This is a genomic window from Corynebacterium lizhenjunii (assembly GCF_011038655.2).
GTDB classification, from domain to species: Bacteria; Actinomycetota; Actinomycetes; order Mycobacteriales; family Mycobacteriaceae; genus Corynebacterium; species Corynebacterium lizhenjunii.
This window is the reverse complement of record NZ_CP064954.1, coordinates 1,149,063-1,379,748: the sequence shown is the minus strand read 5'-3', so window position 1 is coordinate 1,379,748 and position 230,686 is coordinate 1,149,063. Positions and strand designations below refer to the sequence as shown.

At 61.1% G+C, this 230,686-nt stretch carries 202 protein-coding genes, 2 tRNA genes, 3 rRNA genes and 3 pseudogenes (2 of these 210 only partly in view); 116 read left to right on the top strand and 94 right to left on the bottom strand.

The genetic code is table 11. The annotated features are described in order from the left end of the window. Positions 1-464: the 5' portion of a KPN_02809 family neutral zinc metallopeptidase gene (ypfJ, locus tag G7Y31_RS06385; protein WP_165008257.1), read on the bottom strand. Its footprint begins 445 nt before the window's first position; the window shows 464 of its 909 coding nt (coding positions 1-464); it begins with the start codon at positions 462-464; its stop codon lies beyond the left edge, outside the window. Positions 465-751: 287 nt separating this feature from the next. On the opposite strand from ypfJ, the gene aspS reads away from it, so the two are divergent. The 7 genes from aspS (at position 752) to G7Y31_RS06350 (ending at position 10,837) form a co-directional block, all read left to right on the top strand. After that, positions 752-2,542, top strand: a complete 1,791-nt coding sequence (aspS, locus tag G7Y31_RS06380) for an aspartate--tRNA ligase (RefSeq protein WP_165008255.1) — start codon at positions 752-754, stop codon at positions 2,540-2,542. Positions 2,543-2,636: 94 nt separating this feature from the next. Continuing rightward, on the top strand, positions 2,637-3,872 hold the full coding sequence (locus G7Y31_RS06375) for a phosphotransferase family protein (protein ID WP_244977353.1): 1,236 nt from the start codon (positions 2,637-2,639) through the stop codon (positions 3,870-3,872). 39 nt (positions 3,873-3,911) lie between these two features. Continuing rightward, positions 3,912-5,288, top strand: a complete 1,377-nt coding sequence (locus G7Y31_RS06370; RefSeq protein ID WP_165008251.1) for a replication-associated recombination protein A — start codon at positions 3,912-3,914, stop codon at positions 5,286-5,288. A 127-nt stretch (positions 5,289-5,415) separates the two neighbouring features. After that, positions 5,416-8,100: an alanine--tRNA ligase gene (gene alaS, locus G7Y31_RS06365; RefSeq protein WP_165008249.1), complete on the top strand. Its 2,685-nt coding sequence runs from the start codon at positions 5,416-5,418 to the stop codon at positions 8,098-8,100. Between the two features lie 5 nt (positions 8,101-8,105). Continuing rightward, entirely contained in the window at positions 8,106-8,666 is a 561-nt protein-coding gene (ruvX, locus tag G7Y31_RS06360) for a Holliday junction resolvase RuvX (RefSeq protein WP_165008247.1), read from the top strand. 41 nt (positions 8,667-8,707) lie between these two features. Beyond that, complete coding sequence (locus tag G7Y31_RS06355; RefSeq protein WP_196823646.1) at positions 8,708-9,853, top strand: endolytic transglycosylase MltG; 1,146 nt, start codon at positions 8,708-8,710, stop codon at positions 9,851-9,853. Positions 9,854-9,967: 114 nt separating this feature from the next. Beyond that, on the top strand, positions 9,968-10,837 hold the full coding sequence (locus tag G7Y31_RS06350) for a shikimate dehydrogenase (RefSeq protein ID WP_165008243.1): 870 nt from the start codon (positions 9,968-9,970) through the stop codon (positions 10,835-10,837). On the opposite strand, the gene arsB is transcribed toward G7Y31_RS06350, so the two are convergent. Next, positions 10,834-11,928, bottom strand: coding sequence for an ACR3 family arsenite efflux transporter (arsB, locus tag G7Y31_RS06345; protein WP_165008312.1), 1,095 nt, complete (start codon positions 11,926-11,928; stop codon positions 10,834-10,836). The two genes, G7Y31_RS06350 and arsB, sit on opposite strands and share 4 nt — an antisense overlap. 47 nt (positions 11,929-11,975) lie before the next feature. On the opposite strand from arsB, the gene G7Y31_RS06340 reads away from it, so the two are divergent. From G7Y31_RS06340 to nusB, 8 genes and pseudogenes are all read left to right on the top strand, one after another. Beyond that, complete coding sequence (locus G7Y31_RS06340) at positions 11,976-12,383, top strand: prepilin peptidase (RefSeq protein ID WP_165008241.1); 408 nt, start codon at positions 11,976-11,978, stop codon at positions 12,381-12,383. Positions 12,384-12,422: 39 nt separating this feature from the next. Beyond that, positions 12,423-13,637 (top strand): chorismate synthase, encoded by a 1,215-nt coding sequence (gene aroC, locus G7Y31_RS06335; RefSeq protein WP_165008239.1) that lies wholly within the window; start codon positions 12,423-12,425, stop codon positions 13,635-13,637. A 69-nt stretch (positions 13,638-13,706) separates the two neighbouring features. Further along, on the top strand, positions 13,707-14,246 hold the full coding sequence (locus tag G7Y31_RS06330; protein WP_165008237.1) for a shikimate kinase: 540 nt from the start codon (positions 13,707-13,709) through the stop codon (positions 14,244-14,246). Between the two features lie 55 nt (positions 14,247-14,301). Beyond that, positions 14,302-15,387, top strand: a complete 1,086-nt coding sequence (gene aroB / locus G7Y31_RS06325) for a 3-dehydroquinate synthase (protein WP_165008235.1) — start codon at positions 14,302-14,304, stop codon at positions 15,385-15,387. 31 nt (positions 15,388-15,418) lie between these two features. Then, positions 15,419-15,850: a type II 3-dehydroquinate dehydratase gene (aroQ, locus tag G7Y31_RS06320; RefSeq protein ID WP_165008233.1), complete on the top strand. Its 432-nt coding sequence runs from the start codon at positions 15,419-15,421 to the stop codon at positions 15,848-15,850. A 49-nt stretch (positions 15,851-15,899) separates the two neighbouring features. Then, positions 15,900-17,012 carry an aminopeptidase P family protein gene (locus tag G7Y31_RS06315; RefSeq protein ID WP_165008231.1) on the top strand — a complete coding sequence of 371 codons (1,113 nt, stop codon included), beginning with the start codon at positions 15,900-15,902 and terminating at the stop codon, positions 17,010-17,012. 157 nt (positions 17,013-17,169) lie between these two features. Then, complete coding sequence (gene efp / locus G7Y31_RS06310) at positions 17,170-17,733, top strand: elongation factor P (RefSeq protein WP_165008229.1); 564 nt, start codon at positions 17,170-17,172, stop codon at positions 17,731-17,733. A 208-nt stretch (positions 17,734-17,941) separates the two neighbouring features. After that, positions 17,942-18,538: pseudogene (gene nusB / locus G7Y31_RS06305) on the top strand (transcription antitermination factor NusB); the annotation flags it as partial. On the opposite strand, the gene G7Y31_RS06300 reads toward nusB, so the two are convergent. The 5 genes from G7Y31_RS06300 to G7Y31_RS06280 all read right to left on the bottom strand — a co-directional run bounded on the left by G7Y31_RS06300 (position 18,535) and on the right by G7Y31_RS06280 (position 22,271). Further along, positions 18,535-19,083 (bottom strand): hypothetical protein, encoded by a 549-nt coding sequence (locus tag G7Y31_RS06300; RefSeq protein ID WP_165008225.1) that lies wholly within the window; start codon positions 19,081-19,083, stop codon positions 18,535-18,537. The pseudogene nusB and the gene G7Y31_RS06300 sit on opposite strands and share 4 nt — an antisense overlap. Before the next feature lie 21 nt (positions 19,084-19,104). Next, complete coding sequence (locus G7Y31_RS06295) at positions 19,105-19,644, bottom strand: hypothetical protein (protein ID WP_165008223.1); 540 nt, start codon at positions 19,642-19,644, stop codon at positions 19,105-19,107. Positions 19,645-19,647: 3 nt separating this feature from the next. Next, positions 19,648-20,136 (bottom strand): YbjN domain-containing protein, encoded by a 489-nt coding sequence (locus G7Y31_RS06290; protein ID WP_165008221.1) that lies wholly within the window; start codon positions 20,134-20,136, stop codon positions 19,648-19,650. Next, positions 20,129-20,740 (bottom strand): type III secretion system chaperone family protein, encoded by a 612-nt coding sequence (locus G7Y31_RS06285; protein WP_165008310.1) that lies wholly within the window; start codon positions 20,738-20,740, stop codon positions 20,129-20,131. Before G7Y31_RS06285 ends, G7Y31_RS06290 begins: the two co-directional genes overlap by 8 nt. Positions 20,741-20,891: 151 nt before the next feature. Then, positions 20,892-22,271, bottom strand: coding sequence for a TIGR01777 family oxidoreductase (locus G7Y31_RS06280; RefSeq protein ID WP_165008219.1), 1,380 nt, complete (start codon positions 22,269-22,271; stop codon positions 20,892-20,894). A gap of 271 nt (positions 22,272-22,542) precedes the next feature. On the opposite strand from G7Y31_RS06280, the gene pyrR reads away from it, so the two are divergent. The 29 genes from pyrR to secG all read left to right on the top strand — a co-directional run bounded on the left by pyrR (position 22,543) and on the right by secG (position 54,488). After that, positions 22,543-23,157 carry a bifunctional pyr operon transcriptional regulator/uracil phosphoribosyltransferase PyrR gene (gene pyrR / locus G7Y31_RS06275; protein ID WP_165008217.1) on the top strand — a complete coding sequence of 205 codons (615 nt, stop codon included), beginning with the start codon at positions 22,543-22,545 and terminating at the stop codon, positions 23,155-23,157. A 12-nt stretch (positions 23,158-23,169) separates the two neighbouring features. Further along, complete coding sequence (locus G7Y31_RS06270) at positions 23,170-24,123, top strand: aspartate carbamoyltransferase catalytic subunit (RefSeq protein WP_165008215.1); 954 nt, start codon at positions 23,170-23,172, stop codon at positions 24,121-24,123. Positions 24,124-24,188: 65 nt separating this feature from the next. Beyond that, positions 24,189-25,553, top strand: coding sequence for a dihydroorotase (locus G7Y31_RS06265; protein ID WP_165008213.1), 1,365 nt, complete (start codon positions 24,189-24,191; stop codon positions 25,551-25,553). Between the two features lie 28 nt (positions 25,554-25,581). Next, a complete protein-coding gene (gene carA / locus G7Y31_RS06260) occupies positions 25,582-26,763 on the top strand; it encodes a glutamine-hydrolyzing carbamoyl-phosphate synthase small subunit (protein ID WP_165008211.1) in 1,182 nt (393 codons plus the stop codon). Between the two features lie 82 nt (positions 26,764-26,845). Further along, positions 26,846-30,181 carry a carbamoyl-phosphate synthase large subunit gene (gene carB, locus G7Y31_RS06255; RefSeq protein ID WP_165008209.1) on the top strand — a complete coding sequence of 1,112 codons (3,336 nt, stop codon included), beginning with the start codon at positions 26,846-26,848 and terminating at the stop codon, positions 30,179-30,181. Then, positions 30,165-31,013 carry an orotidine-5'-phosphate decarboxylase gene (gene pyrF, locus G7Y31_RS06250; protein ID WP_165008207.1) on the top strand — a complete coding sequence of 283 codons (849 nt, stop codon included), beginning with the start codon at positions 30,165-30,167 and terminating at the stop codon, positions 31,011-31,013. The genes carB and pyrF overlap by 17 nt, the downstream gene beginning before the upstream one ends. 254 nt (positions 31,014-31,267) lie before the next feature. Further along, positions 31,268-31,588 carry an integration host factor, actinobacterial type gene (mihF, locus tag G7Y31_RS06245; RefSeq protein WP_165008205.1) on the top strand — a complete coding sequence of 107 codons (321 nt, stop codon included), beginning with the start codon at positions 31,268-31,270 and terminating at the stop codon, positions 31,586-31,588. A gap of 10 nt (positions 31,589-31,598) precedes the next feature. Next, a complete protein-coding gene (gene gmk / locus G7Y31_RS06240) occupies positions 31,599-32,168 on the top strand; it encodes a guanylate kinase (RefSeq protein ID WP_165008203.1) in 570 nt (189 codons plus the stop codon). Positions 32,169-32,247: 79 nt separating this feature from the next. Next, positions 32,248-32,541, top strand: a complete 294-nt coding sequence (rpoZ, locus tag G7Y31_RS06235) for a DNA-directed RNA polymerase subunit omega (protein ID WP_165008201.1) — start codon at positions 32,248-32,250, stop codon at positions 32,539-32,541. 218 nt (positions 32,542-32,759) lie between these two features. Beyond that, entirely contained in the window at positions 32,760-33,998 is a 1,239-nt protein-coding gene (coaBC, locus tag G7Y31_RS06230) for a bifunctional phosphopantothenoylcysteine decarboxylase/phosphopantothenate--cysteine ligase CoaBC (RefSeq protein ID WP_165008308.1), read from the top strand. A 94-nt stretch (positions 33,999-34,092) separates the two neighbouring features. After that, on the top strand, positions 34,093-35,322 hold the full coding sequence (metK, locus tag G7Y31_RS06225; RefSeq protein ID WP_235923038.1) for a methionine adenosyltransferase: 1,230 nt from the start codon (positions 34,093-34,095) through the stop codon (positions 35,320-35,322). Between the two features lie 37 nt (positions 35,323-35,359). After that, a complete protein-coding gene (locus G7Y31_RS06220) occupies positions 35,360-37,423 on the top strand; it encodes a primosomal protein N' (RefSeq protein WP_165008198.1) in 2,064 nt (687 codons plus the stop codon). Positions 37,424-37,509: 86 nt separating this feature from the next. Continuing rightward, positions 37,510-38,028, top strand: coding sequence for a peptide deformylase (gene def, locus G7Y31_RS06215; RefSeq protein ID WP_206215015.1), 519 nt, complete (start codon positions 37,510-37,512; stop codon positions 38,026-38,028). Positions 38,029-38,112: 84 nt separating this feature from the next. After that, a complete protein-coding gene (gene fmt, locus G7Y31_RS06210) occupies positions 38,113-39,084 on the top strand; it encodes a methionyl-tRNA formyltransferase (RefSeq protein ID WP_165008194.1) in 972 nt (323 codons plus the stop codon). Continuing rightward, positions 39,081-40,658: an RsmB/NOP family class I SAM-dependent RNA methyltransferase gene (locus G7Y31_RS06205; RefSeq protein WP_165008192.1), complete on the top strand. Its 1,578-nt coding sequence runs from the start codon at positions 39,081-39,083 to the stop codon at positions 40,656-40,658. The genes fmt and G7Y31_RS06205 overlap by 4 nt, the downstream gene beginning before the upstream one ends. 10 nt (positions 40,659-40,668) lie before the next feature. Next, positions 40,669-41,343, top strand: a complete 675-nt coding sequence (gene rpe / locus G7Y31_RS06200; RefSeq protein WP_165008190.1) for a ribulose-phosphate 3-epimerase — start codon at positions 40,669-40,671, stop codon at positions 41,341-41,343. Positions 41,344-41,357: 14 nt separating this feature from the next. Then, the gene (ribD, locus tag G7Y31_RS06195; RefSeq protein WP_165008188.1) at positions 41,358-42,377 is read left to right on the top strand and encodes a bifunctional diaminohydroxyphosphoribosylaminopyrimidine deaminase/5-amino-6-(5-phosphoribosylamino)uracil reductase RibD; all 1,020 of its coding nucleotides are present in this window, start codon (positions 41,358-41,360) and stop codon (positions 42,375-42,377) included. Between the two features lie 72 nt (positions 42,378-42,449). Next, the gene (locus tag G7Y31_RS06190; RefSeq protein WP_165008186.1) at positions 42,450-43,070 is read left to right on the top strand and encodes a riboflavin synthase; all 621 of its coding nucleotides are present in this window, start codon (positions 42,450-42,452) and stop codon (positions 43,068-43,070) included. Positions 43,071-43,081: 11 nt separating this feature from the next. Further along, a complete protein-coding gene (locus tag G7Y31_RS06185) occupies positions 43,082-44,371 on the top strand; it encodes a bifunctional 3,4-dihydroxy-2-butanone-4-phosphate synthase/GTP cyclohydrolase II (RefSeq protein WP_165008185.1) in 1,290 nt (429 codons plus the stop codon). Between the two features lie 27 nt (positions 44,372-44,398). Further along, entirely contained in the window at positions 44,399-44,872 is a 474-nt protein-coding gene (gene ribH / locus G7Y31_RS06180) for a 6,7-dimethyl-8-ribityllumazine synthase (protein ID WP_165008183.1), read from the top strand. Positions 44,873-44,907: 35 nt separating this feature from the next. After that, a complete protein-coding gene (locus G7Y31_RS06175; protein ID WP_165008181.1) occupies positions 44,908-45,441 on the top strand; it encodes a PH domain-containing protein in 534 nt (177 codons plus the stop codon). Between the two features lie 9 nt (positions 45,442-45,450). Further along, on the top strand, positions 45,451-47,514 hold the full coding sequence (gene uvrC, locus G7Y31_RS06170; RefSeq protein WP_165008179.1) for an excinuclease ABC subunit UvrC: 2,064 nt from the start codon (positions 45,451-45,453) through the stop codon (positions 47,512-47,514). A 63-nt stretch (positions 47,515-47,577) separates the two neighbouring features. Further along, the gene (rapZ, locus tag G7Y31_RS06165; RefSeq protein ID WP_165008177.1) at positions 47,578-48,450 is read left to right on the top strand and encodes an RNase adapter RapZ; all 873 of its coding nucleotides are present in this window, start codon (positions 47,578-47,580) and stop codon (positions 48,448-48,450) included. A 39-nt stretch (positions 48,451-48,489) separates the two neighbouring features. Continuing rightward, positions 48,490-49,539 (top strand): gluconeogenesis factor YvcK family protein, encoded by a 1,050-nt coding sequence (locus G7Y31_RS06160; protein WP_425321636.1) that lies wholly within the window; start codon positions 48,490-48,492, stop codon positions 49,537-49,539. 97 nt (positions 49,540-49,636) lie between these two features. Next, positions 49,637-50,626 (top strand): DNA-binding protein WhiA, encoded by a 990-nt coding sequence (gene whiA, locus G7Y31_RS06155; RefSeq protein WP_244977351.1) that lies wholly within the window; start codon positions 49,637-49,639, stop codon positions 50,624-50,626. Between the two features lie 346 nt (positions 50,627-50,972). Then, positions 50,973-51,980: a type I glyceraldehyde-3-phosphate dehydrogenase gene (gap, locus tag G7Y31_RS06150; protein WP_165008168.1), complete on the top strand. Its 1,008-nt coding sequence runs from the start codon at positions 50,973-50,975 to the stop codon at positions 51,978-51,980. Positions 51,981-52,120: 140 nt separating this feature from the next. Next, a complete protein-coding gene (locus G7Y31_RS06145; protein WP_165008166.1) occupies positions 52,121-53,338 on the top strand; it encodes a phosphoglycerate kinase in 1,218 nt (405 codons plus the stop codon). Between the two features lie 53 nt (positions 53,339-53,391). Next, complete coding sequence (gene tpiA, locus G7Y31_RS06140) at positions 53,392-54,165, top strand: triose-phosphate isomerase (RefSeq protein ID WP_165008164.1); 774 nt, start codon at positions 53,392-53,394, stop codon at positions 54,163-54,165. A gap of 86 nt (positions 54,166-54,251) precedes the next feature. After that, positions 54,252-54,488 carry a preprotein translocase subunit SecG gene (secG, locus tag G7Y31_RS06135; RefSeq protein WP_165008162.1) on the top strand — a complete coding sequence of 79 codons (237 nt, stop codon included), beginning with the start codon at positions 54,252-54,254 and terminating at the stop codon, positions 54,486-54,488. Between the two features lie 98 nt (positions 54,489-54,586). On the opposite strand, the gene pgl is transcribed toward secG, so the two are convergent. From pgl to tkt, 5 genes are all read right to left on the bottom strand, one after another. Then, positions 54,587-55,348, bottom strand: coding sequence for a 6-phosphogluconolactonase (pgl, locus tag G7Y31_RS06130; protein ID WP_165008160.1), 762 nt, complete (start codon positions 55,346-55,348; stop codon positions 54,587-54,589). A 16-nt stretch (positions 55,349-55,364) separates the two neighbouring features. Further along, positions 55,365-56,321 (bottom strand): glucose-6-phosphate dehydrogenase assembly protein OpcA, encoded by a 957-nt coding sequence (locus tag G7Y31_RS06125; RefSeq protein WP_165008158.1) that lies wholly within the window; start codon positions 56,319-56,321, stop codon positions 55,365-55,367. Positions 56,322-56,351: 30 nt separating this feature from the next. Beyond that, the gene (gene zwf / locus G7Y31_RS06120) at positions 56,352-57,803 is read right to left on the bottom strand and encodes a glucose-6-phosphate dehydrogenase (protein WP_413227974.1); all 1,452 of its coding nucleotides are present in this window, start codon (positions 57,801-57,803) and stop codon (positions 56,352-56,354) included. Positions 57,804-57,965: 162 nt separating this feature from the next. Continuing rightward, complete coding sequence (tal, locus tag G7Y31_RS06115) at positions 57,966-59,051, bottom strand: transaldolase (protein WP_165008154.1); 1,086 nt, start codon at positions 59,049-59,051, stop codon at positions 57,966-57,968. A 12-nt stretch (positions 59,052-59,063) separates the two neighbouring features. Beyond that, entirely contained in the window at positions 59,064-61,151 is a 2,088-nt protein-coding gene (gene tkt, locus G7Y31_RS06110) for a transketolase (protein WP_196823536.1), read from the bottom strand. Between the two features lie 259 nt (positions 61,152-61,410). Between tkt and G7Y31_RS06105 the strand changes: the two genes are divergently transcribed. Then, positions 61,411-62,355, top strand: a complete 945-nt coding sequence (locus G7Y31_RS06105) for a heme o synthase (protein WP_165008150.1) — start codon at positions 61,411-61,413, stop codon at positions 62,353-62,355. A gap of 124 nt (positions 62,356-62,479) precedes the next feature. Here G7Y31_RS06105 and G7Y31_RS06100 read toward each other — a convergent pair whose 3' ends face one another. From G7Y31_RS06100 to mptB, 5 genes are read right to left on the bottom strand one after another with little or no spacing between them, the layout of a single operon-like run. Further along, positions 62,480-63,442, bottom strand: coding sequence for a quinone oxidoreductase family protein (locus tag G7Y31_RS06100; protein ID WP_165008148.1), 963 nt, complete (start codon positions 63,440-63,442; stop codon positions 62,480-62,482). 11 nt (positions 63,443-63,453) lie between these two features. Further along, positions 63,454-64,473 carry a COX15/CtaA family protein gene (locus G7Y31_RS06095; protein ID WP_165008146.1) on the bottom strand — a complete coding sequence of 340 codons (1,020 nt, stop codon included), beginning with the start codon at positions 64,471-64,473 and terminating at the stop codon, positions 63,454-63,456. A gap of 19 nt (positions 64,474-64,492) precedes the next feature. Then, the gene (locus G7Y31_RS06090; protein ID WP_165008144.1) at positions 64,493-65,269 is read right to left on the bottom strand and encodes an ABC transporter permease; all 777 of its coding nucleotides are present in this window, start codon (positions 65,267-65,269) and stop codon (positions 64,493-64,495) included. A gap of 39 nt (positions 65,270-65,308) precedes the next feature. Beyond that, positions 65,309-66,238 (bottom strand): ABC transporter ATP-binding protein, encoded by a 930-nt coding sequence (locus G7Y31_RS06085; protein ID WP_165008142.1) that lies wholly within the window; start codon positions 66,236-66,238, stop codon positions 65,309-65,311. A gap of 6 nt (positions 66,239-66,244) precedes the next feature. Then, a complete protein-coding gene (gene mptB, locus G7Y31_RS06080) occupies positions 66,245-67,933 on the bottom strand; it encodes a polyprenol phosphomannose-dependent alpha 1,6 mannosyltransferase MptB (RefSeq protein WP_196823645.1) in 1,689 nt (562 codons plus the stop codon). 250 nt (positions 67,934-68,183) lie between these two features. Between mptB and G7Y31_RS06075 the strand changes: the two genes are divergently transcribed. The 13 genes from G7Y31_RS06075 to G7Y31_RS06015 all read left to right on the top strand — a co-directional run bounded on the left by G7Y31_RS06075 (position 68,184) and on the right by G7Y31_RS06015 (position 81,479). Beyond that, on the top strand, positions 68,184-68,939 hold the full coding sequence (locus G7Y31_RS06075) for a helix-turn-helix transcriptional regulator (RefSeq protein ID WP_165008140.1): 756 nt from the start codon (positions 68,184-68,186) through the stop codon (positions 68,937-68,939). Between the two features lie 56 nt (positions 68,940-68,995). Next, positions 68,996-70,375: a Fe-S cluster assembly protein SufB gene (sufB, locus tag G7Y31_RS06070; protein WP_235923074.1), complete on the top strand. Its 1,380-nt coding sequence runs from the start codon at positions 68,996-68,998 to the stop codon at positions 70,373-70,375. Beyond that, positions 70,376-71,599: a Fe-S cluster assembly protein SufD gene (sufD, locus tag G7Y31_RS06065; protein ID WP_165008136.1), complete on the top strand. Its 1,224-nt coding sequence runs from the start codon at positions 70,376-70,378 to the stop codon at positions 71,597-71,599. 33 nt (positions 71,600-71,632) lie between these two features. After that, positions 71,633-72,391, top strand: coding sequence for a Fe-S cluster assembly ATPase SufC (sufC, locus tag G7Y31_RS06060; RefSeq protein WP_165008134.1), 759 nt, complete (start codon positions 71,633-71,635; stop codon positions 72,389-72,391). Positions 72,392-72,413: 22 nt separating this feature from the next. Then, the gene (locus tag G7Y31_RS06055; protein ID WP_165008132.1) at positions 72,414-73,661 is read left to right on the top strand and encodes a SufS family cysteine desulfurase; all 1,248 of its coding nucleotides are present in this window, start codon (positions 72,414-72,416) and stop codon (positions 73,659-73,661) included. After that, complete coding sequence (sufU, locus tag G7Y31_RS06050) at positions 73,661-74,113, top strand: Fe-S cluster assembly sulfur transfer protein SufU (protein WP_165008130.1); 453 nt, start codon at positions 73,661-73,663, stop codon at positions 74,111-74,113. The genes G7Y31_RS06055 and sufU overlap by 1 nt, the downstream gene beginning before the upstream one ends. After that, positions 74,113-74,535, top strand: coding sequence for a metal-sulfur cluster assembly factor (locus G7Y31_RS06045; RefSeq protein ID WP_165008128.1), 423 nt, complete (start codon positions 74,113-74,115; stop codon positions 74,533-74,535). Before sufU ends, G7Y31_RS06045 begins: the two co-directional genes overlap by 1 nt. Positions 74,536-74,589: 54 nt before the next feature. Beyond that, complete coding sequence (locus G7Y31_RS06040) at positions 74,590-76,221, top strand: ABC-F family ATP-binding cassette domain-containing protein (protein WP_165008126.1); 1,632 nt, start codon at positions 74,590-74,592, stop codon at positions 76,219-76,221. Next, entirely contained in the window at positions 76,222-77,268 is a 1,047-nt protein-coding gene (locus G7Y31_RS06035) for a nucleoside hydrolase (RefSeq protein ID WP_165008124.1), read from the top strand. Between the two features lie 156 nt (positions 77,269-77,424). Continuing rightward, positions 77,425-78,189, top strand: a complete 765-nt coding sequence (locus G7Y31_RS06030) for an ECF transporter S component (RefSeq protein WP_165008122.1) — start codon at positions 77,425-77,427, stop codon at positions 78,187-78,189. A 58-nt stretch (positions 78,190-78,247) separates the two neighbouring features. Further along, on the top strand, positions 78,248-78,934 hold the full coding sequence (locus G7Y31_RS06025) for a CbiQ family ECF transporter T component (RefSeq protein WP_165008120.1): 687 nt from the start codon (positions 78,248-78,250) through the stop codon (positions 78,932-78,934). After that, positions 78,925-80,040 carry a P-loop NTPase family protein gene (locus G7Y31_RS06020; protein WP_165008118.1) on the top strand — a complete coding sequence of 372 codons (1,116 nt, stop codon included), beginning with the start codon at positions 78,925-78,927 and terminating at the stop codon, positions 80,038-80,040. The genes G7Y31_RS06025 and G7Y31_RS06020 overlap by 10 nt, the downstream gene beginning before the upstream one ends. A gap of 257 nt (positions 80,041-80,297) precedes the next feature. After that, positions 80,298-81,479: an HNH endonuclease signature motif containing protein gene (locus G7Y31_RS06015; protein WP_165008116.1), complete on the top strand. Its 1,182-nt coding sequence runs from the start codon at positions 80,298-80,300 to the stop codon at positions 81,477-81,479. A 156-nt stretch (positions 81,480-81,635) separates the two neighbouring features. Here the strand turns inward: G7Y31_RS06015 and G7Y31_RS06010 are convergent, their stop codons facing one another. Genes G7Y31_RS06010 through G7Y31_RS06000 form a run of 3 tightly spaced genes read right to left on the bottom strand, consistent with a single transcriptional unit; the run spans position 81,636 to position 83,883 of the window. Beyond that, the gene (locus G7Y31_RS06010) at positions 81,636-82,244 is read right to left on the bottom strand and encodes a P-loop NTPase family protein (protein ID WP_196823632.1); all 609 of its coding nucleotides are present in this window, start codon (positions 82,242-82,244) and stop codon (positions 81,636-81,638) included. Next, positions 82,244-83,608, bottom strand: coding sequence for a PFL family protein (locus tag G7Y31_RS06005; RefSeq protein WP_165008112.1), 1,365 nt, complete (start codon positions 83,606-83,608; stop codon positions 82,244-82,246). Before G7Y31_RS06005 ends, G7Y31_RS06010 begins: the two co-directional genes overlap by 1 nt. A gap of 5 nt (positions 83,609-83,613) precedes the next feature. Next, positions 83,614-83,883: an ACT domain-containing protein gene (locus G7Y31_RS06000; protein ID WP_165008110.1), complete on the bottom strand. Its 270-nt coding sequence runs from the start codon at positions 83,881-83,883 to the stop codon at positions 83,614-83,616. Between the two features lie 84 nt (positions 83,884-83,967). Between G7Y31_RS06000 and G7Y31_RS05995 the strand changes: the two genes are divergently transcribed. Beyond that, positions 83,968-84,636 carry an SDR family oxidoreductase gene (locus tag G7Y31_RS05995; RefSeq protein ID WP_165008108.1) on the top strand — a complete coding sequence of 223 codons (669 nt, stop codon included), beginning with the start codon at positions 83,968-83,970 and terminating at the stop codon, positions 84,634-84,636. A gap of 128 nt (positions 84,637-84,764) precedes the next feature. On the opposite strand, the gene G7Y31_RS05990 is transcribed toward G7Y31_RS05995, so the two are convergent. Next, positions 84,765-85,331 (bottom strand): TetR/AcrR family transcriptional regulator, encoded by a 567-nt coding sequence (locus G7Y31_RS05990; protein ID WP_165008106.1) that lies wholly within the window; start codon positions 85,329-85,331, stop codon positions 84,765-84,767. Between the two features lie 129 nt (positions 85,332-85,460). Then, on the bottom strand, positions 85,461-88,274 hold the full coding sequence (gene acnA / locus G7Y31_RS05985; RefSeq protein ID WP_206215017.1) for an aconitate hydratase AcnA: 2,814 nt from the start codon (positions 88,272-88,274) through the stop codon (positions 85,461-85,463). A gap of 284 nt (positions 88,275-88,558) precedes the next feature. Here acnA and G7Y31_RS05980 point away from each other — a divergent pair, with 284 nt between their 5' ends. From G7Y31_RS05980 to G7Y31_RS05970, 3 genes are all read left to right on the top strand, one after another. Continuing rightward, entirely contained in the window at positions 88,559-89,014 is a 456-nt protein-coding gene (locus tag G7Y31_RS05980) for an Rv1476 family membrane protein (protein WP_165008103.1), read from the top strand. Positions 89,015-89,868: 854 nt separating this feature from the next. Then, positions 89,869-91,692 (top strand): DIP1281 family NlpC/P60 protein, encoded by a 1,824-nt coding sequence (locus tag G7Y31_RS05975; RefSeq protein ID WP_165008101.1) that lies wholly within the window; start codon positions 89,869-89,871, stop codon positions 91,690-91,692. A 59-nt stretch (positions 91,693-91,751) separates the two neighbouring features. After that, positions 91,752-92,843: a ferrochelatase gene (locus tag G7Y31_RS05970; protein WP_165008099.1), complete on the top strand. Its 1,092-nt coding sequence runs from the start codon at positions 91,752-91,754 to the stop codon at positions 92,841-92,843. A 24-nt stretch (positions 92,844-92,867) separates the two neighbouring features. Here the strand turns inward: G7Y31_RS05970 and G7Y31_RS05965 are convergent, their stop codons facing one another. Further along, positions 92,868-93,677 (bottom strand): hypothetical protein, encoded by an 810-nt coding sequence (locus G7Y31_RS05965; protein ID WP_165008096.1) that lies wholly within the window; start codon positions 93,675-93,677, stop codon positions 92,868-92,870. 34 nt (positions 93,678-93,711) lie between these two features. Here G7Y31_RS05965 and G7Y31_RS05960 point away from each other — a divergent pair, with 34 nt between their 5' ends. After that, positions 93,712-94,554: a DUF3097 domain-containing protein gene (locus G7Y31_RS05960; protein ID WP_165008095.1), complete on the top strand. Its 843-nt coding sequence runs from the start codon at positions 93,712-93,714 to the stop codon at positions 94,552-94,554. On the opposite strand, the gene G7Y31_RS05955 is transcribed toward G7Y31_RS05960, so the two are convergent. The 3 genes from G7Y31_RS05955 to G7Y31_RS05945 all read right to left on the bottom strand — a co-directional run bounded on the left by G7Y31_RS05955 (position 94,551) and on the right by G7Y31_RS05945 (position 96,183). Beyond that, positions 94,551-95,147 carry a MarR family transcriptional regulator gene (locus tag G7Y31_RS05955; protein WP_165008093.1) on the bottom strand — a complete coding sequence of 199 codons (597 nt, stop codon included), beginning with the start codon at positions 95,145-95,147 and terminating at the stop codon, positions 94,551-94,553. The genes G7Y31_RS05960 and G7Y31_RS05955 overlap by 4 nt on opposite strands. Positions 95,148-95,234: 87 nt before the next feature. Further along, positions 95,235-95,999, bottom strand: a complete 765-nt coding sequence (locus tag G7Y31_RS05950; RefSeq protein WP_244977453.1) for a TVP38/TMEM64 family protein — start codon at positions 95,997-95,999, stop codon at positions 95,235-95,237. A 98-nt stretch (positions 96,000-96,097) separates the two neighbouring features. Further along, positions 96,098-96,183, bottom strand: a tRNA-Leu gene (locus G7Y31_RS05945). A gap of 193 nt (positions 96,184-96,376) precedes the next feature. Between G7Y31_RS05945 and G7Y31_RS05940 the strand changes: the two genes are divergently transcribed. Continuing rightward, positions 96,377-96,916 carry a YbhB/YbcL family Raf kinase inhibitor-like protein gene (locus G7Y31_RS05940; protein WP_165008091.1) on the top strand — a complete coding sequence of 180 codons (540 nt, stop codon included), beginning with the start codon at positions 96,377-96,379 and terminating at the stop codon, positions 96,914-96,916. 6 nt (positions 96,917-96,922) lie between these two features. After that, positions 96,923-97,309, top strand: coding sequence for a hypothetical protein (locus G7Y31_RS05935; protein ID WP_165008089.1), 387 nt, complete (start codon positions 96,923-96,925; stop codon positions 97,307-97,309). A gap of 58 nt (positions 97,310-97,367) precedes the next feature. On the opposite strand, the gene G7Y31_RS05930 is transcribed toward G7Y31_RS05935, so the two are convergent. After that, positions 97,368-98,471 (bottom strand): quinone-dependent dihydroorotate dehydrogenase, encoded by a 1,104-nt coding sequence (locus G7Y31_RS05930; protein ID WP_280527301.1) that lies wholly within the window; start codon positions 98,469-98,471, stop codon positions 97,368-97,370. A 21-nt stretch (positions 98,472-98,492) separates the two neighbouring features. Next, entirely contained in the window at positions 98,493-99,638 is a 1,146-nt protein-coding gene (locus tag G7Y31_RS05925) for a YncE family protein (RefSeq protein ID WP_244977469.1), read from the bottom strand. Between the two features lie 133 nt (positions 99,639-99,771). Here G7Y31_RS05925 and G7Y31_RS05920 point away from each other — a divergent pair, with 133 nt between their 5' ends. The 9 genes from G7Y31_RS05920 to G7Y31_RS05880 all read left to right on the top strand — a co-directional run bounded on the left by G7Y31_RS05920 (position 99,772) and on the right by G7Y31_RS05880 (position 109,384). Beyond that, on the top strand, positions 99,772-100,599 hold the full coding sequence (locus G7Y31_RS05920) for an undecaprenyl-diphosphate phosphatase (protein ID WP_165008297.1): 828 nt from the start codon (positions 99,772-99,774) through the stop codon (positions 100,597-100,599). 37 nt (positions 100,600-100,636) lie between these two features. Beyond that, on the top strand, positions 100,637-101,875 hold the full coding sequence (mshC, locus tag G7Y31_RS05915; RefSeq protein ID WP_165008087.1) for a cysteine--1-D-myo-inosityl 2-amino-2-deoxy-alpha-D-glucopyranoside ligase: 1,239 nt from the start codon (positions 100,637-100,639) through the stop codon (positions 101,873-101,875). Positions 101,876-101,929: 54 nt separating this feature from the next. Then, positions 101,930-102,328 (top strand): hypothetical protein, encoded by a 399-nt coding sequence (locus G7Y31_RS05910; protein ID WP_165008085.1) that lies wholly within the window; start codon positions 101,930-101,932, stop codon positions 102,326-102,328. Between the two features lies 1 nt (position 102,329). Further along, positions 102,330-103,079: an HAD family hydrolase gene (locus G7Y31_RS05905; protein ID WP_165008083.1), complete on the top strand. Its 750-nt coding sequence runs from the start codon at positions 102,330-102,332 to the stop codon at positions 103,077-103,079. 146 nt (positions 103,080-103,225) lie between these two features. Continuing rightward, on the top strand, positions 103,226-103,489 hold the full coding sequence (locus G7Y31_RS05900; RefSeq protein ID WP_165008080.1) for a phosphoribosyl-ATP diphosphatase: 264 nt from the start codon (positions 103,226-103,228) through the stop codon (positions 103,487-103,489). A gap of 74 nt (positions 103,490-103,563) precedes the next feature. Next, entirely contained in the window at positions 103,564-104,409 is an 846-nt protein-coding gene (hisG, locus tag G7Y31_RS05895) for an ATP phosphoribosyltransferase (protein WP_165008078.1), read from the top strand. 153 nt (positions 104,410-104,562) lie between these two features. Beyond that, a complete protein-coding gene (gene aspA, locus G7Y31_RS05890) occupies positions 104,563-106,119 on the top strand; it encodes an aspartate ammonia-lyase (RefSeq protein ID WP_165008076.1) in 1,557 nt (518 codons plus the stop codon). Between the two features lie 184 nt (positions 106,120-106,303). After that, positions 106,304-107,620: an anaerobic C4-dicarboxylate transporter gene (locus G7Y31_RS05885; protein WP_165008074.1), complete on the top strand. Its 1,317-nt coding sequence runs from the start codon at positions 106,304-106,306 to the stop codon at positions 107,618-107,620. Between the two features lie 96 nt (positions 107,621-107,716). Continuing rightward, positions 107,717-109,384 (top strand): formate--tetrahydrofolate ligase, encoded by a 1,668-nt coding sequence (locus G7Y31_RS05880; RefSeq protein WP_165008072.1) that lies wholly within the window; start codon positions 107,717-107,719, stop codon positions 109,382-109,384. A gap of 40 nt (positions 109,385-109,424) precedes the next feature. Here G7Y31_RS05880 and G7Y31_RS05875 read toward each other — a convergent pair whose 3' ends face one another. Next, complete coding sequence (locus G7Y31_RS05875; RefSeq protein ID WP_165008070.1) at positions 109,425-110,273, bottom strand: RecB family exonuclease; 849 nt, start codon at positions 110,271-110,273, stop codon at positions 109,425-109,427. Between the two features lie 87 nt (positions 110,274-110,360). On the opposite strand from G7Y31_RS05875, the gene G7Y31_RS05870 reads away from it, so the two are divergent. From G7Y31_RS05870 to G7Y31_RS05815, 12 genes are all read left to right on the top strand, one after another. Continuing rightward, complete coding sequence (locus G7Y31_RS05870) at positions 110,361-111,626, top strand: M18 family aminopeptidase (RefSeq protein ID WP_165008068.1); 1,266 nt, start codon at positions 110,361-110,363, stop codon at positions 111,624-111,626. Between the two features lie 35 nt (positions 111,627-111,661). After that, positions 111,662-112,498, top strand: a complete 837-nt coding sequence (locus G7Y31_RS05865; RefSeq protein WP_165008066.1) for a tRNA (adenine-N1)-methyltransferase — start codon at positions 111,662-111,664, stop codon at positions 112,496-112,498. A 61-nt stretch (positions 112,499-112,559) separates the two neighbouring features. Beyond that, the gene (arc, locus tag G7Y31_RS05860) at positions 112,560-114,122 is read left to right on the top strand and encodes a proteasome ATPase (protein WP_165008064.1); all 1,563 of its coding nucleotides are present in this window, start codon (positions 112,560-112,562) and stop codon (positions 114,120-114,122) included. Beyond that, positions 114,107-115,639 (top strand): depupylase/deamidase Dop, encoded by a 1,533-nt coding sequence (dop, locus tag G7Y31_RS05855; protein WP_165008062.1) that lies wholly within the window; start codon positions 114,107-114,109, stop codon positions 115,637-115,639. The genes arc and dop overlap by 16 nt, the downstream gene beginning before the upstream one ends. Positions 115,640-115,733: 94 nt before the next feature. Beyond that, positions 115,734-115,925 (top strand): ubiquitin-like protein Pup, encoded by a 192-nt coding sequence (locus G7Y31_RS05850; protein ID WP_165008060.1) that lies wholly within the window; start codon positions 115,734-115,736, stop codon positions 115,923-115,925. A gap of 6 nt (positions 115,926-115,931) precedes the next feature. Further along, entirely contained in the window at positions 115,932-117,332 is a 1,401-nt protein-coding gene (gene pafA / locus G7Y31_RS05845) for a Pup--protein ligase (RefSeq protein WP_244977452.1), read from the top strand. 70 nt (positions 117,333-117,402) lie between these two features. After that, complete coding sequence (locus G7Y31_RS05840) at positions 117,403-118,320, top strand: helix-turn-helix transcriptional regulator (RefSeq protein WP_196823630.1); 918 nt, start codon at positions 117,403-117,405, stop codon at positions 118,318-118,320. Beyond that, positions 118,317-119,279: a helix-turn-helix transcriptional regulator gene (locus G7Y31_RS05835; protein ID WP_165008055.1), complete on the top strand. Its 963-nt coding sequence runs from the start codon at positions 118,317-118,319 to the stop codon at positions 119,277-119,279. The genes G7Y31_RS05840 and G7Y31_RS05835 overlap by 4 nt, the downstream gene beginning before the upstream one ends. A gap of 26 nt (positions 119,280-119,305) precedes the next feature. Continuing rightward, the gene (gene tatA / locus G7Y31_RS05830) at positions 119,306-119,680 is read left to right on the top strand and encodes a Sec-independent protein translocase subunit TatA (protein ID WP_165008052.1); all 375 of its coding nucleotides are present in this window, start codon (positions 119,306-119,308) and stop codon (positions 119,678-119,680) included. Then, positions 119,681-120,781, top strand: a complete 1,101-nt coding sequence (gene tatC / locus G7Y31_RS05825) for a twin-arginine translocase subunit TatC (RefSeq protein WP_165008050.1) — start codon at positions 119,681-119,683, stop codon at positions 120,779-120,781. It begins immediately after the preceding gene. Between the two features lie 30 nt (positions 120,782-120,811). After that, positions 120,812-123,637: a DEAD/DEAH box helicase gene (locus G7Y31_RS05820; RefSeq protein WP_165008048.1), complete on the top strand. Its 2,826-nt coding sequence runs from the start codon at positions 120,812-120,814 to the stop codon at positions 123,635-123,637. Positions 123,638-123,872: 235 nt separating this feature from the next. Next, positions 123,873-124,490 carry a DUF3558 domain-containing protein gene (locus G7Y31_RS05815; RefSeq protein ID WP_165008046.1) on the top strand — a complete coding sequence of 206 codons (618 nt, stop codon included), beginning with the start codon at positions 123,873-123,875 and terminating at the stop codon, positions 124,488-124,490. A 392-nt stretch (positions 124,491-124,882) separates the two neighbouring features. On the opposite strand, the gene G7Y31_RS05810 is transcribed toward G7Y31_RS05815, so the two are convergent. Continuing rightward, a complete protein-coding gene (locus G7Y31_RS05810; protein ID WP_165008044.1) occupies positions 124,883-125,506 on the bottom strand; it encodes a S1 family peptidase in 624 nt (207 codons plus the stop codon). 88 nt (positions 125,507-125,594) lie between these two features. Here G7Y31_RS05810 and G7Y31_RS05805 point away from each other — a divergent pair, with 88 nt between their 5' ends. Together G7Y31_RS05805 and G7Y31_RS05800 are read left to right on the top strand one after the other, a co-directional pair. Further along, entirely contained in the window at positions 125,595-126,728 is a 1,134-nt protein-coding gene (locus G7Y31_RS05805; RefSeq protein ID WP_165008042.1) for a M24 family metallopeptidase, read from the top strand. Beyond that, positions 126,729-127,457, top strand: a complete 729-nt coding sequence (locus tag G7Y31_RS05800; RefSeq protein ID WP_165008040.1) for an SDR family NAD(P)-dependent oxidoreductase — start codon at positions 126,729-126,731, stop codon at positions 127,455-127,457. Here the strand turns inward: G7Y31_RS05800 and G7Y31_RS05795 are convergent. Beyond that, positions 127,454-128,203 (bottom strand): hypothetical protein, encoded by a 750-nt coding sequence (locus G7Y31_RS05795; protein WP_165008038.1) that lies wholly within the window; start codon positions 128,201-128,203, stop codon positions 127,454-127,456. The genes G7Y31_RS05800 and G7Y31_RS05795 overlap by 4 nt on opposite strands. 96 nt (positions 128,204-128,299) lie before the next feature. Between G7Y31_RS05795 and G7Y31_RS05790 the strand changes: the two genes are divergently transcribed. The 4 genes from G7Y31_RS05790 (at position 128,300) to G7Y31_RS05775 (ending at position 132,602) form a co-directional block, all read left to right on the top strand. Further along, on the top strand, positions 128,300-128,857 hold the full coding sequence (locus tag G7Y31_RS05790; RefSeq protein ID WP_165008036.1) for an FxsA family protein: 558 nt from the start codon (positions 128,300-128,302) through the stop codon (positions 128,855-128,857). Between the two features lie 28 nt (positions 128,858-128,885). After that, complete coding sequence (lnt, locus tag G7Y31_RS05785) at positions 128,886-130,352, top strand: apolipoprotein N-acyltransferase (RefSeq protein ID WP_165008293.1); 1,467 nt, start codon at positions 128,886-128,888, stop codon at positions 130,350-130,352. Positions 130,353-130,469: 117 nt separating this feature from the next. Next, complete coding sequence (locus tag G7Y31_RS05780) at positions 130,470-131,348, top strand: polyprenol monophosphomannose synthase (RefSeq protein WP_165008034.1); 879 nt, start codon at positions 130,470-130,472, stop codon at positions 131,346-131,348. 42 nt (positions 131,349-131,390) lie between these two features. Further along, positions 131,391-132,602 carry an ABC transporter ATP-binding protein gene (locus G7Y31_RS05775; RefSeq protein ID WP_165008032.1) on the top strand — a complete coding sequence of 404 codons (1,212 nt, stop codon included), beginning with the start codon at positions 131,391-131,393 and terminating at the stop codon, positions 132,600-132,602. Between the two features lie 193 nt (positions 132,603-132,795). On the opposite strand, the gene G7Y31_RS05770 is transcribed toward G7Y31_RS05775, so the two are convergent. Beyond that, positions 132,796-133,170: an RNA polymerase-binding protein RbpA gene (locus G7Y31_RS05770; protein ID WP_165008030.1), complete on the bottom strand. Its 375-nt coding sequence runs from the start codon at positions 133,168-133,170 to the stop codon at positions 132,796-132,798. A gap of 160 nt (positions 133,171-133,330) precedes the next feature. Here G7Y31_RS05770 and G7Y31_RS05765 point away from each other — a divergent pair, with 160 nt between their 5' ends. Genes G7Y31_RS05765 through G7Y31_RS05755 form a run of 3 tightly spaced genes read left to right on the top strand, consistent with a single transcriptional unit; the run spans position 133,331 to position 134,626 of the window. Further along, entirely contained in the window at positions 133,331-133,750 is a 420-nt protein-coding gene (locus tag G7Y31_RS05765) for a hypothetical protein (RefSeq protein WP_235923053.1), read from the top strand. Beyond that, the gene (locus G7Y31_RS05760) at positions 133,750-134,451 is read left to right on the top strand and encodes a YceI family protein (RefSeq protein WP_165008028.1); all 702 of its coding nucleotides are present in this window, start codon (positions 133,750-133,752) and stop codon (positions 134,449-134,451) included. Before G7Y31_RS05765 ends, G7Y31_RS05760 begins: the two co-directional genes overlap by 1 nt. A 10-nt stretch (positions 134,452-134,461) precedes the next feature. Then, entirely contained in the window at positions 134,462-134,626 is a 165-nt protein-coding gene (locus G7Y31_RS05755) for a hypothetical protein (protein ID WP_165007973.1), read from the top strand. 396 nt (positions 134,627-135,022) lie between these two features. On the opposite strand, the gene G7Y31_RS05750 is transcribed toward G7Y31_RS05755, so the two are convergent. After that, on the bottom strand, positions 135,023-136,009 hold the full coding sequence (locus G7Y31_RS05750) for a bile acid:sodium symporter family protein (protein ID WP_244977450.1): 987 nt from the start codon (positions 136,007-136,009) through the stop codon (positions 135,023-135,025). Positions 136,010-136,162: 153 nt separating this feature from the next. Between G7Y31_RS05750 and G7Y31_RS05745 the strand changes: the two genes are divergently transcribed. Further along, positions 136,163-139,084, top strand: coding sequence for an FAD-binding and (Fe-S)-binding domain-containing protein (locus G7Y31_RS05745; protein ID WP_165008024.1), 2,922 nt, complete (start codon positions 136,163-136,165; stop codon positions 139,082-139,084). A gap of 104 nt (positions 139,085-139,188) precedes the next feature. On the opposite strand, the gene G7Y31_RS05740 is transcribed toward G7Y31_RS05745, so the two are convergent. Then, entirely contained in the window at positions 139,189-140,466 is a 1,278-nt protein-coding gene (locus G7Y31_RS05740; RefSeq protein ID WP_235923056.1) for a cyclopropane-fatty-acyl-phospholipid synthase family protein, read from the bottom strand. A gap of 208 nt (positions 140,467-140,674) precedes the next feature. On the opposite strand from G7Y31_RS05740, the gene G7Y31_RS05735 reads away from it, so the two are divergent. The 3 genes and pseudogenes from G7Y31_RS05735 (at position 140,675) to G7Y31_RS05725 (ending at position 145,375) form a co-directional block, all read left to right on the top strand. Continuing rightward, positions 140,675-142,054, top strand: coding sequence for an NAD(P)/FAD-dependent oxidoreductase (locus tag G7Y31_RS05735; RefSeq protein WP_165008020.1), 1,380 nt, complete (start codon positions 140,675-140,677; stop codon positions 142,052-142,054). 331 nt (positions 142,055-142,385) lie between these two features. Beyond that, a complete protein-coding gene (gene thiM / locus G7Y31_RS05730) occupies positions 142,386-143,177 on the top strand; it encodes a hydroxyethylthiazole kinase (protein WP_280527304.1) in 792 nt (263 codons plus the stop codon). Next, positions 143,167-145,375, top strand: a pseudogene (locus tag G7Y31_RS05725) (bifunctional hydroxymethylpyrimidine kinase/phosphomethylpyrimidine kinase). The gene thiM and the pseudogene G7Y31_RS05725 overlap by 11 nt, the downstream one beginning before the upstream one ends. Positions 145,376-145,394: 19 nt before the next feature. On the opposite strand, the gene G7Y31_RS05720 reads toward G7Y31_RS05725, so the two are convergent. Next, positions 145,395-145,997 (bottom strand): class I SAM-dependent methyltransferase, encoded by a 603-nt coding sequence (locus G7Y31_RS05720; protein WP_165008015.1) that lies wholly within the window; start codon positions 145,995-145,997, stop codon positions 145,395-145,397. Between the two features lie 161 nt (positions 145,998-146,158). Here G7Y31_RS05720 and corA point away from each other — a divergent pair, with 161 nt between their 5' ends. Continuing rightward, complete coding sequence (gene corA / locus G7Y31_RS05715; RefSeq protein ID WP_165008013.1) at positions 146,159-147,232, top strand: magnesium/cobalt transporter CorA; 1,074 nt, start codon at positions 146,159-146,161, stop codon at positions 147,230-147,232. A 67-nt stretch (positions 147,233-147,299) separates the two neighbouring features. Here the strand turns inward: corA and G7Y31_RS05710 are convergent, their stop codons facing one another. Further along, entirely contained in the window at positions 147,300-147,758 is a 459-nt protein-coding gene (locus G7Y31_RS05710; RefSeq protein ID WP_196823629.1) for a PaaI family thioesterase, read from the bottom strand. 470 nt (positions 147,759-148,228) lie between these two features. Beyond that, positions 148,229-149,680 carry an HNH endonuclease signature motif containing protein gene (locus tag G7Y31_RS05705; protein WP_244977449.1) on the bottom strand — a complete coding sequence of 484 codons (1,452 nt, stop codon included), beginning with the start codon at positions 149,678-149,680 and terminating at the stop codon, positions 148,229-148,231. 123 nt (positions 149,681-149,803) lie between these two features. Between G7Y31_RS05705 and gndA the strand changes: the two genes are divergently transcribed. The 4 genes from gndA (at position 149,804) to G7Y31_RS05685 (ending at position 153,371) form a co-directional block, all read left to right on the top strand. Then, positions 149,804-151,270: an NADP-dependent phosphogluconate dehydrogenase gene (gene gndA, locus G7Y31_RS05700; protein ID WP_165008012.1), complete on the top strand. Its 1,467-nt coding sequence runs from the start codon at positions 149,804-149,806 to the stop codon at positions 151,268-151,270. Between the two features lie 8 nt (positions 151,271-151,278). Next, entirely contained in the window at positions 151,279-152,409 is a 1,131-nt protein-coding gene (locus tag G7Y31_RS05695; RefSeq protein ID WP_165008010.1) for a sensor histidine kinase, read from the top strand. Positions 152,410-152,504: 95 nt separating this feature from the next. Beyond that, on the top strand, positions 152,505-152,696 hold the full coding sequence (locus G7Y31_RS05690) for a hypothetical protein (protein ID WP_165008008.1): 192 nt from the start codon (positions 152,505-152,507) through the stop codon (positions 152,694-152,696). A gap of 24 nt (positions 152,697-152,720) precedes the next feature. Continuing rightward, positions 152,721-153,371: a response regulator gene (locus tag G7Y31_RS05685; protein WP_165008006.1), complete on the top strand. Its 651-nt coding sequence runs from the start codon at positions 152,721-152,723 to the stop codon at positions 153,369-153,371. A 139-nt stretch (positions 153,372-153,510) separates the two neighbouring features. Here the strand turns inward: G7Y31_RS05685 and G7Y31_RS05680 are convergent, their stop codons facing one another. Genes G7Y31_RS05680 through G7Y31_RS05670 form a run of 3 tightly spaced genes read right to left on the bottom strand, consistent with a single transcriptional unit; the run spans position 153,511 to position 156,107 of the window. Then, a complete protein-coding gene (locus G7Y31_RS05680; RefSeq protein WP_425321657.1) occupies positions 153,511-154,110 on the bottom strand; it encodes a hypothetical protein in 600 nt (199 codons plus the stop codon). 49 nt (positions 154,111-154,159) lie between these two features. Then, a complete protein-coding gene (locus tag G7Y31_RS05675) occupies positions 154,160-154,741 on the bottom strand; it encodes a hypothetical protein (RefSeq protein ID WP_235923066.1) in 582 nt (193 codons plus the stop codon). Between the two features lie 52 nt (positions 154,742-154,793). Then, a complete protein-coding gene (locus tag G7Y31_RS05670) occupies positions 154,794-156,107 on the bottom strand; it encodes a hypothetical protein (protein ID WP_165008004.1) in 1,314 nt (437 codons plus the stop codon). Positions 156,108-156,361: 254 nt separating this feature from the next. Between G7Y31_RS05670 and G7Y31_RS05665 the strand changes: the two genes are divergently transcribed. From G7Y31_RS05665 to G7Y31_RS05655, 3 genes are all read left to right on the top strand, one after another. Beyond that, complete coding sequence (locus tag G7Y31_RS05665; protein WP_165008002.1) at positions 156,362-157,801, top strand: DEAD/DEAH box helicase; 1,440 nt, start codon at positions 156,362-156,364, stop codon at positions 157,799-157,801. A gap of 20 nt (positions 157,802-157,821) precedes the next feature. Continuing rightward, on the top strand, positions 157,822-158,691 hold the full coding sequence (locus G7Y31_RS05660; protein ID WP_165008000.1) for a 3-methyladenine DNA glycosylase: 870 nt from the start codon (positions 157,822-157,824) through the stop codon (positions 158,689-158,691). Positions 158,692-158,988: 297 nt separating this feature from the next. Further along, positions 158,989-159,795, top strand: a complete 807-nt coding sequence (locus G7Y31_RS05655; RefSeq protein WP_165007998.1) for a vWA domain-containing protein — start codon at positions 158,989-158,991, stop codon at positions 159,793-159,795. A gap of 124 nt (positions 159,796-159,919) precedes the next feature. Here the strand turns inward: G7Y31_RS05655 and G7Y31_RS05650 are convergent, their stop codons facing one another. The 5 genes from G7Y31_RS05650 to secA2 all read right to left on the bottom strand — a co-directional run bounded on the left by G7Y31_RS05650 (position 159,920) and on the right by secA2 (position 165,078). Further along, positions 159,920-160,462 carry a MerR family transcriptional regulator gene (locus G7Y31_RS05650; RefSeq protein WP_413227972.1) on the bottom strand — a complete coding sequence of 181 codons (543 nt, stop codon included), beginning with the start codon at positions 160,460-160,462 and terminating at the stop codon, positions 159,920-159,922. Between the two features lie 199 nt (positions 160,463-160,661). After that, on the bottom strand, positions 160,662-161,240 hold the full coding sequence (locus G7Y31_RS05645) for a DUF151 domain-containing protein (protein WP_165007994.1): 579 nt from the start codon (positions 161,238-161,240) through the stop codon (positions 160,662-160,664). 171 nt (positions 161,241-161,411) lie between these two features. Next, positions 161,412-162,161, bottom strand: a complete 750-nt coding sequence (ftsR, locus tag G7Y31_RS05640) for a transcriptional regulator FtsR (RefSeq protein WP_235923067.1) — start codon at positions 162,159-162,161, stop codon at positions 161,412-161,414. A 54-nt stretch (positions 162,162-162,215) separates the two neighbouring features. Beyond that, entirely contained in the window at positions 162,216-162,647 is a 432-nt protein-coding gene (gene odhI, locus G7Y31_RS05635) for an oxoglutarate dehydrogenase inhibitor Odhl (RefSeq protein ID WP_165007992.1), read from the bottom strand. A 133-nt stretch (positions 162,648-162,780) separates the two neighbouring features. Continuing rightward, positions 162,781-165,078, bottom strand: a complete 2,298-nt coding sequence (secA2, locus tag G7Y31_RS05630; protein WP_165007990.1) for an accessory Sec system translocase SecA2 — start codon at positions 165,076-165,078, stop codon at positions 162,781-162,783. 98 nt (positions 165,079-165,176) lie between these two features. Here secA2 and G7Y31_RS05625 point away from each other — a divergent pair, with 98 nt between their 5' ends. The 4 genes from G7Y31_RS05625 (at position 165,177) to G7Y31_RS05610 (ending at position 168,265) form a co-directional block, all read left to right on the top strand. Beyond that, on the top strand, positions 165,177-166,337 hold the full coding sequence (locus G7Y31_RS05625) for a bifunctional alpha/beta hydrolase/OsmC family protein (RefSeq protein WP_165007988.1): 1,161 nt from the start codon (positions 165,177-165,179) through the stop codon (positions 166,335-166,337). Next, the gene (locus tag G7Y31_RS05620) at positions 166,327-166,731 is read left to right on the top strand and encodes a YchJ family protein (protein WP_165007986.1); all 405 of its coding nucleotides are present in this window, start codon (positions 166,327-166,329) and stop codon (positions 166,729-166,731) included. Before G7Y31_RS05625 ends, G7Y31_RS05620 begins: the two co-directional genes overlap by 11 nt. Positions 166,732-166,825: 94 nt before the next feature. Next, positions 166,826-166,899, top strand: a tRNA-Pro gene (locus G7Y31_RS05615). A gap of 94 nt (positions 166,900-166,993) precedes the next feature. After that, on the top strand, positions 166,994-168,265 hold the full coding sequence (locus G7Y31_RS05610; protein ID WP_165007984.1) for a site-specific DNA-methyltransferase: 1,272 nt from the start codon (positions 166,994-166,996) through the stop codon (positions 168,263-168,265). Here the strand turns inward: G7Y31_RS05610 and G7Y31_RS05605 are convergent. After that, positions 168,262-169,254: a CE1 family esterase gene (locus G7Y31_RS05605; protein ID WP_244977448.1), complete on the bottom strand. Its 993-nt coding sequence runs from the start codon at positions 169,252-169,254 to the stop codon at positions 168,262-168,264. The genes G7Y31_RS05610 and G7Y31_RS05605 overlap by 4 nt on opposite strands. 109 nt (positions 169,255-169,363) lie before the next feature. On the opposite strand from G7Y31_RS05605, the gene G7Y31_RS05600 reads away from it, so the two are divergent. Then, positions 169,364-170,152 carry a class I SAM-dependent methyltransferase gene (locus G7Y31_RS05600; protein WP_165007982.1) on the top strand — a complete coding sequence of 263 codons (789 nt, stop codon included), beginning with the start codon at positions 169,364-169,366 and terminating at the stop codon, positions 170,150-170,152. Between the two features lie 12 nt (positions 170,153-170,164). On the opposite strand, the pseudogene G7Y31_RS05595 reads toward G7Y31_RS05600, so the two are convergent. The 5 genes and pseudogenes from G7Y31_RS05595 to scpB all read right to left on the bottom strand — a co-directional run. Further along, positions 170,165-171,030: pseudogene (locus G7Y31_RS05595) on the bottom strand (anaerobic C4-dicarboxylate transporter family protein); the annotation flags it as partial. 167 nt (positions 171,031-171,197) lie between these two features. After that, the gene (der, locus tag G7Y31_RS05590) at positions 171,198-172,844 is read right to left on the bottom strand and encodes a ribosome biogenesis GTPase Der (protein ID WP_165007980.1); all 1,647 of its coding nucleotides are present in this window, start codon (positions 172,842-172,844) and stop codon (positions 171,198-171,200) included. Beyond that, a complete protein-coding gene (cmk, locus tag G7Y31_RS05585) occupies positions 172,837-173,532 on the bottom strand; it encodes a (d)CMP kinase (RefSeq protein WP_165007978.1) in 696 nt (231 codons plus the stop codon). Before cmk ends, der begins: the two co-directional genes overlap by 8 nt. Beyond that, on the bottom strand, positions 173,532-174,518 hold the full coding sequence (locus tag G7Y31_RS05580) for a pseudouridine synthase (protein ID WP_165007976.1): 987 nt from the start codon (positions 174,516-174,518) through the stop codon (positions 173,532-173,534). The genes cmk and G7Y31_RS05580 overlap by 1 nt, the downstream gene beginning before the upstream one ends. A 112-nt stretch (positions 174,519-174,630) precedes the next feature. After that, positions 174,631-175,176, bottom strand: a complete 546-nt coding sequence (gene scpB, locus G7Y31_RS05575) for an SMC-Scp complex subunit ScpB (protein ID WP_165007974.1) — start codon at positions 175,174-175,176, stop codon at positions 174,631-174,633. Between the two features lie 313 nt (positions 175,177-175,489). On the opposite strand from scpB, the gene G7Y31_RS05570 reads away from it, so the two are divergent. Continuing rightward, the gene (locus G7Y31_RS05570) at positions 175,490-176,686 is read left to right on the top strand and encodes an HNH endonuclease signature motif containing protein (RefSeq protein ID WP_196823627.1); all 1,197 of its coding nucleotides are present in this window, start codon (positions 175,490-175,492) and stop codon (positions 176,684-176,686) included. Between the two features lie 262 nt (positions 176,687-176,948). On the opposite strand, the gene G7Y31_RS05565 is transcribed toward G7Y31_RS05570, so the two are convergent. The 38 genes from G7Y31_RS05565 to uvrA form a co-directional block, all read right to left on the bottom strand. After that, complete coding sequence (locus G7Y31_RS05565; RefSeq protein ID WP_196823644.1) at positions 176,949-177,758, bottom strand: segregation and condensation protein A; 810 nt, start codon at positions 177,756-177,758, stop codon at positions 176,949-176,951. Positions 177,759-177,814: 56 nt separating this feature from the next. After that, entirely contained in the window at positions 177,815-178,681 is an 867-nt protein-coding gene (locus tag G7Y31_RS05560; RefSeq protein ID WP_165007043.1) for a ParA family protein, read from the bottom strand. Positions 178,682-178,757: 76 nt separating this feature from the next. Further along, positions 178,758-179,780 (bottom strand): hypothetical protein, encoded by a 1,023-nt coding sequence (locus G7Y31_RS05555; RefSeq protein WP_165006920.1) that lies wholly within the window; start codon positions 179,778-179,780, stop codon positions 178,758-178,760. A gap of 32 nt (positions 179,781-179,812) precedes the next feature. Then, positions 179,813-180,703, bottom strand: coding sequence for a site-specific tyrosine recombinase XerD (xerD, locus tag G7Y31_RS05550; RefSeq protein WP_165006923.1), 891 nt, complete (start codon positions 180,701-180,703; stop codon positions 179,813-179,815). A 4-nt stretch (positions 180,704-180,707) separates the two neighbouring features. Continuing rightward, on the bottom strand, positions 180,708-181,334 hold the full coding sequence (locus G7Y31_RS05545; protein WP_280527300.1) for an NUDIX domain-containing protein: 627 nt from the start codon (positions 181,332-181,334) through the stop codon (positions 180,708-180,710). An 18-nt stretch (positions 181,335-181,352) separates the two neighbouring features. After that, complete coding sequence (locus G7Y31_RS05540; RefSeq protein WP_165006926.1) at positions 181,353-182,339, bottom strand: copper transporter; 987 nt, start codon at positions 182,337-182,339, stop codon at positions 181,353-181,355. Further along, the gene (gene steA / locus G7Y31_RS05535) at positions 182,339-183,523 is read right to left on the bottom strand and encodes a putative cytokinetic ring protein SteA (RefSeq protein WP_165006929.1); all 1,185 of its coding nucleotides are present in this window, start codon (positions 183,521-183,523) and stop codon (positions 182,339-182,341) included. The genes G7Y31_RS05540 and steA overlap by 1 nt, the downstream gene beginning before the upstream one ends. A gap of 35 nt (positions 183,524-183,558) precedes the next feature. Then, on the bottom strand, positions 183,559-185,226 hold the full coding sequence (recN, locus tag G7Y31_RS05530; RefSeq protein ID WP_165006932.1) for a DNA repair protein RecN: 1,668 nt from the start codon (positions 185,224-185,226) through the stop codon (positions 183,559-183,561). Positions 185,227-185,255: 29 nt separating this feature from the next. Beyond that, positions 185,256-186,158, bottom strand: coding sequence for an NAD kinase (locus tag G7Y31_RS05525; RefSeq protein ID WP_165006935.1), 903 nt, complete (start codon positions 186,156-186,158; stop codon positions 185,256-185,258). Then, positions 186,155-186,970 carry a TlyA family RNA methyltransferase gene (locus G7Y31_RS05520; protein ID WP_165006938.1) on the bottom strand — a complete coding sequence of 272 codons (816 nt, stop codon included), beginning with the start codon at positions 186,968-186,970 and terminating at the stop codon, positions 186,155-186,157. The genes G7Y31_RS05525 and G7Y31_RS05520 overlap by 4 nt, the downstream gene beginning before the upstream one ends. Continuing rightward, on the bottom strand, positions 186,970-187,134 hold the full coding sequence (locus G7Y31_RS05515; protein ID WP_165006941.1) for a hypothetical protein: 165 nt from the start codon (positions 187,132-187,134) through the stop codon (positions 186,970-186,972). Before G7Y31_RS05515 ends, G7Y31_RS05520 begins: the two co-directional genes overlap by 1 nt. After that, positions 187,135-188,118 carry an HAD-IIA family hydrolase gene (locus G7Y31_RS05510; RefSeq protein ID WP_165006944.1) on the bottom strand — a complete coding sequence of 328 codons (984 nt, stop codon included), beginning with the start codon at positions 188,116-188,118 and terminating at the stop codon, positions 187,135-187,137. Beyond that, the gene (locus G7Y31_RS05505; protein WP_235923069.1) at positions 188,115-189,215 is read right to left on the bottom strand and encodes a tetratricopeptide repeat protein; all 1,101 of its coding nucleotides are present in this window, start codon (positions 189,213-189,215) and stop codon (positions 188,115-188,117) included. The genes G7Y31_RS05510 and G7Y31_RS05505 overlap by 4 nt, the downstream gene beginning before the upstream one ends. Positions 189,216-189,632: 417 nt before the next feature. After that, positions 189,633-191,273, bottom strand: a complete 1,641-nt coding sequence (locus G7Y31_RS05500; protein WP_165006948.1) for a hypothetical protein — start codon at positions 191,271-191,273, stop codon at positions 189,633-189,635. A 103-nt stretch (positions 191,274-191,376) separates the two neighbouring features. Beyond that, positions 191,377-191,961 carry a DUF3558 family protein gene (locus G7Y31_RS12085; RefSeq protein ID WP_165006951.1) on the bottom strand — a complete coding sequence of 195 codons (585 nt, stop codon included), beginning with the start codon at positions 191,959-191,961 and terminating at the stop codon, positions 191,377-191,379. A gap of 433 nt (positions 191,962-192,394) precedes the next feature. Further along, positions 192,395-192,512, bottom strand: a 5S ribosomal RNA gene (gene rrf / locus G7Y31_RS05490). A gap of 134 nt (positions 192,513-192,646) precedes the next feature. Then, positions 192,647-195,734 (bottom strand): 23S ribosomal RNA (locus G7Y31_RS05485). Positions 195,735-196,187: 453 nt separating this feature from the next. After that, positions 196,188-197,707: ribosomal RNA gene (locus G7Y31_RS05480) — 16S ribosomal RNA — on the bottom strand. The 16S, 23S and 5S rRNA genes sit together here, the layout of an rRNA operon. Before the next feature lie 234 nt (positions 197,708-197,941). Beyond that, a complete protein-coding gene (locus G7Y31_RS05475) occupies positions 197,942-198,118 on the bottom strand; it encodes a hypothetical protein (RefSeq protein ID WP_165007053.1) in 177 nt (58 codons plus the stop codon). A 395-nt stretch (positions 198,119-198,513) separates the two neighbouring features. Then, on the bottom strand, positions 198,514-199,785 hold the full coding sequence (gene tyrS / locus G7Y31_RS05470; protein ID WP_165010938.1) for a tyrosine--tRNA ligase: 1,272 nt from the start codon (positions 199,783-199,785) through the stop codon (positions 198,514-198,516). Between the two features lie 98 nt (positions 199,786-199,883). Beyond that, positions 199,884-200,069, bottom strand: a complete 186-nt coding sequence (locus G7Y31_RS05465) for a Trm112 family protein (RefSeq protein ID WP_165010936.1) — start codon at positions 200,067-200,069, stop codon at positions 199,884-199,886. 186 nt (positions 200,070-200,255) lie between these two features. Further along, entirely contained in the window at positions 200,256-201,287 is a 1,032-nt protein-coding gene (locus G7Y31_RS05460; protein WP_165010934.1) for an ornithine cyclodeaminase, read from the bottom strand. A gap of 170 nt (positions 201,288-201,457) precedes the next feature. Further along, on the bottom strand, positions 201,458-202,966 hold the full coding sequence (locus tag G7Y31_RS05455; protein ID WP_165010932.1) for an amino acid permease: 1,509 nt from the start codon (positions 202,964-202,966) through the stop codon (positions 201,458-201,460). A 273-nt stretch (positions 202,967-203,239) separates the two neighbouring features. Then, positions 203,240-204,676 (bottom strand): argininosuccinate lyase, encoded by a 1,437-nt coding sequence (gene argH / locus G7Y31_RS05450; protein ID WP_165010930.1) that lies wholly within the window; start codon positions 204,674-204,676, stop codon positions 203,240-203,242. A 3-nt stretch (positions 204,677-204,679) separates the two neighbouring features. Next, positions 204,680-205,900, bottom strand: a complete 1,221-nt coding sequence (locus tag G7Y31_RS05445) for an argininosuccinate synthase (RefSeq protein ID WP_165010928.1) — start codon at positions 205,898-205,900, stop codon at positions 204,680-204,682. A 70-nt stretch (positions 205,901-205,970) separates the two neighbouring features. Next, on the bottom strand, positions 205,971-206,453 hold the full coding sequence (locus G7Y31_RS05440; RefSeq protein ID WP_165010925.1) for an arginine repressor: 483 nt from the start codon (positions 206,451-206,453) through the stop codon (positions 205,971-205,973). Between the two features lie 18 nt (positions 206,454-206,471). Then, positions 206,472-207,398, bottom strand: a complete 927-nt coding sequence (gene argF, locus G7Y31_RS05435) for an ornithine carbamoyltransferase (protein WP_165010923.1) — start codon at positions 207,396-207,398, stop codon at positions 206,472-206,474. Then, the gene (locus G7Y31_RS05430) at positions 207,398-208,579 is read right to left on the bottom strand and encodes an acetylornithine transaminase (RefSeq protein ID WP_165010921.1); all 1,182 of its coding nucleotides are present in this window, start codon (positions 208,577-208,579) and stop codon (positions 207,398-207,400) included. The genes argF and G7Y31_RS05430 overlap by 1 nt, the downstream gene beginning before the upstream one ends. Further along, complete coding sequence (argB, locus tag G7Y31_RS05425) at positions 208,576-209,511, bottom strand: acetylglutamate kinase (RefSeq protein ID WP_165010919.1); 936 nt, start codon at positions 209,509-209,511, stop codon at positions 208,576-208,578. The genes G7Y31_RS05430 and argB overlap by 4 nt, the downstream gene beginning before the upstream one ends. A gap of 110 nt (positions 209,512-209,621) precedes the next feature. Continuing rightward, on the bottom strand, positions 209,622-210,800 hold the full coding sequence (gene argJ, locus G7Y31_RS05420) for a bifunctional glutamate N-acetyltransferase/amino-acid acetyltransferase ArgJ (RefSeq protein WP_165010917.1): 1,179 nt from the start codon (positions 210,798-210,800) through the stop codon (positions 209,622-209,624). A gap of 34 nt (positions 210,801-210,834) precedes the next feature. After that, the gene (gene argC / locus G7Y31_RS05415; protein WP_165010915.1) at positions 210,835-211,884 is read right to left on the bottom strand and encodes an N-acetyl-gamma-glutamyl-phosphate reductase; all 1,050 of its coding nucleotides are present in this window, start codon (positions 211,882-211,884) and stop codon (positions 210,835-210,837) included. Between the two features lie 70 nt (positions 211,885-211,954). Beyond that, a complete protein-coding gene (gene pheT, locus G7Y31_RS05410; protein ID WP_165010913.1) occupies positions 211,955-214,480 on the bottom strand; it encodes a phenylalanine--tRNA ligase subunit beta in 2,526 nt (841 codons plus the stop codon). Between the two features lie 29 nt (positions 214,481-214,509). Beyond that, a complete protein-coding gene (gene pheS / locus G7Y31_RS05405) occupies positions 214,510-215,556 on the bottom strand; it encodes a phenylalanine--tRNA ligase subunit alpha (RefSeq protein ID WP_165010911.1) in 1,047 nt (348 codons plus the stop codon). A 109-nt stretch (positions 215,557-215,665) separates the two neighbouring features. Continuing rightward, complete coding sequence (locus G7Y31_RS05400; protein WP_165010909.1) at positions 215,666-216,475, bottom strand: TrmH family RNA methyltransferase; 810 nt, start codon at positions 216,473-216,475, stop codon at positions 215,666-215,668. Between the two features lie 110 nt (positions 216,476-216,585). After that, on the bottom strand, positions 216,586-216,969 hold the full coding sequence (gene rplT / locus G7Y31_RS05395) for a 50S ribosomal protein L20 (RefSeq protein ID WP_165010907.1): 384 nt from the start codon (positions 216,967-216,969) through the stop codon (positions 216,586-216,588). Between the two features lie 55 nt (positions 216,970-217,024). Next, complete coding sequence (gene rpmI, locus G7Y31_RS05390; protein WP_165010905.1) at positions 217,025-217,219, bottom strand: 50S ribosomal protein L35; 195 nt, start codon at positions 217,217-217,219, stop codon at positions 217,025-217,027. Between the two features lie 37 nt (positions 217,220-217,256). Further along, entirely contained in the window at positions 217,257-217,778 is a 522-nt protein-coding gene (infC, locus tag G7Y31_RS05385; protein WP_165010940.1) for a translation initiation factor IF-3, read from the bottom strand. 309 nt (positions 217,779-218,087) lie between these two features. Beyond that, positions 218,088-220,934: an excinuclease ABC subunit UvrA gene (uvrA, locus tag G7Y31_RS05380; protein WP_165010903.1), complete on the bottom strand. Its 2,847-nt coding sequence runs from the start codon at positions 220,932-220,934 to the stop codon at positions 218,088-218,090. A 75-nt stretch (positions 220,935-221,009) separates the two neighbouring features. Here uvrA and G7Y31_RS05375 point away from each other — a divergent pair, with 75 nt between their 5' ends. The 3 genes from G7Y31_RS05375 to G7Y31_RS05365 all read left to right on the top strand — a co-directional run bounded on the left by G7Y31_RS05375 (position 221,010) and on the right by G7Y31_RS05365 (position 225,159). Further along, on the top strand, positions 221,010-221,612 hold the full coding sequence (locus G7Y31_RS05375) for an MBL fold metallo-hydrolase (protein ID WP_165010901.1): 603 nt from the start codon (positions 221,010-221,012) through the stop codon (positions 221,610-221,612). Between the two features lie 132 nt (positions 221,613-221,744). Continuing rightward, positions 221,745-222,683 carry a DoxX family protein gene (locus G7Y31_RS05370; protein WP_165010899.1) on the top strand — a complete coding sequence of 313 codons (939 nt, stop codon included), beginning with the start codon at positions 221,745-221,747 and terminating at the stop codon, positions 222,681-222,683. A 187-nt stretch (positions 222,684-222,870) separates the two neighbouring features. Then, on the top strand, positions 222,871-225,159 hold the full coding sequence (locus G7Y31_RS05365) for a HelD family protein (protein WP_165010897.1): 2,289 nt from the start codon (positions 222,871-222,873) through the stop codon (positions 225,157-225,159). A 32-nt stretch (positions 225,160-225,191) separates the two neighbouring features. Here G7Y31_RS05365 and G7Y31_RS05360 read toward each other — a convergent pair whose 3' ends face one another. The 5 genes from G7Y31_RS05360 to G7Y31_RS05340 all read right to left on the bottom strand — a co-directional run. Continuing rightward, positions 225,192-225,632 carry a universal stress protein gene (locus tag G7Y31_RS05360; RefSeq protein ID WP_165010895.1) on the bottom strand — a complete coding sequence of 147 codons (441 nt, stop codon included), beginning with the start codon at positions 225,630-225,632 and terminating at the stop codon, positions 225,192-225,194. 60 nt (positions 225,633-225,692) lie between these two features. Continuing rightward, on the bottom strand, positions 225,693-226,136 hold the full coding sequence (locus tag G7Y31_RS05355; protein ID WP_165010893.1) for a universal stress protein: 444 nt from the start codon (positions 226,134-226,136) through the stop codon (positions 225,693-225,695). 64 nt (positions 226,137-226,200) lie between these two features. Beyond that, positions 226,201-228,321, bottom strand: coding sequence for an excinuclease ABC subunit UvrB (gene uvrB / locus G7Y31_RS05350; protein ID WP_165010890.1), 2,121 nt, complete (start codon positions 228,319-228,321; stop codon positions 226,201-226,203). 28 nt (positions 228,322-228,349) lie between these two features. Further along, positions 228,350-228,952, bottom strand: coding sequence for a dephospho-CoA kinase (gene coaE / locus G7Y31_RS05345; RefSeq protein WP_165010888.1), 603 nt, complete (start codon positions 228,950-228,952; stop codon positions 228,350-228,352). Between the two features lie 22 nt (positions 228,953-228,974). Further along, positions 228,975-230,686 carry the 3' portion of a glucose PTS transporter subunit IIA gene (locus tag G7Y31_RS05340; protein WP_165010886.1) on the bottom strand. It continues 358 nt past the right edge of the window, so the window shows 1,712 of its 2,070 coding nt (coding positions 359-2,070); its start codon lies beyond the right edge, outside the window — the gene reads right to left on this strand; it ends in the stop codon at positions 228,975-228,977.

Below are 230,686 nucleotides of genomic sequence, written 5' to 3'. Positions count from 1 at the left end.
ACATCAAAATAAGCGGATTGGTCACCGGGGCAGTAAAACGGTCCGGTGGCGGCAGAGGCCACGCCGCAGCCTGATTGAGCGCTTCCTTCAAAAATCACCACGCCTGGCTGGGTGTAGTCAATACCCGCTTGCTGTGGCAGCTGCTCGGTCCACACGCGATCTACCGAGGATGCGGTGTACATCACGCGGCAGTCGTCATACTTGTTGCCGTCCTCAGCGGTTTGGCAGTGCTCAAAGCCTTCCTCGGTCTGTGCACCGGGGTCGGCAGGCCCTACCTGGTTACCTTGGTCCGAGCCAAGGATTTGGTCCAAGTCCGCAGGGTTGCCACCCAGCAGCAGGAAGAGACCCACGATGACTAGCGTGCCGATGCCCCCTCCTGCCGCAATGGGCACACCGCGGCCCCGTCCGCCCCCGCCGCGGGTGGCGCGGGTGTTGTCAAATTCTGCGTCCGCACGAAAAGTCATGCTGATCATCATTCCACATGTGGAGGTTCGTCACATGTGAAGGTTTGCTGCAAGCGGCATGGGGCGTCATTCCACATGTGTGGACCATTGTGCGGGGGCTGGGCGGCGTTGAGCGGAGTCGATGGCCGCCCCAAAGGGTTGGTGTCCACGGCACCGGGTATGCTTGGGGCCGCACTGAAGCACTTTCAAGCTCAAGGCTCAAGCACAAGGCTTAACGCACCTGGCATCCGCGCGCGCTGTCTACGCGTGGCGGGGCCGGATGCGACACATGGAAAGGAAAAACGCGAATGCTGCGTACCCATTTGGCTGGCAACCTGCGCAAGGATTTGGTGGGGAAGTCCGTCACCCTCACCGGGTGGGTGTCCCGCCGCCGTGACCACGGGGGTGTGATCTTTATCGATCTGCGTGATCGTTCCGGCATTGCCCAGGCGGTCTTCCGCGAATCTGCAGTGGCAGAAGCTGCCCACGATCTGCGCTCGGAGTACTGCGTCCGGGTAACTGGCATAGTGGAGGCCCGTCCGGAGGGGTCGGAGAACCCCAACCTGGCCTCTGGTGAGATCGAGGTCAATGTCACTGAACTGGAAGTCCTTAACCAGTCGGCAGCGCTGCCTTTCCAGATTGATGATCCCGCAACTTCTGGCGAGGTAGGCGAGGAAGCTCGTCTGCGCTACCGCTACCTGGATCTGCGTCGCAAGACCCAGGGGGATGCCCTGCGTCTGCGCTCGGCTGCCAACCGTGCCGCCCGACAGGTGTTGGACAAGCACGAGTTCACGGAGATTGAGACGCCGACGCTGACTCGTTCCACCCCGGAGGGTGCACGTGACTTCTTGGTGCCGGCGCGCCTGAAGCCGGGTTCCTGGTACGCATTGCCGCAGTCCCCGCAGCTGTTTAAGCAGCTGCTGATGGTCGCCGGTATGGAGCGCTACTACCAGATTGCCCGCTGTTACCGCGATGAGGACTTCCGTGCCGACCGTCAGCCGGAGTTTACCCAGCTGGATGTGGAGATGTCCTTTGTAGACCAGGATGATGTCATCGCTTTGGCAGAGGAAATTTTGGTGGAGCTGTGGAAGCTCATCGGCTATGAGATTTCTACGCCGATTCCGCGGATGACTTATGCCGATGCCATGAAGTACTACGGATCGGATAAGCCAGACCTGCGTTTTGACATCAAGCTGGTGGAATGCACGGAGTTCTTCCGCAACACCACCTTCCGGGTTTTCCAGAATGACTACGTCGGTGCTGTGGTGATGGACGGTGGTGCCTCGCAGCCGCGCCGCCAGTTCGATGCCTGGCAGGAATGGGCCAAGCAGCGCGGCGCTAAGGGTCTGGCCTATATTACTATCGCTGAGGATGGCACCCTGGGCGGGCCGGTGGCTAAGAACATTACGGAAGAAGAACGCGCCGGAATTGCCGCCCATGTGGGAGCGAAGCCGGGGGATGCTATCTTCTTCGCGGCCGGCGACGTGAAGTCTTCCCGGGCCTTGTTGGGCGCCGCCCGCGGCGAGATTGCCCGCAAGCTTGGCTTGATTAAGGACGGCGACTGGGCCTTTACGTGGGTGGTCGATGCCCCCCTGTTTGAGCCTGCGGCGGATGCCACCGCATCGGGTGACGTTGCCTTGGGCAACTCCAAGTGGACCGCGGTCCACCACGCGTTTACCTCCCCAAAGCCGGAGTGGATCGATAGTTTTGATCAGAACCCGGGTGAGGCGACTGCTTATGCCTATGACATCGTCTGCAATGGCAATGAGATCGGTGGCGGCTCGATCCGTATTCACCGTCAAGACGTGCAAAAGCGTGTGTTTGACGTGATGGGTATCGGGGAGGAAGAAGCCCAGGAGAAGTTCGGCTTTCTGCTGGACGCCTTCAGCTACGGCGCCCCGCCGCACGGCGGTATCGCCTTCGGCTGGGACCGCATTGTCTCCCTGCTGGGCGGCTTTGACTCCATTCGCGATGTCATTGCCTTCCCCAAGTCCGGCGGCGGAGTGGATCCGCTTACCGACGCCCCGGCCCCGATCCCGGCGGCCCAGCGCAAAGAAACTGGCGTGGACTTCAAGCCCGCGGCGGAGAAAAGCCAGTAGAGCTGAGTACGGCACTAAAGCCAGTTGTGCCGGCCAGTTGAGCCGGCCGGTCGATCCCACAGCGGCACCAAGTTGAGCGATGAAGGAGGGCAGCGTGTCTAACCCGGAGTCACATCCACTTTCCCCAGCAGATGCGGACAGCGTGGTCGCAGTAGCCCATAAACTGTTAACCAGGCGTTTCGGCGGTTCCCCGGAGCTGACGGAAGTAGAAGTTCTCAGCGGTTCGGGCACTGCGGTGGTGGTACGTGCGCGGCTAGCGCCGTCCGCATTCCTCCCGCACCGCTCCGTGGTGGTCAAGCATATGCCGGTTACCGGTTCGCCGATTGATGATGCCGCCTTTTTGCGCGAGGTGGTGGCCTACCAGTTCACCACCTCCTTGCCACAGGAGGTGCGCCCCGGTCCAGTGTTGCTGGCCTACGATATGGACTCGCGCATTGTGGTGCTCACTGATATTGGGGAGGCAGAGACTCTCATTGCCGCCTTGAACCAGGCCAGCGAAAGCAAGCGGGTTCACCTGCTGCGCCTGCTGGGCGAGCAGTTGGGACGCATGCATGCCGGAACGGCTACCCGGGAGCAGGATTATGAGCACCTCTTAAACCGCATGCTTACCAGGTATCCGGAGTACGCCACCACGCACGCTATCCGCGACCGGGCGCTGCGGCGCTCTATCGAGGTCGGCGCGCAGATCTTAGCTGCTGAAGGCTTGGAACCGCCGAAGGAGTTTGACGGCCTGATGCGCCACGCCACCCGCTTTCAGCAATCGGGGCGCTCCCGGGCCTTTACCCCCTTCGATTTGTCCCCGGACAACATTGTGGTGGGCAAGGAGATGTACTTCCTGGATTACGAGTGGGCCGGATTTCGCAATGTCGGCTTTGACGTTGCTTGCGTCATCGCCGGATTTCCCCAGTTCGTTTTTGCCCGCCCAATCAATGATGAAGAAGCAGATGTGTTCATCACCGCCTGGGTGCGGGAAATCACCACTGCTTGGCCCCGCTATGGGGACCAAGCCAAGCTGGAAAAGCTGCTGGTCGCTTCCTTGGTGGGGTGGGCGCTGTCAAGTCTGAGCACCATGTATGCCGATGGCATTGAGGGCATCATCGCACTGGCCGAACAGGACCAACCGCTGGCTAGCGGCCCGGCCCGGGAGTCTTTCCTCCGTCAAGCAGACAGCACCACCTTTAGCGAGGCCGAGCTGCTTATTCGCCGAGATTTATATGAGACCTTCGAGGCTTTGTCGCGCTTTGCGGCGCGGTGTAGCGGGCAGGACTACGCGGTGATTGCGGCATATGCCAACCAAGTGGCGCAGCGCCTCGCGGTGCGCCAGCCTTAGCGGCTGGGTCCCTGCGCCTGGAACTGTACAGGAGGAGATATGGACCAGGAATCACTATTTGGTCAGCCGAGTGGGGGGTTTGCCCAGTCTGCCGATACCGCCGTCGGTGCCAGCCTTCCCGGTCAGAATCTGTTCCATACGCATGCGGGTAGCCCCCTGGCCGCCCGCATGCGTCCGCGCAGCCTGGAAGAAGTTTTGGGCCAAGAACACCTGCTGGGACCGGGCAAGCCCCTGCGCCGATTGGTGGAGGGCTCCGGGGAGGCCTCGGTCATTTTGTACGGGCCACCGGGTACGGGCAAAACCACCATCGCTTCCTTGATTGCTGCATCAATGGGGCAGCAGTTTGTGGGGTTGTCCGCCCTGGACTCTGGGGTAAAACAGGTTCGCGAGGTCATCGAGCATGCGCGTAAGGCGTTGATTGCTGGGCAGCGCACCGTGCTTTTTATTGACGAGGTGCACCGGTTTTCTAAGACGCAACAAGACGCGTTGTTGGCTGCGGTGGAAAACCGCACCGTGCTGCTAGTGGCGGCGACGACTGAAAACCCGTCTTTTTCCGTTGTGGCCCCGCTGCTATCGCGTTCCTTGTTGCTGCAATTGCAGCCCTTGGAGGATGCCGACTTGTGGCGGCTGGTTGCCCGCGCAGTGGAAGACGAACGCGGTTTGGCGGGGCGGATCAGCATTGACGAAGCCGCCGTGGAGACCCTGGTCCAACTTGCTGGCGGGGATGCCCGCCGTACGCTGACTTACTTGGAGGCAGCGGCAGAGGCTGTGGCCGACGGACAGAGGCTGACAGTCGATACTGTACGTGACAACGTCAATCGCGCTGTGGTGCGCTATGACCGTGATGGTGACCAGCACTATGACGTGGTGAGTGCCTTTATTAAGTCCATCCGCGGCTCTGACGTGGATGCTGCGCTGCATTACCTGGCCCGGATGGTAGAGGCGGGCGAAGATCCGCGGTTTATTGCCCGCAGGCTCATAGTGCACGCCTCAGAGGATATTGGCATGGCGGACCCCACGGCGCTGACGACTGCGGTGGCTGCCGCGCAGGCTGCCCAGCTCATTGGTATGCCCGAGGCGCGAATTCCTTTGGCGCAGGCCACCATTCACTTGGCCACAGCTCCGAAGTCCAATTCGGTTATCGAGGCCATCTCTGCCGCGCAGTCTGATGTCGCCCAGGGAAAGATTGGCCACGTTCCGCCGCACTTACGCGATGGCCACTATTCCGGTGCTAAGCAGCTAGGTAATGCGGTGGGTTACCGCTACCCACATGATGACCCCCGTGGGGTGGTGGCACAGCAATACCTGCCGGACCAATTGCAGGGTGTGGAATACTACAAACCCACCGGGCACGGCGCAGAAAAGCGGGTGGCAGACTACCTAGGCAGGCTGCGCGCGCTCATCCGTGGGCGCTAAGCCTGGGGACGGCGCCCCGGTGTGCGGAAAGGGGGCATCGGCAGGGTAGAGTGGTGCGGGTTAGCGGTAGCCTCCGGTGAGGGGAGCTGCCAGGATAGTTCATTGTCACGCAAAGGATGTTCTTTCTGTGAAGACCCATGAGATTCGGGAGCGCTTTACCCAGCACTTTGTGAGCCGCGGCCATGAGGCCGTGCCCAGCGCGTCACTGATTCTGGATGACCCGAACCTGCTCTTCGTCAACGCCGGCATGGTTCCCTTCAAGCCCTACTTCCTGGGACAGCAGAATCCACCTTTCCCCAATGGGACCGCCACGTCCATCCAGAAGTGCGTGCGCACCCTGGATATTGAAGAGGTGGGCATTACCACGCGCCACAACACCTTCTTCCAGATGGCCGGTAATTTCTCTTTTGGCCAATACTTCAAAGAAGGCGCTATCACCCACGCATGGGAGTTGCTGACTAATTCCGTTGCAGACGGCGGGCTAGGCTTGGACCCGCAGCGCCTGTGGGTGACGGTTTACCTGGATGACGATGAGGCTGCCGATATTTGGCACGAAAAAATCGGGGTGCCGCGCGAGCGAATCCAGCGCCTGGGCATGGAGGATAACTACTGGTCCATGGGTGTACCAGGACCTTGTGGTCCGTGCTCTGAGATTTATTACGACCGCGGGCCGGAATACGGTGCTGACGGTGGCCCCATTGCGGACGATAACCGCTACATGGAGATTTGGAACCTGGTGTTCATGCAGAATGAGCGCGGCGAAGGCACCGGCAAGGGCAACTTTGAGATTTTGGGCCCGCTGCCCAAGAAGAATATCGACACCGGCATGGGTGTCGAGCGCGTGGCCTGCCTGCTCCAGGGCGTGGATAACGTCTATGAGACTGACTTGCTGCGGCCGGTGATCGATACCGCGCAGGAACTCACGGGTGCTCGCTATGGTGAGGGGGCACCGGATGAGGACAACATTCGCTTCCGTGTGATTGCGGACCACTCGCGCACCGGCATGATGTTGATCCTCGATGGAGTGACCCCGTCCAATGAGGGGCGCGGCTATATCCTGCGCCGTCTGCTGCGCCGCATTATCCGTTCCGCCAAATTGTTGGGCGCAACCGGAGCCACCATGGAGCGCTTCATGAACACCATCATGGACACCATGACGCCGTCCTATCCGGAGATTGCGCAAAACCGCGAGCGCATTTTGCGCGTGGCCCTCAATGAGGAAAAGGCTTTCCTCAAGACCTTGGAATCCGGGACCCGCCTGTTTGATGAGGCCGTAGAGGAGATTAAGGCGCATTCCCGCGCCAAGACCGCTAAGGTTCTTTCGGGGGAGAAAGCCTTCGAGCTGCATGATACCTATGGGTTCCCAATTGACCTGACCCTCGAAATGGCCAGCGAGGCCGGCCTGGAAGTAGACATGGAGGGCTTTGATGCCGCCATGGGCGAGCAGCGCCGCCGCGCCAAGGCAGATAACCAGGCCAAGAAGCACGGACATGCTGATTTGTCGCTCTACCGGGAATGGGTAGACGAGCACCCAACCGTCTTTACTGGTTATGAGGAGTTGCGCTCCGATGCCCGAGTGATCGGCCTGGTGCGCGATGGCCAAAAGGTTTCTGAGGTCGCAGAGGGCGAGGAAGTCGAAGTCATCCTGGACCAGTCCCCGCTCTACGCTGAATCCGGTGGTCAGGTCGCAGATCGCGGCCGTTTGGTTGCCGGGGAGACGCTGCTGGAGGTCAACGACGTCCAAAAGATTGGCAAGAAGCTGTGGGTGCATAAGGCTACGGTTACCGCGGGTGGTGTGGACTTAGGCCACACCGTTAGCGCCGAAGTAGACCAGCAGTGGCGCCATGGTGCAGTACAGGCGCACTCTGCTACCCACCTCATCCACGCAGCCCTGCGGCAGGTGCTCGGCCCCACTGCTGTCCAGGCTGGTTCCTTGAACCGGCCAGGATATTTGCGCTTTGACTTCAACTACACCGAACAGCTGACCCCACAGCAGCTGCAGGAAATTGCAGCGATTACTAACCAGGCAGTAGACGCCAACTTTGCGGTCAACACCATTGAGACCTCCCTGGATGAGGCCAAGGCGATGGGCGCAATGGCGCTGTTTGGAGAAAACTACGGCAGCCAGGTGCGCGTGGTGGAGATGGGTGGCCCCTTCTCCATCGAGCTGTGTGGCGGTACCCACGTGGGGTCTACCGCCCAAATCGGCCCGGTCTCGGTTTTGGGTGAGTCCTCGGTGGGCTCAGGCGCCCGCCGTATTGAGGCTTACTCTGGCCTGGAGGCGTTCCGCTACTTCTCCAAGGAGACCGCACTCATCGAGGGTGTCTCCCGCGAGCTTAAAGTCCAGACTGAGGACTTGCCTGGACGCATTGCGGCGATGGCTGAAAAGCTGCGTGCGGCGGAGAAAGAAATCGAGACTCTGCGCAAGGCACAGCTGATGGCTAAGTCCGCTGAGTTCCTCGGCGGTGCTACGCAGGTGAACGGCTTCCGTGTGCTCACGGTGCGTCTGCCCAAGGGAACTTCGGGTGGAGACCTGCGCACCCTGGCGACCGATTTGCGCAACCGCGCCAAGGATGAGGCGACCGTGATTATCCTGGCAGCGCAAGCTGGGGATAAGCTGCCCTTCATCGTGGCAGCCACGGACCTGGCGATTGCCCGCGGCGTTAAGTCCGGGGACATCGTCAAGCGCTACGGTGAGGTTGTCGACGGCAAAGGCGGCGGCAAGCCGGATATGGCTCAGGGCTCCGGCTCGCGCCCGGAGGCTGCGGAGCAAGGCTTCGAAGCACTCAAGACCTACCTGGAGACTCTGTAGTAGCCATGGCAGCAGTGCACCCGGACACCCCAGGCGCCCAGGACCCCGGCCCCGGGCGGCGCCTGGGCTTGGACGTGGGAACCGTGCGCATAGGGGCGGCGATTTCTGACCGCGACGCCCGGCTGGCAACCGCGTTGGAAACCATACCGCGCAAGACCGGGTTTAAGGACCGCGACCAAGAAGACATCGACCGCATCCTGGAGATCATTGAGGAGTACGCGGTGGTGGAAGTAGTCGTGGGCCTTCCCCGTGATTTGCAGGGAAATGGATCAAAAAGTGTCAAGCATGCCAAAGAAATTGCGTTTCGGATCCGTCGGCGCGTGACTCAGGGTGGAAGTATTAAAGACCAACTACCCGTAGTCCGCTTGGGCGATGAACGCCTAACCACAGTGGTGGCTACCACCGCGTTGGCTGTCGCTGGGGTTAGCTCCCGCAAAGGCCGTGCCGTTGTGGACCAAGCTGCCGCGGTGGAGATTTTGCAGTCCTGGTTGGATGGGCGAAACCACGCCCTGCAGGCCGGTGGTGGCCTGGGACCGGAACCCGAACCGGAAAATCAAGGAAGTTGAGGAACTAGATGAGCCGAAACGATGAGCGTCTTGGCAAGAGCATGGAACCCCGGCACGTGAAGCGCAGGCAAAATGGCCTGGCGGTCCTGGTGGCCTCTATCGTGTTGATCGTAGGCGTCATTGGCTACATTGCCGTGCACAACCTGCGCGCATACGGCGTCCCGGACGACTATGAGGGAGAAGGCAACGGCACTATGGCGCTCATCGAGGTCCCAGAGGGCTCCTCTATGTCCCTGCTGGGCGGACAGCTGGTGGAAAAGAACGTTGTGGCTTCTGATAGCGCGTTCCAAACGGCAGCGGCCAATAATCCACATGCTTCCCGCATCCAGCCCGGGTTCTTCCGTCTGCAGGAAGAGATGAGTGCCAAGGCTGCCGTGGAAGCATTGCTCAACCCTGATAACAAGGTCGATCTGCTTGAGGTTCAGGGCGGATCTACCCTGGCCGATGTGGTGGTAGTGGGCGGCGACGTACGTTATGGCATTTATTCCATGATCTCGCGGGTGACCTGTGCGGAGGACGATTGCGTGAGCAAGGAAGACCTCGAGCGGGTCGCGGCTACGGTAGACCCGGCTGAGCTGGGGGCACCTGAGTGGGCCCTGGATGCTGTGCGCTCCCGCGGTGAGGACCCTAAGCGCCTGGAGGGGTTGATTGCTCCTGGCCAATACGTCCTCAACCCGCAGTGGGATGCCCAGCAGATCCTCACTGACCTGATCACCCGCTCGACGAAGCGCTACAACGAGACCAACATTGTCGAACGCGCTGGGGTAATTGGCCTGAGCCCCTATGAGTTGCTTACCGCTGCCTCTCTGGTGGAGCGCGAGGCCCCGGCCGGGGAGTTCGACAAGGTAGCCCGCGTGATCCTCAACCGCCTTGCAGAGCCCATGCGTTTGGAGTTTGACTCCACGGTTAATTACTCCCTGGAAGACGTCGAACTAGCTACTACCGATGAGGCCCGCGCCCAGCGCACCCCGTGGAATACCTACGCCAAGGACGGCCTGCCGGAGACCCCGATTGCCTCGCCTTCGGAGGAAGCCATCCAGGCAATGGAGAACCCGGCTGAAGGCCAGTGGAAGTTCTTCGTCACCATTGACAAGCAAGGCACTACTGTCTTTACGGACACCTATGAGCAGCACCTTGAGCAGGTGGACGTGGCGCTCAACTCCGGTATCCTCAACTCTCAGCGTTAGTTGTCTACAGCTGGCGTCTACAGTTCTAGATTCGATGTCGGCCCCTGCACCCGCTAGTCGCTAGTCCGCAGATGGAACAGCGGGCTCGTGGGTGCGAAAACCGTGGAGGTGACCATGCCAAAGGCTGCAGTGCTTGGCAAACCCATTAGCCATTCTTTATCCCCGATCTTGCATAATGCCGGCTATGCCGCATTGGGCTTGCAGGACTTCGTTTATGAGCGCTTCGAAGTAGACGCCCAGCAACTGCCCAAGTTCGTGGCCAGCGCTTCCGAGGACTACCGGGGCTTTTCGGTGACCATGCCGGGAAAATTTGCCGCGCTAGAATTTGCTGATGAGGTCACCGACCGTGCTCGGTTGATTGGCTCAGCTAACACGCTGGTGCGTACCGATGCCGGCTGGCGTGCGGATAATACCGACACCGAAGGTGTGCTGGGGGCACTGGGGGAGTTGCTGGGTCACAGCTCCGGCACCCTTAGCCGTGCGATGGTCATTGGCTCCGGGGGAACCGCCCGCCCGGCGCTGTGGGCGCTGGCCCAACGAGGGGTGGGAGATATTTATGTGCTCAACCGCAGTGACCGCCTGCACGAACTTGCCCCGCTGGCACAAACCCTGGGCGTCGAACTGCACCGCGTGAGTTTTGACGATGATCTCCTGGTGCTTAACCGATCCATGGACGTGGTGGTCTCCACCGTGCCTAGCGCTGCGGTGAGCAATCACCTCGATGTGCTGTGCCACGCGCCGTTGCTCGATGTTATTTACGAACCGCTGCCCACCGAGTTGATGATCCATGCCGCAGCCGACGGTTATCCCACCGTTGGTGGCAACATCATGCTGGCTTACCAGTCCTTTAGCCAATTCGAGCAATTTACCGGCCAGCCCGCCCCGCGCCAGCACATGCTTGATGCCCTATGCGAGGTCCTGGAACGCAAACGCAAAGAAGCCGGCTGGGAACCCGGCGGGCAGCCTGAAGCCGACGCCGACTAGCCTCGCTGTGCTGCACGCCCGCTAGCCGGCACCTTGTCACCCGGCACGCTATCACCCGGAACACCGTCAACCGGCAGGCTGGGATCTCCAGGGAAGAGCCGCGGGCCGAGGGCGCGCAGCACATAGACCAAGGCTACTAGCACCGGAACCTCAATGAGTGGGCCTACCGTTCCAGCCAGCGCCTGGCCGGAGGCCGCACCAAAGGTGCCAATAGCCACTGCGATGGCTAGCTCAAAGTTATTGCCGGCCGCGGTAAAGGCCAGGGAGGTACTGCGCGAGTAATTGAGCCGCGCCGCCCGCGCCGCGCCGAGACCAATGGCAAACATGATGATGAAGTAGCACAGCAGCGGAATGGCCACCCGCGCCACCGTGCCGGGCTGGCTCAGTACGTACTGACCCTGCAAACAAAAAAGCGCCGCAATGGTATAGAGCAACCCAATGAGTGCTAGGGGAGACACCGCGGGAAGAAACTTATCTTCATACCACGCCCGCCCGCGAGCGGCCTCTCCAAGCAAACGAGAAGCAATGCCCGCGGCCAGGGGAATACCCAAGAAGATCAGGACAGAGACCACAATGGAGCGGAAAGAGAAGGCGGCATCGGCAGACTCTAGCCCCAACCAGCCGGGCAGAACCTGCAGGTAGAACCAACCCAAAACTGCAAACATGGCCACCTGGAATACAGAATTAATCGCCACCAGCACAGCAGTGAGCTCCCGGTCACCGCAGGCAAGGTCCGACCAAATCAGCACCATGGCAATACACCGGGCCAGGCCCACAATGATGACCCCGGTGCGCAGCTGCGGGGCATCGGCAAGAAAAGCCCAGGCCAGCGCGAACATTAGCGCAGGGCCGAGCACCCAATTAAGCAACACACTGAGCACCAAGACTTTGAACTCACCGGCAACGCGCACGGCCTTGTCATAGCGCACCTTGGCCAGCGGTGGATACATCATCACCAGCAGCCCAGCCGCAATGGGCACAGAGATCCCGCCGACCTCCGCCGCGTGCAACCAACCCGGCAAAGGGGTGGTGCTGGCCGCTAGGCCTGCGGCCATCGCGGCAATGATCCACACCGGGAGCAGGCGGTCCATAGCTGAAAGCTGCACGCAAATCCCTTTCGTCGACTATGCTGACAGGCATGCGGGGGGACATTCTAGCAGTCGTGATAGCAGCCGCCGTCGGCGCATGGGCGCTGACCTTGGCACTAATTGACGTGCGCTGGCGCCGTTTGCCGGACGTGCTTACGCTGCCGGCAACGGTGCTGAGCCTGGTGCTCTGCTGGCACCCGGCCGGCCTGCTGTGGCCGGGCCTGTACCTAATGCTGGCGGTGCGAGGCGGGGGCATCGGCGGGGGAGACATCAAGTTGGCCATCTCCTTGGGCATGCTGGCAGCTGCGGCGGGAGGATGGGTGGGGGTAGCGTGCGCCATTGTGGCAGCAAACCTGCTGAGTCTGCTGGTCATGGCGGTGGCGCAGCGTGCCGATGCCCCGCATGGTCCGGCCATGCTGGTCGCAGCGTTGGGAGTGTGGCTGCTTTGCGGTACCTAGTGCGCGACAGGTGCAGCTATGCGTGCCATAATTGGCGGCATGCTTCGTTGGACTACTGCCGGGGAATCGCACGGCCAGGCGCTCATCGCAACTGTTGAGCACCTGCCCGCTGGGGTTCCGCTAACTCAAGAGGATGTGTCTTACCACTTAGCCCGCCGCCGCCTGGGATATGGCCGCGGCGCGCGCATGAAGTTTGAGCAGGACGAAGTCACCCTGCTTAGCGGCGTGGTCCATGGCAAGACCTTGGGTTCTCCGGTGACCATCATGGTGGGAAATACTGAATGGCCCAAGTGGACCACAATCATGTCGCCAGCCCCTGTGGACCTGGAGGACCCGGAGGTGGCCAAGGCGATGTCTTCGGGGCGCGGTGCCAAACTAACCCGCCCCCGTCCGGGCCACGCAGACTTCGCCGGGATGATCAAGTATGACAAGGATGACGCCCGGGCGATTTTGGAGCGCTCCTCTGCCCGCGAGACCGCCGCGCGTGTCGCAGCGGCTACCGCTGCCCGGAATTTTCTGCGCGAGACCCTCGGGGTAGAGGTTTTCTCTCATGTCATCAGCATTGGGGACAGTGAGGTTTCTGCAGGCCCTGCGCCCACTTTTGCGGACTTGGAGCGTATTGACGCCTCCCCGGTGCGTGCCGCCCACCTGGATGCCGAAGAGTCGATGATTGCCCAGATTGAGGCTGCGAAGAAAGCCGGGGACACCTTGGGCGGTGTTGTCGAAGTTATTGTCACCGGACTGCCCATCGGTTTGGGCTCCCACGTGTCAGGGGAGGACCGTCTGGATGCACAGCTGGCAGCCGCGCTGATGGGTATTCAATCCGTCAAGGGCGTGGAAGTTGGTGACGGCTTTGCAGAGGCCCGCCGCCGGGGTTCTGCGGCGCATGATGAGATGGTGCGCACCGCAGACGGGGTAGATAGGCTGAGCAACCGCGCCGGTGGGTTGGAAGGTGGAATGACCAATGGTCAACCTCTGCGCGTGCGCGCTGCAATGAAGCCGATTTCCACAGTGCCGCGCGCACTACAGACAGTGGATATGTCTACCGGCGCCGCAGCTAGTGCTATCCATCAGCGCTCCGATGTCTGCGCTGTGCCTGCCGGAGGCGTAGTGGCAGAGGCCATGGTGGCGCTGGTGTTGGCCCGCGCGGTGCTGGAGAAGTTTGGCGGCGACAGCGTGGCGGAGACGCGCCGCAATATCGAGTCCTACCTGGACTACGTGGCCCGGCGTCTGCAATTCGACTCCGACGAATAACACTGGGCGAATAAGACGCGGTGAATAAAGCAGAGCGTATGAGGCAGCGGAAGAAGTTGGAGTGTAGAGGTGACTAAGCAAGAGCTAGACGTCCATTTTGGGCCCGCCCCACGCGTGGTGTTGGTGGGGCCGCCGGGCGCTGGTAAATCCACAATTGGGCGCCGCTTGTCCCGGGCGCTTAACTGTGAACTGGTGGACTCAGACGATCTTATTGAGGGCGGCGAAGGGCGCACATGCGGAGAAATCTTCGCCGAAGAGGGTGAGCCCGCGTTTCGAGAGATTGAGGAACGCTATGTCGCCCGCGCGCTGGAGTCCAACGGCGTGGTCAGCCTGGGAGGTGGCGCGGTGCTCTCGCAGGCTACGCGCGACCTGCTAGAGGCGATGACGGTGGTGCTCATTGATGTCTCTGCAGAAGAAGGCACCCGTCGGACCCAAAGGTCTACTACCCGGCCGGTGCTCTATGCCGAGGATCCCCTGGCACACTACCGGAACCTGTTGGAACAGCGCCGGGTGTACTACCAGGAGGTCGCGGACTACCGTGCGCGCACAGATGGGCGCACACCCCAGCAGGTTGTCGGGGACATCCTGAGCTTCTTGGAAAGTTTATAACTCTGGAACTTTTGCCCCGCCGGTTGCGGCGGGCGCAGTCTGTGGAGGGAAAAATATGACCACGCACACTATCGAAGTTAGCGGTCCAGCTGGCTATGAGGTCACCATTGGAAGTGACCTCCGGGGCGCCATCATCGCTCGGGTGCAAGCTAGTGGTGCCCGCAAGGTGGGAATTATCCATCAGCCAAGCGTGCAGGGGTTTGCGCAGGCCCTTAGCCAAGAGCTTCGCGCCGGTGGACTCGCTGTGGTGGAGCTGCCGGTTCCCGATGCCGAGGCCGCGAAGACCTTGCAGGTGGCAGGGCAGCTTTGGGACCATCTGGGAAGGCACAATTTCTCCCGCGCGGATCTCCTAATTGGAGTTGGCGGCGGTGCGGCCACGGACTTGGCCGGCTTCGTGGCGTCTGGGTGGATGCGCGGCATCAAAGTCATTCACGTGCCCACGACGCTGCTGGCTATGGTCGATGCCGCAGTGGGCGGTAAGACCGGAATCAATACCGCCGCAGGCAAAAACCTGGTGGGCGCGTTCTATGAGCCGGATGCTGTCTTCGTAGACATCGAATTGCTGCGCTCCTTACCGCAGGCAGAAATCATCGCTGGCTCGGCGGAGATTATTAAGACCGGCTTTATCCATGACCCAGTGATTATTGAGCGCTATCTGGATAACCCGGCAGCGTGCCTGGACGTGGATGGTTACCTGCCGGAGTTGGTACGCCGCTCTGTTGTTGTCAAGGCCGCTGTGGTTAGCGAAGACTTGAAGGAATCCGGGCTGCGCGAGACCCTCAACTACGGCCATACCTTTGGCCACGCGGTGGAGCTGCGGGAGGACTACACCTGGCGCCACGGCCACGCGGTGGCAGTGGGCATGATGTTTATTGCCCACCTGGCCCACAACCGGGGCTTGATTGGCCAGGACCTTGTGGAGGTGCACCGGGAGATTATCGGTGGCATCGGCCTGCCCACGTCCTACCCGGGTGGGCACTTTGAGCAGCTCTACGCGGCCATGGGGCGTGATAAGAAGAACCGTGGTGCGGGGGTGCGCTTTGTGGCCTTGACCGGTATTGGTGCGACCACCCGCATTGGCGATGCCTCGGTGGAGGACCTCAAAGCGGCTTATGCCGCGATAAGCAGCGGCGCGCACTAACGGCGTGCCTGAAAGTCAGAAAGGTAATCCTGTGAAGCTTGTGGTTATTAACGGGCCAAATTTGAACCGGCTGGGCAAGCGGCAGCCGGAGATCTACGGGCATACAACCTTGGCCGATATTGAATCTGCACTTGCGCAGCTGGCAAGCAGCCACGGAGTCGACTGTGAGTTCTTCCAGTCCAACCATGAAGGCGAGCTGATCGATTGCGTACACCGCGCTGCGGATCAGGGAGCAGCCGTGATCATTAACCCCGGTGGATACACCCATACGTCAGTGGCACTGCGCGATGCCCTGGCTGAGTTGGAACAGGGCTTTGTGGAGGTGCATATCTCTAATGTCCATGCTCGGGAGCCTTTTCGGGCACACTCCTATCTTTCCCCGATTGCCCGTGGTGTCATCGCCGGCCTGGGAACCTATGGCTACACGGCGGCAATGAATTTCTTCCTAGCCCAGCAGGGCTAAGCTACATTCCAGTACCTACCCGCCCACTTTTGTGTTGAGGAGTTGTCTCATGTCTCTCGCAGATACTCGTTACAGTACCCGCCGCCGCAAGCTCGCCGCCGAGCTGGCCTCGCAGCGCATCGATGCCGTGCTGATCACCCACTTGACCCACATGCGCTACTTGACGGGGTTCTCCGGTTCCAATGGTGCGCTGTTGTTGCGCAAAGATCTCTCGGCACTGGTGGCTACCGATGGGCGCTACACCACCCAGATTTCTGAGGAGGTGCCGGATCTAGAAGCATTGATCGTGCGTGCTGTGGGCACGGGCCTGCTGGAGACGCTGGCCGAAGCCGCGCAGCAGGGGCCACTGCGCGTGGGTTTTGAAGCCGAGTACCTGTCTGTTTCTGAGCTTAAGGCTCTGGAAGCCGCAGCTCCTGAGGATGTGACGTTGGTCCCGGTTAGCGGGGTCATCGAGGACATTCGCCTGACCAAGGACTCGCAGGAGCTGACCAAGCTGACCGAAATTGCTGCGCTGGCCAACCAGGCCTTGGAGGAGCTTTTGGCTGCCGAGGAGCTGCGCGTGGGCCGTACGGAGCGCCAGGTCGCGGCCGACTTGGAGTACCGCATGCGCCTGCTCGGGTCTGAGCGAGTTTCTTTTGACACCATCGTGGCGTCCGGTCCGAACTCCGCGAAGCCGCACCACGGTGCCGATGATCGCGTGATCGAGCGCGGTGACCTGGTCACCATTGATTTCGGTGCCCACCTGCGCGGATTTAACTCGGACTGCACCCGCACGTTTGTGATGGGAGAGGTCTCCGACTTCGCGCGCGAAATCTATGAGACCGTGCTAGAAGCCCAGCTGGCTGGCGTGGCGGCGTCCACCCCGGGCACGGCACTTAAGGATGTTGATGCGGCGTGCCGCGACGTCATTGAAAAGGCCGGTTACGGTGAGTACTTTGTTCACTCGACCGGCCATGGTGTTGGCTTGGATGTTCATGAAGGCCCCTGGGCGGCTACCACCGGCAAGGGTGAGCTTGCCGAAGGCATGACGCTGACCATTGAGCCGGGCATTTACGTGCCGGGCCGTGGGGGAGTGCGCATTGAAGACACCCTGATCATCACCGCAGGGGCTCCGAAGATCATCACCCCCATCAGCAAGGAACTGACCATTATCGGTTCCTAAGACCGTTTAGGGCCCTGGGGCTCTGAGCGCACTCAAGGGCCCGTGCTCGGGGCACGGGCCTAACAGGGGTGCCGCCGTGCATGAACTTTATGGCGGGCGTGATATGCTTAAGCACTGTTTTACATGCCCACCTCAATACTTTTGGGAGTTCAAATCCATGGCGGATACCACTGACTTTAAGAACGGCCTTGTGCTCAAGATTGACAACAAGCTGCAGCAAATCATTGAATTCCAGCACGTGAAGCCGGGCAAGGGCCCCGCATTCGTGCGCACCAAGCTCAAGGATGTTGTATCTGGCAAGGTTACGGATAAGACCTTCAACGCAGGCGTGAAGGTGGAGACCGCTACCGTGGACCGCCGCGACATGACTTACCTCTACGACGATGGCTCCAACTACGTGGTCATGGATGATAAGACCTACGAGCAGTTCGAGCTTCCTTATGACAAGTTCGGCACGGCCGGCAAGTTCCTGCTGGAGAACATGCGCGTACAGGTTTCCTTCCACGAGGGCGAGGCATTGTTTGGTGAGCTGCCGATTTCCGTGGACCTGAAGGTGGAGCACACTGAGCCAGGTCTGCAGGGCGACCGTTCTTCCGGTGGTACCAAGCCTGCCACCCTGGAGACCGGCGCGGAGATTCAGGTACCGCTGTTCATCGAGATTGGCAATGTGCTGAAGATCGATACTCGCACCGGCGAGTACCTTTCTCGTGTGAACAACTAAGTTTCGTTAGTAGCAATTCGAGGAGAAAGCTGGCCCAGCGAACATCGTGAGCGATAACAACAGCCCTAGCACCGGTGGCCCCGGCGCAGGTAGCCCCAGCGCCGGTCTACCCAGCAACGGTAGCTCTAGCACCCATGCACCTGCGGAGCAGCCGCAGGTTGACTCCGAGCGCCAAGCTAAAGAGTCTTCGGCGAAGAAGAACCCCCACAAGCGCCACACTGCCCGGTACCGGGCTCGCAGGCGTGCTGCGGATATTCTCTACGAGGCGGAAAGCCGGGATATTGATCCGGTAGCCATCGTTGAAGATCGCATGGCTTTGTCCCGCGATGAGTCGAATGGGGTGGCGCCAATTGCGCAATACACCCAGGATATCGTCCGCGGTGCGGCGGAGGAGCTCGATCTGATTGATGAGACCATCGCGCGCTATCTCTCAGATGATTGGGAATTCCACCGCCTGCCGGCTGTAGACCGGGCGATCTTGCGCGTCGGCGCGTGGGAGCTGTTGTTTAACCCAGAAATTCCTAAGGCCACGGCGGTTGTGGAGGGCGTGGAGCTGGCTAGTCAGTACTCCACGGATAAAGCCGCGCCGTATATCCACGCGGTACTCGACGACATTGCCCAAGCCAACTCCGAGGACAACCCCATGGTCCAGAACTTCCTGGACCCCTACGCGGATGAGATCGACCCGGACGCAGATGGGGCCGATTCCGACGCTGTAGACGCGCCTGATGCCGAGGAGCTTAGCTCTTTCGACCTTGATGCCGAAGCGCCCGAGGCCAACTCGCTAGCACCTGAGGGGAACTAGCCCTGCTCCGTTGTGAGTTGCTGGGCCAGATTGTTGAAGGTGTCCAGGGTTTGCAGTAGCAGCTCCTGGGCAGCGACGACGGCGAAGTTCAGCGCGTGGAAGAGTTGAGCATCGGTCATGCCGGGGCTGGCAACAAAGACGGCATCTCCGCGTAGTTCTGCCTGGCCATCTACGTCTCCAACGCTTACCCGCCCATCGAAGGCTGCGGCGTTGTGTTCATTAGCAATCTGGCGCAAGAACGCGGCACTATCTGCAAAGGATAGGGTGGTGGGGAGAATGCACTCTACTTTGACCAACTCATCAAAAATGCTAAAGGCCCAGTCAAGTTGATTGAAGGTGGCCACGGCAACCGTGTCGGCTTCGGGGTGTTCCACCGCAGTGATGTCATCCTGTGCAAGCAATGCGACGACCCGCTCACGGGTGACTGGCTGGATGCCTTGCTGTGCTGGGCCGTTGCGTGCAGGTCCGTTTTGTGCAGGGGTGTCCGGGGCGGTAGCAAGTTGTTTCGAGGTGGTGGGCTGCTCCGGGGCAGTGCGTGCGTCCATAAATGTGTGTCCTTAAACTCTTTAGGCGTTGTTGTTTTCCCACGTCACTGCAGCGGGCAAGGCCTGAGCAATGTACTCAAAGACCTGCGTAAAACTGTCAAAGGCGCTGTCTAAAAAGCCGCGGAGCTGCTGCATACTCAGCCCCTCTGCAACGCCCATTGCCCGGTTGGCGCTGATGACGATCTCCTCTTGGGCCCGTGGCCCAGGTGCTTCTTGCAGGCTATAGGACAGGGTGGGGGCAATAAAATCCCAGTTAAGGTCACCCAGAAGCGCGGCGACCTCATCCTCAGCGGTAGCGGGAAGACGGCCCTCCCACGTGGCGAAGGCGGACAGGGTGCCTTCCTGTAGGTCGCAGTAGATGCTCAGGTGCGGAAGGCCGGTTTGCAAGACGGTGCGGGCGGTATCGGCAGGCTCGGCCTGACACGAGTCTTCCGGTACCGCTGGGGTTTCAGCGCCAGGTCCGTCCTCATCGGTGATTGCGGCGATGAGCGCGTAGTCCATGCCCAGCTCATCGCAGGCCTGCGCAAGGCGGGGGATTGTGACCTCCTGGATTTTTGCCACTGGCTAGTTACCCTCCGTTGCTTCGGCGGCGGCTGCGGAGCCCAGCTTGGCCATCTCCTCAGCGGCGGCGACCATGGCGTTCTGGGCCCCAAGGACGCCATCGACGGCGGCCTGCAGTGCGGCTTGCAGCTGCTGGTCAGTCATTCCAGCGGCAATGGAAATATCGCGCTCGGTACGCACCACCAGTTGGTCATCGAAGTCGGTGATGACGGCGCGGGCGCCCAGCGCTACGGAGTTGATTTGATTCGCGGCCAGGAATAATCCGGCATCGGCCTGCGAGTACGCGGCGTCGGTCTGCACGTCCGCACGCACAATGACCACGGAGTCCAGCACCGCGAACAAGCAGGGAAGGCCGTTGAGGTTGGCCGTAGCGGAGTCATCACGGCCCTCAATCTTGTCCAGCGTGACGTCAAAGGTCGCCATGGCGTCTACCACCCGGTCGATGGTCACGACCTCTAGCGAGTGAGGGTCCTGTGGGTTGAGCTTAGTCATGGTGGGGGTCCTCCCAGGTCACGAGTTGTGGGTAGTGCTGTTCAATCCAGGCGAAAGCCTCCAGGACTGAGTTGAGGGTGGACATCACAAACGCCCCTAATTGGTTACGGGACACCCCAGGGGTGATATGTAGTTCACGCACTGCTGAGACCACCAAGGACTGGTTGTGGTCTTGGCCTTCATAAAAACGCAGGGTGGGAGCAAAATGCTCGGCATTCCACTGATTATTGATCATCAGTAGGTGCGGGCCCTCAGACACGGGCACCTGGCCGCGCCACACGGAGTCGACCACCAGGGTGTTGTTGCGGATCTGCATGGCGATGGCCGCGTTGCTAAACCCGGTACGCAGCACGCGCAGGGTCGCTGGCGCCTGGGACTCCTCGGCCGGGGCTTCGGACTCCGAGTCATGGGGCGCCGGGGCGTCGGGGGCATCGGCAGATTCCGGCGCTTCGGGGGCAGGGTGTTCCTCAATGCGGTACTGCAGGCCCTGTTGAGTGAAAATCTCCCCGATGCGCTCCAAGGTGGGCGCGGTAATGGGGGTATCGGGCAAAATGTCTGGGTCAGCAGCAGACTGTGCGGCGCTGCCGGAGGTGTCTTCTGTCATATTGTGCGACACAGGGTCCTTACTCTTCTCGTCGTTGGCGTGGGGACTTCCCCAACGGGGGAGGTCAAACACTAGCCCTCTAAGCTTAACGGAGATGCCTCCCGCAGCTAACCAGGGCCTAACCCGCAGCTAATACGCGCCTAGTCTGGGTTTAATCCGGGAGCTGCTCAACCAGTGCCTCACCGCCCAGCTCGTGGGCCAGAGCGGCATCAATGGTGGGGTAGCGGAAGGTGTGGTCACCCAGGAGTGTGCTGGTTACTCGCTGGTCTGCCAGCGCCAATTCGCTGGCACCTTCTTTGCCTAGCAAGAGCGCGGGGCCTAAGGTCGGGATAGGCAGCAGCGCGGGGCGGTTGAGCTCGCGGGCCAGGGCGTGCGCCATGTTGCGGTTGAGCACAGGCTCTGGCGCCACGGCGTTGAGCGGCCCGGACAGGCTGGAGTCAAAAAGCGCCCGCATGTATATGTCAGTGAGATCGTCTTGCGCAATCCAGCTGAACCAAAACTCTCCGCTACCAAAAGTCCCACCCAGGCCGGTCTGGAATAACGTGCGCACTATAGGCAGTAGTCCGGCGTTTCCCGCCAGCGCCACCCCGGTGCGAATGGTGGCCACGCGCAGCCCCGCGTCCCGGGCGGCAGTGGTGGCGGCCTCCCAATCCGTGACGAGTTCCGCCAGGAAGCCCTCACCGGGCTCTGAGGTCTCAGTCAGGACCTCACTGCCGCGGTTGGGCCCGTAATAGCCAATGGCCGAGGCACTCACAAATGTTTCCACCCCCGGGGTGCGCGCCGCCAGCTCTGCAAGCGCCCGGGTGGGTCCAATGCGCGAGGAGCGCAGGGCTTGCTTGTGGGCCTCGTTAAACCTGCCAAAGATGGGCTCGCCCGCCAGGTGTACTACCTTGCCGATGCCCTCTAAAAGGTCAGGTGCCGGGTGCAAGGGGTTCCAGTGGCGCTGACCTGGTTTGGGTTGGTTGCGCACCAATTGGACCACCTTGACCCCGGCGGTGGTAAGTTGCGCGCACAGCGCGCGGCCTACGGCGCCCCGGGAGCCGGTGACGGCGACGGTGGTGGGGGTATCGGCAAGCACGGGTTCCACCAGGGGCTGGAGACGGTGCAGGAACGCAAGGTCATTGATCAGCTGGTGCTGGCGGTAGGCAAAAATACTGCGCAGCGCGGCACGCGGCAGGCGGGTGGTGACGGTATCGGTAATGCTGGTGGCCTGCTGCCCGGGGGAGCCCGAGGGGGCATCGGCAAAAGTACGTGTGTGGCGCCAAGTGGCCAGAGTGCGTAGAGGTGCGTTGATGCAAACGTCGCTGAAGCTATAGCCGCGGCGATAGCGGGAAAGATCGTGGCGGGCGACCCACCGCAGGCCGGCGGGCAGTCCCAGGATGTTGGTGCCGTCGGCGAGGTTGCTGGCTTGTTGCAGGGGGGACATCGGCAGGAAAGGAGGTGTCAGCCGCGCCAAAGCGCCGGGGCGGGTATGCCAATCCCAGACCTCTTCGCGGGGGGCGGGAACTACGTGTTGCGTGCGAAAATTCATGTCAGCCTCCGGGGGCGGTGTCGCGGGCGACCTGCGGGATTTTGGTATTCAACCCAAAGCACCCACGTGAGTTTAGCGCACGCCGCCGATTCTTAGGGGTACTTCGTCGGGCGTGTGGCCCTATGGGGGAGAGCGGGCGGTTCAGCCCCCCAGGTGGGGGCGAACGGGGTTGTGGGGTGGGCTGCGAGGTCGGCTGCGAGGTGCTAGGATAAGCGCAACTTCTGTTGGCATCCTTTAAAAGCCGCACTGTGAGGCGGGGAAGGAGGTCTCGATGAGTGTAGACAACGCGTCCGCGGGCTTCTCAGAGCTATTGAGCTCTGCTGATGTCGCGCGCACCGTGGCACGCATCGCGCACCAGGTAATTGAAAAGACGGCGTTGGACGGCGCGGATAGTATGGATGACTCTGCGGCGCCGCGCGTGGTGTTGTTGGGCATTCCTTCGGGGGGAGTGCCCTTGGCGCAACGTTTGGCCGCAAAGATTGAGGAGTTTTCGGGGGTAAGTGTTGCGCACGGTTCGCTGGACATCACCCTCTACCGTGATGATCTGCGCTCCCGGCCACACCGGGCGCTAGCGCCCACGCAAATCCCCGCCGGCGGCATTGACGGCGCCATCGTCATTTTGGTCGATGATGTGCTGTATTCCGGGCGCACTATTCGCGCTGCGCTGGATGCTTTGCGGGACATCGGCAGGCCTGCTGCCATTCAGCTGGCCTGCCTGGTGGACCGTGGCCACCGCGAGGTGCCCATTCGGGCCGACTACGTGGGCAAGAACCTGCCTACCGCCCGTGATGAGGACGTCCAGGTGCTGGTGGCCGACATTGATGGTCGCGACGCAGTGGTGCTGTCTAGGCCCAGCGCGCCCCAATCAGAGTCTGTGGAAGGTTAAGTGGTTAACACCATGAAGCATTTGATTGATATTGCAGATTTGTCCCCGGCGGAGATTGTGGGCCTGCTGGATGAGGCCGACCGTTTCCGCGAGGCCTTAAGCGGCCGGGATTCCAAGAAGCTGCCTACCCTGCGCGGTCGGACGATTTATACCCTGTTCTATGAGAACTCCACCCGCACGCGGTCTTCTTTTGAGACGGCCGGTAAGTGGATGTCCGCGGATGTAATCAACATCTCTGCGTCGTCCTCTTCGGTGAAGAAGGGCGAGTCGCTCAAGGACACCGGCTTGACGCTGAAGGCTATCGGTACTGATGCGATCATTATTCGCCACCCATCTTCGGGCGCCGCGAAGCAGCTGGCGCAGTGGGTGGCCCCGGACGGGCAGGGCCCGAGCGTGATCAATGCCGGGGACGGCTCCCACCAGCACCCCACCCAGGCACTGCTGGACGCGACCACCATGCGCATGCGCTTGGGGATTAGTGGCGGAAACTTTGCGGGCCTGAAGGTCAAGATTGTGGGAGATTGCCTGCATTCGCGTGTGGTGCGTTCCAATGTGGACCTGCTGCATGCTCTGGGCGCGGAGGTAACTTTGGTGGCACCGCCAACCTTGCTGCCAGTCGGGGTGGAGCAGTGGCCGGTCAAGGTTTCCTATGACTTTGATGCAGAGCTTGCCGATGCCTCCGTGGTGATGATGCTGCGCGTGCAACAGGAGCGCATGAACGGCGGGTTCTTCCCCTCGCACCGGGAATACGCCGCCTTGTACGGCTTGTCCAAGGAGCGCGCTGCCCGCTTGCCTAAAGATGCCATCATCATGCACCCGGGGCCCATGCTGCGCGGCATGGAGATCAACTACGCAGTGGCTGACTATGACAATGCTGTGGTGCTGGACCAGGTTAATAACGGCGTGCACTTGCGAATGGCCGTGCTCTTTAGCCTGTTGGCGCACGGAGAAGGCGCTGGTATCTAGCCACATGGAGGCTAGCTGCATGTCGCACCCTGAGAGATACTTTCGGATTGAGGAAAGGCACCTACATGACTAACTACCCCGCCACCGGCGCCCAGGCTCCCGCCGCTGCAGGCACCATTGTGCTGCACAACGTTCGCCCTTATGGGGAGGGCGAGGACACTAGCGTCACCATTACTGATGGGGTGATTACCCACATTGGTCCCGTCCCGGAGGACGTTGATCCTACGGCCACGGTGATTGAGGGCCACTCGCGGGTGCTGCTGCCGGGCCTGGTGGACATGCACGTCCACTTGCGTGAGCCGGGCCGAGAGGACACGGAGACCATTGAGACTGGATCGCAGGCCGCCGCCAAGGGCGGGTTTACCGCGGTGTTTACCATGGCCAATACCGCGCCGGTACTGGACCAGCCCATCATCGCAGAATCTGTGTGGGCTAAGGGCCAGAAGGTGGGCCTGTGCGATGTGCACCCGGTGGGCTCGATTACTAAGGGCCTGGAGGGCAAGACCCTGACGGAATTTGGCATGCTGCGCAATAGTGATGCCAAGGTGCGCATGTTTTCTGATGACGGAAAGTGCGTCACTGACCCGCAGCTGATGCGTCGCGCCTTGGAGTACGCCAAGGGCTTGGATGTCTTGCTGGCACAGCACGCTGAGGACCACCGTATGACTGAGGGCGCGAGTGCCCATGAGGGCCAAACCGCCGCCCGGTTGGGCCTGCGGGGTTGGCCGCGCGTGGCGGAAGAGTCCATTGTGGCCCGTGATGCCCTCTTGGCGCGTGATTATGGCAACCGCGTGCACATCTGTCACGCTTCCACCACGGGAACGGTCGAGCTGCTCAAGTGGGCTAAGACCCAGGGGATTCCGCTGACCGCCGAGGTCACCCCGCATCACCTGTTGCTGACTGATAGCAAGCTGGAAACTTATGACGGCTTGTATCGTGTGAATCCACCGCTGAGGGAGAGCCACGACGTTGCTGCACTGCGTGAGGCCCTGCTTGATGGCACCATCGACTGCGTGGCCACCGACCACGCCCCGCATGGCAGTGAAGACAAGTGCGTGGAATTTGAACACGCGAAGCCGGGAATGCTGGGCCTGGAGTCTTCCCTGGCGATTGTGGCCCGCATCTTTGTGGAGTCCGGCCTGGCGGACTGGCGTTTTGTGGCCCGAGTGATGAGTGAAAAGCCCGCAGAAATCACCCGCCTGCCAGACCATGGCCGCCCGATTGCGGTGGGCGAGCCCGCCAACCTCACCATCGTGGACCCCCAAAGCTCCTGGACGTCCGATAACGCCCAGTTGGCATCCAAGTCGGAGAATAACCCCTATGCCGGTGAGGAGTTCCACACGCAGGTCGCCCTGACCGTGCTGCGTGGGCACGTGACCTATGACCGCGACGCTGCCGGTGGCCGCGTGCCCGCAGCTGCTGCGCACTAAGAACCGAGAATCCAAAAATAAGGAATCAATGATGACTTTCGAAAACACCGCGCCCACCCCTGCCGTGTTGGTGCTTGCCGATGGCCGCACCTTCCGCGGCTTTGGCTTCGGCGCCACCGGGGTCAGCCTCGGCGAAGCCGTATTCAGCACCGGTATGACGGGCTATCAGGAGACCATGACGGATCCTTCCTACCACCGCCAGATTGTGGTAGCGGCCGCCCCACACGTGGGTAACACCGGCTGGAATGATGAGGACAATGAGTCCCGTGGCGACCGCATCTGGGTAGCCGGCCTGGTTATCCGCGACCTGAGCCATCGGGTGTCTAATTGGCGCGCGGCCCGCAGCTTGCCTGCAGAGATGGAGAAACAGGGCATCGTCGGCATCCGCGGGATCGACACCCGTTCCCTGGTGCGTCACCTGCGCAACTACGGCTCCATAGCGGCTGGCATTTTCTCCGGGCCGGAGGCTTCGCGTCCGGTAGAGGAACTCCTTGAACAGGTCAAGGGCCAAGATGCCATGGCGGGCGCAGATCTGGCCAGCCAGGTCTCTACCGGTGAGGTCTACACCGTGCCTGCGCAGGGGGAGAAGAAGTACACGGTGGTCGCCTACGACATGGGGGTCAAGACCGCAACCCCCGGCAACTTTGCCGCCCGCGGGATTGAGACCATTGTGGTCCCGGCCAATACTCCTTTTGCTCAGATTGCCCAGTACAACCCGGACGGTGTGTTCATCTCCAACGGCCCCGGGGACCCGGCTACGGCAGACGCCATGGTGGAGGTCACCCGTGAAGTCCTGGCGGCCAAGATTCCCTTCTTCGGGATCTGCTTTGGCAACCAGATCCTCGGCCGCGCACTAGGTCTGGGGACCTATAAGTTGAAGTTCGGCCACCGCGGCATCAATGTTCCGGTAAAGAACCACCTGACCGGCAAGATTGATATCACCGCCCAAAATCACGGCTTCGCGCTGGAAAACCCGGCAGGCGACGGCCCGGCTGGCGGTGCGGAATTTGCCACGGACTTCGGCCCGGCAGTAGTCACCCACACTTGTCTCAACGATGATGTGGTAGAGGGCGTTGCCCTTCGCAACGGCCTGGCCTACTCCGTGCAGTACCACCCGGAATCTGCCGCTGGACCTCATGACGCCAACCCGCTCTTCGACCAGTTTGTGGAACTGATGGAGTCTCATTCCCCGCAGCGCGCCGGTGCTTAGGCGGCATCGGTGCCTGAGGCACCGATGGTTAAACGCAGCGAGCTAAAGAGACTTCACTGAAACACCAAAGGAAATAAGGACAATGCCAAAGCGCAACGACATAAATCACGTACTGGTTATCGGTTCCGGACCCATTGTTATCGGCCAGGCCTGCGAGTTTGATTACTCCGGAACCCAGGCTTGCCGCGTGCTCAAGGCGGAGGGTCTGCGGGTGACGTTGGTGAACTCCAACCCGGCAACCATCATGACGGACCCCGAATTCGCAGACCACACCTATGTGGAGCCCATCGAGCCAGAGTTCATTGAAAAGATCTTCCAGAAGGAGATTGCAGAAGGCCACCCCATCGACGCAGTGCTGGCCACCCTGGGCGGCCAAACGGCGCTTAACGCTGCCATCGCCTTGGACCGGGCGGGCATTTTGGATAAGTACAACATCGAGCTCATCGGTGCTGATATTGACGCTATCGAGCGCGGTGAGGACCGCCAGAAGTTCAAGGACATTGTAGAGAAGGTGGGCGGCGAGTCTGCCCGCTCCGCGGTGTGCTACAGCATGGAGGAAGTCCGCGAAACGGTAGCCGAGCTTGGGCTGCCGGTAGTGGTACGGCCTTCCTTCACCATGGGCGGCTTGGGCTCGGGTCTGGCCTTTAATGAAGAGGACCTGGAGCGCATCGCCGGCGGCGGTTTGGCAGCGAGCCCGGAGGCCAATGTGCTCATCGAGGAATCCATCCTGGGGTGGAAGGAATTCGAACTCGAGCTCATGCGCGACGGTGATGACAATGTGGTGGTCATTGCCTCCATTGAAAACGTCGACGCCTTGGGCGTGCACACGGGCGACTCCGTGACGGTGGCACCGGCTTTGACCTTAACGGACCGGGAGTTCCAGCGTCTGCGGGACCTGGGTATTGCGATTATCCGCGAGGTCGGCGTGGACACCGGCGGCTGCAATATCCAGTTCGCTGTGAATCCGGATGATGGCCGAATTATCGTCATTGAGATGAACCCGCGTGTTTCGCGTTCTTCTGCACTGGCCTCCAAGGCCACCGGTTTCCCCATTGCTAAGCTGGCTGCCAAGCTGGCCATTGGCTACACCTTGGATGAGGTCCGCAACGATATCACCGGGGTGACCCCGGCCGCGTTTGAGCCGACTCTGGACTACGTCATTGTTAAGGCGCCGCGCTTTGCGTTTGAGAAGTTTCCGGGTTCGGATGACACGCTGACCACCACCATGAAGTCCGTGGGCGAGGCCATGGGTATTGGGCGCAATTACATTGCAGGCCTGAACAAGGTCATGCGGTCTTTGGAGACCAAGCAGACTGGGTTCTGGACGCGCCCGGACGACTACTTCGCTGGAGAGCGCGCCGGTGACGTGGCTGCGGTGCTGGCGGACCTGGAGCGCCCCACCGAAGGCCGCATGTATGACGTTGAGTTAGCTTTGCGTCTGGGTGCGAGCGTGGAGGAGGTCTACGAGCACTCCAAGATTGACCCCTGGTTCTTGGCCGAGGTCGAGGCCTTGGTTGCTTTCCGTGAGCGTTTGGTTGCCGCCCCAGTCCTTGATGAGGCCCTCCTGCGCGAGGCAAAGTACCTGGGGCTTTCCGATGCCCAGATTGCCGCCCTGCGTCCTGAGCTTGCGGGGGAGGACGGGGTACGCCGCCTGCGTTGGTCCCTGGGAATCCGCCCGGTATTTAAAACGGTGGATACCTGTGCTGGCGAGTTCGAGGCCCAGACCCCGTACCACTATTCGGCTTATGAGCTGGATCCGGATGCGGAGTCTGAGGTTGCCCCGCAACGGGAGAGGGACAAAGTCATTATCTTGGGCTCTGGCCCCAACCGCATTGGCCAGGGCATTGAGTTTGATTACTCCTGTGTACACGCTGCGCTGGAGCTTTCCCGGGTGGGATATGAAACCGTCATGGTCAACTGCAACCCGGAGACGGTCTCTACGGACTATGACACCGCTGATCGCCTCTACTTTGAGCCGCTGACTTTTGAAGACGTCATGGAGGTCTACCACGCGGAATCCCAATCCGGCACGGTGGCTGGAGTTGTGGTCCAGTTGGGTGGCCAAACGCCGCTGGGATTGGCAGAAAAGCTCACGGAGGCCGGAGTTCCGGTGGTGGGTACTACCGCAGATGCCATTAACTTGGCAGAAGACCGCGGCGAGTTTGGCAAGGTCCTGGGCTCCGCCCAACTTCCGGCTCCCGCATTTGGTACGGCCACCAGCTTTGCAGAGGCCCGCGAGGTCGCCCAGTCTATCGGCTACCCGGTGTTGGTGCGTCCTTCGTATGTGTTGGGTGGGCGTGGCATGGAGATCGTCTACGATGAGCCCGCACTCGAGGACTACATCGAGCGCGCCACTGAGCTGTCTCCAGACCATCCGGTGTTGGTGGACCGCTTCTTGGACTCGGCCATCGAAATTGACGTGGATGCACTGTGCGATGGGGAGGACGTCTACCTGGCTGGCGTGATGGAGCACATCGAGGAGGCCGGTATCCACTCCGGTGACTCGGCGTGCGCCCTGCCGCCGATGACGCTGGGTCCGCAAGACATTGAGAAAGTCCGGGAGTCTACCCGCAAGCTGGCAGAGGGCATCGGCGTGCGCGGCTTGATGAACGTGCAGTATGCGCTGAAGGATGACACGCTCTACGTCATCGAGGCCAACCCGCGCGCCTCTCGCACCGTGCCCTTTGTCTCCAAGGCCACTGGGGTGCCGTTGGCGAAGGCGGCAGCTCGCGTGATGCTAGGTGCATCTATCAAGGAGCTGGTTGCGGAGGGTATGCTGCCGGATGACTATGACGGTGGCTCCCTGCCGCTGGAGCACCCCATTGCGGTCAAGGAGGCCGTGCTGCCGTTTAACCGCTTCCGGCGCCCCGATGGTTCGCTGCTAGATACGCTACTCTCTCCGGAGATGAAGTCCACTGGTGAAGTCATGGGGCTGGCCAGCAACTTTGGTGCGGCCTACTCGAAGGCAGAGGCCGCCGCCTTTGGCGCCTTCCCCACGGAAGGCACCGTGTTTGTCTCCGTAGCCAACCATGATAAACGAGCGCTGATTCTTCCCATCCAGCGTTTGGCCACCATGGGCTTCAAGATTGTGGCCACCGCTGGCACCGCGCAGATGCTGCGCCGCAATGGCGTGGACTGCGAGGTGGCCCTCAAGGTGTCTGAGGCCAAAGAGGGCCAGGAGTCGATTGTGGATCAAATCCTCGGCGGCAAGATTGACATCATTCTTAACACCCCGGCTGGGTCTTCAGGTTCTCGCAGCGATGGTTATGACATCCGCGCGGCAGCCGTGACGGCGGAGATCCCTGCGGTGACCACCGTGCAGGGTGTTACCGCGGCGGTCCAGGGCATTGAGGCACAGATTGCCGGTGAGCTGAGCGTGCGCGCACTTCAGGAGCTGGAACATGGCCCCCAAAAGTAGTGCAGTTGGCCTGCCCACCTTTGGGCAGCGCTTGGCGAACGCCGGGCGGCAGCGCGGTCGGCTGTGCGTGGGCATCGACCCGCATGCCCACCTACTCAAGGCCTGGGGCTTGGGCGACGATGTTACCGGCCTAGAGCGCTTCACGGCGATCTGCGTGGAGGCTTTCGCGCAGGACGCAGCGCTGGTTAAGCCCCAGGTGGCATTCTTTGAACGCTTTGGTTCCCGCGGTTTTGCGGTGTTGGAGCGGGCTTTAGCAGACTTGCGGGACGCTGGGTGTTTGACGCTGGCGGATGCCAAGCGTGGGGACATTGGCTCCACCATGGCCGGTTATGCCACTGCGTGGCTAGATCCCGCGTCTACGCTATGTGCGGACGCTGTCACCGTCTCCCCATACCTCGGGGTTGGTGCCTTGGATGCTGTCTTTGCGCAGGCGCAAGCCCACCAGGCCGGCGTGTTTGTGCTGGCGGCAACCTCAAATCCCGAGGCCCGCGAGGTGCAGTTCAGCCGTGGAGCAGATGGCCGCTTAGTATGCCAGGCGGTGGTCGACGAGTGTGCGCAGCGCAATGCCGTCCACGCGCCCCAGCCTGGCAACGTGGGCGTGGTGGTTGGCGCTACGGTGGCGGAGCCGCCGCAGCTAGAGCAGCTGAACGGTCCGGTGTTACTGCCTGGTGTGGGCGCCCAAGGTGCGAGCGCGGCCGATGTGAAAAGAATTACGGCACATGCCCCCGAGCTGGGCTTTGCCAACGTCTCGCGCTCCATTCTTTCGCAGGGCCCTGACGTGCAGGCTTTGCGGGATGCAGTCCGTGCGCAAGCGGAGGAATTTGGCAGCTAGGCGCTGGTTTTAACCGGCTGAGGGGTGGTGATTTAGGATTGTCCTTCTCAGCTGGTATTTTATGAACTGCAACGCGATGACGTGCTGAAATAAACAATTATTTCGGCGTGGACTTCGGCGTCATTATTCTACGAGTGCTAGGATTGCCAGCAGTCTGCCAAGCGACAGGGGTGTAATTACCCCTGGGCTTGGAGAATGGCGCGTAAACCGTGCACTTTAACCACAAACTACTAACTATTTCGGAGGAAACCGACGTGGCACTTCCCAAGTTGACCGACGAGCAGCGCAAGGAAGCCCTGGCAAAGGCTGCTGAGGCTCGCAAGGCACGTGCAGAGCTCAAGGCCGCGCTGAAGCGCGGCGAGACCGACCTCAAGGAAGTTCTGGCTAAGGCTGAGACCGATGAGATCATCGGCAAGACCAAGGTCTCTGCACTTCTGGAGGCTCTGCCGAAGGTGGGCAAGGTCAAGGCTAAGGAGATTATGGACGATCTGGACATTGCCTCCACCCGCCGCCTGCGTGGCCTGGGTGACCGCCAGCGTCGCGCTCTGCTGGAGCGCTTCGGCTTCGACGCCTAAAGCGCGCGGCATGTCAGGCGCCATCACTCCCGGTCAGCTTGTTGTTTTGGCAGGCCCTGCCGGTGTAGGAAAGTCCTCTGTAGTCTCCCGCTTGCGTGAGGATGTAGACCAGCTGTACTTCAGTGTTTCCATGACCACGCGGGCTCCGCGTCCGGGTGAAAAAGACGGCGTGGATTACTTCTTCGTTTCTCCGGAGGAGTTCCAGGCCAGCATTGATGGTGGCCGAATGCTGGAATGGGCAGATATTCACGGCGGCTTGCAGCGCTCCGGTACTCCGGCCCAGCCGGTGGCGGATGCTGCGGCTGCGGGTCGTCCGGTCCTTATCGAGGTGGACTTGGTGGGCGCCCGCAACGTTAAGCAAGCCTTGCCGGAAGCGCACACGGTTTTCCTGGCTCCGCCGTCATGGGAGGTGCTCGTGGAGCGCCTGACGGGACGCGGGACGGAAAGCCCGGAGGTCATTGAGCGTCGGCTAGAGACTGCCCGTCACGAGCTCGCGTCGCAAGATGAGTTTGACACCGTGGTGGTCAACGAGGACCTAGACGCCGCCGTGGCCGCCATCAGCGCCATCCTCCGGGGCTAACGCTCCGGCAGGGCTAATGGCCTTGTAGGGCTGTGGCGTCCTTGAGAAGAATCTATTCAACATCAACGAAAAGGTGCATGTGACTAACGTGACCGCAAATCCAGAGCTGAAGGTGGAACCGGTTTTTGATCCGCCGGTAGGCATTACCGCTCCGCCCATCGATGAGCTGCTTGAGAAGGTCTCTTCTAAGTACGCCCTGGTGATCTTTGCCGCCAAGCGCGCACGCCAGATCAACAGCTACTACCAGGAGCAGGACGAGGGCGTCTTCGAGTTCGTTGGCCCGCTGGTGACTCCAGAGGCCGGGGAGAAGCCGCTGTCTATCGCCCTGCGCGAAATCCAGGCTGGTCTGCTTGACCACGAGGAAGGCAAGTAGACCCCCGCATTCACACAACCCCGCATCCGTTTTGGGTGCGGGGTTGTCTCGTATTGTCGGTCCGGCGTTTGCTGTCCCGTATTATCGAGGGCGTGACTTCTGCTGATTCCTCTTCAAGCACCCAGCTTTCCAACTCCCAGCCTTCAAAGCCCCAAAGTTCAAAGCCTCAGCCTTCAACGCCCCAACCTTCAAAGCCCCAGCCGCAGCCGAGCAACATCGTGGTCGGTGTTGGCGGGGGCATCGCTGCATACAAGGCCTGTCACTTGGTGCGCAATTTCACCGAGCATGGTGATAACGTCCGCGTAGTTCCCACGGAGTCTGCACTGCGCTTTGTTGGCGCAGCTACCTTCGAGGCCTTGTCGGGAAACCCCGTGTCCACCACAGTCTTTGATGCGGTTGATGAGGTGCGGCATGTGCAGGTGGGCCAGCAGGCTGATGCCGTGGTGATTGCCCCCGCCACCGCGGACCTGATTGCGCGTTTGGCAGCAGGCCGTGCAGACGATTTGCTGACGGCCACCGTTTTGGTAGCCACCTGTCCCGTGATTGTGGCCCCGGCCATGCATACCGAAATGTGGCTCAACCCAGCCACCCAGGCCAATGTGGCTACGCTGCGCAGCCGCGGCATTGTGGTGCTAGAGCCCGCGCATGGTCGCCTGACCGGTAAGGATACCGGCCCAGGCCGGCTATTGGAGCCGGAACAGATTGCGCAGTTTGCCCGCGCGGCGATGGCCGGGGCGAATTTTACTCACGACTGGCAGGGCCGGAAGGTGGTTGTCTCCGCCGGGGGCACGCAAGAGGCTATTGACCCGGTGCGCTTCATTGGCAATCGTTCTTCGGGCCGACAGGGCTTCGCGCTGGCAGAAATGGCCGCCCAGCGCGGTGCTCAGGTCACTGTGGTAGCTGGTGCCGTGGACGCCTTGCCCACCCCGGCGGGGGCGCAGATTGTGCGGGTGTCTTCCACGCGGGAGTTGCAGGAGGCAATGGAGGCAGAGGCTGGCGATGCCGACGTCATCATCATGGCCGCCGCCGTGGCAGACTACCGGCCAGCCAACGTGGCGCAATCCAAACTGAAGAAAGGCGCAGCGGACACGGATCTCTCGGTGCTCCACCTGGTGGAGAATCCGGATATTCTGCGGGGCCTGACCCAACGCCGCGCGGAGGGCGCGCTTGCAGCCGCTACCGTTATCGTAGGCTTTGCTGCTGAGACCGGGGATGAGTCCCACAGCGCCCTGGCACACGCCCAGGTTAAGTTTGCCCGTAAGGGTGTGGACTTGCTCATGGCCAATGACGTCAGTGGGGGCCAAGTCTTTGGCAAGGAAGACAACGCAGGCTGGATTCTCAGTGCTCACGGCACGCCGCAAGAGGTTCCTTCTGGCTCGAAGCTGCTGGTGGCGGCGCACATTCTCAGCGCTATTGACCGGGAGATAGCCCAGCGGCGTGCAGACAAGACAGACTAGTTATTGCCTAACTAGACCGCTTGGTCTAATATGGGTGCGTACTTACACCGTGCCTAGTGGGGCCCAGTTCTCGTTAATGAAGGAAGTTATATCCGTGCCGGACAACGCGCAGCTCGCTACTCGTTTGTTTACTTCTGAGTCGGTCACCGAAGGCCACCCAGATAAGATATGCGACGCAATCTCAGACACCATCCTGGATGCGCTCTTAGAGGTAGACCCGGGTGCCCGCGTGGCGGTGGAGACTCTGGTTACCACCGGCCAGGTCCACGTGGTGGGGGAGGTGCGCACCAGTGGCTATGTTGAGATCCCGCAGCTGGTCCGTAAGACCCTGGTGGACATCGGCTTCCGTAGCTCCGATGTGGGCTTTGACGGCACTACCTGCGGGGTTAATGTCGCTATTGGGGAGCAATCGCCAGAAATCGGCGCTGGTGTGGACGCCTCCACGGAGGCCCGCTCCGGCCAGGTCGACGCTGAGGATCAAAACGGCGCTGGGGATCAAGGCCTGATGTTTGGTTATGCCACGGATGAAACCCCGGAGTTTATGCCGTTGCCTATTTCTACCGCGCACCGGCTGGCGCGCCGCTTAACGCAGGTGCGCAAGGACGGCATTGTGCCCGCGTTGCGCCCGGACGGCAAGACCCAGGTCACTTTCGCTTATGACGATGATGATAACCCGGTGCGTATCGATACCATCGTGATTTCTACGCAGCATGATCCGGACGTTACCCAAGAATGGCTGGGCCAACAGCTGCGCCAGCATGTGGTGGAGTGGGTGATTGCCGATGCCGGGCTGGAGCGTTTCTACGACCAGGACACCGCGCTGCTGGTTAACCCTTCCGGTTCCTTTATCCTGGGTGGTCCCATGGGAGATGCCGGCTTGACGGGCCGCAAGATCATCGTGGACACCTATGGCGGTATGGCCCGCCATGGTGGTGGTGCGTTTTCTGGCAAGGATCCGAGCAAGGTGGACCGTTCTGCGGCTTATGCTATGCGCTGGGTGGCGAAGAACATTGTGGCAGCAGGCTTGGCGCACCGCGCTGAGGTGCAGGTTGCCTACGCTATTGGGCGCGCAAAGCCGGTGGGCTTGTACGTGGAGACCTTCGGTACGGCTCGTGAGGGCTTAAGTGACCGCCAGATTCAGGCCGCAGTCGAGGAGGTGTTTGACCTGCGCCCAGCAGCTATTATCCGGGAGCTGGATTTGCTGCGTCCTATCTACCGGGCAACCGCCGCCTATGGCCACTTTGGCCGCACGGACGTAGATCTGCCGTGGGAGTCCACCGCACGGGCGGAAGCTCTGCGCTCCGCTGCTGGTCTTGATGCATAGATTCCCCTCTCCGTCCCGCCCGCTACAATAGGGCGCTATGCCACCACGAACACCCGCCGCCACCACCCCGGTCGCGCGGGTGTTGCCTTTGTTGCGCATTGCACACCTGGACAGGGGCTTTGACTACCTGGTTTCCCAGGAGGACAGCGAAGCGGCGGTGCCTGGGGTGCGGGTGCGCATTCGTTTTAACGGTCAGCTGCAGGACGCCATCGTGCTCCAGCGCCTTGACCGTTCCGACTTTTCTGGCGATCTGCGCTTTATTGAGCGCGTGGTTTCACCTTTTGTTGTCTACCCGCCGGCACTCTCGCAGCTAGTGGAGTCGCTTTCAGCTCGCTATGCCGGTACCCGCGCGGACATCATCCGTGCGGCCATCCCGCCGCGTCACGCCAAGGCGGAGGAAGCTGACTTTGGTACTGCCTGGGAAGACTTGGGAACTGCTACCGAGCCAGACTTGAGTGGGTGGCAGGACTACCAGCATGGCGCCTCCTTTGTCGATGCCGTCTTATCCGGCACCGTTGCTCGCGCCGCCTGGCAGGTGGCTGCGGGCAAGCAGTGGATGGAAGCGTTGGCCGCGCTCGCGGCCAAGGTGGCCATTGACGGCGGTGGGGTGGTTATCGTGGTGCCTGATCAGCGCGATGTGGACCGCCTTGAGGCCCAACTGCGCACCGTGGTGGGCGCCAAGCAGATTACGACTTTGACCAATTCGCTGGGCCCACAAGCACGCTATCGCCGTTACTTGATGGCGCTGCAGGGCCAGGCGCGCATAGTCATTGGCACCCGCTCCGCGGCCTATGCGCCGGTACAAAACCTGCGCCTGGTGGCCATCTATGATGATGGCGATTCTTCCCTGGTGGATAACACCAAGCCCTACGTGCACGCGCGGGAGGTCTTGACCACCCGCGCGGCGCAGGAGGGGGCATCCGTGCTTATTGTGGGCCATTCCCGCACCGCAGAGACTCAGCTGCTGGTGGAGTCCGGTTGGGCGCATAACCTGCTGCCTACGGTGGAGACATTGCAGCGTACCTGCCCGGGTATCACGGCGGTGGGGGAGTATGGGGTGTCTGTGGCGCGTGAGCGCGGCGGCACCACCAGTCTGCAGGGCCCGGCCTATCATGCGCTCAGCGCTGCGTTAGGCCGCGGGGAACCAGTGCTGGTTTCGGTCCCACGTGCGGGGTATATGCCCCTGTTGGCGTGTGGGAAGTGCCGTACGCCTGCGCGTTGCCGGGCCTGCAATGGGCCTTTGGGCCTGCCTGTGGAAGCCCCGGACGATGCCCCTGTGACGGCACGGGCGGCATCGGCGGCTTCGGCGGCTTCCGCACAGGTCCCCGCGTGTCGCTGGTGTGGACAGCTGGCACCCGCCCACCGCTGTAGCGCGTGTGGCTCGCCGCGGATTCGCGCGCTGGTGCTGGGTGTCCAAGCCACAGCGGAGGAATTGGGGCGCGCGTTTGCGCGTACCGCGGTGGTTGTCTCCGGGGGCAATCGGGTGGTAGACACGGTGGCCGCTGAGCCGGCGCTGGTCATTGCGACACCAGGTGCGGAGCCGCAGGTATCCGCAGGGTTGTACGGCGCTGCGTTGATTATGGATACCGGTGCGGTGTTGGGCCGGCAAGATTTGCGGGCCACAGAAGAAGCCCTGGCGAGTTGGGCGCGGGTGGCCACCCTGGTTGCCCCGCGCTCCGAGGGTGGGGAGGTGATTATTGCCGCGGAGCCGGGACTGCCGGTGGTCCAAGAGCTGTGCAATTGGAACTTCGCAGGGGCGGCCGCCCGGGAGCTGGCCTCGCGACGGGAGCTGCGCTTCCCTCCGGCTGTGCCGGTGGCAGCCATCGATGGGGCAGCGGCTGCGGTGGATTCCTTCCTCTCCCGTTTCGAGCTTGCCGATTCCGCCGAGGTCCTCGGTCCCGTTCCCCTTCCGCCGGGCAATCCCCTGCCGGGCGATTATGATGTGCAGCAATTTGGGCCACCCCAGCGCGTTATTGTGCGCACCCCTCCAGGGCCACGGGCAGCGTTGGGGCTGGCATTGCGTACCGCCCAGGCCCAGCGCAGCATCAACAAGGAAGATCTGCCGCTGCGGATCCAGGTGGATCCGCTGCACTTCGGTTAGAGCCGCAGACGGTGATGTCCAGGCCATGGTTTAGAGTGGACTACTGCATACACTGCTGCACGCTGGTGAAAAAGGAGAACTACGGCATGACTATTCGCGACATCCGCCTCTTTGGGGATCCCATCCTGAGCACTACGGCGCAAGCCATCACCGTGTTCGACTCCTCCCTTCAGTTGCTGGCGCGCGACATGCTCGAAACCATGGAGCACGCCGGCGGCGTGGGCCTGGCCGCAAATCAGATCGGGATAGCCAAGCGAATTTTTGTCTATGACTGCTCCCACGTCAATCCTGGAATGCGCGGGGTTTTAGTCAACCCCGTCTGGAAACCCGTGGGTGAACAGATTGTGCAAGGCACGGAGGGCTGCCTATCCATTCCGGGCATTTCCGCGTCCACCCCGCGCTTCCACCAGGTTAGTGTGCGGGGCCAGGACGAGTGTGGCCGTCCGGTGGGGCTGGTGGTCTCTGGTCTGATGGCGCGCTGTGTCCAGCATGAGACCGATCATCTCGATGGCGTGCTCTTCCTACAGCGTCTTGCTGCCCCAGAGCGCAAGCTAGCCATGGCTAAGGTGCACCAAGCGCCGTGGTTTAGCGTTGCAGATGCCTAGACTGTATTCGCTATAAGCTCCTGGGCCTGCCCACGGTGAGCCTGCAGAATATCAGCCTGAACACATAAAGACGGAGAGGATAACGTGCGCATAGTATTTGCCGGAACCCCCGAGCCAGCCGTTCCAGCCTTGGAGGCGTTGATTGCTTCTGAGCATGAGGTCGTTGCGGTCATTACCCGCCCGGATGCCCGCCGGGGTCGGGGCAGAAGCCTGCACCCCAGCCCGGTCAAGGAGGTCGCGCTCAAACAGGGGATTGAGGTGCTGACTCCGAGCACCTTGGGTACCGATACCCCTGACGGCCAGTCCCTGCGCACCCGCCTGGCCGAGCTTGCTCCCGAGGCCATTCCAGTGGTGGCCTATGGCAATTTAATTAGTGCGGATCTGCTCGCGGTACCTACCCACGGCTGGGTGAATCTGCACTTTTCTCTGCTTCCGCGCTGGAGGGGGGCCGCGCCGGTCCAGGCCGCGATTGCGGCGGGAGATGAATACACCGGGGCCACGACCTTCCGGATCGATAAGGGCCTGGATACCGGTGAGGTGCTGCGGAGCCTGCGCATGGACATCGGCAAGCAGGATACTGCTGATGCCCTCTTAGAACGCCTAGCGTATGCCGGGGCTAACCTGCTGGTAGAGACCATGGATGCTTTGGGGGCGGGCACGGCTAACCCGGTTCCCCAAGAAGGCGAGGCCACCTATGCGCCGAAGATTCTCCCGGAGGATGCGCGCATTGACTGGACCCAGAAAGCTGGGGACATTGACCGCCATATCCGGGCACACACCCCGGCCCCCGGGGCGTGGACTACGTGGGATAATAACCGGGTGAAGGTGGGGCCGGTGCAGCCTCTTAGCGCCGCGACTCTTAGCGCCCACCCGCAGGCGGCAGCCCTACACGCTTTGCAGCCGGGGCAGCTGTTGACTACCAAACAGGCAGTGTTTCTAGGTACCGGCGATCTGCCCGTAGAGTTAGGACAGATTCAGCCCCCTGGAAAGAAGATGATGCTGGCCGCGGATTGGGCGCGCGGTGCAGTACAAGATGATGAGGTGACGTTCGCATGACCGGTGGTTTTCGTTCCCGTTCCCGTGGGGCGCAGCAAGCAGGAGCACAGTCTCAGCAGCAGGTGCAGCGCCAACCCCAGCAGCGGGGCCCACAGCAAGGCGCCAAGCGCGGTGGCGGTAGGCAGGGCATCGGCAAGCAAGGCAACAAGCAGGGGGGTAACAAGCAGGGTAGCAACAAGCATGGCGCAGGGAAACAGGGCTCAGGAAAGCACTCCCTGGTGCAGGCGGCCCGCAACGCTGGCGTGGACGCCCCGCGCGCAGTGGCTTTTTCGACCTTGCTGCGGGTCGAAGAAGACGGTGCATACGCCAACCTGGTGCTGCCCAAGGCTTTGAAGGCTGCGGGATTGGACGGGCGGGATGCCGCTTTTGCTACGGAAGTCACCTACGGGACGTTGCGCACGCAGGGAGTGCTGGATGCCGCCATTGAGCGGTGTTCCTCGCGGCCACTGGGGCAGCTCACGGTGGAGGTCCTGGCCGCGTTGCGACTGGGGGCGTATCAGGTGCTCTATACCCGGGTGGAGCCGCACGCTGCGGTAGATACCACGGTGCGTTTGGTAGAGGCTGCTGGGCAAGAGCGGGCTAAGGGTTTTGCCAATGCCGTCATGCGTTCCCTGACCCGCACACCGGCTAAGCGGTGGCTAGAGATCCTGGCGCCGCAAGGGGAGATTCCGGCGCTGGCCTTCCAGCATGCGCATCCGGCGTGGATTGCGCAATCCTTTGCGCGCGTGCTGGGGTTGGCAGAGCTGCCGGAAGCCCTGGCTGCCGACTCGGAGCGGCCCTTGGTGCACCTGGTGGCTAGGCCGGGGGAGATTTCGGCAGAAGAATTGGCGCTGATCACCGGTAATGAGGTAGGCCGTTATTCGCCATATGCGGTCTACATGGAGCACGGGGACCCCGGCAAGCTGGAGCCCGTGCAAGAGAAGCTGGCCGGGGTGCAAGATGAGGGATCGCAGCTTATCGCGCGAGCGGTTGCTGAGGCCGCAGTCGAGGGTGAGGACTCAGGCCGGTGGCTCGACCTGTGTGCCGGGCCCGGCGGTAAAGCGGCGCTGCTCGGTGCCTTGGCGCGCATTGAAGGTGCGCAGGTGGATGCTGTGGAGGTATCGCCCCACCGAGCCAAGCTGGTGCGCGATGTGACCGATTCTTTGCCGGTAACGGTGCACGTTGCCGATGGCCGTGCGCCCGGCTTGGAAGCAGGATATGACCGCATTCTGGTCGATGCCCCGTGTTCAGGCCTGGGTGCCTTGCGGCGCCGCCCGGAGGCTCGCTGGCGCAAAAGTGAGGCAGATATTGCCCCCTTGGCACAGCTGCAGCGTGAATTATTAGCCAGTGCCTGGGAGTTGGTGCGCCCCGGCGGGGTCATTGTGTACTCCACGTGTTCCCCCGATGAGCGTGAGACCCGCCAAGTGGTGGATTGGGCAACCCGGGAGCTAGGCGCCGTCGAGGCCGATGCCCGCGGTCTTATCCCCGATATGGGTGATGTGGGCAACCATCCCTCGGTGCAGATGTGGCCGCACCGCCACGGCACGGACGCGATGTTTTTTGCACTGCTGCGCAAGCCGGTAGCCGCCGCGTAGAGTAGTGGCCATGGCTAATCCGATTATTGCTCCCTCCATTCTGGCCGCAGAATTCACCCGCCTGGGAGAAGAGGTCAAAGCAGTGGCTAATGCGGACTGGATCCACGTAGACATCATGGACGGTCACTTCGTCCCCAACCTGTCCTTTGGCCCGGACATAACTCGCGCCGTCGATGAGGTGACTGACCAGGTGTTGGATGTGCATTTGATGATAGAGAACCCGGGGCGTTGGATTGAGGCCTATGCCAAGGCGGGCGCGGATTGCATTATCTTCCATGTGGAGGCAGTGGACTCGGTAGCTGGCGCGATCCAACTGGCCCGCGACATTCGGGCATTGGGAGTGCGTGCAGGTTTTTCTATCAAGCCGGCTACCCCGGTGGAGCAGTGGCTTGACCTGCTAGAGGAATGTGACCTTGCGTTGGTGATGAGCGTGGAGCCGGGGTTTGGCGGGCAGAAGTTCATGCCGGAGATGGTGGAGAAGGTCCGGACCCTGCGCGCGGAGATCGACCGGCGAGGATTGCACACCGTTATTGAAATTGATGGCGGGATTTCTGCGGAAACCATTCGGGTAGCCGCTGAGGCCGGCTGCGATGCCTTTGTGGCGGGCTCTGCGGTGTTTAAGCACTCAGAACCTGCCGCGAAGGCGGCTGCGGTGGAGGAACTGCGCCGCTTGGCTACCGTCTAAGCAGTCAGCTTTTTATGGCAGTTAGTGTAGAACAGGCCCGGGACTTGGCTATGGCCGCCGGGCTGGCAGTCAAGGGAAGCACCAGCCCTAACCCGCCGGTGGGTGCGGTGATTTTGGACCGCGCAGATAGGCTGGTTGGCCGCGGGGCCACCCAGCCGGTAGGCGGGGCCCATGCCGAAGTAATGGCGTTGCAGGAGGCCGGGGCGGCAGCCCGCGGCGGTACTGCAGTGGTGACGTTGGAGCCGTGCGCCCACGTGGGCCGGACCGGGGCCTGCACGCTGGCTTTACTGCGCGCGGGAATTGCGCGGGTACTCTATGTGCATGCGGACCCCAATCCGGTGGCGGCAGGCGGTGCACGGATCCTGGCCCAAGCAGGTGTGGAGGTGCGCCAGATTCCTGCGGGTACCGGCAAAGACGCCTTGGATCCTTGGCTGCGGGCCACGAAGCTGCAGCGGCCCTGTGTCACTCTCAAGGTGGCGCAGACCCTGGATGGATTTAGTGCCGCGCTCGACGGAACCAGCCAGTGGATCACCAGCCCACAGTCGCGTGAGCACGCCCACCTGGACAGGCAGGGCCGTGATGCCTTGATGGTGGGCACCGGCACCGTGCTGGCTGATAATCCCCGTCTGAGTGCGCGCCGGCCCGATGGCTCCTTGTTGCCGCAGCAGCCGCGCCGCGTGGTGGTGGGCTCGCGTCCGGTGGAACAGATGGGTGCTGCCGCTGCACATTTGCAACAGGCGGGCTTTGAGCAATACGCCACCCCGCAGCAGGCCCTGGTCCAGCTGTGGGAAAGCGGGGCGCGTGATGTCCTGGTCGAAGGTGGGCCGGGCCTGGCTGGCTCGCTATTGCAGGCTGGTTTGGTGGACTACCTGCACGTCTACATTGCCCCGCTGGTGTTGGGGCAAGGACGTTCCGTGAGTGCCACAGCGGTAGGGCCCAGTCTTGCCGATGCCGCCCGGTTCCAGCGCCGTGCCCTGCGCGAGCTGGGCCCCGACATCATGGTGGAATTGAGTGCGCTTGCGCCGGAGGGTTAGGAGTCTTTCGGGTTTGTACGGAAGCCGAACAGGGGTTGAGAAGTTGAAGGTAGAGAAAGAAGGGTTGAGTTAGTGTTTACCGGACTAGTAGAAGAAGTGGGCCAGGTGGTAGACCTTGAGCCCCAGGGTGATGCCGTGCGCCTGTCCATTCGCGGACCGAAGGTGGTGCAGGATGCTGCACTGGGAGATTCCATCGCTGTGGATGGTGTTTGCCTGACTGTGGCAAGCCGGGAGGGGGATGTCTTTGTCGCCGACGTGATGCAAGAGTCCCTGCGCCGCTCAGCGCTGGGTGGACTCCAGGCGGGAGACCCGGTGAACCTGGAGCGCGCGCTGCTGCCCACCACGCGGCTGGGGGGACACATGGTGCAAGGCCATGTGGATGCCACGGCTGCATTACTGTCGCGTACCCCGTCGCAACACTGGGACGTGTTGCGCTTTGAGCTGCCGCGGCAGTTGCACCGCTATGTGGTGGAGAAAGGATCCATCGCGGTATCCGGGACTTCGCTCACGGTATCCGGTTTGGGAGAGGACTGGTTTGAGGTCTCGCTCATCCCGTCTACGCTGGCGGCAACCACCTTGGGGCAGCTGGCTGTGGGGGCCACAGTCAACCTGGAGGTAGACGTACTTGCAAAGTATGTGGAGAAGATGCTTGGCGGTGACCCTGACGGCATCAGGCAGCACCTTGGCGGCTAAGGTAGTTCTTTATGAGTGAACAGACCGTGCAGCTCGACTCCGTAGAGCAAGCCATTGCTGATATTGCTGCAGGTAAGGCCATAGTGGTAGTTGATAATGAGGACCGGGAGAATGAAGGCGATCTGATTTTTGCCGCCGAATTGGCCACCCCGGAACTGGTGGCTTTCATGGTTCGATATTCCTCTGGCTATATTTGTGCACCTTTGCTTCCACAGGATTGTGATCGCCTGGCGTTGCCGCCCATGACGGCGAATAACCAAGACGTTCGCGGCACCGCCTATGCGGTGACGGTGGATTTGGCCAATGGAACCACGGGTATTTCTGCTACCTCGCGGAGCCAGACCATTCGGCGATTGGCGCACCCGGAGGCTACTCCGGGGGACTTTACTCGACCCGGTCACGTGGTACCCCTGGCGGCACGCCCGGGTGGGGTGCTGGAGCGCGATGGGCACACGGAGGCATCGGTAGACTTGGCCCGCTTGGCAGGTCTGCGACCGGCAGGGGTGCTGTGTGAAATTGTCAGCGAGGAGGACCCCACGGACATGGCACGGGGGCCAGAACTGCGGCGCTTTGCAGACGCCCACGGGTTGACCATGATCTCCATCGAGCAACTCATAGAGTGGCGCCGCACCCATGAGGCCCCGGTGGAGCGTGCTGTAGCTGCGCGCTTGCCCACCCGCTTCGGTGACTTTAGCGCAGTCGGCTACCGCGATGGGGCGGCAGGAGTAGAGCACATCGCCATCGTGGCCGGTGACCTGGACGCCCTGCGGGGAGCTAGCGAGGTTCCGGTGCGGGTGCACTCTGAGTGCTTGACGGGAGACGTTCTTGGCTCGCGGCGCTGCGACTGCGGCGACCAGCTTGACTCCGCGCTAGAGCATATCGCGAATCACGGCCAGGGTGTGGTGGTATACCTGCGCGGACAGGAGGGCCGCGGCATTGGGTTGCTGAATAAACTGCACGCCTACAACCTGCAGGACCAGGGCCGCGATACAGTCGATGCCAACATTGAGCAGGGCCTGCCGCAAGATGCCCGCAGCTATTATGCGGCGGCGGCCATCTTGCGCGACTTGGGCGTGCAGTCGGTGCAGTTGCTGAGCAATAACCCTGCCAAGGTGGCGCAACTAGAAAACTATGGGATATCCGTGTCGGGCCGGGTGCCGTTGGCGGTGGAGGCACACGCAGAAAACATTGCGTACCTGCGTACCAAGCGCGATCGCATGGGCCATGACCTGCCGCAGGTTGCGCAGTGGGATGCCCGTAACGCAGCACGGGGCCAGGCCGGCCCGGTTCCTGGCCAGTGAGCAATTCCAACGAAGGAGCACACAGTAATGAGTAAAGAAGGCTTGCCCCAGATTGCGCAGGTAGCGGGCGCAGAGGGCCTGCGGGTGGCCGTGGTTACCGCCACCTGGAATGCGGAGATCTGTGATCAACTCCATGCCCGCGCGGTGGCTACGGCCCGGGCCCACGGGGTAGCGGTGGAGGAGTTCCGCGTGGTCGGTGCCCTTGAGCTTCCCGTGGTGGTTCAGGCGGCTGCGCGGACGCATGATGCCGTCGTGGCCCTGGGCTGTGTCATCCGCGGCGGGACTCCACACTTTGAGTACGTGTGTGACTCTGTGACCCAGGGGCTTGGCCGTGTTGCGCTGGATGAGTCCACTCCGGTGGCTAATGGGGTTCTCACGGTCAACGAGGAGCAGCAGGCCCGGGAACGTGCGGGGTTTGCGGACTCCGTAGAAGACAAGGGCGCAGAGGCGATGATTGCGGCTTTGGACACCGCAGTGACGCTGCGTAGACTGTCTGCGTAAAAGAGGCTAAATAGAGGCTAGAGGAAAGTTAGCGCATGTCTGAGAAAAGCCCAGTAGGCCGCCAATTAAGTGATGCCGAGGTGCTGGCTTACACCAGTGCAGACCCCTTCGCAATGACGTCCACGCTTCCCTGGGAGCTGGAGGTGACGTCGAAGTACCTGCGCAAGGTCGCGTTGGTGTGCGTGGCCATTGTTATGCCCATCCACATCTTTATGGGTGTCACGCTTGACATTGAGTTTACGGGGGCGACGGTTACCGCGATTGATAAGTGGGCCTTCCCCGGCGTGGGGGTGCTGATTTCCATTTTGGCGTGGATTGCGTTTAATCGCCCGCGCTTGCGGGCTAATGCCGACGGCGTGGAGGTGCGCAATATCATTGGCACCCGCTTCTACCCGTGGACTGTGATTTACGGCTTGTCCTTCCCGGAGGGCTCCCGCATGGCGCGCATTGAGCTACCAGATTTTGAATATGTGCCGGTGTGGGCACTGCAGGCAGGGGATAAGGCTACGGTTATTGAGGATGTGCGAGCTTTCCGCGCGCTAGAGGCGCGGTATATGCCGCAGGATTAACACGCGTTTATGGCTGATCCATCGACATATCGCCCGGCACCCGGCACCATTCCTACTGACCCGGGTGTGTATAAGTTCCGGGATGACAGTGGCCGGGTTATTTATGTGGGTAAGGCCAAGAACTTGCGCGCCCGGCTGTCCAATTATTTCCAGGATGTCTCCCAATTGCACCCGCGCACCCGGCGCATGGTCTTTACCGCAGCCAGCGTGGAGTGGACCGTGGTGGCTAGCGAGGTGGAGGCCCTGCAGCTGGAATACACGTGGATTAAGCGCTTTGATCCGCGTTTCAACGTCATGTACCGGGATGATAAGACCTATCCCATGCTGGCGGTTTCGGTGGGCGAGCAGGTGCCGCGGGCGTTCTTCTACCGGGGCCCGCGCCGTAAGGGTGTGCGCTATTTTGGCCCCTTCGCGCATGCGTGGGCAGTGCGGGAGACTCTTGACTTGTTGACCAGGGTCTTTCCCATGCGCACCTGTGCAAAGGGGGTCTATAACCGGCACCAGACGCTAGGCAGACCGTGCCTGTTGGGCTACATAGGCAAGTGTGATGCGCCCTGCGTTGGCCGGGTGAGTCCGCAGCAGCACCGCGAGACTGTGGACAGTCTGGTTTCCTTCATGAACGGAAACACTGCGCCGGTTGTCTCGCAGCTTAAAGCCCAGATGGCCCAGGCAGCAGAGAATTTGGAGTTTGAGCGCGCTGCCCGCCTGCGCGATGACTTGGGTGCGATTGACAAAATTATGGAGCAGCAGTCAGTGGTGCTGCCAGCGGGTACTGATGCCGACTTGATTGCCGTCGCGGCCGATGAGTTGGAGGCTGCGGTGCAGGTCTTCCATGTTCGCGACGGCCGCATTCGGGGCCAGCGTGGCTGGGTGGTGGAGCGTGTGGGCGAGTTTGCTGATGCCCCCTCTACCGAACCCTCCCCGGATGACCCGGCCTTGGCAGGACTGCTGGAGAATTTCCTGGTGCAGTTCTATGCGGATGCGGCCCAGCGCCAGAGCCAGGAAGATGCGGAGGATGTTTCCCTGGCCCAGCGCCGTGGGGTGGACCAGGAGTCCTTCGCCCCGGCACGCCAGGAGCGGGTGATCCCGCGGGAGATTTTGGTGCCGGTGCTGCCCACGGAGTCTGCAGTGGTGGCGGAACTTCTGGGCTCTTTGCGGGGCAGCCAGGTGGAGCTGCGGGTGCCGCAGCGCGGCGATAAGCGGGCGTTGATGGATACGGTGTACCGCAACGCTAAGGACCAGTTGCGTCAACACAAGCTCAAGAGAGTAGGGGACCTGACTGCGCGTTCGGCGGCTTTGCAGGATATTCAGGACGCACTCGGCATGGAAACCGCTCCGTTGCGCATTGAGTGTACGGACATCTCCCACATCCAGGGCACGGACGTGGTGGCCTCCTTGGTGGTCTTTGAAGACGGTCTGCCGCGTAAGGCAGATTACCGGCGTTATCGGATCAAGGAAGCTGCGGGCGATGGGCACTCGGATGACGTGGGCTCGATTGCAGAGGTCACGCGGCGGCGCTTCAAGCGGCATGTGGAGGACAAGCTCGCGAATCCTGATGAGTCGGTAGAGGAAGCCTCTTTCGTAGAGGAGCGGGTGGTGGAAGAGTCTGCGCAGGCCGCCCGGCGCTTTGCCTACCCGCCGCAGCTGTTCATTGTGGATGGCGGTGCCCCACAGGTGGCGGCGGCGCAGGCGGTCTTTGATGAGTTAGGAATTGTGGATGTCACGCTCGTAGGTTTGGCCAAGCGCTTGGAAGAAATTTGGGTCCCGGGCGATGATGAGCCGGTGATTTTGCCGCGTAATTCTCAGGCGCTGTTCTTGTTGCAGCAGATCCGTGATGAGGCCCACCGCTTTGCTATTAGTTATCACCGTTCGCAGCGGTCTAAGCGCATGCGGGCTTCGGCTTTGGACGCTGTCCCGGGCTTGGGGGACAAGCGCCGCACGGAGTTGGTGAAGCATTTTGGCTCCTTGAAAAAGCTCAAGCAGGCCACGGTGGAAGATATCGCGCAGGTGGATGGCTTTGGCCCCAAGCTGGCCCAGGCAGTGGTGGACCACCTGCAGAAATCTGGCAGCTAGGGGCGTTGAGGCGTGTGTGACATCTAGGGGCTTTGGGTAGCTTCTCCGGTATCATGGAAGCCTATGACGCAGTTTGATACCCCGCCGGTGTTGATCACTGGCATGTCTGGCAGTGGTCTGAGCACCGCGGCGAAGATTTTAGAGGATAAAGGCTATTATGTGGCCCACAACATTCCCTCGGTCTTGGTGCTAGAACTGTTGGAGCTGTGCGCGAGGGAGGACTCCCCGGTGACCAAGGTAGCGGTGGTGGTGGACGTGCGCAGCCGCGTTTTTCCGGGTTCGCTACGCGAGACCGTGGCCGCCCTTGATGAGAGGGACATGCGCCCCACGGTGCTGTTCATGGATGCCAGGGATGAAGTCCTTATTCGCCGCTTCGACTCTGTGCGCCGCACCCATCCGCTGCAAGAGGCCGATAGCCTCAAGCATGGTATTGGCCGGGAGCGCGAGACCTTAGCGGCTATGCGCTCTCGCGCGGACATCATCATTGACACCACTAATTTGTCTGTGCATGATCTGCGACGCGCGGTGGAGGCTGCGTTCGGGCATATGGGTTCTGAGCGCCAGCACGTGACGCTGGAGTCGTTCGGTTTTAAGCATGGTTCGCCGCGGGATGCTGACTTGGTTATGGATGTGCGCTTTTTGCCTAATCCCTATTGGGAGCCGGAACTTAGTGGCTTGCGAGGTACAGATGAGCCTGTGAGTGACTTTGTGCTGCGCCAACCTGCCGCCCAGCAGTTTGTCTCTCGCTTCGAGGGCTTGTTGGATTCCATGTTGGACGGCTACCGGCATGAGGGCAAGAACTTCATCACCATTGCTATTGGCTGCACGGGCGGGCACCACCGTTCGGTGGCAATTACGGAGGAGATTGCGCGCCGGTTGCGGGAGCGCAATAGGGTCGACGTCAATGTTCTTCACCGCGATATCGAGCGTGGCTAGCTCCCCGCTAAGTGCCTAGCCTAAGGAGTGTGTGACACCGTGACTGACTTTTTTCCGCAGCTTGCCGATACCCCCGCCACCTCACCCTCGCCTGGCGGTGGCGCGGCCCGTGTGGGTCGCATGGCCTGCTTGGGCGGTGGGCATGGACTGTACCAGACTCTTTTGGCTGCCCGGGAGCTCGAAGTGGAGGACATCTGTGCCATTGTGACCGTGGCTGATGATGGCGGATCTTCAGGCCGGCTACGCAAAGAACTCGACATCATTCCTCCGGGGGATTTACGGATGGCACTGGCAGCTTTGGCGGGGCGTGACGGTGAGTGCGCCCAGTGGGCCCATACGCTGCAGCATCGCTTCGGGGGAAGTGGCGCCTTGGCCGGGCATGCGGTAGGAAATCTACTGATTGCGGGGCTGACAGAAGTACTGGGCGATATGCAGTCTGCACTGGATGCGGTGGCACGCTTGACTTCGTCTGCTGGCCGGGTGGTTCCGGTGGTTAATCAGCCTTTGGACATTGAGGCCCAGGTGCGTGGCCTGGATGAGGATCCGGCGGCACTGCGGTCGGTGCGGGGGCAGGTCGCAGTGGCTACGACGCCGGGCCAGGTGGAAAGCGTGCGGATCTTCACCGGTAATACTGCAGAGCCTGAACCACCGGCCCACCGTGCTGCGGTAGAGGCGCTACTGGGGGCTGAGCTGATTACGCTTGGCCCAGGTTCCTGGTTTACTTCGGTAATTCCGCACGTGCTGGTACCGGATATTGTGCAGGCTATTAATGCCTCGCAGGCACTGCGCGTGGTGGTTCTCAACCTGACGCCAGAGTTGGGGGAGACCCGGGGGTTTTCCGCGGAGCGGCACATTCAGGTGCTAGTCCAGCACGCCCCGCAGCTGCGTGTGGACTACATTGTTGTCGATACTGGCTCTAATTTTTCTCCCCGCGAGCGCGAGGTTATTCAGCGTGCTTCCAGCAGTCTAGGTGCTCAGGCCGTCTTTATGGATGTCGCTGAAAGCAGCTCTGGACAGCTGGGGGCCAGCGTGCATGATCCGCATAAGCTGGCCGCAGCGTTTGCGCAGCTCTATGCGGGCCCGGCGTAGTCCTGGAAGCAAAGTTGTCGGAGTCCTGGCTCCGGCACGCTAGACTAGGCGAACGTACTTTATTCTTGAGCGTCCCCGAAGAGAAAGGTCCCAGTCAGTGACAGTATCCCTGACCGATAAAGTCAAACAAGAGCTGACTGCGGTGACCGTGACGCGCCAAAGTGCCCGCGCGGCTGAGGCCGCAGCCATTTTGCGCTTTGCAGGGGAGCTGCGCCTTGATGGCGAAGAACCAGCTTTGGAGGCGGAGGTGGACACCCCGGCGGTGGCTAAGCGTCTGTCAGATCACCTTGATGAACTCTATGGGGTACGTATTAATGGCCACGTTGCGGGCCCGGGTTCGGCGGCGAAAAAGCCGCGGGTTCTCTTGCAGGTGCCGCAGGCGCGCGATGTGGCGCGGCGGCTGGGGCTTATTACCCGCTCGGGGCACGCGGTTATCGGGCTGCCCCCACAGGTGGTTTCTGGTTCGGTTGCTGACGCCGAAGCCGCGTGGCGAGGAGCTTTTCTGGCCCAAGGCATCCTGACGGAGCCGGGACGCTCTTCTTCTCTGGAAATCCTGTGCCCGTGCCAGGAGGCTGCTTTAGCTTTGGTGGGCTGCGCGCGGCGCCTTGGCGTGGTGGCTAAGACCAAAGAGACTCGCGGTGCTGACCGGGTGGTTATTCGCGATGGGGACGCCATCGGCGCGCTGCTGACCCGCATGGGCGCGCACCGGACCCGGCTGGAGTGGGAGAAGAAGCGTTTGCGTAGTGAGGCGCATGATTCCTCCCAGTCGCGGCTGGAGAATTTTGATGATGCCAACCAGCGGCGCTCTGCACGGGCAGCAGAGCAAGCCGCTAACCGCGTTGCGCGGGCCATGGAGATTTTGGGTGACGACGTCCCAGAACACTTGGCAGACGCTGGCTTTTTGCGGGTGAAGTACCGGGAGGCTTCGCTAGAGGAGTTGGGCCGTCACGCGGATCCGCCCATGACTAAGGATGCGGTGGCAGGCCGTATCCGCCGTCTTTTGTCCATGGCGGATAAGCGGGCAGAAGAGCTCAAGATTCCTAATACCTTGGAATACGCTACGACCAACCCGGAGGATGCGCAGTAACATTCGCCGGTGTTCTCATCGGTGACCACCGGTTCGCATCGCCGTGCAGTTATACTCCCTGATACCCCGTGTGGGGCATGACGGGGCAGTGATAATTGTCGCATCGCATCCGGGCATAATCGGGCATATCCGGCTAAAGGGCTGTGGCCTGCAGATATTGCAGGTTTTACGGCAAGTTCTGTGGTGAATTGCATAGGAAATTCCCGACTCTTACCGGATTAAGGTTGGGAACGGGCATTTTTCCCTGCGAGGGTTCCGATCGGGCGGTAGAATCAAGGATGTTGAGACGTCAAACCAGACATCTTCCGTCTAACAACGTTCGTCTACATTGTGAGGAGACATTTCAGTGACTATCCGCGTAGGTATCAACGGCTTCGGCCGTATCGGCCGCAACTTCTTCCGCGCAGTTCTGCAGGATGGCAAGAACATTGAGGTCGTGGCCATCAACGACCTCACCGATAACGCAACCCTGGCCAACCTGCTTAAGTACGACTCCGTGCTGGGCAAGCTGGGCGAGGAGGTCAGCTACGATGATGAGTCCATCACGGTAGGCGGCAAGAAGATCCTGGCTTCCGCAGAGCGCGAACCCGCCAACCTGGATTGGGCTGGCAAGAATGTGGACATCGTTATCGAGTCCACCGGCTTCTTTACTGATGGCGAAGCCGCTAAGGCCCACATCGAGGCCGGCGCTAAGAAGGTCATCATCTCTGCACCGGGCAAGAATGTTGATGCGACCTTTGTCTACGGCGTCAACTCCGATACTTATGACGCCGCAGCGCACAACGTGATCTCCGCCGCTTCCTGCACCACCAATTGCCTGGCTCCGATGGCCAAGGTGCTTAATGAGAAGTTCGGCATTGAGAAGGGCTTGATGACTACCATCCACGCCTACACCGGTGACCAGCGCCTGCAGGACGCCCCGCACCGGGATCCGCGCCGCGCCCGCGCCGCCGCAGTGAACATGGTTCCCACCTCTACCGGTGCTGCTAAGGCCGTGTCTTTGGTCCTTCCGGAGCTGGAAGGCAAGCTCGACGGCTACGCTATGCGTGTTCCCACCATCACCGGCTCCGCCACGGACTTGACCTTTGAGGCTTCCCGTGAAGTCACGGTGGAAGAAATCAACGCTGCCATCAAGGAAGCTGCCACCGGCGAGTTCGGCGAGACCCTGGCCTACACCGAGGATCCGATTGTCTCCACCGACATCATCACGGACTCCCACGGCTGCATCTTCGATGCTGGAATGACCAAGGTCTCCAACGGCAATCTGGTCAAGGTTTTGGGCTGGTACGACAACGAATGGGGCTACACCTGCCAGTTGCTGCGCACCACTGAGCTGGTTGCCTCCAAGCTCTAAGCGCCCTGCGTGATGAACACCTACCGGCCTCTCGCCTCTTAAGCCCACCCCGGGCTGGCGTGGGCCGGTATTCTTATAGGGGTTGTATGTTAGCTCGCGTTCACAACAACACTCGCCACTACCCAAAGGAGAACTTCCACATGTCCTTTAAGACTCTTGATGATTTGCTCGCGCAGGGCGTAGAGTCCCGCCACATTCTGGTGCGCTCGGATTTCAACGTTCCGCTAGATGATGAGGGTAATATCACTGACCCCGGCCGCATTACGGCGTCCTTGCCTACCATTCGGGCTTTGGTCGATGGTGGAGCCAAGGTGATCCTGGCGGCCCACCTGGGACGCCCAAAGGGCGAGGTGAATCCGAAGTACTCCTTGGCGCCGGTGGCGGAGGCTCTATCGGAGGCGCTGGGACAATATGTTGCCTTGGCTGGTGATGTTAGCGGGGAGGACGCTCATGAGCGCGCCAATGGCCTCAACGACGGCGATGTGCTCCTGTTGGAAAACGTCCGTTTCGATGCCCGTGAGACCTCCAAGGACGAGGCCGAGCGGGGAGCTTTTGCCGATGAACTGGCAGCGCTGGCAGCCGATGATGGCGCCTTCGTCTCCGATGGCTTCGGCGTGGTCCACCGCGCGCAAGCCAGCGTCTACGATGTGGCTAAGCGCTTGCCCGCCTACGCAGGCACCCTGGTCCAAAAGGAAGTAGAAACCCTCGCCACGGTCGCGCAGGAGCCGCAGCACCCCTACGTGGTGGTCCTCGGCGGCGCTAAGGTCTCCGACAAGCTCGGCGTGATCGAGGCCCTGGCGCAGAAGGCTGACAAAGTCATCATCGGCGGCGGCATGTGCTACACGCTGCTGGCAGCCCAGGGCTACAATGTGCAGAACTCCCTGCTACAAGAAGACCAGATTGAGGCCTGTAAGGGCCTGCTGGAGCGCTTCGGCGACAAGCTCGAGCTGCCCGTGGACTTGGTGGCTGCTACGGAGTTTGCCGCAGACGCAGAGCACAAAGTAGTTGCCCTCGACGGCATTCCGGAGGGTTGGATGTCTCTCGACATCGGACCGGAGTCCGTTAAGCGCTTTGCTGAGGTAATCGCGCAGTCGAAGACCGTGTTCTGGAACGGTCCCATGGGTGTGTTTGAGATGGAGGCCTTCGCCCAGGGTACTGCTGGCGTTGCCCAGGCGATCATCGACGCCACGGCGCACAACGGCTCCTTTACCGTGGTCGGCGGCGGAGATTCCGCAGCATCCGTGCGCGTGTTGGGCTTGGATGAGGATGGCTTTAGCCACATCTCCACCGGCGGCGGCGCCTCCCTGGAGTACCTGGAAGGCAAGACCTTGCCGGGCGTAGAGGTACTGCAGGCCTAGGTCGGTATCGTTTGCCATCACCCCACCCGTAACACAGACGAGAGGAAATTTTCATGTCGCGTACCCCGCTCATTGCCGGGAACTGGAAGATGAACTTGGACCATCTGCAGGCGATTTCCCAGGTGCAGAAGTTCACCTTCGCCTTACCCAAGGATTATTACGAGAAGGTTGATGTGGCCTTCATGGTGCCCTTTACAGATCTGCGTTCCGTGCAGACGCTGGTAGACGGTGACAAGCTCCAGGTCACCTATGGCTCCCAGGACATATCCCAGTATGAGTCCGGAGCCTACACCGGGGAGATTTCTGGCCCCATGCTGGCCAAACTTGGGGTCAGCTGGGCTGTGGTGGGCCATTCTGAGCGCCGCCAGTATCACGGGGAGACTGACGAGCTGGTGGCCCGCAAGGCCGCGGCAGCCCTCAAGAATGACATCACCCCGATTGTGTGTGTGGGCGAGCCCCTGGATGTTCGCGAGGCCGGGACTCACGTCGACTATGTGCTCAATCAAACCCGCAATTCCTTGGCTGGGCTTAGTGCGGCTGATCTGGCGCGTACCGTTATTGCCTATGAGCCGGTGTGGGCCATTGGCACCGGCAAGGTAGCTTCAGCTGATGATGCCCAGGAAGTCTGCGCCGCAGTGCGGGAGTTGGTGGCACAGCTTGCCGATGCTGCCGTAGCTGACAGCATCCGCATCCTCTACGGGGGTTCCGTGAAGACGGATTCTGTCGCTGAGCTGCTGGAAAAGCCTGACGTGGACGGCGGACTGGTGGGCGGAGCTTCGCTCAATGGTGAAGAGTTTGCCAAGCTGGTGGCCGCAGCTGCTCAATAACTGCGCTGCCTTCATGCCGGGAAACCCGGCATGCTGTAGTGTAGGAAGCTGGCTTAGATAAACCTCGTTCCTTTAAGGATTAATTTATGACTCTGGCACTGCAGATTATTTTGGTGCTTTCCGCGGTTTTGATGACCGTGTTCATTCTGCTGCACAAGGGCAAGGGCGGTGGCCTGTCTAGCTTGTTCGGTGGCGGCGTGCAGTCTAACCTGTCGGGTTCTACCGTCGTGGAAAAGAACCTGGACCGCGTGACCATCGTGATGGTTATTGTGTGGTTGGGCTGCATCGTTGGCCTCAACCTCATCCAGGCCTTCAGCGCTTAACTCGCCCGGCCGCGCACTTGCCCCGGAGCCTATCCTCCGGGGCTTTGCTCTGTGCACTTTTGCGCGGAAACTGGCACCAGGGGTGCGGGGTGGGGGTGCTAGAGTTCCGCGGCGGCATCGTCGGCAAGGAAGAGCACGGTGCCCACGGTGCCTTGGACGCCAGCGGCAGGCCAGAACTCGGGATCGGCTCCGGCGACAACCTGGGCGGCTGCGGCAGCTTTTTCTGCACCCGCGACCAGAAGCCAGACCTGGGCTGCCGAATTTACTGCCGGTAGGGTGAGCGTGACGCGCTCAGCGGGAGGCTTGGGGGAGTCATGGACGGGGACCACCAGGCGGGTGGTCTCGCGAACGGCATCGGTATGCGGGAAGAGCGAGTTAATGTGACCTTCACCGCCCATGCCCAGCAAGTGCAAGTCGAAGCCTTGGGGCGCGAACTCCTCCAGCTCGCCGGCGTAGGCATCGGCTGCCGCGTCCATGGCGATAGCACCCAGATCAAAGCCGTGGATGTGCTGTTCCGGAATGTCGACGTGGTCTAGCAGCGCGGCGCGGGCTTGGCCCTCATTGGAGTCCGGATCAGTGGTGGGGACATTGCGCTCGTCGCCGAAGAAGACGTGAACGCGGGACCAGTCCACCGCCAGCACGGGATAATCCTCGCTGTGCGCGCGAGCTGCGGCATCGAACTGCGCCAACTGGCGCAACAGGCCTATTCCTGCACCGCCACCCGTTAGGACCACTCGGGCTACGCCGTCGCCGTGAACGCCGCCGCCAGGGGCTTGGGCAGCCGCTACGGTATCAATGAACTTCAGGGCCGCCTGAGTGACGAGCTCTGCCATATCGCTAACGCGCTGAACCTGTACCATGATTGCCTATTATGCCTTAAGCGTAGGAGACCCTGTTAAGGGCACGGAGGGCCTGTGCGTAGGTCTTGTCTGCGTGCAGATAGCGCAGTTCCTCAGACAGGACCTCGGCCGTGGGCCGAATGTTGAGAGCCACTAGCGAATCCGGGGTCCCGGGAACGCTAATGCGCACTGCGTGCTCTTCCGTGACCTCCACTGTGATGTTGGACGTAGCTCGGAAGAAGGTGAGCTTGTGGATGGGGAAGGTCCCCTCCTGGGTAGCGGAGGGGCAGCGGCGCACCGATACTGCGAGCCTGTCAGTGAGCCACGCTGCTGCCATTTCCACTGCCGGGTGCCCAGCTGGTCCGGTAATTTCTACTGCCTCCACTGGCTCATAGGGTGCGCGGTCTAGCGCTGAGGCCACGATGCCGCGCCACAAGGTCAGCGACGCCCAGGTCATGTCACTGTCACCGGGGGCATAGCCGCGGGAGAGTTGCTGCAGGCGCATGTAGGACGTCTCTGCAGACGCATCGAGGGCGCTGATGTTGGTAATTCTCCGCTGCGCCAAAGCGCCCACCGGGTGACGGGATGGCGCCTCCGGGAAGTGGGTGGGCCACCACGCGACAATTGGGGTATCGGGAAGCAGTAGCGGAGTAACTACCGCCTTGGCTTGGTCCGCCAGTGCACCATGGAGGTGCATGATCACAATCTCAGAGGCGCCGGCTTCTCCGCCCACGCGCAGCTCAGCATCCAGGGCAGTCGGGGCGGTGCGGTCCCCGGAGACCACCACCAATACGCGGGAGGGGTGCTCATGGGAGGCGTCGCGCACGGCATCGACAATCGGATCAATGGTGCCCGCAGCAGCGGAGTCCTGGTGTCCTTCCACGACGACAATGAGCGTGAGCACCCGGCCCGTGGTCAGCGTGTAGTGCTCCTGGGCCTCAACCAGCTTCTTGGCTATAGTGCCCGTGCTCGTGGCAGGCAAAGGGATAATCATGACAGCGTGAGTCCTTGCAAACGTAGGTATTTAGGGGCGGCGCCACGAATGGCCACGGCGGCGCAGCATCTTATCCGCGCTCGTTGGGCCCCAGGTGCCGGCCGGATATTCTTCCGGCTGTCCAGCCCCGGCCCAGTATTCGATGATGGGATCCAAGATGGCCCAGGATAATTCCACCTCCGCGTTGGTGGGAAACAGGGAGGACTCGTCCAATAAGGCATCGAGGATCAGCCGCTCGTAGGCCTCCGGGGATTCTTCCGTGAAGGCCTCCGCGTAGGCGAAGTCCATGTTGACATCGCGGACCTCCATGGTGGAGCCGGGCACTTTGGAGCCAAAGCGCATGGTGACTCCCTCGTCCGGCTGAACGCGAATGACCACCGCATTCTGACCCAGGGATTCCAATTGGCCGTCATCAAAAGGCTGATACGGGGCGTGCTTGAACACCAGTGCAATCTCGGTAACCCGCCGGCCCAGGCGCTTGCCGGTGCGTAGATAAAACGGCACGCCGGCCCAGCGACGGGAGTTGACCAGCAGAGTACATGCCGCGTAGGTCTCCGTGGTGGATTCCGGGTCAAAGCCATCTTCTTCCCGTAAGCCCTTGACGTATTCGCTGCCTTGCCAGCCTGCCGAATACTGCCCGCGGGCCGTGGACTTGTTGAGCGGATAGGCCGGCTTGGTGGACTGGAGCACCTTAATCTTTTCTGCCTGCAGTGCTGCCGGGTCGAAGGAAGAAGGCTCCTCCATAGCCACCAGGGCCAGGAGCTGGAGCAAGTGGTTTTGGATCACGTCCCGGGCGGCGCCTATGCCGTCGTAGTAGCCCGCGCGCCCACCAAGGCCAATGTCTTCAGCCATGGTGATCTGTACGTGGTCGATGTAGTTGGCGTTCCACATCGGCTCGAAGATCTGGTTGGCAAAGCGCAGCGCCAAAATGTTTTGGACGGTTTCCTTGCCCAGGTAGTGGTCAATGCGAAAGACCGCAGACTCTGGGAATACGGCATTGACTATCTCATTGAGCTCACGCGCAGACTCCTGGTCGTGCCCAAAGGGCTTTTCAATGATCACCCGGCGCCAGGAATTCTCTGCGCTATGAGACATACCTACTCGCTGCATCTGGTGGCAGATGGTGGCGAAGTAGTCCGGTGGTACAGACAGGTAGTACGCCCAGTTGCTGCCGGTGCCGCGAGCTGCGTCTAGCTCAGCCAGACGCGCAGCCAGGGTGTCAAAGCCAGAGTCGTCAAAGTTGCCGGTGACAAACTCGATGCCTTCCGCCAGGTGCGTCCACACGTTGTGATCGAACTTGGTGCGGGCGCCGTCGCGCACAGCCTGCTTGACGTAGTCCCCGAACTGTTGCTTGTCCCACTCGCGCCGACCAAAGCCCACCAGGGTAAACCCGGCCGGGAGGAGGCCGCGGTTGGCCAGATCATAAATGGCGGGCAGCAGTTTTTTGTAGGCCAAGTCGCCCGTCACGCCGAAGATAACCATGCCCGAGGGACCGGCAATCCGCGGGAGTCGAATATCAGTGGCATCCCGCAGGGGATTGACCCACGTGTGGGCAGAATTCACGGGCAAGGAAGTCCTTTCTCACGAGCTAGAAAAGATAACACCGCCAGTGTAGTGCCTGACGGTGTAGGGGGCGGAACTTGCCTAAGCTAGGCGGGCTGACATGGACTCCAACAGTTCATTCCATGCGTCGACGAACTTCTCCACGCCCTCGCGCTCCAGCACGGCAAAAACATCAGCAGAATCAATGCCTACTGCTTCCAGGCGCTGCCAGGTATCGCGGGCGGAGTCCGCAGAGCCACTGAGGGTATCGCCGTGGAGATTGCCCTGGGAGAGCACCGCGTCGATGGTTGCCTCTGGCATAGTATTGACGGTGCGTGGGCCGGCCAGCTCGGAGACATACAGGGTGTCCGGGTAGTCCGGGTTCTTTACACCGGTGGAGGCCCACAGGGGGCGCTGGATATTCGCTCCCTCCGGCAATTCCACGGCCAGCAGCTCCTCCTGGAAAGCAGCGTAGGCCAATTGTGCATTGGTCACGCCAGCGTAGCCGCGCAGCTCCAGGGCCTCCGGCGTGCCGATGGCCTCGAGCCGCTTATCTACCTCAGTGTCCACGCGGGAGACGAAGAAGGACGCCACCGAATGAATGGTGCTCACGTCCACCCCAGCGGCTGCGGCGCGCCTGATGCCCTCGATGAAGGCTTCGATGACCTGGCGGTAGCGCTCCACAGAGAAAATCAGGGTGACATTGACGCTGATGCCTTCGGCCAGCGCGTCCACGATGGCAGGCAGGGAGCCTGCCGTGGCGGGGATCTTGATCATTGCATTGGGGCGATCAACGGCTGCCCACAGCTGGCGGGCCTGGGCGATGGTGGCGGCGGCATCGTCAGAAATGCGGGGGTCAACCTCGATGGACACCCGGCCGTCGGCACCGCCGGAGCGCTCAAAGATGGGCAAGAAAAGATCGCAGGCTGACTGTACATCGGCAATGGCCAGGGCATACACGGCCTCGTCCGCAGCGGTTCCTTGCGCCTTGAGCTTGGCGATGTCCGCGTCATAGGCCGTGCCCTGCGACATCGCCGCGGCAAAGATGGCGGGATTGGTGGTCACGCCCACGATGGACTTGCGCTCAATGACGTGGGCCAAGTTGCCAGAATCGAGGCGATCCCGGGAGAGATCATCCAACCACGTGGAGGTGCCCAGCGTGGCCAGGGTATCAATGTAATTGCTCATTGCTCTGCCTTTCTAGCGCGCACCGAAGGCGGCTTCGACGTCAGCGAGGGACTCGCGTGCGGCTTCGACCACGGCGGAGACGGTGAAGCCGAACTTTTCAAAAAGCTCCTCCGCCGGAGCCGAGGCACCGAAGTGCTCCAAGGAGACGTTGCGGCCAAAGCTGCCCGTGTACTTGTGCCACGGCATAGCCAGCGCGGCTTCCACAGACACGCGAGCACGTACCTCCGATGGCAGCACTGACTCGCGGTAGACGGCATCTTGCTTCTCGAACCATTCCAAGCACGGGGCGGAGACCACGCGGGTGGAAACCCCTGCGGCCTCCAACTCCTTGGCGGCACCCACCGCCAACTGCACCTCAGAACCGGTGGCCAGCAGGATGACCTCGGGGGTATCGCCAGACTCCTGTACCAGCACGTAGGCACCCCGGCGCACACCCTCGGCGGCCTTGCTTTCGGTGCCCTCCAACACGGGCAGATTCTGCCGGGTCAGCGCCAGACCCTTCGGGGCGGCCTTATACTCCAAAACGGCGGCCCAAGCCTGCGCGGTCTCATTAGCATCCGCCGGGCGCACCACGGAGAGGTTGGGGATCGCGCGCAGAGCAGCCAACGTCTCTACTGGCTGGTGGGTAGGGCCATCCTCGCCCAGACCAATGGAGTCGTGGGTCCACACATAGTAGGTATCCGTGGACATCAACGCGCCCAAACGCACAGCTGGGTACTGGTACTCGGAGAAGATGAGGAACGTACCGCCGTAGACGCGGGTATTGCCGTGCAGGGCGATGCCATTCATGATGGCAGACATCGCATGCTCCCGGATACCGAAGTGCAGGTTGCGGCCATAGGGGGTGGCCGTCCAGGTATCCGTGGTAATTTCTTCCGGGCCGAAGGACTGCGCGCCCTTGATAACTGTGTTATTAGAGCCAGCCAGATCCGCCGATCCACCCCACAGCTCCGGCACGGTGGCGGCCAGGGCCTGAATGGCGGCCTCAGAAGCCTTGCGGGTGGCCACCGACTCGCCAGCCTCCCAGGACGGCAACTCAGCGGCAAATCCTTCCGGCAACTGGCGGGCGGCGATCCGGTCGAAGAGTTCCTTCGCCTCGGGATTGGCTTGCGCCCACTCATCGAACTGCTCTTGCCAATGGGCATGGGCCTGGGCGCCGCGCTCGCGAAGGCGGCGGGTGTGCTCCAAGACCTCCTCGCTGATGTAGAAGGACTGCTGTGGGTCAAAGCCCAGAACCTCCTTGGTTGCGGCCACCTCGTCCTCACCCAGCGCAGCGCCGTGGACGCCACCGGTATTCATCTTGTTCGGCGCCGGGTAGCCGATAACAGTTTGGACGCGGATGAAGGAGGGGCGCTCGGTTTCAGCTTGTGCCGCGGCCACGGCGGCCTCGATGGCGGCGACGTCCTCGCCGGAGTCCACCGTCTGCACGTGCCAACCATAAGCCTCATAGCGCGCCACCACGTCCTCGTTGAAGGCAATGTTGGTGTCGTCCTCGATGGAGATGCGGTTATCGTCCCAGAACACAATCAGGTTGCCCAGCTTCTGGGTACCGGCCAGCGAGCTAGCTTCTGCGGTTACGCCCTCTTGCAGATCACCATCGGAGGCAATGACGTAGATGAAGTGATCGAAGGGAGACTGTCCGGCCGGTGCCTGCGGGTCGAACAAGCCGCGCTCCTTGCGCGCAGCCATAGCCATGCCCACCGAAGAAGCCAAACCCTGGCCCAAAGGACCGGTGGTTATCTCTACTCCCTTGGTGTGGTTAACCTCAGGATGGCCGGGGGTCAGAGAACCCCACGTGCGCAACGCCTTGAGGTCTTCCATCTCCAGGCCAAACCCGCCCAGGAAGAGCTGGATGTACTGAGTCAAAGAAGAATGCCCCACGGACAATACGAAGCGATCGCGCCCAGCCCAGGTGACATCGTGCGGATCGTGGCGCAGCACGCGCTGGTAGAGGGTATAAGCCAGGGGGGCAAGCGACATTGCGGTGCCGGGGTGGCCGGACCCGCAATTCTGAACGGCATCGGCAGCCAGGATGCGAACCGTGTCCACGGCCTGCGTATCCAGATCGGTCCAGTCGGAGGGATAGCGAGGAGTAGTCATCGCTTGAAGGTGTGCGGGCAACGTGGAATTCGACATATGCGTCTTAAGCCTCACTCTGCATCTAGGTTGGTCGGTACAACTGACCCCTACAGTCTAGACGCTTGCCGGTGGGCAATTGGGGATAGCCAAGGCCTAGCCGGTAGTCTAAGGGGCGACCACTGCCGTGTGCGAGCACTAGGGCGCGGTCGCGGGCGCGTGGCAGATGGCTGCGTGCTGGCGAAAGAAGAAACAGCAATGTGGGAAGCTGGAGGGCATTTCCTTGGAGACAATCAAGGCCTATTTTGCGCTGACGAAACCGAGGATCATCGAACTCCTACTCGTGGCCGCAATCCCCGCCATGCTGCAAGCACAGCGCGGTGTGGAGGCAGTGACGGATAACCTGTGGCTGATTATTTCCACCATCTTCGGCGGTTGGATGGGCGCGGCAGCAGCCCACACCTTCAATAACGTCATCGAATTCGAGCTTGATAAGAAGATGCAGCGCACCCGCGCCCGGCCCCTGGTGCGAGATACCATTTCCCGGCGCAATGCTGCGATTTTCGCCTGGATCATGCTTGCCCTTTCCGTGTTCTGGCTGGGCGTTCTGGCCAATTCCTGGCTGGCAGCATTCTTTGTGTTGCTGACTAACTTCTTCTACGCCATTGTCTACACCAAATTTCTCAAGATGCGCAATTCCCAGAACATCGTCTGGGGCGGCCTGGCTGGCTGTATGCCTGCCATGGTGGGCTGGGCGGTCATCCGCGATAATGCACCGGCTGGGGAACCGGACCGGTGGTGGCAAGCCGTGGTGCTGTTTTTGATCATTTTCTTCTGGACCCCGCCGCACACCTGGGCCCTGGCCATGAAGTACCGCGAGGACTACAAGGCTGCCGGGGTGCCCATGCTGCCCGTTGTCGCCCCGGAAGCGGAGGTGACCCGACAGATTATCTGGTACACAATCGGCACGGTGCTAGTGTCCTTCCTGATTATCCCGGCGGCTAGCTGGATTTATTTGGTCGCCGCTGTGGCATCAGGCGCAGTGTTTTTGGGCATGGCCATCAAACTGCACCAAGGCGTGCGCGCGGGCGCCAAAGTCAAGCCCATGCGCTTGTTTATTTACTCCAACAACTACCTATCGGTGCTGTTTATTGCCTTGTCTCTCGATGCCGTGCTGGGCTGGGAGCCGCTGGGCCGCATGCTCGGCTGGTCCGCCACGCTTTTCTAACACTTCTGGTGCTAAAACCCTCCGGTGCTTAAACACTGGGAACACCGGGCCCGGCGGTTAGCGTTGCCGCACTCTCCGGAAGGAGGGAGCCCCCACACCCGCCAGAAGGTAGTGGCGCCGTGGCTTATTGCACTCGCAGGACGATGGACCCCGTGGTCGCCCGCGCCTGCAGGTCACGGTGCGCCTGGGCGGCATCGGCCAACTGGTAGTGCTTACCTATCCGCAGTCGCAGCTTGCCCTCAGCAACGGCCTGCACCACCGCCTGGGCACGCATCTCAAATTCTCCCTCCTGGGAAGTCCACGCACCGATAGACGGGCGAGTCAAAAACAGCGAACCGTGCTGATTGAGCAGCTGCGGATCCACCGGAGCCACCGGACCAGAGGCCGCCCCAAACAAGCAGACCGTACCGCGAGAACGCACCACCTGTAACGACTGGGTGAAAGTATCCTTCCCCACGCCGTCATAGACCACGTCCACGCCGCGTCCCTGATTGTGACTGCGCACGCGCTGGGCCAGGTCATCGCCATAGCGGAAGACGTGATCCGCGCCGGCCTCGTAGGACAAGGCCTCCTTCTCCTCACTAGAGACCACCGTGTAGACCGTGGCGCCTAAGTTCTTGGCCATCTGTGTGGCCACAAGACCCACGCCTCCGGCACCGGCGGTGATCAGGCAACTTGCGCCCTCACCCAACTGATACACCCCATGAGTGAGGTAGTGGGCGGTTATTCCCTGGAGCAACATGCTAGCGGCGACGTCACTGTCAATCTCGTCCGGTACTGCCACCAGGCGGTCGCGGGCCACGCACACCTGCTGGGCATAGGAGCCCATGGCGCTATCCCACGCTACCTTGGTGCCGGGAGCAATCTTTCCCTGGGGGTCATGGGCCACCCGGCCGGTGCCCTCCTGGCCCAAGATGAAAGGGGTTGCGGCGGGATAGGCGCCCTCGCGGTAATAGGTGTCAATATAGTTAACGCCCGCCACCTCAACATCAACCAGAACCTGATCCGGCGTGGGGGTGGGGGCGTGTGTCTCTACATACTCGAGAACCTCAGGGCCGCCGTGCTGTGTTACTTGAATGGCAAACATGCCACCCAAGCCTAGCCGGTCACCTTCTTACGTGCAGAGTTTTCTAGGTAGGCGGCGCGCTTGGCGTCGCCAGCAGGCGAGCCCGTGGCTGAGGCTGGTTCACCGCCGGTGCGGATGATGCCGCGGGCCCACAAGATGGCCGTACAGGCGGTGACGATAGAAGAAAACGCCACATGGATGGGAACCGTCCAGCGGGGGATGTGCATGTAGTACTGGAATACGCCGATTCCCCACTGCATGAGGATCACCGCCAGGAGTACCAGGCCCGCAGTCTTGATCTTCGGATCCAGGCGGTGACGGAAGATCAAGATCACAGTGACCACCGTGAAGAAGAGGTAGACGTACATGCAGATCGCGTGGGTAATTGCCATGGCCTGCGGGTCGACGTTCAGGCGGCCTTCCATGCCCACGCCGGCATCACCAGAGTGGACACCGGAACCAGTAACCATGGTGCCGGTGGCTAGAACTACCGCCAAGGCAGCGGCCGCAATTGCCCCCAGGGTAGAGATGGCTTGGGGGAATACTCGCTGCGGCGTGCCATCATCTGGTTCATTAATGCGGATGTAGAGCATGGCGGCCAGCCACACCAGCAGCATCGACGGCAGGAAGTGCAACGCCACCGCCCACCATTGCAGTTCGAGTATGACTGACAGCGCGCCGATGAGCGCCTGGAGGACCACCCCGGCGACGTTGAGCCAAGCGTAGACCTTGAGCTCGCGGCGTCGGCAAGCCATATGCATAGCCACCACAGCGGCAATGGCGGCAGCAGCAATAACGAAGGTGAGCAAGCGGTTACCGAACTCGATGGCCTGGTGAACCAGGGGAGCAGCACCCTTCAGCGGCACCAGCGAGCCCGGGTGGCAGTTGGGCCAGGTCACACAACCTAGTCCGGAGCCGGTGACTCGGACGATTGCGCCAGAGACTGTGATGCCGCCCTGGCAGATAAGCAGGATGAGGGCCACTCGGCGTTGAGCGCGTAGAGAAGGTGCGGCCTCACGGAAGAAGAAGCGGAGGCGGTCAAAGAAGTTCACGTAATCTCAATCTACTCGGTTAGCCCTCAAAGCGGAACCAACGGGCCGCAGCCCAGCCGGCTGCCAGCGCCCAGACGGCCAGCGCAGCCAATTGGATACCGGGGAAGGAACCGGCAAAGGCCACCTTCAACCCGCCCGCTAAGGCCACCGTGGGCACTACATTAAGCCAGCCATTATCGCCCAGGCCCTGCGAATAAAGCGCCCAACCTACCACGGCCAGGAGCAAGAACCAGATCAGGTTGGACAGCGCCAGCACTACCTCAGAACTAAGCCTGCCGCCCAAAGCTAAACCCAACGCGGTAAACGCGCAGACCCCCACCATCAAGGTTAGCCCGGCCAGCAGCACCCCCCAGGCGGTGGTGCGGAACCCCACCAGATAGCCCACCGTTCCTAACACCAGCAGCTGCAAGGCCACCATAGACAGCACCGCGATGACTTTGCCAGCGATGATCGCCCACGCCGGCACGCCGGATGCCCCGGTGCGCTTGAGCGCCCCATAACGGCGGTCAAAGGCCAAGGAAATGGCCTGGCCGGTAAACCCCGCCGAAGTCGCAGCAATAGCGAGCACCATGGGGAAAAGTTCCTGGGGGTCGCCGATCAGGTTGGGGGCAACACGGGTGCCGCCCAGTAAAATCATCACCGGGATAATGATGCTCAGCAGTTGCTGCTCGCCGTGGCGCAACATGAGTTTTGACTCGATGCTGCCCTGGGCAGCAACAATGGAGACGACGCTGGCCCGGCGGGCATCGGGAGTAAAAGTCCCTGGGGCGAAGGTCCCGGGTGCATATCCAGACATGGGGCTACTTTCTGTAGTGGGCATGGTGGGAAAGGTTGTTTAGGAGCGCAACTGCCGGCCGGTCAGTTCTAAAAAGACGTCTTCCAACGTGGGCGTGGCGGACTCGATACGCACTGCCAGCACACCTTGGCGGTCCAGCTCTTGAGCCACCGCAGCAATCCCCGCAGTGGTGGCCTGGCCCGGCACCAGGTAATGCAGTGGGCGCTGCGCCTGGGCGGTGATGCCAGCTGCGGCAAAACCTGCCAGATCAACCTCGGCAGTGGTATGGATACTGATTGCCTCCGGGCCGTGCGCGCGCGCCAGCTCTACCGGGCTACCCGTGGCCACCACGCGGCCGTGGTCCACAATGACCACGTCATCGGCTAAAGCCTCTGCTTCGTCCATAAGGTGGGTGGTTAGCACTATGCTGACGCCATCGGCACGCAAGGCGCGGATGAGTTCCCAGACCGCCAGGCGGGATTGCGCATCCATGCCTGCGGTGGGCTCGTCCAAAAACACCAGCTCTGGGCGCCCGATAATGGCCAGGGCCAGTGATAGCCGCTGTTGTTGGCCCCCTGATAACCGCCGGTAGGTATTGCGAGCCACCCCTTGAAGGCCCAAAATTTCGAGCAACCACTCTGGATCCAGCGGATTGCGACTGTACCGGGCACTGAGCTCTAGCATCTCCTGCACCCGAATGCCGGAATACGAACCCCCGCCCTGGAGCATGATGCCGATCTTTTCGCGCACCGCGTGCGGCTGGCGCGCGGGGTCCATCCCCAAAACGTCGATCCGCCCCGCAGTCGGGGTAATGAACCCTTCGCACATCTCGATGGTGGTGGTCTTGCCCGCGCCATTAGGCCCCAGCAAGCACAGCAGTCTGCCGCGTTCCAGGGCGAAGCTCAGGCCGTCGACCACGTTGGTAGTCCCGTACGTTTTCACTACGGACTCTACGCGCAGCGCGTGGCTTCCATCGAAAGGTGTATTCACGTCTGTTTAGTGTAGGACACGCACCCCGGCGCGGCGCAACAGCACCAGCCACGTACCAGCCACCAAAATGAACCCAGCTAGGGCTAAACCATAGATGGCCGCCACCGTGCTCGGCGGCAGGCCCATGCCCCGCGGTAGGACGCTAAAGCTCATAAAAGCGGAATATCCCACCACCACGCTGCGGAAGAAGTGCCGGTTTGCCCATGGGGCCAGGGGAAAGACCGCCCACAGCATGTACCAGGGATGAATAACGGGGAAAAGTAGCACCAGCACCAGGGTTGAGACGCCCAGCCCGCCAATAGGGTGTATAGCTCCGCGATAGGTTGCCAGCAGCATACGTAGCATAAACAGCCCGGCAATGCTCACACACACGTAGCGGGTGAGTACCAGCATGGCATCGGTATGGTCTCCCAGACCCAGCACCATACCCAGGTAGCCCGCTCCCACGCCGATGTTATTGGAAATGGACATCCAGGAACGGATGGTAGCGGCTCCGCCTTGGTTGGTGATCCACCCCAGCCCAATTCCGGTCACCACCGTGACTATCCCGATGCTCAGCGCCAGCGCCAGCACCTGGAACACGCCAACTGCCAGCACTGCCCGCCAGCTGCGCCAGCCACGGCGTAGGTAGAGCGCGCGGGCCAGGGCCATGCCGGTAAAGCCCAGGCCAATAAAGCCGGTAACCTTGACCATCCCCGCGCAGCTAATCAGCACCGCAGAACCAGCGCACCAGGGCAGGACCTCGCGCATCAGTGTTCCCCAACTTTGGGCTCCTAGCTTGTCGATGCCCCGCAAAGCCCACTCCATGCCCATCAGCACCATACCCAGCATGAGCGCCTCATTGTGGATGCCGCCGACTAGGTGCAGCAGGGCCAGGGGATTGAGGATACCGAGCCAGAGGGCAGTGGCGGGGGCGACGCGGCATCGGCAAGCTAAGCGCCCAATGCCCCAGCCAGCAGCAATGATTCCCGCCACGGAGAGCACACGGTGCGCCAGGACACCCCAAAATGTGGAGTCTTGGGTGACCCAGCTGATAAGCGCTGCCCAGCCGAGGGACACGGGGCCATAGGGAGAGGGGGAGTTGGCCCAGATGAAGGGCACGGAACGCGCCAGAGGGTGCTCGGCCCCCAGCATCTCCACGGGACCACCGGCATAGGGGTCGCCGCCGCCCACAATCAGCGACCCATTAGCCAAGTAGGAGTAAATGTCCTGGGTAAATAGCGGAGCGGTAAACAGCAGGGGCAGGACCCAGCCAGCCCAGGTGCGCCACATCAGACCAGCGGTGACCAAGCGTTGCCGCGGGGCGGGGTGGGCGGAGCTGGTTTTGGCGCGAAAGGGGAGCCGATGCCCGAGGAAAGGAGCCATACCTACCCAAGCCAGGACTAACAGGCCGATGCCGATAAAGACCAGCGCGGAGGAAGCCTGCAGCATCCGGCCCAGCACCGATCCCACGAGGGTGCGGTCATAGGGGTTATCCACCACGGGGAGGGCCCCGGCACCCCAGCCACCGCACGCAATAAACAACGCGCCAGCCGTGCCCATCCAGCGCAGGGCAAAGAAGTGGCGCAGCTGGGCGATGGTGGAATGATCCGCAGCCGGGCCCAGGCCCGTGCCCGTGGTGAGCAAATCGAAGCGCTCCGGGTCCCCGCCGACGGGACCGTGCAGTTCGGAGGAACGCGAGCCGGGCGCGCCCATGCGCGGCAATTGGGCGCGCACGTCTTCCCACTGGCCGCGCCAGCGGCGCTTGCGTGGCGCCCGATTGTCCGGTGGTCCTGCTTTCCTCACGAGTGGAGATCTTAGAGCATGCAGGCAGCCGACACGCGCCTAACCTGCGTAGGTGGCAATTGGGAATGAATTAGGGAACACTAGTGTTGTCTAAACAGTCGCAGTTCTTCACCACTGGTTCATCACTGGCATGCAGGAAACGTAAGGAGGTATGCCGCCAATGTCACCCGCACACTCCGGAGGATCTTCGCGCCACGCTGCATCTGCGTTAGCAGCTTCCGCGAAAGAGACTCGCTCCACGGAGGGGGACACGCGCAGGCATATCATGCTGCTGATGCTCAAGGACGGTCCAGTCACGGCGTCCTACCTGGGAAAGAAGCTGGGGCTTTCTGCCGCCGGCGTGCGGCGACACCTAGACATTTTGTTGGAAGAAGGCTTAAGCGAAGTCGTCACCCGGCGTCCGGCAGCAGCTGCCGGGACAGGCCGTGGGCGTCCCGCTAAGCACTTCCGCCTCACTGATTCCGGCCGCGCCCACTTTGGCCATTCTTATGATGCCCTGGCTGCTGATGCCCTGCAGGCGCTGCGCGCCGTGGGAGGCCCCCAGGCTGTCAAGGCTTTTGCCAAGGCGCGTTTTGAAAAGATGATCGCGGACGTGACTCCGCTGGTAGAAAACCCGGACAACCCCGAGGAGATTGCCGCGACGGCACGGCAATTGGCCGCCGTCTTGGACGGCCATGGATACGCCGCCACGGTTACCACCGCGGGCAATGGGGTGCAGATTTGCCAGCACCACTGTCCGATCGCGCACGTTGCCGCCCAGCACCCGGAATTATGCGAAGCGGAGGCAGAGGTCTTCTCCGCCCTCTTAGGCACACACGTGCAACCGCTGGCCTCCATCGCTGATGGCCACGGAATCTGCACCACAAACATCCCCTTAACCCCAGTTACACACACCAATGAAAGGAGCGCTTCGTGACACAGGTCCAACCCCAGCAGTCAGAAAAGCTGACTGATGATCAGATCATTGAGTCCATGGGTGCGTATGAGTACGGCTGGCACGACTCGGACGAGGCAGGCCAGGCCGCCCACCGCGGCCTTAGCGAGGACGTTGTCCGCGACATTTCCGCCAAGAAGAATGAACCGGAATGGATGCTGGAATCCCGCTTGAAGGCGCTGCGGATCTTCAATAAGAAACCTGTGCCCACGTGGGGTCCGGATCTCTCCGCCATCGATTTCGATAACATTAAGTACTTCGTGCGCTCCACGGAAAAGCAGGCCCAAACCTGGGATGATCTGCCGGCGGATATTAAGGAAACCTATGACAAGCTGGGTATTCCGGATGCCGAAAAGAAGCGCCTAGTCTCTGGTGTGGCCGCCCAGTACGAGTCTGAGGTGGTCTACCACAAGATTCGCGAAGACCTGGAAGCCCAGGGTGTTATCTTCGTGGACACCGATACTGCGGTGCGCGAGTACCCGGAGATCCTCCAAGAGTACTTCGGTACCGTGATCCCGGCCGGCGACAACAAGTTCTCCGCGCTGAACAACGCGTGCTGGTCCGGTGGTTCCTTTGTCTACGTGCCCAAGGGCGTGCACGTGGATATTCCGCTGCAGGCCTACTTCCGCATCAACACCGAAAACATGGGCCAGTTCGAGCGCACGCTGATCATCGTCGAGGAAGACGCCTACGTGCACTACATCGAGGGGTGCACTGCGCCGATCTATAACTCTGACTCCCTGCACACCGGTGTGATTGAGATTGTGGTGAAGAAGGGTGGCCGCTGCCGCTACACCACCATCCAAAACTGGTCCACCAACGTCTACAACTTGGTGACCCAGCGTGCCAAGGTCGAAGAGGGTGGCACCATGGAGTGGGTCGATGGCAACATTGGCTCCAAGGTCACCATGAAGTACCCTTCCTGCTGGCTTACCGGCGAGCACGCCAAGGGCGAGGTCCTTTCCCTGGCATTCGCCGGGGAGGGACAGGTTCAAGACACTGGGTCCAAGATGGTGCATATGGCCCCGCGGACCTCCTCCAACATTGTCTCTAAGTCCGTGGCTCGCAATGGGGGCCGCGCCGCCTACCGTGGTTTGGTGCAGGTCAATACCAATGCTGCGCATTCGACGGCGAACGTGGAGTGCGACGCGCTGCTGGTGGATAACGACTCGCGTTCGGATACTTATCCGTATAACGACATTCGCAATGAGTACGTCACCTTGGGCCATGAGGCCACGGTTTCCCAGGTCTCTGAAGAGCAGTTGTTCTACCTGATGTCGCGTGGCATTAGCGAGGAGGAGGCCATGGCCATGATCGTGCGCGGCTTTGTGGAGCCGATTGCCAAGGAGCTGCCCATGGAGTACGCCTTGGAACTCAACCGCCTTATTGAACTGCAGATGGAAGGATCGGTGGGCTAAGTGGTAGCGTCCAACGAATTTAACCCGGCTGATGTGACCAAGGGTGATCAGTTCACCTCCTTTAATGTGGAGGACTTTCCGGTCCCGCACGGTCGCGATGAGGTGTGGCGCTTTGTCGCCCTGCGCAATCTGCGCGGCCTGCACAACGGTGAGTTCGCCCCAGTTGCCGCCCAGCGCATTACTGTTAGCGCCCCGCAGCATGTGAGCTCTGAGACCGTGGAGCCGGGCGATGAGCGCCTCGGCGTTGCGGGTGCTCCGGCTGATCGCGTGGCTGCCCAGGCCTGGAGCTCCATGCCGCAGGCACAGGTGGTGACCATCCCTGCCGATGCCGCATTGACTGAGCCCGTGCAGGTCACCATCACCGGTGCTGGCGAGGGCGTGACCACTTTCGGGGCGACCTCCATTCACGTGGGCCACCACGCCCAGGCCACCGTCGTGCTGAAGTATGAGGGCAGCGGCACTCACGCCGATAACATTGAGTTCGTTATCGGCGACGGCGCCCAGGTCACCGTAGTGGTTGACGCAGATTGGGACAATGACGCCGTGCACTTGTCCCACCAGGTGATCAAGCTGGGGCGCGACGCTGTGTTGCGCCACAACACAGCTATTTTCGGCGGAGAGATTGTGCGCATTGTGCCACGCGTGGAGTTCACCGCTCCCGGCGGCGATGCCGAGCTACTTGGCGTCTACTTTGCCGATGCCGGCCAGTACTTTGAAAACCGCCTGCTGGTGGACCACTCGGTGCCCAATTGCCGCTCCCGGGTCTTCTACAAGGGCGCCCTGCAGGGCCCCGCAGCTGGGTCTGCTGCCCAGTCTGCCGGGTCTGCCGATGCCCCCGCCACGTCCGGGTCCGCTTCCGGCCGCGCCCCCGAGGCGCGCACCTGCTGGGTGGGCGACGTGCTCATCCGCAAGGATGCCACCAATACGGATACCTATGAGACCAGCAACAACTTGATTCTCTCCGATGGGGCCCGCGCGGACGCGGTGCCCAACCTGGAGATCCAAACCGGCGACATTGCTGGTGCGGGCCACGCTGCGACGGTGGGCCGCTTCGATGACTTGGAAGTCTTCTACCTGCAGTCCCGCGGTATTCCGGCTGATGAGGCCCGCCGCCTGATCATCCGCGGCTTCTTCTCCGAGGTCATCAGCCGCATCCCAGTGGAGTCGCTGCGCGAAGACCTGGAGTCTCGCGTGGTCGATGAGCTCACCAAGGTCACCATCTAGTCCCCGCCATCACGTCAAGAAAGAAATCCCCATATGTCTACTCTGGAAATCAAGAACCTGCACGCCCAGGTTCTCCCTTCTGATGAAAATGCCGAGCCGAAGGAAATCCTCAAAGGCGTCAACCTCACCATCAACTCCGGTGAGATTCACGCCATCATGGGCCCCAACGGCTCTGGCAAGTCCACCTTGTCCTACACCATTGCCGGCCACCCCAAGTATGAGGTCACCGCTGGTGAAGTCCTGCTGGACGGGGAGAACCTGTTGGAGATGGAAGTCGATGAGCGCGCCCGCGCCGGCCTGTTTTTGGCCATGCAGTACCCCACGGAAATCCCGGGTGTGAAGGTGTCCCAGTTTATGCGTTCTGCGGTTACGGCCGTGCGCGGTGAGGCCCCGAAGCTGCGCGAATGGAACCAGGAGCTCAATGCAGCCCGCGAGGCGCTGTCGATCGACAAGTCCTTCATCTCCCGCAACGTCAACGAGGGCTTTTCCGGTGGTGAGAAGAAGCGCCATGAAGTCATGCAGCTCGACATCTTGAAGCCCAAGTTTGCGGTGATGGATGAGACTGACTCTGGTCTAGACGTGGACGCCTTGCGCATTGTCTCCGAGGGGATCAACCGCTACCAGGAGCAAACCGATGGCGGCATCTTGATGATCACCCACTACAAGCGCATCCTCAACTATGTTAAGCCCGACTTCGTGCATGTTTTCGCCGATGGCAAGATTGTCACCACCGGCGGCGCTGAGCTGGCAGACCAGCTTGAGGCTGAGGGCTACGACCAGTTCATCAAGTAAACCCGCGAGAGAAAGAAGATTCATGTCGATTGTTGACGTGAACGCTATCCGCAGCCAATTCCCCATCCTGCAACGCAAGGTGCGGGGGGATAGGCCGCTGGTGTACCTGGATTCGGGTGCCACCTCACAGCGCCCCCTGCCCGTGTGGAAGGCGGAGGAGGACTTTGTCCTGGGCACCAATGCACCGGTGCACCGCGGGGCATATCAACTCGCCGAAGAGGCTACCGACGCCTATGAGGAAGCGCGTGCGGCCATCGCTGCCTTCGTGGGGGCCGCCGAGACCGAGATCGCGTTTACTAAAAACGCCACCGAGGCCCTCAACGAGGTTGCCTACGTCTTGGGTGATGACCGGGCTGGTGACCTGCAAGTCACTGCATCAGACACCATCGTGGTCACCGAGCTGGAGCACCACGCCAATCTGGTGCCCTGGCAGGAGCTGGCTCGGCGTACTGGCGCAACGCTGAAGTGGTACGGCACCACTGCCGATGGCCGGATCGACATGGACTCCTTAGAGTTGGATCCATCCGTCAAGGTGGTAGCTTTTACCCACCAGTCCAATGTGACCGGGGCGGTAGCGGATGTCGAGGAGCTGGTGCGGCGAGCCCGCGCGGTAAACGCGCTGGTGGTGCTGGATGCCTGCCAGTCCGTCCCGCATATGCCGGTGGATTTTCACGCCCTCGATGTCGACTTTGCGGCCTTTTCCGGGCACAAAATGTGTGGACCTACGGGTGTGGGCGTGCTCTACGGGAAGGCTGAGCACCTAGCGCAGCTGCCGCCATTCCTCACCGGTGGGTCCATGATTGAGGTCGTGAAGATGGACGGCACCACTTTTGCCGCACCGCCGCAGCGCTTTGAAGCCGGCACACAGATGACCTCCCAGGTGGTCGGTCTTGGTGCTGCCGTGAAGTTCCTTTCGGATATCGGCATGGAGGCGATTGCCGCCCACGAACACGAGCTGGTTACCTATGCTTTGGAGCTACTCCAAGACATTCCGGGCGTGCACATTTACGGACCGAAGGACGCCACCCAGCGCGGCGGCGCCATTTCCTTTGCCGTCGAGGGCATCCACCCGCACGATCTGGGCCAGGTGCTCGATAGCCGCGGAGTGTGCATCCGTGTGGGCCACCACTGCGCGTGGCCAATCCACCGGGCACTCAGCGCGCAATCGACGGCGCGGGCTAGTTTCTATCTGTACAACACTCGCGAGGAAGTCGAGGCGCTGGCGGAGGCTATCCGGTACGCTCGCGAGTTCTTTAAGGTAGGGCAGTAATGAACCTTGACGCGATGTACCAGGACGTCATCCTGGACCACTACAAGCACCCGCACCACGCTGGGCTGCGAGACCCCTTCATGGCAGAGGTCCACCACGTCAATCCTTCCTGCGGGGACGAGCTTACGCTGCGCGTCCAGCTCTCTGCCGATGGCCGAGTGGTAGAAGACGTGTCCTACCACGCCGAGGGCTGCTCTATCTCCCAAGCCTCCACGTCCGTGATGGCAGAAGAAATCGTGGGGCAGCCAGTGGAGCTGGCCATGGAGAAGCTGGGTGACTTTGAACAGATGGTCACCTCCCGCGGCACGCAGGAAGGCGATGAGGAACTCATCGGTGACGGCATCGCCTTTTCTGGTGTCGCCCGCTACCCGGCGCGCGTGAAGTGCGCACTGCTGGGGTGGAAGGCCTTCCAAGCCGCTACTGCGGAAGCACTCAACGAATTGGAGAAGTAATGAGTGAAGAATTAATCGAGCCGTACCAAAACGACAACGCCAACTTTGATGGGGCCGGAGAAATCCCGCCGCAAAGTGAACAACAGCAGGCGAAGGCCTATGACATCGCCGAGTACCTACGCGATGTGATCGACCCGGAGCTAGGCATCAACATCGTCGACCTGGGCCTGGTCTATGACATCTGGCTGACTACGGAGGGCGAAGGCGAGGACGCCAAGGAGATTGTTCATATCAACATGACCTTGACCTCGCCTGCTTGCCCGCTCACAGACGTCATCGGCGAGCAAGTTGATGACGCTGTGGTGGGCAATAAGCTTGCCGATGAAGTCCGCCTGAACTGGGTCTGGATGCCGCCATGGGGTCCGAACATGATTACCGAAGAGGGGCGCGAAATGCTCCAGGCATTGGGCTTCGCCGTCTAGCTACCGGCGGTACAACGCTGCCACACCTGGAGCCGGTTGATAGACTGGCCCCTTGTGATTGTGACCAATGATTTCGAAGTGCGCGTTGGCGCGCGTACCTTGCTGGACGCCCCCGGACAGCACCTACGGGTGCAACCGGGGGATCGCATTGGCCTGGTGGGGCGCAATGGCGCAGGCAAGACAACGACCATGCGCATCCTGGCGGGGGAGACCCAGCCTTACGGCGGGACGGTCACGCGATCCGGGCCCATTGGCTACCTTCCACAGGATTCCCGGGAAGGCAACATTGAACAGACAGCCCGCGAGCGCGTCCTATCCGCCCGGGGCCTAGACCAACTCAAGCGCTCCATGCTCAAACAGCAGCAGCTGATGGAAGAGGCCGCCACGGATCGGATCCGCGATAAGGCCATCCAGAAGTTCTCCCGCCTAGAGGAGCAGTTTCAGTCCCTGGGCGGCTACGAGGCTGATGCCGACTGCGCCCAGATTTGTGACAACCTCGGCCTTCCACAGCGCATTTTGGACCAGCAGCTCAAGACCCTTTCCGGTGGCCAGCGACGCCGGGTGGAGCTAGCGCAGATCCTTTTCGCGGCATCGGCAGGCTCTGGAAAGTCCCAAACCACCCTGCTGCTAGACGAGCCCACCAACCACCTGGACGCGGACTCCATCACCTGGCTGCGCGGGTTTTTGTCCAAGCACGAGGGCGGCCTGGTGATGATTTCCCACGATGTGGACCTGCTAGAGGCCGTGTGCAATAAAGTCTGGTTCCTGGACGCGGTCCGCGCGGAGGCAGACATCTACAACATGGGCTTTAAAAAGTACCTGGATGCCCGCGCCACGGATGAGGCGCGGCGCAGGCGGGAACGCGCCAACGCGGAGAAGAAGGCCTCCGCACTGCAAAAGCAGGCCGCAAAGCTGGGGGCCAAAGCCACCAAAGCTGCTGCGGCCAAGCAAATGCTGGCCCGGGCGGACCGGATGATGAACCAGCTGGACGAGGTCCGTGTGGCCGATAAAGTGGCCTCCATCAAGTTCCCGGAGCCAGCTCCGTGTGGCAAGACGCCTCTCAATGCCAAGGGGCTGACCAAGATGTATGGCTCGCTGGAAGTCTTCGCCGGGGTAGACCTGGCTATTGATAGGGGCTCGCGCGTAGTGGTCCTGGGCTACAACGGTGCGGGAAAGACAACTTTGCTCAAACTCCTCGCTGGGGTGGAGCGTACCGATGGGGAAGGCGGCATTGTTACCGGGCATGGCCTGCGCATAGGCTACTTCGCGCAGGAGCACGACAATATCGACCCGGACAAGACAGTCTGGGAAAACACCATTGAAGCCTGCCCAGATGCCGGCCAGCAAGACCTGCGCGGCCTGCTAGGTGCATTCATGTTTTCCGGTGAGAAGCTAGAGCAGCCCGCCGGCACCCTATCTGGTGGTGAGAAGACGCGCTTGTCTCTGGCAACTTTGGTCTCCTCCCGGGCGAATGTCTTGCTCTTGGACGAGCCCACCAATAACCTGGACCCCCAATCACGCGAGCAGGTTCTCGACGCCCTGGCCACCTACACCGGCGCAGTGGTGCTGGTGACCCACGACCCGGGCGCGGTCAAAGCCCTGGAGCCGGAACGCGTAATCATCATGCCGGATGGGGACGAGGACCTGTGGTCTGATTCCTACCTGGAGATTGTGGAGCTGGCGTAGATGGGCAACTCGCACGCTTCCGGCACGCCCACTTCCAGCCAGCACCGCGAACCCCGGTTGGTGCATCTGGACTGTGACCCGGGGATTGATGATGCCCTCGCAATCTTCTACCTGGCCGCTTTGCACCATGCCGGGGAAATCGAACTAGTGGGGCTGACCACCACCGCGGGCAACGTGGACGTAGACACCACTGCCCGGAATGCGGCCTACCTTTTAGCGCTGTGCGGTTTGCCAGAGATTCCCGTAGCGGCAGGCGCCCCTGGGCCGGTGGCCGTAGATCTGGTCACCACCCCGGAGACGCACGGCCAGTGGGGGCTGGGCTACCACCGGGCACCCGACACGCCCGGTTCCGGGCTCGGTTCCCCGCTCGGTACCGGCTCTGAGACCGGGCCTGCTCACCGCGGCGCGCAGGACGCACAGGAATTGCTGGCGGCAGCCGCAGCGCGCGACGCTCACCTCATTGTCACCGGCCCCCTGACCAACCTAGCGGACGCTACGGCTTCCTTTGCCAGCCGGACGGTGATGGGCGGGGCCATAAACTACCGGGGCAACACCACGCCCACCGCCGAGTGGAACTTCTGGGTGGACCCCCACGCGGCAGCACACTATTTTGCGGCTGCCACCCCTCCCGGCCAGCCCACCACCCTGTGTTCGCTGGAGGTCACGGAGCAATTCCTCATTGATCCCCCGCGTTTAAACCGGCTGGTGGACAGCCTGGGGCGCCACCCCGCGGCGGGCATTCTTCCGGAGGTTCTGCGCTTCTATTTCGAGTTCCATCAGCAACAGGGCGAGGGATACCAGGCGCAGATCCATGACCTGCTTACCTGCATGGTGGCCCTCGACACCGTCGCCTACGAGTACGTGGATACCACGGTTGCCGTGGAGGCGGATTCCCCGCTGCTGCGCGGGACCTCGGTGGCGGACTTGCGCGGCCACTGGGACCGAGCACCAAACACCCGCCTGGTAACCGCCGTGGACATCCCAGCCGCCCACGCGGAGTTGACCCGCGCCGCGGAGATTTTGGCAGATTCTGCGGCAGGCCACTAACATACTTGCTGCGTTTCTCATACGCTACAGCGGTGCTACCGAGGTGACATAGGTAGTCCCGCCCGTGCATCCCGCGCTTTTTAAGCACAGGATCCACAGCATTGGTCGTTTCCCAAGGACGACTCCCAACAACCATTCATAACAACGAGTATTTTTATGTCACAGATTTCTCTTTCACCCGCGCGCAAAGCCATCGTGGCTGGGGGCACATTGCTGGTGCTGGCCACCTGGCTGTACTTGGTGCTGCTGCGTCCCACCAACTGGGAATCTGTTGCCGGATCCACAGAGGCCCTCATCACCCTGGTTGGTTATCTCTCCGGCGCAGCCCTTCTGCTTGCGGGCACTGTGCCGGCGCTGCCTGCACGCACCATCGCACTCATCCCCGTCGCGCTGGTACTCAACATCGTGGTCGGGGAGATCATCGGCTCCATCGGTATTCCGCTCTACCTGGACTCGGTGGGAACCGTCTTGGTAGCCGCCCTGGCAGGCCCCATCGCAGGCCTGGCCACCGGCACGCTGTCGTCTGTGGTGTGGGGACTAATCAACCCCGCCGCCTTGCCCTTCGCGGCCGTGTCCGCTGCCACCGGTTTTCTGGCCGGATGGGCCATTAACCGCGGCGCCTTCACCGCCTGGTGGAAGGTGGTGCTCTCCGGCGCGATCCTAGGCCTCATCAGCGGCATGTTGGCCGCTCCTGTGGCCGCATTCGTCTACGGCGGTACCGCCGGGTTGGGCACGGGCGCGCTGGTGTCCTTCTTCCGCGAGGCCGGGCACTCGCTCATCGCCTCGGTCACGCTGCAGTCCTTTGCCTCAGATCCATTAGACAAGGCCATCGTATTCCTTATCGTGTGGGCTGCCATCAAGGCCTTGCCGCAGCGCACCCTGGCCTCCCTGCGCCCCCAGTCACTCCCGCTAGCCCGCTAGTTCGCCCTATCATTCACCTCCTCATCCGCCCCGTCCCCGCAGAAAGGCCGCGACTCCTGTGCATCCAGCCACCGTGCTCACTGCCGCCGCATGCGCTTGGCTGGCGGTTATAGCGGCTAATCAGCCGTGGGTCTCGGCCGGCGTCCTCCTGGCTGCACTCCTGGCAGGGACCATAGCCGCCGGCTCACTGTCCGTTGTTGCTACCACGGCCGCGCTGTCTGTGCCCACGGCATTATCCATGGTGCTCATCCACGCCCCATACGGCCACCACCGCATTGCCCCTTTGCTTACCAGCGATGGTCTGATACTCGCTGCCGTATTGGCCCTGCGTTTTAGCGCCCTCATGGCCTGCATGCTGGCCGCTGCCGCGGCGCTAAAGGTAGCCGACGTCGCCAAATGGCTGCAAGCATCCCGCCTGGGGCATAAGGCCGCCTACGTGGTGGGGGCCTCCCTACAGTCCCTACCGCAGGGCGCTCATGCCGTGCGCGCGGTCCGCGACGCCAACCGGCTGCGCGGCGTGCGCACGCGCTGGAATACGGTGGTGCCGCAGGTAATTGTCCCCGTCATCGCGCGACTTCTCACCCAAGGCACCCAGCGCGGCGAGGCCCTCGCAGCCATCGGCTTCGACCGCCCTGGCCCGCGCACTGTCCTTGAACCGGTGGCGGATACCCGCCGGGGCGGCTGGCTGCGCTGGGCCTTGTTACTCGCCACCCTCAGCGCCATCGGGGCGGTGCTATGGACCTAAACATTACCCCCATCCCGGGCCAGATTACCGAGGTCACGGTGAGTTTTAAGCACAACAGTGACCAGGAGGCGCATCGGCTAGCTCAGCATCTGGGCGTGGAGGCGATAGTGGGCGCAGACGCCGCAGCGCACATTAGCCTCTTGCGCGATACTGTGCGGGAGGAGCTGGCGCTGGCCTTGGAGCATCGCGGTATGCCGCGTGCGGATATGGCCCCGCGCGTGGAGCAGATGCTTGACGCGATGGGTTTGCAGGCTCTGGCCCAGCGCCATCCCGCGCGCTTGTCCGGCGGGCAGACACGTCGCCTGGCCATCGGGGCGGTGGCCATTGCTCAGCCGCCGCAGCTCATCGTGGTCGAACCCTATGCCGGGCTCGATCCCCAGTCACGCCAGCAGGTGCAGGCGGTGCTGGAGTCACTGCCGCAAACCGCCGTCATTGTGGTCCAAGGTGAGCATGAGCTTGCCGATGCCCCCGTCGCTCACCCCGTGCCGCCCACCCCGGGCGCCGAGTTTGCCTATGGCCCGCTGCTAGGTCGGCGCCAAGCGGGACGACGCCGGTGGTGGCACCTTCACGCCCCGCAAGGCGCGGACTTTAGCGTGGGGCCCGTGACGCTGCCGCTGGCACCAGGAGCGGTGACGTGGCTGCGTGGGGCCAACGGTTCGGGCAAGACCACCTTGCTACGGGCAGCGGCCGGGCTCGATGGCGCCAAGGCTGCACTGGATCCCAGTGGGCAGCCGCCGGCTTTAGCGCTGCAATCGCCCATGGATCAGGCGATAGTGCCCACGATCAGCTCTTTAGTGGGCGATGCGGAGTTGGTCGAAGCACTCGGACTGCCCGGTGGGGACCACCCGCTAGATGTCAGCACCGCACAATTGCGCGTGGCCCAGGTGGCCCACGCGGTGGTAACCGCGCGCAGGCAGGGCAGGGAAGTAGTGCTCCTCGATGAGCCCGACACGCTTGCCGATGCCCAAGGCCAACGCCATATCCACCAGCTCATATCCCTTGCCATACGCGAGGGGCGATCCGTGGTGCTCACTACCCACGACCCGGGCTTTGCCCAGCGGGTGAGCCACTACGCGCCCGTGCGGGAGTTTACGCTGGAACCATAAGTGCGCCCCGCGCCGCCCGACGCCTACTCCTGACCCGTTTCCACGACGCGGCGCCGACATCCTGGTTGCCATCCCGTTCGCCTGGCGCCGACCTCGACCACAATCCTGCTTGCGCGCCGCAAGTGCGCTACCCCCGTGTGGGTGCCCCCATTACCATCGGTAAATCGTCCCAAAGTTTACCCTCATTGCACACTCCATTAGACAATGTGAAAATTGACCCTTGCGCAGGCAATACCGGCCGGTTTAGTGTCGATGCCATGAACCTCGAGACGACGCTAATAGGACCAGGGCCCACAGCGCCTGGCGCCTTTATTGACGGTCTCGCCGAGCTAGCCGGTGAGACCGTAGAAAGCCTCGTCGCCCAAGGCTGGTGCCCACTAGCAGCAGCCAAAACCATCACCCTCCACACCACCTACTACGGGGATACCACCTACACCGGCCTGCAATACAAAGCCCTAACCGCCGCCCGCACCCAAGGACACAGCATCTTCGCCCTCGACCTCATCGAGACCAAAACCAAGCGAGTTAGTGACAAACTCGCCAAATGGAAACTACGCGCCAAACTGTGCAAAACGCCTGCCGCTGAGATTGAAGCAGTCGCGCGTGAGCAGCTAAAGAAACTAGCCAAGCCACGTGAAGTTAAAGAAGGCGTAAAACTTACCCACCACGTTAATGGTCTGGCCACGCTAAGAGCCACAGGCAAGTCTGTCGACATCATGGACGTCCACGCCGTAGTTGACCCTCAAGACCAAGTAGAAAGCTTCCTTGCAGCCTTCAGGGGCACAGGGGCTGGCAAACAACGCTACATCCCAATCATCCCCATCTACCTGGATCAGATCTGTGAGTTCGTCGACCGGATGCACAACCCCGGCCGGTATCCCACCGATGCCGATATCCGCGTCCGCGCCTCCAACGGCGCCATCCTCACCGGCAAAGACCTGCTGGAACGGTTGTGCCTGGACTACGGGTTTATCGCAGCGCTATCGCGCGAGCATGGTCCGTTGGACTTATACCGCTACTCGCGTACCGCTAACTCTAAGCAACGCTTATTGCTACTTGCCGAGGGTGCGGAATGCTCCTGGATAGGCTGTCACTTGCCGTTTGATAAGTGCCAGATTCACCACATCCAGCCCTGGAACCAGGGTGGCCAGACCAACATGTCGAATCTGACCCCATTGTGTCCGCACCATAACGGTGCTAATGAGGACCACCCACCAGATGGCATCCCGATAACCCGGGGCCGGATGGTGCGCATGGGTACCGGGGTTGGGTGGCAAGCACCCGGTGGCGCCCCACCAATACAAACCCGGCCCGCGCCCACACCGCCATCAGCCACACCCACCACCTTCCCACCCACCGACACCCCACCGCCCGCCCACCACCAAGCAACACCACCACCGGAAGCCCACCACCAGGCAACACCGCCACCGGAAGCCTAGCCGCCAGCAGACCAGCTAACGGCCTCACGGCCAGCCGGCCGGAAGGTATACGGCCTCTTGCCAGACAGTAGGAATGCTGAAGGTGGGAAGCTGGCGGCATCGGAAAGCACACAGCTCCAACCGCGCGACCCCAACAAAGAAGGCGCGCGGAAGGGGCTAAAGGTGCGTGCCAGACTGAGCCGCACGAATGTGTTTTAGCAGGTGGTTCAGCTCCCGGGGGTGGCGCAGGCGCAGTGTGGGTGGTCCAGTGCAAGACTGCTCACGCTCAAGGGCGCTGCGGTGACGGCTACGGAAAGTTCTGCACCACCACACCAGGATGGACTCGGTCGAAAGGAAAGACTTCCGGATGGTTTCACGGTTGCCGTTACAACACGTGGCGCCGGTTAAGGCGCGCGCAATGGTACGGCGCAACAAGCGCGTGAGAGTAATGTGCGCTGGATAGTCCAGATAGATCAGGACGTCAAGTTGTGGCTCGATGAGGTCGCGAGTAGCGGAGCCCATCGAGGCCATCACCCAGTGCGGCGCCGCAATCAATTCACTGGCACGGGCCCGCTGTTGCTCCTTGGTACGCAGTGTCCACGGGGCACGGGCGGCTGGCTCCCACAAGATGTCCTCATCGTAGTCAATGATCCGCGGCGGTGGGCAAGCCGCAGTGCCCATAGCCGCAGCAAGGCTACGGGCGGCGGTGGTCTTGCCCGCCCCCGTTACGCCTGCGATAGCTATGTGTTTCGCTCTGCTGACATCTGCGAAGCTCGCCTGTGCCATTAGTTTCGCAGTCCGTGGACTGGGGCGGGGATAAAACCGCCGCGGGCGATAAAGGAATCATTGCCCACCGTATTAACCGGGATGACCGGGGCGTAGCCCAAAAGGCCACCAAAGTTGACCTCATCGCCAATAGTCGCACCGGGGACCGGGATCACGCGCACAGCAGTGGTCTTATGGTTCATCACACCAATGGCCGCTTCATCTGCGATCATGCCGGCGATGGTGGATGCAGAGGTCTCACCAGGCAGGGCAATCATGTCAAAGCCCACCGAACAAATGGAGGTCATGGCCTCGAGCTTGTCCATGGAAATAGCCCCGGAGCGTACCGCGTCAATCATGCCCTTGTCCTCAGACACAGGGATAAAGGAACCCGAAAGGCCACCAACCCGGGAGCACGCCATCATGCCGCCCTTCTTGACGGCATCGTTAAGCAAAGCCAAGGCAGCAGTCGTGCCATGGGTACCCACCTGGTCCAAGCCCATATGTTCCAGGATGTGGGCCACGGAATCGCCCAACTCAGCGGTCGGCGCCAGGGACAAGTCGATAATCCCAAAGGGCACACCCAGGCGCTGCGCGGCTAAATTGCCCACCAATTGGCCAGCGCGGGTGATTTTAAACGCGGCCTTCTTGATTTCCTCCGCAACCTGGTCCAGGCTAGCGCCCTCAAGCGAGCCCAAGGCACGGTCCACCACACCAGGGCCAGACACACCAACGCTAACCACGCAATCGGGCTCCTCAATTCCGTGGAAAGCCCCCGCCATGAACGGATTATCGCCCACCGAGTTAGCAAAAACCACCAGCTTGGCGCAAGCAATGGCGCTACGGTCTGCGGTGAGCTCCGCCGCGTCCTTGATTACCTGGCCCATAGTGCGGGCTGCATCCATGTTGATGCCCGCCCGGGACGTCGCAATGTTAACGGAAGAGCACACAACGTCAGTGGTGGCCAGCGCCTCTGGAATGGATGCAATGAGCTTAGTATCAGCGGTAGTAGCGCCTTTTTCCACCAGCGCGGAATAACCACCTACAAAATTAACGCCCACCTCTTTGGCGGCGCGGTCGAGTGCCTTGGCGGCATCGACCGGATTACCCTCGACCCCAGCGACCACCAGCGCGATGGGAGTCACGGAAATGCGCTTATTCACGATGGGAATGCCGAGCTCAGCCTCAATACCTTCACAAACCTCCACCAAGCGGGCAGCCTGGGTGGAGACCCTGTCATAAATTGCCTGGCAGGTCTGCTCCATGGTGGTGCGCGTGCAGCCGAGCAAAGAAATGCCCATGGTCACGGTGCGAATGTCCAGCCGGTAGTTTTCAATCATCTCGATGGTATCGAGGACACCGGCAGTGTTAAAACGTGAAACCATAGGGCTTATACCTCGTGCATGGCCGTGAAGAGGGACTCAGACTGCAGACGAATGTTTTGCCCCGTGCGCTGTGCGACCGGGGCCATGTGCTCCTGCAATTGGGTAAGTGTGGTGGCATTTTCGTCGAATGACACCCGCAAGATCATGGTGAAATAGCCTGACATCAGGGTCTGGGAGACATCTTCGATGTTGACGTTTTTCTCCGCCAACGCGGTGGCGACGGCAGCGATAATTCCGGTGGAATCTGCACCGGTGACAGTCATGATGGCATACATGGGTGCGATTCTATATGCTGGCGTTTTTCCCGCAAGCGCTGGGTCCGCTGCGAGTGGCGGCAAGAATTGCTACGGTGGGGTGGCATGACGCTTTCGCAGAAGATTCTTTACATTGGGGGACACGGCAAGATCGCGCTGCTGGCTATCCCCAAGCTGGTATCCGCAGGCCACACCGTGACCGCGCTGGTACGCAACCCTGAGTACAAGGCGGAACTGACCCAGCTGGGAGCCACCCCATTGGTTGCGGACATTACGGAACAATCAGTGGACGACTGGGCGAACATCTTCCGTGAGTTCGATACCGTGGTCTGGGGCGCAGGTAATGGCGGGCGCGGCGGCAAGGAATTGACCTTCGCAGTGGACCGCGATGGGGCATTGGCCACTGTCGATGCCGCTGAACAGCTCCTGCAGGATGGTGCCGCCCCACGCTATGTGATGATCTCCTACCTGGGTTCTACTCATAATGAGCCCAGCGGGGAAGGCAACTCGTGGGATGCCTATGTGGAGGCCAAGAAAACGGTCGACGAGCGTATATACGCCTCTGGCTTGGATTACTTGGTGCTTGCACCCTCGCTGTTAACCGACGAACCCGCAGGCGGGGTAGATGCCATCGCAGATACCCACAGCCCGGAAGGCACTTCCACCTCCCGCGAGTTGGTTGCCGAGGTACTTACCGAGCTGGTGGGCCGCGAGTCGTTTCCGCAGTCGCCAGTGGCCTTCATCGACGGCACCGGCAGCCCCGCGGATCTTTAGTCCCCGGGCACGGGGCGCCCGCTGCCGGCTAACGCGAGCGCTTTGGGGGCCACCCGCTGCCGACTAACGCGCGCGTTTTTTGGGCCACCCGCTGCTGGCTAGCAGCAGCACTGCGTGGTGCGGAGCGCCTAGACCTCGCACCCGCGAATGGAATGCTCCACCACATCCAACACCCGGTCAAGGCCTTCTTCATTGCCGTGCGCTAGCCGCGCGATGAAGCCGTCCATGAAGGTCTGCAGATACGTGACCAGGGTATCAATGTCGACGTCATCGCGTAGCCGACCGGACTCCGCGTTGGATTCCAAGCGGGCGCGTACGGCGGCATCGAGAATAGACTGTTCATCGATCCATCGGGCACGGAAAGAGGGGTCCGTGCGTAGCATTGAGGTGATTTCTAGGCGCGTGGCCAGCCAGTCGTGACGCTCGGGGTGGGCGAGCATGTCCCGCATAACTTCTACCAGGCCATTGTTGGCCACGGTTTCGGCTTGACGGGCAGCGTCTTCCCGGGCAAGGGCCAAGAAGAGGGATTCTTTATCACCGAAGTGATGGAAGATGGCGCCGCGGGATTTTCCGGTGGCTTCTTCTAGGAGGCGTACGGTGGCGCCTTCGTAGCCGTGTTGGGCAAAACACCGCCTCGCACCGACCAGGATTTCTTGACGGCGGCGGTTGAGTTCATCGTCGCTGACGATTGGCATGGTGCTAGTTTACTCTCACTGACCGGGCTGGAACATGGGAAAGGCAGGAGCCGCGACCGGCGTTGGTCGCGGCCCCTGCCATGGTTAGCGGAGGCGGGGCCTACGCTAGGAGTGGTGATGGCTTATCCTTTAGGACTTCACCATTTGGCGCAGCACGTACTGCAGAATGCCGCCGTGACGGTAGTAGTCGGCCTCACCAGGGGTGTCGATGCGGACGGTAGCGTCGAACTCTACCTTCTCACCGGACTCCTTGGTGGCGGTGACGTGGACGGTCTTCGGGGTGGTGCCGTTGTTGAGTTCGGCGATGCCCTCAATGTCGAAGGTCTCGGTGCCGTCCAGGCCCAGGGACTCGTGGGACTCACCAGCCGGGAACTGCAGCGGGATAACGCCCATGCCGATCAGGTTGGAGCGGTGAATGCGCTCGAAGGACTCGGTGATAACCGCCTTCACGCCCAGCAGGTTGGTGCCCTTTGCAGCCCAGTCGCGGGAGGAACCGGTGCCGTATTCCTTACCAGCGATGACTACCAGGGGAATGCCGGCTGCCTTGTAGTTCTGGCAGGCATCGAAGATGAAGGCCTGCGGGCCGCCTTCCTGGGTGAAGTCGCGGGTGTAGCCACCGGTGACGTCCACCAGCTGGTTAGCCAGGCGGATGTTGGCGAAGGTGCCACGCATCATCACCTCGTGGTTACCACGGCGTGAACCCAGGGAGTTGTAGTCCTGGCGCTCCACACCATGCTCATCCAGGTACTGGGCAGCAGGGGTGCCCGGCTTGATGGAGGAGGCGGGGGAGATGTGGTCGGTGGTCACGGAGTCGCCCAGCTTGGCCAGGACGCGAGCGCCCTTGATGTCCTCAACCGGTGCCGGCTCGGTGGGCATGCCCTCGAAGTACGGAGCCTTGCGGATGTAGGTGGATTCCTCGTTCCACTCGAAGGTCTGTCCCTCCGGCACATCCAGCGAGCGCCATGCCTCGTCACCCTTGTAGACGTCGGCGTAGTCAGCCTCGTACAGCTCGCGGGTGATCGCCTGGGCGATGGTGTCTTCGATTTCCTGGGAGGAAGGCCAGATGTCCTTCAGGAAGACGTCGTTGCCGTCTTGGTCCTGACCCAGAGCCTGGGTCTCGAAGTCGAAGTCCATGGTGCCGGCGATGGCGTAGGCGATGACCATAATCGGGGATGCCAGGTAGTTCATCTTGACATCCGGGGAGATGCGGCCTTCGAAGTTACGGTTACCGGACAGCACTGCGGTGGCAGCCAGGTCGTGCTCGTTGATAGCTGCAGAGACTTCCTCCGGCAGCGGACCAGAGTTGCCAATGCAGGAGGTGCAGCCGAAGCCGGACAGGTAGAAGCCCAGGGCCTCCAGGTCCTTCCACAGGTCTGCGCGCTGGAAGTAGCCGTCCACAACCTGGGAGCCCGGGGCGCAGATGGTCTTGACCCACGGCTTGGAGGTCAGGCCCTTTTCGGCGGCCTTGCGGGCAATCAGGCCAGCGCCAACCATGACGGACGGGTTGGAGGTGTTGGTGCAGGAGGTGATGGAGGCGATAGCCACCATGCCGTGGTCCAGGGTGTACTCGCCACCGTTGGGGGAGGTCACGGTCACCGGGTTGGACTGGCGGCCAGCGGCACCCTTGGCAGCAGACTCGCCCTCACCGGCGCGGGACTTGTTCAGACCGCCGGTGACGTCTTCAAGGTTGTTCTCGCCGCCTTCGTTGGTCATGCGCTTTGCGGCAACAGAGGACTCATCGACCACAACGTCGCCAGAGGCGTAGGTGGGCAGGTCCTTGCGGAACTGCTCCTTGGCTTCGGAGAGCAGGATGCGGTCTTGCGGGCGCTTGGGGCCTGCGATGGAGGGAACCACGGTGGACAGGTCTAGCTCCAGGTACTCGGAGTAGACGGCCTCCGGGGCGTCTTGCTCCAGCCACATGCCCTGAGCCTTGGCGTAGGCCTCCACGCGGTCGATCTGCTCCTGCGGGCGCCCGGTGAGCTCGAGGTACTTGATAGTCTCTTCGTCGATCGGGAAGATCGCAGCGGTGGAGCCGAACTCCGGGGACATGTTGCCGATCGTGGCGCGGTTTGCCAGCGGCACGGACTTCACGCCGTTGCCGTAGAACTCGACAAACTTCTGCACCACGCCGTGCTGGCGCAGCATTTCGGTGATGGTCAGCACCACGTCGGTTGCGGTCACACCCACCGGGATTTCCCCGGTGAGCTTGAAGCCGACAACCTTGGGGATCAGCATGGAGACCGGCTGGCCCAGCATGGCAGCCTCAGCCTCAATGCCGCCCACGCCCCAGCCCAGGATGCCCAGGCCGTTTTCCATGGTGGTGTGGGAGTCGGTACCAATACAGGTGTCAGGGTAGGCAACGCCGTCATTGTCAAAGACTACGCGAGAGAGGTACTCAATGTTGACCTGGTGGACAATGCCGGTTCCCGGAGGAACAACCTTGAAGTTGGAGAAGTTCTCCGAGCCCCAGCGCAGGAACTGGTAGCGCTCCTCGTTGCGCTGGTATTCAATCTCAACGTTCTTCTCCAGGGCTTCGGAGGAGCCGAAGGCCTCGACGATGACGGAGTGGTCAATAACCATCTCGGCCGGGTTCAGCGGGTTAACCTGCTCCGGCTTGCCGCCTAGTGCGGAAACGGCCTCACGCATGGTGGCCAGGTCAACAACACAGGGAACGCCGGTGAAGTCCTGCATGAGGACGCGGGCCGGGGTGAACTGGATTTCGGTGTCCGGCTCAGCGGTGGGGTCCCAGTTGGCCAGGGCGTTGATGTGATCGGTGGTTACGTTCTTGCCATCCTCGTAGCGCAGCTGGTTCTCAGCTAGAACCTTGAGGGAGTAGGGCAGCTTCTCCAGGCCTTCAACCGCGTTGATGTCGAAGTACTCGTAGGTCTTACCGTTGACATCAAGGGTCTTCTTGGCGCCGAAGGAGTTCAAGCTTTCAGTCACAGGGAGCTCCATTCCTTGTTAACGACTGTCTTTTGACTGTCTATTGACTATCGTGAGGTACCGCAGGCGGGGCCCGGGTGCCGTAAAGAAGAACGTGAACGTTCACCGCCTATCGTAGCCCGATGAACTTTCTTCCGCTGCGAGTATAACAGTACGTCCGTTCTGTTTCATGTTTTACCTGGTTCGGCGCGGCGTTACTGCGCAAATGGGGGTAGTCCGCCTACGCTTTAGGGCATATTTGCGCGCGGTAGTTGCGCGTGGTGGTTGCATGGAAAGGTGGCTCCGTGATTCCAGCTGAAGTCAACATTGAGGACTTGGCTGCGCAGCTATCAGAGGATGGCGTTGCGTACTCCGCGCCCGAGTTGGCCCGTGACGCCCAGCTCAATGCGGCGGTCGCCGAAGCGCTGCGTCCCGGCGAGGGCATTGCGGTGGTCGACGTAGTTCCCGGCAAGGCTGCAGACATGCGCGATGTGGCGCAAGAGCTTGCCGATACCGCAGACCTCAATACCGTCATAGTCCAGTGGCCTGGGCAGGTCTCGGCCGTCAGTCAGTCCCATTCCCGCGGCGCACTAGAGGCCGCCCAGGGCGAGGTTCCCGCCGGGGTGGATCAGGTCACTACTCTTGAGTATTTCCACGCCGGACTGAGCTCGGACGTCTTTCCTTGGGCCCCTGTGCTGACGGGGGTCCTGTTGGTAGCGGTTGTGGCCGCTGTTTCTGCCTACGTTCGAGCTGTGCGCTAGCCGAATTTCAGCACCTTTAGGTGGCGCCACTCGGCACCGTTACAGCAATGTGTCGAGTTTCACATAACTTTTTGGTCTCGGGAATGTCGCAGGTCGGTGATGCAAGAAAGTCATGTTGCTCCGCTTGACTGCTGTGGTTTGTGGTAAACGGGCTATCCTTTGCGGCTGTCGTGTCCTACGATTTGGGAGTCAACACGTGAGTCGATAGATGTAACAGTCGCAGACTTGAGCCTTGACAGTCACGCAGACGCTGAATCGGAATTGCACGGGCATGTGGGGAAGCACGCCAAGCGCACCCGGTACCACTCGGTACAGCAGCGAATGGATGGCCGTCGGGGAACATGGTTCTGGCGAGTTGCGACATTTAGAGGCCTTGCGTGGGGATGTCCTTTATCCGTTAATGAACAAACGTGCAGCCATGTGCTGTGACTCTTTACTTGCCGTACGCCAATGGTGCGGCAAGGTGGGAGCCGCACCATTTGCGTGTACGAGATTGTGAGGGCCGCTGGAAGGTTTGTCGCCTACCTAACACACTTATGCGCCGCAGCGAAGTCTGCTTAGCGATGTCTGCTCAACGTTGTCGGCTAAGTCGCCGGACGCTGACCGTCTGGGCCTAGCACGTGAAGAATGGGGAAGATTTTTCACACGCGGTGGCCTGATGGCTGTACTGGCGTATGCATTGTGTGTATGGGACGCATTTTCCAGGGCATTCCAGCCCTGCCTACCCTTTGTGTGCAAAGTGGGGTGGGTGGTGGCTGGCAATCTCGGCATACGTGGACTCGGCATGCTTCGGACTACCCGGCCGGGTAGTCAAGGCTGTCGTGTTGATTTGGCTGCACGCGAGGAGAATACTCGTGGCCACCACCCATACGCCGCGCCGGCGTTTCCGCCTGCGCTCCTACATGGCAGCCGTTGCCTGCACTGCTAGCTTGAGCACCGTTGCTACTTTGACCCCGCCTGCCGCCCACGCTGAGGAACAGGGCTCCACGCTGGAGCAACTGACCCGCGCCTTTTCCAGTGGGCATGGTTCTTGGGCGCAGCTAGCCGGAGCGCTAGCGACTGTGGAAAGTCAAGTCGCTCAACTTGAAAATCAGATGGGCGCCTACCGTGAGGCTGTCAACCGTGCGCTGGTGGATTTGCAGGACGCCCGCACCCAGTACAAGCAGGCCCAGCAGGGCGCTGCTACAGCCCAGGCAGAAGTCGAGGCGGCCGAACGCGCCATCGCCGCTGTACAGGAGAAGCTGGCGGAGCTCGCGGGAACGCAGTTCCGTGGGGCCGAGCGCAGCGACGTCCTGACCGCAGCCGCCGGCTCGCGCTCTCGTGGCGATGCCGCCGAGCGCGCCGCGTTGCTCGAATCCCAAACCGTCTCCCAGCAGCAGTTGCTCGAAGAACTGGAGGCAAAGCGGGCGGAGAAGGCCGCAAAGGAAAAGCAGTTGCGACAGGTCGAGGGCCTGGCCAAGGATCGCGCCGAGTCGGCAGAACAGGCGCAGGCGGACGCGCAGGCTGCTTTGGCAGACAGTCAGGAGGCTGTGCGCGCTGCAACTGAGCGCCACGAGGATCTGGTTGCGCAGCGTGATGCTGCTCGCGCAGCGTTGTCTTCCGCCCCGGCGCCTGCGGCCTACGCAGCGCGCGCTAAGGCTGCTGAGTCTGCCGATGCCCCCTCCGTCCCCACCAGTGCCCCTTCCGCAGGAACCCCGCAGCCTGCTCAGGTCGCGACGGCCGCTCCGTCGGCCGTCGAGGCTGACGCGGCTGTGCCGTCGGCTCCTGCAGGGGCCGCGCCGTCGGCCGTCGAGGCTGACACGGCTGTGCCGTCGGCTCCTGCAGGGGCCGCACCGTTGGCTACTGAAGGGGCCGCGCCGTCGGTGCTAGTGGAACCGGAAGCTAGGGAAGACGCTGCGCGGGAGCAGGATGTGGACCAGGGGGCATCGGCAAGCACGGGTGCGGGAGCGGAACCGGCAGCTGCGGCACCGGAGGCGGGATCCTCTGTGGACCCGCAGGTCTTTGCGCAGGCAGCCGGCCTGATTGCAGCTAGCCAGCCTGTGCACACCGCTTTGGTGGCAGGCAGCTCCGCGGACGAAGGACACCTGGCTGCGCTGCAGAACGCGCTCACCGTGGCTGCCGACGTCTTGGGCGCAGGCGCCGAAGAAGCGGCGGCGGCAGGTGCGGATACCACTGGGCTCGAAGGCATCCTTACGCCTCTAGAATCCAGCGAGACCGTGACCGAGCAGGCCATGGAGTTGGTGGAATCTGCGGGCACTGATGCGCGCATAGAGGCCGTGATCGCGCGGGCCCAGTCCCAGATTGGCACCCCCTATGCTTGGGGTGGCGGCGACGCTAATGGTCCCACCCGCGGCATCCGCGATGGTGGAGTGGCGGATAGCTTCGGCGACTTCAACAAGACCGGCTTCGATTGCTCTGGCCTGATACTCTACGCTTTCGCGGCCGCGGGTATCTCGCTGCCGCACAACTCCGGCTACCAATACAACCACGGAACCAAGGTGCCGGTAAGTCAAATGCAGCGCGGTGACCTAATTTTCTATGGCCCTGGCGGTGGCAACCATGTGGCCCTCTACCTGGGCGATGGAATGATGATCGAGGCTCCGCAGTCCGGCGGAACCGTGCAGACCACCCCGGTGCGTACTGGTGGCATGGCGCCTTATGCAGTACGTCTCATCTAATCAGCCCGTGTGCGTATAGATATCTAGACTCCAACCTTTGGTTGGTAGAGTCATCGATTATGACGAACGCACACACGCATGCCGGTGACTTTGACGCCCTCCTCGTTCTTTCTTTCGGTGGCCCGGAAGGAAACGAGGAGGTCGTTCCATTTCTTGAAAACGTCACCCGCGGACGCGGCATCCCCCGGGAGCGGCTCAAGGTGGTGGGCGAGCATTACTTCCACTTCGACGGGGTGAGCCCCCTTAACCGACTCAACCGCGAAATAATTGCCAATGTGGAGCAAGAACTAGCAGCCCGGGGGATAGATCTGCCGGTCTACTTCGGTAACCGCAACTGGCACCCCTTCGGTACCGAAGCTGTGGACCAGCTAGCTGCCGATGGCAAACGCCATGTGCTTGTGTTTGCTACCTCTGCGTGGGGAGGCTACTCCGCGTGCCGCCAGTACAACGAGGACATCGCGGGCCTGCGTGACTACGCCGCCGAACAAGGCTACGAGGAGATCACCTTTACCAAACTGCGCCAATTCTTCGACCACCCGAAATTTATCGCGGAGGTGGCAGCCGGGCTACGCGAGTCTCTCAGCGCCGTCCCGCAGCAGCTGCGTGCGCACACTCGGGTGGTCTTTACCGCCCACTCGATCCCCACCGCCCACGATGGCGTTGGCGGCGCCGAGGGCGACAAGCACCTGTATTCCCGCCAGATTGCTGAGGCCGCCCGCCTGGTGGCATCCGCTGCGGGGGTTTTGGAATACGACGTAGTGTGGAACTCCCGCTCGGGAAGCCCCCACACCCCCTGGCTAGAACCCGATGTGGTGGACCACGCCAAGGCTCTCCATGAGCAAGGGCAGACCCAAGCTTTGGTGGTGTGCCCCCTGGGATTTATCTCTGATCACATGGAAGTCATCTGGGACCTGGATGTAGAACTCAAGCGCGCGGTGGAGCAGATGGGAATGCACTTTGAGCGCTCGCGCACCGCGGGGCCTTCGACGGCGTTTAGCTCCATGCTGGTAGACCTCATCCAGGAACTGCGCGCGGGGCAAGAGCCCGCAGGTTTGGGTGAGGTTACGGTTTCCGGCTGCACCGTCAACGGCCAGCCGTGTGCTGAAGGCTGCTGCGATATTTGGAGCCTGCGCAAAGCGCAAGGTGCTTAAAACTACGCGGCTTAGTACTGCGGCTTAATTCCTCCCGCGGGCGAATTCAGATAGCGCATGCGCTACACCAGCCATGCGGGTCTGGCGCAACGGCCGCCACAGCGCCAGCAACTGCGGGTCCAGGCTGTGATCGCCTAGCCGGTCGGTGACCGTCTCAATGATCGCGGCCACCCTGTCGGCCCGGGCAAAGAGTTTGGCCGCGCGCGGTGAGGTCGCAGGCGGCAAACCAGGGGCATCGTAGAAGTCGCTGAGGGTTCCAATAGTCAGCCGCGGATTGGGCAGGCGCGTCCCGTGCATTCCCAGGGCACGGGTGGCGGAGTCTACCTGGCCTACCTGGGACTCAATTAACGCTGCGGCCTGGTTGGTGGCCTGGACTAGGGCGGCATCGGCATCGCCGGGGCTAAGCCACGCAGGTGCAGGCAGCGGCTGAGTTTCCTCGATGACCTGCCAGACCTGCCCGGAGTCTGTGGCCTGGGGGATGAGCACAACATTGCGATCTGGCTGGGACGTGCGCACGATGAGGGCGCCTGCGGGGTTGACTGCGGCGGCATCGGCAGACACAGAGCCAGCCGGCAGCACCGGCGGCTCACCCGGGCCAGAAAGAACCAAACGCAACACTGGCTCCGGCGAGGTCGCCACCAGCACGTCAGCGGTAACCTGACGAAGGCGCGCCAGCACGGTGCTAAAAGACTCGCCGTCGGTGCCCTGCGGACGCCCACCCAGTTCTGTGAGGGCATCAAGCAAATCATCGGTGGAAACGTACCCATACAACCAAGCCCCCAGCCACACGGCGGTGTTTTGCAGTGGAGAATAGACCTCGGCGCGCATATCCATAACCTAGGCAGTGTAGTAGATAGACTTGCTGGCTATGAGTTTCGATGATCCCTATTCTGGCGATATCCTGGGCGGACACCGCCGCAAGCAGCCGCGTACGTACCCGGAGGTCCCTGCCGAGCCCGGCATGGTGGTTGAAGTGGTTGGCGACGACTTTGTGGGCGCCGTGATGGGGATTGATAAGACCGTCTTTGGACCCGTTGTGCGCCTGGAGGACCGCCATGGCACCGAGCGGGTGTTTAACCTGATCCCCGGCGGATTTCTTCTCGAAGGCCAACCCGTTACACTCACGCGCTATGTTGCCGTCCAGGCACCGGCAAAATCTAATTCTGGGTCCCGACGCGTGGACAATGTGCAGGCGAAGGTCATCGCGCCGTCGCGGATTTGGGTCGAAGGTGTCCACGACGCCGCCATTGTAGAAAAGGTATGGGGCCATGATCTGCGAGTTGAAGGCGTGGCGGTGGAGTACCTGGAGGGCCTGGACAATCTGGAGGATAAGCTGCGGGAGTTTCAACCCGGGCCCGGCAGGCGTGTAGGCGTACTGGCGGACCATTTGGTGGAAGGATCCAAGGAATCGCGGCTGACCCAGTCCGTGGGCCCGCATGTGCTAGTCACCGGGCATCCCTTCGTTGACATTTGGGCAGCGGTGAAGCCAGAGCGCCTGGGGTTGCGTGCCTGGCCAGACGTGCCCTATGGGGAGGACTGGAAGCACGGTATTTGCCGGCGGGTTGGCTGGCCGGATCCCCAGGAAGGGTGGCGCCGCGTCTACGGGGCAGTAAACACGTTCCGCGATCTGGACTCCACGCTGATTGGTGCGGTGGAACGGCTGGTGGATTTCGTGACCACCCCAGAGCTGAGTAAGGAGGACCTACTCTAAGCGGGCGCGTTGGCGGCGCGCTCGAGCAGGCTAATGGCCAGGCGCCAACCAGCCATCTCCGCGTTCCACCCTGCGGCTTGCAGCCGCTGGGACATGGCCTGCTTGGAAATTCCGAGCTCGGCGGCAGCTTCGTTTTGGTTCAGCCCGGAGCGCACCAGGGCAGTAGCCTCCCGGCCTTCCGGCGTGCGCTTGTGCAGCACGAAGCCTAGCAGGGCGAAAGCTGCAGCGATGTCTGCGGCGTCGTTCCTACGCTCTGGGGAGGCAACTTTGGCATAGACCTGCGCCGGGCGGGCACTGGCGCGCAAAGCTGCCGTGGCACAGTCGCGCACACGGGCTAGGTCGGCCTCGCTGGCGGCATCGGCAGAAGATGGGGGACACACGCCAATGCCGATGGCCCAGTCGCCATCGGCAAGCAAGGCCATTACCACATCGCACAGCTCAGTGGCGCCATCAACGATGGAACGAATGTCCTCGACACCCACGGACTCAAAGCCCGCAACCCCGGGCAACTGATTGAGCGCCTGCGCGGACTGCGTGACCAGCTGGGCACGTTGAGTAGACCGGCCCCGGTAGCGGGCGTGGACGGCGAGCATAATGCGGACCCCTTTCGCGGGAGGCGGATTAAACTCGCCTTAGTCTAGGCCATTGGCTTGATAAGCCCCAGTAGGCGCGGGCTCGTGTCAGCGGGCGTCGCGGGCGGTACGGGCAGTGCGGGCATCCAGCACCAACGTTGCCACCCCAACGGCCGCAAGGAGCACCATCGCTACTAACAGCCCCGGGGAGCTGCCTTGGATCAGGGCATCACCGAAGACCACCCCAATTACTGTGGTGGGAATGGAGCCCACCGCCGTGCCCAGCAGGAAATGGCTGAAGGAAACCGGACTCAACGCAGCAGCATAATTGAGCAGCGGAAAAGGCACTCCGGCAACCATTCGCAACCCGCCAATACTGAGCCATCCCCGGCGTTCGAGCCGCAGATTTAGCCGGGCTACGGCCGGGTGGCGCAGGTGCGGGCGCATCCACTCTCCCAACATGCGGCGCACCCCGGCAAAGGCTAGCGCCGCAGAGGCCGTCAGCGCGCTCAGGGACAGCAAGATTCCGGCAGTGGGGCCGAAGAAGAGCCCCGCAGCCACCGTCCATAGCGTGCGCGGCAGCGGAAAGAGCGTAAAGAACACGTAGGAAAGCCAGAAGACCACCGGGAACCACGCGCCGGTGTGGCCAGCCCAAGCGCGCAGGCGCGCAACATCTGGAAGCCCCACCAGCCACAGATATGTTCCCGCCGCCAGCGCTGTCACTGCCAGCAGTGCCCAGCGGCGGCGCGGCCACGTGCGTAGGGTGGCCAGCGTGTGCTTGCCGAGACCCCCGGCAAAGTCCAGCATCTGCCGTACCCGGGCGCCGGTTCGGGCTGGAGTCCGGGAGCGCGAGATGGTGGGGGAATGTTTCACGGGGAGCAATTCTACTTAATCCCAATGTGCGGCCCCCAATGTGCGGCCGCAGCCCCAGGATGCAGAAAAGGCAACCTTGGTCGGGTTGCCTTAGTCTGTGCCCGGAGGGGGACTTGAACCCCCACGTCCGTTAATAGGACACTAGCACCTCAAGCTAGCGCGTCTGCCATTCCGCCACCCGGGCTGGGGTGTTTCAACCTGGTGCATGGCACCGTCCGGTTGGGCACTCGAATACTGTAGCCCGGCGCGTGTCATTTTCCAAATTCCCATGTCGCCGTCGGATGTGGGTGGCGCGAGTGGAGGGTAATGGATGCTTCGGGACCTGGTGCGGGTGTATCTGTCGCATCACCACCGGCCAATAAGGTAAGAATGGTTACATGACTTTTTACGCTGATGACTCCCGCTTCCCGGGCCCAGACCCTTATGCACCCCTGCGAGAACTGCCATCCTTTACCTTGTCGTCCACGGATTTGCTTGATGGAGATGAGATCGCACCGAAGTTCCGCGCCCCCAGCAATGTCTCCCCGCACTTGGCGTGGGGCAATCTGCCGGAGGGGACTAAATCCCTGGCGGTGACCTGCTTGGACCCAGATGCCCCCACGGGTGCAGGATACTGGCACTGGGCGGCCTTTAACATTCCAGCTTCGGTGCTGGAGCTGCCCACAGGTGCAGGTACCGCAGAGGACCTGGGCATCGAAGGTGTGGTGAGCCTGCGCAATGACTCTGGTGCTCGTACCTACTACGGCCCGCAGCCACCGGCTGGCCACGCGCCGCACCGCTACCTCTATACAGTCCATGCGGTAGATGTGGAGCGGCTGGATATTGACCCGGATGCCACCCCGACCGTGCTGGGCTTCAACCTGCACTTCCACGCCCTTGGCCGCGCGGTCCTGTGGGGCTGGTACGAGGAGAAATAGAAACGCATGGATTCTTCTTCGCAGGCTCCACTCACCGGGGTGCCGGTGGCCTTGCGGGTGGGCGGGGCGTTTATTGCCCTCGCGCTCATCTTTGTGCTCTTCGGGCTAATGTCCATCCTGAGCGAAGGGTGGATGGGACTGTTTCCCGTAACCTGGCGCTTTATCCTGATTGTGATTGCCGCAGCGCTAGTGGGGGCTTTTGTTACCACCAACACCGCCCAGAAGGGCTCGCCAGCCCAGGTGGTTGGGCTGGCTGTGGCAGTGGCACTCATTATCGCCAGCCGCTTTGTGTCCCTAGAGCCGCTGAGTTACATGGCCCAGTACTGGCTCTTCCTCTACGCCGGTGGCGCGTTGTTGTGCGCGCTGCTTATCCGGCGCTCGCTCATGCGCTAGAGGCTTAAACCACAGGTCTGTTTTGGCTAGGTGCCTAGTGGCCTAGCTCGCTAGGCACCTAGTCTTTCCACTCCAGCCCAGAGCCCACGGCTTGGGAAATGTTCTTCAGGCCGTGGGCGCGGACTTGCTGGGCCAGGCCCAGGTGGATGTCGCGAATCCATTCCGGCCCACCATAAATCAGCGCAGTGTAACCCTGCAGCAAGGTCGCGCCCGCGGTAATGCGCTCCCAGGCTTGCTGTGGCGTGCCGATGCCCCCTACTGCCACCAGCACCAGTTGGTCGCCCACCCGGGCATAGAGGCGCCGCAGAACCTCAAGGGAACGCTGCGCTACCGGGGCGCCGGAAATACCGCCTGCACCCAGGGCCTCGACCTCGGCAGCCGGGGTGTTCAGGCCCTCACGAGAGATAGTGGTGTTCGTCGCCACGATTCCCGCCAGGCCAAGCTCGAGGGCAAGGTCTGCGACGGCGTCGACATCGGCATCGGAAAGATCGGGGGCAATCTTGACCAGGACCGGGACTTGGGCGGCTTCTTGCACCGCAGCCAGGATGGGGCGCAAGGACTCCACGGCTTGAAGGTCGCGCAGACCGGGAGTATTAGGGGAGGAGACGTTGACCACCAGGTAGTCAGCCAGGTGCCCTAGTTGGGTGGCGGACTCACGGTAGTTGTCCACTGCCTCCTCGGCAGGGACGGTCTTGTTTTTACCAATGTTGATGCCTATGACATCGCGGTGCCGGCGTGCCCGTAAGTTGTTAGCCACCTCGGCTGCACCGGCGTTGTTAAAGCCCATGCGGTTTAAAATGGCCTTGTCTGCGGGCAGGCGGAACAAGCGCGGTTGGGGGTTTCCCGGTTGTGGTTGGGCGGTGACCGTGCCTAGTTCCGCAAAGCCGAAGCCGACCGCGGCCCAGGCGTCGGCGGCGGTGCCGTTTTTGTCAAAGCCAGCAGCCAGTCCCAGCGGCCGCGGGAAGTTTACGCCAAAGACCTCTTGTTCCAAGACCGGATCATGGACTACGAGGTAGCGCTCCAGGCCGCGATTGATCGGGCTGGCAGCGTGGAGGGCCTTCAAACCGCCAGATATCAGGGTATGGATGCGTTCGGGGTCCAGCCGGAACATCGCGCGCAGCGCTAATTGATAAGCCTGAGTGCGCAGATCATGACAATTCACAGTTAGGGTTCCTCGGTTTCTTTAGTTCTTCGGGGCCGCAGCAGACTCGCTAGCGGCGGAGTCTTGCGTTGCTGAATTTTTAGCAGCAGATTCTTTAGCGTCAAAGGGCAGCGAGTCCAGCAGCTGCAAGCCGCCACCGGAGGCGGAGCCCAGGAGCACGGTGCCATCGTCGGCCACGGCGATGTGGTGGGCATCGGCAAGCGTGGCAAAGCTGCCCTGCGGCTCCGGCACCCCGGTAGCGATCCGGAAGGCCTGGGCCTGATTGTTATCGGTAGTAGTTACCCACGCCAACTGGCGGTGCTCATCCCAAGCGGTGGCCCACGGGGTGCCATCGGTGTTGCCAAATTGGTGCAAGCGCACCACGTCTTCGGCGGTGTAGATTGCCACGCGCTTGCCATTGGTATCCGCGGCGACCACCACGCCGTGCAGTCCATCAGAAATCTGGCCCACACCCGCGCCCACGCGCAAACGGCCACCCTCACGGGAATTCTCCCAGTCCAAGTTCTGAATGGTGGTGTCTTCGCGCCAGATGCGCACCACATTGTCCTGGCCATCCTGGTTGCGCACGCTGACCAATTGGTCCGTGGGCGCGGCCACGGAAAAGTCATCCACGCGCTCGCCGTCGCGGTAGACGGCGACCTTAGCGGCGGAATCGGAAGCAACAAAAAGCTCCCCGCTGCTGGTGCGGGTAGCAGCAGTGACCGGGAAGTCTTCCGCCACGGCAACGGTGGTGGTCTGGCCGGGATTATCCGTGGGCATCACCAGCACATTATCGCCACAGGCCAGAATGAATGCGCCCTCGGCGGGGGTCAGATCCCCACAGGCAGCGTCGACCGCGACCTTGACGGGTCCCGCAGTCCCGGAACCGGACCGGGTACCCGCGGCGGCGAAGGAGGAGGCGGAGCCGATAAAGACGGCATCGGCAGTGCGGACAGCAAACTGTGAGCCGCTGGCCTCAATGTCTTGCACGGCGGGGAAATCAATCACAGACCCTGGCAGCTTGTCCTGCGACGCGGTAGACGGAGACGGTGCCGGGGAAGCGTGCCCCACTGCTGCCTGCTCCTCAGGGGAGGGAACATTAGGCACCGAGGAGCACGCCCCCAGCGCTACGGCGGCCCCTATAGTCAAGACGGCACACGTGGCGCGAACGGGGAAATGGCAGGTCATGGAAATCACGGGTTATTAGTCTAGCAGTGCTGCGCGGCAATCCCCTGTGGTCTTTGATGCGCGGGTAGGGTGTCTCTGCGTGAATGACGCCGTGAATCTAGCCATCAACTCCGCTGCAGATACTGCCAGCGATATGTCGTGGGCACAGGTCATTGTGCTGTCCGTGGTGCAAGGCTTGACCGAGTTCTTGCCCGTGAGTTCCTCCGGGCACCTGCGAATAGTCTCAGAACTGTTCTGGGGTGCCGATGCCGGGGCGTCTTTTACTGCGGTTATCCAACTGGGCACGGAGGCCGCCGTCTTGGTCTATTTTGCCGGCATGATCTGGCAGATTCTGCGGGGTTGGTGCGCGGGGCTGCTAAACAAGCAGGCGCGCGGGCAGGACTGGAAGATGGGCTGGATGGTTATTGTGGGTTCTATTCCCATTGGCATCTTAGGGTTTGTGGGCAAGGATTTGATCCGCGATAACCTGCGCAATTTGTGGATTACCGCGGCGATGTTGATTCTGTTTTCCTTCGTGTTTATTGTCGCAGAGCGCACCTCGAGCAAGAGTCGCGGCTTTGAGGAGCTGAACATGAAGGACGCCGTGGTGATGGGCCTGTGCCAGTGTTTGGCGCTGATTCCGGGAGTGTCGCGCTCCGGTGGCACCATTTCCGGCGGCCTGTTTTTGGGCCTGGACCGCGAGGTGGCCACGCGCTTTTCCTTCCTGTTGGCTATCCCGGCAGTGTTGGCTTCAGGGTTGTTCTCTCTTCCCGATGCCTTCGCTCCCGCCACCGGGCAGTCCGCCACCGGTGCGCAGCTGCTGGTGGGTACCGGCATTGCGTTTGTGATTGGTTATGCCTCCATCGCGTGGTTGCTGAAGTTCGTGGCGCACCATTCCTTTGAATGGTTTGCTGCGTATCGCATCCCGGTAGGCATCATTGTGATGGTGCTATTGGCCCTGGGAGTGCTGCAGCCATACTAATGGTTGTCTTCACGCTTTAAGCGTTAGAATGGTGGCCATGCATTCTTGGCCACAGCCTTCTTTCCAGTCCGCTCCAGGTACTGCGCGGCCTTTGCGTCTCTATGACACTGCGCGTGATGGCGTGTTTCCACTTGAGGTGACCGATAACCAGGCACGAATGTATGTGTGTGGGATTACCCCTTATGACTCCACGCACCTGGGGCATGCAGCGACCTATCTGACGTTTGATCTCATCTATCGCGTGTTGTTGGACAATGGACATGAGGTCTCTTATGTGCAAAACATTACAGATGTCGATGATCCGCTTTTTGAGCGCGCGCAGCGCGACGGCGTGGACTGGAGGGAACTAGGCAGCAGCCAAATTGACCTCTTCCGCAGTGATATGGAGGTCCTTTCTGTCTTTCCTCCGCAGCACTATATAGGCGCTATGGAGTCCATTGATGAGGTCATTGAGATGGTCACCACCCTGCTAGACAAGGGCGCAGCCTATGTGGTGGAGGATGCCGAGTTCCCGGATGTCTACGCCTCCATCGCGGCGACGGACAACTTTGGCTATGAGTCGCGGTATTCGCGGGCGGAGATGTTGGAGTTCTTCCGGGAGCGCGGCGGGGATCCGGACCGGGCTGGCAAGCGGGATCCTCTCGATGCCCTCTTGTGGCGCGCCCACCGCCCCGGCGAGCCCGCCTGGGATTCCCCCATGGGCCCGGGCCGCCCAGGCTGGCATGTGGAGTGCTCCGCAATCGCTACCCGCCGCCTGGGCCCAACCTTCGATATTCAAGGCGGGGGCAGTGATCTGCGCTTCCCGCACCACGAGTTTTCTGCCGCCCACGCGGAGGCTGCTTTTGGCCAGGGGCCCATGGCGCAGTTCTACGTGCACACGGGCATGATTGGACTCGATGGGGTAAAGATGTCGAAATCCTTGGGCAACCTGGTCTTTGTGCACAAGCTCACGGAGCAAGGAGTGGAACCGGGTGCCATTCGGCTGGGCGTTTATGCCAGCCATTATCGCGGGGATAGGGACTGGTCTGCTGCCGTGGTGGAACGCGCACAGCAGCGTCTGGAATTGTGGCGCAGGGCGCTGGCGCAGCCAGGTAGTTTGCACCAGGCGCAGGCCGTGGTGGCTGCGGTGCGCGAGCACCTGGCCAATGACCTCGATACCCCGGCCGCGTTGGCCGCCCTGGATGAGTGGGCCCAAGCTGAACGGGGCAGCACCGAAGAGCACGCGGGGGCCCTCGTGGCCCAAGCGGTAGACTCCCTGTTGGGCGTGAAGCTTTAGGCGCAAACGTCCGGCTAGACCAACCCGCACGAGCACCCAAGGGGTCCACCACCAATGAGCATTCGCACTACTTTCCAGCCCAACGTGGATGAGTTCATCACAGACTTGACCTCCTTTGCTACCGGCAGCTACTTGCGCCCGGAAGAAAAGGAGTGGTGGGACCAGCCTTTTGACCCAAAGGTGTTGCCGCAGTTGCGTGCGATCCTCGAGGGCTTCTTAGACCAGCTGGACGGGATTGCCGCAGGCAACTCTGACGCACAAGAGCTTGACGCTGCGGCAGCTGTGCAGCTGTTTACTAAGTTCACCGCCGATGTTGAGGCGTTTAACGCCCGGCACGCTTACGCCGTGGTGGAGCCAGAAGAAAAGGCAGAGTTGGAGTCTTTGGTGCACTCTGCCTTGCGCACTGCTGGTGCAACAGAGGAGACCCTGGCGAGCCTGCCGGAGTTCGAATAGCATGCAGGCCACCACACCTGAGGCAGACCTGGCGGGTCTTCCCGCTGCGGTCTTTTGGGACATGGATGGCACGCTGACGGACTCTGAACCCCTGTGGGAGAAAGCGACCTACCGTCTGTCCCGGCAGTTGGGTAAGGAACTGGTCCCTGAGGTGCGTGAGCTCACCGTCGGCGGCACTTTTGCCGGTACGTTTGCGATTATTGCGGACTACGCCGGGTATAACCCCCAACCAGGTGATGAGCAGCGCTTTGAGGCCGACATGCAAGACTACGTTGCTGGCTTATACGACCAGGAACTAGTGATCTTTCCCGGTGTGCGTGAGCTCTTAGAGCAACTGCATGCCGCGGGCGTGCCCATGATGGTCACCACCAACACTCAGCGGGCAGTGGCGGATCCCGTTATTTCCGCCATCGGTAGCCAGTATTTTGTGGGCTCTGTGTGCGGTGATGAAGTCCCTGCGGGCAAACCTGCCCCGGATATGTACCTCGAAGCCGCTCACCGAGTGGGTGCGGATCCTGCCTCCTGCCTGGTCTTTGAAGACTCCCAGGCAGGAATGAGCGCCGCCGTGGCAGCCGGGTGCCGAGTCATCGGCTTGCCCGCCGAATCCAACGCCGACCTGCCCACTGGAGCCGTACCGGTCTGCAGCTTGCACACCGCATCCCACCTTGCCGGGGCCAGCATTGCTGATGTCCGCCGGTGGTGGGCTGTCCTTACCCTGAACCCGCAGCATGCTCCAGGAGCGCAAGACTGAACCCCGCAAGCCACCTATTCCGCGGGCTCCAAGCGAGTTTTCCGCACTCAGGGAGTAGGGGGAGGCGGAGGGGCATCGGCAAGCTCAGGCAGGACGGTACCCCTGCAATGCTGCAAAATATGCAGGCAGGTGTAAAATTTGAGGGCATGAAGAATTTTGATGAACTGTATGCCGAGTTGCACCGCAAGAGCCAGGAGCGTCCCGCCGGATCTGGCACGGTAGAGGCCCTGGATAAGGGAGTTCATCATCTAGGCAAGAAGATCATCGAAGAAGCAGGTGAGGTCTGGATTGCCGCGGAGTATCAGTCAGATGCAGAGCTGGCAGAAGAGATTTCGCAGCTGCTGTACTGGACCCAGACCATGATGATTAAGCGCGGGCTGGGACCAGCGGACATCTACAAGTACCTCTAACCCAAAGCTCTGCAGCCATGCCGCGGGCGCAGATGGCGCGTGGCGGGGTTGCGCACACGAAGGGAATGACTTCCATGATCAAAATTGCTGTGCCCAACAAGGGATCCCTGTCAGAGGCCGCGCTGTCCATTCTGGCGGAAGCCGGTTACAAGGGCCGTGGGACGACCAAGACTCTCAACATCATTGATGCTGCTAATGGGGTAGAGTTTTTCTTCCTGCGGCCCAAAGACATTGCCATCTATGTCGCCTCCGGGGTCCTTGACCTGGGCATTACTGGGCGTGATTTGGCGGCCGACTCCCGGGCGAAAGTCGATGAGGTACTGGACTTAGGGTTCGGGACCTCCACGTTCCGCTACGCCACCACTGCGGGGGCGGGGTGGACGGAAGAGGACCTCGCGGGCAAGCGCATTGCGACCTCGTACCCAAACCTGGTGCGCGATGACTTGGCTGCCCGCGGCATTAAGGCGGAGGTCATTCGCCTGGACGGAGCGGTAGAGATTTCCATTCGGCTGGGTGTGGCTGATGCGATTGCGGATGTGGTTTCTACCGGCACCACCTTGCGCCAACAGGGTTTGGAGCCTTTTGGGGAGACCATTGTGTCCTCAGCGGCTGTAGTGGTCAAGCGTGCTGGGGTGGCCGTGAGCCCGGAGGAAGAAGTGGTCCTGCGGCGCATCCAGGGAATTTTGCACGCGCGGAATTATCTGATGATTGATTACAACATCGCCAAGGCCAATCTCCCAGCCGCACAGGCGATTACCCCAGGTCTGACTGGGCCCACGGTCTCTCCGCTGGCGCGGGAGGATTGGGTGGCGGTGCGGGCTATGGTCCCGGTAAAGCAGGCCAATCAACTCATGGATCAGTTGTCCAGTATTGGCGCGGAGGCTATCTTGGCTTCACAGCTGCGGATTGCCCGAATTTAGGGGTAAAAATGGCGCTGGCGGCAACTTAGGTGGGCCTTTGGTTGGAAGGTAGCTACCATAGGGGAGAGGGTTATTTGCTCGGAACCTAAAAAGGGTTAAACGGGCAGGTCAATCGCGTCTTAATCAACCACTACCAGAGGAGTTGCCGTTCTGATGACCAAGGCATCCAACAAGGCTCAGGATCCGGCCAAGGAGCAAGTCGCCGCCACGTCCTCCGCCCATGAGGAAGGGAAGAAGGCAGAGGCAGCCACCACGGCCGCTAAGGTCGCAGAGGCGAAGGCCAAGTCTGCGACGCGCACCGAGCATGACTTGCTTGGCGCACTGGAGGTCCCGGCAGATGCTTACTATGGCGTGCACACCCTGCGCGCCATGGAGAACTTCCAGATCTCCTACGTCACCATCAACACCATTCCGGACTTCATTCGCGGCATGGTGCAGGTAAAGAAGGCCACTGCTATGGCTAATCGCCGCTTGCATGTGCTGCCGCGTAAGAAGGCCGAGGCCATCATTTGGGCGTGCGACCAGATCCTCGAAGAGGGTCGGTGCATGGACCAGTTCCCGCTGGATGTTTTCCAGGGCGGCGCTGGCACCTCGCTGAACATGAACACCAATGAGGTGGTGGCCAATCTGGCCCTAGAGTACCTGGGCAAGCCGAAGGGTTCCTACGACATCATTAATCCCAATGATGATGTGAACATGTCCCAGTCCACCAATGACGCGTACCCCACCGGCTTCCGTTTGGGCCTGTACTCCTCCCTGGACCGGCTGATCGAGCGCATGGACGCACTGCAGCAGGCATTCCACGCCAAGGGCAACGAGTTCCAGGACATCTTGAAGATGGGCCGCACCCAGCTGCAGGACGCGGTGCCGATGACTCTGGGGGACGAGTTCAAGGCATTCGCCCACAACTTGGCTGAAGAGCAGGCAGTGCTGCGCGACGCCCAGACCCGCCTGCTGGAGATCAACCTGGGCGCTACCGCGATTGGCACCGGGGTCAACACCCCAGCTGGTTACCGCCACCAGGTCACTGCGGCGCTGTCTGAAGTGACCGGTCTGGAGATGAAGACTGCCCGCGATCTGATTGAGGCCACCTCTGACTGCGGTGCCTACGTGTTGCTGCACGCCACCATTAAACGCGCAGCGATGAAGCTGTCGAAGATCTGTAATGACTTGCGCCTTCTGGCTTCTGGCCCACGCGCTGGTTTGGGGGAGATCAACCTGCCACCGCGCCAGGCTGGCTCCTCCATCATGCCGGGTAAGGTCAATCCGGTTATCCCAGAGGTAGTTAACCAGGTCTGCTTCAAGGTCTTTGGTAATGATCATGTGGTCACCATGGCGGCTGAGGCCGGCCAGCTGCAGCTCAACGTGATGGAGCCCGTGATTGGGGAGGCCCTGTTCCAGTCCATCCGCATTATGGGCAATGCAGTGGATACGCTGCGGGAGAAGTGCGTGGAGGGTATCACGGCTAATGCCGATGTGTGCCGTGCCTACGTGGAGAACTCCATCGGCATCGTGACCTACCTCAACCCTTACATTGGCCACCACAATGGCGACATGATTGCCAAGGAGTCCCTGGAGACCGGTAAGGGCGTGCGTGAGCTGGTGGTGGAAAAGGGTCTGCTGGATGAGGCTACCTTGGATAAGGTCTTCTCCGTGGAAAACCTGATGCACCCTGAGTTTCGTGGGCAGCTCTTCGTGGATGAGGACTAGACCTTAAGCTTGGGCTGATCCTCCCTCCTTGGCGTCCCTGCGCTGGATGCCAAGGAGGGATTTTCCGATCAGGCACATATCACATATGGGATACCACACAAACGGGCATATTGTCTTCCGATACCACTCCTGCAGTGGGACAATAGAAGTCACAGTTCCTCGTCATGTCTAGGGAAGGCCCGCCGTGGTTATAGTCCATATAGCAATAGTCCTCGCCGCCATCTTCTTGGGTGCACGCCTAGGTTCCATCGGCATTGGTATGGCCGGTGGCCTAGGCGTGTTGCTCTTGGGGGCCACCGGCGTTCCGATCACCCGGGAAGACATCCCCTTCGACGTCATCGGCATCATCATGACCGTCATTGCGGCCATTGCCGCGATGCAGCGCGCCGGCGGCATGGACTACCTGGTGGCGGTGGCGGAGCGCTTCTTGCGTAAGAACCCGCGCCGGATCACCTTCTACGCGCCGGTAGTCACGTGGCTAATGACGGTCCTGGCCGGTACCGGGCACACCGCGTTTTCCACCCTGCCCGTCATCGTAGAGGTGGCCAAGGAGGGAGGCGTTAGGCCCTCGCGCCCGCTGTCTATCGCGGTGGTCGCGTCGCAGATGGCCATTGTAGCCTCCCCAATTTCAGCCGCCGTGGTCTTTATGGCCTCCATCCTGGAGCCGATGGGGGTGGGCTACCTCCAGCTGCTGGCGGTGGTGATTCCCGCGACGTTCCTGTCCATTTTCCCTGCAGCTTGGCTGGCTAACCGTTTGGGCCCAGAGCTTGCCGATGACCCCGTCTACCAGCAGCGTTTGGCCCAGGGCCTGGTCAAGGTTCCTTCCCAGGGGGCTAGCAGCGCACAACGTGAGGTCCCTACTGGGGCGAAGGCCTCTGTGGGCGTCTTCTTGGCGGCCATCGTGCTGGTAATGCTGTGGGCCACGGTGACGTCTGAACAGGTGGCCTGGATTGCAGAGCCCACCGTGCCGCGCAACGAGGCGATTATGACGATCATGCTCACCGCCGCCACGGTGATTGTGATGGTGAGCAAGATTCCGGCTGCAGATGTGGTCAACACTTCCGTGTTCAAGTCCGGTATGTCCGCGTCTATGTGCGTGCTGGGCGTTGCTTGGTTGGGTACGTCTCTGATCAATCACTACATCGAGGAGATCAATGTCCTGGCCGGTGACATTCTGGGTGCGCAGCCGTGGCTGCTGGCCGTGGTGCTCTTCTTTGCCGCAGCGCTGTTGTACTCACAGGCCGCGACGGCTAAGGCGTTGATGCCTGCTGCATTGGCACTGGGAGTTTCACCCCTGACTGCGGTGGCTGCCTTCCCGGCAGTCTCTGCGCTGTTCGTCTTGCCCACGTATCCCACCTTGCTGGCTGCGGTGGAAATGGATGACACTGGCTCGACGCGCATTGGCAAGGCCGTGTTCAACCATCCCTTCTTGGTTCCGGGCGTGGTCTCGATTGCGCTGTCGGTAATGCTGGGTTATGGCCTGGGCGCGGTGATCCTCTAGGCCCTCGCCGCGAGCCGCTACGGATAGCCCTAAACGGGGGTTGAAGAGGACCTCGCGGCGGGCTCTCGGAGGTGCGGCATGCGTAGGATGGTGGGCATGACCAAACAACTCTCAGACGTTGAAATTGCCCAAGCACACCAGCTGCAACCCATCACTGATATTGCCCGCTCAGCGGGCATTCCAGACGAAGCCCTCATCGCCTATGGCACCACCAAAGCCAAGGTAGACATCACCGCAATCGCAGACCGCCCCCACACCGGTAAGGTCGTCTTGGTCACCGGGGTTTCGCCCACCCCTGCAGGTGAAGGCAAATCCACTGTGCTCATTGGGCTTACCGATGCCCTGGCGGCCGCAGGCCACAAAGCCATCGTCGCCCTGCGCGAGCCCTCCCAGGGTCCCGTCATGGGCATTAAGGGAGGCGCCGCCGGCGGAGGCTACTCCCAAATTGTGCCCATGGAAGACATCAACCTGCACTTTACGGGTGACTTCCATGCCATTGCTGCGGCTACCAATACGCTGGCCGCACTCATCGACAACCACATCCACCAGGGCAATGCCTTGAATATCGATCCCCGCCGGGTCACCTGGCAGCGTTGCGTAGACGTCAATGACCGCGCCCTGCGCCACGTGGTCACCGGCCTGGGAGGACCTACTGCTGGCGTGCCTGCAGAGACAGGATTTACCATCACGGCGGCATCGGAAATCATGGCAATCTTGGGCCTGGCCACCTCGCTGAAGGACCTGAAGGAACGCCTGGGTAACATCACCATCGGCTACACCTATGATTCCCAGCCGGTCACGGCCCGCCAGCTGGAAGCAGAAGGAGCACTCACGGCACTAATGCGTGACGCCCTCAACCCCAACCTGGTGCAAACGCTGGGAGGAACTCCGGCGTTTGTCCACGGTGGGCCGTTTGCCAACATTGCCCATGGCTGTAATACCTTGTTGGCTACCCAAACCGCCCAGCAATTCGGAGACATCGTGCTCACGGAGGCCGGCTTTGGCGCGGACTTGGGCGGGGAGAAGTTCCTCGACATCAAGGCTCGCTTTGGAGGCATTGATGTCGCTGGCGCCGTGGTGGTAGTGACCATTCGCTCCCAGAAGTACAACGGTGGCCAGGCTCGGGAGGAGTTGAGCACGGAGAACCTCGACGCGCTGTCTGCGGGCATAGTCAACGTCGAGCGCCACGTAGAAAACCTGCGCAAGTTCGGGGTTGAGCCGGTGGTCGCCCTCAATCTTTTCTGGTCGGACACCGACGCAGAGCGCGAGTTCATGCGCACCTGGGCAAAGGACTTCGGCGTCACGCTTGCAGAGGCCGATGTGTGGAGTAAGGGCGGGGCAGGCGCCACCGAGCTGGCACATGCTCTGGTGGAGAACTTGCAGGAGGGCGCCTCCCACCCGCTCTATGACCCGGAGAAGGGCGTTGAGGCCTCCATTGAGACGATCGCCCGGGAAATCTATCGCGCAGAGCGCGTGGAGTACGGCCCACAGGCGCGCAAGGACCTGGCCTATATCAAGGCCAACGGTTGGGAGAATTTCCCGGTGGTCATCTCTAAGACGCAGTACTCCTTTAGCGACGACCCCACGGCCTTGGGCGCCCCCAGCGGCCACACCCTGCATGTGCGAGAGCTACTGCCACGCACCGGCGCGGGCTTTATTGTGGTGCTCACCGGTGATGTGATGACCATGCCGGGCCTACCCAAGGAGCCGGCCGCCAATCGCATTAATGTTGCCGCAGACGGCACCATCTCCGGCTTGTTCTAGAGCTGATCTCAAGCTATCCTAGGGCTGCTCTAGTGCTGCCCTAGGACTGTTCGCTCTCCGACTGATCGGCAACACTGCCGGGCCAGCCGGGGTATGCCGGGGGAGTACCGCCAAACTCTGGGCACAGCGACTGGAAAGAACACCAATCGCACAGCTTGGAGGTGCGCGGCCGGAACGTTCCAGCTTTGCCGTCGCCCTCAATCTTGGCCCATAGCTGGCCTAATTCGCGCTCGAAGTATTCCAACTCCTCGCGGGTGGGGCTTAAAAACATGGAGTCCAGCACCTTCAAATACATCAGCCGCAGCTGGGTAGGGATAGTGCCAAAAAGCCGCCAATATACCAGGGCGTAAAAGCGCATCTGGAATTGTGCCGACTGCGAATAGCGCGGCAGTGGCTTTTTGCCAGTCTTATAGTCAACCACCCGAACTTGACCGGTGGGGGCGACATCCACGCGGTCGATAAACCCACGCACCGGTACGCCATTGTCTAGCACGGTATTGACGTACATCTCACATTCGTGAGCATCAAAGCCCTGCGGGTTTTCCATCTCAAAATATCCGCGCACCAGCTGCCAGGCCTCGTTGAGGAATGCTGAGGTCTGCTCTGCAGGCACCAACTCATCTAATTCTGGGTCTGCGGCGCGCAGCTTGTCCCATTCGGGGCGAATCATTTCCACCGCGGTAGAAAACTCCCGCTCCTGCCGGGGTAAATTGTGCATGTTTTCCAGGACCGCATGCACCAAGGTTCCCTTGACTTGGGCCACGGTCTTAGGCTCTGGCAGGCGGTCGATGGCGCGGAAGCGATAGAGCAGCGGGCATTGCTGGTAGTCGCTTGCCCGCGACGGCGAGAGCGCTAGCGGACGTGGGGTACAAGGGGAGGAATCAGCCATAGTCTCCCCAGGGTAACCGGAGGCACACCCGGGTACAAACGCCTACCCTGGCCCCGTGTGCCCGGCAAACATGGCACAGTGGTAGGTATGTCTGAACTTTCCACCTATTCGCAGAGCTTTATAGACTTTATTGCTGCTTCCCCTTCCAGCTATCACGCAGCGGCTGAGGCTGCCCGGCAATTGGAACTGGCCGGCTTCACACGCCAACATGAAGCCGAGCCCTGGCAGGCGACGCCCGGCGGGCATGTGCTGGTGCGCGGCGGTGCGGTGATGGCCTGGTACGTGCCGGAGGGGGCGGGCCCACACAGCGGTTTTAAGGTGGTGGGCTCCCATACGGACTCCCCGGGGCTGGCGCTAAAACCCCAGCCGGATTTCCAGTCCGCGGGATGGCAGCAGGTTGCCGTGGAGGTCTACGGTGGCGCGCTGCTACACACCTGGTTTGACCGCGAACTCACCGTCGCCGGCCAGCTGGTTACCCGCGCCGGCCAGCAGCTGTTGGTCAATACCGGCCCGCTCCTGCGCTTGCCCTCCCTGGCTATCCACCTCTACCGCTCGGATGAGTTCAAGCCGGAGCGCCAGGCCCACATGCAGCCGGTGCTCACCGTGGGCCAGCCCGGCGCGAGTGTGTTATCGGTGGTCGCGGAGCACGCCGGGGTGCGTGCGGAAGACATTGCGGCTTTCAACTTGATTACTGCCGATGCCGCCCGGGGCAAGGTCTTTGGCGCCGGTGAAGAGTTCATTGCCGCCGGTCGGATGGACAACCTGTCCTCCGTTTTTGCTTCCCTGCAGGCCTTGCTGCGCGTGGCGCAGGATTATGACGGGGAAGATGTGCTGGTCATGGCAGCGTTTGACCATGAAGAGGTGGGGTCTGGCTCGCGCTATGGCGCGGCCGGGCCCATTCTTGCGGACGTCTTAGGGCGCACGGCTGGGGCCCTGGGGGCATCGGCAGACCAGGTGCACCAAATGTATGCCCGGTCTTCTTGCGTGTCTGCCGATGCCGCCCACAGCGTCCACCCCAACTATGCCGGCAAGCATGACCCCACCCACCAACCCATCATCGGCGCAGGTCCGGTGACCAAGATCAATGGCAACCAGCGTTATGCTTCCGATGCCTCCACGGTGGCCCTGTGGGAGGCTGCCTGTGCGCGCGCTGGGGTACCCGCGCAGCGCTTTGTGGGCAACAATGGCGTGCCTTGTGGCTCCACCATCGGCCCGATTACGGCCACGCGGCTAGGCATTGACACCGTTGATGTGGGCGTGCCCATGCTGTCTATGCACTCGGCACGCGAGATGGTGGGGGCTCGGGATCAACTATGGTTAGCCCAAGGCCTTGAGGCATACTTGAAGGGCTAAATTCATCTGACCCCACCCTGCGAGGAGAAACCCACATGGCGTATTCCGGCCCTTTCCATTTCGGTGATCGTGTCCAGCTAACGGACGCCAAGCGCAGGCACTACACCCTGATTCTGGAAGAGGGCGGGGAATTCCACTCCCACCGGGGGTTGATCAAGCACGAGGACATCGTGGGGATGGATGAGGGCTCGGTGGTGCGCTCCACGCTGGGATCGGATTTCCTGGTTTTTAGGCACCTGATGGTGGACCATGTGCTGTCCATGCCGCGCGGGGCGGCCGTGATCTACCCCAAGGACGCCGCCCAAATTTTGGTAGAAGGCGATATTTTTATGGGCGCGCGCGTCTTTGAGGCCGGGGCTGGCTCTGGCGCGTTGTCGATGAACCTACTGCGTGCGGTGGGCCCGGAAGGGCATGTGTACTCCTATGAGATCCGCGAGGACCACCTGGAGTACGCAGTGGCTAACGTCACGGAGTACTTCGGGCAGCAGCCGCAGTGGTGGAGCCCGCGCCTAGGGGATTTGGGAGAGGTCACCGCTGCGGACTTGGGTGGGCCGGTAGACCGGGTGATCCTGGACATGCTGGAGCCCTGGGAGTACCTAGAGACGGTGCGCGATATTCTTATCCCCGGTGGGGTGTTTATGACGTATGTGGCCACCGTGCCCCAGCTGATGAAGGTCATGGAGGGCATCCGCGAGCTCAAGTGCTTCACGGAGCCCAAGGCCTGGGAGTCCCTGGTACGCGAGTGGAAGGTGGAGGGCTTGGCCACCCGCCCGGAGCATCGAATGAATGCTCACACGGCCTTTTTGGTGTGGACTCGGCGCTTGGCCGATGGCGTTACCCCGCCGCGCCCGCAACGCCGGGCCCGCCGCTAGGTTGGGGTGACCTAACCCCGGTCTAGGGATAGGTACCGTCGGCGCGATAGGCTAGGAGACTATGAATGAGGCCACAGAACTAAAGCGCCAGATTGAGCAGTTGTCTACGCGCAATACGCGCCTAGCGGAGTTGCTCCAAGAGTCGCGTACCACGCTGTCGCGCTTGACGGCTGATCTCAACGCATTAGCCGAACCCGCATCCACCTATGCGGTCTTTTTGGGCTACGCTCAGCCCGCCGGTGGCCGCGTGGACGCAGAAGTCTATACCAATGGCCGAAACATGCGGGTGAAGATCTCCCCGCATGTAGAGCCCGGCTCTTTGCAGGTGGGCCAAACGGTGCGCTTGGGGGATGGCTTCATTGTGGTTGAGGGCTGCGGCGTCGAATCTACCGGCGCGGTAGCCACCGTCCAGGAGCGCCTGGGAGAGGATCGCGCAGTAGTTGCCGGGCCTAGCGGGGAAGAACACGTGGTGCGCCTAGCAGCCGCGGCGCGGGAGCGAGTGCGCGCGGGCGATAGCATGGTGGTCGACACCAAGGCCGCAATGGCCTACGCCATCGTGCCCAAAACGGACGTGGCACAGCTGAGCCTGGAGGAGGTGCCAGATGTCAGCTTTGAGGACATCGGCGGGCTAGATGCCCAAATCTCTCAGATCCGCGACGCCGTGGAGCTGCCGTTTATGCACCCGGAGCTCTACCGCTCCTTTGACCTCCAACCTCCGAAAGGTGTGTTGCTCTACGGCCCGCCGGGCTGCGGAAAAACGCTGATTGCTAAGGCAGTGGCGCACTCGCTTTCAGCCTCCCTGGGCACCGGCGCGCCCAGCTACTTCATCAACGTCAAAGGCCCGGAGCTGCTGAACAAATACGTCGGTGAGACCGAGCGGCGCATCCGTCTGATCTTTGAGCGCGCTCGCGAGCTTGCTGCCAGCGGGGAGCGCCCCGTCATCATCTTCTTCGATGAGATGGAGTCAATCTTCCGCACCCGCGGTTCTGGGGTGTCTTCCGATATGGAAACCACCGTGGTGCCGCAGCTGCTGACCGAGCTCGACGGCGTAGAGGACCTGCGCAACGTGATCATCATCGGTGCTACCAATCGCGAGGAACTCATAGACCCAGCCATCATGCGTCCCGGCCGTCTGGATATGAAGATCCGGGTTAACCGCCCCACGCGCGCCGGGGCGCGGGATATTTTTGCTAGGCATTTCCCGGAGGGCATCCCGCACGAGGGTTCGCGCGAAGAGCTTATTGATGCCGCCGTGGCAGAACTGTACTCCCCGCGCCCGTTTGTGCAGCTACATTACGCTGACGGTACTGAGCACCTGCTGCACTACCGGGACTTTGTCAGCGGAGCAATGATTGCCAATATCATTGCCCGGGCCAAAAAGCTGGCCATCAAGGAGGCCCTATCCACGCACGGGGAGGATCTCCGCCCGGCCCAGGAGCGCGCCCGTCTGACTGCGGCGCACCTGAATCTGGCCATCGCAGCGGAGCAGGCAGAAAGTGAACATGTGCCTAGTTCTACCAACCCGGAGGATTGGGCCAAGATTGTCGGTGGCGCGCATGCAGGTTGCCCTGTAGAGCGTGTGGAATTGGTTGGATTTAGGAGCAGCACGTGGCACACCCCGTAGCGCGATTCCTCGGTACGGAAACCGAGTACGGCATCACTTGTCCGCACAACCCAGCACTGTCCCCAATAGTGACCTCCACGCACGCGGTGGTGGCTTATGCGGCGCTGCACACCACGGCCCGCTCCCGGTGGGATTTTAGTGAGGAACACCCACTTCGCGACCAGCGCGGCTTTGACTTAAAGCGCTATCAGACTGTCCCGGTGGTAGATCCCAACGCCATTGGCGTGGCCAATGTAGTCACTGCGAATGGGGCGCGCTGGTATGTAGACCACGCCCACCCGGAGTATTCATCCCCGGAGTGCACCGACGCCTGGGAGGCCATGGTCTATGATGCGGCGGGCGATCGTATTGCGCTGCAGGCCATCGCGGAGGTAGAGGCGCTCTATGCTCAAGATACTTCCGTGTTGGCTGGTCATGACCCGTGCCCGCCGCTGCGTTTGTACAAAAACAACGTCGATGGCAAGGGTGCGTCTTATGGGGCGCATGAGAATTATCTGTACTCACGTGAATTGGACTTTGATGTCCTGGCGCAGGCGTTGATCCCGTTCTTTGTTGCCCGCCAGGTGCTAACGGGGGCCGGCCGGGTCGGCCTGGAGGCTGATGGCTCCGGGCACGGCTTCCAGATTTCCCAGCGCGCAGATTACATTGAGCAGGAGATTTCCCTGGAGACCACGCTCAACCGGGGCATAATCAATACTCGGGATGAGCCTCACGCCCGCGACTTTGGCCGCCTGCACGTCATCATTGGTGACGCCACCATGGCGCACACCTCTACGCTGCTAAAACTCGGCCTGACCAGTCTGGTTATCGATGCCGTCACAGCCGGGGTGGACTTTAGCGACCTGCGCTTGGCCAATGCCGTGGCGGAGGTCCGCGCCGTCAGCCGCGACGTGAACCTCACCCATACCGTTGAGCTTGCCGATTCCCGCCGCCTCACCGCCCTAGAATTGCTAGGCGAATACCGCCGCCGCCTGCAGCCGCGCACGGACGCTGATGCGTCCGTGTTGGAAGCCTGCGATGAGGCGCTCGCTGCCTTGGCGCAGTCCCCACTCCACGCCGCCCATTTGTTGGACTGGTGCGCCAAGTACCGCCTCTACAAGGCCTACCTGGACCGGGGGCTAAGCCCTGAGGATCCGCGCCTGGCAGCGCTGGATATTCAATATGCAGACATTGATCCGCAGCGTTCGCTCTATCACGCACTGGTGCGCAAAGGGCAGTTGCGGACTTTGGCTACTGAGGAAGAGATTGCTTACGCAGCAGTGCACCCGCCGCGGGGCTCGCGGGCATATTTCCGGGGCCGGGTGACGGAGAAATTTGGCACAGACGTGGTGGCCGCGAGCTGGCAAAGTGTCACGCTGCGCTGCGGTGAGCGCTTTGCCATCTATTATCTCGATCACCTGGATTCTGCCACGGACCCGGCAGTACATGCGGCAATTGAGCAGGCAGAAACTACAACCGAGCTAGTAAGCCTGTTGGACAAGGCCGGGCTGGCTGCGGAATTGCGCGTGCATGCCTAGTTGACCTAGTAAAGCCTAGTAGAACTAGTAAAGTCTGCTAGGCGTATGAAAATCGAAGTTCACCTTATTTCCCGATGAGTTAGGAGAAGCCATCATGGCTCAAGACAACGTATTCCTCCATGGTCCCGGTTCAGGGGAGTCAGAAGGCCCCGAGGGTGGCCAGGCCGCCGGACAGGTGCAGTTTTCCACTGCGGGCACCGAAGACCTCCTGGATGAGATTGATGGGCTACTGGAGGCCAACGCTGAAGAATTCGTGCGCGCTTATGTCCAAAAGGGTGGACAGTAGGGCGCCATGGTTGTCTTTCACCGCCGGATCATGGGCATAGAGACCGAGTACGGCATTACCGCTACCGTGGACCCGCAGCGACGCCAACTTGGCCCGGATGAGGTAGCGCGAGAGCTTTTCAAGCCCGTGGTGGCCGAGTACTCTTCTTCCAACATCTTCTTGCCCAACGCCTCGCGCCTGTACCTCGATGTCGGTTCGCACCCGGAGGTTGCCACCGGCGAGTGCGATAGCTTAAGCCAGCTTTTGGCTTATGAGCGGGCAGGCGATGCCATTGTGGATGACCTAGCCCGCCAGGCCGAGCGCTCCCTTGATGCAACGGTCTACCTGTTTAAAAACAACGTTGATTCCGCTGGTAATTCCTATGGCTGCCACGAAAACTACCTGATCAGTAGGGAAGTGGTGCTCAAGGATCTTTCGCGTTCGCTGCTGCCCTTCCTGATTACCCGTCAGCTCATCTGCGGGGCGGGCATGGTGGCCCCAGCCACCGCCACGCGCCCGGCCCAGTTTGTGCTCTCCCAGCGTGCAGACCAGGTGTGGGAGGGTGTTTCTTCGGCTACCACGCGTTCCCGGCCCATTATCAATACCCGCGATGAGCCCCACGGGGATTCCAAGCGCTTCCGGCGCATGCACGTTATTGTGGGCGACTCCAACATGGCGGAACCCAGCTTTGCGCTGAAGGTGGGCAGTATGTTGTTGATGTTGGAGATGCTCGAAGCCGGTTTTGAGCTGCCCAACCTCGAAGTCGCGGACCCCATCGTGCGTATCCGCGACATTGCCCGCGACATCGACGGCAGTACCGAGTTGGAGCTGGTTGCTGGCGGCACGCTCAGCGCGCTAGAAGTCCAACGCCAATTTCACGCCGCTGCCGCCCGCTGGCTAGAGCACCGCCCTGATGGAGATCCCTCCCAGGAAGATCTGGCGCGCGTGGTGGCGCTGTGGGGCCGCGTCCTCGATGCCATCGGCTCCGGGAATTATGCGTCCATTGCCGCTGATGTGGACTGGGCGGCCAAGCTGGCCCTGCTGGAGCGCTACCGGGAGCGCCTAGGCGGGGACTGGGCACACCCCAAGCTAGCCCAGGTTGACCTGGCCTATCACGATATTCGACCCGGGCGGGGACTAGCAGACGTGCTGGTGCGTCGGGGTATGCTCAACCGCTGGATTGGCGATGCCGCCATCACCCGCGCCCGCGACAGCGCACCGCCTACCACCCGCGCCTGGATGCGGGGCCAGTTCTTAGAGCATGCCCGCGCCGCACAGGCCCATGTGACAGTGGACTGGACGCGCATGAAGATCCACCGGCCCGAGGTGCGGGTAGAGGAATTCTTGGACCCCTTTGATGCTGCCTCACCCCGCCTGGATGCCTTGCTAAACTATATCGACGAACACGCCGCCAACGTGCCGGAGTAGCACAGGTAAAACAGCGCTAGAAAGGGCTTGTATACGCATGTCGCCGTCACAATCATCTGCCGTGGAGCGGATGACACGCCTGACTTTTGCGCTCCTGGGTGCCTCCCAGCGTGGACGCAACCCCCAACGCAGCGCGGAGTGGATTCGCGACAACGTTGAAGGCTACGGCACTAGCAGCGAGTCCGCCTTCAAAAAGAAGCTGCGACGGGATGTGCGTGAATTGCGCTTGGCCGGAGTGCCCATTTCGCAGGTAGAGGGAGCAGGCGGTACCTACTATCACATTGATGAGGACTCCTATCGGCTCCCCGAAGTAAGCTTCACCCCGGAAGAAGCCCTAGTCTTGGGCCTTGCCGGTGGCGTGGGCCAGCATGGCGGACTATCCGCGTTTTCCCAGACTGGGTGGACCAAACTGGCTGCCACTGGTGCCACGCGGGGGCAGCAGCGTGTGCTGGCTAGTAATGACTTGACATCCATGGACGCTGCTTCCTCCCGCACACTGATCACGGCGATTACCAAAAAGCTGCGGGTAACTTTTCTCTACCACCCGCGTCCCGGGGCGGCTGCTGAAAAGCGCGTGCTCGATCCTTGGGCCCTGGTCACCGCGCGAGGGCGTATCTATGTGGTGGGGCACGACGTCCACCGGGGTCAACCTCGCTGTTTCCGCGTGACCAAGCTCAGCGATGCGCGGCTGTCTAAGAATAAGCCAGAGTTTATTACCCCGAGTCAGGATCCACAGCAGGTGGTTCGCGAGTTCTTAAGCCCGCGCGATCTTATCGATGCCACCGTGCGCATACCTCCCGCCACCGCACCGGAGCTAGAAAGTGTGGGGGACCGCGATGCCGCAGAGCCCACCCTGGTGCACTTTCACCAGGTCTCCCAAGATTGGCTGGTGCGTAGCGCTATAGGGTATGCCCCAGAGGTAGAGGTATTGTCCCCGCCTAGCGCCCGGGACGCACTGGCAGCGTTGAGCAAAGGAGTAGCCCCGTGATTCCGAAGAATCAGCAATTAGTGCAGTGGCTGAATCTGGTGCCCTACTTCCGCAACCACCCCAATTCCTCCATTTTTGAAGCCGCCGCCGATTTGGGCATTACTCACCAGGAAGTCAAGCAGGCGTTGGATGCCTTGATGTGCACGGGTGTGGGCAACTATACCGAGGACCTCATCGACTTAGTGGTCAAGCCCCAAGGCGTGGCCATTCTTGATGATCAAGGGCTAGACAAGCCTCTGCGCCTGACCCCCACGGAGGCTGGTGCATTGCTTTTGACGTTGGAGACGCTAGAACAGGTTCCTGGTTTGGTGGATCCCACTGCCGTGCGTTCAGCGGCAGCCAAGCTGCGCGGAATCATGGACCCCAAGGCGACAGCTATCGTGGACTCGCTGAGCGAGTCAGAGTCTGCGCTATCGCAGATGCACGCCCAGCTGGACCAGGCAGTGCAGGACTCCCACCAGGTGCGCTTCGACTATCGGTCTGCCGCTACCGGCACAGCGTCTGCCCGCCAGGTCCACCCCGCGCGGCTGTTTTTGAGGGATGGGGACACCTACCTTATTGCGTGGAGCGATGAGCACGGGGAGCATCGGACGTATCGCATCGACCGCATGTCCAACCTGGAGGTCCTCGACGCCGCAGCCAACCCACACCTGCACGCACTGGACTTTGACCCGGATAATCCCTTCGGCTACTCCCAGCTGGACGCCGCAGAGGTAGAAATACACCCGGAGTACACCTGGTTGGCTCCCGAGTATGGGATAACCCTGGCCGCAGCCGCCGGACCCGACACCGGTACCACAGGGCAAGCGTGGGTGCGTGGGACCCTGCCCATTGCTACAGAGCAATGGCTAGTTCGTTTCGCACTGTCGCATGCTGATAGATTGCGAATAGTAGGGCCAGAAAATTTGGTCAACGCGGTGGCGGCTGCTCAGGCAGCTGCCCAAGAACTCTATACTTAAGGGAAAATCGTAAAGGAAGTGCCACCATGGGTAATTTGGGCCCACTTGAGATTGTCATCATCCTCCTGGTCATCGTGCTGCTCTTTGGCGCAAAGCGCCTTCCGGACTTGGCTCGCTCCGTTGGCCGCTCCATGCGGATCTTCAAGTCTGAAGTTCAAGAGATGAACCGTGACGATGAGCAGCCAGCACCCGCGCAGCAACAGCAGCTGCCGCCTGCTCAGCCGCAGCAAATCTATCCCCAGCAAACCTATCCGCAGCAGAGCTACCCGCAACAGGGTTACCCACAGCCGAATTACGCCCAGCCTCAGGTTCAGCCTCAGGCACAGGTGCAGCCGCAGCAGCCAAATTACCCGCAACAGGGCTACCTGCAGCAGCCGGGCCAAGGCCAACAGCAGCAGTAAATGGTGGGCTCCCGGCTGCAATCGCCCCAGCCTGCAGGAAAACGCGTGAAGGTTAAACGCCAGCGCAAGCCGAAGAATCCCACGGGGGAAATGACCCTGGTGGAGCACTTGCAGGAGCTGCGGCGCCGCCTTATTTTGGCCGTGGCCTTTATGGCTGCAGGAACTGTGGTGGGCTTCATTTGGTACGGTACCGCGCCTTTCGGTCTGCCGCCCCTGGGTGAACTTCTGCGCGGCCCGTATTGTTCGCTGCCAGAGCATCTGCGTGTAACCGCCAGCCCCGACGGCGAATGCCGCCTGCTGGCTACCCGCGCAATGGAAATGTTCATGCTGCGCTTAAAGGTGGGTGCGCTGGCCGGCATGGTGCTGTCCTCGCCCTTCTGGCTCTACCAAATCTGGGCCTTCATCGTGCCTGGCCTAGAGAAGCGGGAACGCCGCTGGACCTATATCTTTGTCTCCATCGCCGCCTTGCTTTTTGTAGCCGGCGCCGTGATGTCCTACTTCTTTATGAGCTTCGGCTTGGAGTTTCTGCTCTCTGTTGGTGAGGAATACCAGCAGACGTGGCTAACGGGTGGTGACTACTACAACTACTTCATCGCGCTGATTATCGTCTTCGGCGTGAGCTTTGAAGTCCCCCTTATCATCGTCATGCTCAACCTGATGGGCATTTTGCGCTATGAGGCGATCAAGGGCAAGCGCTCTATTATCGCTATTGCGTTAATGATCCTGGCAGCCATCGCCACTCCCGCGGACCCTTATTCCATGATGGCGATGTCACTGTGCTTGTGGCTGCTGGTGGAGCTTGCCTATCAATTCTGCCGCCTCAATGACCGACGCCGGGACAAAAGGCGTCCGGAGTGGATGGACTTTGATGATGAGCAAGGTTCCGGCCCAGTTCACGCCTCTGGTCCCATCGGCGCTTCCGACCCAGTAGTGGCTTCCGGACCAGTGGGGGCCTCGGGGCCGGTGGCACCTTCGGCGGCCGCGGGGGCATCGGCAAGCTCAAGGCCCACACCGCAACCGGGACTGGCAGCACAGCCAAGCCCACCGCCAGCAACCCCTGGCCCGGGCACGCCCGGCGGAGCCTTCGACGACGTCCTCTAGGCTGCAGCACACCGGGTAGTCTAGGAGGCTATGGATGTAGTTGAAGCCTTCGCTGCCCGCCTGTCGCACCCCTTGGACCCATTCCAGCGTGAGGGGTGCGAAGCCATTGCCGCAGACCGGGGGGTGTTGGTGTGCGCCCCCACTGGCGCCGGCAAGACCATTGTGGGCGAATTTGCGGTCTACCTGGCCCTATCCCGGGGAACCAAGTGCTTCTACACCACGCCCATCAAGGCCTTGAGCAACCAAAAGTACCATGACTTGGTGGCCCAACACGGCGAGGAAACCATTGGCCTACTCACGGGGGATGTCTCCATTAATGCCGACGCGGACATTGTGGTGATGACCACCGAGGTCCTGCGCAACATGATCTATGCGGAGTCCCCCGCGCTAGAGCGCCTGACCCACGTGGTGATGGACGAGGTGCACTTCCTGGCAGATACCTCCCGCGGCGTGGTCTGGGAAGAAGTCATTCTAAGCCTGCATGAGTCGGTACGCATTATTGGCCTGTCCGCGACGGTGTCGAACTCAGAGGAGTTTGGCCGCTGGCTCAACACGGTGCGGGGGGATACCCATGTGGTGGTCTCTGAACACAGACCGGTTCCGCTGGATCAATGGATGATGGTGGGGCGGAAGATCTTCCCGCTGTTTGAGCCGGGCTCGCCCGGCACGGTTAATGAGGGGCTGTTTCGCACTATCGACCGGCTAGAACAGGGTAGTGACAGCGGCTTTCGCTCCCGCAGTACCACCGGCGGGGGTAAGGATGCCCGCTCTGGTGCCCCGCGCAGCCAAGACCGCTACCGGCCACAGGGGCGCCCGGAGGTGCTAGAGATCCTGCGCAGCCGCAATATGCTGCCAGCAATTACTTTTATTTTTTCCCGAGCTGGCTGTGATGCCGCCTTGTACCAATGCTTGCGCTCCAAAATGGTGCTAACTGAGCCACAGGAGGCCGAGGAGATCAAGGCGCTGGTGGATGCCGGGGTGGAGGGTATCCCGGAAGAAGACCTCCAGGTTCTAGACTTTCGCCGCTGGCGCGAGGCGTTGGCAAGGGGGTTTGCCGCCCACCATGCAGGCATGCTGCCGGCATTTCGCCACATCGTCGAAGAGCTCTTTGTTCGGGGCCTCGTGCGTGCGGTCTTTGCCACAGAAACGCTTGCGCTGGGCATCAACATGCCTGCGCGAACCGTGGTGTTAGAAAAGCTGGTCAAATTTAACGGAGAGGCCCACGTGGATCTGACCGCCGGGCAGTACACGCAGCTTACTGGGCGTGCGGGGCGGCGCGGTATAGATACCATGGGCAACGCGGTGGTGCAGTGGGCGCCGGCGTTGGACCCGCGCACGGTGGCGGGGCTGGCCTCCACGCGCACGTATCCCCTGGATTCTACCTTCCGCCCGGGCTATAACATGGCAATCAACCTGTTGGGGCTGCGTGGGTTTGATGGCTCGCTGCGGCTGCTGGAGCGTTCTTTCGCGCAATTCCAGGCCAATAGTTCCGTGGTGGAAGACTCCCGGGCCGCAGCGCGCCTGGAGGAGGAGCTGTTGGGGGCGCAGCAGCACCTGCGCGCGGAACTCGAGCGCGTCCTGCCTCTGTTGCCACAGGCCGTTTCTACAGCAGCCACCGCACCGGGCGCCCCCGACGGCCCAGGCGATGAACCACTCAGCGCTGCCACCGCAGAAGCCTTGGCCCTGCTGGAGGACTACATCCAGCTGCGCCTTAAGCTCACTGCGGCAGAACGCGAGGCTAAGCAAGATAAGGCCCGCGGCCACCGCCAGGAAGTAGTCAAGGTCTTAAACCGTCTGCACGTAGGTGATGTCATTGCTATTGCGACGGGCAGCCGCCCCTTGCTGGCGGTAGTCAATGCCCCTGCCAAGCATCACGATGACCCCCGCCCGTGGGTGACCACGGAGAAGGGCTGGTCCGGGCGTATTGACGCCTCTGGCATTGCTAATCCCCCCGTGGTGGTGGGCCACATGGGGCTGCCTAGCTTTGCAGCCAAGAATCCCCGCCGCGCAGTCAAGTACATTAAGGAGTCTTTCCGCACCACTCAGTTCACGCGTCCGAAAAAGATGCGCCTGGTACCACGCGATCGTGGCAATAAGGAGGTCACGGCGCTGCGCCAGGCATTGCGGGACCACCCGGCGCACGCATGGCCAGCAGCCCAGCGGGAGAACCTAGCGCGTCTGGCCCACACTGTGGCTCGCAAGGACTCCGAGCTCGCCCGTGCCCGCGAGGTGGTAGCGACAGCCAAGCATTCCCTGGGTACCACCTTCACGCGCATTATCGACTTGCTGGAGGAAATGGACTACGTGGAGTTCGATGGACACAGTGGTTCCCGCGTCCCACGCGTCACCCCGGAGGGCGTGCGTCTGGCGCATATCCACTCTGAGGCAGATCTGCTTATTGCTCAGTGCCTCAAGCGCGGGGTGTGGAATGAGCTGGACCCGGCTGAGCTGGCGGCAATTGCGGCAATGTGCATCTTCGAAAACCGCAAGTCTTTGTCTGGCCAGGTGCAAGCGCCCACGGAGCCTTTGGAGCAGGCAATGGCGGCCACGCTGCGCATTTACAATGAGTTGGTCGCGGACGAACAGCGCCACCAGTTGCCTATAACTCGCTTGCCCGATGCCGGTTTCTCCCTGGCCATCCACCAGTGGACCGCCGGTGCCCCCTTGGGGTATTGCTTGGCCGCGGCCAATGAGTCCGGTGCGGAGCTTACCCCCGGTGACTTTGTCCGCTGGTGCCGCCAAGTGGTGGATTTGCTACAGCAGATTAATAAGACCGGTTTTGATAATGAAGTCCGGGCCAACGCCCGCCGCGCCATTGATGCCATCCAGCGCGGGGTGGTGGCCATCGGCGCCTAAACCCCTCCTGGCATGATTTCTTCCTGCAGCGCCAAAGTCCCCCGGCGGCACCTTTGAGGAAGAATTTTCTGCCATTATCCTGCGGCTTTAGAAAAGTTTTCCCAAAAGGGGTGACAAACAGGCAGTCGTGCGGCATGCTATTTGACTTAAAGGGGGAATTTACGCCCGCGTCTACCCGCGGCAGTGCGTTGTCTCTTTACTTTCCCTATCCCGCCGTAGCGCTGAAGGACACACTATGCACAGTCACCCATACCCCGGCCTGGCCATCATCGCCGCCTGCCTGGTCACGCTCACTGCTTGCCGCCCAGTTCCCGATACCACCCCAGACCCCGCGCGATCCAGCACTCTTGCTGCAGAGTCTGTGCACACCGAGCTTGCCGATGCCCCTCCGCCCAGCTTCCGCATGCCCCCACCGGGTCCCTTTGACCCGAATGCACCGGGGTTCGAGCCTTTCAAGCCGTGCGAGGACATTCCGGACGAGTTTCTGGCGGGACTGGGGATAACCAAGGATCCTAAGGGGCCGGACAGCTATGAGCCGTATGCGTGCTCAATCCACATTGACGCCGTGGAGGGGCCAGGACTATTTGCCCTGATTGCATACCCCTTAAGTCTTCAGCAGCTTACTGCAAATGGCCCGCTTCGGGTTTCTACTGAGCAAGCGGCCAGGCTAAACGGCAGCGCCGTGCTTGGTTCTCCCGAATTCTTCACAGACTACTATTGCCTCTCCGGGGTAGAGACCCCGGCAGGGTTCATAGCGGTCGACTATTCAGGTTGGCCGAATACACCAAGTGGTAGCACCTTATGCGAGGTGCCAACCAAAATCATCGAACAACTCTACGGGGTGGAAAAATGATCTACATCGATCTCAACTCATATTCACAGGTAACCAAGTCCGTTCTGGACATCGTGCGCCGTATTGCCCGCGCTTCTGCCAACACGTCTGGAGCCATGTCCTCTGCGCTGTCATCGATTGCTGGTGTCAGTGAGGCTGGCGGGATTCATGGTCGGTTTTTGCAGGGGGATCCGGCGTCTGCGCAGAGCTACAAGGTGACGCGTTTTCTCCGCGAACACGACATTGTGTTATGGGCGGGGAGAGCCCCGCGCGCAGAAAATGCGTCACGTTCGTCGACAGCCGGGGCCGTTCATCGTCCCAACCGAAAACCGATTCCAAACTGCGGTAGGCCGCAAAGTCTGCCGAAAGGGAATAGCGCAACTCCTGCCCGAGTGCTCCCTGTAAAGTCATCCTCACAACGCCCCCAGGGCGCTTAGAATTGCCCGCCGGTGGGGCTGGACTGCGGCGGCGGTGGCAAGGCCAAGGTTGTGGCCGAAGGGATCCAGGATGAGGGACTGAATACCGACCACGGCACCAGTGGCGGCACACACGGGCCCGCCACTGTCGCCTTTGATGGCGCAGCTGCGCAAGACTAGCGCGTGGCGCACCCGGGTGGTGCTGGTGCGGGACCAGGCTAGCGGCAGTTGTAGCCAGAGTCGGCCGGGGCGGGTAGCAGGCCCGTGGTGGCTAGTGGCCAGGCCACCGAAACCACAGGTCTCTAGCCGCTGGCCCCACGTGGGGGCGGCAAAAGCCGCCAGGCTTACCGGCGGTGTGGGCCGTTGGAGGCGAACCACGGCCAGGTCGGTGCCGTCGATGGTGCGCACGGCAGCGACTGGGATGCGCAGCAGCGGCCGGCCGGGCAGAGGGACCTCCACGAGGTAGGTCCCCGGTGGGGTGGTGGAGCTGGTGCTTGTAGCAAAGAAATGCGCACACGTCAGCACGAAGTGCGTGGCGGCCACTCCAGGGCGAAGGGTGGGAGAAACCAAGACGCCAGAACACGTGGAACCGCGGTGGCGAATGCGTACTGCATGGACCATGAGTCTCCTTGAATCCAGTGGGTTGGCGGTTGGGGCACGGCGGCAGGTGTTGTACCAATTAGGGCAGGTCAGCAACTACACTACGGGCATGACGTTACTCGAGTCGAAGTTTCCTGCAGAAGTCTATGCCCAGCGTTTGGCCCAGGCCAAGGGCCTGGCAGCCGATTCCGCCCTGGATGCCGTCGTGGTGGGTACCGGTGCGGAGTTTGCATACCTGACCGGTTCCTGGGTTTCTTCCCATGAGCGCTTGACCGCGTTGGTAATCCCAGCCGATGGGGATCCGTTTATCGTGGCGCCACAAACCGATGTCGCTGATCTTGCCGATGCCCCCGTGGCTGAGCTCGAGCTAGCCATCGTAGCGTGGCGCGACGGCCAGGACCCTTATGCGACGGTCGCAGAGGGCATCGGCGAGGGCAGTGGCGGGGCAGCTGTGTGGGCGGTCACCGGGGAACTCCGCGCGGACCATCTGCTGCGGCTGCAGGAGCACACTAGCGCCCGCTTCGTGCTGGCCAACACGGTGCTGGCAGCCTTGTTTAGCGTAAAAGATCCGGAAGAGATCGCGCAGCTGGAAGCAGCCGCGCGGGCCATTGATCGGGTCCATGCCGGGGTGCCGGAATTGCTGGTACCGGGGGCCACGGAAGCCCAGGTGGCAGAGGTTTTGCACCAGCGGATTTTGGAAGAACACGACTCGGTGGACTTTGTCATCGTCGGTTCTGGGCCCAACGGGGCCAACCCGCACCACAGTTTTAGCGGCCGCGCGCTGGAGCTAGGGGATCCGGTGGTGGTGGACTTGGGTGGGACCCTGGGCGCGGGGTATCACTCGGATTGCACCCGCACCTACGTGGTGGGCGGGCCAGAGGCTGCGAGCGAAGAGTTTGTGCAGGCCTACGAGGTCTTGGAACGTGCCCAAAAGGCCGCACGTGAACTAGCCGGCCCGGGCAGAAGTGCGGGTACGGTTGATGAGGCCGCCCGTGAGGTGTTGCGGGAAGCCGGCTACGGGGAGGAGTTCTTCCACCGCACAGGCCATGGGATTGGCCTGTCGGTGCATGAAGAGCCCTTTATCGTCGGCGGCAACCAGCTGCAGCTGCTGGAGAATATGGCATTTTCCATCGAGCCAGGCATCTACCGAGCCGGCCACTGGGGCATGCGCTTAGAAGACATTGTGGTCACCACCCCGGAGGGGATTCGTAGCCTCAACCAGGTGGAGCGGGGTCTGCGCTAAATGAGTGGCTTGGTCATCTTTGGCGGGCGAAGTGAAATTGGTACGGAGCTGGGTACCTTGCTGTGTGCGGGGCGGCCGGTAGTACTCGCCGTTCGCCCCGGCACCACGCCAGACGTCGCCCGCTTTGAACGCGCTGGGGCCAGTGCCGTCCACGTCATCGACTTCGACGCGCTAGAGTCCCAAACTCATGCCGCGGCGGTGGCACAAGCCCAAGAGTTAGCCGGGCCGCTGCACACCGCCATCGTTGCCTTCGGCATTTTGGGGGACCAGGAACGCGCGCAGACGAATCCGGAACACGCGCGTGAGATTGCCACGGTAGATTACACCGCGCAGGTCTCTGTGCTCACGCTGCTCACAAACACGATGGACCGCGGGCACATCGTGGCTTTTTCTTCCATCGCGGGCTGGCGTGCTCGGCGCGCGAATTATGTGTACGGTTCCACCAAAGCTGGCTTGGATGCCTTCTGCCAGGGCTTGGCGGATCGCCTGCACGGCGGGCCTTTGGCGCTGATTACGGCCCGGCCGGGGTTTGTTATTGGGTCGATGACTGCGGGGATGTCCCCAGCACCCTTGTCTGTCGATGCCCCCACCGTCGCCGCCGCCGTCGCCCGCGAGATTCGTTCGGGCTCCGGTCGCAGCACCACCTTGTGGATCCCGGGAAGGCTGCGGTTGTTGGCGTGGGTCATGCGCTGTGTGCCCCGCCCACTGTGGCGGCGCATGCCCCGCTAGAGCAGGAAGGGCGAATCCGCGTCGAAGATAAACCCGCGCGGGGCCAAAAAGCGCGCGATCACCTCGGCTTCGCCCGGGCTTAAGTCCGGGAAACACACCCCGCCCCAGGGGGTAATCCAGGACTCGACGTCCATGTGCGCCAGCAGGTCGGCCACATCAGCGCCCAAGGTGGGGCTAGCAAATCCCGCACCAAGTGCCACACGTTCTTTGCCCAGTTCTATCCAGCCGATGGGTCGGTGGTCAGTCGCCGGAGTCTCCCTCCTTCCAACACCACGGGTCTGCGCGGCCCCCAGGAGCTCACTTGCGACGTCGTGGACACGTGCGCTCACCGCCTCCAACCCCACCCGCACAGCCGGGCTTTCCAGGTGCGGGCTATCAATCTCCGCGTCAGCATCGTGCAACGCAATCGTGATGTCTGCAGCCACGCCGGGCAGATCGAGGGAGATGTGCAGGGGGGTAGCGGGGGCATCGGCAAGCTGGGGGCGCAACGCGGTAGCAAGGGACGGTGCCAGGCGACGGGCCGGGGCAGAAAGGGGAGCGACCAGGACGGGCACGGTGCTCAGCGGCAAGCAAGACTGCGCCACCGCCGCCTGAGCTTGCGCATGGTCTCCGGGATTGACGTCCAACTGCAACGTCGCGTGCGGTCCCACCCCAATGGCCCCGGCGCCGAAACTGCGAGCCAGGTGGGCGATCTCCGTCCATTCGGCGTGGGCTAAGGGGCCAGCAAGGTAAAACTCAAGGCTCATGGTTGCCTAGTCTAAACCTCCACGTCTCTACCTGGGCGGGTAACCATGCGGGATGCCAGGTTAGCCCCTACGGTTTCGGCTACACTTGGGGCCACTATGCCGTTACTGTATTTCTTCTTCTACTTTGTGGTCGAAACCGTGGCGTTTTGGGCGATGGTCAAGGCCATTGGCCTGGGCTGGACCCTGGTAGCGCTTTTTGCGACCATGATTTTCGGGATGTCGGTGGCAATGTGGGAGGTCCGGCGGTTATTGGCCCAGCAAGCCAGCGCGCGCACGCGGGGCAGCACCGGCGCACTCGCGGGCAATGTGGGCCTGACCATCATGGGCGGGCTGCTGCTGACTGTGCCAGGATTTGTCTCCTCCGCCTTTGGTCTGCTGCTCATGTTCCCGCCCACCCGGGCGTTGATGCGCCGGGCGCTAGGCGTGCGCCTGGTGCGCGGTCTAGAAGACGCCGGGGTGCGTTTCTACCAGGCCTCACCCATGGCCGATGCCGCCCGTGCGACCTCCTATGGTTCCTTCAGGGCCGCTGGTGGGCCGGAGGTCATCGACGCTGAGGACATCCCGGCAGACGCTGCAGAGGACATTGATGAAGAGGAAATCACCCGTTGGAGCCAGAACGTTGACCCAGACGACTTCGGCCGCCCCGAGCGCTAAACCGCGCAAGCGCCTGGACCGGGCTTCTATGGGATGGGTGGTGCTGCGCGCGCTGCTCGCCGTCATGTCCGGCGGTTTGGTCTACCTGTCTTATGAACCGCACGGGCTGTGGTGGGCGGGTATCGGGGGCATCGGCATGCTCTGGCTGGCACTGAGCTGGCCGCAGGGCCGGGCCCCTGGGGTCGGTGGGGGCGCCGGCATTGCGGTACTGCACAGCCTGGCGCTGTACATCCTGTTGCTGCCGTGGATTGGGGAGCTGGTGGGCACACTGCCCTATGTGGCGCTTGCCGTGTGGCTGAGCCTATATGCCGTGGTGCTGGGCTGGGGCGCAACCTGGCTCGCGGGCGTGCGCTGGGGCTGGGCAGGCTTTGGGCTGCTGTACCTCGCGGTAGAGCTGCTGCGTTCCTCGGTGCCCTTTGGCGGGTTTAGCTGGGTGCGCCTGGCTTGGGGGCAGATTAATGGGCCGCTGGCGGGTCTGGCTGCCTGGGGCGGTCCTGCCCTGGTCACGGCGGCCGCAGCCCTGGTGGGCACCGGGTTGGTCGCGTTGTTGGTACAGCGCTGCCCCGCCGCACTCCTGGCGGTGTGCGTGCCCCTGGCTGCAGGGGCGGTGGCAGGTGGCATGCCTAAGCCTGCCGATGCCGCCTCAATTCGCGTTGCCGCCATCCAGGGCAACGTCCCCCGGCTGGGCCTGGACTTTAATGCCCAGCGCCGAGCCGTGCTGGCCAACCACGTGGATGTGACCAAGCAGGCCGCCGCTGCGAAGCCGGAGCTGGTGATCTGGCCAGAGAACTCCTCGGACGTCAACCCCTTCCGGGATGGCGAAGCCATGGCGCTAATTTCTAGTGCTGTGCAGGCGGTGCAGGTTCCGGTGCTGGTGGGCACGCTGACGGTAGACGAGGTAGGCGAGCGCAACACCATGCAAGTGTTCAACCCCGGAGCTAGGCGTGCCAGCGCCGGGGAGTTTCACCATAAGAAATACCTCCAGCCCTTTGGGGAGACCATGCCGATGCGGGAGTTTTTCCGGAAGTTTTCAGACATGGTGGACCTGGCTGGGGACTTCAAGCCTGGCAATGGCCCAGGTGTGGTCACCATGGCCGGCCATAAGGTAGGCGTGGCCACGTGCTATGAGGTTGCCTTTGATGGTGCTTTCCGGTCATCAATTCGCTCCGGTGCGCAGATAATGACCACGCCCACCAACAACGCCACCTTTGGTTTTTCTGATCAGACCTACCAGCAGCTGGCCATGAGTCGGCTGCGGGCGATAGAAACTGATCGCGCCGTGGTGGTCGCGGCGACGTCCGGGGTCTCTGCTTTGGTCCACCCGGATGGCAGTGTGTCGCAATCAACCGGGATCTTCGAGCCTGGATATTTGGTAGAGGAGTTGCCGTTGCGCCAGTCCGTGACCCCTGCGGTGAAGTTCGGGGCGTGGATCCAGGGGCTCTTGGTGGCCCTGGGCATTGTTTTGACTCTTGCGGCCGGGCAGGCGCGGCGTTAAATGCTGGCGTTGTGCCCCTCCCGGGGCGGGGCTCGGTTAAGATAGGGAGCGCACGCAACTGGTGCTTGAGATAGCCATTCAACTCAACTTTTAGTGCGAAAAGAGAGAACTATACCCATGACTTCTACTGCCGCGTCCACACTGGTCATCATCCCTACCTACAATGAGATTGAGAATCTGCCCCTAATCACCGGCCGGGTGCGTAAAGCCAATCCAGAGGTCCATATTCTGATTGTGGATGATAACTCGCCGGACGGTACGGGCCAGAAGGCCGATGAGCTCGCAGCTAAAGATGAGGCCTTCCACGTGCTCCACCGCGAAGGCAAAGGTGGGCTGCTGGGAGCCTACATTGCAGGCTTTGAATGGGGCTTGGAACGTGACTACGCCGTGTTATGTGAGATGGATGCCGATGGCTCGCACGCCCCGGAACAGCTGCCGAAGCTGTTGGCAGAGATTGACCGCGGCGCGGATTTGGTTATTGGTTCGCGCTATATTCCAGGCGGGGAGACCGTCAACTGGCCGGCTAGCCGCGAATACCTCTCGCGTCTGGGCAACCTCTACATTTCCGCAGCCTTGGGGGCCGGGCTTGCGGATATGACCGCAGGATACCGCGCTTTCCGCCGGGAGCTGCTGGAGCACTTGGACTTTGAAGATCTCTCGCGTGCCGGTTACATCTTCCAAGTAGACGTCGCATTCCGCGCAGTTAAGGATGGCTTCGACGTCCGCGAGGTGCCCATCACTTTCACCGAGCGCGAGCTAGGGGAGTCCAAGCTAGACGGCTCTTTTGTTAAAGACTCCTTGCTGGAGGTGACCAAGTGGGGAGTGGCGCACCGCAGCGAACAGGCGCAGGAGCTCTACAAGGAAGTCTCTGGCCTGGTGCGGCGCACAGTCAAGGATCTGGACGTGGAGGAGCGCGCAGAGACGGCTATCAATGGCGCCAAAGATTTTGGCGCTGAGTTGAGCAAGTTGGTCAAGCGCCAGCTGAAGCAGCGCTAATTTTACCGCGTTTGACCTTTTATTGTCGCTATAGGAGGGCCCATGGCATCAGTATCCTTTCGCTCCGTATCCCTGACGTACCCCGGGGCGGCCGCGCCTACCGTCGAGGACTTCAACCTGGAGATCGCAGACGGCGAGTTCTTGGTTCTGGTGGGCCCTTCGGGCTGCGGTAAGTCCACCACGCTACGCATGCTAGCTGGGCTGGAGGAGGTCTCGGCCGGTAGCATCCACATCGGCGACAAGGACGTTACCCACCTGCAACCCCGCGAGCGCGACATTGCCATGGTGTTCCAGAACTACGCGCTGTACCCGCACATGAGCGTGCGGGATAACATGGGCTTTGCGCTCAAGTTGGCAGGCATGTCGAAAGAAGAGATTAACCAACGGGTGGAAGAGGCTGCGCAGACCCTGGGGCTTAGGGAGTTTTTAGACCGCAAGCCCAAGGCTCTTTCGGGTGGGCAGCGCCAGCGCGTGGCCATGGGCCGCGCTATAGTGCGCAACCCGCAGGTGTTCCTGATGGACGAGCCACTGTCAAACTTGGACGCCAAACTGCGCGTGCAAACACGCACCCAAATTGCCGCCTTGCAGCGCAAGCTGGGGGTGACCACTGTGTATGTGACTCACGATCAGACAGAGGCGCTGACCATGGGGGACCGCATCGCGGTGTTAAAGGACGGTTACCTGCAACAAGTGGGTACCCCGCGCGAACTCTATGATCGCCCGAATAACGTCTTCGTGGCTGGCTTTATTGGCTCCCCAGCCATGAATCTGGGCACCTTTAGCGTAGACGAACAAGGAGTGGCGCATAACGGTCAGGCGCGAGTGCGGCTAAGCCAGGAAACCTTGGATGCCCTGGTAGTGGAGGATCGCGCCCAAGTGGTTCTTGGTGTGCGTCCTGAGGCGCTAGAAATCGTTCCAGAAGGCGCGCCAACCGAGTGGGCCATTCCGCTTCACCTGGACTTTGTTGAGGAACTGGGATCTGATTCTTACCTGTATGGCCGCGTAGAAGGCGGGAGCATGGGGGTCGCCGGGGATAACCGCGCCGAAGGTGGGGGAGAGGCGACCAGTGGGACGGAGCCGACTGCTGGGGCCAGCGGGGGCATCGGTAGCATAGGCGGCGTGAGTGACACGCCGATGGTGGTGCGGGCCCAACCGCATGCCGTCACGCAGACGGGCAGTGTTATCCGCGTGGCCATTAGCCCTGGTGGCTTGCACGTCTTTTCGGCGAGCACTGGCAAACGCCTGCCGTCTTAGACGCATCACGTCCGCATTAAGTCCGCGGGGCCGGCCGTATACACGTCCGCATTAAGTCCGCGGGGCCGGTCGAGTAGGTGTGCAGGCCCTGCAGATCCGCGCCAGCGCCGACCTGTTCGCCGATCACTGCGAAGTGCGCGAACACCAATCGCCGGGAGCAGCGAGGTTGCTGGTCCCGGCGAGACTGAGGCGACTATTTCTTTTGGTCTTCTTGTTCCTTGAGCAACGCAGCGGCAGTGCGGCGGCGCGAACGCAGGTTCTCAATGCGCTGAGCCAGAAGCTCCTCCAACTCATCAATAGAGCGGCGCTCCAGGAGCATGTCCCAGTGGGTGCGTGGGGGCTTAGCGGGCTTGGCCTCTACGCCTTCGCCTTCCATGAGGGTGCCCCACTTGCCGTTCTTGCACAGCCAATCCTCGGGGATTTCGGCGTCATCAGCAAAGGGGACCTCGAAGATATCGCCGTCCTCGGTGCGGTATTTCACCATCTGACGCGGCGCAAGATCGTGGTCGCGGTCGGTTTCGTAGCTTACGGCGCCCATGCGGCTGCCGCGCAGTACGCGATCTGCCATATCTTCTTCATCCTTAATCTAATGTAGAACGTGAATTGAGCGCTGTCGCAGCGGTGCGAAATCACGGTTATGCAAACAACGGCGCTCAGAAGCACTCAGTATAACGGACCAGGGCGGGTAGATGTTCCCAAAGCCCTGAGTTTGGGCTAAGGTTGGTCCAGTGAAGCGTTCACACGAGGACTCCGCTGCCGTTACCCGTTACGGCACCCGCTCCGGCACCGACAACCGCGCCAATCATTTTGACGTCGTTCACGGGCGGAGGCGCAAGCCCGCAACCTGCCAGTGGTGTGGCAAGGAGCTTCCCGCACCTGGGCGGGGTAGGCCACGCAAGTTTTGCAGTGCCTCGTGCAAGCAGCGGGCTTATGAGCAGCGCAACAACGTGCAGGGAACCCCGATCCCTGCCGATGCCGTAATTATGACCCGGGCCCGAGCGAATGGCCTGCGCGATGGCCTGTTTGAACTGCGGTGCAGCGCGGAAGACATTGCCACCGCAGTACGCGAGGGCGCGGGAAATGAAGAAGTAGTAGACCTTTGTGAAGAACTCGTAGCACTGGCGCGCCGACTGGAGGAATTAAAGTAATGCAAAAGCTGTTGGACAACCGCAAATTGGTGGTCACGGTGCTGGTCGTAGGCATAATCCTGGCCACCGCAATGGCGTTGGGTCCGCTAATTTACTCGCTCATGGTTGGCGGGGGTGTCAAGACCGAAGGAGTGGATGCTTCCCGCACCAAGGCCGCCAGCGTAGAGCTGGACGGACAGTGGAAAGTTATCCAGGGCAGCGCCCAAAATTATAGCTCTGTGGGCTTTACCTTTGATGAGGTCCTGCCTGGCGAGCGCACCACCACGTCAGGTTCGACCACAAATGTCACCGGCCAGGCCACCATTGCAGGCGAGGTCCTGGAACAGGCCTCTGTGGAAGTGGATATGACTCAGCTGACCACGGACAAAGTGGTCCGGGATCGCAACATGAAGTCTAAGCTATTCCATACCGAACAATATCCAACGGCGACTTTCTCCTTGACGCAGCCCACCAATCTGTCCCAAGTGCCCGATGATGGCACTGCGGGCACTGTGCCCATCAAGGGCGAGCTGACAATCAAGGGTCAGACTCAGCCGGTGGAGGCTGACTTCCAGGTTATCCGGGATGGCAAGCACATTGTGATTAGCTCTGACATAGCCATTAATCGCTTGGACTTTGGGGTGGAGACCCCGGAGATGATTGCGGCGACAATCGCCGAGGAAGGCCAAGTAAACGTCCGGCTGACCTTCGCGCAGGATTAAAGGAACGCCCATGACTCCACAACGGATGATTCCGTTCCTGTGGGCGCGCCTGGTGGCGCTGCTGGTTTTCGTCATTGTCGTTGGTTGGAATGCCGTGTGGTGGGCGCTGGCTATTGGCGTGGTGTTGCTGCTCATGACCGGCTATCAGCTCTACATGGCGTACCAAAGCCGCTGAGCCGCCTAAGCGACACGCAAAGACCGGCTGGGCGCCTAATTGACGTGCGAAGACTCGCTAGGCGCCTAATTGTCGCACTAAGACCGGCTAGGCGGTTTAACGTCACGCTTACGCAATGGCGAGCCAGGGTTTTGCATGCACGCATCAGGAACACACGTCAATAACCATCCACGCCAATAATTGTCCGATAATGTACATTATGTCATTTTAGAGATAGGGTGCGCCGCCCCATCGGCCGTTCCCAGCCACCTCACCAAACCCACCGGTCGTGGATCGGCCGCATCGCCGTGTCCGCCAGCCATCATCACCGTGTCCGCCAGGCATCATCACCGTGCCCACCGGCCATCAGCGCACGCGCCCACCGCGGTGCGAGGCACAGCGAGCGCGTGCGGCCGTTTAGGCGGTCGCTTCTTCTGGCAACGGGCGCTTGCGCATCCAAGCGGCAAACATCGCGCCGGTCAGGTTGCACCACGCGGCGGCTAGCACGCCCGGGATGGCTGCCTCGGGGCTAAAGAACTCTAGCGCCAGCGATGACGCCAAGGCAGAGTTCTGCGTGGCCACCTCGATAGCCGTAGTTCGCGCATGGCGCTCGGAATGGCCAGTGACTTTCGCGGCGAAGAAGCCGCCAGCGAAGCCCAGGAAGTTTTGTATCGTCACCCCTACAAAGACCACCAGACCAACAGCTAATAGCTTATCGGCAGACTTTCCTACCACACCCAAAACAATGGAACCGATAACAAAAATAGCTATCCACGGCAACACCGGCAAGACCTTATCCACCAGCTTGCCAGCTACCAGACGCACGCCTAGGCCCAGCAGCACGGGGATCAGCACGGTCTTAGCCAGCGACAGCGTCATGCCCGCGCCATCGATCTCGGTGGTCTCCCCTGCCAGCCACAACATGAGCAAGGGCGTCATAATCGGTGAAACCAGCGTGGATACCGAAGTCATGGCCACCGATAGCGCCACGTCCCCCTTTGCCAGGTAGGCCATCACATTAGAAGCGGTACCACCTGGGACAGAACCCAAGAGGATGAGCCCGATAGTCAGGGCATCGTTAAGCCCCAGCGCCTTGGCCAGAAAGTATGCCGAAACTGGCATGACCACAAACTGCGCCACCACTCCAATAAAAATCGGGATCGGTCGGCGCACCACCTGCGCTAAGTCCGGCAAGGTCAGCGTCAGCCCCATGGAGAACATCACCAGCATCAGCAACTCGGGCACAATCGAGGTAATAGGGGCAACCGTATCGGGAATAATCAGAGCCACGATGGCGCAGGCCAACACCACGATGGGAAAGCCGCTTACAGATAGCCTTTCTAGGCGGCTTATCCCCTCTTGTGCTGCGGGTCTTGCGCCGGCTGCGCCGGTATTTTTCGCCACGGTATCAACTCCTTTGCATATCAGGCGGGCTTTTATAGTGCACGTAGCGTACCACACCACGGAACGCCACATTCCACCCGACGGGATACACGTGGATGGACTTAGGGCGTACTTATGATCACGCCCCGAAAATAGCGGACTACGTTCGAATACATGAAAAAGCTCCTCACCCCCAACCCCGCCCACATTGGCCGGCCCGCTGGCGCAACTGCGCAGCCAGACGCGGTGCCGGCCTCTTTTGCATCCGGTTCCCCGCAAGGCCTCATTGCGGATATGGAGGCCATTGTTGGTGTCGATAACGTCCACGGCCGCGTCTCAGACTTGATTCGCTTTTCTGCCGATGCCGGCCCCTACCGCACCATTCCCCAAATTGTGGTCTCCCCGCGCAATGCCGCCGATGTTGCAGCGCTCATGCGCTACTGCGCCAACCACGACCGGCACATGACGTTTCGCTCCGCGGGCACCTCGCTCAACGGCCAAGCCATGAGCGACGACATCCTGGTGGACATGAAGACCAATTTCACCGGCATGGAGGTTCGCGACGGCGGTGCTGCCTTGTGGTCGCGCCCCGGCGTGGTGCTTGGTGATGCCCAAGCGGTGCTCGGCCGCCACGGCTTCATGCTGGGCCCGGATCCGGGGTCGACGTCGGTATGCACCATCGGTGGTGTGCTTGCGGATAACGCTGGGGGCATGCGTTGCTCCCTGGAGCGCGATAGCTATCACTGCATAGAGGACATGATCTTCGTGCTGCCTTCGGGCACCGTGGTCAATACCGAAAGTGGCGATGCCGCCTTCGCCGCCCAGGAGCCCCAACTCCACGCGGATCTGCTCGCTTTCCGGGACAAGCTGCGGGCAAACACCGAGCTTGTGGAGTTTTTACGCAAGAAGTTCTCCATCCGCAACACCAATGGTCTGCGCCTGGATGCCTTCCTGGATGAGGACGAGCCGGTCCACATCCTCAAGCGTTTGCTCATTGGCTCGGAGGGCATCTTCGGCGCCATTATTGAAGCCACCATGCGCACCGTTGCACTGCCTAAGGTCAAGGCCACGGTCTGGGTGGAGTTGCCCAACCTGCGCGATGCCGCCAGTTACGTCCACCCCATCATGGAAACCGGCGCGTTGGCCTGTGAGTTGCTGGTGGCCGACGTCATGCGCCGCAGTGCCCAGCACTACGACCACGCACCGGAGACCTGGCGCGAGATTGACGATGCCGCCGCTGCCCTCCTGGTGGAAGTCGGTGCCGCAGACGAAGCAAGGCTCCAGGAGGCCATGGATAGCCTGCAGGCTGTGCTTGCCGATGCCCCCTTACTGCGGCCTCTCCAGTTTGAAACCAGCGAGGAGGGCATGCGGGGTGCCTGGCTGCTGCGCAATGGACTCTACGGGCTTTTGGGTTCCGCGCGTCCGCAGGGAACGGCTTATATTACTGAAGACGTGTGCTTCCCGCCTGATCAGATTGGTCAGGCTGCAGCTGATCTTTTGGAGTTGCAGGCCAAGTACAACTACCCAGAGGCCGTCATGGGGCACGCTGCCTTTGGTAATCTGCATTTCTTCATGAATCCGCGCTTCGACGTGCCGGAAGAACGGCAAGCATACGCGGAGTTCTTGGATGAGTTGGCAGAGCTGGTCATCGACAAGTACCAGGGCTCGATGAAGGCTGAGCATGGCACCGGTGTGAATATGGCCCCCTACCTCAAGCACGAGTGGGGCGAGGAAGCCTGGGAGCTCATGTGGGAGCTCAAGGGCCTGATTGATCCGCACGCGGTGCTAGCACCGAATGTTAAGCTCAGCCGGGATCCGGAGATCCACCTGAAGGGTTTCAAGTCCTTCCCCAAGATTGAGGCGGAAATCAACCCCTGTATTGAGTGTGGCTTCTGCGAGCCCGTGTGCCCCTCGCGTCACGCTACTGTTACCCCACGCCAGCGTATTGTGCTGCGCCGGGAGATGGCGCGCCAGCCGGAAGGCTCTGCGGTGCTAGAGCAGTTGCACAAGGAGTATCAGTATGACGCGGTGGATATGTGCGCAGCGGATGGTACCTGCTCTATCCCCTGCCCGATCAGCATTGATACCGGTGCGGTGATGAAGCAGCTGCGTGCACGCGCCGTCTCCCCCGCCGCTGACAAGGTGGCCCTGAGCACTGCCCAGCGTTGGGATCTGGTAGAAAAGCTGGCCCGCGCTGGCATCATTTCTGCAAATAAGGTGGGCACGAAGCCGGTGCGTTTGGGCGCCGATGCCGCCCGGGGCATCGTCAGTCCTGATCTGGTGCCTACAGTGCCCGGGCCACTGCCGCAGGCGGCCTCTCGCCTGCCGCGCACCGAACGTGCCGGTGCTGGTGCGGTGTACTTCCCAGCCTGCATCAACCGAATTTTCGGCCGCCCGGCTGGCACTGCTCCGGATTCCGTCGACCTACCGCGCGCCATTGTGGAACTGGGCAGGCGCAGCGGCCAACCCGTATGGATCCCGGACGATGTAGCCGGGGATTGCTGCGGCACCCCGTGGTCTTCTAAAGGCTACCAAGACGGCTTCGAGTACCAGGCCCGCAAGATTGTCCGCGACCTCTACCAATGGTCTGAAGGCGGGGCGTTGCCCATCATTGTCGATGCCGCCAGCTGCACCCATGGCTTGCTCGACAATGTGCCGCAGGTCCTCGACGGTTCCGATAAGGACAAGTGGGAACAGCTGCGCATCCTCGATGTGGTGGAGTGGTTGCGCGATGAGGTCATCGACTACCTGCCGATTGTGCAGGATCTGGGCAGCATCGCCGTGCACCCCACGTGTTCGACCCAGCACTTGGGAATCTCTGAGGCCCTGGTAGCCCTGGCCAACGCTTGCGGTAACGCCATAGTGCCCGAGGGTGCTCACTGCTGTGGTACCGCAGGCGATCGCGGCCTGCTGCACCCGGAGCTGGTGGAGTCCGCCACCCGGGAAGAGCGCGCAGGGTTGAGTGCGCAGCATTTCGACTACTACGTCTCCGATAATCGCACCTGTGAGATGGGCTTGGAGATGACCGCCGGCCACGCCTATGAATCCATCGCGGTCCTGCTCGAGCGCGCCTCCCGCCCGCTAGTTACTCCCTAGGGTTGCGCTCGCCACCGGGGGCGCGAGCACCATGTACCGGTCACGCTCGCCCCCGGCGGACCAATACCGTTGACCGGGGTAGTTCTCGCCTAGGCCGGAGGCAGCTAGCGGCGCCCGCGGCGGTGACGGTGGACGACGCTAAAGGCCACGGAGTCCAGCATGTTTGAGGCGAAGAGCGCCTCGCGCAACGCGAATTGGTACATCCACAGCCGCCGGTAAACCGGGTCATACCCAGCTGCGGCAGCCTCGCGCAGGTGGCCAGCGAAAAAGGAACGCTGTTGTGCCAGGGACTCGCGATAATGGCTGCCCGTATGCGTCTGGGCTACCGCGCGCAACCCAGTGTGCTTGTCCAGTAACTTGTGTACGTCCTGCGTGCTGGGATAGTCCAGTCCTGGCCAAATAAACGCCTGCAGCCCCCGCACCGCCCCGCGGGCGGCAGGCGACATGGACTCCGTCGCCACCGTGGTTTGGATGACTGCGGTGCCATCGCCGTCTAGTAGACGCTCAATCATCCGCGCGTAGCGCACTCGGTCCGCCTGCGGGAAGGACTCCAGGGCTTCCACACTGATAATGGCGTCATAGTGCCCGCGCCAATGCTTCGGGCCAGGCAGGGGCTGCGGCACAATGTGGCAGGCCACGGCATCGGTAGCTCCGGCAAAAACCAAGTACTCGGCCACATCACGCAAAGCCTCGGCATCGGCGCTAAGCAAGTCCACCACCCCCCGCCTGCCCGCAGACACCACGGCAGCCTGGACGCCGGATGCAGGATAAACCAGCACGTGGGTGCCGGGGCCGACCTGGGCGGCATCGGCAAGCCATTGCGCGGCACGGACCTGGGCATCAGCCAAATCCTCCCGATCCACGGCAGTAGGTTCGCTCAGCGTCGTGATGTCCACAAAATGAGTCTTCCCACGCTTTTCATGAGCCTCAATCGCATGACGCACTGTAGTGGGCACCCCCGTGGAATACACCCCGCCTTGGTGGCTGACGCGGTCGCCGGCATAAAGGCGCACCAAATCAGGGGGCAACTCGCCGCCCGCAACGTCCTGGCGCGGCACATCCGGAGTGTTCGGTGCATAGCCTGTTGCAATCAGCGCGCTTAGTACCTTTACCAAGTGCGCAGAATCCGGCGTGGTCCACTCCCCGGCCAGATAAGACTCAGCAAAACCAATCCAGCCGTGGGCAGCCAGCCGGTGAAACAACGCGTCATGCGCAACTGTCAGATCAGCGTCCGCACCTTCAAGCACCAACTCCGCGGCTGCACAGGCCTTAGCAAAGGCGGCCTCCGCCCGCTGCGCGCGCCAAGAGGCAAATCGCGGCTGCGGTACCGTGGCCACGCTGGGCCACGCCTCGGCGTCAATGGCGCGCAAGTGGTCTTCCACGTACAACCTCTCCCCTGGGTAGACAGCCGGCGGTCTCACCTCCGCGGCGCAGGCAGCTAACGTGACCATCGTAGTGCACGCAGTGCGCCCCTGCGGTGTGGCCCCGCAGTGTGCCCCTGCGGTGTGGCCCCGCGGTGTGACGTAGGCCCCCGGACCGTCTAGACTTATGTGCGTACTTAAACAACTTTTGAGAGGTTACGCTGAACTTATGGCTGAAAACGCTTTCCGCCCCAATGGTTCCCGCCACCACGTCGTCGTCATTGGCGCCGGATTTGGCGGGCTCAATGCCGTCAAGGCCCTGAAGAACGCTGACGTCGATATCACTGTCATCGACAAAAAGAACCACCACCTATTCCAGCCCATGCTCTACCAGGTAGCCACCGGCCTGGTTTCGGCTGGCGAAATCGCCCCGTCCACCCGCCAGATTCTGCGCGGCCAGGACAACGCCAACTTTGTCAACGGCGAAGTCACCGACATCCAGCTAGAAGAGCAGACTGTCACCGTCGAACTCGATGGCGCTACCCGCACCTATGGCTTCGACTCCCTGATCGTGGCCGCTGGTGCTGGCCAGTCCTACTTCGGTAACGACCACTTTGCTGAGTTCGCGCCGGGCATGAAGACTCTGGATGACGCCCTGGAGCTGCGCTCCTCCATCGTTACCGCCTTTGAAAAGGCTGAGCTGTGCGATGACCCGGCAGAGCGCGAGCGCCTACTGACCTTCGTCATCGTGGGTGCCGGGCCTACCGGTGTGGAACTGACCGGCCAGATTGCAGAACTGGCTAACCGTTCCTTTGAAGGCGCCTACTCCACCTTTGCCCCGGGCTCGGCAAAGATCTACCTGCTAGATGGTGCCCCGCAGGTGCTGCCACCCTTTGGCAAGCGCCTAGGCCGCAAAGCACAACGCACCCTGGAGAAGCTGGGCGTAGACGTGCGCCTCAACGCCATGGTGACCAACGTGGACGCAGACTCCGTGACCTACAAGGACATGAAGTCTGAGCAGGAAACCACCATCGAGGCTGGTGTGAAGATCTGGTCCGCTGGTGTGGCTGCCTCCCCGCTGGGCAAGCTGATTGCGGAGCAGGCTGGCGTCGAGGCCGACCGCGCTGGCCGCGTTCCGGTCAACGCCGATCTGACCGTGGGCGAGTACTCCAACGTCTACGTCGTGGGCGACATGATGAGCCTGGACCGTCTCCCGGGTGTGGCCCAGGTGGCTATGCAGGGTGGCGCCCATGCCGCCAAGCTCATTGCCGCCAAGGTGGACGAGGAGTCTACTGCTGATAAGGCAGAGGCCTTTGACTACTTTGACAAGGGATCCATGGCCATCATCTCCCGCTTCAACGCGGTGGTAAAGATGGGCAAGTCCGAGTTCGCTGGCTTCCCAGCGTGGTTGGCCTGGCTGGGCCTGCACATTGTCTACCTGGTGGGCTTCCGCAACCGCGCATTGGTGGCCATCAACTGGATTGGCAACCTGATTTCGCGCGACCGCGGCAACCTGGAGATCACCCAGCAGCAGCGCGTGGCCCGCAACGTCCTAGACGCTCAGGACAGCAAGAAGGACAACGAGAAAGGCAAGGCGAAGGACAAGTAGTCCCCCCGCTACCTAGAAGCATTCCCCGCTAGCAGCACACCGCACACCTTTGCCGGTGGCACGCATAAGCCGCTATCCCCGCACCTTCGTGGGGGTGGCGGTGCTTCACGTTTTGGCCCCCTGCCCCCGGGGAGCTGTTAGACTGACTCACGCAACTTGGGGTGCTCGCGACTTCCCGTCGCGGGCTGAGATGACACCCATGGAACCTGCACTCAGTTAACACTAGCGAAGGGAAACAGTTGTGGATACTTCGGCGATCCCACCCAATGGGCACCGCGGCTCTAGCGCGGCACCACAATCACACGCCTCCGAATTCAACCGCGAGGCCCTCATCAACGCCATTGACACCATGCGCGCCCACAGACCCCTGGTCCAATGCCTGACCAACAATGTGGTCAGCAACTTCAGCGCCAATTTTTTGCTGGCAGCAGGGGCAACTCCAACCATGTGCGATACCCCGCAAGAATCCCGTGCACAGGCCCAGAGCGCTTCCGGCGTGCTGATCAACCTGGGCACTCCGACTCAAGAGCGCTACGAAGGCATGCGGGAAGCCATTGCAGGCGCCAACCAGGCAGGCACCCCGTGGGTGCTTGACCCTGTGGCGGCCGGTGTCCTCGAGCACCGCACCAGCTTCATGCGGGAAGTCCTCCCTCACCGTCCGGCTGCCATCCGTGGCAATGCCTCGGAGATCCTTGCCTTGGCAGGCACCGGCAGTGGTGGGCGCGGCGTAGATGCTACCGATGCCGTCGATACCGCCTTGGCAGCCGCCGTGCAACTCAGCAGCACCTATGGCTCCGTGGTGGCCATCTCCGGCCCGGAGGATGTGATCGTATCCGGCAACACCACCATTCGGCTGTGCTGTGGGCACCCCCTGCTACCGCTGGTAGTGGGCACTGGTTGCGCCTTGGGCGCGCTGACCGCTGCTTACTTGGGGGCCGTGAAGGACCCCCTGGTGGCAGTGACCGCGGCACACGCCCACCAGGGCGCGGCAGGGCAGGCAGCCGCCCGCACCGCCAGCGCACCCGGCAGCTTTGCTGTGGCTTTGATCGACGCACTCTATGACTTGAGCGCCGCAGAGATCGCTGACCTAGTCTCTTGGGAGGTCTCCACCCATGCACACTAATGCGAATGACATCGACTGGTCCCTCTACCTGGTCACCGACCCGTGCGCGGGCGCTGACCTGGTAGACATCGTCCTGGCCGCGGTCTCAGGCGGGGTTAGCGTGGTACAGCTGCGCGACAAGTATGCCAGCGACGCGGAAGTCTTAGCCCAAGGCCGCGACCTGTTGGCCGCCCTGCCGCCTCACGTGCCGTTGTTCATTGATGATCGCGTCGCCGTAGCCGCCGAGCTGGGCTGCCACGTCCACGTCGGCCCCACCGATACCCCGGTGGCCCAGGCCCGCGCACTCCTGGCGCCGGGCAGCATGGTGGGGCTTTCTGTCAAGAACCGCACGCAGCTCGACGCCGTGGCACAACTGCCAGTGGACTCGCCCGCCCGCCCGGACGTCATTGGTATTGGCCCGGTGTATGACACCACCACGAAGGTCGAATCCCCACCGGGCATGGGTGTTGACGCTGCCGCAGCATTAGGCGCGGCCGCGGCCGCTGCTGGTCTGCCCGCCGTGGCTATCGGCGGCATTAAGCCTGACAACGCCGCCCCGCTGGCCAGCACCCACTTCCGGGGCATCTGCACGGTCAGCGCAATTATGCAGTCCCCTGATCCCGCCGCCACCGCACGCCACTTCCTGAAGGTCCTCCACCATGACGTATAACATTCCCCGTATCTTGACCATCGCCGGTTCGGATTGCTCCGGCGGCGCCGGCATCCAGGCCGACCTCAAATCCATCCTCGCCGCCGGCGGCTATGGCATGAGTGCACTCACTGCACTGACGGCCCAAAACACCACCGGCGTGCAGTCCGTGCACGTGCCGCCGCAGGAGTTCCTGCGCGCCCAGCTGGAATCGATTGCCAGCGATGTATCCATCGACGCCGTCAAAATTGGCATGCTGGCCAACGCGGAGATCTGCGCCGTGGTTGCAGATTTCCTGGCCCACCTACCCACCCACACCCCGGTGGTCCTAGACCCCGTCATGGTGGCTACCAGCGGGGATGAGCTGCTAGACGCCTCTGCCCAAGACGCCCTGCGCAGCTTGTGCCCGCGGGCCACCGTCATTACCCCTAACCTCAAGGAGTTGGCGGTGCTCACCGGCCAGCCAGAACCCGGCGACTTCGACACCGCCGTCACGCTGGCCACAAAGTGGGCCCAATCCACCAACGTCGCCGTCGTGGTCAAGGGCGGCCACTTAACCGGCCCGCAAGCAGACAACGCCTGGGTGAGCCCCACCGGCGAGGTCCACCGCGTCGCCTCCCCGCGCGTAGACACCCCGCACACCCACGGCACCGGCTGTTCCCTCTCTGCTGCCCTGGCCACCCGTCTGGCCCACGGCGAGGCCGGCCCCCAAGCCCTGCACTGGGCCACCCGCTGGCTCAACGAGGCCATCGCCCATGCCGCCGAACTCCACGTGGGCAACTCCCCACAATCGCACGGCCCGGTCAACCACAACTACCGCCTGGCTCACCAGGCTGCATTGTGCGACAGCACCTATGACCCCGCCGCACCCGCCCCAGCTACCCCCACCCCAGATCCCGTGGTCTCCGCCGCTGGTCCGCACACCCAAGCCTTGTGGGAGGCAGCCGCCCAGCACTGGCTAGACATCTGCGGGCTGGACTTCATCCGCGGGCTTGCAGCGGGAACTGTGCCCAAGGAAGACTTTGACTTCTATTTAGCCCAGGACGCGCTCTACCTCAACTCCTACGCCGTGGCCCTATCCGGGGTGGCCCAGCGCGACGGGGTTGCAGCACATGAGGCGGCGTTTTGGCAGGCCTCTTCCGTGGAATGCGTCGAGGAGGAGGCCTCCCTACACCGCAATTGGTTAGGCAGCCGCCCTACCCTTGCACCCTCCCGCGTGACCAGGGCCTACACGGATTTCCTGGTGGCCACCACGCACACGGACACCTATGCGGTTGCCGCCGCCGCAGTGCTGCCCTGCTTCTGGCTCTACGCTGCGGTGGGCAAGTTGCTTGCCGATGCCAACCACCCCAACCACCCCTACACCGCCTGGCTTTCTGTCTACGGCGGCGAGGACTTCCTAGACAGCACCCGCCAAGCCATCGAACTGGTGGAACATGCCCTCGAGTCTGCCGATACCCCCACCAGGCGCCGTGCCCAGGATGCCTTCTGCTTGGCCTCGCGCCATGAGGTGGACTTTTTCGACCAGGCCAGCCGCAGGTACGGTACGGGTGGCGCGGAGGTGCGGTAGAGGGGGGCATCGGCAAGCACTAGCCCAGCAGGTCGGCGCCAGGCCTGCTGAGGACTACCACCAAGAAGGTAGAGTTGGGCCCAAAGGGACGCAAGTCCCAGGAGGAAAACTGGGCATCCACCCGGAAGCCTTCCTCCTGGGCTAACTGAAGCAAATCTGCAAACTCCCATCCCCGGCCAGCCCCCAGCCCGACTACAAAACGCCCGCCCGGGGCCAAGGCGTTAAACACATTGCGAAACGCCGCGCCCCGGCCCTGCGGATCCAAAAAGCCCACCACATTCCCGGCAGCCACCGCAAGATCAAATGCGCGTTCCTCGATGGCATCGGTGCTCAAGTCCCCCACAATCCACGTCGCCTCCGGGTGATCGTGGCGAGCATGCTCAATCAAAATCGGATCGACGTCAATACCAATGACAGTATGGCCCAGCTGGTGCAAACGCCCACCCAGACGTCCCGAACCGCACCCAGCGTCCAAGATTTTAGAGCCGCGCTCTGCCATGGCGTCTATCAGCCGGGACTCGCCGTGGATGTCTTGGCCTTGGGCCTCTAACATCTTCCATTTACGCGCGAAGTTGTGCGAGTGCGCGGGGTTAGCGGCGGTGACTTCTTTCCAGGTAGGCATGCGTCATAGTATAGGCGGGGCGTGGGCCTAGCGCTGGAATTACTATGCTCCGGACCTTTTGGGTCTACTATTAACCCGGTTCGGCACAACGCCGGATGCTGATGCCGGTTTTCTTGCCGACCATGACTGTCGATTATTACTGCGCCCCAGGGAGGTCCATGATGGCGGGAGTACCATCTCCGTTCAAGTCGCGTAAGCCGAAGGCGCCCTCCCCGCTGCCGTCACGGGTGCGGGTGCCAGTAGAGCGCGCCATTGAACACTGCCGCGTCTTTGTCGACGGCGTGGCGTTGCCCGGTGAGTACACCCCAGCCGCCGCCCAGCAGGCGCTGCGCGAATACGGGCGCGGGTTTGTGTGGGTCGGTCTGCATGAGCCAGACGAGCACCAGATGACCACGGTGGCGGAGGAGTTTCGTATCCACGAGCTGATTGTGGAAGATGCCGTCCAGGCACATCAACGGCCCAAGCTAGAACGCTATGATGACCAACTTTTTGTTGTGGCTCGTTCTGTCAACTATCGCGACCATGATGAAGTCGATGACAAACGCCAAATCATCTCCACCGGTGAAGTGCAGATGATCGTGGGCGGGGACTTCCTCATTACCGTGCGCCACCGGGCCAAGCTACCCAACCTGGCATATACCATTGGCGAGGACCAAGAACTAGTGGAGCTAGGTCCTGTGGCCATGGCCTGGAAGGTGCTGGACATGCTGGTGGACCGTTACGGGGAAATTGCGAAGCTCCTGGCCATTGAGGTCGATGATCTGGAGGAAATGATTTTTACCCCAGACTCGCAGTTCGATATCGACCGTATCTACATGTTCAAGCGCGAAGTGCTAGAGATGAAGCATGCTATTGCCCCGCTCTCAGATGCACTATCGGCGATGATTAACAACCACAAGGACTTGATTTCGAAGCAGATCCGCTCCTACTTGCGTGACGTCAATGACCATGAGCTGGTGGTCAAGGACCAAGTCAAGCACTTCGATGAGCGTTTAACCTCGCTTATTGATGCCTCCGTGGCCAAGGTTTCCCTGCAGCAAAACAAGGACATGCGCACCATCTCCGCTGTCGTGGGCATGTGGGCAGCCCCGACCCTGGTGGCGGGCATTTATGGCATGAACTTCGACATCATGCCGGAGCTGCATTGGGCGTTTGGCTATCCCTTCGCCATCCTAATTATGGTGGCCGTGGTGGGCGGGCTGTGGCTGTGGTTCCGAAAGAACCATTGGCTCTAGCGTGACTACCCACTGAACCCCCGGGACGTCGGGCACTTCGGGGGTCCGGGGTAAACACCTGCGTTGCCTAGGACTCTGGCGCTGCCACGATGGTACGCAGCACCGACGTGGCCACTAGCGTTTCCTCCTGGAACATGTCCACCACCCACAGCTGTGTGCGCCGACCCACCTGCGTGGGACGTGCCACGCCCTTGATCGTCCCGGAGCGTACCGGTTTGATGAAGTTGGTGTTGTTATTGACGCCCATCACCGCACCGCCAGCGGCTACTATCCCAGCGATGGATCCCAGAGACTCCGCTATCGAAGCATAAACCCCGCCGTTAGCTATGCCCCACGGTTGGTGATGCCCCGGTCCCACCTCAAGTTCCCCGCGTACTTCTCCATTGCTGATGTGGGTATAGCGCAGCCCCAAGGTGGCATCGAAGCCTCGGTTCGCCTGGTTGAGTATTTCCAATTCTTCCGGGGTCAGGGCCCTTTCCCGAGCAGTGGCCATGATCGTCTGCAAGTTCTGAAAATCCTGGTTCATGCGATTAGAGTGTAGCGGCTTTCTCTGCCGCATGGCCCGAGTCACACCAGAACTCCACGTACCTCACGATGCCGCAGTGCGCAAGCCGGATTTCCTCGAAGCTCCGTTTTGTGCGCGGAGTACTTTCCGCCAATGGCGATGCCGTCACCGCGCCAACCGCCTCCCCACCACCGCTGAGCTTTTTGCACCGGCAGTCATGCTTCACCGCGCCACTGGCCACACGCTTCGCTTCCGTTCGCCGCCACCAACCAACCCAAAAAGTAGTCCATTCCCGACAACCGTAGCCAAAATCTCCATGGCGGGTGAGCGCTTCTTTGGCAGTAACAAGTCACATCAGTTCCCGCAGCCGCGCCCCACCTCCGGTGCGAACTTGGCGAACCCCGCGCGCGCCGAAGTCCCGCCCACGCAAGTGCGTTTTAGCGGTGCTTTGGGTGATCCTGGCGTGCCGGATTTGCCGACTGGGGGTCGGTCTATTCCCGCTGTGGTGGGCTTGGTGGTGGTGGGTCGGGGTGTGCGGGGCTGGGGATATACCACGGTGGCCCGCCCCAGGGTGGGAACCAGACAATACGTCCGTTGAGACGCTCGATGATGCCTCTGCCTGTGGGTTTGGTGGGGTCATCGTCGTTGGTGCCGTTGTGGTACTTGCACAGTGGCACTAAATTAGACGGTTCTGTTTGTCCGTTGTCTTTGTGGCGGCGGATGTGGTGGATCTGGGATTCTTCGGCAGGTTTGTTACATCCGGGCCAGGCGCAGGTGGGGTGTTCTGCCCATGCCATAAGGCGTTGCTTGTAAGAAGCAGAGCGAGCCGTGTAGAGATTGACCGGGCCAGCAAAGGGGTGGACGAGGGTGATAAGCCCAATATCAGCTAGTTTGCGGGCTACGAGTTGGGCACCAGTCATGCGTGCGCCGTTGGTGAGCTCTACGGTGATTTCTTCGCCGTCGCCGTGGATGATTTTGTCGAGGTCTTCAAGGCGGATGATGACGTTAGTGCGTACCTGGGGCCTTGCGGCATGCGGGACGGATTCGTCGTTGTCGTCTGCGCCGAAGAAGATGGTGTGGGCAGCATCAACCAACTCCACCGGACTCGGCCGATAAGGCCTGCCCGCAACCCGACCACTGTCGCCATCGTTGCCACCGTCATGGTGGTCAGCGTGAAGGTGGTCCGTGGTGTTGCTGCCGTCGTTCTGATCGGCGGTGTTGCTGCTGCTAAGGTCAGCGTTGGTCTGGCTGCCCGTGGTGTCGGGTTCTGCGCCATTGTGGCCGGGGTCGGCGTTGTTGTCCAGGCCGGGGAGGGACTCTTCCGCTGCGGCTTGGGCCTCTGCTGCTGCTTGGGCTTGGGCGGTGAGGACTCCGTACATGTCGGCTACAGCTTGTGGGGTGTCTGTAATGGACATGGTGTGGTTGCCGTTGGCCCGGCGTGTCATGCGCACGCCGCGCTCGGGGTTGGATTGTTTGGAAGGCCCGCGGAAGTCTGCGGCGGCGGTGTCGTGTTCTTGCCAGGGCAGTGAGCACAGTAGGAGGCGTAGTTCCCAGCGGCGGTCTTTGCTTACGCGGCTGACGTGTTCTTCGATGCGGGTGAGGGTGCGTAGGCTGTGGCCTTGGGTGGTGGCAAAGTCACGGGCAGCGGCTTGGGCGGTAGCAAGGCTTTTGGCCTGGGCTTGGGCTGTGGCCTGGGCTTTGGCCGCGGCACGGTCACGGGCTTCGGACTGGGCAGAACGGTTGCGGGCCTGGGCTTTGGAGGAACGGTTGCGGGAGGAGGGGGCATCAGCAGGCTCGAAGTAGACCTGGACCAAGTGGGCAAACTCTGCGGCAGTAGTACCGTCAGCACCCATGGCCAGGAAGTCCTCGGCGCTCATGCCAGCGCACTCGGCGACTAAGTGGATGCCCCGAGACTGGATAGTAAAGAAATCCCCCGCGTACATGGTGCAGAGTGTACTACCCCGCCAACCACCTGTAAAGTGATTCGCGACACTTCCTGGGGGTGGCTGGCGGACGGGTTTGAGCTGACTAAGTGGACGTTGGCGGCACACAGTAGGATAGGCCGCATGACTCAACCACACGCTACCGCCTCAATTGGTGTTGTCGGCCTTGCTGTTATGGGCTCCAACCTGGCCCGCAATTTCGCCCGCAACGGCAACACCGTCGCAGTGTACAACCGCAGCCCGGAAAAGACTCGCGCACTCGTCGCTGAGCATGGCAACGAGGGAGATTTTGTCCCGGCAGAGAGCATCGAGGATTTCGTGGCCTCCCTGGAGCGCCCGCGCAAGGCAATCATCATGGTGCAGGCAGGTGCTGCGACGGATGCTGTTATAGAGCAGCTATGTGAAGCCATGGATGAAGGTGACATCATTATTGACGGCGGCAACGCGCTCTACACCGACACTATCCGTCGCGAGAAGGAAGTCGCTGCCCGCGGCCGCCACTTCGTAGGCGCTGGGATCTCCGGTGGCGAGGAGGGTGCGCTCAATGGCCCGTCTATCATGCCCGGCGGCCCGGTGGAATCTTGGGAGACCCTCGGCCCTATCTTGGAGTCGATTGCCGCAGTGGTGGACGGAACTCCGTGCGTGACGCACATTGGTCCCGATGGTGCCGGCCACTTTGTCAAGATGGTCCACAACGGCATTGAATACGCAGACATGCAGGTCATCGGCGAGGCTTACCAGCTGCTGCGTTACGGCGCGGGCATGGAGCCGGCGGAAATCGCTGAAGTCTTCCGCGAGTGGAACAGCGGGGACCTGGACTCCTACCTCATTGAGATCACCGCAGAGGTCCTGGCGCAGGTCGATCCGGCGACGGGAAGCCCGCTGGTTGATGTGATTGTCGACGCTGCCGGGCAAAAGGGCACCGGCCGCTGGACTGCCATCAACGGCCTCGAGCTCGGTGTGCCCGTTACCGGTATTGCAGAGTCCGTTTTCGCCCGTGCGCTTTCTTCCGCCACGCAGCAGCGCGCCGCCGCCCGCGAGGGCAACCTGCCGGCCGGAACCCTTGCGGCCGATATTGCTGCACTGGGTATCGACCGGGCGGTCTTCATTGAGGATGTTCGCCGCGCCCTCTACGCCGCCAAGCTCATCGCCTACTCCCAAGGCTTCGATGAGATCAAGGCTGGCTCCGAGGAACACAACTGGAACGTGGATCCACGCGATTTGGCCACCATTTGGCGCGGCGGCTGTATCATCCGCGCGAAGTTCCTCGACCGCATCCGTGAGGCCTACGACACCAACCCAGAGCTGCCCGCGCTGATCCTGGATCCTTACTTCAAGTCAGAGCTGTCCCAGCTCATTGATCCGTGGCGGCGGGTTATTGTCGCAGCCACCCAGTTGGGTCTGCCAGTTCCGGTGTTTGCGTCTTCACTGTCTTACTACGACTCGTTGCGCGCTGAGCGCCTGCCCGCAGCGCTCGTGCAGGGCCAACGCGATTTCTTCGGCGCCCACACGTTCAAGCGCACCGACCGCCCCGGAACCTTCCATATCGAGTGGTCCACCGACCGCTCGCTGACCCAAACGGACGCCTAGCCTCCACCATGCCCACCGCCACCGCCTCCAAGAGCTCGTTTACCTGGTTAGCCGTCACTGGCGTTGTCAGCCTAGCTATTTTGTCGCTGATTGCAGAAAGCAGCGCGCTCACCTTTGGCGGTGCGGTCTTGGCCCTAGTGGGCATCATGCTCACTCCGCTAGTTGCTTTCTACCCGGTGTGGGGAGCCACCGCTTACGTGGGCCTGCTGGGCCTGGGCTGCTGGCACACAGAATGGCGCTCACTGCTGCTATTGGTGTGGTCTTTTATGGTCGTAGGCATTTTGTCCTACCGGCGCGGCTGGGTCTGGGCCACTATTTACGGTGTGGTCATGATGGTGCTGTCCATGCTTGATCCGCATCGCAACGGTGAAGCCACGTTCGCCCCACTTCCAGCGCTGTTCCTAGGCAGTCTCTATGTGGTATCGACAATTGTGGGGATGTCCGTGCGGCGTTCAGCGGCAGAAAAGCGGGCTCTCAAGGCCCAGGCGCAACGCCAACGCCAGGCCCTGGCTACCGCCTTGCATGACTCGGTAGCGGCGACGCTGACTTCCGTGGTCATGCGCTCGGAGGCCCTGGCATTACGCTCCGGTGGTGAAGGCTCCGTGGCAGACAACGCCACCGCGATTGCAGAAGACGCCCGCCAAGCCATGGGCGAAGTCCGCGAGTTGTTGCGAGTGATGAAGGACGAAAACCATCAGCTCCGGCCATCCGGAGAGTTCTACCTACCCCAGGAAATCTACGCAGTCGGGACTGGATTAGAGGAGCTGGGCGCCTACTTGCGCAGCCACGGCTTTGTGTGTACTCCCCGGCTTTCTTTGTCCCCGAAGCTCGCTGCCCGGGCGGTGCCTACAGACATTGGACAGATCTTTACCGAACTCGCAGCTAACCTGATCAAATACGCGCAGCCGCACAGCACCATTGGGCTGATGGCGATTGAGCGCGAAGACACGATCCACATTGAGTTGCGCTCAACCACCGCCTCCGCCCAGCCCCCGCGCTACCTCAGCACAGAAATTGGCTTGGAGGACATAGCCAAGCGCATTGCACACGTGGGTGGAAGCTACCAGGGTGGACCCCAGGGCAAGATGTGGGTGACTCGCATCCAGCTTCCCCACTCTGCGCTGCGCCGGGGCCGTTAAGCCGCAGGAATTACGCCGCAGGCATTCAGCCACAAGCACCCAACATAGTAGGATATAACCCACACAGTAATTCGCCCACATAGGAAGGTTCCCACATGCGTTCTGTTCGCGCTTTGGCATCCGTGGCCCTGGCTTCTGCTGCCTTGGTCATTGCGTCCCCGGCAGCTGTAGCTTCTGCCACCCCCGCGCACTCTAGCGTTGGGTTCGTTCCCTACAAGTCCTACATTGAGCAGTACACGGATCTGGTTCGCTGCGATCTCTACCCCACCCGCTGGTGGTGCCACTAGAGTCTCGCCAGGCATGCCGCGCCCATGAGCATTAACGTTTTCATCGTTGACGATGACCCCCTGGTTCGTTCCTCTTTGCGCCTCTATTTTGAGACCACCGAGGACATCCGGGTCGTCGCCGAGGCCAGTAATGGCACCGAGTGCCTGCGTATGCTCGATTCGGTGCCTGCGGATCTCATCCTCGCTGATATCCACATGCCGGGCATGGACGGCATAACCTTGCTGCAGAACCTCAAGACTCTGCAGCACCCTCCCGTGTTTTTGGCTGTGACGTCCTTTGATTCAGATGACACGATGGTCAAGATTCTCAAGGAGGGCGGAGCTGGCTATATTTTGAAGAATCAGCGCCCGCAGTCCATTATTGACGCGGTGCGCGAAGCCGTTCACGGCGGCACCGTGGTGGCTCCGATGGCGATGAATCGCCTGGTAGATTACATTGGCAATCAGCCCCAGCGTGACCCGGTGGCCGCGGCGATTGCCTCCCACGATCTCAGCGAGGGCGAGATCAACGTCTTGCGTCTGCTGGCCCAGGGCAATTCTAATTCCGACATCGCGCAGGCTTTAGGCTACGCGGAGTCAACGGTCAAGAAATACGTCTCCCAGCTCATCGTGACGTTCGGCGCCAGCTCCCGGCTTAACTTGGTGGCCAAAATCCTTGGCGGTGCTGGCTCTTAGCTTGCCGATGCCCCCTTTCCTCCCCGTCCCTGCCTACCGCAGCAGCAAAGCCCCGGAAAGCGTCGAGCTTCCGGGGCTTTGGCACGCCGCATGTTGGGCTGAGCCGCGCGGGGCTGGCAGAACTCTGAGTTAGGGGCAGCTAGCCGAAGACGGGGGCATCGGCAAGCTGAAGTTCAGAGTAGCGGGACTGGGGCGCGCTGATGGAATAGGGCCTGCCGGTGCGGACCCATTCCTGGTCGGTGCTGCAGGTGACGTCTTGACCGGAGGCATCCAACATCATAAAACCCCACACCAGCTTGCCTTGCTCACCAGATTCGAGTGTGTAAGGACCCACGGTCTGGCCAATGGACCAATGCACCTGGTGGACATAGTGGAAGCCATAGGTGCTGCTGAGGTACTTTTCCACCTCCCCCTTCGGGGTGGCCTTGCCCCAAACCTGTGTGGTCTGGGTGCGGGTGTCTTTGACGGTGTGCTTGACCGGAACGGCGTGGTCATTGCGGTTGGCCACGCTGGTGGCATCGGTCTGCTTGAACCACAGCCGTTGTGCCTCCACGTACATGCCCCGCGCCCCTGGCGTGGAGCAATAGGTGCCGGGCTGGTAGTCGTCATTCCAGCGTTGCGGCAGGCGGTAGGCGGCGGCGCTGTCAACGGCGGTGGCTGCACCGCTTCCGCCCACGAGGGCGGCAGTAGCGGTGATGGCGATGGCGGCGGCGCGCACCATGGGCTTGACACGCATCATCTTGTGCTCCTTTGCTCCTGGCCGAGGCCGGTTTTGCCTGTAAGTGGGATTAGTTGAACTGAATGTTGTCGCGGGCAGAGACCTCCACGTGGCGTTCTGCCGGCAAGGTGGCGGTAAACGTCTGGCCAGTGCCCTGCCAGGTGCCGTCTTGGCCGCAGACGGTCTTTTCGCCGCGGAAGTCAGAGACCACCCAGCCCGCGCGCATCACAGCGGTTTTGCCTGGGGCCAGCGGGTATGGGCCCACGGTGTCGCCCACCTGGTAGGACTGGGTGTCGGTGTAGCTGGCGCCGAAGCTGACGTTGACCAGCTTGACTATGTCGAAGTTAATGCTGGCGGAAATGTTCCACGTCTTGGTCTTGGTCTCTGTGATGGTGCGGGTAATGGGCAGTGGCTCACTGTTGTAGTTGGCGATGGTCCACGCGCCGGCAGAGCCGTCGAAGTAGGTGCGCACGCGCTCGACGGTCTGGCCGGTATCGCCTGGATTAGCGCAGGCCGCGCCAATGGTGGTGGGGTTGGCCGGGCCGAAATTGCGGGTGGGCAACGCGGTGGCCGGTGCGGCCACCAACGCGCTCATGGCGGCACAAGCAACCACGGAAGCCGAAACCCGGCGGGACATGCGACGAATGGACATGGGAGTTCTCCTTCGAGGATCAAACTAGATGAATTGGGGGCAAGCGGTTGGTCTAGTACCGCGCCTGGGTGGGAACGGGCAGCTCACGCCAATCCGGTGGGGTCACGTCCACCACGCGTTTGGTGCCGTCTGGGGCAGTGATGGTTGCCTCCGCCCAAAATCCCGTGGGTGCCGATGCCTGCGGCAAGCGGTGAATCATGCTGTAGGTACCGTCGCGCCCGCAACGTAGCTCGCTATAGTTCACCCGCAACATGGTGGTGCCATACTCGACGCGCACCCGCTCCCCTGGCTTGAGCGCAATGGGCTCCAGCGGGGTGCCCACGGGCATGTAGGCGCGGTGGACGGCATCGATAGACTCCAGCCACCCCTGTGGCAGGCGGCCGAAGTTGCCCATCCACGTCATATTGCCGTTGAACTTGGCGCCCACAACATGGTCGGTAACACCCCGGTAGGTGTAGTCAGCGTCCGTCCAGTTGAGGAAATCTTGCGAGTAGCCGGGCTTGCGGAAGGTCGGCGCCACGCCCTCAATGCTGTGTGGGTGCCACTGCCTATCCTGCGGGCGACAAGCCTGGCCCTGCTCCGGCCACTGCTGGCGATCAAGCTCCACGCGCGGCGCTATGGAGTAATCGACCTTCTCATCTGCAATCTTTTCCAAGCTGGGGCCGGACATGGTGGTATAACCGCCATCGAGCACCCGGCTGTTGGCCCCCGGTGCACGCGCCGGGATCTCCAAGGCCTGGTCATCTACTGATCCATCCGCCCGGATGATGTACGCCCACGCATAACGCTCCGCAGGACCTGTACCCCGGATCACGTCCGCGCCGGCGTTATTGCCAAAGAACCCATCGCGACACTCCACCATCATGGAGACAAAGTCTTTTTCCACCGTGCCGTACTCCACACGGAAAGACTCGCCCGGGCCCAGCTCAATCGGGCCAATGGTTTCGCCTTCAATCCAGCCGTTAGACAATGTCAGCCCAATGTCAGACTTCGCGGTGGTGTTCCAATTCGACGGCAGCTTCGCAGCCGAATTGGCCTCAATCTTGTGGTTCGTCCCCGACTCGATGGTGGCGCTATAGTTCACCTTCTGCTGGGTGGTATTAGTAAATTGCACCGTGCCATCAGACAGGTAGCGACGGGCGGTCTCCCCGTAGCGCCAATCCGGGTAGCCCTCCGCGTGGGCCTGCGCGGGATCGCACTCCTGGTACATCCTGTCAATGGGAAAACCCTGCGGGATTCCTGGAATCGCCGCCCGTGCCGGGATCGGGGCTAGCCCCACGCCGGCGACCGGAACGGCCAGCAATGCTGCGGCCACTGTGGCAACAACACGCCGGGCGCCGCCGGTGTTCGTGCGAAACATACGCATATTGTCCTTATCCCTTTAACTCTTATTCATTTGCCTCACACCTGCACCGTGTGAGCGTGTGCACATCACACGCTAGGCCGCTACACAGGCAACAGCAAGCTTGCCGCGCCTAGAGGATACTTTGGTGGATCGGAGGGCTAACCTGGGCCTTTAGGGGGCATCGGCAGCGTAGGTGGCACTTTCTCCGTTCCCGACGGCGCGCAGGAGGCTACTTTCGTACACACCCGCGCCCCCACCCGCTAGGATTGGAGCCAATGACTACATTTTCTTCCCTGGGACTTCCCCGGGACATCGTGCAGGTTCTTGCGCGCCAAGGCATAACCACCCCTTTCCCCATCCAGCAAGCCGCCATTCCAGACGCGCTGGCAGGCAAAGATATTTTGGGCCGCGGCCCCACCGGCTCCGGCAAGACCTTTACCTTTGGCCTGCCCACCCTGGCGCGCCTGGCAGGAACCGGGGCATCCCGGCCGGGCCATCCCCGCGCACTCATCCTGGCGCCCACCCGTGAACTTGCCGCCCAAATCCAGCAGCGCCTGGACGAGCCCGCAGCCGCGCTGGGACTGCGCGTGTTGGCCGTGGTAGGCGGTGTGAACATCAAGCAGCACATTCGCCAGCTAGCCCGCCCCGTTGACCTGCTTGTGGCCACCCCTGGACGCGCTCAAGACCTGATCGACCAGGGCTACCTAAAGCTTTCCGATGTCCGCATAACCACCCTCGACGAAGCCGACCAGATGGCAGACATGGGCTTTCTGCCACAGGTGCGCAAGCTGCTGCGCCTGACCCCCGCCGATGGCCAGCGCATGTTGTTTTCTGCCACCCTAGACGGGGACGTAAACAAGCTGGTTAAAGAGTTTTTGCACCAGCCCGCCACCCATTCCACCGCCCCCGTGGAGGCCGCAGTAGACACCATGGAGCACTTCGTGGCCTACGTAGGTAACCGCGATGACCGCAATGAGGTAGTGCTGCGTTTGGGCGCCCGCCCTGGCAAAACCATTATGTTCATGCGCACCAAACACGGCGTGGACCGGCAGGCGAAGAAGCTACGCCGCGCCGGGATCAACGCCTACCCGCTGCATGGCGATAAGGGCCAGGGTGCGCGTACTCGCGCCATCGAGGGCTTCGCCTCTGGCGAGGTCCCCGTTTTGGTGGCCACCGATATAGCCGCCCGTGGCATAGACATCCAGGATGTATCTTTGGTGGTTCACGTCGATCCCCCTGCAGAGCACAAGGCTTACCTGCACCGGGCTGGGCGCACGGCGCGTGGCGGGGCATCGGGCCGCGTGCTCACCCTGGTCATGGATGAGCAGCAAACGGAAGTGGCAACGCTCATCCGCAAAGCCGGGGTCACCGCCGCCACCGTTGATCTCACGGACGTCGACTCCCCTGCCAGCGCCCCCGCCCTCACCAGCCTCTTCGGCGCCGCCCAGCCCTCTGGTGTCCCACTGCCGCCGCCTGGTCAGCCTGATGACCCCGCGTCTGCCAGTTCTGCCCGTTCTACCCGCGCTGCGCGCTCGACGCACTCGACGCGCCGCCGTCCGACAAGCAAGGCAGGAAGGTCCGCCCAAGGTCGAGGCACCGGCAAAGGCGCCAGCAAGGGTGGCGGCTCCAGCCGCGGTGGCAACGCCAGCAAGGGCGGCCAAGCTAACCCGCCACGCGGACAACGTGCCAACCAGCCCCGCAAGCGTTCCCGCTAGCCACACTCCAAGGAGTATTGATGGACTACCTGCGCCCCAGCCACTGGCGCGAGCGCCAAGAAGCCCATGAGGCCGCCGCGGATGATCGTTTGTCCCGCTTCCGTCACCCGGGGTCCTATCACCCGGTCTATGACTTCCTCTTTGAGTATTATCCAGTTCGCCCCAGCCACCTGCGCCGCTGGCACCCGGGCTTCGGGGTGGCCGTGTCTGGCGATGCCCCTCATGCCACCTACCGCGACTACCGCACCGTCCCCGGCCCCGATGGTCCCGCCCACACGGTTGACCTCAAGGCTTTGTGGGCGCGGCGTGGGGAGTCTTTTATCTTCATGCGTGATCTCATGGCGCGCACTATTGATAACCCGGCCACCTTCGACTGCTTTGGCCTGCATGAGTGGGCCATGGTCTACCGCACGGATACCCCGCGCCACGACCTCCCGCTGCGGCTGGGTGCTGAAGGCACCAATGCGGTGGTGGAATCCCACAGGCTCAAGTGCACGCACTATGACGCCTATCGTTTCTTTACTCCCCCGGCTCGCCCGCTGAACTTGACTGTCCTTGAGCGCGCCACCCAGCCCGAGTGCGACCAGTCAGGCTGTGTGCATGCTTCCATGGACGTCTACAAGTGGGCGTGGAAGCTAGGCCCGTTGGTGCCTGGTGAGTTGTTTTTGCAGGCCTTTGATGTGGCCGTGGCCGCGCGCACCTTGGACATGGAGGCCTCCCCCTATGACTGCCGCGACTGGGGTTTTGGAGTGGTGCCCATTGAGACGCCGGAGGGCAAGGCTGAGTACGTGCGCCGCCAGCGCGAGCTTGCCCGCCGCGCCACTTCCTTGCGCCGGGAGCTCATTGCGCTTGTCGATGCCGCCCACACCGCCGCCACTGCCTCCCCCTAGGCGGTTCCGGTTAGGGCTTGGTAGCTTTTGAATAGTAGCTACGGGTGCAGCTCTCGCGTCTCCGTCTCCTCCCTCAGGCTTGCCCGTAATTCCCCGGCTATGAGGAATTCCCCGACTATGAGGCACCGGTTCCAGGGAACGCGGCTTGTCGCGCGGTCCAATACTGTGGTGGCGGCTAGACTTGCTGCAACGATTTGTTCAGTTTTGGTTGGCTTGCGGGTATATTTCCGCGCGCCGGCGGGAAGGACTTCAGGGCTGACTATGGGACGCCACGCTAACGGGAAGAATACGTTTGCCATGGCTTGGTGGGTGGTGGCACTGCTCATCGCCGTGAGTGCGGCGCTGGTTTTCGGCGCCGTGTGGATTGTGGCCAACCAGAATGATTCGAAAGCAGACGCTACCGCGCAGCCCGCCGCCCCCAGCCGTGTGGAGTCCACGGTGGCATCCACCACGCAATCGTCGGCGCCTTCGTCTAGCAGCGTCCCGGAGGCAACTTCGTCAGAAATGACCACTTCCGAGGCCCCGAGCTCCGCGCCCGCACCTGCACCTGCACAGGCGCAACTCAGCGATACCCTCTTCCTACTCGACACTTCCGCCGCCATGGCCCAGGCCTACCCTGCGGTAGCTCCCGTTCTTGCCGATGCCGCCCGCCAAACCAGCGCCGCAGGCCACGCCGTAGCCCTGTGGAACTACTCCAGTCCCCTGTCAGCTACGGCGCGCGTGGGCTACCGAAATAACGTGGGCTTCGGTCCGGGCGAGCCCGTGGCCCAGGCCGTAACCATGTTTGGCACTGGCGGCTATACGCACACACGCTCTGCGGTGGTCGCCGCACTGGCTCACGCCAACGAGCACGCCAAGGCCGCCGATACCCCCACCCGCGTTCTCCTTATAACCTCCGGCACCGAGCCGGATATGGACGACGCAGAGTTCCGTTCGGCGGTGAGCAACGCCACCGGTGGCTCCGTTCAGCTCGCCGTCATCCACGTCGGCGACACTCCAGACGAAGTCCTCAAGGACACCGCGGGCCAATTCGCGGAGGCCAACGCCGCCGATTCTAATTCGATGCGCCAAGCCCTAACAACCGTTGCCGGAATCATGGATTAGTACTGCGCGATACATCCAAGACGAAGAAGGCCTCCAGCGAAAACCCGGAAAACTAATACAAAGCCCCGGCCGTTCTTTAGTGGCGATTCACTGAAAGACGGCCGGGGCTTGTGCGTTTGGTGGTTTAAGAAGTGCGGCGCTCGCGACGGGCAGCTAGTTCGTCGAGGCCCACGACGTTGTCGGTGAACATCTCATCCACGCGCTCGGAGGGGAAGTCCGCAATGGTCCCGGTAAGCTCCTTCACAATGCCTGGAACAGCGATGCCGAATACGCCCTGGCCGCCTGCCAGGAGGTCAATAACTTCCTCGTTGGAGCGGCACTCGTAAACGGTAGTGCCATCAGAGACAAGGGTTAGCTCGGCCAGATCATTGACACCACGATCGCGCAGGCCATCTACAGCGAGGCGAATGTTTTGCAGTGAAATACCGGTGTCCAGCAGGCGCTTGACAATCTTGAGCACGAGGACGTCTTTGAAGGAGTAGAGACGTTGGGAGCCGGAGCCGCGAGCGGTGCGGATAGAGGGGCTAACCAAGTTTGTGCGGGCCCAGTAGTCCAGCTGACGGTAGGTAATCCCGGCAACCTGGCAAGCAATCGGCACGCGGTAGCCCACTTCCTCATCAGGGCCGAGGTCAAACAAGGACTCCTGGACGTAGTTGTTATTGCTCACGGTGTTCTCCATTGGTCTTGGGAGACTAAGACGTCTCTAAAGCTTCATTAAATGCGATGTCGGCCGTGCAGTCAATCATCCTTAAGATGCAGTAGATGCCGCGGACCGTGCAAACTCTTAAGTAGAACTTTAGACCCTTTGCAGCCCATTTGCACCATTAGTCACAGGCGTGTCATTACATCACTGGAATTTACCCCCGCTACTCCCCCACGTCGAAATCGTCTTCCTCGACTCCCAGGGAGCGCATTAAATCCGCGAAGTCCCTATCTGCTTGGAAGTCATTAGGCTTCGCAGCACCGGCAGAGTCCTTGCTCTTGCGGTTGCGCTTATTCTTCTTGGCCACCTTGGGCATGGTGGTATCCAGGTACTCCTCCAATTCTTCTGGCGTGGTGTAGACGCCAATTCGCTTGAGCAGGGTCTCCTCAATTGTGAACTGCGCCCCAAAGTGGTCAGCCATGATCACGGCCTCCGACACAGCCATATCTCCCATCAGGCCATCACTATTGCGCACCGTGAAGAAGAAACGACCGCGCTCGTAGATGGACATATTCACACTTTCCACCCCACCCATCGCTTCTGCCGAGCGAAGCAGCGCGTCGATGGCGCGGTAGCGGTTGTCTTGCTCCCCCTTGAGGTAGACTTCCGCCAAGTAGGGCTCATAGCCAGAAGCCCACACCGGGATAACCAGCTGTTCCTCGGGTTCCACAAAAACGAAGCAGTGTACGGTTTCCATCTCGTCTTCTTTGACTCCGACCAATTCCAGCTTGCGCAGCGTCATAACGGCATCCTTTCAGTCACGGCAATGTGGGGCCAAGTGTTGTCCTGTATTGTGCGTTGCCGATAGTCTACCCCGCCCCGCGGACACAAAACCCCGCTGTGCACCTGCGCTTGCCTCCTGAAGAGGCCTGGCGGTGCACGGCGGGGTCTCGGCACTGTCAAAGCTGCGAGGTTAGGGCTGGTACTCGCTGCGCAAGTCGGTCTTGAGCAAGGTACCGTGCAGGGAGACCACCAGGGCGGCCATCTGCTGGGATAGCTCTTCGGCTTGCTGGCGAGCGGTGTCTGACTTGGTAGTGGCCACTGGGTTAGCCACCTGGGCAATAAGATCGGCGTGACGGCGAGCGTTATTGCGCAAAGTCTTAATCTGGCGCGAATCGAAACCAAAGGCCTTCAGTGCCAGGGCGGTGGAAATCACCGCCACATCATCAGCAGTAAAGAACCCAGAGACATCCGGGGTGACCAACCCCAGCTTGACCAGGTTGGCAACCTCTTCCTCCGTGGTGTTTGCCTGTGCGGCAACGTCGGCATCGGTAAGCCTAGTGACAGCCGGAGCGCGGAACTGTTCCGGAGACACCAGGGTCTCAGCCTGGCCTGCCCCCACAATAGCGGTGACCTGACCGGAGTCCATGGCATCAAGCTGTTCCTTGATCACCTTCAACGGAGTGTAGTTGTCCCGCTGAGTGGTCAAGATGAAGCGCAGCCGATCAATGTCGGCCTCCGTAAAACGGCGGTACCCAGAGGCAGTACGCTGCGGGGTAATCAGCCCCTCGGACTCCAAGAAGCGAATCTTGGATACGGTCACATCCGGAAACTGCGTATTCAGGGTATTAAGAACCACGCCAATGGACATGGTCTTAGCTTTCTTGGCGCCCGCCTGCCCTTGCGGGCGCACGGCTGCCGAGCTGTGTCGTGCTGCGTTCACTAAACTACGCTCACCTAAAGATCGAAACGGACGGGGTAACAGACGTGGCGCGAACTAAGCCTGACCAGCGATAAAGACCAAGCGGAACTTGCCAATCTGAATCTCATCGCCCACGGCCAGCTCCTGAGAGTTGCGCGGCTCCCGGTTGACATAGGTGCCGTTGAGAGATCCCACATCGACAACCTCAAACTTGCCGTCATTGATGCGAAACTCTGCGTGGCGACGCGACACCGTGACGTCGTCCAGGAAGATGTCGGACTCCGGGTGGCGGCCCGCGGTGGTGGTCTCGCGGTCCAACAAGAAGCGGGCCCCAGCGTTGGGACCACGCTTGACTACCAAGAGGCCCTGGCCAGCGGGTAGGTTATCTACGCTAAGCGCGGCATTATCGGAAGTAGCAGCGCCGGACTCCATCTCCTTCAACAGGTCTGAACGGAAGACGGAGGTGGTCTCTACCTGCGGCTCCGGGGTTCCAGTATTTTCGCTCATCATTTCCTCCGATGGGTCGGACCTACACAATTACTGCCTACCAATCATAGCCATGTATCCGCCACAGCGGTTAAGTCGGCCTAAAACTGGCTGAGTTTGACTCCTAAAACTGGCTGAATCTGACTGAATCTGGCTAACGGAAAATGTTGCCAATACCCCGCAGTACGGAGTTGCCGCTTCCCGCCAGGGGGTTATCAGAGACCATGTATGTCCACGTCGCGCTTGGTCGCGACAGCCCGGCGTCCTCCAGATGGGCGCCTTCTGCATCAATGCGCACTGTGTTAAAAGTCTCAACGGCCTTATCCACCGCATCTTGAGCCAGATGCTTGAACTCGCGCACAGCAATGCGGTGATACTCCGCAATCGGGGTCTCCCGGGCAATCGCACGCAGGTGAATGGACTCACGCACGTCGTCCATCACCTCCAAATGATCTGCCCATGCCAGGTCCAGGTGATACAGCATGATGGTGCGCGCCGCCCGCTCTAGCACCTCTTCGTCCAGGCCGGCATCGCGCAACTCGGCGGCGCGCGCCGGCGCGCGTTGGGAAAGCTCCTGCCAGGCTTGATCACTGTCCAAGAGGTTGGCGCGACGCTCGTCGATGATAATGCGCTGATCTGCCAACAATTGGTTGTACTTCCACGTCTGGGAGTGGATCTCTAGCAACTGGCCTTCGGTGACGCGTTGGCAATGGGCGATGAAGTCGCGTACCCGCTTAGAATCCACCCGGCCGGAGGCATCCGGTCGCGCAGATAGAGACTCGTCTTCGCCACCTTGGCGCACAACGTCGTCTTCCAGAGAGATGAAAAACACGCTAGTCCCCGGATCGCCTTGGCGCCCTGCCCGTCCACGCAGCTGATTATCCAGCCGGGACGTGCGATATCGCGAGGTCCCGATTACAGCCAAGCCGCCCAATGCAATGACCTCAGCGTGGTCGGCGCCGTCAGCCCCGCCGAGCTTGATGTCGGTGCCGCGTCCAGCCATCTGGGTAGAAACCGTTACCCGGCCCAGATCGCCGGCCTGGGCAATAATGCCGGCCTCCTCCGCGTCATTTTTAGCGTTGAGCACATTGACCGCAATCTCGCGCTCATGCAAAGCTGCGGCTAGCTCCTCAGACTCCGCCACATCGTGGGTGCCTACCAAGACGGGCTGCCCAGTGGCGTGAATCCGTTCAATCTCTTCAACGATGGCCCGGTTCTTCTCCGCGATGGTGGCATAGACCCTATCGGCCTCATCTACACGCTGCAGTGGATTATTGCGCTCAATGACAGACACCCGCAGCCCATAAAACTCGCGGAGCTGATCAGTCGCCTCTACCGCAGTACCAGTCATCCCGCACACCAACGGGTACCGGCGCATCAACTCCTGCAGCGTGATGGTGTCAAGTATGCGTCCGCCTTCCGAGACCTCTAGGCCCTCTTTAGCTTCTACTGCGGCCTGGAGGCCATCAGGCCAGCGCTGCAGCTGTGCTACGCGGCCGCGGGAGGCATCGATAAGCGAAAGCTTGCCCTCGTTGACAATGTAGTGAATATCGCGGATAAGCAGGGCGCGCGCATGCAGCGCCAAGTTCACCTTCACCAAAATAGTGCCGATATTTTCCTCCGAGTACAGCGAGTCAATCCCTAACTCCTGCTCCACCCGCCTGGCGCCTTCATCAGTCAGAGACACCGCGCGGCCATCGTCATTGATCACATAGTCTTGCCCCTCCCGCAGGCGAGCGACCACGGCCGTAATCTGGCCGGTCGGCGCCTCTCCTGGCCGGTTGCCAGCCAACACCAACGGCACTAAGGCCTCATCGACCAGCACGGAATCAGCCTCATCCACCAAGGCCACGTCCGCACGTGCCTGCACAGCCTGGCTGCGCTCCGTAATCTGGTTATCCCGCAAGACATCAAAGCCCAACTCCGCCACCGGCGCGTAGACAATATCGGCCTGATACGCCTGGCGGCGCTGCTTCGCATCCAGCTCCTCTGTCACCGAATCCACACTCAGACCAAAGAATTCCACCAAGGGCCGCATCCATTCGGCATCACGCCCAGCCAGGTAATTATTCACCGTCACCAAGTGGACTCGCTTGCCAGTTAAGGCGAACCCGGTAGCGGCCATCGCGCCCACCAACGTCTTGCCCTCACCAGTGGCCATGTGGATCACATCACCTTCAAGCAGGCGCAGCACCGCCTGGGACTGCACATGGTGCGGCGCCATGCCCAGCGTGCGCTGGCTAGCCACAGCCAAAGCTGCCAGGAATGCTGGCTTGTCCGCGATGGCACCTGCGGCCACGGCCGCACGGGCGGCGTTGGCCACGGCGGCATCGTCAAGCTGTGCTAAATCTGCCGTGGCAGCAGCGGAACCATCCACAATGGCCTTGGACTTTTTGTCGTTGCGCTCAGACTGCGCCCCCATCGCCTTCCAGAACCAATCAAATGCGCCCATGTGTGCCCTCCTCGGAAAATACGTACCCACAAGACTTTAATCACCTCTGGCTCCCCTGGCCTAACACCACCCTGGTTAGGCTCGCTATTGTAGAGCGCATGCACTCCGTGAACGTGACTGTACCTTCAAGTACGGGTACTGCGATGGCCGGGACCATCGATTTCCCAGATTCACCACCCGTAGCATTCGCCATTTTCGCGCACTGTTTCGCAGGCTCCCGGCACACCCCAGGGGCGGCGCGGACGTCAAAGCAGCTGACTAATTTTGGAATAGCAACGCTGCGCTTTGATTTTCCGGGCCTAGGCCAGTCCGAAGGGGACTTCGCGGATACCTGCTTTAGCCAAAATGTTGCCGATATTCAGGCCGCCGCCACTTGGTTGGAGCAGCACTACCGGGCCCCGCAGCTGCTCATGGGGCATTCCCTGGGCGGTGCCGCTACCCTGGCAGCCGCCAGTTCCATCCGTTCTCTGCGCGCTGTGGCCACGCTGGGCGCGCCGTTTGATCCTGCCCATTCTGTTTTGCACTACGCCGATAAAATTGGTGAAGTCGATGAGCACGGGGAGGTCGAAGTAACCCTAGGCGGGCGAAAATTGACCATTTCGCGGACCTTCTTGGAGGATCTGGCAGAGACCGACCCCATAGTGTACCTGCGCAGACTGCGCAAGCCGCTGATGGTGCTACACTCGCCGATTGATCAGACCGTGGGCATTGATAACGCCCAGAACATCTTTAAATCCACCCGCTACCCGAAGTCTCTGGTGGCGTTGGATAAGGCAGACCATTTGCTTACTAAGCAGGGCGCCGCCGCCCGTGCCGCTGATTTGATTGGCGCGTGGGCGGAGCAGTTCCTGGTGCCGGACAACTCCCCCGAAGAAGTCGACATCAACACCGCGCTGACCCACAAGGCCATCGGTACCAAGTATGGCGTGGTGGCGCGCAGCAATAACCGGGAGGTGTTTGCAGACCGCTCCAAGGCCGACGGCGGCAAGGGTCAGGGCTTTACTGCCGAGGGCCTGTTTATGTCGTCGTTGTCAGTGGCTAGCACCCAGCTGATTTTGGCCGCAGCACGCAAGGACCCCACCCTCAAGGTCGAGGATGTCTCGGTGCGGGTCGAGCAGCAGGGCCCGCAGGCCTTTGTCCGGCACATCAACATTGTGGGTGAACTCACCGCTGCCCAGCGCGAAGAGTTGCTTGCCGCCGCGGCCCCCGCCCACTTGCCAGTGCTCTTCTCTAGCATTGAGCTTGCCGATGCCCCCTAAACCGCCCTCTCAGCTGCCGCCAAAGCGTTGCCCGTGCGGCACCGGATTATCCTTTGACCAATGTTGCGGCAAATACCACGCGGGCCAGCCCGCCCCCACTGCTGAGGCGCTGATGCGCTCACGGTTTAGTGCGTTTGTTACCGGTGATAGCCGCTACCTGCTAGACACCTGGGACCCGCGAACACGTCCCAGCGAGCTCAACCTCGAAGATATGCCGGTGCGCTTTTACCGGCTGGAGATTGTGCACGCCGAAGGCGGTGGATTGTTTGACAGCACCGGCGTGGTGGAATTCGAGGCCTTCTACAAAGGCGCGGCTAGCGGTTCGCAGCGTGAGCGCTCCACCTTCCACCGGCACAACGGCCGCTGGTACTACAGCTCCGGCGAGGTAGAATAGTCCCGCAAACGCCCGGCTACCTGGGCACTTGGCCACCGGATTGCAATGGTGTAATCTTGAGCCGTCCGCGGCACTCACGGGTGCGGCGAACGGACGGGCTATGGCGCAGTTTGGTAGCGCACTACACTGGGGGTGTAGGGGTCGCAGGTTCAAATCCTGTTAGCCCGACAAACCGGCAGACTAGGAATCCTTCCTAGTCTGCTTTTCCTTTCCGCCCCTCCGCCATGCGACAACGACCCCTGACTACGGTAGACTACCCGCCATGACCAGTGCTTCTTTCTTTGGCCTGGTGTGGCCGGGTAAGGAAGCCGCGCGCGCCCTCGCTGAAGCACCTAGCCCCGCCGAGTTTCGCCCCCGGAACCGCTCCACTACTCGGCCTGCTGCCCACCGGGTCTACGTTGGCGATAACCTGCACGTACTCAAGCACTTGGCCCAGACCCAACCGGGCAGCGTGGACGTGATCTATATTGACCCGCCGTATAACACGGGTCGCGACTTTATGTACCGGGATAACTTCCGTCGCAGACGCCCCTCCAGTACAGCTGATTACGGGCGCTGGCATGCTGATTGGCTGTCCATGATGCTCCCGCGGCTTGTCCTTGCCCGCCAAGTTCTGGCCCCGCACGGCTTTATCTGCATATCCATCGGCGACGACGAGTGCGCTAACCTGCGCAAAGTCGCCGATGAGGTCTTTGGAGAGGATTGCTTTGCCGGCCAGTTGATCTGGAAGAAAGGCGGGACTGGGAAGAATGACTCCAAGTACGCCATAGTCGAACACGAATATGTGCTGGTCTACGCCCGCACTGCGGACAATCCCGGGTTTAACGTAGACGCCCAGGCACACACGAGCACCAAGTACAACTACGAGGATGAGCACGGCCGCTACTCCCTAGTGCGCCTGGACTCGAAAACCTTGGGCTACTTGCCCAGTTTGGATTTCACCATCACTGGGCCAGACGGGCAGCAATACCGGCCCCATAACCCGGCGGGCCGCACGCAGGTGGCGCGCTGGCGCTGGAGCCAGGAAAAGGTCGCGGCGCAGCGCGATGAGCTGGTTTTCCGCCGTGGGTTTGTCTATACCAAGAATTATCAAAAGCACGGCGCCCGCCCACGCAGTGTCTTAGACGGTCAGCGCTTTGGCGTGACCCGCACGGGCAAGCGGGAGGCAGAGGCGGCGTTGGGAGTGGCAGGGGTCTTTGACTTTCCTAAGCCCGTGCGGCTGGTTCAGCACCTGCTGGCATTGTGCGGTGGGCCGGACGCCGTGGTCTTGGACTTTTTTGCCGGCTCTGGAACTACCGCGCAGGCAGTCGCTGAGCTCAATGCCGCCGATGGCGGGACCCGCAGCGTGCTCCTGGCGCAGCTGCCGGTACCTACTGAACCCTCGTCGCCTGCCCGCGCTGCGGGCTTTGCCACGCTTGCCGATGTCTGCATTGCCCGGGCGCGCGCTACCTTGCAAGGGGTTCCCGCAACCGGAGAAGACCTCCCAGGGGCGGTGGTGGACGTCATCGACGTCGTAGAGACAAACGCAGGCTAGACCTCATTGGCAGAATTCTCGGTTCCAGCGACGCGTCCGGGGATAGCGAAGAAATCCAAGACGGCATCGGAAGCAAAGCCTTCCGGCAGGCCATTGCTCTTGTCATACTTGCCGCCGGGCCAAACATGGCTACCGCCGCCAATACGGATATGCTCCAGCGGTGCGCTACATCCCGTCCAGGACATGCGCACGGAATTATTAGACAGGCGTGTGGTGACGATCTGCTCGCTGCATTCATTGCGCTGCTCATCATTGCTCAGGACGTCCATGACGGAACTATAGGACTCGCCATGGCGGCTCCCACCAAAATATGACACCACGGGATCATCGGTGCCGTGAATATCCAGCCTTCCCACCGGCGTCGCGTGGTACTCCCGGCAACCATCGTGGATCTTGTCATAGTAGGCGGCAGAAACTGACGCCACGGCGGCAAAGACTTCGGGCATCTGACAACCGAGATAGGCAGCAAATCCCCCGCCATTAGACATCCCGGCGGCATAAATACGGTGGTCATCTACCGCATAGGTGGCGCGGATGGCGTCGACCACCGCGCGAACGAACGCCACGTCTTGCTCCCCCGTTGCCGTCGCATAGGGTGCCGGGGCCCACGCCTTATCCTGCCCCTGGGGGAAAGCAACGATGGCCTGTGCGGCATCAAAATCAGTGTAGGCAGACATGGTCTCTGCGGTCTCGGACCAGCCATGGAAGCTCAACAGCACTGGCCACTGGCGCTGCGCAGAGTAGTTCTGCGGCAGCCGCAATAGGAAATAACGCCCGCTGGGCAGGTTAATGCGCTTGATCTCCCCCGGTTCCGGGCCAGAAATCGGCGAGGAGGTGGGAAATCCCAATGCCGAAGCACTCGGCTTGGCACTCGCGGCAGAAGAAGGCGCCTGCTGTTTGTCATCCGGGGCAGTGCTCCCACATCCTACCAAGGCCACACTCGCTACAGCGGCCGTGATGATGGAGCACAGCATCCTCCGGGAGCTCACGAACAACCCTCCTGCCCAGGACTACAGACAACCATGCCGCCTGGAACACAGCGCCCCGGCGGCGTCTTAACGTTACCACTTACCCCCGTGCGCGCTACAGTTAAAGGCCATGTCTTTGCCTGCTAATTACCCCGCATATCGGCGGCCGTCGCGCCGCCAAGAGCCACGTTTTAGTACCCCGTCCCAGCGTTTGGCTGGCGCCGCTGCTTTCGAGCAGGGGGCAGATGAATACGATGACATCCGCCCGGGGTACCCGCTAGAGGTAGCAGATTTGCTGCGCGGTGCGCAGCGCGTGGTGGACATCGGCGCGGGCACTGGTAAATTTACCCGCACCGTGCACGCCCCGCAGGTTCTCGCCTTGGATCCTTCCCAGCAGATGTGCCGCCAGTTGCGGGAGTCTGTCGATGCCCCCGTCTGGCAAGCCACCGCCGAAGCCACCGGGCTTGCAGACAATAGTGTCGATGCCGCCACCTGCGCTCAGGCCTGGCATTGGGTCGATGTGGAAGCCGCGTGCACGGAACTCGACCGCATCATTCGCCCCGGCGGGCACGTTCTACTGGTGTGGAACACCATTGATGTCGAGGCCGCCCCGTGGGTGCTACGGCTTAGCCGCATTATGCACTCCGGTGATGTGCACGCCCGGGGCTTTGTGCCCAGGATAGCCGGGCCGTGGCGGGGGCATCGGGAGCTTAGGCTGCAATGGGAGCACCAACTCACCCCGCCCCAGCTGCACAGCCTCATGCACACTCGCGCCTACTGGCTGCGCAACGGCTCGAGCGTTCGCCAGCGAATGACACAGAACCTGGACTGGTACCTCTACGAGCACCTGGGGCACAGCCCGGACGAAGAGCTAGCTATCCCCTACCGCACGGACGCGTTCCTGCTCGCACGCGAATAGCCGAAGGTTAAGCTAGAGCAGCACTCCCGCCAGCAGGGAGCCGACCACGCAGGACGTGAACACTGAAATCGCGCCGGGAATAATAAAGGAATGGTTGATCACAAACTTGCCGATGCGCGTGGTGCCCGTACGGTCAAACCCAATACACGCCAAATCTGAGGGATAGGTAGGCAGGATGAAATAGCCATAGGCAGCGCCGTAGAAGCCGACGATGACCGCAGGGTCAATGCCCACGGTGCACTTTCAACTACCCCGCCCAGGCTAGCCTCCAGGGCCTCTACGTGGTGTTCAAAGAAGGTGTCGGCCATCCACGCTACGCCAAAGACGGAAAACACTGCGGTCATACCAGCCTTAAACACCGGGGTGGAGGCAATCTTCTTATTATCTACTTCACACAGAATCAAGATCGCAGCACCAGCAGCCAGCATGACCATTTGGATGGCCAGGTTCATCGACAAGGCTTTGAGCTCACCATCTTCTGTTGGAAAGGATGGTCGCAGAGCCTCTACAGCACCAAGCAACACCACGAGGCCGATGGCGGACAGGAAGATGACCACAGAGCGTTTTGCGCTGGCCGGGAATACCTCGTCGAGCAGGGAATGGCTAGAGGTTTGGATCGATTGCGCAAACTCCGGATCCTGCATTTTTTCTTGAAACACCGGATCTTTATCCAGATCCTTGCCGCGGCGCAGCGACCACAGTGCCGCGAGCACCACTCCGGACAGTGAGGCGGGAATGGCCACCATCAATATCTGCGGAATGCCCATCTGCACAGACGTGGAGGCCACAGCCATGGGGCATTCGGGGCGAATGCCCTTCTTCAAGGCGATATCCTCAATGATGGGAAACATCGTATAAACGACATGCCCGGTTCGACACCCGCAGGGCGAACAGTGGGCGTTTAGCCCGCTGGGCGGGCGTCTAGCACTATGCCCGCCGCGGGGGCCTTTAGCATTATGCCATCCGGCCAGACAATAGGCAGCATGCCCGGTGGGCGGGCCGTAGACAGCATGCCCGCAGCAGGGGCGAGCCTTAGGCGCGAGGGCTAGCGCTTCTTCGTACGACGCTCGCGCACCCGCACCGCAATTCGCACGGGCGAGCCGTGGAAACCAAAGCGCTCGCGGAACTTGCGCTCCAGGTAGCGCCGGTACCCGGCATCAAGGAAGCCGGTGGTAAACAGCACGATGGTTGGCGGCTGCGTAGACGCCTGGGTGGCAAAAAGCACCCGCGGCAGACGGTTATTCTTCATCGGTGGCGGATTAGCCGCGATAGCCTCACGCAACCAGGTGTTCAGCTGCCCGGTGGAGACGCGTTGGTCCCAAGAATCCAGCGCCTCCAGCATGGCTGGCTCGAGTTTCTGCAGGGCACGGCCGGTCTGGGCAGAGATATTGATACGCGAAACCCACGGCAGGTGCGCCAGCTGTTGCTCAATTTCCCGGTCCAAGAAGTAGCGGCGATCCTCAGACATCAGATCCCACTTATTAAAGGCGATGACCAAGGCCTTGCCGGCTTCCAACACCATGTTAAGCACGCGTTGGTCCTGCTCAGAGATTTCCTGAGAGGCATCAATGAGCATCACGCACACCTCAGCAGCATCGATTACACCGCGTGTACGCAGGGAGGCATAATACTCATGCCCCTGGGCATTCTTGACCTTCTTACGCAGGCCAGCGGTATCAATAAACTTCCACAATTGCTGATCCAGCTGGACCAGCGAGTCCACCGGGTCCACAGTCGTACCCGCCACGTTATCTACCACGGAGCGCTCCTCGCCCGTGAACTTATTCAACAGCGAAGACTTCCCCACATTCGGCTTGCCCACTAGGGCCACGCGGCGCGGACCAGAGGTAATCGACGCCGCCCGGGGCTGGTCTGGGAACAGTCGCAAGACCTCGTCGAGCACATCCGCGCCACCGCGGCCGTGTTGGGCAGATACCGGCCAGGGATCGCCCAATCCCAGGGCATAAAACTCCGCCATGTCCGCGTACATGTTGTCCGAGTCAAACTTATTGGACACCAGCACCACGGGCACATCCGATTTTTGCAGCTTGCGCGCCATTACCGAGTCCGTCTCCGTGATGCCCACCTTGGTATCAACCACAAAGACGATGACATCCGCCGTAGACATTGCCACTTCCGCCTGCCGGGCAATCGCCGCGTGAATGCCTTTGACGTTGGGGTCCCACCCGCCGGTGTCCTGAACCAAAAAACGCTGCCCGTTCCACTCCGCCACGTAGGAAATACGGTCGCGGGTAACGCCCGGGTGGTCTTCCACCACAGCCTCACGTCGGCCCAAGAAGCGGTTCACCAGGGAGGATTTGCCCACATTGGGCCTGCCCACCACAGCTACCGTGCATAGGTTTTCTTCAATATGTCCATCGGCGTTAACGCCATAGGCGCGCTCAATCTCCGCCCATTGCTCTTCCGTCAGCGCTTCTTCGTTGATGGCGCCAATGGCATATTCAGCATCTCCAAATTCGGGCTTCCCAAATTCAGAGTCGTCGAACCCGGCTGAATCAAACTCGGCCTCATCAAAGTCGAAGTCACCAAAGTCTGCCTCCTCAAAGTCGGCATCCGCCCACCCATCATGGGGTGCGCGCACTTCCTCTTCCTCCAACTTTCCATGAGGATAGTGGAATACAGTTTCCGGCTCCTGCTCATGTCCCGAGCTACCGGTTGGGGAATTACTCATGTGCAGTCTCCTTCACAATCTCAATCAGGCAGTCGAGAACCTCGTCCAACGTCATGTCGGAAGTATCCACCACGCGGGCATCATCGGCAGGTCGCAGCGGCGAGGTGGCGCGGGAGGAATCCGCGGCGTCGCGGCGCTGGACATCGGCAAGCACAGCGTCAAAGTCGGCCTCCATGCCTGCAGCAAGATTTTGCTCATAGCGGCGCTGGGCACGCACCTGCGCGGAGGCAGTCAGGTAGACCTTTGCGGGGGCATCGGCAAGCACCACGGTGCCAATGTCGCGGCCCTCCACAATCGCCCGGTGCGACGTGCGCGCCAGCTTGCGCTGCAGCTCCACCAAATTGTGCCGCACCTGCGGGATAGCAGAAACTGCAGAAACCGCGCGGGTGACCTCATCCCCGCGAATCTCCCGGGAAACGTCCTCGCCGGCCAAAAAGACCTGCTTCGAATCAGGATCGTCACTAACCTCCAGCGGCAAATCCGCCGTCGCAGCAATCACCTCAGCATTATCTGCCGGGTCCACACCCGCGCGCAACACCGCCAACGTGGCAATACGATACATCGCCCCCGTGTCGATATAGCGCGCATCCAGCTGCTTTGCCAACGCCCGGCACGTCGAGGACTTCCCAGTGCCCGAAGGCCCATCCACAGCCACAATCAAACCATCATCTGCCAAGTTACTAATCATTACATCCCCACCGCCTTATATAGGCTGGTCAGCTCGTTAGAATTCAGCGCCCGCAGGCTGCCAGGCTTCATGTCCCCTAACTGCACGGTGTGCATCTTTGTGCGCACCAGCCGCTGCACCGGATAGCCAGCCTCCTTGAGCATACGGCGCACAATGTGCTTGCGGCCCTCGTGCAGCTCCAAGCGAATTAGAGACAAACCTTGGTTCTTGTCCACAATCTGCGCAAAATCCACTTGTGCCAGGCCGTCTTCCAGCTCTATGCCCTCCTTGAGGGTGCGCAGTAGCTTCCTGTCCGCCTCCCCGAGCACCGTTGCCAGGTAGGTTTTGGAGACTTCGTAGCGCGGGTGCATCAAGCGGTTGGCCAGCTCGCCGTCGTTGGTCAGCAGCAACAGGCCTTCAGTATCAGCGTCCAGGCGGCCCACGTGGAACAACCGTTGTCCTGCGGCGACCTTTTCTGCCACCACGTCGCCCACGCAAGGACGGCCCAAATCGTCCGACATGGTCGATTGCATGCCCCGCGGCTTATTCAACACAAAATACTGATGGTTCTCATTGACATTAATACGCACGCCATCCACGCGGATCACGTCCACGTTGGGGTTCACGCGGGTGCCCTGCTTGGTGATGACCTGCCCGTTGACCTCCACGCGGCCCTTGTCGATAAGGATTTCCGCATGACGGCGCGAGGCCACCCCGGCTTTAGCCAGGACTTTTTGCAAGCGCTCACCTGCCGCCTGGTCTGCCGATGCCCCCTCAGCCTCAGCGTGCCTGCTCCCGCCCGCACCGCGCAGGTCCTCTACCAGCCAATCGGCACCCAATGCCTGGGCTACCGACTCGGCTGTGGCCTTGCCAGTGGCGGGCGCTTTTGCATTGCGGTCTGCGCGTTTTACATGTTGGCGGCGTGCAGGCTTGGCGTTGGACAGCAGCATGTCACTATCACGCTGCTTCCTTTCCGGTGTGCCGTCGCGGCGAGCGGGTGGAGTCACGAAGAATCACGTGTCCTTACTATATGGAAATCTTGATGGACACCTGTACGGAGTCCACTGTGGTCTGGCCCCACATCCTACCTGTCTGAAGCCTCCCGCGGTTAGTCAGCGGCTAATACTCCTCCTCAATCGCATCCACATCCGGAAGCAAAGGCGCCAAATCGGGCAGGTGCGCCAGTGAGTCTATGCCCAATAATTCCACAAAGAGCTCCGTGGTCTCATACAAGTGTGCGTGGGAGTCGCTGGGCACCTCGCGGACCAATCCCCGCAGCACCAGCGTGCGCATAACGCCGTCCACGTTAACTCCGCGCACCGCGGCTACCTGCGCGCGCGTGACCGGCTGCCGGTAGGCAATGACCGCTAACGTCTCCATCGCCGCGCGCGACAGGCGTGTCTGCGTGCCGTCGAGCAAGAATGCCTCCACAGCCTCGGCGTTGTCTTTGCGCGTATAAAGGCGCCAACCCTCCGCCGTTTCCCGCAGGTCAAACCCGGATCCACGCTGCGCAAACTCGCGGGCAATGCCGCGCAGCGTATCGCTAATCACCGTAGGCTCAGCCTCTAGCGCGCGACTCAACGCCTCGACCGTGACCGGATTGTCGACCACCAGCAATATCGACTCCACCCGCGAGCGCAGCGTGGATACAAACGGCAGCTCCATGGGGCATCACTTTACCCCTCGCCTTAACCCCAGCCTGCCGATGCCCCGCCCACCGCCGCCCCCCTGCCCTCCTTTGCTCTAACCTGGCGCCGACACCCCGCCTGCCATTGCTACCGCCTAGCGCCGACATCCAGACCGAAATCCCGCTTGAGCGCCGCGATCGGCCTACCCCCGTCTGGGTTGAGTCACCCCCGTGTGGGTGCCCCATTACCATCGGTAAATCCTCCCAAAGTTTACCCTCATTGCACACTCGAGCGGACAATTTTCCGATAACCCTTGCGAACATCCCGCGAGAGTGTTTATTCTCGGTGGCATGAACTTCGAGACACTACTTGCGGGCCAAGGCCCCGTCATCGACGCACTAGCTGGTTTCGCCGGCCACAGCGTCGAAGACCTCACGGCAAACGGGCTGTGCCCGTTTGTCGCACGCAAGTACGTCACGCTGTACAACACCTACTACGGACCCACCACCTACACTGGCCTGCAATACAAAGCCCTAACCGCTGCCCGCAGCCAAGGACATTCTGCTGAAGCCTTAGACTTCATCGAGTCCAAAACCAAGCGAGTTGCCGACAAACTCGCCAAATGGAAACTACGCGTCAAACTCTGCAAGACGCCTGCCGCACAAATCGAGGCCGTTGCCCGCGAGCAGCTAAAGAAACTAGCCAAGCCACGTGAAGATAAAGAAGGCGTAAGCCTCACCCATCACGCTAATGGGCTAGCCACGCTCAAAGCCACGGGCAAATCTGTCGACATTATGGATGTCCACGCTGTGGTTGACCCTCAAGACCAAGTAGAAAGCTTTCTTGCAGTCTTTAGGGGCGGGGGTGCTGGCAAACAACGCTACATCCCAATCATCCCCATCTACCTGGATCAGATTTGTGAGTTCGTCGACCGGATGCACAACCCCGGCCGGTATCCCACCGATGCCGATATTCGCGTCCGTGCCTCCAACGGCGCCATCCTCACCGGTAAAGACCTCCTGGAACGGTTGTGTCTGGACTATGGGTTTATCGCAGCGCTATCGCGTGAGCATGGCCCTCTGGATTTGTACCGTTATTCGCGTAGCGCTAACTCTAAGCAACGCCTATTGCTACTCGCCGAAGGAGCAGAATGCTCCTGGATAGGCTGTCACTTGCCGTTTGATAAGTGCCAAATCCACCACATCCACCCCTGGAACCAGGGTGGCCAGACCAACATGTCAAATCTGACCCCATTGTGTCCGCACCATAACGGTGCTAATGAGGACCACCCACCAGATGGCATCCCAATAACCCGGGGTCGGATGGTGCGCATGGGTACCGGGGTTGGGTGGCAAGCACCCGGTGGCGCACCACCAATACAAACCCGGCCCGCGCCCACACCGCCATCAGCCACACCCACCACCTCCCCACCCACCAACTCCCCACCGCCCGCCCACCACCAAGCAACACCACCACCGGAAGCCCAACACCAGGCACCACCGCCACCGGAAGCCCATCACCAGGCAACACCGCCACCGGAAAGCTAGCCGCCAGCAGACCAGCTAGAGGCCAGCAAGCGGACCAGCCGGAAGGTATGCGTCCTCTTGCCAGATGGCAGGCACCGGCGGGCGGCAGGAAGCTGGCGGCATCGGAAAGTACACAGCCCCAACCGCGACGACAGAAAGCGCGCGGAAGGGGCTATAGGTGCGCGGGTGTGTCCGTTTGCACACGCTGCACCCAAGCACATCGGTGTGGGACGAGCTAGGAGTATGCGCGGGCGGACTAGACGCGCGGGTCCGAGGAGGTGGACTAATCCCAATTGGCGGCAGCAACAACGGCGGGGTCTACGTCCTTACCTGTCCAGGCGACAGCCAGAGGCCCCAAGGACTCAGGCTGCTCAACATCAATAGCGCGGGCCTTGTACAACTCCAACAGAGCAAGAAAACGGCCGACGACTTCCATAGACACAGTGCAATCACGGGTCAGCGCCGTGAAGCTCAACTGCTGGCCCGCACCCAGGAGCTTGAGAGTGCTCAGAATTTTGCCCGCTTGTTCAGGCACAGAAACGGCGACCTGGTGCACGTGCCCGGTGGCCACCTCCTCTGCAGGTCGCGGGCGGAAGACGCTAGCGGCCAGCTGCGCGAACGTGGCCGGAGTATGCCCCAGCACTACCGGCGGGAGCAGGTGTGTGAAATCTTCCTCCATGCTGACGGCCCGCGGATAGCGCCGGCGCGCAGCCCGCTGCCACTGGGACATCATGTCGGCCACCTGCTGGTAAGCCTTATATTGCAGCAAGCGGGCGAAGAGAAGATCCCGGCTCTCTAGCAACGCCAGGTCCTCCAGATCATCTACCTCCCCGCGCGGCAGGAGCCGGGCCGCCTTTAAGTCCAAAAGCGTTGCTGCCACTACCAGAAACTCAGTCGTCTCATCCAATTGGGCAGTCTGGCCTAACGCGCGCGTGTAGGAGACAAATTCATCTGTCACCGCAGATAAAGCTACCTCAGTGACGTTCATCTTTTTTGACTGAATTAGCTGCAAGAGCAGGTCAAACGGGCCCTCAAAGTTGTCAAGGACAATCCGAAAGCCGGTGATTTCCGGCTGCACGGCCCCGCCGGGCAGTGTGACATCCCCGGGGGCAGCCGGTTGCGCGGGCGTAGCTGGGTTCAAGCGCGCCCCTAGCGGGAGGTCCGCTCAATGACCTCGCGCGCCAGGTCACGGTATTGCTTTGCCGCCTGTGAATGCGGCGCCCACGTGGTAATCGCCTCTCCGGCAACAGAGGTCTCAGGGAAGCGCACAGTACGCGTGATGACGGTGTCAAAAACCTTATCCTGGAAATAATCCACCACCCGGGACATGACCTCGCGGGCGTGCTTGGTCCGCCGGTCATACATGGTCACCAAAATCCCCAGCGTCTCTAGGTCAAAGTTGATCCGCTCCGAGACCTTCTCCACCGTATCAGTCAGCAGCGCCAGACCGCGCAAGGAGAAGAACTCGCACTCCATTGGGATAATTACCCCATCGGAACACGCCAGCGCATTAACAGTGAGCAACCCCAGCGAGGGCTGGCAGTCAATAATGATGAAGTCATAATCCCGGCGGATGGGCCGCAAGGCCCGGGCCAAGGTGTGCTCCCGCCCCACCTCATTGACCAGTTGAATCTCCGCGGCTGACAGGTCGATATTAGCCGGGACCAGGTCTAGGCCAGGTACAGACGTGGAACGGATGGCGGAATGAATGGACACTTGACTGTCCAGCATGACGTCATAGATGGTGTCTTCAATCTCATCGTGCGTCAGGCCCAGTCCCGCGCTCAGCGCGCCTTGCGGGTCCAGGTCAACCAAAAGGACTTTACGGCCGACTTCCGCCAGGCAGGCGCCCAGGTTGATGGTGGTGGTGGTCTTACCCACGCCACCTTTCTGGTTGCACATGCTAATAATCGTGGCCGGGCCGTGACTGTCTAGCGGGGCGGGCTCTGGCAGCTCGCGCAGGGGACGGCCAGTAAGTCCTACTCCCGCTGCATCGAAGAGGCCATCCTCGCTCATAGTCATCCCTACTTCCTTGACGCCGGTCCTGGTCTAAATGACACACTTGTAGTTTGCCACACGTGCCGCCCACATTCTACTGCCGCCGCCCGCGCAAGCACCACCAGACCCCCAGCCCGATGCCGCCCACCAGCACCAGTCCCGCCACCGCTACCAGTGCGAGCACGCCCAGCGACCATCGCCCACCATCGTGGATCCCCTGCTCTTCCTGCGCTAATTGCTCCGGGCTTGGGCTATCGGCGTAGCGGTACGCCGGGTCGCGCAGCACCACCTCTGCAACCACCCGCGAACCGTCGCGCTCCACCAGCTGAATGATGAAGGGATTATCCGGTGCCTGGCCTTCGGGATAGGTCAGTACCATCGTGCGCTGGGCTGCTTGAATGTCCCGGCGCACCCCTTCGATGATGTTGCCGTCGGCGTCGAGGTAACGCACCTTATGGCCCGCTTGGTCCACATCTTTGAAGCGGTTGTACAGCTCTAGCGCTTGGCTCACCCCCAATGTGGCAGTCAAGGTGTTGCCCTGGATCTGGGCCTGCAGGTAGATGCGCTCCGCTTGCGTTGCATCCACGGGCGCGGCGGGCGAGCGCGGCGGGGTATCCCCTGGCACTGTCGGGCGCGACTCAGCGTCTGCGCCGACCCCACCTTCCGAACCTGCACCCGGAACGTCAGCGCCGCCACCGTCCGGACCGGCCCCTCCTTCCGGAGTAACGCCCGGCGCTGCGGAGGCACCATCGTGCGGGGCTGGGGCATCGGCAAGCTCAGGCACTTCAGCACCTGCCTGCGCTACCAAGTGCAGGTTGATGGTTTGCCCGGCATAGCTCACTGGCACAACGGCCTCGCCGCCGGCAGCCGGCGCACTAACGGTGGCTGTGCCCCCGGAGGCCTGAACAGACCAGCCATCGGCATTAAAGGAGACCTCCACCGGCACCGGCAGCGACACGGTAGTGGTCTGGCCAGCCGGAACCGCGACGGGGGCAGAGACTGCGGCCAGCACATCAGCCATTGACACCCCAGCCGGAACGGCGTGTGCGCCCCACGCGCCCGAGGACAACACCGCCCCGGCCACCACTGTGGCCGCTATTGCGCGACGAACCTGCATACACCACATCCTTTCCAAAGCTTCCCGCCCACTTAAGCACGCGGGTGCGCCAGCTGCCAAGCCTGACGCAGTGACTCCGCATTGACGTGGGTATAAATCTGCGTAGTAGTCACCGAGGAATGGCCCAGCAGCTCCTGCACGCTGCGCACATCGGCACCGCCTTCTAGCAGGTGGGTAGCGAAAGAATGGCGCAGCGTGTGCGGGGAAATATCCTGCTCCAGGCCGGCGCGTTGGGCGGATTGTTTCAATATCGCCCATGCGGATTGCCGGGACAGCGCCCCGCCGCGAGTATTGAGGAAAAGCGCCGGGGTCTTGCCCTGGTTCATCACGGGCCGGCCGCGCACTAGGTAGGCTTGCACGGCCGCGCGGGCCTGCGAGCCCAGGGGCACCAGGCGTTCCTTGTCGCCCTTACCCCGCACGCGTAGAATGTCCGGGTCACCGCTGACGTCATCCACGTTCAGGCTGATAAGCTCCGAGATCCGGGCGCCGGTGCCGTAGAGCAGCTCCAGCAGCGCTAGGTCACGCACGTCTACCGGCGTGGCGGCCTCACCGGTGGGCACGGAGTCGAGCAAGCGGGTGACTTGCGCAATGCTCAAGGTGTCGGGCAGGTGTTTGGGCGCAGCTGGTGGGGAGACCTCGGCTGCGACGTCTGCTGCCAACAGGCCTTCCGCGACGGCAAATTTATGCAGGCCACGCGCGACGATCAACGCTCTGCTTGCCGATGCCGCTGCCAGCTCACCCCGCAAGTGTGCCAAGTAGGCCTCCACGTGCTGGCGGGTGACCTGATCCAAGGAGTCTATGCCGGCCTCGGCCAGCCAGTCCAGGTAGCGGCGCAGGTCGCGACGATAATTACTCAGGGTGTTTGCACTCAGTCCTCGCTCAACCGCCAAGTGATTAAGCCAGGTGCGCGCGAGTTCTTCCATTGCGCTAGAGGGCTTTCAGGTCCGGGCCGGGGCGCCGCGCGGCCATGGCGGTGGGGCGCAACTCAAAGGGAACGCTAGTGGGACGCGGCTGCGCCCCACGGGCTGCCGCCAGCAGGCCAGCGACCGCAATGCCATTGACAATCTCTCCGCGCAGCACCATGTCCACCGCCTGCTCGAGCGGGACCCATTGGTGGATCATATCCGCTTCTTCGTCATCCGGGTGTGCAGGACGTGCGACCTCACGCAGGTCCTGGGCAATAAAGATGCGCACTGCTTCTTCACAAAAGCCCGGGGAGGTCACTATGTCGACCAGCACACCCCATTCCGCGGCGGCCAAACCAGCTTCTTCCTGGAGCTCGCGGCGCGCGCATTCCAATTCAGTTTCGCCCTTGACATCGAGCAGCCCCGCAGGAAGTTCCCAGAGTCGCTGGCCTACGCTATGCCGATATTGGCGCACCAAGCGCACTTGACCTGCGGCGTTGAGCGCCACCACGGCAACGGCACCCAGGTGCTCGACAATCTCCCGCCGCGCTACAGACCCGCCGGGCATGGTCACGGTATCGGCACGCACGGCGATAATTGGGGCATCGAGCAGCATTTGGGAATCACGAAGGGCAAACGTATGGCTCACTTGAGGGGCCCGTCCTTTCTAGTAGGCGCCGTAGCCGGCGTAGGGCGCGTAGTAGGAGACCTCTGGCACCGTGGCAGGCTCCGGGCGGGGAGGCAATCCAGAGCTTGCCGATGCCGCCGCCCCATACGCCCCTGCTCCTCCGTCCAGTTGCTCGCGCACCGCCAGGGGCACCGCCATGCGGGCCCAGCCACGATCAATGGAGTCCACCGTGGAGACCTCCGGGTGCTCCTCGCGCAGCCTGCCGATGGTACCCTCTGCCCCCGCGGACTCTATCCGCGCGGCGAGAACCACATTCTTGCCAGTCGAGTGCAAGGTGGCGGCAAACTGCGCCATGGCTGGGGCGGAAAACTCCGTAAAGCCCACGCCAGAGGATTTACCGTCCACAATAACTACGGCCTGGGCAGGCAAAATGGAGCCGTCTTCATAAGTAATGAAGTCCTTCTCCCGCAAAGCTTGCAGAAGCTCTGCGCGCTGCTTGTCCGTCATCAACGGTTGGGTCGACTGGGCATCAAGGAAGAATGCCTGGGCCAAAGCAGTGCCCGCTGCCTGGCCGGCAGGCTTGTCTTTTCCGGGGAGGCGAAGCTTATCGGGCACAGACTTCTGCAGCACCGCTTGCACGTCGGATTGGCGATCCTGTTCAAACAGTGGCTTATTCAACTTGATGGTCCCAGCATCCACGCGCCCGGCTGCATCCAGGGACTTGACCACCGCCTTGACATCGAAGTCGGACGCCGTAGCCGTGGTCAAAACAAGTACGGGACGCTGAGTTAAGGTCTGGTCCACTATCTCCTCCGATAGCGATCCCACCACATCATCAGCAGTGCTCACCTGAGACTCCAGGGTGTGCATGTCCTGCACGGTGCGCCGGTGCTGCTCCCGAATCTCTGCAGTATCGTCCCCGGCAAGCACCGGGCCCACCCCAAGCGCTCCGAAGACCACGCCCGCGGCCACACCAAATCCGACTCCGGCCACCACGGGGGCCTTGGCCGCATACCGCTGGGGCATTAGCTGATCCATCCCCCTAGGCTATCGACGATATTCGCCCACGTTTGTGTCACATTATCCATAAAGGAGCCCGCGCCACCAAAACCAGCAATGAGCACGATGGCAGCTAAGGCCACCAGCACGCCCAGGACCGCCCACAACCACGCGGTGGGTCGCGCCGACGGTGCGGCGTACAGGGAGATGACCGACTGGGCATCGACAAGCTTGGTACCAGCCTTCATGCGCGCCAGCAAAGCGGCTGGGGTGGCCTGGGGGGCATCGGCAAAGATGGCATCAAGATCTACTGCCCCGCCAGCCTGCACAATGAGAGAAGCCTGGTGGAAGTCTGCAAGCAACAGGCCCAAATCCGTAGCCGATTCCAGCACGGAAGGAAAAGTCATCGCCCCCACGCCCAAATCCTGGATGCGCTCAAGTCCCGGCGCCATCCCCTCCGGAGTGGCCGGGACAATCACGCGGGAACCACAGCGCAAGGTCTCTGCCTGCACCGAATTGGGGTTGGCCACAATCAGGTCCGGGGTGTAGCCCAGATCCACCAGGGAGTCCGCAGCAGAGTCCACGCCCACCAACACCGGCTCATATTCCCGGATAAAATTGCGCAGATTCTTAATCAACTCGCGGTGGTTCGGCGCCGGGGAGACCACCACGACTTTGCGCCCGCGCATGTCCACACCACAGTCTGGGATGCCCATGCCGTCAATCAGCAGCGGGCCTTCGGAGTGGATGAGCTCAATGGCGTTGCCGAAATAAGCCTCCATGCGGCCAATGAGCAGACTCTGGGCCTCTGTGAAGGTCTGTTCCGCCTCCGCGCGCTGCACCACCCGGCCAGAGCCCAAGGATTTCTCCCCCACAAAAATGGCACCATCTTGCGTGATTCGGGCGCGCTTGCCGTCCTTGGCGTTTGCCAGGAACTCCGCGCCGGCACCCTCTACCAGCAGTGCCTCGGCATCCAACAACATGTGTGGGCCGTAATTGGGCACAGCGCCAGAAGAAAATCTCTCCGCGTTTATTACCGCACCCGGCTGGAGGTCCACCAGTACCTGGGCTTCCTGGCGGGAAATATCCGCCGCGCTGATTACGGCAAAATCCCCCGGCTGGAACCTCTTGAGCCCCTTGCCGGCGGGAGTGCAATCACGCAGGGTGCCCTGAATGCCGGGCAAGTCGGACGCGCGAGAAAACAAACTCATGGCGGCGATTATCCCACGTAGGCCCGCCTGGATGGCTAAGGCGCGCGGAAGGCAGCTGTCTCCTGCTGGGCGCGATCATAAAGCTCCTGAGCATGGGCACGTCCCGTGTCAGTATCATCTAGACCCGCCAGCATACGGGCGAGCTCTTCCACGCGCTGACTCTCCGTTAGGGTCTCCACGCCGGAGGTATACAGTTCCTTAGCCACGTGGAGGTGGGTGTCCGCATAAGCGGCCACCTGGGGCAGGTGGGTGACCACAATGACCTGGTTGTGTACCGCAAGCCGTGCCAGACGCCTGCCAATCTCCACCGCGGCGCGCCCACCCACACCGGCATCCACCTCGTCGAAAACCATGGTTGCCCCGCGCGTATTGGCAGCCAAGACAACTTCCAGGGCCAACATGACGCGGGAAAGCTCGCCGCCAGAGGCCGTGGTGGCAAGCCCGCGGCCGTTGAGCTGCAGCTCCACCTCGTTTGCGCCCGTCTTGGAGTACTTGGCCTCGCGCACTTCGACGCTAAAGGTAGACGAAGCCATAGCCAGGCCATCAAGTTCCTTATTCACCGCTGCACCCAACGCTTGAGCAGCGTGCTGGCGCGCTGCGGTCAGCTCCGTGGCCCGGGAGATCATCTCCGATTCTGCTTCCTTGAGCGCCTTTTTGAGCTCTTCTAGTGCTTCCGAAGAGGTGTCGATGCTTTCCAATCGCTGCAGTGCCTTATCGCGCCATTGCAGCACTCCGGCAATATCCGCAGCATATTTGCGGGTTAGGGTCTTAAGCTCTTGTTGGCGTTGCAAGTCGAGCTCTAGTTGGTGCGGGTCGCTGGGTAGATCGCTAAGATAGCTGCCCAGCTCGCCGGCAATGTCGCTGAGCTGCTGCGTAATGTGCGCCAAGTGCTCCGCCTGGGCTACCAGCACGCCGTCCCCGCTGCCCAATAGTTCTGACTGCGCTTGTCCCAACAGGCTCGCGGCACCTTCGGTTTCCATGTCCTCTGTGCCGTCGATGGCCACCAGCGCCACGTTGGCGGCCTCTCGCAGCGAGTCCACATCCTGCAACCTGCGCACCCGCTCGACTAATTCCCGGTCCTCATCCGGCACGGGGGCAATCCGGTCAATTTCTGCCACCGCAAATTGCAGCCGGTCGACTTCCTGAGCCAACTCCCGGCGCTGGGTGGTGCGCAACTGATAGTCTTTGGCTAATTCCCGCCACCGACGGAAAGCCTGCGTATAGCTTTCCAACAGTGGCGCCACCTGTGGGTCGGAGCGGTCGAGAGCCGCCAACTGCTGGTCCGGGGCCAGCAGCCGTAACTGGTCATTTTGCCCGTGCACAGTGAGCACGGAGGAGGCAAACTCTGCGAGGCGGGCAGCTGGAACGCTCCGGCCCCCCAGGTAAGCCTTGGAGCGCCCGGCCGCCGTGACAGTGCGAGCAACCAGGTACTCCCCGTTATCATCACGCGCACCGCCTACCGATTCCACCAGGGCATCGACGGCTTCATCAGTCACGGCAAAACTGCCTTCCACTGCAGCGCGCTGGGCCCCTTGGCGCACCCGGCTAGCGTCTGCGCGCCCGCCCGCAAGCAGCCTTAAACCGGTAACCACCATGGTTTTACCCGCGCCGGTCTCACCGGTTAAAACCGTCAGACCGGAAGACAGCGTGGCTGTGGCGCGCTCGATCACGCCCAGGTTCTCGATGGTGATGTCCGCTAGCATACGGGACAGTCTAACGTACCCCTGTTCGACTATCCACGCGGCCCACGCCAACCCTCCACCGGCAAACGCAATTTGCGCACCAGGCGATCTGTAAACGGCTGCTCATCCAGCCGCACCCAGCGCACCGGACGGGACCCCTTGCTCACTTCCACGCGTGCTCCCGCCGGCATATCGATCCGGCGGAAACCATCCATTGTCACCAGCGCAGGCGAGGTCGAGGACTCCGACTCCACCGCCACCTGCGACTGGGGCGATACCACCAAAGGCTTCGTAAACAACGCGTGCGCATTATTCGGCACCACCAGAATCGCATCCAGCTCCGGCCACAAGACTGGCCCGCCAGCAGAAAACGCATAGGCCGTTGAGCCAGTCGGTGTGGAGATCAAAACTCCGTCGCAGCCAAACGCCGATACCGGCCTGCCATCAACCTCCAGGACGGCATCCAACACCCCCGAATGGTTGATGTTTTCCACCGAGGCCTCATTAAGTGCCCACGAGTCGCCAACTTGTACACCCTCCCGGTCAAAGACCCGCACGGCAAGCGTCATCCTGTCTTCGACTCGGTAGCTTTTCTCAATCACCCTGGCTATGGCCTGTTCTAAAGACTCAGCATCCCATTCCGCCAAGAAACCCACATGGCCCAAATTAATCCCCAGGACAGGAATATCTACCGCGTGCGCCAAGTCAGCGGCACGGAGGAAGGTGCCATCCCCGCCTAGCACCAGGACCATCTCGCAGCCCTCGGCGGCATCGGCAGTGTGGCCCCACACCTCTAGCTCGCCGAAGTCCACGCCAGCATCACGGTTGGCCGAAACCCGCACCCGTATCCCCGCAGCCTGCAGAAGGTCCGCGGCGCGGCGCATAGACTCCACGTTGTCCGCACGCCCGGTGTGCGGAACCAGCAGGATAGTCCTGTCTTCCCTGTGGCTCATTGGGGGCCCTCCTCAATTGCTGTGCGAACCATCTCCGATAGGCTCTCTTCGCTGGGCTGTGACTTGGCACCATCATTGACCAGCCACAAGAAGTACTCGACATTCCCGCTAGGACCCGGCAAAGGTGATGCCACCACGCCCCGGCATGACAGCCCAAGGTCCTGTGCACAACGCGCAATGTCCAAGGTAACTTCCGCCCGCAGCTGCGGCGAACGCACCACCCCGCCAGCACCCAGGCGCTCCTTGCCCACCTCAAACTGGGGCTTGACCATGGGCAGCAGCTCAGCGCCCGGGGCCATGCACGCCGCGATTGCTGGCAACACCAACTTCAGGGAAATAAACGACAAATCCCCCACCATAACCTCACAGGGGCCAAAAGTCTGCTGGAGGTCAATATGGCGGATATTGGTGCGGTCCAAAACGCGCACGCGCTCATCGTTTTGCAGCCGCCACAACAGCTGGCCGTAGCCTACGTCGATGGCCAGTACCTCACGGGCGCCGCGGCGTAGGCACACATCCGTAAACCCTCCGGTAGAAGCGCCCGCGTCCATCACACGCTTGCCTTCTACACTGACCCCAAAAGCGTCCAGAGCGCCCAGAAGCTTGTGCGCGCCCCGCGAGGCCCAATCATCGCCTTCTTGAGCCTCCACCCGGATCGAAACATCTGGTTCCACCACAGAAGCCGGCTTGCGGGCCGGGAACCCGCCTACAAAGACGCGGCCCCCACGGATCATCTCCACCGCCTGCTCCCTAGACCTAGCTATCTTGCGCCGAACCAATTCGGCATCCAGGCGTCGCCTCTGCGGTACCATTACCTCTCCTGTAAAACTTCTCGCAAAATCGAGTGAGCGCGGTCCAGCTGCACAAACTCCGCCTCAGCCCCCTCCGGCGCGTCCGCCAACACCGCGTCCATCCGACGCGCTAGCTCCTGCGGGTCCATCACCGCGCGTGGATCATGTGGCCTAGGCGTGGTCATCTACCACCAGCCCTTAACTGCCTGCTCCGCCTGAGAAGACCGCGGCTGGATATACCGCGGCGGCTGCGGCAGTGCCCACACCACCTCCAAAACGGTACGCAAGGCCTGGATGGACGTCGCGTCCTCATCGCCGTTTTCCAACAGCACATCCATACCATCGACGCGGGCCGTAAACCCGCCCTGTGCACCCGGCCGGGCCTCCGAACGCTTCAGACTCAAATCAGCCAAACTGGTGCCGATAAAATCTGGACGCATTTGCTGGGGAGCTTCCACCAGCTCCATGGGGCCGCTGACGCCCGTCAGCACATGGAAAGTATCCATGGCGGCGGAATTCGCACCCAGAATGTCCGTATCCAAACGATCGCCCACTGCTAGCGGCTTAGAGGCTCCAATCATCTTAGCGGCCTGCAGGAACATTTCCGGCCCCGGCTTGCCAGCAGAGATAGGCTCTACGCCAGTTGATGTAGATACCGCAGCAACCAGGGCACCATTGCCAATGGCCAAACCACGTTCCGTAGGCAACGACGTATCCAAATTGGACGCGATAAACTGTGCCCCCTGACGGATGGCCAACGCAGCCTCCGTGAGCTGGGGCCAACCCACGTCCTTGCTCATGCCCTGCAGCACGGCTGCAGGCAGGGCATCGGCAGACTGGACTACCTCAAAGCCAGCCTCGCGGGCCAAGTCACGGAAGGAATCCGCCCCCACCACCAGCACCCGAGAACCCGCGGGCACATGCTGCTGCGCCAAAGCAATCGCCGCCTGCGCGGAGGTCAAAATAGCTTCTGGGCAAGCCGGAATGTCCACGGCCTGCAACAACGCAGCCACTTCGTGTGGGGAACGGGAAGCATTGTTGGTCACAAACACCGCCCGCGTGCTGCAACTATTGAGCAGATCGACAACTCCCGGCAGCGGCTGGCCGCCCTCCCAAACCGTTCCATCGAGGTCCAACAGGAGGGCATCATGAGTCGAAAGCAAGGTCATGACAGCTCTTCCAAACGCTCGCGTGCATCAGTCCAATCGCCCTCATCGATGGCTACCGTGTGCTCGAACCACTCCTTTGCCTCATCCTGGCGGCCCGCCAGCAACAAAGCGTTAGCGTAAGCGTAACTCAACCTGCAGGCGCTAATACCGCGGGCATCGCGCGAAGGATTCGCTCGCTGCAAAGTCACCACGGCAGACTCATGCTGCCCCAGATCATGGCGGGCCCCAGCAACCACGATGGCCAGCTCAATTGCTGATTCCGGGTCCAGCGCAGCCGCCTCCGGTTCCCGCGACAGCTCAATGGCCTTCTCCGGACGTCCCAGGCCGCGTTCGCAGTCTGCCATTACCGCCAACAGACCAGGACCACCCGTCATGCGCCGGGCTGCCCGCAGCTCCGCCAATGCTTCTTTCCATTCTCCCGCACGATACGCCGCGATACCATTGACTTCACGCGCCACGGACACCCGGCCTGCCCGATCTTTTGCGGCACGGGCGTGGCGCAGAGCTAGCTGTGGGTCATCATCCATCCACATCGCGGCCATAATCATGTGCTTGGCAACCGTGTCTGCATTGTCCTTAGCAAGCGACTTCAAATCTTGCAGCACCGATGGATCCAAATCCTGCGCATCAATCTCAGCCGGAATGTCCGGGTCATTGCTGCGGCGATTCAGGCGTTCCTCCCGGAACCCGGAGCGTTGCGGCGAATACGTCTTGCGCTCCTCTTGCCGCCCACCACGGCCAGCGTGCTGGCGGTCCCCACCCTTGCGCTCACCGCGACGGGGGCCAGACTTCCACTCCCCACGCTTATCATCGCGACGCCGACCACCTTGGCGCGGACCCCAGTCCTCACGGGAACCTCCGCGGGCATCGCGCTTAGCGCCGTTGCGGTCCTCACGGCGCTCATCGCGACGCTTGTCGTTTCGCTGATCGCGGCTGTGGTCGCGCTGATCATCACGACGGTCATCGTGCCGCCTATCCTCGCGTCCGCGTCCTCCGGAGTAGGAACCGCGCTGCCCGTCCTTCTTCCGGCCACGGTGACCATCGGCGTCGCGATGAGTGCGACGCTCAGAGCTATCGGAGGACTTAGAGTCAGACATAGAGCCTTCCACTTTCCAGTTGGGACTTCAAGGGCAAATACCCCACGATCTTACAGACTGTTCCACTAAAACCCTAGCCGAAAGGCCACAGAACTCGGGCTTGAGCAACCAGCAGCTCTGGCATAGCATTGGGAGCTTGACGGTGAGGCGACCCCTATGATGCTCTGGCGCCCGACTCATCCCCCACCGACGAACCGCACTCGATGCGTCAAGCTACTGTTGCCTTCGCTGACGGTCCAGCTTGCCCCATCACCCGGCCTCACACATGCTTCGGTCCACTTCACCGGTGGTCCAATCTGCACGGCCGTGTAGCGTGACGCATTTTCGCCGCAAACACGACTTTGCGCCATGGGCGGGAAGGGGCCTGCGCGCAAAAACGCGTCACCTTTCAGCACTTGGGGGTGCAAAGCGTAGTCCCTATTCCCGTACCCATGCGCCGATAACGCCTGGGATTGCTGGTGGCAGGTCACCGATTAGGGCTCGTTTGTTGGCGTCTTGTTCAATCTTGGTTGTCACCGCTTTGACCCGACCCCGATTATTCGCCCCACTACCGGCACCTGCGCCCATCACCGGCATCATCGACCGGCCACCTTGCGCAGCAATCCCGGCTGGTGTGACAGTCCCGCGGGCCATTGCGGCACCACCTGACCCGGCACCTGGGACACCACTGCCAACGCCTGGCGCACCTCCACCGCCGATACCACCGCCAACGGCCCCGCCAAGACCACCAGCGGCCCCAATGCCACCAGCACCACCACCTGCGACTGGCACACCACCGGTCCGCCCGGCGGCGTGGCGGCCAGTGTTTCCAGCAACCAGACCTGGCATAGCACCACCCCAACCAGAACCAGTACCACCAAGGACACCAGCACCAGCACCGGCACCTGACGGGGTTGTGCCCGCTGCACCCATTTTCACCAAGCCACCACCGGGTACCGCTGCCCCAATGGGCGCACCACCCGGTACACCAGCACCAGCGCCTGCGCCATGGCCTGGACCGGATAGTGTCGCTGCTGTGGGACCAGTCAACGACTCCCCCACAGTAGCGGGCAACACGGAATTACCAAACATGCCCGCAACATCGCGGCCAAGGCCACGAACAAACTCTTCTACCCCAGTATCATGAGCTCCCATGCCAGCCACCGGGCGCAACAACCCGTCTGCCACCTCGAAGGATCCTGGGCCTAGTTGACCTGCCATAGCAGCATCTACCATGGCCTTCGGGATAGATAGTGAATCAGTGCCGTAGCGCCCATCACTACCAGCAATCGCGTTCATACCAGCCTTAGCCAGGCCACCACCGGCAGCCATCTCAGGGCTAGCCAGATTACCGATCTGTGGCAGTGAGGCATCCACCATGAACTGCAGATGGCCCTGCAGGGAAGCAATTGCGGCGCGTTCTGCGACTTTTTGGGCTGCAAGGTCTGGGATTGCCCGGATGACGGCCTCTGCGGTAGCTGCGCGGAGTTTGGCCATGATCCCTAGTGAGTTCAACAAGGATGTGTGCGCCTGCATCAACAATGCGTTGGCAGCAAAATCCGTACCTGTGGCAGCGACTGTGCCTAAGGTTTCTACCGCACGGTCTACAGCTTCCCCGGAGTTGTTGCTCGCCAGCACCCCAGCAATCGACTGCAGCTGCGTGACTGCTTCTGTAGCTGCGATATGCAAGTCATTCCAGCGGCTGCTGGACGCTACGACTGAGGCTAAGTCGATGGCGTTGATTTCGGCGGCCACCTGGCTAATGTCTAGCCCAGACAGCATGACTACCGGAGGCACGAAGTCAAGGGTTTGGTAGTCGGCCGGGGGTTGGTCGACAAAGCGAACCTCCAGGAAATCCGGGCTAATCCCCACATGCAACATGTCCAGAGTCTTTGCCGCCAGCGAGTCCTGCCACGCAAACGCAATAGCTTGATTTGATAGCTGCCCAGAAATCCAATCCAATTGACTGCAGAATTTCCGCAGGGTTTCATCGGCTGACGCAGGATCGCCCTGCAGGAAACGGCCATGAATACCGCCAGCCTCGCTTACCCCAGAAATTGACGAGAAAGCGGGAGACATCATCCCGGAACCACTCCCCACTACAGTCAGGATAGTACGGTGAAGTTTTCGAAGATTCTCGTATTGTGCCTTTGTCGACTCAACATCGATGTACATCGCTATTTCACTCCCCAATATAGAATTTGCTGAATAGTTCAATCGTTCTGATACAGGTATCTCGTTCGTTACCAGGTGCGCCGAAGCTCGAGTACGTTACCCCCAAGACTCCGACAGCGGTTTCTACGCCAACGAAGCAGATGCCACCACCGTAATCCGGATGCGGCTTGAGGACTCTTGCCTTTGGGACGCCCCCAACTGGCACCACGGCATCGATAAAAGCTCCCGTGTCGAGAAGCATTTGGAAAGGTTGCTGCCAGCTCGTGAGGTCAAACCCTTCGCCGACATAAGTCTGTTCGACCACAATTGGACAAAAATACGGGTCTGTGTTCTCCCCTCCATCTGGGGCTTTTACCACTCCGACTCGTTCAAAGACTTCGTCTGGTATGTCTTCGCAGGGTTTGAAGGGTTTGTATCCGGGTGCGGTTGGGTCGAATGGTCCTGGGGTTGGCATGGCGAACTCGTTTGCCTCAGCGTTATCGGGTGCTGTCTGACTGACGTGCTCGCTGGCGTGTGTGGTTGCGGGCGGGTGGTCAGGGATTTGTGGGGGTGTGGTGGCGCACCCGGTTAGTCCGAGGATGCTTGCAGCCACTGCGGCAACAATGCTAATTGGGGTGCGTTGTCCCTTTGGGGCTGGTATGCGCGTGGGTGTGTTGTAGGGCCCAGGTGCAGCGCCTATGCTGCGGGGTGTGGCGGGCTGTTGACGTGGGGTTATACCCAATGTGGTGGTTGCGTAGTGTGTTGACGCCACGGTTTCCGACTCCTTTCGGTGTGTCCTTGTCTATTAGACTGCCGAAAGGGCCGGAAGGTTCCGTGATCGTGGAAAAAATCTTTGCACACCACCCCACCACGGAGAAGCTAACCTGAAGACTTGGTCATTCTAGAGTGGGTTTGGTCATTCTAGAGTGGGTTGTTGTGGTGGGTGGGTGTGGAAAACGCTGTGCGGCCCGGTCCACGTGGTCCCCTCGTTGTGTGGTGGGGGTGTGGGCCGGTTGGGTTTTATTTTGTTGTTTGTGTGTTTGTAGTGTCGGCGGTAACTTACTCTCCCACACCCTCCCGGGTGCAGTACCATCAGCGCGGGCAGGCTTAGCTTCCGGGTTCGGAATGGGTCCGGGCGTTTCCCTGCCGCTATCAACCACCGACACATCTGCGGGGCACACCCACAGAGTGTGGGTGTGTTGCAGTGTTGTGTCAGATACTGCATAGTGGACGCGCACACAGGTGTGTGTTTGTTTGTTTGTGCTTGGTAGGACCATCCAACACTTTTGTGGTGTTGGGTGTGTTTGTTTTGGTCTATTAGTACCAGTAGCCTTCACATCTTGCGATGCTTCCAGGTCTGGCCTATCAACCCCATCGTCTTTAGGGGACCTCAAATGAAACCTCATCTTAAAACAGGCTTCCCGCTTAGATGCTTTCAGCGGTTATCCCTTCCGTACGTAGCCAACCAGCGGTGCTCCTGGCGGAACAACTGGCACACTAGAGGTACGTCCGTCCCGGTCCTCTCGTACTAGGGACAGCCTTCTTCAAGTTTCAACGCGCGCGGCGGATAGAGACCGAACTGTCTCACGACGTTCTGAACCCAGCTCGCGTGCCGCTTTAATGGGCGAACAGCCCAACCCTTGGGACCTACTCCAGCCCCAGGATGCGACGAGCCGACATCGAGGTGCCAAACCATCCCGTCGATATGAACTCTTGGGGAAGATCAGCCTGTTATCCCCGGGGTACCTTTTATCCGTTGAGCGACACCACATCCACAAGTAGGTGCCGGATCACTAGTCCCGACTTTCGTCCCTGCTCGAGCTGTCACTCTCACAGTCAAGCTCCCTTGTGCACTTACACTCACCACCTGATTGCCAACCAGGCTGAGGGAACCTTTGGGCGCCTCCGTTACATTTTGGGAGGCAACCGCCCCAGTTAAACTACCCACCAGGCACTGTCCCCAACCCAGATCATGGGCCAAGGTTAAGGTGCTCAATCCGATCAGAGTGGTATTTCAACAACGACTCCACCACCACTAGCGTGATAGCTTCACAGTCTCCCACCTATCCTACACAAACCGAACCAAACACCAATACCAAGCTATAGTGAAGGTCCCGGGGTCTTTTCGTCCTGCCGCGCGTAACGAGCATCTTTACTCGTAGTGCAATTTCACCGGGCCTGTGGTTGAGACAGCAGGGAAGTCGTTACGCCATTCGTGCAGGTCGGAACTTACCCGACAAGGAATTTCGCTACCTTAGGATGGTTATAGTTACCACCGCCGTTTACTGGGGCTTAAATTCTCAGCTTCGACACCACAAGGGTATCTAACCGGTCCTCTTAACCTTCCAGCACCGGGCAGGCGTCAGTCCATATACATCAACTTCACGTCTTCGCATGGACCTGTGTTTTTGATAAACAGTCGCTTCCCTCTATTCTCTGCGACCACACCACGCTTAACACCGCAAAGGGTGCTCACACGGTGCGGTCCCCCTTCTCCCGAAGTTACGGGGGCATTTTGCCGAGTTCCTTAACCACAGTTCACCCGAACGCCTTAGTATTTTCAACCTGACTACCTGTGTCGGTTTAGGGTACGGGCCATACATCCACATCGCTAGAGGCTTTTCTCGACAGCACGGGATCACCAACTTCACCCCATATGGGCTACGCATCACGTCTTACCAACAAACGGTGGTACGGATTTACCTACACCACCCGGCTACACGCTTACACCAACAATCCACTAAGCGGCATGGCTACCCCACTGTGTCACCCCATCGCTTGAACCACACATCAGGCCCCACGACGCACACACCCAAACCGGCCAAAGACCAGAAAGAATGTGTTTGTGGTGGTTAGTATCAGTGCTTTATCATGGGCGCGGACATACGGGTACCAGAATATCAACTGGTTGTCCATCGACTACGCCTGTCGGCCTCGCCTTAGGTCCCGACTCACCCTGGGAAGACGAACTTGACCCAGGAACCCTTAGTCATCCGGCGGGAAGGATTCTCACCTTCCAATTCGTTACTCATGCCTGCATTCTCACTCGCACACACTCCACGCCGCCTTACGGTAACGCTTCACCACGTGCACGACGCTCCCCTACCCAACACACACCGAAAGGTGTGTCTTGCCGCGGCTTCGGCGGTGTGCTTGAGCCCCACTACATTGTCGGCGCGAAACCACTCGACCAGTGAGCTATTACGCACTCTTTCAAGGATGGCTGCTTCTAAGCCAACCTCCTGGCTGTCTTCGCGATCCCACATCCTTTTCCACTTAGCACACCCTTAGGGGCCTTAACCGGCGATCTGGGCTGTTTCCCTCTCGACTATGAAGCTTATCCCCCACAGTCTCACTGCCGTACACCACATTGCTGGCATTCGGAGTTTGGCTGACATTGCTAAGATTGTAGTCCCGCTCAACCAACCAGTAGCTCTACCTCCAACAAGCTAATACGACGCTGCACCTAAATGCATTTCGGGGAGAACCAGCTATCACGGAGTTTGATTGGCCTTTCACCCCTACCCACAGCTCATCCCCGCAGTTTTCAACCTACGTGGGTTCGCGCCTCCACAACCTCTTACAGCTGCTTCACACTGGCCATGGGTAGATCACCCCGCTTCGGGTCCAGGACATGCCACTAAACAAATCACCCTCATTAGGATTCGGTTTCCCTACGGCTACCCCACACGGGTTAACCTCGCGACATGCCGCTGACTCGCAGGCTCATTCTTCAAAAGGCACGCCATCACACACTTTCAGGTGCTCTGACGGATTGTAAGCACATGGTTTCAGGAACTATTTCACTCCCCTCCCGGGGTACTTTTCACCATTCCCTCACGGTACTATCCACTATCGGTCACACTGAGTATTTAGGCTTACCGGGTGGTCCCGGCAGATTCACAGCAGATTCCACGAGCCCGCTGCTACTCGGGGACACCAACAACCAACCACACACCATCTTCAGCTACAGGACTCTCACCTTCTCCGGTAGGCCATCCCAGACCACTTCACCTAACAACATGCGCATTGGCACGACAGTGGTAGCTGCCGCACATCAGGCCCCACAACACCGCACACACAACCCCTACCAAGTATCACATGCACACGGTTTAGCCTCATCCACGTTCGTTCGCCACTACTAGCAGAATCATTATTATTTTCTCTTCCTACGGGTACTAAGATGTTTCACTTCCCCGCGTTGCCCCCACAACAGCTATGAATTCACTGAAGGGTCACTACCCATAACGGCAGCCAGGTTTCCCCATTCGGACATCCTCGGATCAACGCTTAATTGACAACTCCCCGAGGCTTAACGCAGCCTTACACGTCCTTCATCGGCTCAGCATGCCAAGGCATCCACCATGCGCCCTTAATAACGAACACACAAACCACGTACCCGGGCCAAGCCCGGCTACGAGGCGTGAACTACACAAAACACAAAAAGAACAAAGAAATCACACACGCAACAACACCACCCACAAAAAAGGGCAGCACTGTCACGGATGCTCGCGTCCACTATACAGTTCTCACACAACACCCCACACCACCACGAAACACCACCACAAAGGCAGCACCACGCAACCAGTATGGGTTATGAGCAACACAATGATGCCCCAGACACCCAACAATGCACCAACATACCCACAAACAATTCTTGCCTGCCCACCACGACGACCACCACAACAAAAAAGTGTCATCAACTGGTGTGTCTCCACTCCGACTAAAAAACGTTGGCAGCATGACACTCGCACACTCAACCAACCGTCGCGCTCCTACAGAGCGCGACGTACAAATGATGTGGGATGTAACTACACCCCAACACTAAAAGCTCCTTAGAAAGGAGGTGATCCAGCCGCACCTTCCGGTACGGCTACCTTGTTACGACTTCGTCCCAATCGCCGATCCCACCTTCGACAGCTCCCTAACGAGTTTGAGCCACTGGCTTCGGGTGTTACCAACTTTCATGACGTGACGGGCGGTGTGTACAAGGCCCGGGAACGTATTCACCGCAGCATTGCTGATCTGCGATTACTAGCGACTCCAACTTCATGGGGTCGAGTTGCAGACCCCAATCCGAACTAAGACCAGCTTTAAGCGATTAGCTCCACCTCACAGTATCGCAACGCATTGTACCGGCCATTGTAGCACGTGTGAAGCCCTGGACATAAGGGGCATGATGATTTGACGTCATCCCCACCTTCCTCCGAGTTAACCCCGGCAGTCTCTCATGAGTCCCCACCACAACGTGCTGGCAACATAAGACAAGGGTTGCGCTCGTTGCGGGACTTAACCCAACATCTCACGACACGAGCTGACGACAACCATGCACCACCTGTATACAGACCACAAGGGAAAACACATCTCTGTGCCGATCCTGCATATGTCAAGCCCAGGTAAGGTTCTTCGCGTTGCATCGAATTAATCCACATGCTCCGCCGCTTGTGCGGGCCCCCGTCAATTCCTTTGAGTTTTAGCCTTGCGGCCGTACTCCCCAGGCGGGGCGCTTAATGCGTTAGCTACGGCACGAGAAACGTGGAAGTCCCTCACACCTAGCGCCCACCGTTTACGGCATGGACTACCAGGGTATCTAATCCTGTTCGCTACCCATGCTTTCGCTCCTCAGCGTCAGTTACTGCCCAGAGACCTGCCTTCGCCATCGGTGTTCCTCCTGATATCTGCGCATTTCACCGCTACACCAGGAATTCCAGTCTCCCCTACAGCACTCAAGTCAGCCCGTATCGCCTGCACGCCCGGAGTTAAGCCCCGGAATTTCACAGACGACGCGACAAACCACCTACGAGCTCTTTACGCCCAGTAATTCCGGACAACGCTCGCACCCTACGTATTACCGCGGCTGCTGGCACGTAGTTAGCCGGTGCTTCTTATACAGGTACCGTCACATACGCTTCGTCCCTGTCGAAAGGAGTTTACAACCCGAAGGCCGTCATCCCCCACGCGGCGTCGCTGCATCAGGCTTCCGCCCATTGTGCAATATTCCCCACTGCTGCCTCCCGTAGGAGTCTGGGCCGTATCTCAGTCCCAATGTGGCCGTACACCCTCTCAGGCCGGCTACCCGTCGACGCCTTGGTAGGCCATTACCCCACCAACAAGCTGATAGGCCGCGAGCTCATCCCTAACCGAAAAAACTTTCCACCACACACACTAAAGCATGGTCCTATCCGGTATTAGACCCAGTTTCCCAAGCTTATCCCGAAGTTAGGGGCAGATCACCCACGTGTTACTCACCCGTTCGCCACTCGAGTACCCCCCGCAAGCGGGAGGCCTTTCCGTTCGACTTGCATGTGTTAAGCACGCCGCCAGCGTTCGTCCTGAGCCAGGATCAAACTCTCCACAAAAAAGGCACCAACACCCAAACAAAAAAGAGTGCCGGACCAGGGCGTGAAAAGCCCAAAACCTAGACAAAAAAGACAAACCAAACCACCACCACAAACAGCAGCAGCGGACTGGCAAATCCAAAAAATTACTACATAAAGAAAAAATCACCCGAACCACCCAACAACCGACGAGGAAGCCCAGACGGTCCGGTTACCACCATGACAACAAACGCCACCACAGCAAAAATGCGACTTTTAAACAGTATGCACCAAACCAAAAATTATCAGTTCTTTTACAGTGACACCCCACATTCGGAACAGGGCATCACCCGGCACACACCAACCAACCACACCCACAAAACAGGCGCAGCCAGCACAACACACTTCCACCACAATGACCGCCACAGCAGACAAACAAAAATAAAAGTACATTGGCACACTATTGAGTTCTCAAACAACATCAGCACACCCACCAAACACCGACCCACAACACAGGGCCCACACTCAGCAGAGCAGCTCGTCCCACTCTAGAAGAACCAACCAACCACAGTCAAATCAGCACTCCCAACCAGGAACCACCAACCAGAAGACCAACCGGCCACCTCGCTGGCGACTCGGATAAATCTACACACACCCAACCATCAACACAAATCCCCAGCCCACACCCCAATTCCACCCCACACCAACCACCACCCAAACAACCCCAACCACCAACAACCCCAACCACCAACAAACCCCCCACCCACAAGCGGCATCGGCAAGCACTGCAGGCACCCACCAACAAAGAAACCCGCCCACCAATAAAGGCAGACGGGATTCACCAAAGTCTAGAGACGGGCACCAGCGAAGTTCTTCTTGCCGCGGCGCAACACCAGCCAGTGGCCGTGAAGCAGATCCGCCTCGGCGGGCTCCCACGCCTCATCGCTAACACGCTGATTGTTCACATACGCGCCGCCCTCCTTGATGGTCCGGCGGGCAGCACCCTTGGATTCGGCTAGCCCGGATGCCACCAGCAAGTCCACGATGGTCCGTGGCTCACCTGCAGCAATCTCCGCAACGGTTGTCTCAGCCAATGCGCCTGCCAGGGTGGACTGGTCAAGATCACCAAGTTCAGCGCGGCCGAACAAAGCCTGCGCCGCAAGCTCAACGGCGCGAGTCGCCTCCTCACCATGGACCAAGTTGGTCATCTCTTGAGCCAACCGACGCTGGGCTTGTCGCAAATGCGGCTCCTCGGCAACTTGCTTCTCATAGGCCGCAATTTCTTCGCGGTCCAAGAAAGTAAACCACCGCAGGTAATCAATGACCACGGAGTCGCCCGCATTCAAGAAGTACTGGTACCAGGAGTACGCAGAGGTCTTCTCCGCATCCAACCACAGCTTGCCACCGCCGGTAGACTTACCAAACTTCTGCCCAGAGGCATCCGTGACCAACGGCACAGTCAAGCCGTGCACCTTGGCTCCGTCGACGCGCCGGTTCAGGTCCACACCGGAGACAATGTTGCCCCATTGGTCACCGCCACCGATTTGCAGCACGCAATCATACTCCCGCCGTAGCTGCACATAGTCGTTCGACTGCAGCAGCATGTAGGAAAATTCCGTGTAGGAAATACCGTCGGACTCCAGGCGCCGTTTCACCGTGTCGCGGTCCAGCATGGTGTTGAGCGAGAAATTCTTGCCCACGTCACGCAAAAAGTCGATGACAGACATGTTCATAGTCCAGTCCGCATTATTGACCATGATGGCCGCGTTGTCACTTTCAAAGCTGACAAACCGCCGCAGTTGGGCGCGAATGGATTCCATGTTGGCATTGATTTGCTCTTGGGAAAGCATCGAGCGCTCCCCCACATCCCGAGGATCCCCAATAAACCCGGTGGCCCCGCCAGCCAAAGTCAACGGCCGGTGTCCAAACTCCTGAAAACGCCGCAACATAATCAGCGGTACCAGGTGTCCCGCGTGCAGCGAGTCCCCGGTCGGGTCAAAACCACAGTAGAGGGTAATGGGCTGCTCGCAGGCCTCCCGCAGGGCGTCGAGGTCCGTGGATTGGTTAATTAGCCCACGCCAGGCGAGCTCATCGATAATGTTGGCAGGTCGGTTAGACATAGTTCTTTCTTGAATGTGTGGTGCGGCGGGCATCAGGGTCGCAGCTGTGCCTCAGCTTGCCGATGCCCCTGTATCTGCGGTTATGCCTAAATCTCAGGCTAGGCAGTGGGTTCCGGTGGCCAGGCGAAGGATTCATCCACCAGCATGACCGGAATGTCGTCCTCAATTGGATACGCAACGTGCAAACGCTCGTTGACCAGTACCGACTTTTCAGGGAGATAGGTCAATGGCCCTTTATCTTGGGGGCAGACCAGGATCTCTAGCAATTGAGGGTCAAGACTCATACTTGTGCATACTACAGCCTTGCCTGGTGCATTGCTCGGTGGGCTCCGGGACCGTCGCGGATGGAGGGGCGGCGGGCCGAGGGAAGAGGAGGCGCGGGTCGTGGGAGGGCATCGGCAAGCCAATGCAAAAGCCACCCGCCGCACGTGTAGCAGGTGGCTGGGCTGAGGCGCTAGATGACTGAGGGGCTAGATGAGGGAAGGCACGTTCGCAACCAGGGAGAACAAGTCCTTAGGGTCCTCCGGGTCAGCGATGAGGTCAATATCGACTTCTAATTCCGTGCCCTTGACAGAGTCACGCAGGTAGCGCAGGGCGGAGAAATCGTTGATGGCAAATCCGACATCGTCAAACAAGGTGATCTGCTCCGGGTTATCGCGGCCGGATTCTGCGCCGGTGAGGACTTTCCAGAACTCCACAACCGGGAAGTCAGCTGGCTTTTGCTGGATTTCGCCCTCAATGCGGGTCTGTTCCGGGAACTCCACGAAGACCTTGGAGATGTCCAAGATGCCCTCCTCCAGCTCCGTCTTGCCGGGGCAGTCCCCGCCGACTGCGTTGAGGTGCACCCCCGGCGCCACGTGGCGGGTGGCCAGAATTTGGTTCTGCGCCTTGTCCGCCGTGCAGGTAGTGATGATGTCCGCGCCGATCACGGCCTCGTCGGTACTGGAGCACGCGGTGATGCTGAAACCCAGCGGCTCAAGGTTGCGCTTGAACTTCTCAATCGCCTGCGGGTCGATGTCGTAGATGGTGATGTGGTCAATGCCCAATACCCCACGGAAGGCCAGCGCCTGGAACTCAGCCTGGGAACCAGCACCAATCATGGCCATGCGGGTGGAGTCCTGGCGTGCCAAGTGCTTGGCTACCATCGCAGAAGTGGCCGCAGTGCGCAGCGCCGTGAGCAGGGTCATCTCCGCTTGGAATGTGGGGTAGCCGTTATCGACGTCCGCCAAAACTCCAAACGCGGTAACCGTCTGGAACCCACGGGCCGGATTGGAGGGGTGGCCATTAACGTACTTGAAGGAGTACTCCTCCCCGTCCGAAGTGGGCATGAGTTCAATCACGCCGAAGGGGGTATGGGAGGCCACACGGGGGATTTTGTCGAATTTCTCCCAGCGCTTGTAGTCGCGCTCCAGGTAGTCGACCATTCCTACCATGATGTTTTCTACACCCTCGCGCTGAATCCAGCGGGCCATATTGGCCACATCCACGAACTTAACCTTCATACAGAAGTTTTCCTTTCCATTATTGACTCGTCGAGTATCGACTCGGGCGGGCAGTGCACAATCTGCCCTTGACTGTACGCGAACCGGCAGCCGGTGCGCCGGGGCCTTTTCACGTTGGGCTTATCAAGCGCTGCCGGTCCACCGTGGCCATTTAGGCGCGGCTTGCTACGCTAGCCGTCCTTCAACCGCAGTTCCTCGTGCGGATCCGCGCCAAAGCGGAAACTGGGCAGGTGGGTCCTTTTGCGCTCTTCAGCGATGGCGTTGATGCGATCCCGCCACGCGAACCACATGCACGCAAAGACGGGGATTAGCGCGATGGTTGCCAACAGGGAGTAGGAACCGATTGGATAATCGATTGCTGTGAGAGCCAGGACCACGCCCACGAAGACAACGGTGGCCCAGTCCCCCACCACACCAAATGGCGAGCGGTAGTCCGGCCGGGTGAAGTGGCCGCGTTTGGCAAGCCGCACGAATTTTTGATGCGCCATCACAATAGCTACCCAGGAGGCCAAGGTGCCCAAGGCTGCAAGGTTGAGCACAATTTCAAACGCCATCTCCGGCACATAATAGTTCAAAAAGACCCCGGCCAGGGCCACGATGACTGCCATGACGATGCCCCCGTAGGGCACGCCGGAGGCCGACATCCGCGCCCCAAACTTTGGCCCAGATCCCGCCTGAGACATGTTGTACATGATGCGCCCGGTTGAATAAAGGCCAGCGTTCAGGGAGGAAATTGCGGCGGTGATGACCACCAGCTGGAAGATTGCCGCCGCGTAGGGGATGCCCAGGGATTCGAAGAAAACCACGAAGGGCGAGGTTTCTGACTTATACAGGGTGTACGGCAGCACCAGGGTCAGCAGCAAGATGGAGCCGAAGTAGAAGACCACAATACGAAACAGCACACTGTTGATTGCGCTGGGAATGTGCTTGCGCACGTCCTTAGTCTCGCCCGAGGTGGTGCCCACCAACTCTATGCCAGCGTAGGCAAACACCACACCCTGAATGACAATCAGTGCAGGTAGTGCACCATTAGGCAGCCAACCGCCAGAACTGGAAATGAGGCTAAAGCCGGTGGGATCCCCGGACGGGTGGCCCAGAATCAACACGCCGATAGCGATGAGCATGAAGATGACTAGTGCCACCACCTTGATCATAGAGAACCAGTACTCGAGCTGGCCAAAGATCGCTACGGAGAGCATGTTGAAGAAAAAGATCGCTCCGACCACCACCAGGGCTAAGAGCCATTGGGGCGTGTGGTCTAACCAGGTGGTGTACTGGCCAAACCATTTGATGTAGATGGCAACGGCGGTCGCGTCCGCGACCAACGTCATTGCCCAGTTGCCCCAGTAGAGCCAGCCAGTAACGAAGGCAGCCTTTTCCCCATAGAACTCACGGGCGTAGGAGACAAAGGAGCCAGAGCTAGGGCGGTAGACGATTAATTCTCCGAGGGCCCGGAGGATGATATAGCCAAAGAAACCGCAGATGAGATAGAGAATAGCTAAGGAGGGACCGGCTTGCTGCAAGCGTGAACCGGAGCCTAAAAGAAGGCCGGTACCAATGGCTGAGCCGATGGCAATCATCTGCAACTGACGTTTGCCCATCCCCTGCTGGAGACCATTGTCTTCGGCGTCGAACATGGCGCGTTCGGACTCGTGAGGTCCCGACGTCGTGTGAGTCATGGTGGTTGCTCCCTGTGCAATCTAAGCGAAGGCAGCGGTTCCCGGCTTCACCGGTAGCGCCTGGAAACTTGTTCCAGACCACACTGAACCGCTGCCCCGTATGCTACATCCCACCATCCAGATTCTGTGCGTCCAGCCACAATTACGAGTAAAGCACACCATGGCCCAGCCAGGGGAATCGCAGCTAGGAGCCATCAAGCACCAACGGATGACCTGAATAAAAACCCCTATTTCGGGGTTATTAGGCCATCCGAAGGCATCAAGCTGAAAATCCTATCGCGCTCGCACAGGAGTCTGCGCCCACTGGCGGTACTCGGCGCTAAGCCGTTCCACCGTCTCGCGCTGCTCATCAACCCGCACACGTGCGGTTCCGCCCTTGGTCGAACGCGAGGCCACCGCCCCTTCTACCGTCAAGACCTCCCGGACTTCCGGGCGCAAGCGGGCGTCAACACTGGCCAGTTCCGCGTCGCTCAAATCGACCAGGTCTACTCCCCTGGCTTCAGCCAGACGAACACACGCCCCCGATGCCTCATGAGCCTGACGGAACGGTACCCCCTGGCGCACCATCCATTCAGCTAAGTCGGTAGCCAAGGTAAAACCGCGGGGAGCCAGCTCCGCCATACGCTCTTCATGGAAGGTCAGCGTGGAGACCAATCCGGTCATAGCTGGCAGCAGCAAGTTCAGCTGCGCCACGGAGTCCACGATCGGCTCCTTGTCCTCCTGCAGGTCGCGGTTATAGGCCAAGGGCTGGGCCTTTAGCGTAGAAAGCAGACCAGCCAAGTTACCAATCAGCCGCCCAGTTTTACCACGGGTAAGCTCAGCGACATCCGGGTTCTTTTTCTGCGGCATGATGGAGGAGCCGGTTGACCAGGAGTCATCCAAAGTGACATAGCCGTATTCAGGCGTGCACCAGTAGATGATCTCCTCTGCCAGGCGCGACATGTCCACGGCAATCTGAGTCAGCACAAAGGCCGCCTCCGCCGCGAAGTCGCGCGCCGAGGTCCCATCAATGGAGTTTTCCGCCGCCGCCTCAAAGCCCAGCTCTGCAGCGATTGCCTCCGGATCCAACGCCAGCGAAGACCCCGCTAACGCCCCAGAGCCATAAGGCGAGATAGCCAAACGCTTATCCAGGTCCTGGATGCGAGACAGGTCGCGCAACAATGGCTGCGAGTGGGCCAGCAGCTGGTGCGCAAGCAAGACCGGCTGCGCAGCCTGGGAGTGGGTCTTGCCCGGCATGATTGCCCCAGGGTGGGCAGCTGCCTGGGCCACAAGGGCATCGGCAAGCTCTGTGACTTGCACGGCGATGTCACGTACGGCATCTCGCAACCACATACGAAACAGCGTGGCCACCTGGTCATTGCGGGAACGCCCAGCCCGCAGGCGGCCGCCGACTTCCGGGCCCACGATGTCAATGAGGCCACGCTCCATAGCACCATGAACGTCCTCGTCGGAAGCAAGAGGCGTAAATTCGCCGGACTCCACGCGACGGCCCAGCTCCTGGAGACCTGCCAACATGGTGTCCAAGTCGGCGTCGCTGAGCAGCCCGGCCCGGTGTAGCACGCGGGCATGTGCCTGCGAGGCCAGCACATCATAGGGTGCTAGCACCCAATCGAAGTGCGTGGAGACCGAGAGCGCAAACATGGCGTCCGCCGGGCCGCCGCTGAAGCGACCGCCCCACAGCGCACCCTCATTAGTTTTGTGCTGTTGCATGGCCTACTGTGCCGCCCCGGTGGGGAAACCACCCTCGCGGTCGCGCTGATTGGAAATCTGCGTGGACAGCCCGTGCAGCTGCACAAAGCCCTTAGCGGCGGTCTGGTCGAAGGTATCCCCAGTATCGTAGGTGGCCAGGTCAAAGGAGTACAGGGACTGCTCAGAACGCCGGCCGTTGACAGTAGCGGTGCCGGCATGAAGGACCATGCGAATCTCACCTGTAACCGTCTCCTGGGTAGAAGCAATGAAGGCATCCAGGGACTTCTTCAGCGGGCTAAACCACAGGCCATCATAGACTTCCTCACCCCAACGAGCATCCGTCAGGCGCTTGTAGCGGGCCAACTCGCGCTCCATGGTGACATCCTCCAGGGCCTCATGAGCCTTGATCAGTACGATGGCACCCGGGGCTTCGTAAACCTCGCGGGACTTGATGCCCACCAGGCGGTCTTCCACCATGTCTAGCCTGCCGATGCCCTGTGCCCCAGCACGCCGGTTGAGCTCCTCGATGATCTGAAGAACGCTGAGCTTCTTGCCATCAATAGCGACCGGGACGCCCTTGTCGAAAGAGATGGTGACCTCATCCGGGGCATTGCCCAGGCCCGGATCTTCAGTGTAGGCGTAGAGATCCTTAGTAGGCGGGTTCCACAGATCCTCTAGGAAGCCCGTCTCTACCGCGCGGCCCCACACGTTTTGGTCCACGGAAAATGGCGAAGAAGCGGACTGCTCGATGGGCAGATTAATCTCTTCTGCAAACTCGATGGCCTTATCGCGGGTCCAAGCGTAGTCGCGCGCCGGAGCAATGATTTCTAGCGAGGGATCCAGGGCGCGGAAAGAGACCTCGAAACGGACCTGGTCATTACCCTTACCGGTACAACCGTGGGAGACGTGAGTGCCGCCAAACTCCTGGGCAGCCTTGACCAGGTGCTTGACAATCAGCGGGCGCGAGATTGCAGAAACCAGCGGGTACTGCTTCATGTACATGCCATTGGCCTGGATGGTGGGCAGGCAGTAGCCTTCGGCAAATTCATCCTTGGCATCAATAACGATGGACTCCACGGCACCGCAGTCCAAGGCGCGCTGACGCACGGACTCCATGTCCTCGCCGCCCTGGCCCAGGTCCAGGGACACAGCGACTACGTCGCCGCCGGTCATCTTAGCCAGGTATGGAATGGCCACGGACGTATCCAGGCCGCCAGAGTAAGCAAGCACTACGCGTGCAGTCATAAGTCATCTCCTCTAGAGATTGTGAAAAGAATACAGTGCATCCAATAATATACGAAAAGGGTGCGGGAACCTAATCGCGGTTGACCAGGCTGCGCACAACCTCTTGACCGCTTAGCGGCTCACGCGCCAGAACAAAAATCGTGTCATCGCCAGCAATACATCCCACCACATCCGGCAAACCGGCCCGGTCGATGAAGGAGGCCAGATACTGGGCCGCGCCGGCGGGAGTGCGCAGCATGCCCAGGTTGCCAGAATAATCGGTGGCTACCACCAGCTCGTCAATCATGCGGCGCAGCTTGTCACGCGGACCGCTGATTTGATCCTCAAACTGCTCAGTCTCCGCGCCCACCACGTAGAAGGAACGCCCACCATCCCGTTTGACCTTCTTCGCACCGAGCTCATCCAGATCGCGCGATAGCGTAGCTTGGGTGATGTCAATGCCCTCATCCAGGAGCAGCTCCGAGAGCTGCACTTGGCTGGTAACCCGGGTGCGGTCCAAGATCTCCAAGATTTTCGCCTGGCGGGCGTTACGGTTGGGAGGGGTGATTGCCATGACTAGGGGTTCTCCTTGTTAAGCAGTTTGATGCGTCAGCAGCCACGTCAACACAGCTTTTTGGGCGTGCAGACGATTTTCGGCTTCATCGAAAACCCGGGATTGCGGGCCGTCGATTACCTCCGCGGTAACTTCGTTTCCACGATACGCGGGCAGGCAGTGCAAGAAGATCGCCTGCGAATCCGCCTGCTGCATAATATCCGTATTGACTTGATAAGGCAGGAAAGGCGTGCGGCGATCCTTGCCGTCATTTTCCTGGCCCATAGACACCCAGGTGTCGGTGATCACCACATTGGCCCCTGCCACTGCGGAGACATCATCCGTAACCACCACGCGGGCCCCGGTTTCACGCGCCCGCGCCTGCGCCCGTTCCACAAAGCGCTGCTGCGGTTGGAAACCCTCCGGCGCAATTATTGTGATGTCAATTCCCGCCGTGGCGAAGCCAATCAGGTAGGAATTTGCCATGTTGTTATCGCCATCGCCCAGGTAGCAAGCCTTGAGGCCTTGGGTCTTGCCGAAGTTCTCCCGAATGGTCATCAAGTCTGCCAGGATTTGGCAGGGGTGCAGGTCATCCGAGAGCGCATTGATCAGCGGCACCCGGGAGGTCTGTGCCATCTGCGCAAAGCCCTCATGGTCATAGGTGCGCCACACAATAGCGTGACAGTAGCGCGACAGCACCGCTGCGGTATCTTGCAAGGTCTCCCCCTTGCCCATCTGGGTTGACCCCGCCGAGGTCACAATGGCATGCCCACCAAGCTCGGCGATTCCGGCCTCGAAAGAAAACCGGGTGCGCGTGGAGGTCTTATCAAATAGAACGCTGACCGACTTGGGCCCCTCCAGCGGCCGCCGGCTAAAGGGGGCCGCCTTGAGTTCCAAAGCAATATCCAAGATTTCTGCCTGCTCAGCAGGGGTTACATCATCGTCTGCGAGAAAATGCCGGGGCATTAACACACCTCTTTCAGTGCTGCGCCCATCCGGGCGATTGCGGTATCAATCTCTGTTTCACTAATGACCAGCGGCGGGGTCAACCGCACCACGGCATCGGTGGGGGCGTTGAGAATAACCCCCTGCCGCAGGCCAGCCTGCACCAGTTCCTTCGCCACGGGCACATCCAGAACAGCGCCTAACATCAGCCCATTGCCGCGCACCTGACTGACATGCTCCATAGCCTCAAGCTGCCGACGCAGGTAGTCCCCCTTGCGCACCACATCAGCCAAGAACTGGGCATCTACCTGCGCCAGCACCGCCTGTGCGGCTGCGCAGGCCACGGGATTGCCGCCGAAGGTGGTGCCATGGCTGCCGGGAGTAAATAACTCTGCTGCCTTGCCGCGGGCAATGCACGCCCCAATGGGCAGCCCCGCTCCCAATCCTTTAGCCATGGTGATCACATCAGGCACAATGCCCGCAGACTCATAGCCAAAGAAGGTGCCAGTGCGCCCCACGCCTGTTTGGACCTCGTCTACGATGAGCAAGATGCCGTACTCATCGCACAGTTCACGCAGCGCGGCCAAGAAGCCCTCCGGGGCGGGGACTACCCCGGTCTCTCCTTGAATCGGTTCCAGGATTATAGCTGCGGTGTCCTGCGGGTTTATCTCCACCAGTGCGCGGACGTAAGCGGCATCTCCGTACGGGTAGAACTCCACACCACCTGGCAACGGCGCGAAGGGACGGGCCTTAGCGGGCTGGCCGGTTAGCGCCAGGGCACCCATGGTGCGGCCGTGGAAGCCATCTTTGGCCGCGAGGATCCGCGAGCGGCCAGTCAAGCGTGCCAGCTTGAAAGCTGCCTCATTGGCCTCCGCCCCGGAATTGACAAACATCACCCGGGCTGAGGTGTCCCCGACCCGCTCGCGCAACTGCCGGGCCACATCCACCACCGGTTCAGAGGCAAAGAGATTAGAAACATGCCCCAGGGTGGCAATCTGGCGACTCACGGCCTCTACCACCGCCGGATGGGCATGTCCCAAAGAATTCACGGCAATGCCAGCGAGCATATCTACATACGTCTGCCCAGCCTCATCCGTGACGGTGGCACCCGAGCCAGACACAAGTCCGCGCGGCGGGGTGCCATAATTGTTCATCAATACCTCGCCCCACGCAGTGGTCAAGGGGGTACTCGGTTGGCTCATTTGTGGTCATCCTTCCTAAAGACTGTTCCGTCTGGGTAGTTGGTTCGCTGGTAGCCATCAGGAAGCACCATCGTGCCGATACCGCCCGGGGTCAGCAACTCCAGCAGCACCGCGTGTGCGATCCTCCCGTCGATCACGTGGGCGGCATTAACCCCCTGTTCCACAGCGCGCAGACAAGACTCCATCTTGGGGATCATCCCGGAATCCAGCCCCGGCAAGACCGCGCTCAAATCGGCGGCCTCAATTTTAGATACCAGCGAGTCCCGGTTGGGCCAGTCCGTGTACAGACCTTCCACATTGGTTAAAATCACCAGGCGCTCAGCCCCAAGTGCTGCGGCCAAGGCACCCGCTGCGGTATCAGCATTGATGTTGTAGACCTCACCGTCTAGCCCTGGCGCAATGGTGGAAACTACCGGAATGCGCCCCGCATCAATAATGTCCATCAAGGCTGCTGGGTTGACATCGACAATGTCACCTACCTGCCCAATGTCGGTTGCCTGTCCGTCGACGTCCACCAACCGCTTGGTAGCGGTAAATAGGGCCGCGTCTTCACCCGAGGTGCCTACCGCGTAGGGGCCGTGGGAGTTGATGAGCCCCACCAACTCGCGGCCCACCTTGCCAAAGAGCACCATGCGCACAATGTCCATAACTTCTGGCGTGGTCACCCGGAAGCCGCCGCGAAACTCGCCTTCTAGCCCCACGCGCTCCAACATGGCAGAAATCTGCGGCCCGCCACCATGGACCACCACGGGCTTAACCCCCACGGTGCGCAAGAACACCATGTCCTGAGCAAACGCCTCTCGCAGTTGCTCATCCACCATGGCATTACCGCCATACTTGACTACCACGATGGCATCCCGAAAATGCTGTAACCACGGCAAGGCGTCGGCCAGCACCGTCGCCCGCTCATAATTGCTCAGATGTGAAATCATGTCTCACTTCCTCTCTTTTGGCCCTATCCAGCTCGGCTTTGCCCTGTCCACCTCGGCTTTGCCCGGTCCACCTCGGGTTTGCCCTGCTCGGCCTGTTATACCTTCCCTGGTTAAGAGCTATACGCCGAATTAATCTCCACATAGGCGTGGGACAAGTCCGTGGTACGCACGAATGCCTGCCCCGGTCCGCCGGTGCCCAGGTCCACGCGAACGTCAATATCCACGCCGCTCAAGTCCACGTCGCGCGCTCCAGGTACCCCGGTTGAGCCCACGCACACGGGCGCGCCATTGAAGTAGACAGAGATATTCTCCGGGTCCATCTCGGCATCCGCCATGCCCACGGCGGCCAACACGCGCCCCCAGTTCGGGTCAGAGCCAAACATGGCGCACTTAAATAGGTTGTCGCGCCCAATGGTGCGCGCAGCATTGAGGGCCTGGGCATCGCTCGCGGTTCCTTCGACGCTAATGCGCACCCGCTTGGTCACGCCCTCGGCATCAGCCTGCATCTGGTCCGCCAGGCTGGCGCACACCTCCAGCACCGCGGCATTTAGTTCCTCTGGGCTAGGCTCGACTCCCGAAGCCCCGTTGGCCATGATGATCACCGTGTCATTGGTGGAGGTAGACCCGTCCACATCCAGGGTGTTAAACGTCACTGCCGATGCCCCCTCTAGCGCCCCCTGCAGCGCCTGAGGGCTGGCCACGGCATCGGTAGTAATGCACACCAACATCGTGGCCAGCGATGGAGCCATCATGCCTACTCCTTTGCCCATGGCGCCCATGGTCCAACCCTCGCGGTACGCGGTGGCTTCCTTGGCCACCGTATCCGTCGTCATGATCGCCGTGGCCGCGGCATGCCCGTCGGCACCCAGATTGTTTAGCGCCTCTACCCCACCCAGTACCACATCCATGGGCAAAAGCTCACCGATAAGCCCCGTAGAACACACCGCCACCTGCTGCGGGTCGAGATCGAGCAACTCCGCCGCACGCTGGGCCATTGCGGTGGTATCAGCCAGACCCTGCTTCCCGTTGCAGGCATTCGCATTACCGGAATTAAACAACACCGCCCGCAGCTGACCATCCGCCAGCGCTGCCCGGCTATACGTCACCGGTGCGGCGACCACCCGGTTGCGTGTAAACACCCCGGCGGCATTAGCCTGCGGGCCTTGGTTCACCACCACGGCCATATCCGGTTTACCTGAAGGCTTAATGCCAGCGGTGGTAGCGCTGGCTGCAAAACCGGTGGGAGCACATACCCCGGTAGCGCTGGGGGAAGGAGTCGAAGCAGTCACGTTGAGACCTTTCTTTTAAGTGAGGGAGGAGGTATTAGGGGGCCACCGCGGCCATGGGTAGGCCCGCAGTCTCTGGAAGGCCCAGCGCCAGATTCATGCACTGCACGGCGCCGCCAGCGGTACCCTTACACAGATTGTCCAGGGCCGCGGTAACAATGAGCTTTCCAGCCGTCTGATCAACGTGAGCCTGAATGTGGACCATGTTGGTGCCCACCACGTTCTGCGTCTCCGGCTGTTGTCCTTCTGGCAAGACCAGGCAGAAGGGCTCTTGAGCATAAAAGTCCTCATAGACCTTGCGTATCTGCTCCGGCCCTACTCCGGGCAGCAGAGGGGCGGTTACCGTGGCCAGGATTCCCCGAGTCAGCGGGGCTAGCACTGGTGTAAACGTCACCTTCGGCGCAGCTTCCGGCGCTAAGTATTCACGGACGTTTTGGACAATCTCTGGGGTATGCCGGTGCTTTCCGCCTGGGTTATAGGCCCGCAAGCTGCCCATGGTCTCCGCGCCCAACAAGGCCACCGCAGCTTTCTTGCCGGCCCCAGACACCCCGGTCACGGCGATAACGGACAAATCCGGCTCAATAAGCTCCCCCACCACGGCAGGCAGCACCCCCGTGGTCACCGCAGTGGGGAAACATCCCGCCACAGCCACCCGCCGGGCCTGCACTATAGCTTGCCGATGCCCCGGCATCTCCGGGATTCCATAAGGCCAGGAACCCGCGTGCTGCGTGCCGTAGTACTGCTGCCAAGCATCCGCATCCCGCAAGCGGTAGTCTGCCGCGCAGTCGATTACTAATACATCGGGGCTTAGCTGCCCGGCGATCTCCGCGGAGTGACCGTGTGGCAGCGCCAGAAAGACTACGTCATGGCCTGCCAGGTTTTCCGCAGTAGTTTCGACAATACGGCGCTGACGCAGTTGCGGCAGATGGGCCATGAGCTCACCCACACTGGCCCCCGCAGTGGAGTGGCCAGTTAGTGCGCCAATCTCCAACTCCCCGGTTGCATAGGCCGGGTGAGCTAGCAGGAGGCGCAAAATTTCGCCGCCGGCATAGCCGGAGGCGCCTGCAACTGCGATGGAAATGGTCATGCACCCCAGCATAACACAAATTATGCAAATGGGTGCAATTTATACAGACCGTTTGCTGGAGAACCTCGCTTTAGGCGCGCATGGTGGCACCGAAGCGCTCCTCGGCCAGCGTCGCTGCAGCCAGCCGGTGGGTGTTGACTTCCTCATCGGTCAGCGTGCGATCGGGTGCGCGGAAGACCAGCCCAAAGGCCAAGGACTTCTTTCCTGCCCCCAGCTGCTCACCACGGAAGACGTCGAACAGGGCCACGGACTCTAGCAACTCGCCTGCGCCTTGCTCCACGGCAGCACGCACGGACTCTGCCGGGACATCCTCGTCAACCACCAGCGCCAAGTCCTGGTGCAGAGCCGGGAATGCAGAAAGCACCGGGGCTGGGAAACGCTCCTCCAACGGCAAAGCCGTCACGTCCAGCTCCATTGCACAGGTGCGGGCTGGCAGGCCCAGCTCCTCCACAATCTGCGGGTGGAGCTCACCAGCGTGGCCAACCACGCGAGGCTCCCCGGCACCATCGCGCACCACGAGTGCGGCGCAACGGCCCGGATGCCACGGCAATTCCGCGCCGGCCTCGACTTCGAGGTCTACCCCAGCAGCGCGGGCCACCAGACGTGCGGACTCGATGGCGTCCGCATAACCATAATCACGGCCTTGGCCCCAAGGCCCCGCCAGCTCCCACTGACCGCAGGCCACAGTAGCCACATGCAGCGGCTGTTCCGGAAGGGACTCCATCAGCTCAGCCAGGGCGGCATCGTCAGGGCGTGCTGCCACAGAAGGCATCGGCGAAGAATCAGCACGGCGGAAACTGACTTGTTGCACACCGAACAGGGCCACATCCGTGCGGCCGCGGGCCACATTGCGCGCCAGGGCCTCCAGCAGATTTGGCAGCAGCGTCGTGCTCAGCGCGGCCTTGTCAGCCTCCAGCGGGTTTTGCACGGCGACGGTACGACGGCGGGCATCGGCAGGCTCCAGCCCCCACACATCAAACGTGGACTGAGCAATAAACGGCGAGGGCAACACCTCCGCGTAGCCGCCATAAGCCAGGCCATGGCCGATAGCACGGCGGCGCTTCTGGGCGGCACTAAGCCCGCGCCCACCCACCGGAGTGGGCAAGATGGACGGAATATCCTCCAGGCCCTCCAGGCGCAAGATCTCCTCCACCAGGTCCACATCCATGGAGATGTCGGTGCGCCAGGTGGGCACCTGAACCTCTAGTTGACCGTCCGTGAGCTCGCGGACCTGGCAGCCCACCTCTTCCAGACGGGAGATGACAGTCTGGGCGGAGTACTCCACCCCGGCGTACTCGCTGGGGCGCGCAGTACGCATGCGCACCACCTGGCGCTGGGGAACGTCTCCCACCAAGGTACGCGTGGCCTCCACGGTGCCACCGGCAATCTCGGTCAACAGCTGGCAAGCCACGTCCAAGGCCACCTCTACCAAAGCGGGATCCACGCCGCGCTCGAAACGACGGGAAGCTTCAGAGGACAACTTGTGGCGGCGCGACGTGCGCGCCACCGTAATGGGGTCCCAGGTAGCCGCCTCAAAGTAGACATCGGTAGTCTGCTCCGAGATCTCCGAGGTAGTCCCGCCCATCACACCGGCTAGAGACTGCACACCGTGGTCATCGCAGATCACCACGTCCTCAGCGCTCAGAGTGCGCTTGACGTGATCCAGAGTCTCAAACACCTCACCTTCAGCGGCGTTGCGCACCACCAGGGTGCCGGAAATCTGCTGGGCATCGAAAGCGTGCATGGGCTGGCCCAGCAGCAACATGACGTAGTTGGTCACGTCGGTGGCCACATTAACGGGGCGCTGGCCAGATAGCATCAGCTCGCGCTCTAGCCAATAAGGGCTACGCACTTCCGGGTCGATGCCGCTGACCTTACGCACGCCGAAACGGATAGCCCTGGTCTCCTCCCGCACCTCAACAGCTAGGGTCTCCCCTTCCGGCGCCGGGACTGCAGTCAGCGCAACTCCGGCAGCTGCGGGTTCAGCAGCAATGTCCACAAAATCCAGGTCGAAAGCAGACGCGAGCTCCCGCGTGAGGCCCCGAGCAGACAGCGCATAGCCGCGGTCCGGGGTGATGTTGACGTCAAAGACCGTATCCACCAGGCCAATGAGCGGGCGGGCGTCCTGGCCCACGTGCGGGGCAAACTCGCCGCCCAGCGTGATAATGCCATCAGACTTTTCTGCCAAACCCAGCTCTGCCGCGGAGCACAGCATGCCGTTGGAGATGTGGTCATAAGTCTCCCGGGCTGCAATGGCGAAACCGCCCGGCAGTACCGCGCCCGGCAGTGCCACCACCACGTAGTCGCCCAAGCGGAAGTTGCGTGCACCGCAGATAATGCCCTGCAGCTGGCCAGTACCGTTGGCCTCGCCGACGTTGACCTGGCAGTAGCGAATGGGTTTTTTAAACTGCGTGAGCTCTTCAATCTCCGCCACCTGGCCAATGACTAGCGGTCCGGTAGATTCCGGTAGGGCGGCATATCCTTCAGTCTCAAAGCCCACGCGCACAAAGCCGGCGTCCATTTCTGCCGCAGGCACAGACCACCCCGGGTTATGTGCGCCGAGCAGGCCGGTAACCCAGTTCTGGGAAATAAGCATGATGGTGTCTAATCCTTTCTGGGTAACTGTTAAGCCTGGACGCCGAACGGCAGCGTGAAGCGGACATCGCCTTCGACCATATCGCGCATATCGCTGAGGCCATTGCGGAACTGCAGGGTACGCTCGAGGCCCATGCCGAAGGCAAAACCGGTGTAGACCTCCGGGTCTACACCCACAGCGCGCAGCACGTTGGGGTTGACCATGCCGCAGCCGCCCCACTCGATCCAGCCGGCGCCGCCCTTCTTATTGGGGAACCACACATCGACCTCGGCGGAAGGCTCCGTAAATGGGAAATAATTGGTGCGCATCCGGGTCTTGGTCTCCGGGCCAAAAAGGACCTTGGCCAGGTGATCCAGCGTGCCGCGCAGGTGGGCCATGGTCAATCCCTTGTCAACCGCCAGGCCTTCTACCTGGTGGAACACCGGAGTGTGCGTAGCGTCCAACTCATCGGTACGGAACACCCGCCCCGGGCAGGCGATATACAGCGGCACTTCGCGCTCCAGCATGGTACGCACCTGCACCGGGGAGGTGTGCGTGCGCAAAACCTGCTTGGATCCTGGTACAGAAACATGGAACGTATCCTGCAGCGTGCGCGCGGGGTGGTCTGGCTTGAAGTTCAGGGCGTCAAAGTTAAAGTATTCAGCCTCGACCTCTGGGCCTTCCGCAATCTCCCAGCCCATGCCCACGAAGATGTCCGCGATCCGCTCACTTAACGCGGTGATCGGGTGCAGTGCACCGGTCTGGGAGCGCGTCGTTGGCACGGTAACGTCTACGGTTTCCTCACGCAGCTGCGCGGCACGGGCCTGCTGTTCCAGCACCTCCCGCACGCTGGCAAAGTGCTTCTCCACCCGGCCGCGAGCCATATTGACGTTCTTACCGGCGTCCTTGCGCTGATCCTTAGGCAACTGCCCTAGCGACATCCGGGCCCGCGCAATATACGCCTGCTCACCCAAATGCTCGCGGCGAGCAGCGGCCAGCTCCTCCAAGGTGGAAGCGCCATCAAAAGCCGCTACAGCGGCATCAGCAGCCGCACCCAACGCGGCTTCGGACAAATCGATCTGAGGTGTGTCGGACACGAGCCTATGCACTTTCTGCCTGCGGAAAACTAACGCCGGTCATCTTACCCCACCCAGGAGGCTGCACAGCGCAACGGGTGAGGGGGCATCGGCAAGCCACATCGGCAAGCTAGAGCTCCTGCCTACGGTGAGCTTTTGCGGACTCATAGAGGCAAATACTGGCCGCAGTTGCCAGGTTAAGGGACTCCGCGCGGCCCACGATGGGGATTCGCACCCGCACATCAGCTTGCTCCAGCAGCGGGCCTAAGCCGTGGGCCTCATTGCCGAACAGCCACGCGGTGGGCGCGCAGAGATCTGCATCTGCGACATCGACGTCCCCGTCGGCGGCCGTGGCCACAATCTGCATGCCCGCGCGGCGCAATTGCCCCAGCACATCCTGCACATTAGGCTCGCGCGCCACCGGAATATGGAACAACGAGCCAGCCGAAGAACGCACCACCTTGCTCCCCAGGGGATCCACAGTCTCTCCCGCAAAAATCACCCCATCGGCCCCCATGGCATCAGCTGTACGGATAAGGGTGCCTGCATTGCCTGGCTCTGCCGTAAGCACCGGCACGCACACCAGCTGCGGGCGGGCGCCCAGAATTTTGCCGGGCGACCACAAAACGTGGCGGCACACAGCAAACAACCCCGTGGTGCTAGCGGTATCGGAGAGGTACTGCGCAGCCTTGTCCGTAATGGGATGAACGTAGACATCCATGTAACCTGCGGCAGTAATAATGTGGCTAAAGCGCTGCGCTGCCTGCTCGGTGACAAAAATGTCGGTCGCCGCGCCCGTGGACACCGCTGCGTCCACCGCATTTTCGCCCTCAATCAGAAACTGCTTCGCCTTACGCCGGGCTGCGGCGCGGTGCAGCTTAGCAGCGTTGACAATACGCGGGGTGCGTTGGGTAAATGCAGCGGAGAAGTCCAAGTTCATTCCCCCTACTGTACTAGTGGGGCGACTAACGGACTCGAAGCGGCTGCACATACACGTATACCCCGGGCCACGTGCGGCCGCGGGGTATAAAGAATGCTTAAGGTTAATTCTTAAGCAGCGCGAGGAGCGTTAACATCCTCCGGCAGGGCAGCCTTCGCAGCCTCGCACAGCGCGGAGAAAGCCTCGAAGTCGTTGACAGCGAGCTCGGCAAGAATCTTACGGTCCACCTCGATCTCAGCCAGGCGCAGGCCGTGGATGAGGCGGTTGTAGGTGATGTCATTCATGCGAGCTGCGGCGTTGATGCGCTGGATCCACAGCTTACGGAACTCAGACTTACGGGCGCGACGGTCGCGGTAAGCGTAAGTCATGGAGTGCAGCCACTGCTCCTTGGCCTTACGATACAGGCGGGAGCGCTGGCCGCGGTAGCCCTTAGCGGACTTCAGAATCGCGCGGCGCTTCTTCTTGGCGTTAACTGAGCGCTTTACTCGTGCCACAGTAATACTTCCTTAAATCTCGTGGTTTATGGTTGTGGGTTGAATTCGGCGCTAGTTAGGAGCGGCCGAGCAGGCGGTTGACGCGCTTGGTGTCTGCCGGGGCGACTTCCACGGTGCCCTTCAGGCGGCGGGTCTGCTTGGACGGCTTGCCCTCCAGCAGGTGGCGGCGGCCGGCCTGCTCACGGCGCAGCTTGCCGGAACCGGTCACCTTGATACGCTTGGCGGTGCCCTTGTGGGTCTTCTGCTTCATGAGAGTTAAGTCCTTTAATTCCCGTTGTCAGTGTTGTCTACTTCTTGCCCTTGCGGATTGGCCCGAGGACCATGGTCATGTTGCGGCCATCCTGCTTCGGGCGGGCCTCAACGTTTCCTACTTCTTTGACGTCTTCTGCAAGACGCTCTAGCAGGCGGAAACCCAGCTCCGGACGCGATTGCTCGCGGCCGCGGAACATGATGGTGACCTTGACCTTGGAGCCCTTTTCCAGGAAGCGCACTACATTAGACTTCTTGGTCTCATAATCATGGTCATCGATTTTCGGACGGAACTTTTGTTCCTTAACCACAGTCTGCTGCTGGTTCTTGCGAGACTCGCGAGCCTTCTGGGCCAACTCGTACTTATACTTGCCGTAGTCCATGATCTTGGCCACCGGCGGCTTAGCGTTGGGTGCCACCTCAACCAGATCTAGGTCTGCTTCGTATGCGAGCTTACGGGCGTCGTCCGTGCGGACAATGCCAACCTGCTCACCGCCGGGTCCGACCAGGCGGACCTCGGGAACTCGGATGCGCTCATTAATGCGAGCTTCAGCGCTGATTGTGGTCTCCTTGGGTCAAGATGAATGTAGCTTGCCTACCACAGGACCACAAGCGAAAACCCGGCGTCCACTTACGTGCACACCGGGAGTTCTCACAGGACAGTAGCCCGGGGGCTACTGCAACCTTTTACCCTTGTCCAACAGCGCCATCAACCGGGCCAAGCCCTTAAACTATCAGATGTACGCTGCGGCAGCGGGTGGGAGAAACTCCACTTGCGACCCACGGGCCCGTGTCCAGGTCCGCTGGGCGGTAGTAGCGGTGAGTCTATCACCACCCCTATACACATTCCAAACCGACACGCTACAGCCTCACTTCCTCGCCAACAACGGCGCCAAAAACTGTCCCGTATAGGATTCCTTGATTGTAGCCACTTCCTCCGGAGTACCGGCCGCCACAACGGTGCCACCGCCCGCACCGCCTTCTGGGCCCATGTCGACAATCCAATCAGCGGCCTTAATCACGTCCAAGTTGTGCTCAATGATAATGACCGAATTGCCTTTATCCACCAGGGACTGAATCACCATCATCAGCTTGCGGATGTCCTCAAAGTGCAGGCCCGTGGTGGGTTCATCCAGGATGTAGACAGTGCGACCGTTGGTGCGCTTTTGCAACTCGGAAGCCAACTTGACGCGTTGGGCCTCGCCACCAGACAGTGTGGTGGCTGCCTGCCCTAACCGCACGTAGCCCAATCCCACATCCACCAGCGTGGCCAAATAACGGTGAATGGAGGTGATCGGCTCGAAAAACTCCGCCGCCTCGGAAATGGGCATGTCCAGGACCTCAGCAATGTTCTTGCCCTTGTAGGTCACCTCTAGGGTCTCCCGGTTGTAGCGCGCCCCGTGGCACACCTCACAGGGAACGTAGACATCCGGCAGGAAGTTCATCTCGATCTTCAGCGTGCCATCACCCTGGCAGGCTTCGCAACGCCCGCCTTTGACGTTGAAGGAAAAGCGCCCTGGCTTGTAGCCGCGGACCTTCGCCTCTAGGGTTTCCGCAAACAGGTTACGCACCTTATCAAACACCCCGGTATAAGTGGCCGGATTCGACCGCGGCGTGCGCCCAATGGGGCTTTGGTCTACCTGCACCAGCTTGTCCAGGTGTTCCATGCCCTCCACGCGCTTAGCCCGCCCGGGCACTTGCCGCGCCCGGTTGAGCTGGTTCGCCAGCGTCTTGGCCAGAATTTGGTTAACCACCGTAGATTTGCCGGAGCCAGACACGCCGGTCACACACGCCAGCACGCCCAGGGGAATTTCGACGTCAATGCCCTTGAGGTTGTTCTCCCGCGCGCCCACCACCCGCAGCATGCGCTCCGGGTCTATTGCGCGCCGCTGCGCCGGCACGTCCAGGACCCTTGCCCCGGATAGGTATTGCCCGGTCAAGGATTGCTCAACTTTGACGATGCCCTCTGGAGGACCTTGGTAGACCACCTCGCCGCCGTACTCTCCCGCGCGTGGTCCGACATCGACCAGCCAGTCGGCCTCCCTGATGGTGTCCTCATCATGTTCCACCACAATGAGCGTGTTACCAATATCGCGCAGCCGCTTCAAAGTAGCAATTAGGCGCTGGTTATCCCGCTGGTGCAGCCCAATCGAGGGCTCATCTAAGACGTAGAGCACGCCCGCGAGCCCCGAACCGATCTGGGTGGCCAGGCGAATGCGCTGAGCCTCCCCGCCGGACAAGGTCGAGGCGCCACGGTCGAGAGTCAGGTAGTTGAGCCCCACATCTAGCAAGAAGCGCAGGCGGGCTTGGGCTTCTTTCAATACTGCCCCAGCAATGATTTCTTCGCGCTTGCCCAAGACAAGGGAGTCTAAAAACTCAGAGGCGTCTTCAATAGACAGCGCCGCCAGTCCAGCAATGGACTGCTCCCCGTGAGTAGTAGATTCCAGCCGCACCGCCAGAATCTCTGGCTTCAAGCGCGTGCCCTTGCACGTGGGGCACGCTACCCGGCGGGTGTATTGCAGTAGCCGGTCCTTCTGGGAGTCCGAGTCCGTGGTTTCCAGCTTACGTTCCAAAAAGCCCACCGCACCTTCAAAAGGCGCAGTCCAATTGCGCTGGCGCCCATAGCGGTTTTTGTAACGTACGGAAACTTCCGTGTCCGTGCCGTAGATCAGCGCCTCCCGTGCCTGTGCCGGCAATTCACCCACGGGCGCTTGCGGGTCAAAGTCCATGGCTTTGGCCAGGCCCTCGATGAGCTTGACAAAGTAGTTGGAGTTAGGCGATGAATACCATGGCTGCACGGCCTTGACCACCGGGGCATCCATGTCCGGGATCAACAAATCCACGTCCACTTCCAGGCGGGTGCCCAGACCATCACAGGCCGGACAGGAGCCGAAGGGGGCGTTGAAGGAAAACGCGCGCGGCTCGTATTCCTCAATGGCCAAGGGGTGCCCGTTGGGGCACGAGGTCTTCTCTGAGTAGGTGTGGGTGAGCTCAGGGTCGTCGACGAACTCGATTGTCACTAGACCATCGGCGAGTTTGAGCGCGGTTTCCACCGAGTCAGTCAGGCGTTGCTTAGCAGATTCCTTGACCTGCAGGCGGTCCACCACCACATCAATGTTGTGCTTGATTTGCTTCTTCAGCTTCGGCGGATCACTGAGCTGATAGACCTCGCCATCGACGCGAACGCGGGAATAACCCTGGCCTGCCAGGTCCGCAAAGAGATCCACAAACTCGCCCTTACGCTTGCGCACCACCGGGGCCAGCACCTGGAACTTGGCACGCTCAGGGCGAGCCAAGACGGCATCGACAATTTGCTGCGGAGTCTGACGCTCAATGACGGCATCGCACACCGGGCAATGGGGCGTGCCCGCGCGGGAGAAAAGCAAACGTAGGTAGTCATAGATCTCAGTAATAGTGCCCACCGTTGAGCGCGGGTTGTGGTTGGTGGACTTCTGGTCAATGGACACCGCCGGGGACAGGCCGTCGATAAACTCCACATCTGGCTTATCCATCTGCCCCAGGAACATGCGCGCGTAGGAGCTCAAGGACTCCACGTAGCGGCGCTGTCCCTCCGCGAAGATCGTGTCAAAGGCCAGCGAGGACTTTCCCGAGCCAGATAATCCAGTAAAGACCACCATTTTGTCACGAGGCAGCTCTACGTCTACCCCTTTGAGGTTGTGTTCACGAGCCCCGCGGACTACAAGGCGATCTGCCACTAGCTTTCCATCCCTTTCACTATCACTCTCGCTGTGTGCGCACTAAAGTTCAAAACTACCCGTAGGCTATCTGCTATGACCAACCCACTTTATCTGGAACATATTTCCGTGTCCGAGATGGACAACAACTGCTATCTCCTCCATGACGGGGAGCAAGCCTTGCTTGTCGATGCCGCCGCTGACGCCAAGGCCCTACTCGAACTAGCCCACCAGGCTGGGGTGCGCATCACCGCTGTGCTGACTACCCACCGCCACTGGGACCATGTGCGCGCACTAGAGGAGGTCATCGCCACTACAGGGGCGAAGCACTATAGCTCCTTCCTGGATTCCCCCGCCTTGCCAGTGACGGTAGCTGAAGAGCTCCACCACGGCGACACGCTGAGCTTTGCTGGCCACGAGCTGCCGGTGATGATCCTGCGCGGGCACACCCCTGGGGGCGCTGCCCTAGCCGCCGAAATTGATGGGGTGACCAATCTTTTTGTTGGGGACAGCCTCTTTCCAGGGGGCCTGGGCAAGACTGATAGTGAAAACGACTTTGTGCGCCTGTATCGGGATGTCACCGAGCGAATTTTTGATGTCTACCCAGATGAGGCCATTGTTCGGCCGGGACACGGAAAGGCCACGACATTGGGTGAGGAGCGCCCCCAGCTAGAGCAATGGTGGCAGCGTCGCTGGTAGCCGAATCCTCTGGCCCGACATGCAGACCAAAGATCAAGTACCCTTGTGTACGTGTGGGCTTTAATCCAGCCCGAACGATAAGAAATTCCGCAAAATTCGCTAAAAGGTGCACACCTTGAAGGAGTCTTTTTTATGATTCGTAAGTTCGCCCGTCCGGTCTTGGCTTCCGTCTTCGTGTGGGATGGCGTGGACACGCTGCGCAACACCAAGGACCACGTCTCGGAAACCGAATCCGTGCTTGCCACGCTACGCAAGGTAATTCCGGCACCGTACTCCTCCTACATTCCGCGCGACCCGGAGCTCGTCACCAAGGCCTTCGCCGGAGCTAAGGTTGGCTCGGGTTCCCTCTTCGCGCTGGGCAAGGCTCCCCGCACCTCCGCAGCCGTACTGGCGCTGACCCACCTTCCCACTGTGGTGGGCCGCAACGCTTTCTGGTCCGCTGGGGATAAGGAAGCCAAGGAGGAGCAGCGCAACGGTTTCATCACCAACGCCGCCCTGCTGGGTGCACTGGCTATCTTGACCCAGGACACCGAAGGCAACCCCTCCTTGCGTTGGCGCGCACAGGATGTCTCCAAGCGCACCTCCAAGAAGGTCGCTGCCGCATTGCCCACTAAGTCCGAGACCGAGAAGTTTGCAGACAACGTCTCTTCCCGCGCTCAGGAGCTCTCCTCCCAGGCGCAGGGCTGGCTGTCGGAGACCACCGACAAGGCCCAGGCTTATGTCGAAGACAACCGGGGCGACTGGGAGAAGGCAGGACGCAACTTGCTAGACACCGCGAAGTCTTACGTTGAAGACGCACGTGAGGCCGTCGAGGACTTCATTGAGGATAACGCTGATGATTGGCGCAAGCAGGGCCAGGACTTCCTCAAGAAGGCCGAGAAGAACTCCAAGGTAGCCCGCAAGTCTCTGGTCAAAAACGCCTCGAAGGCGCAAAAGCGCGCTGATAAGGCACTGGAAGAGGTAACGGACTCGCGCAACGCCAAGAAGGCGGCCGCCAAGGCAGAAAAGCTGCAGAAGCAGGCAGATAAGGCCGTATCCAAGGCGCTGAAGAAGTTCGGCGATAAGATCTAACTTCGCCACAGCGCTTTTCGCGGCGGACTAAGCGTATGCTTGTCCGTCGCGTTATTTTTTATTCCGGCCTGCCCGCCTGAGCCCCGCCCCGCCTGCGCCCTGCCACTTGCCTGTGCCACACCGGCGGTGCCCCACCTGGCGGAGTTGGCCGCGACCGACACCTCGCTGCGATAGGAGATGCCCCACAGTGACTTCCCACCCCCGCCCTGTCAGTTCTGCACGTACCGCAGAAATTGCCGCCGAGCAGGACTATGTCACCGGACTCTTCGACCGGCTAGACGCTGAAGTTGCTGCCGCGAATGCCCGGTTGGCGAAGGTGGAGGCCGACGTGGATCCCGCTAACCCCGATTCAGATGCGCTGGTTCGCCGCGAAACGGAGTATCACGGGCTGCAGGCAAAGCTGGATAAGCTGCATGTGGCGCAGCTGGGACTGGTCTTTGGGCGCATAGATATTGACGCCCCGGGCGATAACCCCACCCCGGAGGGGCTAGACCGCCGCTACATTGGCCGCATGGGCCTCGATGATAGGGCGGATGACTACCGTACGCTGTTGTTGGACTGGCGTGCGCCCATGGCCCGGCCCTTTTACCTGGCTACTACGGCCTCCCCGGAGGGGGTGGCTTTGCGTCGGCATATCCGTACCCGGGGACGCACCGTAACCGATATTCACGATGAAATCCTCACCCACTACGGCCACCCCTCAGAGTCTTCGGCTGCAGCGTCTTCGGCTACGGCGGCTGCGGACGCCGTAGCAACCGAGTCCGCCGTGGCAACCGAGGACGCCGGCGTAGCTGGAGAGTCCGCCCTCCACGCGGCGCTGCAGCGCGCCCGTACTGGGCATATGAGCTCTATTGTGGAGACCATTCAGCGCGAGCAGGATGAGATTATCCGGGACTCTACGCGCGGTGTAATGGTGGTAGAGGGCGGTCCCGGAACTGGCAAAACGGCAGTGGCCTTGCACCGTGTGGCCTATTTGCTTTATCACCATCGGGAAATGCTGGCCGCCACCGGTGTGCTCATCGTGGGCCCCAACACGACGTTCCTCAACTATATTTCCCACGTTCTGCCAGAACTCGGTGAGACCGGCGTGGTGCTCTCCACTATTGGCGAGCTTTTTCCAGGCGTATCGCCCGTATCCACAGACAGTTTGCTGGCCCAGGAAATCAAGGGTTCCGAGGCAATGGTCGACATTCTGGGAAACGCGGTCAAGCTCTACCAACGTCTGCCGGAAACTGACCGGGAGGTGCGGGTGGATAGTATTCGACTGCAGGTAAGCCCCGCCATGGTCAAGGCCGCTCGCACGCGTGCTAGGCGTAGCCGCAAGCCGCACAACATTGCGCGCGGGGCCTTCGCAGAGCAACTGCAGGAGCAGCTGGCGCAGCAGTTGGCGCAGCGTATCGGAGCAGATCCCCTGGGCGGCGCTAATCTGCTCTCTCGCGCCGATATTGACCAGCTGCATGATGATCTTGCAGACAACCAGGACGTCCAGGATCTCATTGAGGAGATGTGGCCGCACCTCCATCCGACCCAGGTGCTGGCTGATTTGCTGGGCAGCCAGGAGACTATCGCGGCCGCCGCGCATGAATACGATGAGGAGACCCAACAGGCGCTTTACCGCGAGCACCCCACCGCCTGGTCTGCAGCCGACGCCGCCCTCTTGGATGAGCTGGCGGTGCTGGTGGGGCTGCCGGACCCGGAGCAGGCCCAGGCTACGGCGGAGCAGCAATGGCGGGAGCAGCTTGCCGATGCCGCTGAAGCCCTCGACATCCTTGCTTCCTCAGAAGCCACAGATAATGACGACGACATGTTTGAGGCAGAGATTCTCTCAGCCGCCGACGTCATTGACGCAGAGCATCTAGCGCGCCGCCAGGAGGTGCGTGATGCCCGCACCACTGCCCAACGCGCGCAAGCTGATCACACGTGGGCCTACGGCCACGTGATCATTGATGAGGCCCAAGAGCTCACCCCTATGGAATGGCGCATGGTGTTTCGCCGCAGCCCCTCCCGGTGGATGACCTTGGTGGGCGATACCGCGCAAACCGGCGCACCTGCCGGTGTGGACTCCTGGGAAGAGACGTTGGAGCCCTTCGTGGGTGCTCGCTTCCGTCACCATCAGCTCACCGTAAACTACCGCACCCCAGAGCCGGTGACCGAGCTCGCCAACCGGGTACTGGCCGTTATTGATCCGCTGGCGGTACCCGCAGTGGCGGTGCGCGAAGGTATCGCGGTGAACTATGTGCCTTTAGACGAGTCTTCCCGCCCCCACCCCCGCGTGTTTACCGATGAGGACGGCCGACTCAATGCCATCATCGACGCCTCCACGGTGGTAGAAGCCAAAGGATTGGAATATGACCATGTCACCGTGGTTGCCCCGGCAGAGATTGTGGCTGCTTCCCCGCAAGGGCTAAACAATCTCTACGTCGCCATTACTCGGGCTACGCAAACCTTGACTATCGTCGGGCCCCTCGACATCTAGGCATAATGCCGGGGGCTTAAAACTCCGTTCGGTTAGCTGACGGTGTGCACAATCATCACGTCGCAATCGGACTGCCGGGCAACGTCGGCTGGGACAGAGCCCAACAGGCGACCGGTCAGGGAGTTAATGCCGCGGTTACCCACCACCAGCAAATCAGCGCCGAAGTCATTGACTATGTTCATCAACGCCTGCACCGGGGTGCCCGGGCGCACAGCAGTTTCGATCTTGGTGGCGCCGAAGGATTCCGCGTGCTCCTTGCCAGCCACCAGATTAGCCTGGGCTTTTTCATCTCCCAGGATGGTCACCGAGTCTTGGCGCAGCGTCTTCGACGCTTCTTCCTTGTTCTCGTAATAAGCACAGCCAATGATCAAGGTAGCGTCAAAAGCCGCGGCAATTTTTGCCGCGCGTTCCACTGCCAGCAGGGAGGACTTTGATCCATCGGTACCAACGACAATCTTGTTGTAATCGCTCATGGCGGCCTTTCTAGAAAGGAAGTAGTAAATCCGTTACCAGTCTAACCACCAGAGGATCATTTAGCGATCATCAGAGGTGTTCGCCACAACCACATCCACGTATGCCTTGCGCATCAATTCCGTGGCCACAGAGCCCAGCACGCGATCCCGCACGGAATTGCGGCCCTTGTTCCCCACTACCAAGCAGTCCACCTGGTAGTATTTGCCCACTTCCAGCATGGTGGCCACCGGGTCCCCAGACTTGGCGATCACGTGGATGCGTTTCGCGCCCTCCTCGGTGGCAATGTCTTGTGCAGCCTTAAGGAAGGTCTGCGACATGTCCTCCGAGATCACGGGGATCTCCGCGTCACGCTCCTGACGGGTGCCCACCTTGTCATGGCTACCGAAGGCGGAGACAACAATCAAGTCTGCGTCATATACCGCGGCCAGGGACGCTGCGGTGCGCACCGCCCGCAGGGAGGTATCCGAGCCGTCCGTGCCTACCGCAATGGTGTTGTATTTCATGTTTTCCTCACTACTCCACTTGTGTTCCCAGAAAGTATAACCGGTACCACGGCCAGCGCAGGGGTTAAATGCCCGCCTCTTTGACTCCGCGCAACTCTTTTTTCAGATCCATAATCTCATCACGCAGCCTACCTGCGAGTTCAAACTTCAACTCCCGGGCAGCAGCTCCCATTTGTGCCGTCAGATCATCAATGAGCCTCTGAATCTCATCCGCTGCCATAGACTCCACCTGCGGGCGCTCTACCAACGTAGCCGGGTCAGACTCCCTCCCACTTCCGCGCCCAGACCCGTCGGATGCTTCGTCGCCTGCGTCTTCATAGACCTGGTCCAAAATATCGGCAATCTTTTTGCGCAGCGGCTGAGGGTCTATGCCGTGTTCCGTGTTATAGGCAATTTGCTTCTCGCGGCGCCGCTCTGTCTCCTCAATAGCCTCTGCCATCGAGTCCGTGATCTTATCGGCGTACATGATGACCTCACCAGAGACATTGCGAGCCGCGCGCCCGATGGTCTGGATCAACGACTTCGTTGAACGCAAGAAGCCCTCCTTGTCCGCGTCCAAGATGGCCACCAGAGAGACTTCCGGCAGGTCCAAGCCCTCTCGCAGCAAGTTAATACCCACCAACACGTCATATTCGCCTAAGCGCAACTGGCGCAGCAACTCCACGCGCTGCAAAGTATCAATATCCGAGTGCAGATAGCGCACCTTAATGCCGTTCTCCAGCAAGTAATCGGTCAAGTCCTCCGCCATCCGCTTAGTCAAGGTAGTGACCAGGACGCGCTCATCTTTTTCCACTCGCTGGCGGACTTCATGGATTAAGTCATCAATCTGCTCCTTCGTCGGCCGCACCGTGACCTTCGGGTCCACCAGGCCGGTGGGGCGAATGACCTGCTCGACGTACTCGCCCTGGGCAGCGGCCAGCTCATAGTCTCCCGGCGTCGCCGACAGGTACACCGTTTGGCCCACGCGTTGTTCAAATTCTTCGAAGGTCAGCGGCCGGTTGTCCACCGCAGACGGCAGGCGGAAACCAAATTCCACCAGGTTGCGCTTGCGCGACATATCGCCTTCAAACATGCCGCCGATCTGCGGGACAGTCACATGGGACTCATCAATGATGGTAAGGAAGTCTTCTGGAAAGTAGTCCATCAAGGTTGCCGGCGCGCTGCCCGCGGGACGGCCATCAATGTGGCGCGAATAATTCTCGATGCCCGAGCAAAAGCCCACCTGCTCGATCATCTCCAGGTCATACTCGGTACGCATGCGCAGCCGCTGGGCCTCCAGCAACTTACCGCGGTTTTCCAAGTCAGCCAGACGTTGCGCCAGCTCCTCCTTGATGTCGGCTACCGCTTTTTCCATGCGTTCCGGGCCCGCCACGTAATGGGTGGCCGGAAAAATGCGCACCTCCTCCACACGTTCTAACACGTCTCCAGTCAGCGGGTGAATGTAGTACAGCTCATCTACCTCATCGCCGAAAAACTCAATGCGCACAGCGCGCTCTTCATAAGCCGGAATGATGTCCACCGTATCGCCCTTTACGCGGAAGGTGCCACGGCTAAAGCCAATATCGTTGCGCTCGTATTGAATATCTACCAGCAGGCGCAAGAAACGGTCACGCTCTACTTCCTCCCCCACGCCCAACAACACGGAGCGGTCCAAGTAGGACTGCGGTGTGCCCAAGCCGTAGATGCAGGACACGGATGAAACCACCACCACATCACGCCGGGACAGCAGCGCAGAGGTGGCCGAGTGCCGCAACCGCTCCACGTCCTCATTAATCGAGGAGTCCTTTTCAATGTAGGTATCCGTCTGCGCAATGTAGGCCTCCGGCTGGTAGTAGTCGTAGTAGGAAACGAAATACTCCACAGCGTTGTTGGGAAGCAGCTGGCGCAACTCATTAGCCAGCTGCGCGGCCAGAGTCTTATTGGGAGCCATGACCAGGGTGGGTCGCTGCTGCTTTTCAATCAACCACGCAGCGGTCGCAGACTTGCCGGTACCGGTAGCACCCAGCAGCACCACATCCCGCTCACCAGCGCGCAAGCGACGGTCTAACTCTGCAATTGCCGCAGGCTGATCACCTGCGGGTTCATACTCGGAGACGACCTCGAAGGCCTTGGCGCGACGTTCAATGGCGCTTACCGGGCGGTGTTCGGACTCAGCCAGGATAGGATGTTCTGCAGCAAAAGCCATGGAGCTAGTCTACCTTGCTTGGTAGTGCCTACCTTGCCGATGCCTCTATATCCGCAGCCACCACCCCTACTGCAGCCTCCAGCTGTTGCTTTGAGCCCGTGTTGTCGATGATGTGCGTGGCCGCAGCTAGGCGTTGCTGGTCCGGAATCTGGGCAGCAATGCGCCTGCGCGCATCGGCTTCGTCCACCCCCCGGTGCTGAACCAGGCGACGCAGCCTTTCTTCCACCCCCACGTCGACGACAATCACCGCGTCCATGTCCTTATCGCGGCCTTGTTCCACAAGCAGTGGCATATCGTAGACGCACCACTGCACTCCCGCAGCGCGTGCCTGGGCAAAGGCCTGCTCGGTGCGTTCAGCGATACGCGGGTGGGTAATGGCATTAAGTGCTGCGGTACCTTCCTCACTGGCAAAGGCACGCTGGGCCAATAGGGAGCGATTCAAGCTACCGTCATCATTGAGGACATCAGCGCCAAAGGCGCTCGCTAGTTCTGCGAGCGCCGGTTGGCCCGGTTCTACAATCTCCCGGGCAATCTGGTCAGCATCGACAATGTGCCAGCCCCGCTGCGCCAGCAGCTGGGCTACCGTCGATTTTCCGCTTCCCATTCCGCCTGTCAATCCGATGAGATTCATGGCAATAGCGTACACGCCAGTTTTAGGCGGAGGGCTCGCCCTCCTTGCGGGCCTCCACCTCCAACAGCGGCTGGCCCACCTCAACCTCGCCACTGTGCCCGCGCACGGACGCGAACTTGGCGGTGTTAGTGACCACCACCGGGGTAATCAGGTTATAGCCTTGGGCAGCTATGAACTCCGGGTCGAAGCTAATCAGGGCATCGCCTGCAGTCACGCGCTGCTTCTTTTCTACCAGCACCTCAAAGCCCTGACCGGCCAGCTCCACGGTGTCTAGACCGACGTGGATCAAAAGCTGTACGCCATTGTCCAACGCCAAACCAACGGCGTGACCAGACTTTTGGACAGTGAGCACCTTGCCATCTGCCGGGGCATAAACGGTGGTGCCGGTGGGCACAATGGCCACGCCCTCGCCGAGCTTGGCGGCGGCAAAAATGGGGTCTGGAACTTCAGACAGTGGGACGGCCTTACCGGCCAAAGGCGCGCTCACCCCGCGCTCCAGCACGGCAGTGGCAGTGCCTGTGGAAGCAGCCTGGGCTGCAGGTGCGGGGGCATCGCCAGACTCAGCGGCGGCGGTGCCTGCGGAAGCGGCCTGGGCTTCCGGTGCGGGGGCATCATCAGACTCAGCCGCCAGCTGAGCACGCACGGCGGCGCGCTCCTCCTTGCCACGGTAGTCGAAGAGGACCACCAGGAAGAAGGAGGTGAAGAAAGCCACGGCGACGCCAATGGCATAGCCCAGGGTCGGGTCCATGGCCGGGATGGTCAACAAGGAGGTGAAAACGAAGGCGTTAGCCTTGACATCGAAGATGCCCATGACCACGCCGCCCGCGAAACAGCCCGGAAGCAGACGCAAGTAGGTCTTCTTAAAGCGCAAGACAATGCCGTAAAGCGAAGGCTCAGAGATACCACCCAGCAGGCCCGCAGCTAAGCCACCGGTAGCCACCTGGCGCATAGCCCGGTTGTGCTCACGCACAGAAACCACCAGCACGCCGGCTACCAGGCCGAAGCAGGCAAAGTTCCACGCGCCCATGGGTCCCTGGATGAAGTCGTAGCCTAGCGTGGCCAGGTTCTGCACCATAATCGCGTTGAGCGGCCAGTGCAGGCCCAACGGCACCAGGAACGGGTAGAGCAACGGGATGATGATGGCCAGGATGAACGGGGAGAAAGCGTTAACCGCAGACAGGAAGTTAGAAATACCGTTGCCCACACCAATGCCGAAGGGGCCAAGGAGGAAGGCGGTGAGCGGGATCATGATCAGCAAGGAGAAGAAGGGCACGAAGACCATCTGTACAGCCGACGGGATGATCTTCTTCAAGCCCTTTTCTACCCAGAACAAGCCAATTGCTGCCAACAGCGGCGGGAAGACCTGCGAAGAGTAGTCATTGAGGATGAGCGGCAGGCCGAAGACCTCCACCTTGGAGGCCTCGCCACCCATGAAGGTGGTGGTCTCCGCAACGGCAGAGAGCCCGATGAACTCAGGCGTTAGCAGTGCCGCAGGGATGGCGGCGCCCACCCACTCGTTGGCGCCGAGCTTTTTGGCCGCAGTGGCGCCAATCATGATGGGCAGGAAGTAGAACACCGAACGCCACATGGCGTGCATCAGCTGGTAGCCCGCGGGCTGTTCCTCCATCGGTGCACGGAATTCCTGCAGACCAATCGTGTCCGCCAGCACCAGCATAGTGATGATAAGCGAAGCGCCCAGCAGCGCCCACAGCACCGGACGGAAGGTATCGGAGA

What these genes read in the sequence shown, in the direction of transcription:
- aspS (WP_165008255.1), top strand. Translation starts at nt 752, where the DNA reads ATGCTGCGTACCCATTTGGCTGGCAACCTGCGCAAGGATTTGGTGGGG.
- G7Y31_RS06370 (WP_165008251.1), top strand. Translation starts at nt 3,912, where the DNA reads ATGGACCAGGAATCACTATTTGGTCAGCCGAGTGGGGGGTTTGCCCAG.
- ruvX (WP_165008247.1), top strand. Translation starts at nt 8,106, where the DNA reads ATGGCAGCAGTGCACCCGGACACCCCAGGCGCCCAGGACCCCGGCCCC.
- G7Y31_RS06355 (WP_196823646.1), top strand. Translation starts at nt 8,708, where the DNA reads ATGGAACCCCGGCACGTGAAGCGCAGGCAAAATGGCCTGGCGGTCCTG.
- G7Y31_RS06350 (WP_165008243.1), top strand. Translation starts at nt 9,968, where the DNA reads ATGCCAAAGGCTGCAGTGCTTGGCAAACCCATTAGCCATTCTTTATCC.
- arsB (WP_165008312.1), bottom strand. Translation starts at nt 11,928, where the DNA reads ATGGACCGCCTGCTCCCGGTGTGGATCATTGCCGCGATGGCCGCAGGC.
- G7Y31_RS06340 (WP_165008241.1), top strand. Translation starts at nt 11,976, where the DNA reads ATGCGGGGGGACATTCTAGCAGTCGTGATAGCAGCCGCCGTCGGCGCA.
- aroC (WP_165008239.1), top strand. Translation starts at nt 12,423, where the DNA reads ATGCTTCGTTGGACTACTGCCGGGGAATCGCACGGCCAGGCGCTCATC.
- aroB (WP_165008235.1), top strand. Translation starts at nt 14,302, where the DNA reads ATGACCACGCACACTATCGAAGTTAGCGGTCCAGCTGGCTATGAGGTC.
- G7Y31_RS06315 (WP_165008231.1), top strand. Translation starts at nt 15,900, where the DNA reads ATGTCTCTCGCAGATACTCGTTACAGTACCCGCCGCCGCAAGCTCGCC.
- efp (WP_165008229.1), top strand. Translation starts at nt 17,170, where the DNA reads ATGGCGGATACCACTGACTTTAAGAACGGCCTTGTGCTCAAGATTGAC.
- G7Y31_RS06300 (WP_165008225.1), bottom strand. Translation starts at nt 19,083, where the DNA reads ATGGACGCACGCACTGCCCCGGAGCAGCCCACCACCTCGAAACAACTT.
- G7Y31_RS06290 (WP_165008221.1), bottom strand. Translation starts at nt 20,136, where the DNA reads ATGACTAAGCTCAACCCACAGGACCCTCACTCGCTAGAGGTCGTGACC.
- G7Y31_RS06285 (WP_165008310.1), bottom strand. Translation starts at nt 20,740, where the DNA reads ATGACAGAAGACACCTCCGGCAGCGCCGCACAGTCTGCTGCTGACCCA.
- G7Y31_RS06280 (WP_165008219.1), bottom strand. Translation starts at nt 22,271, where the DNA reads ATGAATTTTCGCACGCAACACGTAGTTCCCGCCCCCCGCGAAGAGGTC.
- pyrR (WP_165008217.1), top strand. Translation starts at nt 22,543, where the DNA reads ATGAGTGTAGACAACGCGTCCGCGGGCTTCTCAGAGCTATTGAGCTCT.
- G7Y31_RS06270 (WP_165008215.1), top strand. Translation starts at nt 23,170, where the DNA reads ATGAAGCATTTGATTGATATTGCAGATTTGTCCCCGGCGGAGATTGTG.
- G7Y31_RS06265 (WP_165008213.1), top strand. Translation starts at nt 24,189, where the DNA reads ATGACTAACTACCCCGCCACCGGCGCCCAGGCTCCCGCCGCTGCAGGC.
- carA (WP_165008211.1), top strand. Translation starts at nt 25,582, where the DNA reads ATGATGACTTTCGAAAACACCGCGCCCACCCCTGCCGTGTTGGTGCTT.
- carB (WP_165008209.1), top strand. Translation starts at nt 26,846, where the DNA reads ATGCCAAAGCGCAACGACATAAATCACGTACTGGTTATCGGTTCCGGA.
- pyrF (WP_165008207.1), top strand. Translation starts at nt 30,165, where the DNA reads ATGGCCCCCAAAAGTAGTGCAGTTGGCCTGCCCACCTTTGGGCAGCGC.
- gmk (WP_165008203.1), top strand. Translation starts at nt 31,599, where the DNA reads ATGTCAGGCGCCATCACTCCCGGTCAGCTTGTTGTTTTGGCAGGCCCT.
- G7Y31_RS06220 (WP_165008198.1), top strand. Translation starts at nt 35,360, where the DNA reads ATGCCACCACGAACACCCGCCGCCACCACCCCGGTCGCGCGGGTGTTG.
- def (WP_206215015.1), top strand. Translation starts at nt 37,510, where the DNA reads ATGACTATTCGCGACATCCGCCTCTTTGGGGATCCCATCCTGAGCACT.
- G7Y31_RS06205 (WP_165008192.1), top strand. Translation starts at nt 39,081, where the DNA reads ATGACCGGTGGTTTTCGTTCCCGTTCCCGTGGGGCGCAGCAAGCAGGA.
- rpe (WP_165008190.1), top strand. Translation starts at nt 40,669, where the DNA reads ATGGCTAATCCGATTATTGCTCCCTCCATTCTGGCCGCAGAATTCACC.
- ribD (WP_165008188.1), top strand. Translation starts at nt 41,358, where the DNA reads ATGGCAGTTAGTGTAGAACAGGCCCGGGACTTGGCTATGGCCGCCGGG.
- G7Y31_RS06185 (WP_165008185.1), top strand. Translation starts at nt 43,082, where the DNA reads ATGAGTGAACAGACCGTGCAGCTCGACTCCGTAGAGCAAGCCATTGCT.
- ribH (WP_165008183.1), top strand. Translation starts at nt 44,399, where the DNA reads ATGAGTAAAGAAGGCTTGCCCCAGATTGCGCAGGTAGCGGGCGCAGAG.
- G7Y31_RS06175 (WP_165008181.1), top strand. Translation starts at nt 44,908, where the DNA reads ATGTCTGAGAAAAGCCCAGTAGGCCGCCAATTAAGTGATGCCGAGGTG.
- uvrC (WP_165008179.1), top strand. Translation starts at nt 45,451, where the DNA reads ATGGCTGATCCATCGACATATCGCCCGGCACCCGGCACCATTCCTACT.
- rapZ (WP_165008177.1), top strand. Translation starts at nt 47,578, where the DNA reads ATGACGCAGTTTGATACCCCGCCGGTGTTGATCACTGGCATGTCTGGC.
- G7Y31_RS06145 (WP_165008166.1), top strand. Translation starts at nt 52,121, where the DNA reads ATGTCCTTTAAGACTCTTGATGATTTGCTCGCGCAGGGCGTAGAGTCC.
- tpiA (WP_165008164.1), top strand. Translation starts at nt 53,392, where the DNA reads ATGTCGCGTACCCCGCTCATTGCCGGGAACTGGAAGATGAACTTGGAC.
- secG (WP_165008162.1), top strand. Translation starts at nt 54,252, where the DNA reads ATGACTCTGGCACTGCAGATTATTTTGGTGCTTTCCGCGGTTTTGATG.
- pgl (WP_165008160.1), bottom strand. Translation starts at nt 55,348, where the DNA reads ATGGTACAGGTTCAGCGCGTTAGCGATATGGCAGAGCTCGTCACTCAG.
- G7Y31_RS06125 (WP_165008158.1), bottom strand. Translation starts at nt 56,321, where the DNA reads ATGATTATCCCTTTGCCTGCCACGAGCACGGGCACTATAGCCAAGAAG.
- zwf (WP_413227974.1), bottom strand. Translation starts at nt 57,803, where the DNA reads ATGGTTATCTTCGGCGTGACGGGCGACTTGGCCTACAAAAAACTGCTG.
- tal (WP_165008154.1), bottom strand. Translation starts at nt 59,051, where the DNA reads ATGAGCAATTACATTGATACCCTGGCCACGCTGGGCACCTCCACGTGG.
- tkt (WP_196823536.1), bottom strand. Translation starts at nt 61,151, where the DNA reads ATGACTACTCCTCGCTATCCCTCCGACTGGACCGATCTGGATACGCAG.
- G7Y31_RS06100 (WP_165008148.1), bottom strand. Translation starts at nt 63,442, where the DNA reads ATGTTTGCCATTCAAGTAACACAGCACGGCGGCCCTGAGGTTCTCGAG.
- G7Y31_RS06090 (WP_165008144.1), bottom strand. Translation starts at nt 65,269, where the DNA reads ATGTCTGGATATGCACCCGGGACCTTCGCCCCAGGGACTTTTACTCCC.
- mptB (WP_196823645.1), bottom strand. Translation starts at nt 67,933, where the DNA reads ATGGGCGCGCCCGGCTCGCGTTCCTCCGAACTGCACGGTCCCGTCGGC.
- G7Y31_RS06075 (WP_165008140.1), top strand. Translation starts at nt 68,184, where the DNA reads ATGTCACCCGCACACTCCGGAGGATCTTCGCGCCACGCTGCATCTGCG.
- sufB (WP_235923074.1), top strand. Translation starts at nt 68,996, where the DNA reads ATGGGTGCGTATGAGTACGGCTGGCACGACTCGGACGAGGCAGGCCAG.
- sufC (WP_165008134.1), top strand. Translation starts at nt 71,633, where the DNA reads ATGTCTACTCTGGAAATCAAGAACCTGCACGCCCAGGTTCTCCCTTCT.
- G7Y31_RS06055 (WP_165008132.1), top strand. Translation starts at nt 72,414, where the DNA reads ATGTCGATTGTTGACGTGAACGCTATCCGCAGCCAATTCCCCATCCTG.
- sufU (WP_165008130.1), top strand. Translation starts at nt 73,661, where the DNA reads ATGAACCTTGACGCGATGTACCAGGACGTCATCCTGGACCACTACAAG.
- G7Y31_RS06045 (WP_165008128.1), top strand. Translation starts at nt 74,113, where the DNA reads ATGAGTGAAGAATTAATCGAGCCGTACCAAAACGACAACGCCAACTTT.
- G7Y31_RS06035 (WP_165008124.1), top strand. Translation starts at nt 76,222, where the DNA reads ATGGGCAACTCGCACGCTTCCGGCACGCCCACTTCCAGCCAGCACCGC.
- G7Y31_RS06030 (WP_165008122.1), top strand. Translation starts at nt 77,425, where the DNA reads ATGTCACAGATTTCTCTTTCACCCGCGCGCAAAGCCATCGTGGCTGGG.
- G7Y31_RS06020 (WP_165008118.1), top strand. Translation starts at nt 78,925, where the DNA reads ATGGACCTAAACATTACCCCCATCCCGGGCCAGATTACCGAGGTCACG.
- G7Y31_RS06015 (WP_165008116.1), top strand. Translation starts at nt 80,298, where the DNA reads ATGAACCTCGAGACGACGCTAATAGGACCAGGGCCCACAGCGCCTGGC.
- G7Y31_RS06010 (WP_196823632.1), bottom strand. Translation starts at nt 82,244, where the DNA reads ATGGCACAGGCGAGCTTCGCAGATGTCAGCAGAGCGAAACACATAGCT.
- G7Y31_RS06005 (WP_165008112.1), bottom strand. Translation starts at nt 83,608, where the DNA reads ATGGTTTCACGTTTTAACACTGCCGGTGTCCTCGATACCATCGAGATG.
- G7Y31_RS06000 (WP_165008110.1), bottom strand. Translation starts at nt 83,883, where the DNA reads ATGTATGCCATCATGACTGTCACCGGTGCAGATTCCACCGGAATTATC.
- G7Y31_RS05995 (WP_165008108.1), top strand. Translation starts at nt 83,968, where the DNA reads ATGACGCTTTCGCAGAAGATTCTTTACATTGGGGGACACGGCAAGATC.
- G7Y31_RS05990 (WP_165008106.1), bottom strand. Translation starts at nt 85,331, where the DNA reads ATGCCAATCGTCAGCGACGATGAACTCAACCGCCGCCGTCAAGAAATC.
- G7Y31_RS05970 (WP_165008099.1), top strand. Translation starts at nt 91,752, where the DNA reads ATGACGAACGCACACACGCATGCCGGTGACTTTGACGCCCTCCTCGTT.
- G7Y31_RS05965 (WP_165008096.1), bottom strand. Translation starts at nt 93,677, where the DNA reads ATGGATATGCGCGCCGAGGTCTATTCTCCACTGCAAAACACCGCCGTG.
- G7Y31_RS05960 (WP_165008095.1), top strand. Translation starts at nt 93,712, where the DNA reads ATGAGTTTCGATGATCCCTATTCTGGCGATATCCTGGGCGGACACCGC.
- G7Y31_RS05955 (WP_165008093.1), bottom strand. Translation starts at nt 95,147, where the DNA reads ATGCTCGCCGTCCACGCCCGCTACCGGGGCCGGTCTACTCAACGTGCC.
- G7Y31_RS05940 (WP_165008091.1), top strand. Translation starts at nt 96,377, where the DNA reads ATGACTTTTTACGCTGATGACTCCCGCTTCCCGGGCCCAGACCCTTAT.
- G7Y31_RS05935 (WP_165008089.1), top strand. Translation starts at nt 96,923, where the DNA reads ATGGATTCTTCTTCGCAGGCTCCACTCACCGGGGTGCCGGTGGCCTTG.
- G7Y31_RS05925 (WP_244977469.1), bottom strand. Translation starts at nt 99,638, where the DNA reads ATGACCTGCCATTTCCCCGTTCGCGCCACGTGTGCCGTCTTGACTATA.
- G7Y31_RS05920 (WP_165008297.1), top strand. Translation starts at nt 99,772, where the DNA reads ATGTCGTGGGCACAGGTCATTGTGCTGTCCGTGGTGCAAGGCTTGACC.
- mshC (WP_165008087.1), top strand. Translation starts at nt 100,637, where the DNA reads ATGCATTCTTGGCCACAGCCTTCTTTCCAGTCCGCTCCAGGTACTGCG.
- G7Y31_RS05910 (WP_165008085.1), top strand. Translation starts at nt 101,930, where the DNA reads ATGAGCATTCGCACTACTTTCCAGCCCAACGTGGATGAGTTCATCACA.
- G7Y31_RS05905 (WP_165008083.1), top strand. Translation starts at nt 102,330, where the DNA reads ATGCAGGCCACCACACCTGAGGCAGACCTGGCGGGTCTTCCCGCTGCG.
- G7Y31_RS05900 (WP_165008080.1), top strand. Translation starts at nt 103,226, where the DNA reads ATGAAGAATTTTGATGAACTGTATGCCGAGTTGCACCGCAAGAGCCAG.
- hisG (WP_165008078.1), top strand. Translation starts at nt 103,564, where the DNA reads ATGATCAAAATTGCTGTGCCCAACAAGGGATCCCTGTCAGAGGCCGCG.
- aspA (WP_165008076.1), top strand. Translation starts at nt 104,563, where the DNA reads ATGACCAAGGCATCCAACAAGGCTCAGGATCCGGCCAAGGAGCAAGTC.
- G7Y31_RS05880 (WP_165008072.1), top strand. Translation starts at nt 107,717, where the DNA reads ATGACCAAACAACTCTCAGACGTTGAAATTGCCCAAGCACACCAGCTG.
- G7Y31_RS05875 (WP_165008070.1), bottom strand. Translation starts at nt 110,273, where the DNA reads ATGGCTGATTCCTCCCCTTGTACCCCACGTCCGCTAGCGCTCTCGCCG.
- G7Y31_RS05870 (WP_165008068.1), top strand. Translation starts at nt 110,361, where the DNA reads ATGTCTGAACTTTCCACCTATTCGCAGAGCTTTATAGACTTTATTGCT.
- G7Y31_RS05865 (WP_165008066.1), top strand. Translation starts at nt 111,662, where the DNA reads ATGGCGTATTCCGGCCCTTTCCATTTCGGTGATCGTGTCCAGCTAACG.
- arc (WP_165008064.1), top strand. Translation starts at nt 112,560, where the DNA reads ATGAATGAGGCCACAGAACTAAAGCGCCAGATTGAGCAGTTGTCTACG.
- G7Y31_RS05850 (WP_165008060.1), top strand. Translation starts at nt 115,734, where the DNA reads ATGGCTCAAGACAACGTATTCCTCCATGGTCCCGGTTCAGGGGAGTCA.
- pafA (WP_244977452.1), top strand. Translation starts at nt 115,932, where the DNA reads ATGGTTGTCTTTCACCGCCGGATCATGGGCATAGAGACCGAGTACGGC.
- G7Y31_RS05840 (WP_196823630.1), top strand. Translation starts at nt 117,403, where the DNA reads ATGACACGCCTGACTTTTGCGCTCCTGGGTGCCTCCCAGCGTGGACGC.
- tatA (WP_165008052.1), top strand. Translation starts at nt 119,306, where the DNA reads ATGGGTAATTTGGGCCCACTTGAGATTGTCATCATCCTCCTGGTCATC.
- tatC (WP_165008050.1), top strand. Translation starts at nt 119,681, where the DNA reads ATGGTGGGCTCCCGGCTGCAATCGCCCCAGCCTGCAGGAAAACGCGTG.
- G7Y31_RS05820 (WP_165008048.1), top strand. Translation starts at nt 120,812, where the DNA reads ATGGATGTAGTTGAAGCCTTCGCTGCCCGCCTGTCGCACCCCTTGGAC.
- G7Y31_RS05815 (WP_165008046.1), top strand. Translation starts at nt 123,873, where the DNA reads ATGCACAGTCACCCATACCCCGGCCTGGCCATCATCGCCGCCTGCCTG.
- G7Y31_RS05810 (WP_165008044.1), bottom strand. Translation starts at nt 125,506, where the DNA reads ATGGTCCATGCAGTACGCATTCGCCACCGCGGTTCCACGTGTTCTGGC.
- G7Y31_RS05805 (WP_165008042.1), top strand. Translation starts at nt 125,595, where the DNA reads ATGACGTTACTCGAGTCGAAGTTTCCTGCAGAAGTCTATGCCCAGCGT.
- G7Y31_RS05800 (WP_165008040.1), top strand. Translation starts at nt 126,729, where the DNA reads ATGAGTGGCTTGGTCATCTTTGGCGGGCGAAGTGAAATTGGTACGGAG.
- G7Y31_RS05795 (WP_165008038.1), bottom strand. Translation starts at nt 128,203, where the DNA reads ATGAGCCTTGAGTTTTACCTTGCTGGCCCCTTAGCCCACGCCGAATGG.
- G7Y31_RS05790 (WP_165008036.1), top strand. Translation starts at nt 128,300, where the DNA reads ATGCCGTTACTGTATTTCTTCTTCTACTTTGTGGTCGAAACCGTGGCG.
- lnt (WP_165008293.1), top strand. Translation starts at nt 128,886, where the DNA reads ATGGGATGGGTGGTGCTGCGCGCGCTGCTCGCCGTCATGTCCGGCGGT.
- G7Y31_RS05780 (WP_165008034.1), top strand. Translation starts at nt 130,470, where the DNA reads ATGACTTCTACTGCCGCGTCCACACTGGTCATCATCCCTACCTACAAT.
- G7Y31_RS05775 (WP_165008032.1), top strand. Translation starts at nt 131,391, where the DNA reads ATGGCATCAGTATCCTTTCGCTCCGTATCCCTGACGTACCCCGGGGCG.
- G7Y31_RS05770 (WP_165008030.1), bottom strand. Translation starts at nt 133,170, where the DNA reads ATGGCAGATCGCGTACTGCGCGGCAGCCGCATGGGCGCCGTAAGCTAC.
- G7Y31_RS05760 (WP_165008028.1), top strand. Translation starts at nt 133,750, where the DNA reads ATGCAAAAGCTGTTGGACAACCGCAAATTGGTGGTCACGGTGCTGGTC.
- G7Y31_RS05755 (WP_165007973.1), top strand. Translation starts at nt 134,462, where the DNA reads ATGACTCCACAACGGATGATTCCGTTCCTGTGGGCGCGCCTGGTGGCG.
- G7Y31_RS05745 (WP_165008024.1), top strand. Translation starts at nt 136,163, where the DNA reads ATGAAAAAGCTCCTCACCCCCAACCCCGCCCACATTGGCCGGCCCGCT.
- G7Y31_RS05735 (WP_165008020.1), top strand. Translation starts at nt 140,675, where the DNA reads ATGGCTGAAAACGCTTTCCGCCCCAATGGTTCCCGCCACCACGTCGTC.
- G7Y31_RS05720 (WP_165008015.1), bottom strand. Translation starts at nt 145,997, where the DNA reads ATGCCTACCTGGAAAGAAGTCACCGCCGCTAACCCCGCGCACTCGCAC.
- corA (WP_165008013.1), top strand. Translation starts at nt 146,159, where the DNA reads ATGGCGGGAGTACCATCTCCGTTCAAGTCGCGTAAGCCGAAGGCGCCC.
- G7Y31_RS05710 (WP_196823629.1), bottom strand. Translation starts at nt 147,758, where the DNA reads ATGAACCAGGATTTTCAGAACTTGCAGACGATCATGGCCACTGCTCGG.
- G7Y31_RS05705 (WP_244977449.1), bottom strand. Translation starts at nt 149,680, where the DNA reads ATGTACGCGGGGGATTTCTTTACTATCCAGTCTCGGGGCATCCACTTA.
- gndA (WP_165008012.1), top strand. Translation starts at nt 149,804, where the DNA reads ATGACTCAACCACACGCTACCGCCTCAATTGGTGTTGTCGGCCTTGCT.
- G7Y31_RS05695 (WP_165008010.1), top strand. Translation starts at nt 151,279, where the DNA reads ATGCCCACCGCCACCGCCTCCAAGAGCTCGTTTACCTGGTTAGCCGTC.
- G7Y31_RS05690 (WP_165008008.1), top strand. Translation starts at nt 152,505, where the DNA reads ATGCGTTCTGTTCGCGCTTTGGCATCCGTGGCCCTGGCTTCTGCTGCC.
- G7Y31_RS05685 (WP_165008006.1), top strand. Translation starts at nt 152,721, where the DNA reads ATGAGCATTAACGTTTTCATCGTTGACGATGACCCCCTGGTTCGTTCC.
- G7Y31_RS05680 (WP_425321657.1), bottom strand. Translation starts at nt 154,110, where the DNA reads ATGATGCGTGTCAAGCCCATGGTGCGCGCCGCCGCCATCGCCATCACC.
- G7Y31_RS05675 (WP_235923066.1), bottom strand. Translation starts at nt 154,741, where the DNA reads ATGTCCATTCGTCGCATGTCCCGCCGGGTTTCGGCTTCCGTGGTTGCT.
- G7Y31_RS05670 (WP_165008004.1), bottom strand. Translation starts at nt 156,107, where the DNA reads ATGCGTATGTTTCGCACGAACACCGGCGGCGCCCGGCGTGTTGTTGCC.
- G7Y31_RS05665 (WP_165008002.1), top strand. Translation starts at nt 156,362, where the DNA reads ATGACTACATTTTCTTCCCTGGGACTTCCCCGGGACATCGTGCAGGTT.
- G7Y31_RS05660 (WP_165008000.1), top strand. Translation starts at nt 157,822, where the DNA reads ATGGACTACCTGCGCCCCAGCCACTGGCGCGAGCGCCAAGAAGCCCAT.
- G7Y31_RS05655 (WP_165007998.1), top strand. Translation starts at nt 158,989, where the DNA reads ATGGCTTGGTGGGTGGTGGCACTGCTCATCGCCGTGAGTGCGGCGCTG.
- G7Y31_RS05645 (WP_165007994.1), bottom strand. Translation starts at nt 161,240, where the DNA reads ATGACGCTGCGCAAGCTGGAATTGGTCGGAGTCAAAGAAGACGAGATG.
- odhI (WP_165007992.1), bottom strand. Translation starts at nt 162,647, where the DNA reads ATGAGCGAAAATACTGGAACCCCGGAGCCGCAGGTAGAGACCACCTCC.
- secA2 (WP_165007990.1), bottom strand. Translation starts at nt 165,078, where the DNA reads ATGGGCGCATTTGATTGGTTCTGGAAGGCGATGGGGGCGCAGTCTGAG.
- G7Y31_RS05625 (WP_165007988.1), top strand. Translation starts at nt 165,177, where the DNA reads ATGCACTCCGTGAACGTGACTGTACCTTCAAGTACGGGTACTGCGATG.
- G7Y31_RS05620 (WP_165007986.1), top strand. Translation starts at nt 166,327, where the DNA reads ATGCCCCCTAAACCGCCCTCTCAGCTGCCGCCAAAGCGTTGCCCGTGC.
- G7Y31_RS05610 (WP_165007984.1), top strand. Translation starts at nt 166,994, where the DNA reads ATGACCAGTGCTTCTTTCTTTGGCCTGGTGTGGCCGGGTAAGGAAGCC.
- G7Y31_RS05600 (WP_165007982.1), top strand. Translation starts at nt 169,364, where the DNA reads ATGTCTTTGCCTGCTAATTACCCCGCATATCGGCGGCCGTCGCGCCGC.
- der (WP_165007980.1), bottom strand. Translation starts at nt 172,844, where the DNA reads ATGAGTAATTCCCCAACCGGTAGCTCGGGACATGAGCAGGAGCCGGAA.
- cmk (WP_165007978.1), bottom strand. Translation starts at nt 173,532, where the DNA reads ATGATTAGTAACTTGGCAGATGATGGTTTGATTGTGGCTGTGGATGGG.
- scpB (WP_165007974.1), bottom strand. Translation starts at nt 175,176, where the DNA reads ATGGAGCTGCCGTTTGTATCCACGCTGCGCTCGCGGGTGGAGTCGATA.
- G7Y31_RS05570 (WP_196823627.1), top strand. Translation starts at nt 175,490, where the DNA reads ATGAACTTCGAGACACTACTTGCGGGCCAAGGCCCCGTCATCGACGCA.
- G7Y31_RS05560 (WP_165007043.1), bottom strand. Translation starts at nt 178,681, where the DNA reads ATGAGCGAGGATGGCCTCTTCGATGCAGCGGGAGTAGGACTTACTGGC.
- G7Y31_RS05555 (WP_165006920.1), bottom strand. Translation starts at nt 179,780, where the DNA reads ATGCAGGTTCGTCGCGCAATAGCGGCCACAGTGGTGGCCGGGGCGGTG.
- xerD (WP_165006923.1), bottom strand. Translation starts at nt 180,703, where the DNA reads ATGGAAGAACTCGCGCGCACCTGGCTTAATCACTTGGCGGTTGAGCGA.
- G7Y31_RS05540 (WP_165006926.1), bottom strand. Translation starts at nt 182,339, where the DNA reads ATGCCCCAGCGGTATGCGGCCAAGGCCCCCGTGGTGGCCGGAGTCGGA.
- steA (WP_165006929.1), bottom strand. Translation starts at nt 183,523, where the DNA reads ATGAGTTTGTTTTCTCGCGCGTCCGACTTGCCCGGCATTCAGGGCACC.
- recN (WP_165006932.1), bottom strand. Translation starts at nt 185,226, where the DNA reads ATGCTAGCGGACATCACCATCGAGAACCTGGGCGTGATCGAGCGCGCC.
- G7Y31_RS05525 (WP_165006935.1), bottom strand. Translation starts at nt 186,158, where the DNA reads ATGAGCCACAGGGAAGACAGGACTATCCTGCTGGTTCCGCACACCGGG.
- G7Y31_RS05520 (WP_165006938.1), bottom strand. Translation starts at nt 186,970, where the DNA reads ATGGTACCGCAGAGGCGACGCCTGGATGCCGAATTGGTTCGGCGCAAG.
- G7Y31_RS05515 (WP_165006941.1), bottom strand. Translation starts at nt 187,134, where the DNA reads ATGACCACGCCTAGGCCACATGATCCACGCGCGGTGATGGACCCGCAG.
- G7Y31_RS05510 (WP_165006944.1), bottom strand. Translation starts at nt 188,118, where the DNA reads ATGACCTTGCTTTCGACTCATGATGCCCTCCTGTTGGACCTCGATGGA.
- G7Y31_RS05505 (WP_235923069.1), bottom strand. Translation starts at nt 189,215, where the DNA reads ATGTCTGACTCTAAGTCCTCCGATAGCTCTGAGCGTCGCACTCATCGC.
- G7Y31_RS05500 (WP_165006948.1), bottom strand. Translation starts at nt 191,273, where the DNA reads ATGTCTCCCGCTTTCTCGTCAATTTCTGGGGTAAGCGAGGCTGGCGGT.
- G7Y31_RS05475 (WP_165007053.1), bottom strand. Translation starts at nt 198,118, where the DNA reads ATGTACTTTTATTTTTGTTTGTCTGCTGTGGCGGTCATTGTGGTGGAA.
- tyrS (WP_165010938.1), bottom strand. Translation starts at nt 199,785, where the DNA reads ATGTCTAACCGACCTGCCAACATTATCGATGAGCTCGCCTGGCGTGGG.
- G7Y31_RS05465 (WP_165010936.1), bottom strand. Translation starts at nt 200,069, where the DNA reads ATGAGTCTTGACCCTCAATTGCTAGAGATCCTGGTCTGCCCCCAAGAT.
- G7Y31_RS05460 (WP_165010934.1), bottom strand. Translation starts at nt 201,287, where the DNA reads ATGAAGGTTAAGTTCGTGGATGTGGCCAATATGGCCCGCTGGATTCAG.
- G7Y31_RS05455 (WP_165010932.1), bottom strand. Translation starts at nt 202,966, where the DNA reads ATGACTCACACGACGTCGGGACCTCACGAGTCCGAACGCGCCATGTTC.
- argH (WP_165010930.1), bottom strand. Translation starts at nt 204,676, where the DNA reads ATGCAACAGCACAAAACTAATGAGGGTGCGCTGTGGGGCGGTCGCTTC.
- G7Y31_RS05445 (WP_165010928.1), bottom strand. Translation starts at nt 205,900, where the DNA reads ATGACTGCACGCGTAGTGCTTGCTTACTCTGGCGGCCTGGATACGTCC.
- G7Y31_RS05440 (WP_165010925.1), bottom strand. Translation starts at nt 206,453, where the DNA reads ATGGCAATCACCCCTCCCAACCGTAACGCCCGCCAGGCGAAAATCTTG.
- argF (WP_165010923.1), bottom strand. Translation starts at nt 207,398, where the DNA reads ATGCCCCGGCATTTTCTCGCAGACGATGATGTAACCCCTGCTGAGCAG.
- G7Y31_RS05430 (WP_165010921.1), bottom strand. Translation starts at nt 208,579, where the DNA reads ATGAGCCAACCGAGTACCCCCTTGACCACTGCGTGGGGCGAGGTATTG.
- argB (WP_165010919.1), bottom strand. Translation starts at nt 209,511, where the DNA reads ATGATTTCACATCTGAGCAATTATGAGCGGGCGACGGTGCTGGCCGAC.
- argC (WP_165010915.1), bottom strand. Translation starts at nt 211,884, where the DNA reads ATGACCATTTCCATCGCAGTTGCAGGCGCCTCCGGCTATGCCGGCGGC.
- pheT (WP_165010913.1), bottom strand. Translation starts at nt 214,480, where the DNA reads ATGCTTATTTCCCAGAACTGGGTTACCGGCCTGCTCGGCGCACATAAC.
- G7Y31_RS05400 (WP_165010909.1), bottom strand. Translation starts at nt 216,475, where the DNA reads ATGAACTTGGACTTCTCCGCTGCATTTACCCAACGCACCCCGCGTATT.
- rpmI (WP_165010905.1), bottom strand. Translation starts at nt 217,219, where the DNA reads ATGAAGCAGAAGACCCACAAGGGCACCGCCAAGCGTATCAAGGTGACC.
- G7Y31_RS05375 (WP_165010901.1), top strand. Translation starts at nt 221,010, where the DNA reads ATGACCAACCCACTTTATCTGGAACATATTTCCGTGTCCGAGATGGAC.
- G7Y31_RS05370 (WP_165010899.1), top strand. Translation starts at nt 221,745, where the DNA reads ATGATTCGTAAGTTCGCCCGTCCGGTCTTGGCTTCCGTCTTCGTGTGG.
- G7Y31_RS05360 (WP_165010895.1), bottom strand. Translation starts at nt 225,632, where the DNA reads ATGAGCGATTACAACAAGATTGTCGTTGGTACCGATGGATCAAAGTCC.
- G7Y31_RS05355 (WP_165010893.1), bottom strand. Translation starts at nt 226,136, where the DNA reads ATGAAATACAACACCATTGCGGTAGGCACGGACGGCTCGGATACCTCC.
- uvrB (WP_165010890.1), bottom strand. Translation starts at nt 228,321, where the DNA reads ATGGCTTTTGCTGCAGAACATCCTATCCTGGCTGAGTCCGAACACCGC.
- coaE (WP_165010888.1), bottom strand. Translation starts at nt 228,952, where the DNA reads ATGAATCTCATCGGATTGACAGGCGGAATGGGAAGCGGAAAATCGACG.